This is a genomic window from Pseudobdellovibrionaceae bacterium, from assembly GCA_019637875.1.
GTDB lineage: Bacteria > Bdellovibrionota > Bdellovibrionia > Bdellovibrionales > Bdellovibrionaceae > JAHBUW01.
Window position 1 is genome coordinate 224459 of record JAHBUW010000001.1, and the last position, 230686, is coordinate 455144.

Genomic DNA, 230686 nt, shown 5'->3' on the forward strand with positions numbered 1-230686 from the left:
CGATTTGGCGTGTCCATAAAACCTCGCCGGACGAGTTCACTTTGACGTAAATCGGTTGGCCGTTACCGAGACCCGACAGCAGGAGCGTACCGTCACTGAGCGGAAGCAGATCCGTAAGCACCATGTCTTCGAACCACCGCTGCGCTTCGATCCGTCCGTCCGCACGCAACCACACGAGGCCCGCCGCCCGTCGCTCGGGAGCGGTACTTAAGGCGCTGGTGGTGGATTCGGCGAACACGGTGAGCGAGGCGCCCACGAGCAGTCGACCGGCGCCCAAAGGCATCACGCGAGCGAAGCGGAGCTTATGGCGCTCGGGTAAGTCGGCGCCGTACACAAGTGCCGAGAGGGGAAGGCCCCCATCGTCGAGTTTGACGAGCAGGGCCGGTTCACGACTTTGAAAAGCGGTGGCGAGGTTGAGGTCCGCGGGACTCGCGCTCAGCAGAAGGCCGTCGGAGGACGACGTGAGGGAAGTGACGATCAAGGAACGTCCCGCGAAGTCGTGGTCGTAAGTTCTGACCCAGCTCGGTTTGCCGGCGTCGTTGAGGCGGGCCACGACGGGCAGGTGACCCGGCGCCGCGTTCCACACGGTACCGATCGCGGTGAAATCCGCGCCCGCCGCGGCGGCCTTCATTTCCTGAAACTGCACGTACTGCAAGAGGTACTCTTCGCCTTCGTAGACGAGGATCCGCTTCTCGGCATCATTGAATACCAGCGGCACTTCGAATCTTTCGTCGGCCGAAAGATCCCGGCAGTTCTGGCGGATCATGATCCCAACGCCGTTGCGCACGAGGATGCGCGCGCGGACGGGATCGCCGTCCGCGCAGACCCCGCCGACCAGGATCAAGTTATAGATCTTCCCGTCGTAACCTTCGCCGTTACCGCCGGGGGACTGCGATTCGGCCAACGACAATGAGGACAAATTCGCATCGAGACCGTCGAAGCCCGTGCAGTTCTGAAAAATCAGCGGAAGCGAGAACGCCAAAATCGAAATGAGGAGGACCCGCCACCGCATCATGCGGGCCTCGCGAGGCTGGCGATTTCGTAAGTCGTCGCGGGACCGGCGCCGTAGACGTGCAGTGACCGACGCTCCTGCGCCCACCGGGCGAAGCGGCGGAACTGACCCGTGCTCAGCCCCAGTCGACCACGGGCCTCACGTGCGGAAAACTCCATACCCGGTCGGAACGATTGCAAAAGCGTGTTCCACCAACGTTCGTGGGGATCGGCAACGTCGGGGGCGGCCCGCAAAAGCAGCGCCGCTTCGGGGCCACGGAAAAGTTGAAAGCTGCCACCGCGCCCTTCGATCTTCATGTCCAGGCCCTGAGCTTTGAGCTGCCGTCGCGCGCGGCGGATCAGTTGGTGCACCCGATCCGGAGAGTGGAAGATGTCGAAGTGTTCACGGGGAAACAGTTCCGCGAAGAGGGTTCCGAGCTGAATGGGGCGATACAGATCGCGCGACACCAGATGCAGGACGCGACTGACTTTGTCGGTTCCCGCGAACTCGATCGGTGCGCTTCCCGCTGCGCCGTCCACGTAGTGCCCGTGCGTCGGCGCCCGCCCCAACGAGGCGACGAGTTTTTCGCGGTACGCGGGGGACGGGGTACCGAAGTAAAGTCGTTCGAAGCGCGTTTCATCAAAGCCCGTGCGTAAAATCAAATGGTCGATGTCCCTTAGGGTTTCGAAGTGGCGAAGCTCGGCGGCCAGCGCGCGCGTTTCGAGAAGGGGCGTGAGCCGCCCTTCGCGAAGGGCGACCAGATAGCCGCGCCACTTCTGAATGAAAAGACGATCCAGTCCGCCCGTCAGGATCTTCGCGGCGGCGTCGAGGTCTTCGGCGGCGCGCTCGAATTGACCGGAGCGAATGCGCAGCTGCGCGGCCATCTCGAGGCAGTTCCCGTGCAGGCGCAGGGCGTTTCCGGTTTTGGCGATGAGGCTCTCGACCAGGGGCAGGGCGCGTTCATCTTCTTGGGCGCCGATCAGCGCCGAGGCCAAGTTCACTTCGCCGACGACGCGCGCGTAGGGCGCAAGCTCGCCGTCCAGGTAGGATTCGAGCTCCGGCACCGCGCGGGCGTAATCCCAGCGCGCGAAGAAACAATAGGCGCGGTAAAGGCGCGTTTCCCAGGGGCCTTGGGAGCGCGGAGACTCTAGAAGTTCCAAGGCTTCGGCGATGCCGCCCGCCCGTTGCAAGAGCACGGCGTACTCGGCGATCTCGACGGCGGTGGCGGGGGCCGCGCCCACTTTTTCGGGGTGGATGATCCGGGTCAACAGACGCAAGCCCAAGGTCACTTTACCCGTGCGGCGACAGAGGTTCGCGGCACGGCCGATCAGCTTTCGGGGAATGTCTTTGGCGGGGATGGAGCTTAAAATCAGCGAGGCCGTGGACATTTGTCCCGCGCGCACGGCGTCCTCGCAGTTTTGCAAGAGATCTTGAACCTTAACCGTCAACGTTCCCCCGAAACGTTATTCTAACGTAGGAGGGGGCCGACGCGACAGCGGGGCGGAGAAATGTCTCGGAGCGAGACGTTACCGCACGCCCGGTTTTACGCAGTCTTCCGTCTTCGGACGGAGCTCGTGGTTTTTCGCATCGAGCTTCTCTTCTTCGGTGACTTTCAGCTCCAATGTCGCGACCCACGTGGGATGGGCGCAGTCTTTTGAAACGCCATTGGTTTTTCCGCTGGCGTCGCAAAGGCCGAAGTCGATTTGGTTCAACCCGGCGAAGACCTCGTGGGTCAGCACGGCGTTGGCGCGGTCCACCTACAGGGTGGGGGTGCTCCAGCGGGTGAGTCCTTTACTGAAACCGCCGCCTTGGCAGGTTTGACGATTCATGACCATCACGGTCGCACCGCTGGCGACCATATCTTTCAATTCGGGAAGATCGATGGTTTCGCGGGGCGGGCTGATCGTTTCGATCGCGTCTTTTTGCAGAGCCCCTTGGCAGTCATAACGTAAGGTCCGCGCGGTGCCGCGCACCAGATGCACGCTTTTCTGAATCAGGCGACCGTAACTTCCGCGCGCAGGGTTTCTTCTTCGCCGCGTTTACGTTGTTCGCCCTGAAGCTGGCGCTCCAGATCGGCGATGCGTTTGTCTTTGGCTTCGAGTTCGTCCTTCGCGGCGGGCGCGCAGGCGACGATTTGCGTGACGGCGATCAGCGCTAGAATACAGATCTTCTTCATGATGATTAAGCTCCCTAAACAAAGGTCCCTTAATGAATTCGCTCCTCTGACGCGACTGTTAGAACTTTAGACGGGCCCTTTTACACGACCTGCGTTTGGTCAAGGTCCCCAACCCATTTTAATTTCTAATAGTGATCCTTGCGATGACACGCCGAAAACATCGACGTTATCGTTCCATTTGATTTGTACCCCGGCTGGTTTCGTTTCCACGCGAAATCAAGTTCGATTCGATTGATATGCACTATCGAGATTAAGAATTGGGAAGATCCGAAATGCGGGAGTAGATTGATCTCATCCAGGGGCACTCAATCCCGGGTGCTCTCCGGCAAGGAGGTTCAAATGGTGAAGGTCATCTTCAAAAATCTCGAGAAATCCGAAATGGTTTCTGAGATCGTCCAGGAGAAAGTCTCGCACGTCCTGGCGAAATTTCCCGAGCTCGAGGGCGCGAACGCCACGGTCTCAGTGGAAATGGAAAATTCCCCAATTCATGCGGGGAAAGATGACTTCCGGGTGAAACTTGTCGTGACGAATCGTCGCTTCAAACCACTCGTACTACAGAAGGAAGGCCCCAACCTCTATCAAGCCGCGGCGATTTTGTCGGATCGACTTTTCGAAGTCCTTCACCGCAGCTTAGAGAAAAAACGGGATCAACGCCGCCATTCGCAGCGCCGTTGGCAAACCGTTCTTCCGCAAGTGGGATAATTTAACGGATGGCGAGTCCATCCCCAACCGGTCGGCGCCTCTGAGCGTTCGACCCCTTCCCGAGGGCTCCGCAAGGAGCCCTCTTCATTTCTGAACTGGCCCCTTTGTGTGCGCTTTCCGATTTCCGGAGCGTTTCTGAAAGATCTTTTCTTCCGCTCACTTGGGGCACGGCCCTCCTGGCCTCGCCGCAGGGTCTTACGCCATCCAGGCGCTGCGGAGGCTGGCCGCCCGCGACCCCAACTGACCGGAAGAAAAGATCTTTCAGAAACTCCCCGAATCTGAAAAGCGCACACAAAGGGGCCAGCTCCCTTCATTTCAGGTCGGCTTCGATCAAACGGCCCAGCTGCTCCTTCAATTTTTCGAATGAGGTTTGTCCCAGGACGGCCGCCTGACGGGCTTCAATCTTTTCGGTCACGCGGATCGCGTCTTCGATCACACGTCGGCCCTTCGCTGTGAAGCGAATCCGTTTCGCGCGCAGATCGTTCGGATCGGCTTCGCGGCGGCAGAGGCCCCGCTTCTCGAGGTGGGCGAGCTGTTGGCTGATGGCCTGCTTCGTCACGCCCGCCAGGCGCGCGAGCGTTTGCGCGCTGGAACCTTCCGGCGAGATGAATCTCAAGATATTGAAATCTGTGACCAGTAGATCCCGGTGCCCCCGGGCGTGAAGCTCGGCGACGAGTTCGTCTTCGAACTGCCGGAACAGCACGACCAAGTAGCGACCCAAGGGCTGGGCGGAGTTGAGTTCGTCGGCTTCGATGCGAATATCGGGAAGGCGGGACCGGGTCACGGGGATTTCCTTTCGAGCCATTCGCCGAGAAGCGCGGAAAGCTCCGCCGTGTTCTCTTCGGCGACGAAGTGCCCCACTTGATCGAAGGTCATCACGCGGGCGTAGGGAAGTTCGGAGCGCCAGCGCGCCAGGTTGCGGGGACCGATCAGGCGATCCTCCAGGCCCCAGGCGATCAGCACGGGAAGTTCGCGTAGACGTTTCAGGATGTCGTCGTTCCGCCACGCGGGCGCGCCGAAATCGAAAAGCGCGCGCATAAAACCCACGGCCCCTTCGCGATCACGCGCGGTGGGGAACTGATCCATGTAGTGGCGGTGACGTTCGCGCGTGAGCGGATTTTTGCGACCCCAGGCCATTTTCAAAAGCACGCGGGGCGAGAAGTTGAAGCTCCGGTAAAGCCAGGGCAGCACACCCCATTGAAGGAGTCGCGCCTGGGACTTCATCTGGGGTTCGGTTTCGATCAAGGGCCACAGCCAGGTGTTCAGAAGGATGACGCCGCTCACGACGGGGCGGGGCTCGAGGACGGCGGGCAGAGCGATCACCGCACCGAAGTCGTGGACCAGCAAATGGCAGGCGTCGATCTTGAGCATCGTCAGCCATTCGCGAAAGCGTCGCCGGTGGGCCGCGAGGGAATAGTCCGCGTCCACGGGTTTGTCCGAAGCGCCGAAGCCGAGGTGATCGAGGGCGAGCACGCGGTAGCGATCCTTCAGGCTTTCGATGAGCTTCGCGTATTCGCCCGAGTGGGTCGGGGTGCCGTGGGCGATGACAAGGACCGGTCCTTCTCCTTCGTCACGGTAGAAAAGCCGTCCGTCGGAGACTTGAAAATGGGGCAAAGTCCACCTCCACCCACATGGTCAACGAGCTTGACCAATTTAGTCAATAGAGTTGACTAAATTGAGACGAGGGGCCGGAGTTCAAAGCAGACGTGGGGTTTCTGGCGGTGGAAATCCTTGGGGATCGTGCGCGCGGTGATGTCCCGGATCTCGGCGATCTCGTGCAGTCCGGGCTCCAGTTTGAATCCCTGCTTGTTGGCCGAGAAGTACATCTTCCCGCCGGGCTTCAGCCGCAGCAGGCAACTTTCGATCATCCACGCGTGATCGCGCTGCGTGTCCAGGACGTCGGTCATCTTTTTCGAGTTCGAAAAGATGGGCGGGTCCATCACGATGAGGTCGAACTCGCGCGCTCCGTCCTCTTCCAGGTATTTCAGAATATCCGCGCGCAAGAATTCGTGCCGGGCGGGATCGATGTCGTTCAAAGTGAAGTTGCGCTTCGCCCAATCCAGATAGGTCGCCGACAGATCCACGCTCGTGACGGTGGCGCCCCCAAGCGCCGCCGCCACCGAGATCGCGCCCGTATAGCAGAACAGATTCAGGACGCGCCGGTCCTTCGCTTCTTTGCGGATCGTTTCGCGCAAAGGCCGGTGATCCAGAAAAAGCCCGGTGTCCAGATAGTCCGTCAGGTTCACCCAGAAGCGCGCGGCGCCCTCGCGGACCTCTTTGAACTCTTGGGCGTCGCCGGTCTTTCCGTATTTGTCCGTGCGGGTTTGGGTCATCCGGCGCTTCAGATGCACGCGGGCCTCGGCCGGGAGGCCGAGCTCGGGCGCGATCAGGGGAAGCGCGGCCAGAATCTCGTCCAGATGCTGGCGGTCGCGGGGCGAAGACTCGAAACCTTTGTCGTAGACCAGGAACTCGTCTTTATAGAGATCCACGAAGAACGGATATTCGGGGATGTCCCAGTCGTATAACCGGAACGCCTCGAATCCCAAGCGGTCGGCCCAGGGCTTCAGCTGCTTCAGGTTTTTCGAAAGGCGGTTGGCGATCATCGACATTGAGGTCGCGGTCCTTCTGGGTTAGGCAAAGGCGTATGCAAGCGGCCCTGGTCTTACACGAATTGCGGCGGAAGTCACCGCAGGCCCGTTGGGCCTTCCTGATTCATCAGGGGGTTGTGTTTTTTGCCGGCTATCGGCCGGCGGATTGTTTTGCCGACGATAGGCCGGCGGATGGGCGCCCGACCTCGGCGGTCCTGAAGCTTCTGCAGGGGATCTTCGATCGTCATCGGGACCACTCGTTCTTCCTGTTGCGTTCCCGGATCTATCTGAGCGATCCGCCCGGGCCTATGGAGAAGGGCTTCATCGACCTCGTGGCGAAGCGCTTCAGCGTCGTCGAGGGGGAAGCGGTGGGACGCCTCGAAGGCCCTCTGGAGTGGCGCGAGGTGGTGCCCCTGGAGGACGAGTACTACGAAACCCAGCTCCCCACGAGCACGGGGCAACTGACCCAACGTAGCTTACGCACCGAAGAGGAAATCGTCGCGGCGCTGGCGGAGCTTGAAGCGCAGATCCCGCGCGGCGACGTTTTACATGACTACAGTCGACCCATCGGCGCGATCCTCACGCGCGGTGAGGGCGAGGTCGTGGGCCACGCGCTGCACTCCGGAGCGATCAACAAGACCCGTCACGCCGAGATCGATCTGATTCAGGGACTATTTCGCGCGGGATTCACTCCGCAAAAGGACGAGCGCTATACTTTGTACGTCTCGCTGAAGCCCTGCCGCATGTGCGCGGGAACGTGGGCGGAAGTCTTCACGGGTTTTGATCTGCAAGTGAGGTATCTGCGGGATGACCCCGGCACGAAGGCGCGGGGGACGGAACTCGAAGCGCGGGGGCTTATTCGCCCTCTTGGCCCGCCAGCTCCGGAGTCGGCGGAAGGGGATCGCCGCTCGTCTCGAGCTCGTCCGCGTCCGTTCCGGTCGGAGCCGTAACGCCGCCGTCTGTGCCCGTGGGGGCGGTGGGTCCCATCTCGGTGTCGGGAGCGGGTGTTGTCAGTTCAGGGACCGTCAGCACGTCGCCCGAGGGCGCCGTCACTCCCGAAGGAGAGGTCTCGCCCGCGACGGGCGGGACGGTCAGCGAAGCGTCCATGGCTTCCATCTTTTCGATCTGTTTCTGCAGAGTCACGTGATCCAGGTCGTTCTCGAGCAGGGCGCGGCGAACTTGTTTCAAGTCGCGGTACCAGCCGATGACCAGATACTTCATATCCAAATAGTTGCCTTGATCGTCGTAGAAGTGAAAGGCGACGACGAGATAGTACTTCGAGCAAGCCGCACCCGCGCACTTCGCGCGGTAAGTGATGACGGGTTCGCCGGGCTTGGTTTCCACTTTTCCCGATTTCACTTTGTCCATCACGGCGTTGGCCGAGATCTGGATGCGCTTTTCTTCTTTTTTAGTTTTGTTGTTCAGCGTGAATTCCAGAACGCCGGTCCACGAGGGAACGTTCTCGACGACGCCGTTGTCGCTGACCATCAGCGATTTCAAATCGATTTCGAATTGAGCTTTTTCATCGGGCGCGCCGCCCGGCTGTTGCGTCGTGATCTTGAAATCCGGAGTCGTGATCTTGGTGTCTTTCATGAAGACACCTTTTTCGCACGCGGCGAGAAGGCTCATCATGACGATGGCGCCGACGGTGGTGCGAATCAACTGTGAGTAGCGCAGGTTCATAACAACTCCGGTTCTTCCAGAAGTGGTATGAGCAAGCGGTGTGCCAAAGCGAGACATTTTTAGTCTCGTCTTTTCAGCTAGTTGCGCGGGAGTTGTGAAAGTGCGCACCCGGGGGATGGGGGGAGGGCAGCGAATTGGGTCACCGCCCCCCAGGGTTTAGTCAGATGCCGCTCTGTACAGGAACCTTCGCCAGATACTCCGCCGGCACGTCGCTGACGGTGAGCGCTTGCGCCTGCTGACGTTCGCTTTCCGCAAGCAGCGTCGAAAGGTAACGCTCCGTCGAGCTCGGCACGATGGCGACGATGGTCTTTCCTTGATTCGCGGGATCGGCGGCGACCCGCAACGCGGCGGCGATCGCCGCGCCCGAGCTGATGCCGACGGGAATGCCCTCGGTCTTGATGACCTCGCGCGCGGTCTTCAGTGCTTCGTCGGACGAGACCTTCTCGATGCCGTCCACGATGCCTTTATCCATGACGGGCGGAATGAAGCCCGCGCCGATGCCTTGGATTTTGTGCGGGCCGGGGGCGGCGCCGCTCAAGACGGGGCTTTCGCTCGGCTCGACGGCGATCATTTTCACGGAGGCCTTCTTCGCCTTCAGCACTTGGCCCACGCCGGTGATGGTGCCGCCGGTGCCGACGCCCGAGACGACGATGTCGACGGCGCCCTGGGTGTCGTCCCAGATCTCGTTCGCGGTGGTGGTGCGATGGATTTCGGGGTTGTCGGGATTTTCGAACTGACGGGTCAGATAATAGGTCTCGCCGCCCTCGGGTTTATCCGCCAGCGAGAGTGCTTTGGCGATGGCGCCCTTCATGCCCAGCGGCCCCGGGGTCAGGATCAGCTTCGCGCCGAGCAGGAGGAGCAGCGTACGACGCTCTTGCGACATCGTTTCGGGCATGACGAGCGTGAGCGGATAACCTTTCGCCGCGCACGCGAAAGCCAGCGCGATGCCGGTGTTGCCGCTCGTGGGTTCAAGGACGGTCATGCCGGGTTTCAGCTGGCCGCGCTTCTCGGCGCCTTCGATCATCGCGAGGCCGATGCGGTCCTTCACCGAGCTGAGCGGATTGAAGAACTCGAGTTTCAGCAGGATTTTTCCGGGCAGACCTTTCCCCAGTCGTTGCATTTGGACGAGGGGGGTACGGCCGATGGTTTTCGTGATGTCGGAATAGATGGGCATGGGGACCTCCGGGTCGGAGCCTCGATTGTACTCCTCTGTCCTCCTCGGTCGCCCGAAAAGCGGGCTCTGACACTCTGATTCATCTGAAGTTTTTGGATAGAGCGCCTGCTCGACGTGCGGTTCTTTTGCTCCTCGGTCAGCATCGTGTTAGCGACGGCTTATCCATTAGGGGGATTCAAGATGAAGAATTTCGTTTTCGCAGCTGTTGTTCTCGCGTCGGTCAGTCTGTTCGCTCAAACTTCGTTCCAAGTCGGTGGTCCTGCGGACCAAGACCTGCCTCCGGGCGCGAAAGTGGACTACGTTTCGTGGTGCCAAGGTGACAGCGTGATGTCGGAAAACCGTGACGGTGAAGTCGTGCAAAACTTCGACTGCTCGGACATCTCGGAAGGCACTCGCTGCGTGGAAAACTCGGTCCGTAAGGGCGAGTGGACCATCGTCTCGGCAACCTGCAAGTAATCGCTAGTCCTACGGACGGACGTCCGGCAAGTCACGACCCTCTCCTGCCGATCAGTGGGGGAGGGGGACGACGTGGGAAAAGCCGACAAGTACGGCGACGCATTTGGTACGGCGCGATTTGATCGTGCCGTGCATAGCTTCGCACGTGACCCGGTGCTTGCGCTTCCGTTTCTCGTTTTCAGTTTCGCGGTTCTCGCGATCTTTCTGCCTCCGACCACGGTCCGTTTGGGCCTCGGTTCTTTCGGTGGCCTGATTTACGGCGCCGTTCTGGCCGTGGCTTCCGCTCTTTACCTGGGATTTCTGCTGACCTTCGTTTCGCGGTGGCAACTGCGTCTTCTTGAACAAATCGAAAAGGTGGAAAAGCCCGATCCGCGCCGTTCACTGCGTTCGCTTCTGAGCCCGCGTGAGTTGATGGTGACGGCTCGCTTGGCGCGGACGTCGCTTTTCGCCTTCGTGGGTCCTCTGTCGCGGAAGTTCTTCGCGCAAGAAGCGCGTTACTCTTTGGAGTTGGTCGGTCGCACCTGGAAGGGCGAATCCGAAGACGGCGCGCGAATCTTCGAACAACACGAAAAAGAACTGCGCGAGGCCCGCGCGAAAATGCCGCTGATCCCCTTTGAGGTGACCCTGGCCTGGGGCGCGGCCGCGCTGGTCTTCACGCTGCTGCCCCAGTCGTTCATGACGACGTCAGTCCGTTGGATGTTCTTCCCGCTGATTTTGACCGTGGGCTTTTCGGTGAGCTGCGCGTGGCTGGATTGGGCCGCGATCTGGTTGCGCCACCGCGAGTGGGCGCGGCAGCGTCTGCTTGCCGAGAAAGAGCGGCGCGCTCCACCGAAGCTCGGTGACATCCGTGGACCGAACTTCCTCGAGTCGCGCCGTCGCGCGGGCTAAACGCAAAAAGGCCTCCATCTGTGAGGCCTTCGTGCGAGGGCTCCTTCAAGCCCCGCCATTCAATCTATCAGATTGTCGATCACGCATTCCCAAATGCGCGATCAGTTGAATGCTGATCCGACGACCGCGAATTCCCATGCGGGCGACGGACCCCTCCCATACCTTCACTGTTTTGGATTGTTAGAAGAAAGCGCTCGCGTTCTCAACGATGAGTAAGAGTGAGAGAGCCGCGACAAATGACATGGTCAGATATTTCTTGATCACTATGAGTCTCCTTCAACGTACCGCTATTTGACTCGTACCTTTCTTTACGGTTGGTGGGGCGCCCGACTTTAGTCCGTCGAACTGTTTTACGAATTTTTTGGACTCGTGTCCCAGATCGAAACAGGACGCGCGTGAAATTCGCTCTGGATGCGGTTTTTAGGTGATTTTCAGAAGGGAAAGTGGGCTCAGCGTAACCATAGTTTCACTGATGTTCACAATTATGAATCACGCTATTTGAGTTTTTTCTTCGAAGCTTTCGACAACACCAAGGACCGCGTCGGTTTCTAAAACTTTCCGTCGCTTCATTTCGTTCTCGCGGGCCCGCGCGCTGGCACCCCGATTGCCCTTAGCTACATCACAAGTGTTTTTACAGTCTGTGAATGTGTTTCTGGCCGCCGGGGGTTGGTGGCCGAGGGGTAAAGATGAAGTTGTGGATGGGGTTGAGCTTAGTTCTCGCGCTCGGGCTGACCGCGGGATGTAGCTCCGAATATGATGCGTCTTTGAATCTGCCGTCGACGGACGGGGACAACAATAACCTGAGCGAAGATCCGAATGAAAACGTGCTCACGCCCACGCCGAATCCGACTCCGGACGACACGCCGGCCTTCGCTTACGAACCGCTGAGCTGGGAATCCGCGCGCAGCGATTCGAAGCCTTGGTCGACTTACGCGTTCAAAGTGATTCGCGAGGAAGCTTACGACTCTTTAAACAAGGCGATCGATGCCGACGTCTTCTGCCCGAACTACCACAACCTTTCGAAAGATCAGCGGATCAACTTCTGGGGCGCGCTGATTTCGGGAATCACGAAGTTCGAATCGGGCTACAATCCCACGACCCGTTACCACGAGTCGACCATGGGAACCGATCCGATCACGAAGCAACCCGTGTACAGCGAAGGGCTGCTGCAGCTGAGCTATCAGGACGTGCAATGGGCGAAGTACTGCGAGTTCGATTGGTCGAAAGACAAGAACCTGAAATCGACCGATCCGAAGAAAACGATCTTCGACCCTTATAAGAACCTGCGCTGCGGAATCAAGATCCTGGCGGCGCAAGTGAACCGCACGAAAGAGATTCTGCTGACGTCGGGAGTGTACTGGGCGGTGATCCGCGAAGGCGGCCGCTACGAGAAGATCGATGAGATCGCGGTGATCACAAAAAAGCTGACCTTCTGTAAGAAGTAAGTCGGCGAAAAAGAAAAACCCGGCTACGGCCGGGTTTTTTTATTTTTTAATCACAAGCCAGACTGTTGGACAGAACGTTGTCGGCTTTGGCCTCGCCGATATAACTCAGTTTGCACTGCCAAGGCTGATCCTCGGGTGTATCGCTCAAGGGTTGGCTGACCTGCACGACGCCCTCCAGGGTGGTTGCGCCGTTTTCCGGGATCGCGACGATGTGGCCATTCATACATTTGCGCATATTCAGTTCGTAACCGCCGTTGCTGCCTTCGAGCGCGTCCTCGATCGTTTCGCAGAAGGCGCGGACTTCACCGCGGGTGGCCGCGCGGGCGTAAAGCGAGAGCGGGGACAAAATCGCGGCGATCAAAATCAGGGCGCGCATGGAATTCCTTTCGTGAGGGGCCCCGGCTTTTACCAGAAACCCCGAATCCGTGCCCGTTAACCCTGCATGAAGTGGGATTGTTACACGCTCGCGAACAGGAGCAGGTAACCCAAACTGAGGATGGCGATATCCGCGTAGCAGTGGCTGATCCAGACTCCCCACAGGGACTGGCGGCGCCGGTATTGAAAGGCCCAGATCGCGCCGGCCACGAACACAAAAGCCGACAGCAGGACGACCCATGCGGCTGAGCTGCCCGGATCCACGTACTGGGCGATGACCACGATATGGTGGCCGGTGAATCCCAGCGACGACAGGATCAGCGCGGGCAGAAAACGCATGCGCTTCTCGAGTTCATGGTGCAGGAAGGCCCGCCAGTAGAACTCCTCGAACAGCGAATGCACCACCGAGATGAAGAGACAAAGCGCCAGGAAGCGGAACGGAGTTCCGGCTCCGAAGGCGTCGACCTTGGCTTGGATCAATGGCTTTGCGGCTTGGACGACCGGGAGCTGATGCAGAACGAAGGCGTACAGCGCCCACAATCCCACCAGCATCGCGAAGCCCGTGGCGATGCCCTCAAGGACGTCGGCTTTGTCCCAGCGCCAAAGGCGGGGTGCGGGTTCCCGAAAAGCGTAGATCCAGATGAAGGGGAGCGCGAGTTGGACGAGTTTCGAAAGGGCGTAGAACGCGGGGACGGACCCGGGATCCCGGGCCAAGACCATATACGAAAAAACCGAAAGACTCGGGAAGACGCCGGCGAAGAGAAGAAAGAAGGATTTCGTCATCGCCGGAAAGAAGTGATTTCTCGGCTTACTTTACTTCGAAGCTAGAGTTCGTGAAGTAGCCTTTGGTGTAAGTGGCATCGTTCGCGGGTTTGCGGCCAGCGACGCGCCAGAAGTAAGGACCGGCTTCGAGAGCGGGAGTCTGGAAGGACTCACCGGTCACGTTGGCGTTGTCGACGACGAGCCATTTGAAGCGGGGATCTTTCGCGACTTGAACGTGGTAAACGTCGGCGCCGGTGGCGGCGGTCCATTTCAGCGTGACGGTGGCATCGACTTTTGCCAGCGCTTTGGGCTCGGTCAACGAGACGCGACCGGGAAGGGTCGACTTGGTCAGATCCGCGACGGGTTGGGGAACGCCCACGCTGTGGTGTCCGTCACCGTGCTCTTCGCCGCCGGCGGCCAGCGCGCCCGAGAAGACTCCCGCCAGAACCATCATAAAAACTGTGACCGAAAGCATCCATTTCATGGCGAAAACTCCTTAGCCGGTGATCTTTTAAGCGGTGAAATCGGGCCTAGATTAAAACCGGTCGGGCGTGAGGATCAACTGGTTTTGCAGGTTGTGGGAAAGGCCATTGCGTGCTATTTGGGCAGCACGAGTTTTTCGGGCCATCGCCGGTGTTTCTGGGCAACCAGAAGTGCGGGAGGAAAGTCCGGACTCCGCAGGGCAGCGCAGGGGGTAACGCCCCCCACGGGTGACCGTAGGAACAGTGGAACAGAGAGAAGGTCCAGGGCATTGATCCTTTCGCCGGGAACGGGAGGCGATCGGGGAGCCGCTGGAGTGAAAACAGCCAAACTCTGCGCGGAGCAAGATCAAATAGGGTGGCACAGAAAACGCGGCCCGCGTCGAGCCACCGGGTCAGATCGCTTGAGCGGAACAGTAATGTCTCGCCTAGAGGAATGATGGTCCTTGTTGAAGGCTGAACAGAGAGGCCCCGACAGGACAGGATCCGGCTTACAGAAAAACTCGTTCTACTTCTATGCCGGGTGCGTGAATCCACGCACCCGGCGCCTATAAGCGACCGGCGCCTTCGCGCCGGTGCCAGCAAACAACCGTCTGGGGGGACGATGTCGACAGCTCAAGATTCCGCAACGAAGTTTCAAGGTCCTGCTTGGGATAACTCCTCCGAATACGCGGGCTTCGATGCTCCGGAATTCGTGGCCGATGTCGAGGCGGTGAAAGCCGCGGCGACCGAGATTCGCTCCCGGTTGGCGGCCCTTTCGTTCGGCGAAGAAAACCCGGCGCTCGTGAGCGCGCTGCAAGAGATCTCGGCGATTCGTCACCGGGCCCTCGTCCTCGCCTACAATTTGAACGCTTATTGTAATCTGGAAACGTCCATCGACGCGAAGATCGAGCGTGCCCGCAAAGAGAGCGTGCGCATGCAGGATCTGCTGACCGATCTGAGCGCGGCGATCCTGCCGCTGAATCTGTTCCTGAAGAAGTGCTCCGAGGATTTCCTCGAGAAGTATCTCGCGTCGGACGTGACCGCGAGCGAAGCCTTCTTCCACGACGAGGGCCGCAAGGCCGTTGCGTACTCGCTGTCGGAAGAAGACGAGATCACCTTGACCCAGTTCCGCAGTCACGGACCCACGGCGTGGGGGCGTCTGTACAATCAGCTGGCGGGAACCCTTCAGGCCGAAACCTCCATGGGAAAAATGGGGCTCGCGCAGGCGGGCGGTTATCTGCGCTCGGTGAATGAAAATGAACGTCGCGAGGCTTGGGAAGGGATCCAGAAAGCTTGGAAGACCTATGAGGAGCCCGTCGCCGGAATCCTGAACAGCCTTTCGGGCTGGCGCCATGAAGAGTACAAAAAGCGTTCGGCGAAAGCGCCCATGGATTACCTCACCCAGCCCTTGCTGGATTCGCGCATCGAGCGTCGCACCTTGGACGCCATGATGCAGGCGATCCGCCAGCGTCAGGATCTGACGCAGAAATCTTTGGCGTTGATGGCGCGCGCGCTGGGGAAAGAAAAAGTCGATGCGTGGGATCTGCTCGCGCCGGCTCCGGCCTCCATTGGCGCGGGAAAGCTCTATACCTTCGAAGAGGCCATCGCGTTGATCCGTCAGACCTTCGCTTCGTTGAATCCCGCCATGGCCGAGTTCTTGGACGTCATGGTGAAGAACAACTGGATCGAGGGCCGCGTTCTGCCGAACAAGCGCACGGGCGCGTTCTGCTCGGGCTTCCAGAAGTCGCGCACCCCGCGCGTGTTCCAGACCTATATGGGTTCGCTGCAGGACGTGTCGACGCTCGCGCACGAGCTCGGTCACGCATTCCACTCGTGGGTGATGCGCGATATTCCGTTCTTCGAAACCCGCTACCCGATGACGTTGGCTGAGACCGCGAGCATCTTCTCGGAAACCGCGCTGGCCGACGAACTCGCGCGTACGGGCGGCGCTTCGCTTCTGGGTGAGGTCGCTTGGGCCGACGTCAGCGATGCGGTCGCGTTCCTGGCGAACATCCCCGCGCGTTTCGAATTCGAAAAGAACTTCTACGAGCGCCGTACGAAGGGCCCGCTGTCACCCCGTGAGCTGTCGCAGCTGACGGACGAGGCGTGGCGCGAATGGTACGGCGATATGCTGTCGGGTTACGAGAGCCAGTTCTGGATGACGAAGTTGCACTTCTCGATTCCGAGCGTGAGCTTCTACAACTTCCCTTACAGCTTCGGCTATCTGTTCAGCCTGGCGGTCTACGGCTACCGCGAAGAGTGGGGCGCGGACTTCTATCCGAAGTACACGGCACTCCTGCGCGACACGGGTCGGATGACGGCGGAAGACTTGGTCGAAAAACACCTCGGACAGAATCTGCGCACGGTGGAGTTCTGGCTGAAGCCGCTGGCCGTGGTTGAGAAAAAGGTTCTGCGCTTCGAGCAGCTTTTGGGCGAGGCGAATGTACGGCTTAGTGCGCCGGATGCGCGAGTTTAGGGTTCTCATCTCCGTTCAAAACGTGAACCTTGACCCACTTCCGAATCGGAAGTGGGCGCTTGATTCCATCCAGGGGAAGCAGCCTGAAGGCTGCCTGGTTTCAGTTGAAACTTGTGTTTCAGAGAGATCGATTTCTGCCACGGTTGTGCGCCGAACAGAGGGCGCGTAAGTTCTCGGCTTCGTTTCCACCACCTGCGTGCACCGGGCGGATATGATCGATTTGTAAGAGGTGTCGCGAACCGCAGCGTTTTCCGGTGGTTGGATCGGTGTAGACACAGCCGCGCGGGCTGGACGCTACTTCCGATTCGGAAGTGGATTTTAAGTTCGAAGCTTCATTTTCATTCCTAGGGCCGGGGATCGGAAATCTCTTTCGGTCAGAGAATGGCGTGGGGCCACCGCCCAGGAGTCTTTTTCGTAGACTCGGCGCGATCTGGCGGGGATTTCTTGAGCGCTTCCCTTGCGGTGAGGCGCGTTTGATCTCGATGCGACGGGAGATTTCTTTTTTTGCAAGATAGATGGCCAATTCTGCGTGCCTCCGAGTCGGAATCGAATGAGAGACGAGTTCACCCACGCGGCACCAGTCGTGGTACTCCTCTTTGGTCAGAGTCATGGTGAGCGTCACCGAACCGTCGCCATGATGTTGCGTGCGTTCGGTTGCGGCGCCTTCGACCTTCAGTTCCTTCGCTAGGATCTGCTGGGTTTCCGCGAAACTGCGCGACTCGATTTTTTCGAGCAGCTCTAGTTTATCGGTAGCGTCCATTTTGGTGCGGAACTCTTTCTCTGCCCGTTGGATGTTTTGCGTGATGAGCGCGATCTGAGAAAGGTTCAATTTCCCCTCTTCGATCTTCGCCGCCACTTCGGGAATTTCCCGTAAAAGTCGGGCCGCACTGATGCGTCTTTGCGCCGCCGCCGCGGAATAGCCGTAAACTTGAGTGAGGTACTCAAACAGTGAGGGATAGGCTTTCTCCAGATAGAGTCGGCGTCGATCCACTTCCGCGATGCACTCCAAAACAAGATGCGTGATCTTCCGCTCGGTTCGAACGAGCTTCGTCAGTCGCTCGACCAAGCGGGCGTCGGGAAAGGATTCAAGTTTCATACATGCCCCCATTCGAATGGTTCCGTCCAAGAAGCTAACACGGGTTTTGAAATCTCGAATTCGGCGTGTTTTGCGAATGAAGTTGCGATTCCGGAAGCGTGACGAAATGCCACCGAAGCCTTGCTGTTGGCTCTAGAGGAGGCACGAATCAAAAGTACAAGAGGGACCGTGAATTGCGAGAAGAAGTCTGATCTCGCCGCTCTGAAGGCGCGCGAAATCAGGTCAAGGGGAATTGAAGATGATGCTTCGCGGTCGGATGGAGAGTCAGAGTTGCGTGAACGTGCCTGAGGCGCGCGCTTAACGGCGCGCCTTCAAAAGTACTTCATCTTCACGTTCGCGGTGCCGCCAGGCACGCGCAACTCGAAGGCCGACGCCGAAAACGGCGGCGGCCCGAAGCGCAGGCGCGGATCGTTGGAGAAGCCGAAGCCCTCTTTCGGAATGCCGATCAGATTCGTGTCGAGTTTGCCGTTGTCGTTTTCGTCGTGGATGAAGGCGACCGCGTAGGTGCCGGGCGCGAGATCGCGGAAGACGATCGTCATCTCTCCCGCGCGGGCTTTGACTTTACGGACGTGGAGCGCGGCTTCGGGATCGTCGGGGAAACCGTCCGCGCGGTCGTAAAGCGAGACCAAGACCGAGCCCCGGTCGTTACGGATACTGTTGATCTGCAGATTGAGCGTCGCGGCTTCGACCGTCGCGGCGCTCATGAGTGTGGCCAAAAGGGCCAGTGTCGGTGTGCCATGGGACATACGCCCTCCCGCCCCTAGGAAAGAGCAAGAAGGCGGCCGGGCGAGATTACCACTCGCGGGGGCTGAAGATGTAATTGACCGCGCCGCAGTTGAGCTCACGGCGAATCATCGTGCCGTCGCCATCGTCGTATTCGAAGGAAGCCACGCCCTCTTTCAGTGTCAGCAAATAGGACTCAGCCCAGTAGGCGCCCGGGCGATCGCCCGCGTACTGAATCTGATCCGCGCCCTCGGTGACTTTCAAGCCTTGAAGATCTTTTTGTGAATACTCGATGACGTTCAACGAAAGCGCGGGCGTGGCCCAGATCAGCTGGAGCTTTGTGATCACGTCTTTCTCGACGGTCAGAAAGGTGTGGATGTGCATGGGCTTCGAAGTGTCCGAGCAAGTCAGGCGGTAGAAGTCGGCTTTCTGAATTTCGGCGACACTTTTGTACTCGATCGCTTGCGCGAAGGAGTTCAGCGATACGAACAGCAAAGCGACAGGCAGAAAACGCAACATGGGGACCTCCCGGAATGAGGCCCGTCTAGCGGATTTCGGGGGAAAGGCGAGGGGATTCTAGTGTGCGCTGTGCTACTGCACTCCTGGCGGTTCTTCGCCGGCGTACATACGCTCCATGATATTGCGGTCTTTGTCCGCTTGGATACGGGCGTCGCGCTCTTCAATGCCCTTTTCAACGTTCAAGATGCCTTTCGCCGAAATGCCGGACATCCAAAAGTACTGTCGGCATGCGTAAGACCGCTTTTCGATCATTTGGGGCTCGTCAAGACGCCCGCGAATGGTGGTCGTAATGCCCGCCAGAGCGAACTTGCCGTTGACCTTGCAATAGATCGGTCCACCCGAGTCGCCCGGGCAGACGCGGGAGTCGTTGTCGTACACGCCCACGATACTGTTTTCGCGGGCGTTTCCACCGAGGCGAATGTCCTCTTGGCGTTGTCGGCGCCCATAGCGGAAGAATTCATCGAGTCCATCGTATTCGACATTTTTAACGAAGTTTTCGCTCTTTCTCGGTTGCGTGAACTGCGCCACGCGGAGTCGCTCCGAGACGCCGTCATTTTCTTCATTCACGCCGAAGCCCGCGGCGTACAGTCGGCGCTGATCGCAAGATTCGGTCGCCATCCGTATTTCGGGGTAGTTGTAGGGGCCCGTGTTGACCTTCAAGTTCATGAAATCCATGCGCTGATCGTGAAGAAGGTTGCCCGAGTCGACGGGGACCGTGCGGTACTTCCTCGTTTTCGGATCGTAAATTTGGACCGCGAGATTGCTTTCAGCGATCCGCACATTGATCGGCTTGCTCCGCGAACCCGAAGAAGAGGTCACGCAATGTCCCGCCGTCGCGACTTCGCCATTTTTACGGATGACGCCGGTGCAGATCGCGACAAAATTTCCGTTTTGGTCCAAAGACCCGACCTGAACCGTGCGTGCCAACATATAGCGATCGAAATTTGACATCTCTTTCGATGGGGGAATCACTTTCGGAACCATGGGACCTTGAAGGGGGGCGGTCACCCGATTGTAAACGCGTTCGAAAGCGTCGGGCTCTTGTCTTTTTGGCTTTTCGCCCACGACGCGACCGTCAACGACGGCCTGAGCGGAAATTGTGAAGCAAATAAGAAGCGATGAGATGCCAAGACGACGATGTGGACTCATGTCCATTTGACCTGCAAGCGGCGTACATGTTCCATTTCGAGAAGAAATCGAGCGGTGCGCTCGGAGTTCTTTGTGATCGTGAGCGTTGTCGGCTTTCACGAGACAGCTGTGTAGATGAATGGCACCTTCATCTTCGCCGGAGTTTCACATCAAGTCCGTCGTTTATTCGCCAGCACGAAAAGTTCCGAGCCCTGGCGGCGCGGCTCGGATTTCTTCCAGCGGCCCCAGAACTGGAACTGGTAATTCTTCTTCAGGCGTTCGCGCAGCTCCCACTCGGTGCCGCCGAAGGGCGGGCCCACGGGGCGGTCCATCACGAAAAAGACACCCATCAAATAACCGCCGGGACTCAGTAGACGATTCCAGATCCGCACGAGCTGATCCCGTTGGCCGGGATCGATGGCGCAGTAACAGGTGTGCTCGAAGATCACGTCGAACTGACCGTCCCACGCCTGCGGAAGTTTGAAGAGATCGTGCTCGACCCAGGTGATGTTCGACAGATGAGCGTAACGTTCGCGACCGGCCTTCACCGCTTCGGGCGAAATGTCGACCGCGGTCACGACGTGACCCGCTTCCGCGAAGAAGGCGGCATCATTGCCCCGTCCCGCACCCAAAACCAGAACCCGTGATTTCGGCAACTTCAGTCGTGGCATCATATCGACGAGCGCCGGAGCGGGAGCGTTCAGCTCCCAACCGTCTTTCGCCTGTTGATAGAGTTCGGTCCAGAAGGCGCCGGTGCGGACGTCGGGATCCGCGCTCATCCAGGGTTTGACGGGATAGTCGACGCCGCCGAACTTCACGCCGTCATCGTCGAAACCGTCGAGCAGATCGAAAAACTGCACCTGCGCCTTGCGCGAAAAAACGTAGGGAATGCCTTGAGGCGTGCGCCCGTGAAAGCGATCCCACTGATCGACGCTCAACTGCGTGAAATCGAGGGCGCAGCGCACGCCGTAGGGGAAGGTGACCACAAGGACTTCGTCCCGCGCGCTTTCGAGGCTCACGGGCACCAGGCCGCGCTCGGCGGCGAAAGTCCCCGGTTCGGGGGCGGGCAATTTTTTGAGTTCGGCGAGGGTGTCCACGCGCTGGACGACGAGGGGCTCATCGAAAGGCTCGAGCGGAAGTTCGTCGTTTTCCCAAAGGCAGGTGAAGGTGCCGCGCTCCTTGCGGACGATGGATTCGAGAAGGTTCGCGCCGAGCTCTTCGTCGACGATGCGCTTTTCGCCCATCATGAAAAAGCCCTCTTCATCGATGACGAGGGCTTTGTTCGGATCGAGCATCAGTTCTCTGTGGAGTTGCCGACGGGCGGTTGGCCCGGTGTCGGGTTGACGACCGGTGTGGGTGTCGCAGTGGGAGCGCCGGTCGCGGCGTCGACGGGAGCGGGAGCCGCACCCGCAGTCGGCACGTCGGCGGGCTCTTCGCCTTCACCGGGCGTCACGCGCTGCTCGTCTTGGATGATGAGGGTTTCGCTGGTCATGACCTGACCTTCGCGCATTTGCCAGGCCTCGGGGGCGCCGGCTTCTTGGCTGGCCGCGCGCATCAACTCGACTTGGCCGGCGCGTTGAATTTTCGCGTAGGTTCCATTGATGTCGGGTTCTTCGAATTCATAGCGGAATTTCACGCGAACCGCGTTGTCCGATAGGCTTTCTGACTTCAGCTCGTGAATAGCGAAGTTCCGGGCGTTGGGCTTCTCTTTGGACAGCTGAGTCGTAACGATTTGCAGGAGGGTTGCCTGCATGTCCGCATGCGTCTGGTAGGTGACGGCGGGGCGGTTATGCACCACGACCCAGGTTCCAACCAGAAGAATTGCAAAGAACACCGCGCTGAAAATCTTCGTCATGAGGCCAGTCCTTGAATAAAAGCTCAAAGTTCGGTTTGATGCCGTTCTGCATGAGATTGCGAGATTTTCAGCAAGACATCAATAAGAAGTTCAAGCTTCTCACCGAGACAATGGGTGAGGCGATCGGCGAATTTTCAGAGACGCTTCAGAGTCCGCGTGCGCGCGCGCTGTTAAGCTCTGCATTAGAGTTCGTGAAGCCCCATCATTTGGCGCTGGGCCTGCGCGTTTCGCGCCTGTCGACGACACGGATCGAAGTGGTCGTGCCTTTGAAGGCCCGCGCCCCGGAAATGCCCACGGGTGAAGCATCTGAGGCGATCATGGATCCGGGAGTGCTCACGACCGCGGCGAATTTGGGGGCCCAGCTCCTGCTGCGCCGTCAAGATCAGGCCGAGCTTGGGATCGGGCAAATCAGCGAGGCGCATTTGCGTTTCGTCGGCCCCGTCACGAGCACGCTGCGCGGACGTTTGGAGTTTTCCAAGATCGCGCAGGAAAGTCTGCGCGCGGAGCTGAAGAAAAACGGCCGCGCCGAGATCGAACTCGTCATGGCTTTCTTCGACGATTCTGAACGTCTGGTCGCCGACTGCAGTTTGCAGTATGTGGCGCGCCACTCTGAGCAACTGACCTGGACCGAGAAAGGTTCTGATGACACCGCTTCGAACACAAATTGAGACCCAGAGCGAAACCTACCGGCAGAACTATGAACAGATGCAAGCGCATCTGAAAGAGTGGCGCCGTCGCGTGGAGCTCGTGAAGCAAGGTGGCGGCGCCGACGCCGTCGCGAAACACAAATCGCGCGGTAAACTCACGGCGCGCGAGCGTATCGAGGGCCTGCTCGATCCCGGCACCGCATTCTTGGAGTTTTCGACGCTCGCGGCGTGGGACATGTACGACAACCAAGCGCCCGGCGCGGGCGTCATCACCGGTATCGGCGTCGTTTCGGGCGTGGAGTGCGTGATCGTTTCGAACGACGCGACGGTGAAGGGCGGGACCTACTACCCCATGACCGCGAAGAAACATTTGCGCGCGCAGGAGATCGCCCTCGAAAACGGTCTGCCTTGCATTTACCTGGTGGACTCGGGCGGGGCGTACCTTCCGCTGCAATCGGAAGTCTTCCCGGATCGTGATCACTTCGGTCGCATCTTCTACAACCAGGCCCGGATGTCGGCGCGGAACATTCCGCAGATCGCGGTCGTCATGGGCTCGTGCACGGCGGGCGGCGCCTACGTTCCCGCCATGGCCGACGAGAACGTCATCGTCAAAGACAACGGCACCATCTTCTTGGGCGGACCGCCCCTCGTGAAGGCCGCTACGGGCGAGGAAGTCAGCGCGCAGGATCTGGGCGGCGCCCACGTTCACTGCGAAGTCAGCGGCGTGACCGATCACTTCGCCGAAAACGATGAGCACGCGATCGCGATCACGAAGTCCATCGTGGCGAACCTCAACCATAAACGGGTCGTGAACCTCGCGCAGAAATCCATCGAAGAGCCCCTGTATCCCGCCGAAGAGATCTACGGGATCATCTCGAAAGACACGAAAACTCCCTATGACGTGCGCGAGGTGATCGCGCGTCTGGTGGACGGCTCGAACTTCCACGAGTTCAAAGCGTCCTACGGTTCGTCGTTGGTTTGCGGATTCGCGCACATCTGGGGTTATCCCGTGGGGATCGTCGCGAACAACGGCGTCCTGTTCAGTGAAAGCGCCGTGAAGGGCGCACACTTCGTCGAGCTGTGCGATCAGCGCGAGATCCCGCTTTTGTTCTTGCAGAACATCACCGGCTTCATGGTCGGGCAGAAATACGAAAACGAAGGCATCGCGAAACACGGCGCGAAGATGGTCATGGCCGTCTCGAACGCGCGCGTACCGAAGTTCACCGTCGTCATCGGCGGCTCGCACGGCGCGGGCAACTACGGCATGTGCGGTCGCGCTTACCAGCCCCGCATGATGTGGATGTGGCCGAACTCCAAGATCTCGGTCATGGGTGGCGAGCAGGCGGCGAACGTTCTGCTGACCATCAAGATGGATCAGATGGCGGCCAAGAAACAGCAGATGTCGCCCGCCGATCAGGCCGAGTTCAAACGTCCCATCCTGGAAAAGTACGACGAAGAGAGCTCGGCTTATTTCGCCAGCGCACGGATCTGGGATGACGGGATCATCGACCCTGCGGACACGCGTCGCGTGATCGCCCTGGGGATCGCGGCCAGCTTGAATTCCAAATGGGACGAGAAAAACCAAGGCGTCTTCCGGATGTGAGGCAAGGGCCTATCCTAAAACCAATTGAGGATTGAATCGAATGAAAGAGGGACAGATGCAAGGATCGACGACAAGTCATAGTCTCAACTATGGCGCGGAGGAGAGACGCCGTCAGGTGGCCCTCTTTCATTCGACCCTGCGGGCATGCTGGAAAAAGCCTTGCTCTTCGTTTCCAACGTCTCGAATTGGTCAGGACCAGTCCTTCGACGTTGGCGCCTTGATCAAGGCTTTTTCCACCATGTTCAACCCTCAATTGGTTTTAGGATAGGCCCTTTGAATACCATTAGCGTCTCTGAAAAAAACAACGTCCTCGAAGTGCGGTTGAACAAACCGCAGATCCGTAACGCCTTTTCGCCCGAGATGATCCGCGAACTCACGCAGGTCTTCTCGACGGTGAAAGAAAGCATCCGACTGGTCACCTTGTCGGGCGAGGGCTCGTCGTTCTGCGCGGGCGCGGATCTGAACTGGATGAAGTCCATGGTCGGCTTCTCGCTGCAAGAAAATGAAAAGGACTCGCTCGAGCTGCACGATCTGTTCGCGAGTATCCGTCAGTGCCCGGCTCCCGTTTTGGGAATCGTGCAGGGTGCGGCCTTTGGCGGCGGCGTGGGACTCGTGGCGGCCTGCGATTTCGTCGTCTGCACCGAAAAAACTCAGTTCTGCTTCAGCGAAGTGAAGCTCGGCATCGTGCCGGCGGTGATCAGCCGTTTCGTTCTGGAAAAATCCAGTCCGGGCCTTGTCGGTCCGTGGATGATCTCGGGGCGCGTGTTCAAAGCGGCGCAAGCGCTGAACATGGGCCTGGTGCACGAAGTGGTCGAAGACGAAGAGCTGACCGAGCGTGCGCAAGAGATCGCGCGCGGTTTCCTGCAAGCGGGGGGCGAGGCCACTCGCGCCACAAAAAAACTCGTGGTCGACATCGGCGTTTGGGCACCGGCGGAAGCCCGTGTTGAAACCGCGCGTTTGATCGCGAACCGTCGCGCCTCGAAAGAGGGGCAAGAGGGGATCAAAGCCTTCCTCGAAAAACGGAACCCCAGCTGGAGGCCGGAATGAGCCAAACGCGTTTTACCCGCGTCGCCATCGCGAACCGGGGCGAAGTCGCCGTGCGGATCATTCGCGCCCTGGATGAGATGGGCATCGAATCGGTCCTTCTGCATTCCGAGGCCGACGTCAGGACCCGCGCGTACCGTATGGCGACCCACAAGGTTTGCGTGGGGCCCGCCGCGACCGCGCAGAGTTATTTGAATATCGAAGCGAACATCGCGGCGGCGAAGGGCGCGGGCGCGCAAGCGATCCACCCCGGCTTCGGCTTTCTGTCCGAGAACGCCGACTTCGCCGAAGCCTGCGACAAGGCGGGCGTCGTTTTCGTCGGCCCTCCGGCGGCGGCGATCCGTAAACTCGGCGACAAGGTTCAGTGTAAAGAGCTGGCGCAAAAGTTGGGACTGCCGCTCGTTCCCGGCTATCAAGGTAAAGATCAATCCATCGATAACCTGATCGGCGAGGCCGAGCGCATCGGCTTCCCCGTCATCGTGAAAGCGGCGGCGGGCGGCGGCGGGCGCGGCATGAAGGTGTTGCGTTCGCGTGAAGAAGCGCGCGAATTGATCGAGTCCGCGCAGCGTGAAGCGCAGTCGGCTTTCGGCTCGCCCATCGTCTTCCTCGAAAAATATCTCGAGCGCGCGAAACACATCGAATTCCAAGTCTTCGCCGACTGCACGGGCCGCGCGGTTCACTTGAATGAACGCGAATGCTCGGTCCAGCGCCGTCACCAGAAGATCATCGAAGAGGCCATGTCGCCTTCGCTGACGCTGGATCTGCGCCAGAAAATGGGCGAAGCCGCGTGCCTGATCGTCGAGGCGGCGAACTACCGTGGCGCGGGGACCGTCGAGTTCCTGTTCCAAGACGGGCAGTTCTATCTGTTGGAAGTGAATACGCGTCTGCAGGTCGAACATCCGGTCACCGAACTGGTGATGGGCGTCGATCTGGTGAAAGCGCAGATCCGCACCGCCGAAAACGAAGCGGTCTTCCCCGAGCACCAGGTTCGCGCACCCCGTGGTCATTCCATCGAGTGCCGCATCTACGCGGAAGATCCCGAACTTGGCGGCGTTCCCAGCACGGGCCGTATCGGTCATGTGCACTGGCCGGAAGGGCCGGGCCGTCGTTTCGACTATGGTTTCGATCCAAATGATGAAGTGACGCCTTTCTACGACTCGATGATCGCGAAAGTGATCGTCTGGGACGAGACCCGTCAGCGCGCCATCCAGAAAATGCTCCGCGTTTTGGACGAAAGCGTGATCTTCGGCGTGAAAACGAACATTCCGCTGCTCAAAAAAATCATCAACCATCCCGAATTTGTTGCGGGCACGATGACGACGCGGTTTATGGATCAGCATTTCCCCGGTCCCGTGAAACGCGAGAAAAAAACCGGCGAAGAGCAGTGGATCAAGGAAGCCCTACGGAAAATTCCGAAGGGCCTGAGCGTGGCGACTTCAACCGGTGGCGGCGGCTCCTCGCCTTTCCATACACCTTGGCGGGGGATCTAAGATGAACCATCGTTATCTCCTTGAGGTGAATGGACAATCACGCTGGGTGGACGGCCAGTGGCTGCAAGGCCAATTGTGGATCCATTTGAATGGCGAGACCTTCATCGTCGAAAGCGAGACCAAGAATTTCGGTCAGGGCAAAGGCGGCAAGGCCAAGTCCGACATCGTCGCGCCCATGCCCGGCAAAGTGACCAAGGTCCTCGCGCAAGACGGCGCGAAAGTCGCCGAGGGCCAAGTCTTGATCGTGATGGAAGCGATGAAGATGGAGTACTCGCTGAAGGCCGAGCAGGCGGGCACGGTTCAAAAAGTCGACTGCAAAGTCGGCGATCAGGTCGTGCTTGGGAAAATCCTGGTGAAAGTAAATCCTGATGTGAAACCCGAGGCCTCCAAATGAAGAAGGCCGTGCGGATCGTCGATGTGTCGCTGCGGGACGGGCTGCAAAACGAAGCCACGCCGGTTTCGACCGCGAACCGCGTCCTGCTGGCGGAGCGTTTGATCGCGGCGGGCGTGACCCGCATGGAGCTGGGCGCTTTCGTCCGCGTCGAGAAAATCCCGCAGATGGCGGGCTCGATGGATGTCATCACGAAGACGCTCAAACATTTTCCCGACCAGAAGAAATACGGCTTCGCCGCGCTCGTGCCGAATCAAAAAGGCATGGATGACGCTCTGAAATCGGGGATCAAAGAGGTCGCGATTTTCACGGCGGCCTCGAACAGTTTCACGAAGGCCAACATCAACTGCACGATCGACGAAAGCTTCGAACGTTTCGCGGACGTCATGGCGGCGGCGAAGAAAAACAAAATCAAAGTGCGCGGTTATCTGTCGACCTGTTTCGGCTGCCCCTACGAGGGTGAGGTCGACGAAAAGGTCGTCGTGAAAATGGCGGAACGTCTGTACGCCATCGGCTGTTACGAGGTCTCGATCGGCGATACGATCGGCGTCGCGAATCCGGCGCAGGTCGTTCGCGTCTTCGAAAAGCTCGCGAAAAAGATCCCCATGGCTAAACTGGCCGGGCACTTTCACGACACGCGCGGGACGGCGCTGGCGAACATCCTGGCGGCTTACCAGACCGGCGTGCGGGTCTTCGATGCTTCGCTGGGCGGGATTGGCGGTTGCCCCTACGCCCCGGGGGCGGCGGGGAACGTGGCTCTCGAGGACGTGATCTATATGTTCAACGGCATGAAGGTCGATACGGGCCTGGATCTGCGCCAGCTCGTCGATACGAACCACTGGTTCGCCGAGATCATGGGAAAGAAGCTCAACTCGAAGATGTCCTTCGCCGGGTTGCCGAAGACTCGGCCCTCGTAGCTCGAAGCACGCGGAATTGTTTACAGTTTGACGAACCCGCCCTCGCGGATCGGGGGCTTTTCCGCTAGATCTGGAAGAGTCATAACGCGGGGCATCCATACATGTTGTTAGAACAACCGACGCCGACCGAACACCGCTGGCTGATGGGGCTCACCTTCAGCCTGGTCGCCTGTTTTATTGCCGTCGCCTGGATCAACCGCGAACCCCTGTGCATCGAGTCCGAAATATTCCGCCGCGTAGAGTACCGCGCGGACGGGGCGTCGACGGATGTCTTCCGCTGCCGCGCTCGTCGCCATATCGGCTACCATGCCGAAATCGCCCAACAGCTTCCCGAGTTGAACGCGCGCCTGCAGCGTTTGGAGTATGAAGGTCCCTACTTTCTGGGAAGTGACTGGAAAGTCCCGAGCTTCCGCCTACGCGTCGTCAACGAGCTGGCGAAAGAACCCGAAGACGGCGTGATCGAAGTCACACCGAAAGAACTCACCACCGCGCACGTGATCGAATCGCGGGTCATGGACCGTGTCCTGCGCCAGAACCTGAAACACGCGAACGGCCCTTCGGCGGAACTTCTATCGGCGTATTTTCAGGATCTGACGGGACATCGCCCCGTTTTGCGGGAGGCACCCGAGCTCGAGGCGCGCGACTGGAAGATCGCGCTTTACGCCGAAGCCGTCCGTCGCGCCCGCGGCCTTCTGCCCTTGGGTGAGCAGCGCATGGCCTTGGATGAGTGGCGCGCGCTTTTGAATCGTCCCGAGGCTTCCGCGTGGTCCCTGCCCGAGCGGGTGCAGAATCTGATGCACGAGTCCCTGGCCGCTTTCGGTTACCGCCAGGATCTGCGCGCCTTCCAAATTCCGTTCGCGGTGATGTGGCCGGATCGCAAAGTGGATCTGAGCGAAACGCAGATGAACCGCATTCAGCGCATGGTTGCGGCGGTGGTGCAGCCGGACCGGATTTACTTTCCGTTCTCGCGCACGCCGTTTTCGCGAGTGAACGCCGCGCCCGTACAGGTCGGTCGTTTGGTGCTGTTCCAGTGCGGGCTTCCGCGTCTGGATGAACTCGAAAAATTGGGCGTGGAGTTCGAACATCTGCTGTTCGTGCAAAACTGCGATGAGCCCGATGCCGATCTGATCGTCAGCGCGCTTCGCAATCCGCGTTACTTCGTGAAGGACTATCCGGCCGTGGACTTCGCCCAGATTCACTGGCCCAGTCTGCGCTTGGCGCTCGAGAAATCGGGCGTTCGTGAAACCAGTCTGACCGGGCTTTTCCGCGAGGACCGTTTGGCGAGCTTCCGCAAAATCGGCTTTCTTTCGAGCATCGACCAGGATCCCGTGACCGGGATCCAGTCGTGGAAAGGCGCCCTCGAGCCCGTTCCGATGTTCCGCCTAAAAGGCGGAACCAATTAACTAACGCCAGTCCTGCGGGACGTAGCGGACTTTCAAACGTGTGCCTTCGGGCTGCGTGGTCCAAATCACGCGTGAGCCGATCAGGATCACGTTGCGGTCTTCGTCGAGAGTCCAGCCCGAACGAACCGCGCCGCCCAGGATCACCTGCGAACCATAGGTCACCACGATCGAAGACGGATCCGCCAAGGACGGGAGCGGAATTTCGATGGGCCCTCCGCCGTTGACGGGTTTCAAGATCGAGGTCAAAGAGGGACCCAAATCATTCTGGCAGATGGGGAAGGACTGGCCGGCGGCCAAACGCACGATCTCGAGGATACGTGTGGGCTCGGTGTTCGGGTCGTCCATCATGCAGGAGTTGGCCTTGTTGGCGATGAAGGCGTCCACCGAAACGACCGGTGCGACGAAGTGAAGCCGCTCCAACGCGATGTCGGGCGTCTCCTGGGATTGGTCCTCCGCGTCCGTGAACAGCACCACTTTCAACGCGGCACCGGGGCGGAAGAATCCGGCATTCGGGCCTTCACGTTTCGCGACCGAAACGGCCTCGACCAGCGAGGCGAAAGGTTTTTCGTCGCCCGCGCCATACGTGCCCACCAAAATCAATTGCTTCAAAACGGCCGCGGCGTCCGGCGTTTGGCGATTCACGAAGGTATGGGTGCCCGCTTTGACGAGGTTGCCCCGGTGGGGTTGCATGAACGTGGTCGTGATCACGCCGACCTGCAAATCGAGGGCGGGGTTATTGATGAAAGAGTTCACGAACTGCTCGGCGAATTTCGCCAGGCTTTGCTGATGCGAGTACATCGAGCCCGAATCATCGATGACGAACAGCAGGTCCGTCGCGCCGGGGTTGACCTCCTGATCGTAAGTGACCTCGATGTAACCGGGGAAGGTTTGGATTTCGGCCACTTGGAATCGGGCCTGCGCCGTGAACGTGGTGAGCGCGATGAGGACGGACAAAAGCAGGGACTTCATGGAACCTCCGTGTTGTGAGAACGGCCCTATTGAAAAGGGGGTTCGCGGGAAGTTCGAGTGAAAATGCGACGTGCTATGATTCGAAAGTGTTACAAGCCGTTACAACGCCGGGTTTCAACCGGCGTGGCTTGACCGGATCTAAAGGTCCTTGGACAGCGGGCTGTCGCCGATGGCTTTGATCTTGTTCTTTTCGTCGACGAAGACCACCGAAGGTTTGTGCGTCCGCGCTTCGCCTTCGCTGAGTCCGCAGTAGGCGACGATGATCACGAGGTCGCCTTTCTGCACGTGCCGGGCGGCGGCGCCGTTCAAACAGATCTCGCCGGGCTTGCCGAGGATCACGTAAGTCGAGAAACGCGCGCCGTTGTTCACATTGTAGATGTCGACGCGTTCGTAAATCAGCAGGTTGGCGCCCTTGATCAGCTCCGGACAAATCGAAATCGAGCCTTCGTAGTTCAGATCGGCGTCGGTGACGGTCGCGCGGTGGATTTTCCCTTTGAGCATGGACAGATTCATTTGGCGGCTCCTTCACTGCTGTTTGTCAGGTTCATTTGCATGGCGATCGAAAGCCCTTTCAACACAAGGTCCGGTTGAATGGCGTCGAAGACTTTTTCACGTTCAAAAAGCGTCGAGAAACCGCCCGTGCCGATGACGAAGGGCTTTTCGTTGTTGAAGCATTCCACGGTCAGGCGTTGGGTGATCTCTTTCATCTGCCCCAGATGCCCGTAGTAAAGACCCGACTGAATGCTCTCGACGGTGGTTTGTCCGAGCACGCGGGCGGGGGTGACGATTTCGACCAGCGGAAGTTTCGCGGTCTTCGCCTCGAGCGCCTCCATGTTCAAACGCATGCCCGCGATGATCGAACCGCCGAGATAATCCTTGTCCGCCGAGATCGCGCAGAAGGTCGTCGCCGTGCCGAGATCCACGATCACCAGATTGCGTTTCGGGTACATCTTCATGGCCGCGATGGAGTTCGCGATGCGGTCCGCGCCGACCTCCACGGGATTGTGGTACTTCACGCGCAAGCCGGTCTTCACGCCGGGCTGCAAGTTGAAGGGCGTGAGTTTGAAGTACTTCTCGCAGGCGCGGCGAAGCGAATACATCACGTCGGGAACGACCGTGCAGATCCCGATCTGGGTGATCTGTTTGAAGTCGAAGTCGTTTTCGCGCAGAACGTTGCGCAGGAAAACGCCGTACTCGTCCGCGGACGAACCGCCCTGCGAGGTCATGCGGAAACGCAGGCGGATGTTTTCACCGTCGAAAACGCCGCCGTACATTTGGGTGTTACCGACATCGAGAGCCAAAATCATAGGACCTCCGCGATCAGACTCGACAGTTTCTGCACCAGATCCGCGCGGGTCGTGCCGCTGGCCGCGACGCTCAGGTCGGAGCGGAAGATCTGGTAGGGATGTTCGTTTTTCTCGCGATTCAGGCCGCGTTGATCGTTCTGTACCACGAATTCGCAGGGGCACTGATCGAAGAGCGTTTTCACTTTTTGGCGCGCCTCTTCGTCGCTGAGCTGACTGGTGAGTTTGAAACCCACGATCTTCGCCGTTTTGTTGCGTGACCAGGGTTTCAGCTGGGTGATGATCTTCGGATTCGGGCGCAGCTCCAGCGTCAGGGGCGAACCCGAAGGAATTTTCCCGCCGCCGACCTCGAAGGAGCCTTGGACGACTTTGGCGACCGAGTAGTCGCTGACGGCCGCTGCGTGGATGATGTGCGTGTAATCGCGCTCCGACAGCTCGGACTTCAGCGCGTCGGCCAGATCCTGGTAGGTGCGGAATTCACGGCGACGCAGGTTCGCGGCCGAGCGGGGCGCATGTTTCGCCGCGAGCAAGGTCACCTCGGCCCCCATTTCGGCGAGCGCATTTGCGATGTCGACGCCGGTCTGTCCCGTCGATTCGTTCGCGATGTGGCGGACGTCGTCGATAGGCTCGATGGTTCCGCCCGCGGTGATCAGCACGCGCGGTGAAAAGGCCGTCACCGGCGCGGATTTCGTTTCCGCCACGATGGGGGCGGCCGGGGCGCCCAGGCGTTTCGTGATCTCTTCCAAAAGCAGGTCGGGCTCCAGAAGGCGGCCGTAACCCTGCTCGCCGCAGGCGAGGACGCCGCTCGCGGACTCGAGGATTTCGAGTTTCCAATCGCGCAATGTCTGAATCGATTTTTGCGTCGCCGGATGCAGATACATCGAGGTGTTCATGGCGGGGGCGATCAAATAGGGTTTCTTGAAATCGTGGGCCAGGAACATCGTGGTCAGAAGATCGTCGCCGACCCCTTGGGCGATGCGATTGATGAAATGGGCCGAGGCCGGGCAAACCACGATCAGATCCGCCCAGCGCATGGCGTGGATGTGATCCATGGCGTGACCCTTTTCCCAAAGATCCGTCAGGACGGGGCGACCGGTCAGTCCTTCGAGCGTCGCCGCGCCGATGAACTGCAAAGCCGCCGGTGAAGCGACGACTTGGATCTCGTGGCCCTGCTGTTTCAGCTTCGACAGGAGCGCCGCCGCTTTGAACGCCGCGATGGAGCCCGTCATTTTGAAGAGAATTTTAGATTTCGACATTGTCGATCAACCTCACGTTGCCGAGCCATGCGGCGGCCAGTCTGCGTCCGTCCCATTCGCGGATGTACTCCACGCGAAAACCTTTTTCGGTGAGAATCTGCGTGCCGCGCGCAGGGTCGTCCACTTGGGTCAAAACCTGGTGGAGGAGCGGCGCGATTTTGCGTTCCGCATCGCTCAGCCGCACGTTGCGCGAACTCATCGCCAGGCCGTCGGCTTCGCGCAAGGTCGCGACGGGGACGATCTCGGTGGGAACCAAGAGCGCTTCGACCATACCGCGCACGAGGGAAAGCTGCTGCCAGTCCTTTTCCCCGAAGTAGGCGCGGGTCGGCTGCGCTCCGTTGAGGAGCTTGAGCACCACGCTCAGCATGCCGTCGAAGTGTCCCGGGCGGAATTCGCCTTCGAGGGTCTTCGAGACTTCGCTTTCCGTGACCTTGTAACGGTAAGCATCGGGATAAAGCTCGTCGTATTCCGGCGTCCACACCACGTCGGCGCCGGCTTCATCGGCGAGCTCCAGATCTTTTTCGATGGGACGTGGGTATTTCGCCAGATCGTCGGCGTTATTGAACTGCGTGGGGTTCACATAAATGCTGACGACGACGTGCTGGTTTTCCAAACGCGCGCGACGGATCAGCGAGGCGTGGCCCTCGTGCAAAGCGCCCATGGTGGGGACGAAACCCACGGATTCGCCACCGAAAAGGCGGCGGTAGGCGCGCATTTCTTGAAGGGCGGTGATCCGTTTCATTATTCGAACCACTCTTTCGCGGTGGGGAATTCGCCTTGTTTCACGTCTTGCGAGTATTTTTCGACGGCGTCTTTCACGAGTTCGGCGCCGTTTAGGTAGCGGCGCACGAACTTCGGTTTGAAGCTCGTCTGGAAACCGAGCAGATCGTGCCAGACGAGGACTTGGCCGTCGGTCTCGTCACCTGCGCCGATGCCGATCGTGGGGATTTTCAACTGGCGGGTGATGTCCGCCGCGAGTTGTTTGGGGACGCATTCGAGAACGACGCTGAACGCGCCGGCCTTTTCCAGATCGAGCGCGTCTTTCAAGATGCGTTCGCCCTCTTCGCTGCGGCGACCTTGCACTTTGTAGCCGCCGAGTTGGTTGACCGATTGGGGCGTCAGTCCCAAGTGACCCATGACGGGAATGCCCGAGTCGACCAAGTGCTGTACGAGTTCCAGATTGCCGCGCGCGCCTTCGAGCTTCACCGCGTGGGCGCCCGCGCGCATGAGCTTTCCGGCAGACAGCACATTCGTTTTGCGATCCAAACGGTACGACAAGAACGGCAGATCGCCGATGATCAGTTTCGAGGGCGCGAACTTCGCGACGGCTTGGGTGTGACGGGCCATCAACGAAACCGTGGCATTCAGCGTGGAGTCGTCACCGAACATCACCATCTGCAGGCTATCGCCGACGAGAATCGAATCCACCGAAGTCTGCTCGACGATTTGCGCGGCCCAGGCCTCGTAGCAGGTGATCATCGTCAATTTTTCTTGGCCTTTTTTATCGCGGAACTCGGGGACTCTCATGGCGCCTCCACGGCTTTTTGAAACGCGCGGTAGATGCCCGCGAAGGGGTCGCCTCCGAGCGCTTCGAGATTCTTGTTCATGGTCTCGACATCGCCGCGAACCAAGGGGCCGGTGCGCGCGCGCGTGGGATCGTTGAAGACGTTATCGATAGTGACGTCCGCATAGGGACGCAGAATTTCCGCGGGTAGCCCGAGCTTCGCGAATTCACTTTGGGCTTTCGCCCACAGAAGGGTCGTGAAATTTCCCGACAGCACGCAGAGCGCATGGTAGAGCGCCTTCTGTTCGGGGTGGATCGCGAAGAGCGCGTTCGGCAGCGGCAGCTCCGTCGGCCAGCGCGTTTCCGTACTGGAGGTGACGTAGTTGATGCGGCGGTAAGTGGCTTCGGTATAAAGTTCGGGACCGAAGGTCATCAGCGGATGGTAGCCGGTCATTCCCTCCAGCTCGAGCGCGCCCGAAAAATGAATCCAGCGCGCGCGGGGGGCGTGGTTTCGATATTGCGCGTGAAAAGTTTCGAGGGCGCGATCCGAGATGGCGAGGGCGATGATCTGCGCCGTGGGCAGAAGACGAAGGAGCTCGGATTCCGGCTGTGACCGGTCCCAAGTCAGAATGTCGTGGCTGGCGGTCAATGTCCGCTGCCAATCGGGGATCAGGTGGCGGGCCAGACGGCCGCGACCGATCCAAAGGATCTTGATTTTCATTCGTCCTGCTTCCTGAGGTACCTGTCCAGCTTGGATCAAGTCCCGGTCACACTCATTGCCCGTTCAGTGGGCGTTCATCTCCTAGGATGTATACCTCGGTCCGGCGCCTGACAAGGATTGCGCGCGTCAAACCGGGCGTGCTAGGCCCTAGGTCATGAAAAAAGTCGGAATTCTGGGGCTTTGGCTCGCGGTTTTGCTGCTCGGAGCGGTCGGCATTTGGTGGTTCACCCAAGATCGTTTCATGGTCGATAGCGAGGTCGCGCGCGAGCTCGCGCCGATGGAGTCACCCGCCAACGCACGCGCGGCCGTGACCCAAGCGTTGCGCGCGCCCGGGGCCGTGCCGACCATTCTGCTGTGGGGGCAATTTCCCGACGACCGCGAAGCCCTCGATATTTTGAATTCGATGTGGGAAAGCCGCGACGAAGCGGGACTGCGTTGGGACGAGATCTGGCTCGATGAAGGATTTCACAATCTGCTGCCCGGTCGAGCGGTGTATCTGCGCGGCGCGGACGTGCCGCTCGCGAAGGAGCTCGAAGCGTTGCGCGCGGAGGGGCGCTCGGTGCTGATCCTGACCGCGCCGATCTTCGCCGCCACGGCCTTAAAAGGTTCGCCCGCGGCCGGACTGGCGCGTTTGAACGTGCCCTTTCAGTCGGTGCTGTGGTTGGAAGGCCCGCGCCGGCGGGAAGATGAAAAGAACGTCCGCCCGCCCTGTCAGCTGCCGCATGTGGATCTGCAAGGCACGGGAGCGTTAGGCTGTCGCGTTCTGCAAAGCGCGCGCGGTGAATACCGCCGCAACTTCAAAACCGGAGAGCGCCTGATGCAGATCGAACGCCTGAATGCGAACGACCTGCTGGTGTGGCGGGCGACTGAACCTTAATTCATACAACCCGCATAGGGCGGATAACCGAGCTCCGGGTCGACTTTGTTGTCGTCGGCCGAGATCGTTTTCGGATTCGCGAAGGATGTGCGCGTCGGGGGCGTGCGCTCGAAGATCGGCGAGTTGTACGCCGCTTCGATCATCTGCGGGAACTGCGTTTTGGTATCGAACGCGTTCCAGTCCGAGCACAGAACCGCGTCGGCCACCGCGAGCGAACCCGCGAACGAGCTGTGCGGATTTTTCAGATTGTAGAGCTTGTGCCAAACCGAATCGGCGTAGTCGTCCGAGCCGTTGTTGTTGAGCAAGGTGCTCGCTTTTTTTCCGGGACCGCTCGAATCCAGAAGTTCCCAACCGGGGCGATCGAAGCCCAGAATCCGTTTCACGACGCCCTGACCGAACAGCGAATCGCCGCCACGACGGGTGACGTAAACCACTTTGTCGCAGCCCGCGGCTTTCAGCACGGGAACCGGGTGCAGATCCGACCAGCCGCCGAAGGAAACCCAGTCCGGATTCATACCCACCGTCGAGAACTCCAAAGCGGGCGAGAGTCCCGGCTCGGCGGGGGACAGCGCGAGCGCTTGCAGCCAAGAGCCTTCACCCAAAGCCAAGAAGCGGTGGGATTTATCCAGCTTCGAAAGCGGGTTGTTGGGATTGCGCAGTTCCGCTTCGATCTGTTCTAGATCGGCAGGGCGGCCCCAGTAACCGAAGCGCAGATCCGTCGGCGAGACGCGAACGTCCGCGCCGACACCGGGGGCAAGGCTTTTCAGATAAGCGTCCCGCTGTGCGCGGAAGCTTTTCGCCGACTCTCCCGAAACGACGGAAGTGGTCACGAGCGCCTGCGCGTACTGACCGACGGGTTCGTGAATGCGTGAACGTTGCGAGGGGACATAGTTACCGAAGTATTTCTCCACGCTGTCGCCGATCAGAACCTGACAGCGGGGCTCGGCCATCACGATCTCGGGCCAGGTGCGACCCGCCGAGACGGGAAGGCAGGTGCGCATGAAAAGTTCGTGCGCTTGTAAAGACTCGGTGCTGGCGTCACGTTGCGCGAGGTAGTCGCCCAGCGCGCCGAAGCGGATGGCGAGCGCCTGGAAGTCCACGATCCCGTTGCGGACGAACAGCTGCGCATCGTTTTTCGCGTCGAACTTCCCGAAGACCGCGAGCGTCTGCTTCAAGGCTTCGATCCGTTTCATGAGGAGCGCCTGTTTCGCGCGATCTTTTTGGATCGAGGGATCCAGCAGAAGCTCCGCCACGGCGACGACCGCGGGACCGTAGAAGATCCCCGAGTTCTGCATGTCCTTCGCGGCGGCGATGGCTTTCGGCAGATGTTTGTTCATCGCCTGCTGCGACGACAATACGGTCACCGAGTCGTAGACGTTTTCCTTTTGGAGTTGCTTCATCCACTCGACGAGGGTTTTCCAACCACGTTGCTCGTACAAAAAGTAGCTGACGCCCTCTAACGACTTGATCATCAGTGCGAGGTGTTTGCCTTTGTCGTCGCGGGATTTCGGCAGATCGGCATTCGCCATGGCGCTTTCCCACAGGAAGGTCGTCATCGAACCCGAACTCGCGCCGGCCATGCCCACGGGAGCGCCGTAGGTTTCCAGCACGCGGGCCAAGGCACCCCAGTGCGCGGGCATCAGTTCGCCGTTGCCGCGAACGGCGACGCAGTAGTTCTCGGTGGACGAGGGCGTGCGGGGAGTGGTGGCGTTCGGCGCGGGTTTACCGGCTTGTTCGATCATCCAGGGCACGCCGGCGAGAAGAAGCAATACGATGACTGCGGCACCGATCCATTTGTGCGACATGAGGTCTCCTTGGGGTTTCCTGTTCAGTGTAACCGGGTCCCCCAAGGACGCCATACGACCAATGAATAGAAAAAAGCCCGCGCGGGGCGGGCTCTTCGATCGGCTCTAAATCTCGTGCGCGAGGGGTCGGCGCGGGGCCCGGAAGTAAGTCCGGGGCGACAGCGCGAGCAGGTCCGAGAGTTTCGGCATGTACACGCAGGCGTAGCGGTCCACTTGGTAAGCGAAGTAGCTTTCCTCGTTCCCCGAACGCATCAAGGGGCCCCAATAGCCGTTGAACAGACCTTGCTGCTGACGGATCAGCCCGCTGATCTGCGCATCGACTTCGGCGATTTTGGTCTGTAAAGCTTCGGTCTGCGCTTCGTCGGGCTTGATCTTGGCCTCGGTCTTTTGGGTCATGATCTGGGTCAACTCGTCCTCGAAGGGCTCTTTGGTGTGCATGAGCGTTTCGATTTCGGTGTTGATGGGCGATGCCTTCTGGTTCGCTTCTAGCTCATGGTCCAGCTCATCGATGACCATGGCCGTCCGCCAGCCGCAGTCCTTCTTCAGGCGCAGGATGTCGCCGTAGATGTGATCGCCGATGTAAAGGATCTCGTCCCCTTGCAGGTCGAAGTCGCCGGTGAAGGCGTTCGCGCTTCCGCCCTGGTAAACGCCCGGCCCCAGCTTATCGTTGTGGTTCACCATGGAGCCGTCGGCGGGATTGACCTTCAGGTATTTGAGGTTGTCGTAGAAGTAGCGTGGCTTTTGCGCGAGCGTGACGACGATCTCGAACAGATCCAACCAGCTCTCGTGGGCCTTCAGATACGGATTGATCGCGTAGTCGAGCAGAAGTTTCGTGTAGTGATAGTCCGAGTTCGTCACGATGAAGATTTTCTTCCCGTGGGTTTTGAACTTCTCGAGGCCCGCGACGACGTCGGGATCCTTGATGATGAAGCGATCCAGATCCGACTTCACGGTGTCTTTCAGCGAGCCGTCCCGGTGCGCCTCATCGAGGGCGAAAAGGACGTCGTCCGCGATGCGGGCGTACTCGGGAAGCACGTTCGCGTAAGTTTCCGAGTCCTTCATGTCCACGAGCTGCGCGAACAGCGTACACAGGCTGAGCGAGAAGGCGGTGTCGACGGCCAGATAAGACGAATCCGACAAATCGATGTAGGTCGACTTGTACATTTTCTGCTGGGTCTTGAAGTCGATGGGCTTCACGCCGTGGAAGCTCGCGCGGATCGCCGAGTGGCGATTCAGCTTCAGGATGTTGCCGTTGGCCTTATCGATGACGAGACCGCGGATGGTCAGGTTGTAGTCGAAGGGAAGTTGGCGCACGGCCTCGGGATAACCCTTCTTGATGAGCTTATCCTTCATGATCGTATGCGAGAGGCCTTCGAACTCTTGGGTTTTGTAACGGATCAACGTGTGATCCATGTCGAGGCCGAGGAATTTAATGCGTTTCAGATTCAGCGTGCGGTTCACGAAAACGTGAGCGTTCATATTTTTCACCAGATGCGATTAAGGTTGGGTCGGCAGCTTGAGGTCGTTCCACAAGAGCATGCCGCCCTTCATGTTGAAGACGTGTTCGAAGCCTTGCGATTGCGCGTAGGCGGTGGCTTGCGCCGAACGTCCGCCGGAACGGCAGACGAAAACGATCACGTCGGATTTAGGAATTTTTGAAAGTTGATCGGGAACGTCGCCCAGGGGCATCAGCTCCGTGCCGGGCACATGGCCCAGCTCGCCCGTGTATTCTTCGGGCTGGCGAACGTCGATCATGCGGACGCCCGATTTTTTATCCCAGAGTTCAGTCGGCTGAATGTCGATAACCCCGGGGACAAAGGGGTTTTCTTCAGCACTCTCAAAGCGATGGAAATTGGACATAGTTACCGAGCATAGCACAGAAACGCCGCGGTATCTCTCGCGCGTGACGCATCGGGATGGGCGTGATTCAATGCCCGCGATGTCGTCGAAGAAACAACGGCCGCCGGCGGAATTGTCCCGCGAACAGGCTCAGGCCCTCGAAATTCTGCAGTCGGGTGAGAACGTCTTCCTGACGGGTGGGGCGGGCTCGGGAAAATCCTTTTTGATTCGCGAGTTTCGCTCGGGACTCGATCCGAAATCCATGCCGCTTTTGGCCTCGACCGGTGCTGCCGCCGTGCTGCTGGATGGGCGGACGTTTCACAGTTTCTTTGGACTCGGGATCCTGGAGGGGGGAGTCGACGCCACCCGCAATCGCTGTCTGAATAACCCAAAACTCATGACCCGTTTGCGGGCCATTGACGGATTCATCATCGATGAGATTTCGATGATTCCCGGGCAGGCGTTCGCTTTGGCGGAAGAGCTTTGTCGCGAGGCCCGGTCCTCGAATCTGGTTTGGGGCGGGCTGCGCGCCATCGTGGTCGGCGATTTCGCGCAATTGCCGCCGGTCACGCGCGGGACTCAACGCGACTGGTGTTTTCTTTCGCCCGTCTGGGACAAAAGCGGCTTCATCAATGTCGTCTTGCGCGAAAACCAGCGCGTGTTGGATGCGGACTTCATCGAAGTTTTGAACGACATCCGCGAGGGGAATCTCTCCGAGCGCGCGAAATCCTTCTTAGATCATCATGTGCGTGAACACGACGATTGGGATAAAAGCCCGCGTCTGTTCTCGCGCCGTGATCACGTCGAAAAATTCAATCAAGGCGAGCTCGCGCAGCTTCCGGGCGAGGATCTGGTTTTCGATTCGATCTATTTCGGCAGCGACCGCGGCGTGGAGCAGCTCAAAAAAAGCGGCCCGGTGCCGGGGCGTTTGGTTTTGCGCGAGGGCGCGCAGGTGCTGTTCATTCAAAATGATCCGAACAAACGTTGGGTGAACGGCAGCCGCGGCACGGTCGTCGGCGTCGAGACGGACGACACGGGCCTGGAGCGCATCGCGATCGAGAAAGAAAATTTCCGCCACGTGACCGTGGACCGGGTGCAATTTTCACTTCTTGACGGGGACGGCCAACACGTCGCCTCGGTCGTGCAATATCCGCTGATCCTGGGCTACGCGACGACGATTCATAAAAGCCAGGGCGCCACCATGGACGAAATGTGGGTGAATTTATCGAATCTTTGGGAGCCGGGCCAAGCTTACGTCGCCCTGAGCCGCCTACGGACGGGTCAGGGACTGCGTCTTTTGGGCTGGCATCCGCGGTCCTTTCTCGTTGACCCGCAGGTCATTCATTTCTACAACTCGCTAGAGTAAAAACTTGGAGGTTTCCGTGTCTGCTTCCGCTTTTGAAACCCGTGAAAATCCGGTTGGTTTGGACGGCGTCGAGTTCATCGAATATGCCGGCACCGATCCGAAATTCTTCGAAACTCTTTTCACTAAATACGGCTTCGAAAAGATCGCGAAGCACCCGACGAAACAGATCGAGCTGTATCGTCAAGGGAACATCAACTACATCGTGAACACCGAGCCCGGAACTTTCGCGGCGGAATTCGCGAAAGCGCATGGACCTTCGGTCGTGTCCACCGGCTTCCGCGTGAAGAGCGCGATCGAGGCGTTCCGCACCGCCACCACGCGCGGCGCTCAAGGTTATCTCGGCGCGGACCATCTGCGCGGCGCGACTCCCTATCCCGCGATCTACGGGATCGGCGACTCGCTCGTTTACTTCATGGACAAGGACAACACGAAGGACCTTTACGAAAACGTCTTCGGACTGAAGAACGGCGGTCCCGCGGTTGTCGGTAAGGGCTTCCTCGATGTCGACCACTTCACGAACAACGTCCCCAAGGGCGAAATGGACAAGTGGAGCGACTTTTACACCGGCGTTTTCGGTTTCTACGAAATCAAATACTTCGACATCAAGGGCAAGTCGACCGGTCTGCTGTCCAAGGCGATGGGCTCGCCCTGCGGAAAGTTCGCGGTGCCGATCAACGAACCCTCGGACGGCAAATCGCAAATCCAAGAGTATCTCGACGAATACAACGGTTCGGGCATCCAGCACATCGCGATGACCACGAACGACGTCATCGGCACGCTCGAACAGCTCCGTGCCGCGAACCTCGAGTTCCTCGCGGCGCCGCCCGACACCTACTACCGCCAGCTGTCGGCGCGTCTGCCGATGGTCGTCGAAGATCTGGAGCGTTTGAAAAAGAACGCGATCCTCGTCGATGGTGATCAGCACGGCTATCTGCTCCAGATCTTCTCGAAAAACATCATCGGCCCGGTTTTCTTCGAAGTGATTCAACGTCGTGGCCACGATGGATTCGGTAACGGAAACTTCCAGGCCCTGTTCGACGCGATCGAGGCGGATCAGCGCGAACGCGGCTACCTCTGAGGTGAATCGTGCATCAGTACCAGCAAGGACGCTCGACCAAGCAAGGGCATAAGGCCATTCCCGAAGGCCACTACGAGGAAGAGCAAGGGCGCGGCGGTTTCTTCGGACCCGTCTCGCACTTGATCAAACCCGCGCCTTCGACCCGGTGGACGAATATCGAAGGCCCGTTGCGGCCCCATCTGTTCGATCCCGTCCGCATGGAAAAGATGTGGGGCCATTGGCAACGCATGCTCTTCAATTCGGACGTCGTCATTTACAACTACTGGGACAAGGCGACCGCGCATCCGCTGCAAGGCGCTTTCCGCAACGCCGACGGCGATACGCTTTACTTCTGTCACGTCGGCTCGGGCACGGTGCTGACCGAATACGGGATTTTGCCTTTCACGAAGGGCAGCTACATCTCGATCCCGAAGTGCATCACGCACACATTCCACTTCAAAGAGGACTCGAACTTCCTGGTCATCGAGTCGCGCACGGGTCCCTACCGTGAACCCGATCGCGGCATGGTCGGTAAAAACGCGGTCTACGATCTGGGCGCCCTCGGCAAACCCGAGCTGGAACCGATGCACGAGTTCAACAAAGCGCACGGCGTGAACGTCACCCAAGTGGTGGTGAAACGCTGGGATCAGATGACCCGCTTCACCTACGAGGCGAACATCTACGACACCATTGGTTGGAAGGGCGACTTCTTCCCCTTCACCCTTCACATTTCGGATCTGATGCCCTTGCTGAGCGCGCGCGTGCACTTGCCGCCGTCGGCGCATACGACCTTCGTGTCACGGGGCTTTGTCATCTGCACGTTCCTGCCCCGTCCTTTGGAAGAGGATGCGGATGCGCTCAAGGTTCCGTTCTATCACCAGAATATCGATTACGATGAAGTCCTCTTCTATCACGACGGGAACTTCTTCAGCCGCGACAACTTGCACGCGGGCATGATGACTCTTCACCCGGCGGGCTTCGCTCACGGTCCCCACCCCAAAGCGGTGGACGCCGTGAAAACGAAGACCCACACCGACGAAGTCGCCGTCATGATCGACAGCTGGCAAACGTTGAACGTCGACCCCGAATTCTCGAAGGTCGAGATCAACGAGTACTGGCAATCCTGGATGAAGAAGTGATCGCGGGCCGTAGAGGCCCGGGGCTTTCGTTGCCTTCGTCGGTCACTCCCTGCGGCGTCCATTAAGGACGCCTCAGACTAGGCGTCCCCGTCGACCCGTCCTCGTCGCCTCGGCCGCGGGCCTCTACGGACCGCTCCGCTTCCGGTGGCGCGTCGATGTGTCGGGCTCCCGCTGCGCGGTCGCAGTTAATCTTGGATTCACAACGGGCTTATGGGTGAGTAGGATTTTTCTATGAACGATATCCAGCAGCTCTTTCTTGGTGGTGTTGTTGCCGAGCCCAAGATGGGTGACAAACTTTCGCCTTACGAGGCCATGCGGCTCGCGATTGCCGAGGCTTGGCGTGGGGCGGGTCACGTCAGTCCCAATCCGCAGGTGGGCTGCGTGATCTTAAGCGCGAACGATCAGTTCCTGGCGAAGGGATATCACCATGGCGTCGGCGGACCCCACGCCGAAATCGAGGCCCTCGCCGATCTGTTCGATGTGGAGGCCTTCAAACGTGACGACAAAGGTTGGCGCATCGAAGGCCCCGCCGTGAAAGAGGGCGCGGTCGATGCCCGGCAAGAGCTGAAGGGCGCGAAGATCTACGTGACGCTTGAGCCTTGCGCACACGAGGGGCGGACCCCGAGCTGCGCGAAGACCCTCGCGAAACTTCCGGTTCAAGAGCTTGTTTACGGATTGGAAGATCCGAATCCGCTCGTGGCCGGTAAAGGGATTCAGGTCTTGAAAGACGCGAAGATCCGTTGCCGCGAATTTCGCGAGGTCAGTCCCGAGCGCGATCTGCGCGTCGAGCTGCGCGAGGTCTGCGAAGTCTTCCTGAAAAACTACTCCGAAAAACGTCCTTTCGTGGCCTTGAAGGTCGCGACTTCGCTGGACGCGGTTTTCGGTCTGCGTTCCGGTGAAAGTCAGTGGATCACCAACGAGCGCTCCCGCGAGTTCGGTCACTTCTTTCGCGGCTTCTACGACGCCATGCTGGTGGGGCGTGGGACGATCGAAAAGGACAACCCCGCGCTGAACATCCGTCATCCGCATTTCAAGGGCGTGCGGAAGAAAATCGTCGTTGTCGATTCGAAGGGGAAACTCCTCGAACAGCCTGATCTGAAAATCTTCCGTGCGCATGCTCCCGAAAATCTGATCTGGGCCGTGAACGAAAATTTCCGCGGTCATGTTCCCGACGACATTCGTTTGATCCGGATTCCCTCGGATAGCCGGGGGCTCGACCTTTACGAGCTTCACCAGCAGATCTGGAATCAGGGGATACGCTCGCTCTACATCGAGGGCGGTGGCAAAACGCTGTCGGCACATCTGCGCGCGGGCAGCGCCGACCGACTTCTGATGTTCCAGGCGCCGATCATCCTGGGTGGGCAAAACGGCCGCGTGTGGACCGAAAACTTCGGGGTCGAACGCCTGGCCGATCAGATCCGTTTGTCGGCCACCCACCGGCTGGACCTGGAGGGCGACCAGCTCATCACGGGCCGCCTGATCTACGATATCGACCGCTGAATCGGGCGGAAATCCCCGTTCCGGGCCGACCAACGTCTAGGCGTGTAAATCATTCATGGGCTGCATCGCGATGCGGCAAGCTGGCGCAGCTCCTCAGCGTTCAGGCGGCCCCGACCTCGGTCCAGAGGGCATAACGAAAGCTTAAAATGGTGGCAGTGGAGAGTCGGTAAGTTCCCAGATATACTGAGTTCTCTAAGAAACGAGGCTCCATTCTTTATGGACGATGATAGTCGAACGACAACGAAAAGAACTCTCCGCAAATCCAACGCACGTAAAACTCCGCGCCCCAAAACTCCCGCGAAAGCCCCGGGCTTCGTCGATTCATTCAAGAATGAATGGTCACTTTTTTGGGAAGGGCTGACCGGCACCAACGCGGAAATCCGCGATCACCAAGATCCTGATTTCGCGACGGCGAAGCTGCAACCGATGAGTCTCAAACAAATCAAAGAGATCACGCGCGCGCTCAGTCACGAGAAAATGAAGCTTCATCAACAGCTTGAGTCCATTCACCGTGAGATCGAGCTCAACACGGCGAAGCTTCACAGCGCGCAGCTCGTGGGCGCGAATGCCGACGAAACCCTTGTGCGCATCAATGAGCTGACCGACCAAGGTCAGAAGCTCGCGTCCGAACTGCAGGCGCTGGATCAGCGTTTGAACCTCGTTCGTAAATCCAAAGCGACGGATAAGGTCGTCGCCGTATAACGGCGACGGGGTCTAAAGCAGTCGCGGTTTAATATTCATCCCGGTTATCACCGGGATGTTTTTTTAGAATTATCCTTCATGACTGGGCCTGGGGCAGTTTCACCTCATCTCGAAAAGGGGGATGACGATGGAACGCCGGCAATTCTTGAGATGGGGACTGGGAACTTCCGCGGCCGTGGCCGCAACGACCGTCGTGGGAGCGGCCGCGCAGGCCAGCGCCGCCACGCAAGCGGGTCTGATGTGCGCGCCCACCGCGCGCCAAACCTCGGGGCCCTTCTATCCCGGAGAAAAAGCCTTCACGAACAGCCAAGATCTGACGCGGCTGCCGGGTGCGCTGAACCGCGCGCGGGGACAGGTCGTTTACATCCGCGGGCAGGTGCGCGATTCGCAGTGCCGTCCTCTCGCGAACGCCAACGTCGAAATCTGGCAGGCCTGCGAAACGGGTCGCTACAATCATCAGAACGATCCGAATACCGCCGCGCTAGATCCCGATTTCGCCTACTGGGGCGAGACCTTCACGGACGCGAACGGCGAGTACATCTTCAAAACGATCATCCCGGGTTCGTACCCCGCGGACGAAGGTTGGGATCGCCCGCCGCACATTCACTTCCGCGTGTCCAAGTTGGGCTACCGTGAACTCGTCACGCAGAGCTACTTCAAGGGGCATCCGCTGAACGACAAAGATTTGATTCTGCTGAACATCCCCGAAGCGCAGCGCGGGGACGTGGTGGTGGACTTCCAGCCGTCGGCCAAAGGCCTTGAACCGAACTCACTGACGGGGAGTTTCAACATCACTTTGTTGTCGGTCCGCTAGGAGCGCAGAGTTTTTAGGTCCGCTAGGACTGCGGATGATTTAGATCCGTTGACCGCGGAGTTTTTAGATCCGTTAGATCCGCCAAGGGACGGCCGCTCTGGCCGTCCTTCGCAAGCCCCAAGAGTTCTCGCATGGAGTGATACTCTTTCATCTTGCGGATGCTTTGCTGAAGCACGACCTGCAGAGAGGCGACCTCTTTGCGGGTGGGCACCGAGTGCAGGAACAGGCGACGGATGACCGATAGCACGTTCACGCTGCGGTCTTCGACGTTGAAGCCCAACGTTTCGACCCAACTCCGCACGACGGCTTCCGGAAGATGCCCCGGTTGGTCCTCGAGCGCGAGGACGCCCCGGCGCGGACCGGTCGTCGCTTTCAACACATTCTGCGCGATGAAGAGCGCGAGTAAACTCGCTTGCGCGAGATTCAAACTCGGATTCGGCCCGTAGGTCGGGATCGAAACTCCGTAATGGCATTGATCCATGTCCTCGGTCGCAAGGCCCCAGTTCTCGGGTCCAAAAACCAAATCGATGTAGGGATATTCTTTGTCGGCGGTCAGACTCGTGAGGGTCTCTTGAAAATCGCGGACATCGCGACCGCGACCGTCGCGTGCGGTAAAGGCCAGGCGCAGCCCCATGGGCTCGGCTTGGTTATAGTCTTCCCACGAGGCATAGGTGCGGCGGTGGCGAAGCGCCTCTTGTCCGGTGGCGGCGGCTTTCTGCGCGGCCTCGCCGATCTCGCATTGCGGAGCGATCAGCACCAGCTCCTCAACCCCCATATTTGCCATGGCCCGCGAGGTTGCCCCGACATTGGAGTCGTACAAACTCTTCACCAAAATAACGCGCAAACGGGATCCGCTCATGAACCTCAATTTAGTTCCGGTCGTGGGGGTCGTCCAGAGGTAGCCGCTCACTTCTTGAAATGCGCCGCATTTCAAGAAGTGAGCGGCTACCTTTTACAGGACGGCGGCCATGGCCAGGCCGTCGCGGATGCTTTGGGCGAGGGCCGGGTTTTCGGCGGCGAACTTTTCGAGATCGGCCTTCCAGGCGTTTTGTAGGCTTTCGGTGCCTTCCGACGCGCGGGTTTGGATGAGCTCGAGGCCCTCGAGTTTCAAAAGCCAATCGTTCGGGAAGGTGCGCGCGTGAATGGTGACCAAGGGTTCGAGCTTCGTCGCCAAAGCCATGCCTTGTAAGTCGCCTTCGCGAAGGTCGCGCATCTGTTGGTAGTGGGCGTATTTCAGTTTTTCGGTTTCGCTGGGAGTGCGCGGGGGCACGCGGGTCGCGACGAAATCGTCGCGTTCGCCGTAGTGCGCGGTGTCCGCGGGACCGCCGTAAACCGAAACGATCTCAAGGCCTACGGCCTGATCGAAAGTCCCCCAGGCGGGTTCGAAGTAGGTTTTGCCGGCATGGGTGACGCGGCAATCGCTCCAGCTCAGCAGCAAAAGCGTATCGCCATCGCGGATGATCTTGGTGAGCTGTCCTTCGACCACGAAGCCCGACGCGAGCTCCAGACGGGCGCGGTGGCCGGCGCGCAAGCCCGCCTCCGCGAGTTCGGCATCGGCCAATGTGGAAGGGCAACGTCCCGGGAATCGCGCGAAGGCGCCGAGCGGGGTCGAGAAACCTTCCGGATGCTGCGCGGGTCCCTGATTTTTCAATTCGGAATCCGCGAACGAGATCTGCGAAGGCCCGACGGCCTTTACGAAGAGCGCGCGGCGGGGGTTCGCGCTCTTGTCGGCATCATCCCATTGAGCTTCGGTCCATTGACCCGAAATCTGCAAACCCGAGTTGAGCTCGATCGTGTTCACGCTCGCCGCTTTGACGGCTTTTTCGAAGCCGCGACGTCCGCCCAAGCGGAAGGCCATGTTTTCGGCCATCTCCTCAAGGACGCGGCTCAGGTGTTGAAAGTCTTCGGCGACGAAGAGCTGGGGCTGCGGCTCGGTGATGTCGTAGGTTTGTTTGATGCAGTCCACGGTCAGCGGCAGGCGCTTCACGTTCGGCCCCAAACACCAGCGCGATTCGCCGACCGAGGACAGGAGTCCCGCACCGAAAATTTTCGGGCGCGCGACTTCGCCGATCAAACCGTATTCGGCGGTCCACCAGTTCATGCGCGACAGCTCGCCCGCCTCGGAGATTTCCCCCATATTGGCGTTCACGTCGTTCAGGCGCGCGGTCGCGGCCTCGATCTGCGCGGGAGTGGAAGCCGGATTTTCCTTCATGTCGGAAAGATCGCGGATGGCTTCATACTGTTTGATGTCCTGGCGATTCAAGATCGCTTTGCGAGCGACCTGCGCGTACTGGCGCAGATACTCGGCGAATTCGGGATGCACCAGAATCGGGGCGTGGCCCGCGGCCTCGTGCACGATGTCGGGGGCGGGCGTGTACTCCAGATGCTCTAAGGAGCGCATATCGGAGGCGATCGGCAAAACGCCCAGACTCTGCAACTCCATGAAGGCCGCCGGGGGGATGAAGCCGCTGACGGGGAGCGCGCGCCAACCGAACTTTTCCAAATGCTCCGAGATCGTTTCGATCTGCGGAATGCGCTCGACGTCGATGCCGGTCTCCTTCAGCCCTTGCAGATAGACTTCGTGCGCGTGCTGACCCAAGTAGGCGCGGAGCTGGCGCAAGATGAAGCGCCAGACGGCGTGATCGACGGGCGTATACTTTCCGTAATCTTGCTCGACGATGTATTTGCGCAGGTGCTGGGGAAGGGCTTTCAATTTTTCTCCTGGAGCAGGAAGTTCCGCACGTAGTCTTTCACGCCGGCTTCGAGGTCGTAACGGATCGGCGACAGGCCTTGGGCGCGCCACTTTTCCATCTTCGCTTCGGTGAAATACTGATACTGACCTTTGAGGTTCGCGGGCATTTCGATGAAGTCGATTTGCACGGGCCGTTCGAGCGCGTGGAAGACCGCGGTCGCGAGATCCACCCACGTGCGGGCCTGACCCGTGCCCATGTTGTAGATGTCGGACTGGGGTTTTTTCGTCAGCAGCTCATGGATCCACAGGCAGATGTCCTTCACGTAAATGAAGTCGCGCTTCTGCTCGCCGTCCTTGTAGTCGGGAAGATCGGATTTGAAGAGCTGCAGTCGTCCCGTATCGCGGATCTGGTGGAAGGCCTTCAGCGCGACCGAAGCCTGCGCGCCCTTGTGGGTCTCTTGCGGGCCGTAGACGTTGAAGAACTTCAGTCCGTACCAGTGCGGGGGCGTTTTAGTTTGCGCGCGCGCCCAGATGTCGAATTCGACTTTCGAGCGGCCGTACAGATTCAGCGCGGTCAATTCGCGCGCGTCCGTGCGATCGTCGTAGCCTTTGTCGCCGCTGCCGTAGGTGGCGGCGCTCGAGGCGTAGATGAAGGTCTTTCCGTGCTCGGCGCACCAGGTCCACAGTTTCTGGCTGTCGCCGACGTTCACGTCGAGCAGCAGATCCCAGTTCGTTTCGGTGGTCGAAGAGTTCGCGCCCATGTGGATGACCGCGGTGATGTCGCGTTTGGCTTCCGGAGTCTGGATGAAATTGAACATTTCGAGGCGGCCCATGTAGCGGTAGTTCAGGCCGCGCAAGGGGGCGGGACGGGTTTCGGGACTGACGACGTCGACCGCGAGAACGGGGGTTTGGGGCTCCTTTTCGTTCAGGAGTTTCACCATCTGGCTGCCAATAAATCCGTTCGCTCCGGTCACTAAAATCATGGGGGCCCTCGCTCGTTTCTATCCCTATTTAAACGCAGCTGACGGGGTGGGCAAGGCCTGTCCGCTGTCGAAGTTTTGGACGCCAATAAAGAGCTTTCAGTGGCCCGGTGAAGCCGTGCGTCCAAGGCCCAGATTCGTTAAACTCCGCGCGTGGTGCACCCCAGAACGATTCGCCTGTTTTTACTGTTGTCGCTCCTCTGCGCGCTCTTGCCCGGGGCGTTCCGTGCGTCTTCGTCCGCCACCGATTTCGATCCCAAAAACAGCAATACCAAGAACCTCGAATCCTACTGGGCCGAGGCCGATCTGAACGAATACGATTTCGTGAAGTTCATGGCCGACGACAACTGCCTGAAGAGCGAGCGTCAGTTCATGGCCTGCGTGAACGCGATCAGTTCGGTGGCCGAGCGCTTGAAATTGAAGTTCGCCACGAACGGTGAGTTTGAACCGCTGACCGACGCCGATATCGAAGATCGTTTGACCGAAAAGTCCGAACTCAGCATCTGGAAAGAGATCTACCGCGAAAACGGGACGGAAGTTCCGTATTCGTTCTTGGTGCTGTGGCTGCGTTTGAAAGAACACATCACGCAACCCACGCAGATGAACCTGCTGCTCGCGACCGGTATCAACTCCTACTTGAGCGTCGCGCGCGATCCGCACACCTACATCGTGCCGCTCGCGTACTACGAAGAGGTCCTGTCGCAGTCGGAAACCCGTTCGGCGCACCTGGGCTTTTTGGCCCGTCGGATCAAGGGCGGTGCCATGGTCCGCAAGGTCATGTCGAACTCGCCCGCCGCGCGTTCGGGTCTGCGCAAGGGCGATCGCATCTTGGAGTTGAACGGCACCGACGTGACGAAGCTTCACGCGGCCGAATTCAACGAGCTGGTCCGTGGCCAAAGCGCGGGCCGACTGCGTTTGAAGATTCGCCGTCAGGCGGGGGCACAGCCGATCGTACGTCATCTCGAAATCCTGCGCGGGGAAACCCAGTTCGTCTCGGTGGAAAGCCGCTTGATGGAGAAAGACACGCGCGTGGGTCTATTGACCGTGCATAAGTTCGCGCGGGAAACCTGCGTGAACGCGCGCAAACATCTGATCGGTCTGATGGAGCAAGGGATCGAGGGTTTGGTGCTGGATCTGCGGGACAACCCCGGCGGTCAAGTGGACGAAGCGGCCTGCGTGGCGGGACTTTTCCTGACGCCGGGTTCTTTGGTCTTCCAAACGAAGTATCTGGATCCCACGAAAAAAGGCGAAGTCTACTGGGCCGAGGGGCCGCAGGTGTATGACGGTCCCATCGCGACCTTGATCAACAGCGGCTCGGCTTCGGCGGCCGAGATCGTCGCGGGCGCACTCAAGGACCTGGGCCGCACCACGCTCATCGGTGAGCGGAGTTTCGGTAAAGGCAGCTTCCAAGACGGGATGTTATGGCGTCAGCACGCGAAAATCGCGCTCTTCCAAACGCAAGGCTTCTACTATTTCGCGAGCGGTTGGACGCCGCAAATCGTGGGGCTTGAGCCCGACGTTCCCGCCGGGATGGGCGATGAGGGCACGGTCTCGATGCGTGAAGAGGACCTGTACCTGGTGCCGTTGCGCCCGATGGATCTGTGGACCGGTCCCCAGGGACTGGCTTGGCTGGAGCGCTCGGCCTGTATCGCCAGCGGCGTGGCCGCGATGGATGAAGACTCGCAAATTCAAAAAGCCACCGATTGGGTTCGTTGCAAGACTCAACGTGCGGGCGACATGAACGGGAACCCTGGATTATGAGCCTGACCACCGAATTCAAATGCGAATTTCTTCCGGCGGCGCGGCCGTCGAAAAAGTTGATGCTCGTTCTGCACGGCAAGGGCGACAGCTCGAAGCCGTTTCGCAAATTCAACGAAGAGATCAATCTGCCGGAGATGAACTATCTGCTGCTGAATGCGCCCCGCAAATACATGGATGGCTATTCTTGGTACGGCGATCCGCCGTTTCAAGCCGACGCCGTCCCCAAGATGCGCGAGCGTTTGATGAAAGTGATCGATCAGTTGGTCGAGCAAGGCTGGGACACGAAGGACATCTACGTCTTCGGTTTCTCGCAAGGCTGCCTGATCGGTGCGGATCTCGTGTTGCACGAGCGCCGCGACTTCGCGGGTTTCATCGGGGTCAGCGGCTATTTCCATTTCTATCCGGGCTGGCGGCGCGAGCTGTCGTCCAAAAAACACCGCACGCCGTGGGTGATGCTGCATGGTCAGCGCGACCGCGTGCTGCCCATCGAAGACACACGCTTCGGGATGGAGAAGATCAAATCATTGGGAATGAAGATCGACTGGCACGAATCACAAAAAGGCCACTCGATGGACCAAGACGAAGCCGACGTGATCCACGCCTGGCTGAAGAAACAGCTGGGCAGGTAGCCGGGGGCGCCTATATGTCGTGGCGGTGGGTTTGGACGCAGTCGAGGATCCGGGCCAGCAGGCGGGTGTTCTCGATGGCGCGTGGACCGCGGACGTAGTGGCGGCTTTTTTCGACTTCCGGGAAATTCAAATGACTGTGAATCAGGTGGTCGATGGTCGCCTGAATGTGCGCATGGGACATGCCCATGTTTTTCGATTTCAAAAGCTCATCGACGATATTGATCAAGGCGTTCCCGGTGATGCGATCGGTGGGATTGATCGCGGCGGCGCGCTCGGCGATTTCTTTTAGCTGGGCCGGTGAGGGCGCACCTTGGCAGGCCGCCATCAGCAGGCGCTTGTACATATCTTGGAATTCGAAAATCGCTTTCACGTGATGGGGCTTCATTTTTGAATCGCCGCGACGGGCGAAATCCGAAAGGATCTGACGGAAGAATGTTTCCGGAGCCATCCACGTCGGACGGAAGCCCTTATCCACGAAGGTCTTCGGCAGTTCGCGCAGAACCGCGCGCATGTCGAAGATCGCCGGGCGGTTCACGCCGTCGGCCACGCGTTTGATCGAACCCGTGACTTTCGCACGCTCGAACATCGAAAAGACGCGGTCGAAACGATTGAAGGTGCGGGGTTTCGCCAGAATATTTTTACGTTGATCGGCGTTGAAGCCCATCCGGTACAGAATCTGATTCGCCCGTGCTTCGCGGAAGCGGTCGTCGAAGATTTGCATCGTCGGATGTTTATCGAAAGCCTTCATGGACTTCTTCACACCGGTGTTCAGATAGTCTGCGGCTTGTACGAAAACCTGCGCGATCAAACGGGCTTTGTGTTTTTGCTCATTCAATGAGGTCGAAAATCTTTCGACATCGTCGTAGCGGTAAAGATCGTGGCGCAAGCCGAACTGGCGAACGCTGCCGTAATCGATGATGCCCGCATCGGACAGGACGTTGTCGCCGTCCCAATCCAGCCACGCGAAGATGTAGTTCACGTCGAGTTCAGCGGCGAACTCGGCGAAGCTGCGCGCGGCGGCGACCGCCATGTCGTCGTACCTCGTGGCCGAGCGGGGGCCGATCTTCCAACGTTTGTTCATCCGTTGACGATCGATCAAATAATCAGCCGCTTGCTTTAGCTCATGCAGACGGTTTTGTTTCAGATAAAGAAACATGTGCGCCGGACGGATCAGATTCGGCGCCGCGCGGACGCCGATACCGTAACCCTTGCCCAGGTCGATCACGCACAGCATGCGCTCGGTACGGAAACCCTGCAGGTGCATGATTTCGGCCATGATGCTGGCGCCGTAAAGCTCATCCATTTCGGCCAGACCGCAGCCGTAGCCGAATTCGGTGCCGCCGGTTTTCAGCGGGCGGTCCGCTTGCACGGCACCGGGAGCGAGGCAGGTCACGCCCGTTCCGCGTGAGCTGACGTCCCAGATTTGTCCGTTGTTTTCGACGACGCCGTTCCAAATGCCGCGACCGTCGCCGCTGGTTTTACCCGAACGGCTGGTGTGCTGCAGTTGCAGGTAGCGCGAGGCCATGTAACGGTTCGGTTTGATCGTCGAAGGATCGATGCGGCGTTTCGTCAATTCATCGTATTCGTTAATGATCTGGATCGAGAAGGTGGCCAAAAGCTTCTCTTTGAGCTCGGCGGTCATTTCGTGCGGGTGGGAGGCGGGAATAAGGCCCATTTCTTTCGCGAGGACGAAGTTGAAATAAGCGACATCGCCGGTGCGGAGTTCGCGGACACGATAGGGCACAAATCCCGACGGCACGGCTTGCATCCAAGGATGGCGGCCATCCAATTGGTCAAAAGATGTATAACTTCTTTTGATTTCCGATTTGCGAGAAGCCGATGTATCACGAACCGTCAAAGCAGTGGTCCTCCATGACTCTTTATGAATCGGCGGATGTACCGAAGACTTAAGTAGGACCTGGATGCTGACGATAAAAAACTGGACCTATGTAGGGTTTAGTTTTTTGAAGGGGAATGACTTTGAAAGCTTTTCTGACGCTCATGGCAGCACTTTGGGCCGTTTCATTCGCCCAAGCCTCGAAACCCGACAGCGTTTCGCGGTGCCCGGCGAATCGACCGGCGCTTTTTGACGAGATTCGGTCGCCGCTGGCGAAGGCCGCTTTGCCCGAAAAAGTTCTGCTCGCTCGCGAAGCGAATCTGTGGGTGGAGGACGCCCGCTCCGGATTGAAGATCTGGGCTCGTCACAACTTCAAAACCGGCAAGAAGTCTTTCGTGTGCGCGAACTTGCCACCGAACACGGATAAACATCTGAGTGTGCCGTTGATCGTACTGTGGGATCGGACTCCCGAAACAAAGATCGGCGATTCGTTATGGCAGATGCAGGTGATGGCGAACAAATCGAAACTCGGTCTATGGAGCCAAAAAACCGGTCTGATGAGCGTGGGCGATCTGCTGAATGCCCGGCAAAGTCCGTGGAAGATCGAGTTCACCGATGGCGTCTTGGACGAAACGATTCTGCGTTCGGTTTCACGCCAGGGCGATTTGAATTTGACGGCGGTGATCCGCCTGGATCACGCCGACCATCCTTAATTTTAGTTCGCGGCCACGCAGGTGCGGTCGAAAAGGCCTTTGTTCTCTAAATGGATCATGTAGGTTCCCAAACGGCTCTGCACGCGCTGGAAGAGGGGCGTATTGAACGTCTCGGTGTCCACGGGCATTTTGAAGGTGCGGGCTTTGACTCCGCCCACGAACGGCGCCCAGCGGATCGAAGTCAGCTTCATCCCTGTCGCGTTGCGCTCGTACTGGGCGACGATGCGATCCATATTTGAGGTCACGCGGATCTCTTTCGCGTTCAGTTGAATTTCGGCTTTCGCGGTATTCGCCATCTCGAGATCCACCGCTAAGTAATCGCGTTCACAGCGTTCCGTGATCGACTTGACGTCGAACTGTTGTGCCATGTCCCGGTCCACCGTGCCCGCGATGTCGTCGTAGACTCGGCAGAGTTCGGGATAGGTCGTCAGCAGCTGGCGTTGAGATTCGGAGTCGAGATTCAGGAACTCGACGACCTCGGGTGAAATCGCCATGCGCGGTTTGCAGTAGTTGTTGGGATCGGCGGAGTAGTATTTTTCGGAAATCTGCGAGCAAGCCGTCGGCGTCGCGCCCGCGAGTTGATCCACGATGAAGAAGACCCCGCCGGTCGCCATCGTCGCGGCGCCCAGGTAGGCGAGTTTCATCAGCGAACGTCCGAGGCGGACCTGGGTTTCGGTCGGACCGGGGGTCACGCCGAGATAGAAGGTTTCGTAACCGACCCGTGGCGAGCTGGTCCCGCTCCCGAAGTGAATGCGGATGCGGCGCTTCGGATCGAGGCTGATCGCATCCAGGGTCGAGGATTTGTAAGCCCCCAGTTGGCTCTGCGAGTACTTGAGGTTCTGCTGCTCGAAGATGCGCGCCATCGCCTGGTGGCGGATGATCGTGGCCCTACGGGCATCCTCTGGATGCGTATAAGGGGAGGACGGGAAGTGCGAGCCATCCCCGACCAGGAAAACCTCGTTCTCCAGGTTCCGGATCCACTGGAGAGTTTCCTGGGTCTGCTTGGAAAGGACGTTGCGCTCGCCGGCGATCACGCGCTGGAAGCTGCCGTCGCCGTTGAGCAGGCGGCGCCCGATGAGCGCCGAAGAACCCGCCACGGCCGCGCCCGTCACGACGTAGCTGGCCGCGCAGGTGGTGAGGTTGGTCTTTGCGCCTTCAGGGCCGACGAGGGACCAGATGTAGTCCATGGTGCAGAGGTTGCGCGTGAGGGAGTGCGCGATCTTGTTCACCGCGAAGTTCCCGCACATGGGGCCCTCGTCCGCCGCGTTCGCCGGCGCGCGGCTGGAGGCGTCGGGTGACGAGGCCGTCGAGCCGGAGGTGCAACCGGAGACGACGAAGCAAAGGGCCGCGATGAGCTGGAGAATCTGGCGAACGGGCATGAACGCTCCTTCGGAAGGGAATGTCCTTATTATTCGCGGGCGCGCGCGTCTTGGCAATGGGGGTTCCTGGACCAACGGGCGGATTAACTCAACTTTTGCGAGAGCGGCGCTTCTTAGCTCGATTTCGAATGGATGGACATGATCGGGATCTGGGTCGGCGCCAGCGGTGCCGGTTCTTCCACCGGGGTGGCCGCCGCTTCCTCGGCCACGGGTTCCGAGTCGTCGACGGGTGCGATCGTGGTTACGTTCGTTTCTTCCGGAGCGATGATGGTCGCCGGGCGGTGAGAATAGCTTGCGGCTTGCGAGATGGGCGTCACGTTGGCGACGGGAAGCGGTTGATGTCCGCGCAGTTCGGCGGGTTTCGCTTCGGCCAGGCTGTTCTCTTGATAGCGTAAGGGCTTTTCCAAAGTCTGGCTGCGATCCCAGCGGCGCGCGAGGACCAAGAACAGAAACGCCGTCGAGATCAACTGCGCCGCTACGGCGAAACCGCCGAAAAGATAAAGCGAGTTCCACAGCGGGTGAATCTCGATGCCCGAGGCTCCCAAGATGAACGCCGCGATTCCCCCCAGGAACGAAAAGGCTCCCAGACCCAAGAACGCGTAGACGAGTTGTTGCAAAGGGCGCGAACCTTGATTCAGCCAAAGCACCAGAACGTCGAGCGGCCGGGTGTAGGGGGCGTTCACGCGCGTCGAGCTTTGTACCGGGTTTTTCAAAGTCCACCGATCCATCGACCAGCCGGCGGCAACCACGTGACGCCACCAATGACTGGTGGAGGTCAGCATCGCGTTGTGCGTGATCATCACTTTGCGGTCGCAGACGATGAAGGCTCCGCGGTCTTGTTCGAAAAACTGATCGGCGAAACTTTGAGGATAATTCTTTTCCACGCGACGAAGCAACGGATCGAAAAAGCCCGAACTCATCGAAGAGGGCTTGAATCCCCAGATGATTTCGGCGCCGTCGTTCCACTGTCCGAAAATCGCTTCGAGTTCGTCGGTTTTCGGAAAATCTTCAGGAGTACCGACCCAGGCGACCTGGCCGATGGACAGCCGTAACGCCAAACCCACGGCTTGGCTGTAGTGGCTGTAGTCCATGACGTCGACGACCTTCACCGCCGCGCCGACGTGACCGCCCTCGGCCCATTTCTCGATGATCCTTCGCGAGTCGTCATGTGAACCGAGATCGTAGAAATGAATCTCGGTATCATGGTGCTCGGCGCACCAGTGCGTGAGCTCGGTCATCAAACCGGGCAAGTTTTCTTGATCGTGCTTAAAAAGAATATTGAGCGAGAATTGCGGGATCATCGATGTTTACATCGGCAGAATCCCGCCTTTCGATCACGGGGCTTCGGTCCAGGGGCGCAGGGTATCGCCGTCCAGGATCGAGGCACCGCCCCGCTGAAGTCGTGCATCGTCGCGGATCAGTAGGTCCAGAAGGTGCGCCGCCGCCGCACCTTGCGAGTCGGGAATCGCGTGCGACGAATTCGGCATGTAGATCAACTGCTGCAGACGTCCCGGGGAGACGTTGCGTGCGGCTTTGAGCTGATCCTCGAATGCGCGCTTTTCGTCCTCTTGCGCGAGGATGTAGGTCACCGAACCCGCAGGAAGTTTTTTGAACTCAAGCTCGCGAAGGTCGAAGCTACGGACCGCGCGAATCAAGTGAAAGACCGACTCGCGATAGATGTCGGGAATCTCGCGCAGCTCTTCCGGAACGCGGTCGGGAAGAATGCGCTGGGCGAGGTAGCTCGAATAGATCTGACGGTAAGCGCTTTCGTAAAAGTACGGGCCCAAGAACGGTCCCCACCATAGTTTGATCCAATCGAGGCTCTGCATGATCCACGCGCCTTGCGCGTCGTATTTGTCGAGCGAAACCACGAGCGGAGCCAAGAAGACCAGACGCTCGACGCGGTCGGGGTGGGCGTCGGCGTAGCGGGCGGCGATGTGCGCGCCGTAAGAAAGACCGACGACCGTCGTTTTCTTCAAGCCGAGCGCTTCGGTGAGCTGAAACAGTTCATCGGTGAAGTCGCCACCTTCAAGACCGTCACGGAAAAACTTCGGCTTGCCGAAGGTTTCGGTTTCGGCAAGCAGGGTGCGGTGCTGGCCGCGGAAATAGTAAAGGACGACGCCGTAACCTTTTTCTTCCAGTTTGGCGGTCAGGTCGCGCCAGCGGCGCAAGTCGTAGACGAGTCCGTTGGTGAACACCAGGGTGGATTTTCCGGGAGCGGCGGGCAGGTATTCGACGTAACGGGGGACGCCGTCGTTCAGGGTCGTCAGACCTTTTTGCCAAGTGCGGGGAGCCTGGGCCCAGCTCCAGGCGGGAATCAACAGCAGTAGCGCGAAGAGTGTTCTCATGGCGCCCGTCTAACGAGAGACGGCGGTCGGGGCAAGCGGAACGGCTAGAGTATGTGCTTGAGTGTCATGGGCCGAACTAAAAGCTGCCACTCAGATCGAGGTGGGTGCGTACGTACTGCAGGTTGCGCTCGCTGACGAATTGGCGGTTCGCGAACTGGGTGTATTTGAAATTGAAGTTCTTGTTGATCTGGTATTGCAAAGACCACATGAACCCGCGCGTATCGGTCTGGCCGGCCGCGAAGTCCGAGAACGTGAAGACTGCGGGCACGGCGTCGCTTTCGATTTCGCCGTAGGCGATTTGCGCGGTCCAAGGTTTGCGTGAGTAGCCGGTGCCGATCCACCACGCCCGGTTGGGATCGCGCGTGTCCTCGTTCACGATCCGCTCGGCGAAGAGGTTCATGTCGCCGCCGAGAGCCGCGAAGCCTTGATCGACGTAGGCGCGCACCGGACGGAAGTTGTTCTTCACGGTGCCCGCCGGAAATTCCGAATTGCCCAAGGGCGCGCCGCCGGCCGCGAGCTCCGAGAACAGCCGTCCCTGGACGCCGACGAAATTGAAGACGCTGATGCCGATTTTGAATTTCCAGTCGTCGTTGATGAACGTCAGGTCACCCGTGTGCAGGAAATTGTCGGTATGGTCTTCGGAATACACGAGGGCGTCGTAGTTTTCACGGATGAGCGCGCTGCCCACGCCCCACCCGATCTTCCAACTTTCGGTCAGGGGGGCTTCCCCGCGTACCGAGTAGCCCTCGAGCGCGATGTCCTCGTCGAGCAGAACTTGCGTTCCTCCCGGCCGTTGGTGCCACTGCGGAATACGGCCCGCGTTCAAGCGGAACCATGACGTGGGTTTCCAATCCGCGTACGCGAGATCGAGTCCCATGTAGCGACGGGTGAAGCCGGGATCTTTGTCGTCACCCAGGGATTGATTGGTCGAACGGTAATTGGTGGTCGTCGCCAGACGGAATTCCGTCCCGAGCGTTTCGCTGACGTCCGCGCGGAAGCCCAGCCGCGCACGGATGCGACCCGTCTTGCGCGAATCGGCGGCCTCGGTGTTTTCGATCTGGCCGCGCAGGCGGAGGTCGCCTTTCCACTTCAGGCTTTTATCCACCTTCTTTTCCACAACCGGCGCGGCTTCCACCGAGCTGGTTTCCGGAGGGGCCGGGTCGAGCGAGCTGGCTTCGGCCGGCAGAGGTGCGGCGGGCTGAGCTGCGGCCGGCTGAGACGCGGCCCCTTGCGCGAATGCGGGCGCCGCGCGGAAGAGCGCGGTGGCGATCAGAATCGGTAAAAAGAAATTAAAGGTAATAATGCCCAATCAACCACACCGCATCTTGGAAGTCGCCGGAGGTCGCGGAGTTCCGCTCCTTCCGGTAAATCCCGTAAAGTTCCCAGTGGGCTTGGGGATACCACTGAGTTCCGAAACTGTAAGCCTCAAATTTGGGGTCCGTCTGATCCGTATTCAAGTTCGCGAATTCGTGCACGCCGAAAAGGTGAAAGCCCTGCCACAATTCGCGGCCCAATTTGAAAGTTTCGACGAAACCCCAGCGGCCGTCGGCGCGTTGGACCCGGTTCAGATCCAAAAGACCGTACCACTCTTTCGTGAAGCCCATAAGCGCGTAAACGCCGTACATGCGGCGTTGGTAAGAACCGGCGCCGTCATCGCGCGTGGTTTGGTAGTAGTTCGCGCCGACTTTCGTGCTTTCGCCGAGGGCCGTGTTCACTTGCAGGATGCCGCCCATTTCCTTTTTGACGGTATTGCCGTTGGCTTGATTGTAGATGCCGGTCGCGACGATCGAGGTCATTTCGTGCGTCCACGCGAGTTCGGCGGCGCCGCGCTCTTGGCCGGGGCCGAAATCCAGATAGGTGCGGGTCGCGAAGGTGTGTTCGGCGAAAAGAATTCCGTAGGCGGGCGTGAAGCGCCCGACGCGCAAGGTGACGCGATCGTCCTCGGCTTCGGGATTCAGGATGAATTCGACGCCGTGACGGGGGCTTGTGACATAATCCTTGGCGACCGCGCCGTCGACGCGGGGTTCGACCCGACCGACCGAGAAGAAGACGCGAAGCCAATCCTTCACCTGAGCGGAGAGATCGAAGTCGACCTGCATGATCATGAAGCGACCACGCGAAGCCTGCGGGGACTCGATGAAGGATTGAAGGATGCGGACGTCGCCTCCGGCCAGCAGCCATTCGGGAGTCTCGATCGCGCCGCCCAGAAAGTTTTCGCTGCCTTCCGGCGCCTGCAAGCCGAAGAAGTCCGTCTGCGAAAGCAGTTCTTTCGACAGTGAACGGCCGTAAGGGGTCAGCAGATTTCCGCCGACGAGGGTCGTATGGCAGACCGTGCAGTTCACGTAACCGTGCCGAATCATCTCGGGAAACGCGTGCGCCCGCGCCGCGAGCAAGAAAATCGCTACGAGCGTCAGCACCGCCGCGAGGTAAAGCCAAAAACGCGTCATTGAGGCATTCCCAGCTCGAACCACTTCAGAATCACACGTCTTTCCTTGGGCGATAGACCGGGCAGCGGCTGCACGGGCATATCCTGCTTCACAATAACGCGGTCGAAGATCTTCGTCGCCGCGGCCTTCACTTGAGCGAAGTCCGTCAAATCTAGATCGGCCGCGGCACGCACCGCCACCGCGCCGTCGCCGTCGCCGTTGTACTTGGGTTGGTGGCACGACAGGCATTTACCGGCAAAGACGCCCTGACTGATTTTGCGAAAATCCGTCGGCCCCTGATCGAGGGCGCGGTCACCGCCATCGGGGATGCCCATGGCGATCTCCGGAGCGCCCGCATCCATCCACGCGGTCAACAGCGCCATCTCGTCCGCCGAGAGCGGATGCGCGGGTGGCATGTCCTTCGACTCCAACGAGCGAAACGCCACGCGACCCAGCTGGGCACGCACGTCGTTGTAGGTCGCGAGGTTCGAGTTTCCTTTGTTGCCGGTCTCGGGCAAGTGGCAGCCGTAACAGCGCGGGCCCAGGATATTCGCCTGGATCGTTTGGAAATCGAGCGGCCCCATGCTGCGCATATTCTGCGCGCCGAGATTGGGACGGTTTTCATTCTTCATGCGGCTGTAGTTGCAACCCGCGAGCAGCAGCAACACCGGGATAAGGACGAAGGCTTTCATCACGTGCCGCCTTTCTTGTAGACCATTTCGCACTGGTCGTTGTTCGGACGAACGGTGCCCGACGCCATTTCTTTCAGGTATTCGTAGATCGCCCAACCCGCGTTCCAGGCGGCGCGGTCCAACCAGGCTTCGACCCGTTCCGGATGTCGCGGCTGACCCGAGGCCGGATCGAACTCCAGATCGGGATGGCCCGCGTAAAGGTTTTCCATGAAACAAACGGCGCGGAAAATCTCGTGATCCATGAAGTTCGGCGACGACGCCTTTTCAATGGAGATCTGCGACAGACACTTCTCGCGAATGCCGTTCAGCATCTGCCCGCCGTGTTTTCCCATGGCGCTGGCGACCTCGGGCGGGAACTTCACGCGCGTTCCTTCCATCGCCATCCAGATCAGATACTGACCGCCGTAGTTCACGCCGTCGATATCGAAGGTTTTCAGATTCTCGTTTTTGTTGCCGAACATGCCTTCCATGAAGTTCGCGACCCGCACGCCGCCGCCGGACCAATTCAGGATCGAGCGCGCCAGCGGTGAATCTCCATCACCCTTGGGGCCATGGCATTTCGCGCAGGTGTTCTTGAAGAAGTGCGCGCCGGGCGAAGCGTAGTAGATCTCGCCGTAGGGACGTTTGGGTTGCGTCCCCTTCATCATCCAGGGCAGACGTTTTTCCGGAGGCAAATCCGTTTTCGGGAACTCGCACGCCGGGCGTTTCAACCAGTAACCCACCGGGTATTCGGTGGTGATCGCCTGACGCAAGTTTTCGGTCAGCTGAATGTCGCGGTATTTTTGCGGCATGCCTTCGACGGGATCTTTCCAATCGTTCCGACGGGGCATGAAGGTTTCGCCGCTCGGCCACGTCAGATCCATGTCGATCCAGTGCAGGGTCGAGGAGGGTTTACAGTTGTTCTCCCAAGTTTCGGCGGCTTGGAGGCTTTCGAAACTGCGGATCCAGCGGCCCATGACTTCCAGGACGCGGCAATCCGGCGCGCCGGGCGTGTGCATGGGCATCTGGGAATAGATCCCCTGCGCCGTCGGCGGATCGGCGACTTTGCGCCAGATGTGCGAGCTGTCGAGTTCACCGTTCTGGTGGACCATACGGCGTTGGGGTTGCTGCACGGATTTCAGCTGGGTGTTGAAGCTGAAGAGTTCGCCCGGCCCCAGTCCCAAACGCACGCCGTTGTCTTTGTTGAACGCGATGCCGTCGGGATTGTGGCAGTGGAAGCAGTTGCCGACGGTATAACCGTTCGCGCGCAGCTCATAGACGTTGCGCGCGGGCATGTTGCCGCTGTCTTCCAGGCGCGGCAGATCCGCCGGGGATTTGATTCCCGAGATGACGCCGTACTCGAGGAAACGTTGCACCTGCGACAGATCGCTCGACAGGGCGGGATCCAGGCGACCGGCTTCACCGAAGGCGCGTTTGTTGATCTGTAAGGGTTGGAAACCCAGGATGAAGTTCTTCGAGGGGCTGCCGACGTGACAGTCGATGCAGCGTTGACGGCCGGGGATCGCGTAGTCGCGGAACTTCCCTTTCACTTCGTCGATGGGGACCGCGTAGACCAAGTCCTTCCAAGGCGTGCCGTCACGGTAGGGCGCGGTGACGAGCGTCGCCACCTGTTCGGTTTCGTCCCACTGATAGGTACCGAACAAAGACTTGTCCGAAGGCGTGCGCGCGACGATCAGGCGCGTCTCCATCCGGCGCATGCGGATCTTGCCGTCGGGCATGGTGATCGCGCGGTAGAAGCTTTTGTAGAAACGGGTGTTCTCGGGGATGTCGAAATTTTTGGTCTCTGGATTGTAGCGGATCGACTGTTTCACCAGACGACCGTTTTCGAGTTTCCACGGCACGTGCAGCCAACGACCTTTTTCGGCGTTGTCGGCCCAGAGCGGATACTCGACGTTGTAGGCGAAGGTTCCCGTGCGCGCGAGCGCGAGGGGATCCAGGCTTGTCATATCAGTTTCACTCAGGTGTTTCGGAAGTTCCGTGGCGTTTTCGAAGAAACGGTCCATTTCGTAGTCGAAGCCGACGATGCCCGCGACTGGAACGCAGTCGCCCAGTTCGGAACTCGACATGGGCTTCACGGGACGGGGTTTTCCGGTCAGCACTTTCGGACCGGTGCCCGCTTTGAAGTTGCCTTCGGGTTTGCCGGCTTGAATCCAGATCTCGAGTTCGCGACCCATCTTCAAGAAGGCTTCGGGATTTTTCGCGCGGCGATCCGCCGGCGGCATTTGTTTCGAAGGATCGGCGTGAAAGATCGACTCACGCATTTTTTCGGCGGTCTCGAAGAAGCCGTCCACCCAAGTGAGCTTTCCACCGAGAGAGATCTCTTGCGCGCGGTAGGTATCGATGTAAGTGAAGCCGCCGCTTTTCGCGGGACTCAAATGGCAACTGGCGCAGGCCGAATTCAAAGTGGCGCGCAGGTTCTGGTAGGTGTGCACGATGTCTTGCGAGCCGACGTAGGGAGTTTCCTGATACGAACGGTAGGACTCGACGGGTTTGCAGTTCGCGAGGCGGTACTTCTCTTCTTCCGACATCTGGCGGGGAGCCCCGCAGGCGGTGAGGAAGAGGACCGGAAATGCACAAAAGGCCGCGAGTGCGGCCTGATGAAAACGGGATGAGAATTTCAATTTTCGTAAGAACATCGTTCAAACCTCAAAGGAAAGAGTTCCATCCCGATTGAAGCGGGCGCGATTACTAGTCGATGGTGATGAATTCGTGCGATTGGACGATCGGGTCCATGAACGAGCGGTCAGTGACGTAGCTCATCAGGTCCGCCTCGGGTTGGCTCAGCTCGCGGCCGATGACTTCGTAAACGTAGAGGTTACGTGCCATGGGGTACGAGAAGTTGCGGATCGAAGTGGTGTTGGGCAGCACGGGAGCCGCACCAGCCGACTTTGCGATCGCGAGGGTACGGTTGTCCGCCAGTTTACCCGAGAGACCCGCGTAACCGATGGTCAGACCGTCGCGCGCTGTCGCTTCGGCGATATCCGCGGTTTCGTTCAGAACGGTCACGCAAGCACCGAAGTTCTTCAGGCCGGTGAAGTGTTTGAACGCGTCGGTGGTGCCCGAAGCGTCGTTACGGCGAACGACGCGGATTTGGCCGCGCAGATTCGAACCGGGGATTTGTTCCCACTGGGTGATTTCGCAAGTGAAGATGCGAGTGACGGTGGGCAGATCCAGGGCTTGCACGGGGCTCGACGCTTTCACGAAGAGCGCGATGCCGTCCAGACCGATGACGTGGGGAACGACGTCCAAACCGCGTGCTTTCATTTCATTGAGGACTTCGGGTTTGATTTCGCGCGACATGGGACCGATGTTTTGATCGCCGTTCGCCAGACCTTTTTCCGCCAGACCCGAGCCGCCGCCGGTGTACTGGATTTGCGAGTCCATGCCCGCCGCGATGATCGCGTCGGTCATCATACCGCCGAGGGTATCCGAGCCAGCGAACAGAACTTTGTTTTGTGCGGAAGCGGTGGCTGCCGCGAAGACCAGAGCCGAGAACACAAGCTTTTTCATGTCTACTCCTCAAAGGGGTTAGTGGATAACCCGGCTTCTAGCGAAGGAGTTCACGGAAAGCCCGTTGGCTTTCCGTTGGAATTGTCGGGAAAATGTCAGGAGACTGCGTGGGTGGAGGGCAGCTTAGAAGTTCATCATGAAGTCGACTTGGGTGAGGCTGTAATCGCGCTCGGTCGAACTGATACCGCGTTTGGCATTGTATTGATTGATGGCGAAGGCGGAGTTGTCGCTGAACTGATAGCCCACGGTGATACGACGGCCGTCCGCATCCGTGCCGCCGCCATTGGCGTCGCTGTCGGAGTAGGCGCCGATGACCGAGTCGGCTTCTTTACGGATCAAACCGAAGCCCAGCGAGGTGCGCTCCCACTTGAAGCCGATGCCGAACTCGTGACCGCTACCGTCGGTCGAGACCTCGCGGTTTTTGACGAAATCCGCGAAGAGATTCACGTCGACGAGGGCGAGTTTGGATTTCACCTCGGCGCCCACGATGTCGAGCACGTATTTGTTCGACATGCGGAAAGGGTCGCCGGGCAACAAACGGTAGATCGAGTTCCCGCGGTAGCGGTCGAAGGGGATCGAGTACATATCGTAGCTCGCGCCTTTATCCAGACTGGTGATGAGCTGATCCTGCACGTTCACGTAGTTTTGATTCGCATAGTGGATCGTCGCTTGGACGCCGCCGAAGTCATGGCTGTAGCCCAGCTGGAAACCCGGGATGCCGATGTCCACGACGTCCGAACGAGTGGCCGAGTCGTAGTTTTCCGAGATCAGGAAAGCCCCGGCGTTCACGAAAAAGCCGCCGGTTTTGTACTGGACCGAGAGGCCCTCGAAGTTCAGATCCGAATCGAAGACGAGCTGATTTTTACCCGCCGAGAAATAGGGATTGGGGACGCGTCCGCCCGAGACCGTGAGTCCTTTGACCGCGGTCCACTGCATGGCCGCCAGATCCAGGCCGAAACTGCGGCGGGCGAAGCCGGGGTCTTTCGAGTCCCCCAAAGTCTGATTCGTGCTGATGGCGGAGGAAGCCGTCGCCAGACGGATCACCGCGCGCAGCTCGGGATTCACTTCGGCCTTTACTTGCAGGCGCGCGCGCAACTGTTGGTAAGGGCGGGGTTGATCTTCGGCTTCTTTGGCTTGGACCAAGCGGTAACGGAGGTCGCCGGACCACTCGGGTTTCAGCTCCAAGCCTTGCGCGAAGATTCGCGGCATCCATCCCATAAATACGAAGAGTGCGATGATGTACTTCATCGCGGACCATTTACCGGGGGGGGCCGAGGGCGCGTCAAAAAGCGCGCGGCGTCCAAACCCATTCCTGACAATCGCCATGACATTTAAACAAAACGAACGCATGTGAATCCGCCGTATTTGGTGCGCATATTGGTCAACTGCCCTTGATACAGGCGGGCGATGGCCCCCTGAACCCGGCCTTTGTAGGCATAGAAGCGCAGATCGTATTTGAAATCCTGGAAGCCGTCGGGTGTTTCGAAGCGCGCCTCGGGGGCCGGGCAGTACTCTTGCGCCAAGATGTCTTCGCCCACAAGACCGTCGAAGACTTTGCGTGAAACGGACGAACCCCGATAGGTCTGCTTTCCGCCATAGGCCCGCAGCGGTTTGAAGAAGAGCTGCTTGCGCCGTGCCCACAGGTCGTCGGCATTTTCCGCCGTCAAGACTTCGGCTTTCAAAAGCGCGCGTTCGATGGCGTCGGCTTGCGCCGACGAGAGGCGGTCGAGGTAGGTGCCCGCATCGGCGGTCATTTCACGCAAACGCTCTTTGTCCGCGAGCGCGAGATATTCGAAAGGATGGGGCGAGAAGCAGGTCGTCCGCGCAAGATACAGTTCCCGCAACGCCTTCGACTTTTCCTCTTCGAAATAGAAATCGGTGTAACGGTTGTAAACGAAGCGATCTTTCGCGGTGACTTCATGCAAATCGGCCAGACGGGCTTCGTAGCCCCATTTGCGGAACTGCGAAAGGAAGTAGTCGAACTCGATGCGAAGTTTCTGTTCCGTCGGTTTCTCGTCGAGCACCAGCCAGGGACCTTGCGCGTTCGTGGGCGCGGCCAGTTGCAATTCTTCTTCGATCGCGCGACGGAGTTCGTTGGGATTGTAACCCGCGACCGGCCAGGGCAGTCCCTGCGATTCGTAAAGCGGCCAGGCCAGGCCTTGGAAGGCCGCGTTCGTATTGATTTCGATGAGCTTCAGCGTGTCGTCGGCCGCACGGTGAAAGTCGTAGCTCATGCAGATGGCGAAGTTGCCGGGATTTTGCAGGCCCCGCTTCGCGGCCTCGGCTTCGAAATGCGCGACCGAGGCGGGATGCTCGCGCCACGCGAAGAAGGCGGCCACGGCCTCTTCGGCCTGGGTTAAAATCGCGCGGGGCAGCTCCAGAGTAAATTCAGAGATGAGCTCGGGCGTGACCAGGCTTTCGATCTCGGTCCGGCTTTTAAAGGGGATCTCTTGCGCCAAAAGATCCAGAAACTTCGCGCGCATCCGCGGGGTACCTCGTTGAATTTGAGGCGCGCCTAAGCGCGACATGAAGAAGGTTGCGTGAGACCCGGGAATTTGCAATGGATGGGGGCATGAAGTCCACTCTGAAATTGGTCTCTTGGAATGTGAACGGGATTCGTGCTTGCGGCAAAAAGGGTTTGCCTGAATTTGTCGCGCAGGAAGAGCCTGATATTCTTTGCCTGCAGGAAACGAAAGCGAATCTAGAGCAGGTCGAACCCGATCTGCAGCGTTTGGGCTATGAATACGCGGACTGGTCCAGCGCCGTGCGTAAGGGCTATTCGGGAGTGGCGACTTTTTCAATTCGTCCGCCCGACCGGGTCGTGAAAGGCACCGGGAATAAGGATTACGACTCGGAGGGGCGTTTCGTGATTACCACCTACCCCGAGTTCGATTTGTACAACATCTACTTCCCTAACGGCGGCTCGGGAGAGCTGCGCCACAATTTCAAACAGGGCTTCCTGCGCGATCTCAACGTCCATCTGGCGAAGGAACTCGCGGCGGGAAAAAAGATCGTCGTCGTCGGTGATTACAACGTCGCGCACGCGGAGCATGACGTTCACGATCCCAAACGCTTGTCGAAAGAGAGCGGCTTTTTGCCGGAAGAGCGCGCATGGTTGACCTCGTTCCTGGAGCTGGGCTTCGTCGATACTTTCCGCCACTTCCATCCCGAAGCGAAAGAGCGTTACAGTTGGTGGAGTTACCGTGAGCTGGCCCGTGTGAACAACCGCGGCTGGCGGATCGATTACATTTGCATCAGCCGAAATCTGTTGCCCCATTTGACCAGCGCCGACATCCTGGATCAGGTCGAGGGCAGTGACCACTGTCCCGTTGTCGCGGAGTTCAAGTTTTGATGATGAAATGGCGTGGTTGGGGGCAGGCGCTCGTTCTTTGCGGAGGACTGGCGATCGGAGGATGTGCGGTGGCATATGAAGGACCGAAATCGGACCACTTCGACGGTCAGAAATTCTTCCTGCCCGGTGGCCCGAACAACGCCAAAAGTTTTCTGACGCTACTCAAATGGCAGATGACGGCCGACCGCAAAGTCTGGCCCGCGTGGACCGAAAACACGAAGCAGAACGACTTCTCGCGCGCACCGGCGCCCGGTGAACACCATATTCATTTCGTGAATCACGCGACCCTTTACGTGCATACTTCCCAGGGCGCGTTTATCACGGATCCTTTGTTTTCGCTGCGCGCGAGCCCTTTCCAGTGGGCGGGACCGAAGCGGGTGCGCCCGCCGGGGACCGAGCTCGAGTCGCTACCGAAACTCGATTTCGTGCTCGTCTCGCATAACCATTACGATCATCTGGACGAAGAGAGTCTGGTCCGTCTGAAGGACAAATACGATCCGAAGTTTTTCGTCGCCCTCGGCGACGGCGCGTTGTTGAAAAAACGCGGCATCACCAAGGTCACCGAGATGGATTGGTACCAGACCGCGAAGGTCGGCGAGTTCGAGATCGTCTTCGTGCCTTCCCAACACTGGTCGGCGCGGGGGATGTTCGATCGCAACGAAAGCCTGTGGGGCGGTTACATCGTCCGCTCGCAGGGGAAGCAGATCTACTTTGCGGGGGACTCGGGTTACGGTCCGGTCTTCAAGGACATTCACGCCCGTTACGGCGATATGGACATCTCGTTTCTGCCCATCGGCGCCTACGAGCCGCGCTGGTTCATGGAAGAGATGCACATGAATCCCGACGACGCGGTGAAGGCGCATCAGGACGTGAAGTCCAAGCGCTCCATCGGCATCCACTTCGGAACTTTTCAGCTGACGGACGAAGGCATCGACGAGCCCGCGACCGATCTGCAGACCGCGCTCAAAAAATACCCCGAGCTGACGCCCTTCGTGGTGCCGGATAACGGCGAAACCTTTTACTGGTGAGCCCGGAGGGGCGCCTATACGCCGCCGTGGAAGGGCCCCTGTCAATGCGGTGGACAGTAAAAACTGCCTGGCCTGTGAATAAACCGTGAAAGGCGCGGGGGCCGCGTTTGCACCAAGAGCCCTCGGGTCCGCACTCACGTTAGCCCACGGACCCGGAGGACGACATGAAAGCCATCGTCATGACCCTGCTCTTGAGCCTGACCGCATCGCTGAGCCACGCGCAAAGCATCCTGCGCCTAGACACGGCGAACGCCTTCGGTGGCGCTTGCCACGACGCGATCTGCTTCGACGGCATGCTGGGGCAGAAACAGATCGGCGTGATGATCGTCGACGGCCAGCTGTCTTTCGTGGACGAGGATGAAGATGGAAATGGTTTCCGCGTTTTCCTGGAAAAGGCGCAACCCTGCGCCGACTCCGATTCGGATCCCGAAGGCGCGCGTGAGTTCTTCATCGATCTCGAGAAAGGGATCTGGTCCGACGAGGCGAAACCCGTTCGCCAGTGCCAAGAGGATTTGCTCAGCTAATGGTTGATTCCGGCATCCGTGGCCGCTAAACCGGCCCCATGGATTTTTGGGATGTTCACGGCATCTGGTTCATCATTTTCATGTTCTTCTTCCCGCGCCTGACGCTGCTGTTCTCGTCGGTCGCCTTCGGCGGCCTGTTCTGGTGGCTGGGATTCATCTTCACGCCGCGCCTTTTGGTGGCGATCCTGGCGACGACCGCGTACTGGGAAACCAATCAAATTTTAGTGGTGTTCACTTGGTTTTGGGCCCTGGGGCTCGAAAGCGCCGAGAAGCGGATGCTCCTCGGCTCACGTTGATCGTTTAGCGCTCGGTTTCCGAGGCTTGATCGTGACGGGCGACCCAGGCTTCCATGTCGCGGAAGTGACGGCGTACGACCGATTGCGCGAGGATCGAAGATTTCACGCGCCAGAGTTTTTCATGAACGGTGACCGCGGCGATGGCGAGTTTTTCGCCGTTGTCGCCGATGGCGTAGCCGACGAACCAGTCGGTTTTGCCCCGGGGATTGGTGCCGGTCAGTGAGCCCGTTTTGCCGCCGAGTTCGACCTCGCGGAAGCGGCGGTCGCGACGCAGGTGCTTGAAGCTTTTGCGCGAAGTTCCCGACACGATCGTCTCTTCCATCAGGACTTTCATTTTATCGTTGCCGTCGGCGGTCAGGACGTCGAAGTCGGTCGCGGGCGTGCCCTCAAGGACGACGCGATTCGATTGATCGGTGACCTTTTCGATCATCTGCACCTTGGGCATCTTCCCGTCGTTCGCGATCGTCGCCGCCATCAGCGCGCCGTGCAGCGGGCTCATCTTGGTGACGCGGTTGAAGCCGGAGGCGATCTCGGCCATGTGGAAGTTCTTCTCGCTGGGAATTTCGGTCACGCTTTGATCGAACAAAAGGTCGCCGTGGATTTGGCGATTGAAGCCGAAGCGGAACGCGTACTCTTCCAGATCCTGGGGCTGAAGTTTTTCAAAGGCGACGCGGGCGAAGGCGGTGTTGAAGCTGCGGGCGAAGGCCTCGCGCAAAGAAACTTCGCGGGTCCAACGGTTGACCACGGTCGACATCGCGTTCCGGCGGTACAGCGTGTGGCTGCCACCGTTGAAGTGGATCAGGCCTTCGGGATCCATGCCGCGCCGATCGACGGCGGCCGCCGCGGTCACCATTTTGAAGATCGAGGCGGCGGGGAAGGTGCCCCGGATCGCGAGGTTCTCGCCGATCTTTTCACCGCGTTCAAAAGAGGCCATCGCGCGGACCTTGCCCGTGCGCGCCTCGACGACGACGATGGCGCCGAAATCGGGTTTGTACGCCGACAACAGGCGCTCCGCTTCGTGCTGCAGCTGATCGTTCAGGGTGTATTCGATCGCGAAGTTCTCGCGACCGTCATTGATGCTTTTCGGAAACTCTTTGCCGCGAATACGGCTCGAGACCTCTTGCACCACCCAATCTTGCTTTTCATTGCGGCCCGTCGCCTCATTCTGAGACGTCGCATGGGAATTATTGATCAACCATCCGGCAAAAGCCCATGGAGCGACGAAGACGACCATCCAGGTCAGTACCGACCCCTTCAAATTTCTGCGCATTCCTTAAGTTTGCGGGCGGGGAGCCGGTTTCGCAACCCTCAATTGCCCGGGTTAGCCTGGATTATGGCTTGTCATTTCTGAGCCCTGGAACTATTCAGCCTGAGACATGAAGACCAAAGACCGGATCCTCCTGACATCCATCGAGCTCTTTAATCGCAATGGCGTGGTCGCCGTAACGACGAACCACATCGCCAAAGAGCTCGGCATGAGTCCTGGAAATCTGTATTTCCACTACGCGAACAAAGAGGAAATCATCCGTTCGATCTTCAAAATCATGTGCGCCGAGACCTACAAACTCTGGCACATGAAAAAGGGCCAGCAGCTCGTGCACCCGCTGGATCTCATCGAAAAGAACTTTGAAATTTTCTGGAAGTACCGTTTTTTCCACAGGGAGATGTACTATCTCCGCCGTAAAGACGCTCAGCTGGGGCGTCTTTGGAAAGCGCACATCGCGAAAATTTTGAAACTGATGAACGTCCTGTACCGTCGTTGGCTCAAAGCCGGTTGGATGAAACCGATCGAGTCGGCGGAAGAGATGAACTTCATCGTCAGCGTTCTGCTCGCGACCGCGAGCACCTTTTTGCAGTTCTTCGAAAGTGCGGATCGTCAGCCGGCGAAAAAGCACGTCGAGTTGGGCTCGATCTACGTGGCCCGCCTCCTCATCCACTGGACGCAGGGCGAAATGCGCCAGGACTTCGAAAAATTCATCGCGAATTCGAAGGTCTCGATTTCGAGCTCGGTCATTTAAATTCTGGACGTTGGTCCTCCTAAAAATTGGGCAGGGCGTCGGCGCTTGGGCCTCGACAAAAGTCGAAGCGGACGCCTAGGCTTTCGGCATTAAAGCCTTCCGGGGCAAGCCTTTGCGGGCCTCGGACTACTCCAAGGAGAGCCTCATGAAAGCATGGATGTTTGCACTGCTCGCGAGCTTGAGCCTGACCGCGTTCGCCGCCGGAAATCCCGATCAGCAAGAGATGCCCATCGAAGACAAGCCCACCATCGAGGGGAGCTGGGAAATTCAAAATCGCTACTGCTACTCGGGCGCGCCCGTGCGCGACGCTTTCGTTCCCGGTCGCGACACCATGGAGCTGATGTTCCGCAACGGCGAGTTCCGTTCGTTCAGCGACGTTCAAGGCTGCATCGGTTATTCGGCGGGCGACTACGAAGTGCGCCGCGGACAAATCACCCTGCACATCATGAAGCAGGTCTCGACCTGTTCGCCGGATCGCTTCCGCGGCACGGTCGTGAACCCTTACCAATTGCGCGGCAATCGCCTGACCGTCACCGTGGGACCCATCGGCTACGGCGGCCCCTGCCCGCAGGGCGACTCGCTCGCCGTCGTTTACCGCCGCCTCTAAAACGGGCGCCGCGGAAAAAAGTCACAGACCTTGCCAGCCGCGAATTTGCACCCAGATTCGCGGTTACTCCTTGGAGATCATTTCCCAGGAGGCGGGAGGTTCTATGAGCAAAGCATTCACTGAAGAAGAAGTCCCGGTCCAAGAGGTTTTCTTTCAACCTCGCGATCTGAACACCGGCACCGACAATTACATCACCCGCCAAGGTTATGAGCACCTGCAGACGCAGGTCCGTCAGCTGGGCGCCGAGCACGAGCTGCTGGCGGCGTCCGATCGCGCGACCGACGAGGTGCGCCTGCGCGAAGTCGACCATCGTTTACAGTTGATGAAAGCACGGCTCGAAACGGCCGTGATTATCGAACGTCCGCAAAAAGAGGACGGACGCGTGTTCTTCGGCTCGACCGTCACCGTGAAGGACGAGGAAGAAGACGAGCACCGCTACCAACTGGTGGGCGTGGACGAAACCGACGCGAAGAACGGCAAGATCAGCTGGATCTCGCCCGTGGGGAAAGCCCTTCTTCGCGCGAAGGTCGGTGACTTCGTCATCGTCAAAACCCCGCGCGGGGAAGAAGAGCTCGAGATCACGGCGGTCAGCTAGTTCGATTTTTGGGGGTATCTGTCTTCACAGATATCCCCGTTTCCACCGTTCAAAATTTGGTTCTCTGAAAGGCCCGTGAGGTTCGCCATCTTTTTGGCGTTCTGTTCGCGGTGCCCTTTCACCCAGTTGATGCCCAGCAGGTTGCAGCCGCCCAGGTTGTACTCGAACGGATAATCCGGAACTTTGATTTTTTCCCGTTCCTTCATACAGCGTTTCATCTCGACCCCTTGTTGCAGGCAGGCCTTCGTGATTTTCATATAGGCGTCTTGCCCCGAGCGGCGGGTTTTCAAGAGCTGCTGCATCTTTTTGTCTTTGTTCGCTTTGATCAGCGCGCGGATCTTGTCGGATTTCTTTTGGGCGGCGTCGAATGAGTCGCCCGCGCCTTGCCGGACGGCAAGGTAGTAGACGTGCGCGGTCGAGTTGCAGACGAAGCTGCGGCCCGCGCAGCTGGCGCGCATTTCCCGAAGGAAGCGCGTATCGCACTCGTCGCGTTTGAAGCCCAGAAGCCCGGCTTCAGAATAGCAGACGTCGTGTTTGAAACACGCCTGGCGGAAATCGAAAAAGCCGGATTTGTCATAGGCGTCCGAGCAGTTTTCGCCGGCCATGGCGGCGAGCGGTGAAAAGAGCAGGGCGATGACGACGACACGACAGAACGCAAACATGGGAGTCCTCCAAAAGGCCTCCCGAACGACAGCGCTTTCAGAATAACGGGGTCGAGTTTCGAAAGCGAGGCCCCCGACCGACATTTCGCGGTCTTTTCACGGATGAAGGACGTTACTTTGGTCTAGGCTCAAACCAGCGCTCGACTTGCGGAAAAAGACCCGCGCGGGCGACAATTTGGACATGAAATACCTTTTTTCGATTCTGACGATTTTGCTCCCGGTCGCCTCTTTCGCGGCGGAAACCCCCTTGGCTTGTGAAGACAAGTTGGCCGTGCTCGAACGCCAAGGCGTGAACCGCGGCGCTTTCCTGCAGGCGCTGAAAAACGTGCGCAGTTACGACACGCCTTCGCGTTACGTGCTGATGGCGCACCTCGGTCGCCAACGCGAAGGGGAAATGCACTTGGTCGATACGCAGACGGGACAGGTGCGTACCTTCAAGATGTGGCACGGCTTTCCCGAAAACCACGGCGAGATATTGAATAAAGAAGCGCACGAAACGACCTACTTCGGCGGGCAACAGTTGCGCTTCGACGAAGAGGACTTCCGCAAATATCACCGCATCAAAACGGAAGTCATCTCGCCCAGCTTGAAGAACAAGCTGGCGGCGCGCGGCGATCGTCCCGGTGGTAACCAAGTGCTGCTGAAGTGTTCAGAGCGCTTTCGCAACAATCCGAAGCGCGCGATTCCCAGCTTGAACGATCCGTGTATGGAGCCGAAAGACGTCGATCAGCTTTTCAATTTGTTGAAAGCTGAGCAAAGAACTTCGACCGCGACGCCCAAACCCAGCGTCGTGATGTTCACTTATCCGACTCGCAATCTGAATAATTATTTGAACCAAGTGAAGCTTGCGAACGATACGCCCGACGTCTGTAAGACGCTCGCGCAGATGCCCGTCGCGCCGACGAATGCGACCGAGAGCGCGCCCGCTGACGGCGTGGAATAAGGACGGCCCATGAAACGTGGATGGTGGCTCTCGCTTTTGCTTTTACCGATTTCCGTTTTTGCCGCCGGCGATCCCAACGCCGCGTGCTCGAACAAGATCGCACAAATCGAGAACCAGGGTGTCCACCGGGGCGCCTTCCTGCAGGCGCTGAAGAACATCGACACGCGCACGGACAAAAGCCCGCGTTACATCTTCATGTCGAAGCTGGGCCGTACGCGCGGACCGGGTGAGCTGCTCGTCGTCGACACCCATACCGGACACGTCACGCCGATCCCGATGACCCACGGGGTTCCCGAGAACGCGCCCGACGTGTTGAACCACCGCCGCGCCTTCGTCATGTATTTCGGTGGCGCGCAGGTGAAGTTCGACGAAGACCAGTACATGAAAACCGGCGAGATCTCGACGGTTCCCGTCTCGGCGAGTCTGCGCAACAAACTCGCGCCCGGCAGCGACGGCGAGCCGCAGCTGATCCAGGGGATTTCGCGCTGTGAACGTTTCGGGCGCAAGAAACAGGCGCTGCAAATGCACCTCGTGAACAACTACTGTTTCGAAAAAGAGAACTTCGATAAAATCCGCAAGCTGATCGAGGACGACGCGAAGGCGGGGAGTGCGCCGCCGCTGATGTTCACTTATCCGACACGTAATTTGGACAATTACCTTAACCAAGTGAAGTTGGCCAACGACGCGCCCAACGCGTGCAAGATCCTCGAGCGGATGCCGAATCCCTCGGTGTCCGCGCCCATGGTGGATTCCGGCTCTTCTCCAGATACCGTTCAATAGTGCCAAACTTTGGCACCCCTTTCGCTATTCCCCCTGCGGGCGGGACGATTCCAGCGATAAAAGCGGGGTCTTCCCAGGGGAAATTTCAGGCTTGTCTACAATGTCGACAGGCCGCGGGTGATGGGGAGTCTAGGCATGAGAGAGATTTTGGTTCTCGGCATTCTGATCGCGGGGCTTTGGGGGAATGAAGGGCACGCGAGCGTACCCTTGGTGGCGCCGAAGGCTTCGGACTGCCGGGCGCTGGTGAAAGAGCTGCGGGCGTTCCAGAACGCCCAATCGTCCCTCATGCGGGGCTTCGTGCAAAAGAACGAAACCCTCGCGGAAACCCTCGATCTATACTCTGCGCAATTCCAAAAACGTAAAGGCACGCTCAAGAAAGGCGACTACGCTTCGCTCACGCAGTCGGCCGATGCGTTCCGCGCTCATGGTCAACGTGAGGCGAATCTGGTGGGACGTTTTGAGACGTCTTCGGGCGCCCTCCTGGACCAAGTGGCCCAGTGTCTGGAATCGACCGGACCCAGCCTTTCGCTCGCGCCGACCCACCAATAGCCGGGCGCGGTTTCTGACGAAACCTCGACTGGCCAAGGCTCGGTTTCTTACGAAACCTCGACTGTTCCCCGACCTTGCCCGTGCCGATGAGAAGTTATGCTCCGGGCCCGGGTCATTCTCGTTTTTCTTTTGTCGCTCTTCTGCGCGAGCTTCGCCTTCGCGCAGGCGTACTGCGTGACGAAGTCGGGCGCGCGCCTGAAGAAGACCGCGAGCGCGAAAGCCGCCACCAGCTGGCGTGTCCCGCGCCACATGCCTTTGCAGGGCACGGGTAAACGCCAAGGCGCTTTCCTTGAAGTCAAAGACGTCGACGGGCAGACCCACTGGGTTTCCCGCAGCGAGGTCACGACCGCGAAAACCTGCGTCGTCGTCCGCGTGCAGCTTTCGCGTCTTCGCCAAGGCCCGGGGAAGAGCTTCCAGGCGTCTCAACTTGGACTTGCGGATCGCTATATGGCGTTTCTCGATCTCGGAGGGGAAGAGGGATGGACGCAGATCGAGGACGAAGATGGCGAGAAGGCCTGGATCTCGATCGATCACATCTGGAAACCCTTGCGTAAAACCCGCGTGAGCTTCGAGGGATCCTAAACTCGCCGCAAACCTCGACCTGCTTTCGTCCGGAAAAGGTCGAGGCCCTCGCGTCCGAACACAACGCGTTGTAAGCTGAAAGACAGAGAGAAACAGAACCTGTTTTAGCCTGTCTCGGCCTTGAATCGCTTTAGGGACAAGCTTTTCTCAGTTTCTGCGCCACATCGTGAGCAGTCAGCGAAATCACCCAAGAAAACCTGGTTTAAGGTCCTGTAAGAATTGTGTTGTAAGTTCAGATCGATTGCTTTTATATAAGCCAGTTCCAAAATGGGTCCACGCGGAAATGAAGCTCCAACGGAAAGGGGCGAACGACCGCAAAGTGGCTCAGGGACTGAAGAAGCGGGCACCCGGGTCGCTTGAAAAATTGAGGGGGACTCAAGTTTTTCAGGGGGCTGCCGATAAGGGAAACCTTACGGGCCATGGTCCAGGTGTGCTTCACAAAAAGTAAAGAAACTGTGCATGGATCAAGGAGGGGAGTTTATGCAACAGATACCGGAAACGCTCATTAAAGAGTGCCGTACCAAATTGCTGACCGCAAAGATGGATCTGCTCAACCGCGTGAAGGAATCGCGCAGTGATCTCCATCAAGAAGACAAAGGCGGCGACGAAGCTGACCAGACCGTCCGCGTTCTGGCTGAAGCGGAGTTTCTGTCGATGCACGAGCGCCTTCGTTTTCAGCTGACTGAAATCGAAGCAGCCCTCAGCCGCATTGAAAGCGGTGGTTTCGGAATCTGCGAAGAGACCGAAGAATACATCGAGCACGAACGTCTTCGTGCCATCCCCTGGACACGCTTGAGCATCGAGGGCGCGGAAATCCGCGAGTCGATGAACAAGAAGTACGCCCGCTCATAACCGATTCTTAGAACAGCCCATGGGTTTCGTTTAAGCGCGATGCGCCATGGGCTGGAGTCCGCGCTCTAAGCCTTGATTCTTCAAAGCTAATGACCCAGATTGCACGCATCTTAAGGGAGGACCTTTATGGTGCGCGCTACCGCGTTTCGGAAAACTGTTCTGTTCACGATTCTGGGTTTGATGGTCGCGGGATCCGCTGCTCAAGCCGCTGTCCCGAATGAGAAGGCCCCGGTGGGCGGCCAATTCACACGCAACCTCAAAGGCGAACCGCCGACGCTGCATCCGGTCATGTCGACCGATGTCTACGCGAGCGATGTCCAGAACTACGTCATGGACACTCTGGCTTCACGCGATCCCCAAACTTTCGAATACAAGCCCCGCATGGCTGAAAAGTGGGACGTTTCGAAGGACGGCAAGGTCTATACCTTCATACTCCGCAAAGATCTGACCTTCCATGACGGTAAGCCCGTCACCGCGGAAGACGTGAAGTTCTCGTTCGATGCGATCTTCGAAAAGGCTTACGGCGCGGCCGAGAAGCAAGTTTACTACGAAGGCATCGAAAAAGTGGAAGTCGTCGATGCGCAAACTGTGAAGTTCACTCTGAAGAACACGTACTTCCAAAACTTCATCGCGATGGCCGAGCTGACCATCCTCCCCAAACACGTTTACGGCGATGTCGACAAGTCGAAGAAAATGACTCGTGAACTCGTCGGTTCGGGCCCCTACCGCCTGGATCGTTTCGACCGCGGTCAGCGCATCGTCCTGAAGCGCTACGACAAATGGTACGGCTTCAACACTCCCGAGTGGAAAGGTTCGAACAACTTCGAAACCGTTGTTCTGCGCTTCGTGAAAGAAGATGCCGTTTCGCTGGAGATGGCGAAGAAGGGTGACCTCGATCTCGAACCCCTGACTCCCGAATTCTTCGAGAAAAAAGCGACGGGCGAGCCCTGGGGCAAGTCGGTCTTCAAGTTCAAAGTCGAAAACTCGGCGCCCAAAGGCTTCGGTTTCGTCGGCTGGAACCTGCGTAATCCTTTGTTCCAAGATAAAAACACTCGCGTCGCCTTGGCTCACCTGATGAACCGCGACGAGATGAACAAGAAATTCCGCTACGGTTACTCGCTCCCCGCAACGGGCCCCGTGTACCAGCAGTCGGAGTACGCTTCGCCCAAAACGAAAGCGATCCCCTTCGACGTGAAGAAGGCGCAAGAGCTGCTCGCGAAAGCGGGTTGGAAAGATTCGAACAAAGACGGCATCTTGGACAAGACCGTCGACGGCAAAGTGCAGAACTTCCGGTTCTCGCTGATCCACGCCAACAAAGATGCCGAGAAGTATTGGACTCTCTACAAAGAGGACATGAAAAAAGCCGGCGTCGACATGGAGATCAAGTATCTCGAGTGGAACTCGTTCTTGAAGATGCTGGATGACGGTAACTTCGAAGCGGTGGCCCTGGCTTGGTCGGGTTCGGCGGACTGGGATCCCAAGCAGATCTGGCACTCGGCCAGCGCGGTTCCCGGCGGATCGAACTTCATCTATTACAAAAATCCGAAAGTCGATGAGCTGATCGACAAAGCTCGTATGGAGCCGGACAAGAAAAAGCGCATCGGAATGCTCCGTAACGTCTACGAGATGATCGCGGACGACGCTCCCTACGCGTTCCTGTTCAACGACAAATTCGCGTTCTATGCGAACTCGAACAAAGTTGAAAAACCGGGTGATACCTTCAAGTACGAAGTCGGCCACTCGTACTGGTGGACCAAGCAGAAGTAAGCTGTTCTTTTCGCGCGGGGTTTAGGTTGAACCCCGCGTCCGTTCTTGGGCAGGGACTGCCGCTCTGTTTTGGGGTTCGTCGATCGCGAAGCGGTGACGTGACTTGGGTTTAGGGGTTCTCCAGTTTGAAAACATTCATTCTGCGTCGATTGCTTTTGATGATTCCGACGTTTTTCGGGATCACGCTGATTTCCTTCTTCATTCTGAATCTGGCGCCAGGTTCGCCGATTGAGCAGAAGATCCAGGCCATGCGCTTTGGCGGTGGTGAAGGCGCGTCCAATACGCGCGGGAACGTCGGCCTCAATCAAGAGGTCATCGAAGATCTGAAGCGGCACTACGGATTCGATAAACCCGTTTACGTTCGTTACGGCATCTGGCTCAAAAACCTTTCGAAACTCGATTTCGGCAACAGCTTCACTTACGAAGAGCCCGTGATCGACGTCATCGTCAGTAAGTTTCCGGTCTCGCTACAGTTCGGGATCGCGACGTTTTTTCTGACCTATTTGATTTGTATTCCCCTAGGGGTCGCCCGAGCGGTGAAGGCGGGGACGGCCTTCGACTTCGGCTCCAGTTTCGTCCTGACGGTCCTTTACGCGGTCCCTTCGCTCGTGTTGTCGATCATGTTGATCGTCTTCTTCGGGGGCGGAAGTTACTACGACTGGTTCCCCATCGGGGGGCTGTTCTCGGATAACTATTTCGACATGACCTTGAGCGAGAAAATTTACGACCGCTTTATTCACATGGTGTTGCCGCTGACCTGCTATCTGGCGGGGGGATTCACCGTGCTGACGCAGCTCATGCGCAACTCGATGTTGGATGTCATGAGCATGGATTATATCCGTTTCGCGCGCTCGAAAGGCCTGCGCGAGAAAAAGGTTCTTTTCAAACACGCCTTGCGCAACGCTTTGATCCCGATCGCGACGGGAATGGGCGGTTTCTTGGGCGTCTTTTTGACCGGCTCGTTCATTTTGGAGAACGTCTTCCAATTGGACGGAATCGGTCGCTTGTCTTACACCTCGCTGCTCGCGCGCGATTACAACGTCATCATGGCGATCATCTTTTTGTCGTCCGTGACCCTGATGTTGGGCCGTCTGTTGAGCGATCTGATCTACGTGCTGGTTGACCCGAGGATTGATTTCAAATGATCGAGAAGCTGATTCGCAACGATTTGAGTTTGAAGCGTTGGCGCCGGTTCAAGAACAGCACCTCGGCCGTGATTTCGGTTTGGGTTCTGCTCTTGATCACCTTCTTCAGTTTCACGGCCGAGTTCTGGGCGAACAATCGTCCGATCGTGATGAAATACCACGGGTCGCTCTATTTCCCCGTTCTGAAGGATTACCACCCCACGGTCTTCGGAATCGACGGTTCGTTCCGCACGGATTACCGAGCGTTGGAGTTCGGCGAAAACGACTGGGCCGCATGGCCGATCGTGCAGTGGGACGCCTACGAGTCGAATTCCCACGTGGACAATTATCCTTCACCGCCGACCTCGACCAACTGGTTCGGGACGGACGATCGCGGTCGGGACGTGTTCTCGCGTCTGCTTTACGGCTTCCGTTACTCGCTGGGCTTCGCCCTGGGCGTGTGGTTTCTGTCGTACGTGGTCGGCGTGATCGCCGGCGCGGTTTCGGGCTTCTACGGTGGCAAACACGACATCGTGTTCAGCCGCGTGGTTGAGGTTATCGAGACGACTCCCGTTCTGCTTTTGCTGATCACCTTGATCTCCATCTTTTCACCGAGTTTGGGTTTGCTGATCGGGTTTACGGTCTTCTTCGACTGGACGGGGATCTTCCACCAGATGCGGGGGCAGTTCCTGCAGCTGCGCCGTCGTGATTTCGTCGAGGCCGCGCGCGCTTTGGGTGCGACCGATCGTCAGATCATCTTCAAACATATCTTGCCGAACGGACTGACGCCCATCGTGACGTTCTCGCCGTTCATCATCGCGGCGAACATCTACTCGCTGGCGATCCTCGACTTCCTGGGCTTCGGGCTGCAAGCGCCGACGCCCAGCTGGGGTGAGCTGATGGCGCAGGCGCAGAAGTACTTCACCGTCGCCGAGTGGCTGGTGTGGGCTCCTTGCGGCGCCTTGGTCATCACGATGACGGCGTTGATCCTGATCGGTCAGGCGATCCGTGATGCTTACGATTCGCGGACTTACATCGGTAAAATCAAAATTCCGAAACCCGCGGTTCAGCAGAAGACCGTGACAGCGGCGGGGGCCGGTCCCTCGGCACCGGCGGCGGGTCGGGACGCGTAGTCGGGGACGCGCAGTCTGGGACGCGCAGTCTGGGACGCGCAGTCTGGGACGCCTAGTCCACCGCTCTATGATTTAGGGGAGGAACTCTCGATGACATCGAAAAAACTCCAACTGAAAAAAACCTCGGGCTTCGCGGGTCGCGGAGCCTTCGCACGGGGCTTGGTGTTGGGGCTTGCGCTGCTTGTGGGGGCCGGAGCTTCGGCGAACGACCTCGTGGCGGAGCGCGCGCTTCATCAGCTCCAGACGCTCAATACGAATCAGTTCTTGAACGAGAAGCCGCCCTTTCAGGCGGATGCCGATGCTTTGTCGTCGTGGAAACCCGAATTTGAACAGTATCTGCAAGGCGTGATGAATGAATACCGCCTGCCGAATATCGCGGTTCAGCTGATCGACCGTCAGGGCGCCATCTGGCAAATCACTCTCGGTCATCGTGACGTCGTGAAAAAGCTCCCGATCACTTCGAAGACTTTGTACGCCATCGGTTCGACATCGAAGGCGTTCACGGGCGTGCTGGCCATGCAGCTTCAAGAGCAGGGCCGTCTCCATATCGACGATGTCGTACAAAAGTATCGCCCGGATTTCGCGGTCTCGGACGTACGCTATTCATCGCATATCACCTTGCGGGATCTGATGACCCACCAAACGGGTGTGGGCCGTCACGACTTGGCTTGGTACCACCGCGCCGGCGAAACGCGGGAGTCGCTGTTTGCGAAGATCCCCTCGCTCGAGATGGGCGCGGCGCCGCGGACGGAATTCATTTATAACAACTGGATGTGGACGACCGCGGGCCTCGTCACCGAAAAAGTGACGGGCGAGTCCTGGGAACAGCTCATGCGCACGCGTCTTTTTATCCCGCTCCGGATGCATTCGACCGTCATGTCGGTCGCCGACGTGCGCCGCTTCGGCGATTACGCGCTTCCTTACGAGGTCGGAAGCCTCGGCGTGAACGCGGTGCCGTTCTACGACATCGCGCCGATGAATCCCGCCGGCGGAATTTTTTCGAATCTCGACGACATGGCCCAGTGGGTGCGTTTCCACCTGAGCGGCGGCTCGCTGCACGGGCAGATGATCTTGTCGCCGGAGGGTCTGCGTGAATCGCATCGTGGAACCGCGGTGATGGGTGGGCCGAACACCTATGCGCTCGGTTGGGGCTCGACGGATTTCGGCGGCGATCAGCTGCTGACTCACGACGGAGGGATCGACGGTTTCGCGGCGAACGTGTCGTTGATGCCTTCGAAAGGTTTGGGCGTCGTCGTTTTGATGAATGCCTCGATCGTGCAACCCCAGGCGGTCGCGCTACGGATCTGGCAACATATCCAGAATATGCCGCTCAAAGATTTCGTCCGCGACACCGCGAAGATGGCGGAAGAGCAGTTCGAAAAGGCCGTGGATCTTTATCCGGATCCGCCCCAAGTCGCTTTGACGTCGGAGATCACTGAGTATCTGGGGTCGTTCTGTCATCCCGCCTATCCGGCGGCGACGGTTCAACGTGGACCGAAGACGGACGAGCTGATGCTGACTTTGTCGGTGCTGCGTTCGACGATCTACCCCGTGGGGGCGGACCGCTTCTCGGTGCGCGGTCAGTACAATGACGGCAAGATCGTCGCGTTCGAGCGCGATGCCAAAGGAGCCGTTACGGAACTGCACTGGAAAATCGAATCCAGCGTGAAGAAACCCTTGGTTTTCAAGCGCTGTCCGTAGTCTTTAGCAGTCTGACGATGAGATTTCTACGCGCGGTTTGTTTTTTGACGGCGGTTTTCATTTTCCCTCTCGCGGGGGCCGAGTCCCCGTCGGGAGACCTCGGCTATATGTTGAGCCCCGAGGCGAAGTCCTTCACGAAAGAAAGCATCGTCGAGATCCAAGGTATCACTTACCGTCGAGTCGACTACCGGAATTCCACTTACTTCTTTCAGCTGATGGGAGCCCAAGGCTCGGCGGAAGATTTGAAGATCTTGTGCGAAAATCCGGACCCGGCGGCGACCGCGCTCGTGCGTGTGGGGGTCAGGGTGATGGAGCGGACCCATGCCTTCGTCGAAGGACTCCAGATGGTTTGTAAGAACGCGCGCGGCGGTCGGATGACGACCGCGTCGGATGTGCGATTGAGCTTGATGCCCGCGCTCGCCGTGGGCTTTACCCTGGATGATGGCGTCGGGAAGTCGATCGCGCCGGGCCTTAAGAACAAGCGACTGATCGTTTGGCCTTATTTCGGCTTCGCGGCGGAAACGCCGTAGTTCGCCTTCGGTTCTGGTTTATTGGCGAGCCTTCGGCTCGGGCTTATTGACCCGCCTTCGGCTTTTCCTCGATCACGCGACCGTCGCGGAAGTACCAGACGCCGCCTTGTTTGCGGAATTTCGAGATTTCGTGATGGACGTGTTCGACGGGGGCGCCGCCGGGTTCGGTCGGCATTTTGAAGCGGGCCTTGAATTCCACGCTGCCTTTGTTGCCTTCGTCGGTGGCTTTGATGATCTCAAGACCGGTGAATTCGGCGTTGTTCGCCCATTCTTCGGTCGATTTGGGATCCCAGTCGTGGCGAGCCTGGGGATCCAGGCTCTCGTAAAGATAATCGATGTCTTTGTGAACGAAGGCCGAGTAGCGCGAGCGCATGAGGGTTTCCGGGCTGTCCGCCGTCGCGTCACCCTTCATGAGGGGTTCGCAACAGTCTTTGAAGGACTTGGCTCGGCCGCAGCTGCATGTGCTCATCGTGACTCTCCCTTTATTCCGGATCTTCGAGGTAAGTGTAGCCCGCAAGACCTTCTTCGTAGTGCTTGATCAGAAGCTTCGCCTCGGTTTTCGTCAAGGTGCCTTTTTGGATGCTTTCCTCGCACGAATTACGAATGGCTTCGACCATATGGGTCTGCGTGTACTGAACGTAACTCAGAACCTCGGTGACGGTGTCGCCGGGGACGAAGTGATCCAGCGTATAGCCGGTGTTGGTCACGGACACGTGAACCGCATCGGTGTCGCCGAAGAGGTTGTGCAAGTCGCCCAAGATCTCTTGGTACGCGCCCGTCAGGAAGACCGCCAGGTAGTAGGGCTTGCCTTCCACATAGGGGTGCACGGTCAGGGTGCGACGGGTTTTACCGGTTTCGGTGTCGATGAACTTTTCGAGTTTACCGTCCGAGTCGCAGGTTAGGTCGGCGAGCGTGCACTGACGTGAGGGCTCTTCGAGCAAACGGTGGATCGGCATCACGGGGAACATCTGACCTACGGCCCAGCTATCGGGGATCGACTGGAACACCGAGAAGTTGCAGAAGTAGGTGTCGCACATCTCGTCCGAGAGCGCCTGGACGATCTCTTCGCCGTCATCGGATTTCTGCGCGAGTTTGATCATCTTCGTCGCGATGGCGAAGTACATGCTTTCGCACCACGCGCGCTGTTGAAGATTCAAAACGCCGTAAGTGAACAGTTGCATCGCCTCTTGGCGCGATTGGCTCAAGTCGTTGAAGCACTCGTTCAAGTTATCGGGATTCAGCTTCTCGTGGATGTACTGCATGTCTTGCAGCACGGGATGATCCGCTTTGGTCGCGGGACGCGGGGGCTCTTTACGGCTCAGGTTATTGACGCCGAGGACGTTGAAGACGAGCACCGAGTGATGCGCGGTCAGGAAACGTCCCGATTCGGTCACGATGTTCGGGTGCGGGATGTTGCGCTCGTCACAAGCCGCTTGCAAGGCCGAGACGACGTCGTTCGCGTACTCTTGTTCCGAGTAGTTGATCGAGCTGTCGGAGTTTCCGGTCCCGTCGTAATCGACGCCCAGGCCGCCGCCGACGTCGATGAATCTGAGGCCATTCGCGCCCATATTGTAGATCTCGGTGAAGAAGCGCACGCCTTCTTTGAGCGAGGACTTGATGCTCGTGATGGCGGGGATCTGCGAACCGATGTGGAAGTGAACGAGCTCCAGGCAGTCGAGCATGTTCTCTTTGCGCAGGTACTCGATGCCTTCGACGACTTCGACGGTGGTCAAACCGAACTTCGAACGGGCGCCGCTCGAATCCACCCATTTGCCCGCGCCTTGCGAATTCAGCTTCATGCGGAAGCCGATGTGCGGTTTCGCATTCAACTTTTTCGCCGCGTTGACGATCAGGATCAGCTCTTCGTAGCGATCGACGACGATGATGGTGTGTTTACCGATCTTCTGCGACAGGATCGCGGTCTCGATGTACTCGGTGTCTTTGAAGCCGTTGCAGATGATCAGCGAGTCGTTGTTTTTCGCCATGGCGAGAACGATCAGGAGTTCGGGTTTTGAACCGCACTCCAGACCCAGGCGACGCGAGGATCCGCGTTTCACGAGCTCTTCGACGAGGTGGCGCTGCTGGTTCACTTTCACGGGGTAAACGCCCGCGTAGTAACCCTTGTAGCTGTGGTCGGCGATGGCTTTCCCGAAGCAGTCGTTGATCAGATCGACGCGGGCTTTGAGGATGTCGGGGAAGCGGATCATGATCGGTACGCGGATTCCGCGGTCGAGCAGATCTTGCGTCAGTTCATGAAGGTCGACGCTGGGGGCATCGGCCGCGCCGCTGTTGTGGACGGCGACATTCCCGGAGTCGTTAATGCGAAAGTAACCTTCGCCCCAAGCGTTGATTCCGTAGACTTCTTCGCTCTGCTGCTTAGACCACTCGCCGGATGAACTGCGGGTTTGTTCCATCGTTCTGATCGCCTCCCATTATAAAAGTCAGCCGCTTCAAGCGGCTGACTAAATATGAATCAGGCGATCAAATTAACGATTTTTCCGGCTTTGTAAATGATCTTTTTCAAGGGCTGGCCGTTCACCGCGGCCGCGACCGAAGCCACGGCCAGCGCGGCTTTGACGGCCTCTTCCTCCGAGGCGTCGAGCGCCAGCTCCACCGTGCCGCGCATCTTGCCGTTCACCTGCACGCCCACGACGGCCGTGTTGTCCACGGTCTTTGCGGGATCGTAGGTGGGCCACGGCGCCAGCGAGACGAGTCCTTCACCGCCCAGGCGCGACCAGAGCTCCTCGGCGATGTGCGGGCCGAGCGGCATCAGCAGCTGCGACAGCGTGCGCAGGGCCGCTTTGGGACGCAGGTTCTGTTTGTACAGCTCGTTCACGAAAATCATCATGGCCGAGATCGCGGTGTTGTAGCTCAGGATCTCGATGTCCTCGGTGACCTTCTTGATCGTTTTGTGCAGGAGCTTTTCCACGTCCGCGGGCAATTCCTGATCCAACGCTGACAATTGACCGTCTTCGCTGACGGCCAAACGCCACAAACGATCCAGGAAGCGCTTCACGCCGTCGATCCCGTTCGTCGCCCAGGGCTTGTCCTTGTCGGTGGGACCCATGAAGCAGATGTACAGACGGACGGCATCTGCGCCGAAGCTCGCGCGAACGTCGTCGGGGTTGATGACGTTGCCGCGAGATTTGGACATTTTCTCGCCGTCGGGGCCTAGGACCAAACCTTGGTGGAAGAGTTTTTGGATGGGCTCATCGTGCGAAACAAGGCCCGCGTCGAAAAGCACCTTTTGCCAGAAACGCGCGTACAGCAAATGCCCCACGGTGTGTTCGGCGCCGCCGACGTACAAATCCACGGGCATCCAGTACTTCTGCGCTTCGAAGCTGAACGGTGCCGAGTTGTTTTGCGGATCCGCGTAGCGCAGGAAGTACCACGAGCTTCCCGCGGACCCCGGCATGGTGTCGGTTTCACGTAAGACGCCCGCGCCGACTTCGACCCAGTCCTTCACTTTCGCGAGGGGGGCTTCGCCTTTATCCGAGGGTTCGTAGTCCGCGACTTCCGGGAGCACCACGGGGAGCTCCGCCGTGGGCACGGGTTTCAGGCCGTCTTTGGTGTGCAACATGGGGATGGGCTCGCCCCAATAGCGTTGGCGCGAAAACAACCAGTCGCGCAGTTTGTACTGCACCTGGCGCTCGCCGAGTCCGCGTTTTTGAATTTCCGCGACCGCTCGGGTGATCGCCGCCTCTTTCGCGAGGCCGTTCAGGAAATCCGAATTCACGAGCGTACCGTCGCCGGTGAACGGCAAATCGCCTCCATCGAGGACGCGGTGAACGGGCAGGCCGAATTTGTGCGCGAATTCGAAGTCGCGCTCGTCGTGGCCGGGGACGGCCATGATCGCGCCGGTACCGTAATCCATCAGGACGTAGTCGCTGATCCACACGGGAATTTGTTTGCCGCTGAAGGGATGAATCACGTGCGCGCCGGTGAAGACGCCGGTCTTCTCGGTCGCGGCTTTGCGGTCGACTTCGGATTTTGAGGCCGAGACCTTCACGTACTCGTCGACTTGCGCTTTGTGCGCGGCGGTCGTGATCTTCGCGACCAGCGGGTGTTCGGGGGCGAGCACCATGAAGCTCACGCCGAACAGGGTGTCGGGGCGGGTGGTGAAGACTTTCACTTTGTCTTCCTGGGATCCGTCGACGGCGAAGTCGACGAGCGCGCCTTCGGATTTACCGATCCAGTTGCGCTGGCCTTCCTTCGTGCGCTCGGGCCAGTCGATCTTGTCCAGATCGGCCAGCAGGCGCTCGGCGTAGTCGGTGATCTTCAGCATCCACTGCTTCATGGGCATGCGGATGACGGGGTGACCGCCCCGCTCGGATTTGCCGTCGACGACCTCTTCGTTCGCCAGCACCGTCTTCAGTGCGGGACACCAGTTCACCGGCACTTCTTTTTGGTAGGCGAGTCCCTTTTCGTAGAGCTTCAGGAAAATGAACTGCGTCCAGTGGTAGTACTTCGGATCGGCGGTCGAAATCTCGCGCGACCAATCGAAGCTGTAACCGAAGCTCTGCAACTGACGGCGGAAATTCTCGATCGCTTTTTGCGTCGTGATCGCCGGGTGGATGCCGGTTTGGATCGCGTACTGCTCGGCCGGCAGACCGAAAGCGTCGTAGCCCATCGGGTGCAAAACGTTGAAACCGCGCACGCGTTTGTAGCGCGAGATGATGTCGGTCGGGGTGTAGGAGGCCAAGTGTCCCACGTGGAGACCGGACCCCGACGGATAAGGAAACATATCGAGCGCGTAGTACTTCGGCTTATCCGACTGGTTCTTCGTCTTGAAGGCCTCTTGGTCGGCCCAGACCTTTTGCCATTTAGAATCGATCTCGTTGTGGGGATAAGCCATTTCGCCTCCTGGGAAGCCGCCTCTACGTTCGAAAAACCCGACTCGCGGAAAGCCGAAATTTTGTCGTAAAATATGGATAAGGCAAGGAATTTCATGCAGGAAGCGGTTCGCAAGGTACGTCGGATTCTGGTCGTCGATAACGACCCCGATAGCCTTGAAATTATCTCGGAGGCACTCAGTTGGGAAGGCTTTGCCGTCCAACGCACACCTTCGGGCAAAGAGGCCCTCGAGCTCATTCAAAATTGGGAGCCGGATCTCATCGTTCTCGAGCGCAACATGCCGCAGATGAACGGGCTTGAGGTCATTCGCGATCTGCGCCGCAAACTCAGCTACGTTTCGATCATCTTCATGTCGGGCGACGCTTCGAGCGAGGCGGTCATCGAGGGTTTGGATGCGGGCGCCGACGACTACGTGGCGAAACCTTTCGATCCTTTGGAGCTGCTCGCGCGCGTGCGGGCGCAGATTCGGAACAAGGATCTGCACGATCAACTCCGCTCGGCGAATGAGCGTCTGAAAGAGCTCGTCGATACCGACGATCTGACCGGACTTTTCAATATGCGCTCACTCTTTCAGCGCCTGGAAGTTGAGCTTGAGCGCGGTCGTCGTTACAACCGCCAAGTCGCGGTCGTGATGCTCGATATGGATCATTTCAAATCCGTGAACGATGGCCACGATCATCTGTTCGGTTCGTTCGTTTTGAGCGAAGTCGGCGCGATCATTCGTCAGTCGATCCGCTCTTTGGATATCGGTGCCCGCTACGGCGGCGACGAATTCCTGATCGTGTTGACCGAAACCGACGCCGAAGGAACCAGTAAATTTTGCGAACGTCTGCGCAAAACCATCGCGAAACACCACTTCGTCAGCGGCCCGGACTCCATGTACCGCACGGCCAGCCTGGGCTTCGCGATCACCCACCCGGGCCAAGCCGGCGTGGACCCCCGCTCCCTCGTCCGCGCCGCCGATATGGCGCTCTACCAAGCCAAACACGCGGGCCGCAACTGCGTCCGCCAAATGCCCTTCGAGGCCCCCGCCGAATCCACCACCACCTCCGGCCGCAAAGCCGGATAGGGTACCATCTACCCTGCTGAGCAGGGTAGATGGTACCACGTACCGCACGCGGTACATGGTACCTGACGCGGGCTTGACGGGGTTGGGGCTGCGCTTTAAAGACTTTGCCATGGATTTGAACAGCCGGGATGCGGAATTGGCGGACGTTTTTGAGGTCGCAGATGGGAACGAGTTTCGTCGGCCCCAGATCGTGAAGGTCAGTCAGCTGCGCCATCACAATCAGTATACGATCGCGCTCGAAAACGAGTACCGCGACTATGCGTTCAATGAAGAGCGTGCGCCGTTGAATCAAGGCCAATGGCGTTCGCAGATTTTCAAGATCGCGGCGGACGCGCCTGTCGATTTGGAGATCGGCACCGGCAATGGCGTCAACTTTCGCAACCGTTGTCAGAAAGAGCCGAAGCGTTCGCTCGTTGGCCTGGAGCTGAAATTCAAGCCGCTGATTCAAACCATCCGTGGCGCGCGTCGCCTGGGGCTAGAGAACGGCCGCATCTGCCGCGCCCATGCGTTCAACATCGACACCATTTTCGCCGAGGGCGAGCTCAATCACATTTTCATGCACTTCCCGGATCCGTGGACGACTCCGCGCAAACCGAAAAACCGCATGGTCAACGAGCGCATGGTGAAGGTGTACGAAAAGCTCCAGCGCCCGGGTTCGGAGTTCGAGCTGAAAACCGACAGCGAAGAGTATTTCCGCTGGGCCGTGAAGCATTTCGAAGAGTCGCCTTACGAGCTTCTGCAATACTCGGAGGACTGGCACAAAGATCCGGCTTCGACTGGACTCGTGCGCACGCAGTTCGAAAATCTCTTCGCGCGCCAAGGGCTTCCGATCTACTATGCGAGATGGAAGCGCCCCTAAGCCGCCCGGAAAGGCGACGATGCCGAGAATCCGCCTGCTGAAAAATCCCGACAAAATCATCGAGGTCCCCGCGGGGACCAATCTCATGACCGCATTGATTGACGCCGGGCAACCGGTGGCCTCCAGCTGCGACGGTGAGGGCGTCTGCGCGAAGTGCCGCATGCAAGTGCATGAGGGCATGGAGAATCTGAATCGTCCCAACGAGCTCGAGGAGTTCCTGGCGGAGCGTTACGAGCTCAAAAAGGGAGTCCGCATCAGTTGCCAATGCGAAGTGCAGGGCGACGTCACGGTTCACGCCACCTATTGGTAACCGCGTCATGCGGGGGTTCCGGGTGATCGCACGCGGAAAGCCTGATAACCTGCCCCCCATTCAAATTGGGGTGTTTCATGGCAGACGCGACTTCGAACGCAGCGGACAAAGTTGAAAACGTAATCATCATCGGCTCGGGCCCGGCGGGATTGACCGCGGCGGTCTACACGGCGCGAGCGCGTCTGAATCCGCTGATGATCGAAGGCGAAGAGGCGGGCGGCCAGTTGATGACCACCACGGAGGTCGAAAATTATCCCGGCTTCGAACACGGCGTGACCGGTCCGGCGCTCATCGAGGTCATGCGTAAGCAGGCCGAGCGTTTCGGCACCCGCTTCATGACCCGCAACGTGACCGCGGTCGATTTCTCGCAGCGTCCGTTCAAAGTGACGGCGGGGAAACACACCTACTTCACGAAGAGCATCATCATCTCGACGGGCGCGAAGGCGAAATACCTGGGCCTCGAGTCCGAGCGCAAATACATGAACCGCGGCGTTTCGGCCTGTGCGACCTGCGACGGCGCGTTTTTCAAAGACGTGGAGGTCGCGGTTGTCGGCGGCGGCGATACGGCGATGGAGGAAGCAAACTTCCTGACTCGCTTTGCGAAGACCGTACATCTGCTGCACCGTCGCGATACCTTCCGCGCATCGAAGATCATGGCCGAGCGTACGTTCGCGAATCCGCAGATCAAGATTCACTACAATACCGAAGTCACCGAAGTGAAGGGTGACGATCGTGGCGTGAATGGTCTGGTCCTGCGTGACACCGCGAACGGCACCCAGCGGGAAATGCCGGTCCAAGGTCTGTTCTTGGCCATTGGTCATAAACCCTCGACCGATCTGTTTAAAGACGTGATCGAGCTGGATGAAGTCGGGTACATTAAGACGAAACCCGGAAGCTCCTACACGAATATTCCCGGGGTTTTCGCGGCGGGCGACGTTCAAGACAGCGTGTACCGTCAGGCGATTACCGCGGCGGGAACCGGCTGTATGGCGGCGATCGACGTGGAACGTTGGCTGGAGGCCAATCATTAATGGCGAAGAAAAAGATCAACACCGCGGACCTGGTCAGCAAGATCGAAAAAATCACGCGCTCGCGCATGCTCTCCAGCCCCGTCGTTGAACTTGATTCGTTCCGCGATCTGAAAAAGAAGGCCGAACCTAAAGTCATTCTCGTCATTGAAGACGACGAGACCATGCGCAAATCCCTGAAACGGATCTTCGATGCCGACGGTTACGTCGTAAAGCTCGCGGCCGACGGCCCCGAGCTTTCGGTGGCGCTCGATGACGTCCCTCCGGATCTGATTTTGATGGACGTGGGATTGCCGTGGATGAACGGCTTTGAGCTCGCGCAGCTCTTGAAAGACCACCGGGACCTGAAGTCGATCCCGCTCGTGTTCGTGTCGGGGAAAACGTCCGATGAAGATATGAAGCAAGCCTTCGATATCGGCGCCGATGATTACATCAAGAAGCCCTTCGACATCGACAAGCTACGCAAGACCGTGGCGACCTTGTTGAAGGTCAACCAGCAGGGCTAAGCCCGCGCTCGCAAGTGGATTAAGCCACAATCAGTTTCGGATCGAGAGTTTTCAGCAGCTCATAAAGCGCGTCTTGCACGTTCTGCGCGGCGCTGACGAATTTCACGCGGTCACTGGGACCCGAGTTCGTGACGGCTTCACCTTTAAACATCATGTACTGCTTCTGCTGCGAATCCTCGTCGATGAAGAGGATCTCGATTTTACCGTATTGAAATTCCGTCGGAAGCGCGTCGCGGAATTTCGCGCCGCCCACGCTGATGTTCAGCGTGCTGGTGCGGAAGCTGCGATTTTTGCAGTAAACGACGACGCTCAGCTCTTTCGCGTAACGAGGAGCGATCCGTCGGCGCGGTCCCGCCGAGTCGACGAAGTCCTTGACCAAAGCCTCGACGCGCACGGCCTCGGAAGCCTCGGCGCGCAATTGGCTGACATCGAACTCATTGAGGTTTGCGGCATGGGGAGGCGACGCGGGACGCACGCGAATCGTAATCTCGGTGATTTCGGTGCGCTCTTCCGGCGCGTGGACGGTCACGGACGACTCCGTTTTGGTTGTCGTCTGATCATCGGAAATTCGGGCTTTGCGCGCCGAATACGAATTCATTGGCATTTTTCCCCCATCGGAAAACCCCGGTGCCCTCAGACTCCAGTTTAGGGCCTCTGGCGCGTCTTTTCCGCTCCGGCGTGGGGTTTGGCTCAAATCGACGCAGACATTCGTGACGGGAGTGTTTCACGGTGAAACTCAATTCATTTGAACCGTCCCGTCAAAGCCGTTAAATTGGACAGACCAAGGAGAATCCCGCGTGCTCAAGTTTCTGCTCATCGCAGTCGTCGTTTTTTTCGTAGTCAGCGTGCTGATGGGCCGAAGCCCGTCGCGAGCGCTGGGCCGCGTGATCGGACGCTTCATGGGGGGAGTGCGTGAAGGAATCGACGCGTCCGGTGATCGCCGAAACGAAGGTGAAGTGATCGACGTCAAGGGACGTGAAAAGGATGTGCGATGATCCGCGCTCTGGGGACGATTCCGTTTTATTTACTGATGGCCGTCGCGGCCTTGGCCGAGACGAAGAACGCCGCGCCGGTGGATGCGCAAAGCGTTCCGGTCGTCACGGCGCCGACGGGCACGGCCGCGAAGGCGGTTCCGCGTGGCGTGAGCGATTTGCCGAAGTACTGCTTCGACACGCTGAAAGCTTTCCCCGGAAAATTCGACGCGAAACTTTTGAAGGCGGCGTGCGCAAAAGTGGAAGTCTTCGACCAATGCTTCAGCGCGAAGGGTGATCCGATTTACCACTACAACCGCGCCGGCAATCACAAATCGAATCAAAAAATTCTGGTGTTCTCGCTGATTCACGGTGACGAAACACCCGCCGGTGCGGTCGGCCGCTTTTGGATGGAGCGCTTGGATGGCATTGATCCCCGCAACTCGTGGCGGGTCGTCCCGATCTTGAATCCTGACGGGGTCGCGCTGAAGACGCGTACGAACGCGAACAAAGTCGACGTGAACCGCAACTTCCCCACGAAGGATTGGACCGAGAAGGCCCGGGACTACTGGGTGAAACAGCAAAAGTCGAATCCACGCCGTTTCCCCGGTGATGAGGCGGCCAGTGAGCCCGAAACTTTGTGCGCCCTGAAACACATCGAGGATTTCAAACCCGATTTCGTGGTTTCGATTCACACGCCGTTGAAGGTCCTCGATTACGACGGCCCGAAAGTGAAACCGCCGAAGTTCGACTACCTGCCCTGGAGGTCTTTGGGGCATTACCCCGGGTCCTTGGGGCGCTATTTGTGGTTCGAGCGCGAGACCCCGGTCCTGACGATGGAGCTTCGCGAAGACCTGCCCAAAACGACCGGACCTTTTACCCAACTGCAAGACATCATCGGTTTACTTGTGAGTTTGGAAGAAACGAAAGAGAAACCCAAGCGCGTGAGCGATCAATAGATCTTCGCTTGGAACCGGGCCCAAAAGTCGTCAAAATAAAATCATGATCCTCGCAATGCTCCTGAGCCTTGCCGTCCACGCCCAGCCTCCGCTTTGCTCTCCGCAAGGGGGCGCGCGTTTGTCGCCGAATACGCCCTATGACGCCAACGCCGCCGCGCGGGGCGGATCGCCGCAGAAGGCCCGTCAAATCAGCCAATGCCCCGAAAACGAAGCTTTAGCCGACGTCGAGAACAAAGCCGGGAACGTGCGCGTGCAGTCCGGCCGCGAGGCGCCCGCACGTCTGACGCCCATTGATCTTTCCCAAGCGCGTTCGATTTTCCAGCGCTTGAAAAACGATGCCCGCTACAGCTTCGCGAATCCGGTCGACGGTTGCTTCGCGCGTTCGCACCTCGTGGCGGCGGAGCTGCAACGCGAGGGTGTGGCTTCGGCCAAGGTGTGGCTGCACGAAGCGCGGGGCCGTCGTTTGCGCGTCGAGCGTGACGGGCGTCGTTTCGAGTGGGAGTTTCACGTCGCGAATTTGATCGCGGTCAAAAAGAACGACTGCGTGGAGCTGATGGTGCTCGATCCCGGGGTGGCCGATGAGCCCGTGACGATCGAACAGTGGCGGGCGGCGCAGATCAAACACGCGCCCGATCAGGCGACCCGTCTACAGATCTCATCACGTTTTGATTACGAGCAGGGGAGCGGTCGCGCGAATTGGAACTGCACCCACTTCGCCGCCGCCCGCGAGGCCAATGAGCAATTTCTGACTCCGGCGGCGGGCACGGCTCCCGCGCCCAGCGTTCCCGGTAAGGGCGGGGTCAGCCGTTGGCTGCTCATGGGATCGCTGGTCCACGCCGCGGAAGAGAACGTCTATTCGTTTGAAGGCGTGATCACCCGTCTGGAGTCGAAGGCTGAGCTGATCGAAATTTTGGTTAAGGGACGAGCGGCCTACTACCGACTGGCGCCCGATCACGCGCGGACCTTGCAGCGCCTTCGCGACGCCCATGCCGAAGGCAAAACCGTCCGCTTCACGGTTCGGCAAGCCTCGGCGCAAGTGACCGCGGTGCAAGTTCTTCCTTAGTGCAATTGACCTGAGTTCAGAGCCGAGTGGATCTGCTGGTTGCGCTCTTTGTTGTCCACGACCTTGTCGTGAATTTCGATCAGGGTCGCGAGCAGATTGTCCTTCGCTTTACGAAGTGCCGCGAAGATATCCGCATCCAAGCCTTCCGCTTCGAGTTTCGTTCCATCCTCGTGAAGGGTGATCGAAATGCGGTACATTCGGGCCAGCTCCGCCTTCGGGGGGAGGTCGCCCGCGTCTTCTTTTTTCCGCAACGCAAGAGGATCTTTCGCGATCACGGCCACGGTCGTTTCCGGCGTCGTGTACGGCTCAAATTCGCTCAGAATTTGGTAGATGTACGATTTGACCTCGGGACCTACGTTATCCAGGTCCAACTGAGGGCCTAAGGCATCTTTTTCCATCGGAACCTCCCAGTGCTTACAGGATACATTGAGTCCGAAACAAAAGGTGGCAAGTCGAAGTCCAGGAGGCAAAAATGAGACACCGGGCTTAAGATTTCGAATAGGCCCCAGAAGCGGGAGTCTCAACAAGGGGCGTCTCAGATTGAGTCAGTCCAGGTTTTTCATGCTAGAAGAAAGCCATGCGTGAACCACGAATTTTGATGGCAGGTATCGAAGAGGGGAAAGGTGTCGGCGACGCTGGACCGGCGGTGAAACTCGAGGAGTCCTGGCGGAAGCGCTTACAGCCTGAGTTTGAGGCCGATTACATGAAATCGCTGCGCGAGTTTCTACGCGCGGAACTCCAAAAAGGAAAACGCATCTTTCCGCGCGGCGATCAGTACTTCGCGGCGCTGAACCGCACACCGTTCGAAAAAGTGCGCGTCGTGATTCTGGGGCAAGATCCTTATCACGGAGCCGGACAGGCCCACGGTCTTTGCTTCTCGGTGCCCGCGGGCGTGCGTCTGCCGCCTTCACTGCAAAACATCTTCAAAGAACTGAACGACGATCAGGGCGTCCCGCTTTCGAAGAACGGCAACCTGGAACGTTGGGCGGATCAGGGCGTACTTCTGTTGAACAGCGTGCTGACCGTCGAAGAGGGAAAGGCCGCCGCGCACCAAGGCCGCGGTTGGGAACGCTTCACCGACCGGATCATCCAACTTCTGAACGAAGAGCGCGAAGGCCTCGTGTTCATTCTGTGGGGCTCGTACGCGCAGAAGAAGGGCGCGTTCATCGATCGCAAAAAACACCTGGTCTTGGAGTGCGTGCATCCTTCGCCGCTGTCATCCCATCGCGGATTTTTCGGCAGTAAACCTTTTTCGAAGACCAACGCCTATTTGCAAGCACGCCAACTTCCCGTCATTGATTGGAATCCCCATTGAATTTCGATTCCCGTCGCCGCTACTTTAAGAATTTTCCGAAATTGACCGGTGCGGACCGCGAAGACGCTTTGCTGATCTTCGACGCGAAACTCGCACGGTCGGCGTCGCCTTTGATTCGTCAGTTTCGCCGGCGGATCGCCGTGCGTGCGGGTGAAGGCCTCAAAAGTTTCGCGCAGGCCGAAAAAGTTCTGGGCCAGATGTTGAAGAAAACGGCCGACGCGCGCCGATCGCGGCTGCGGATCTTCGTTCTGGGCGGAGGATCGGTCGGAGACTTCGGGGGATTCTGCGCCAGCGTGCTTCGTCGGGGCACGCCCGTCGTGCAAATTCCGTCGACTTGGCTTGCGGCCGTTGATTCGGCTCATGGCGGGAAGACGGCGCTCAATCTGGCGGGGGCGAAGAACCAAGTGGGTACGTACTGGCCCGCCGAAGAGGTCTGGCTGATCGAGAAGCTTCTGCGCGCGCAGCCCGCGGCGCTCGCGCTCGATGCACGTGGGGAAGTCTATAAGTCCGCGCTGATCGCGGGGGGCGCGCTTTTCAAAATGGTCGGTCGCGCGACCACGCCTTGGCCGGTACTCAAGCCGATCATCGATACCAAAATGAAAGTCGTGCGTGCCGATCCGCGCGAGCAAAAGGGGCTGCGGCATACGCTGAACTTGGGCCACACCGTGGGCCACGTGCTGGAAAGTGCGCGCGGTCTGTCGCACGGGCGCGCGGTCCTTTACGGATTGGCTTTTGCGGTGGAGTGGCGTCGTCACGAAATGTTGATGGCGGGACACTTCCGCCTTCCCCGCTGGCTGGATGAAGTTCGGGATTGGCCGGGCTGGCCCACGGCGGAAGAGCTGCGCCGTGAGCTGCGGGGCGTGCGGGATTGGACGAAGCGTTTAGACACGGATAAAAAGTCTCTCGGCGGGGGACGCCTCCGTTTTATTTTTCCGCTTGAGCCTGGTCGCATCGATGTGCAGACGCGGCGTCTGGCGGATCTTGTCGCGGAAATCGAACGGCAGGCGGAATGACGCGCTTTCAGTTTCGCGGGGATGTTCCGGCCTCGAAATCTTTCTACAATCGCGCGATGATCGCGCGCAGCTTTTTCCCCGAATTGGAATTGAAAGGGACCTCCGATTGCGATGATGTCCGCGTAATGCAAAAGGCGGTGGCCTGCATGTGGGCGGGGGAAACGCGTATCCCTTGCGGTGAAGCGGGAACCGTCTTTCGCTTCATGGCGTTTCGGGTCAGTCGGCAGAAGGGCGATTTTCTACTGACGGGAAGCCCGCGCCTCTTGGCCCGTCCGCAAAAAGAGATTTTGCGCATTCTTCCCCAGTTGGGCGCGAAGGTGGAAAGTCGTCCCGAGGGTTTATGGATTCGCAGCGCCGGATGGCTTCCGCCACGTGAGCGCTTACGTATTCGTGCGGATGAGTCCAGTCAGTTCGTTTCGGGTCTTTTACTGTCCGCTTGGAATCTGCCATTCAATCTGGAGTTCGAAATCGAGGGCGCACGCGTTTCGAACGCCTACTGGGAAATGACTCAACGGTTCTTGGCCCGGATCGGTTTGAAGGTCGAACTGCGGGACGGCGTTCACCGCGTCGCGGGCGCGCAGGTGCCCCAACTGACTGTCGTGTCCGTTGAGCCTGATTTTAGCTCGGCGTTTCCGCTCGCCGTTGCGGGAAGTCTTTGGGGCGAGACCCGTTTGGATGGAATGGGCGGGGCTAGCCTGCAACCGGATGCGATCTTTCCCTCATTACTTGAGAGCTGCGGTGCTGCGGTCGTGCGTGAGGGCGCGGATTTGATTTTCCGCGCGCAGGGTCCCCTTAAGGGACGTACTCATCATTTGCTCGAGACGCCGGATCTTTTTCCGGTTCTCGCGGTGGCGGCGGCTTTCTCTGAGGGGGAAAGTTTTCTTGGCGGGGCCCCCCATCTGGTTGCGAAAGAGTCCGACCGGCTGGCGAAAACGCGGGAGCTTTTGTCCTTAGCGCGGATCCCCTGCTCTGTGGAGGGCAGTGGTCTACGTGTGCAGGGGCAAGGTCCGAGTTGTGTCCCGGCGACCTTCAGCTTCAATCCGGATCAGGATCACCGCATGGCGATGGCGGCGGGGCTTTTGAAACTGAAGAATCAACGTATCGAAATTCAAACTCCCGACGTGGTTGGAAAAAGTTATCCCGGCTTTTGGCGCGACCTCGGCACGGGCGCGGGTCTGAGGCTTCCTTGATGTATGTGATCGTTGGTCAGCGCGGAACTGGTAAATCCCACTTGGCGCGGCGATTCGCGCCGGGTCCCGTGATCGATCTGGATGAAGAGATCCGCGTGCGAACCGGGCGTGATCCGCGCGCGTGGATCGAAACCGACGGGGAGCGCGCCTTTCGCGAAATCGAGAAGAAAACTTTGCGGGAGTTGATGACCGCGACCTACGCGACGCCTCCGTGGATCGTGCTCGGCGCGGGCTTTGAACTCGACGACTTCGATTGGTCGGTGGCCCCGTTCGAAATGATTCATTGGCGACGGACCACCGACGCTTGGGGGCGGATCTTTACCGATCGCCCGCGTTTGAATACGAACGTTGATCCGCTGACCGAATACCTCGAACGTTACGCGGACCGCGAAGCGCGGTTTCGTCAATCCGCGGACTGGATTTTGGAGTGGCCCGAAGGCGGGCATTTGAACGCGAACTCGCAGGCCCGCGCGATGCTGGCGGGCGAGTCGCTTCCGTCGCATGCGGGGATTTACACTTTGCGCGCGTCGGACCGCGAACGCGCCCGCACCATCCTTGAGCGCTTCGTCAATTTCGGTTTCCAGGCTTTCGAGCTGAGGACGGATCTGTTGAGCGATGCCGATCTGGAATTCTGGCTTTCGCGCCTGCCGGCGGAAAAGATTCTTTTCGCCGAACGCCGTGCCGAGGCGAAAGTGCCGAGTGCGAATTTCTTCGGTAAGGACTGGGCGCTGGAGTGGGGGAAGCCTCCGCCCGGTTATTCGATCTGGTCGAATCACGGCGGTAACGAGTCGACATTCCCCGTTCATGCCGTGGACGTGCATCTGAAGTGGTCGCCCTTGATCGAAAGTTTCCGCGAGCTTCAGCGTGGCTACCAGTGGCAGCAGAAAGATCCCGCGCACCGGTCGTTCCTGCCCCGCTCGCTGGACGGGCGGTGGACGTGGTTTCGTTTGTGGATGAAGTCGCGCCAGAAACTCAACTTCCTGCGCGAAGCCGACAACGCCGAGGCTCCGGACCAGCCCTCGTTCTTGGAGTTCATCGATACGCCCACGGGCGTGAACTTCGCCGCGATCTTGGGCGATCCGGTCGCGCACAGCTGGACGCCGGGCGTGCAGGCGGCCTTCTTCGCCGAGCGGGGAATGCCCGTCTTGCGCGTTCAAGTGGCGCAGGACGAATGGGACGATGCCATCGAAGTCTTGCGGCATATGGGACTCACCGCCGCGGCCGTGACCTCGCCGCTGAAGCTGAACGCCTTCGCGACCGCAAAGGTGCGGACGCCCGAAGCGCAGCGTTTCGAGTCGGTGAATACGCTGCAGTGGACGGAAGACGGCTGGCACGGACACAACACCGACGAGACGGGACTACGTGAAAGTCTGCAAGCCGAGGGGTTGCTGAATGCTCCGCTGGTGCGGATCTACGGCGGGGGCGGGACGCTCGCGATGCTGGCCACGCTCTTCCCGCAGGCCGCGCGTTACGGACTGCGCACGCAAGGTTTGCGTTCCGATAGTCCGCCCGAGACGGGCGGCGGTACGGGCGGGCTGTTCATCTGGGCCGCGGGCCCGCAGGACGAACCGCCCCGTTTCGAGGTGGCGCCCGAGATCGTTTTGGATTTGAATTACCGGCAGGACTCGAACGCGCGGGCCTTTGCGCTGGCGAAGGGCGCACGCTACATCGACGGTTCGGGAATGTTCTTGGCGCAGGCCGAAGGCCAACGTCAGTTTTGGAGTGCATATGGGCGCGAATAGTTTCGGACATCTTTTTCGGATCACCACTTTCGGCGAAAGCCACGGAACCGCGCTGGGTGCGATCATCGACGGCTGCCCCGCGGGAGTGAACTTCGACGAAGATCTTTTGCGTCGCGAGCTCGCCCGCCGTCGTCCCGGGTTTTGGGAGGGCGAAGCCTCGGCCCCGGTCAGCGCGCGCCAAGAGGCGGATCTTCCCGAAGTGCTGAGCGGCGTCTTCGAGGGCCGCACGTTGGGAACGCCCATCGCCATTCAGGTCCGCAATCAAGACGCGCGTTCGCAGGACTACGCCGCGCTGAAGGACAATCCGCGCGCGGGTCACGCCGACGACACATGGGCCGTGAAGTTCGGCCACCGCGATCATCGCGGGGGCGGGCGCTCCTCCGGGCGCGAGACCGTCGCGCGCGTGATGGGCGGCGCGGTCGCGAAGATGCTCCTGCAGCAGATCGCACCCGCGTTGCGGATTCGCGCTTACGCAGAGGCCCTCGGCCCGCACCGTTTGACCGACTCCGAAAAGTTGGCGTTCCTGAAAGGGACAGACGCGGCCGATCGCTACGCCGTCCGTTTTCCGAGTCCGCGCGCGCCGACGGTGGTCGAGGATCTCAAGCGCATCCAGGCCGCGCACGACAGTTGGGGCGGCATCGCCGAGATCGTGATTCAAGGCGCGCCGGCGGGTCTGGGGCAACCGGTCTTCCATAAACTCAAATCGGATCTGGCCATGGCGATGATGAGCGTGGGCGCGACCAGCGGTTTCGAACTGGGTGAGGGCCTGCACGACGCCGCCCAAACCGGAAAAAGCTTCCACCAAGACGCCGCGTCCGCGAACTACGGCGGCATCCGCGGCGGAATCTCCACGGGCGATGAAATCCGCTTCCGCGTCCACTTCAAACCCACTTCCTCGATTCTGGACGTCGCCAAGCAGGGCCGCCACGACCCCTGCATCGTGATCCGCGCCCTTCCGGTCCTGGAGTCCATGACCGCGCTGGTCCTGGCCGACCACGCCCTGTGGTCCCGCCTCGACCGCCCCTAGGGACCTTCTTCCCTTTGCTTGCGCAGGTGCGCCACTCGCCGCGCGCCACCAAAGGGAAGAAGGTACCTTTTTGCGTTCCGATATCTGACGATGGAGGGATGACATATACCTCCTTGCGTCTGGTGTTCGCCCTCGCTTTGGTTCTTTCCTCGTGTTCGCATGCGCCCGTGCTTCACGGTCCGGTTCAGAATTACGTCGGTGCGGAAGACCGCGCCGAGGACTGGATGAGCGGCGACGACTACGCGTTTTACGTGCGGCGCTCGCAGCGTTCGCCCTCGAATAAGAAAGTCTACAAATACAAGACGACCGGCACCTGCGGCGGCTTCCCGCGGATCGACGTGAAGACCGCGCCGGGATTTTGCGTGGGCTTGGTGTTCGACGGTGGACAAGGGACCTTCAAGAAATCGCGCTGGGCCGCGCCCCTTGCGAAGAACAAAGTGCTCATCGTCGACATGGGCGGTTGGGCGCGCAACAACGGCCGCATCTACGTCCTCGACTTCGGCGTGAAGCCGGCGAAACTTTCGGTGATGCTTGAGCCGAAGCAGTTCCCGGCGGGCCAAGCGGCGCGCGGCATCTTGGATGAGCCGAACCAGATCTTGAAACACACCGACGGTAAGTTCTACGTCGGCGGGGCGACGGGCGTTTACCGTTTCGATCCGACGGCCTCGCGTCCGGAAAAAACGGTGGAGGTCTTGATCCGCGATCTGCCCGCGACGGGGCTGCATCCGCTGAAGTCCTTCACCTTCGATGAATCCAACGGCTTTTACGTTAACGTTGGGTCGGCGTCGAACGTCTGCCAGAACTTCACGAAGTACGGCGATACGAACGCGCAGAAGAATCCGCGCAACTGGCAACGCAAGCAGTTCGCGAACTGCCCCGAAGTCGAAAACATGGAGATCGGCCAAGGCCAAGTGCGCCGCTACGAAGTGCTCGCCGACGGTCGCTTGAGTTCGAACTTCACGGTCTTCGCGAAGGGGCTGCGTAACTCCATCGGGCTGTTGTGGGATCCTTACCGCAAAGTGATCCTGCAAACCGAAAACGGCCGCGACGCCATCGGCAAATTCGCGCCGAACCTCGTGACCGCGGATCTGCCCCATGAAGAGATCAACGTGCTGCAAGCGGGCCGTCACTACGGCTGGCCCTACTGTTACGACAACAATCAGACGAGCCCCGAGTGGACGAACGTGGACTGCGCGCAGTTCACGAAGCCGCAAGCTTTCCTGCCGCCGCACTCGGCGCCGTTGGGCGCGATCCTGCACTCGGGCAACAACTGGCCCGCGTGGTACAAGGGACGCCTGCTCGTCGCGCTTCACGGCTACGAGAAAAAAGGTCACCGCATCGTCGCGATGAAACGCGACGATCAGGGGCTCCCCACCGGCATTCCGCAAAGTCTGGTCTACGGTTGGGATCAGAAAGGAGAGCAGGGAGTCGGTAAGCCCACCTCCATGCTCGAACTTGAGGACGGAAGCGTCTTGATCGTTGAGGACGACGATCAGAACAAGATCTTGAAACTGGTCTATGATCCTACGCAAGGCGATGGGCAGCCCGTGCAGGAAGTCGATCAGGCCGTGGCCGCGACCGACGACGAGATGGAAAGCGAAGAGGTTCTGAAAAAACGTCTGGACGATAAACTGCGCGGTGGCAATCCACCCGTGTTCTTGCAATTCCAGGTGAAGGTCATCGACAAGTACTGCGCCGAATGCCACCAAGCCGCGGGTTCGCCGGGCGTGCGTTTGATCAAGTACGACGATGACGGAAACGCGCTGCGGATCAAACAGTCCGGCAAAGCGAAAGAGCTTCTCGAGATCATCAAGGGCAATCCCGACTTCATTCCCATGCCGCCGCAGGGCTGGGACACCCCGGCCGAGCAGGCCGAGGCGGTGAAGCTCCTCGAAGCGTGGATCTCAGGAAAGTAGCCGCTGACTTTCCGAAACGCGCTGCGTTTCAGGATGGCAGCGGCTGGGCGCCCCCGGCTGGGCGCCCCCGGCTACCTCCCGAGGCGCGAGGCGAGCTCGGTGAAGGCGCGTTCCTTTTCGAGTTCGTTGAAGGACTCGTGGCGGAAACCGGTGAAGGTCACGCGCTGTTTCGGCGCGCCCTTGCCCGCGTCCAAACGTTGGAACCATTTCGCGGCGATGGGTTCACTCACCAAAGGGTCGGCCAGCGGGGACAGCAAAGTCACCGGCCACTTCAGCGGCGAGGACGCGCCGACTTGGCGTGCGATCATCTCGGTCATCTGCTGGTACGCGCGCGGGGTGATGAGCCCGTGGTTCAGAGGGTCGGCGGTGTAGTGCGCGACGACCTCGGGATCATGGGAGACAACCGCGGCGTCGATGTCGTTCGCCAGCGGCAGTTGCGGGGCGAAGGGTTCGATCATACGGCCCAGGAATGTCTTCCAGGCGGGGGGCTCATGCACCAAGCCCAGCAGCGGCGCCGACAAAAAGAGTTCGCGCGCCGAATGCCAGCGCTCTTGCCGCGCGAGTTCCAAAGTCACCAGGCCACCGAAGCTGTGTCCGAGCACGCTGATCGTCGCGCGACGGCCTTCCGATTTCAGGCGCGACTCCATGGTCTTGAATGACAGCTCCACGCCGCCGAGCCAGTCCTCGCTCGTGCGACAAGAACCTTTCGCGCCGGGGGACTGACCGTGCCCGTACAGATCGCTGATGACGATCATGTCGATTTCGTTTTGCAGATAGTGCGGCCAGTGCCGGTAACGATCGGAGTGTTCCCCCCAGCCGTGAACCAAAAACAAAACGCGCGGGTTTTCCGTGCGCGGCTCTTTCGTCCAAAAACGCACGAAGGTTTTCAGGGGCTCAAGCTGTTCGGTGGTTTCCTTCCAACCGGAAGGCAAATCGGGGAAGCGGGGACTTGCGGGCATGCGGGGCCTCCTTGTGGAGGCCCGCCCAAAGCAGGGGCCTCTACGCTTTTTGCGCGCGGTACAGGTACGCGATGCCGCCGGTCAGCGTGCGGTATTCGACTTTTTCGAAGTCGCCCGCAGGACGGAGCAGCTCATTCACGAAACGTTGTCCGCAAGGGAACTCGGCCGAAGAGGTTTGCAGATACTGGTAAGCCTCTTTTTGACCGGTCACCCAGCCGCCGATCATCGGCAGCACCTTTTCAGAGTAGAACTTGTAAGCGTCTTTGAAAACCGGAATCTCGGGCTGGCCGAATTCCAGAACGAGCAGACGGCCGCCGGGTTTCAGCACCCGGTGCATCTCGCTCAACGCTTTCTGGGGATTCACGACGTTGCGGATCCCGAACGAAATCGTGACGACGTTGAAGGTCTGATCGGGGAACGGTAAGTTCGTCGCGTCCGCCCACAGGAACTTCGCCTCGAGCCCCAGGTTTTTCGCCTTGAGGGGCGCGTGGTCGAGCATCTCTTGGCAGAAATCGGTGCCGGTGACGGTCGCCGACGGATTCGCGGCTTTGAATTCCAAAGCCAGGTCGCCGGTCCCGGTCGCGCAGTCGAGGATCGAGTCCCCGTCTTTCACGCTCGCCCAGCGGACGAGCTTCTTGCGCCACAGGTGATGGATGCCGGCCGAAAGAACCGTGTTCGCCTGGTCGTACTTGGGCGCGACTTTGGCGAACATGTTTTGGATGCGTGCGGGATCCTTAGCGGGAGTCTCAAGCATGGAGTTCGATCCTTTGCATGTCGCGGCCGAGCGAGGTCACGATGCCGGTGATTTGCTTCATCATCACGCGGAAGTCGTCCACGGTGAGAGCCTGTTTGCCATCCGAGAGCGCTTCCGCCGGACGGGGATGAACTTCGACGATGATGCCATCGGCGCCGACGGCCGCCGCGGCCAAAGCGATCTTCGGCACGTACTCGCGGATCCCCACGGCGTGGGAGGGATCGACGACGACGGGGAACTGGGTCTTCGCTTTCGCGACCAGGACCGCGTTCAAATCGAAGGTGAAGCGGGTTTCGGTTTCGAAGGTGCGGATGCCGCGCTCGCAGAGCACGACTTTATCGTTACCCGAATCGACGATGTAGTCTGCGGCTTTGAACCATTCGCCGATGAGGGCCGCGAACGAGCGCTTCAAAAGGATCGGCTTGTTGGTTTTGCCGAGCTCTTTCAAGAGCGAGTAGTTGAACATGTTGCGGGCACCGACCTGGTACATCGCCGTGAAGTCGTCGATCTGCTCGACTTGGCGGGGATCGGTGACCTCGGTGACGAGTTTCATGTTCTGGCGCTTCAAAACTTCGCGCACGAAATCGAACGACGAGGCGCCCAGACCCTGAAAGGTCTTGTGGCTGGTGCGCATTTTCCAGATTCCGCCACGCAAAAGAACGGCACCGAGTTGTTTCACGGCGCGCGCGGTTTCCTCGAATTGAGCTTCGCTTTCGATCGCGCAGGGGCCTGCGATCACGGAGAACGTGCCCGAACCCAGCTGCGCGGGGCCGACCGACACAATATGCGAACGGGGAGGGACCGGCATGGGATTGGGCTGGGATTCAAAGGACAGAAACGATTCGTTCACTTTTCACCTTCGCCCGCGTGGAAAAACGGGCTATTCTAAACTTCAAAGGCCAGGTCAGAGGCACCTTATATCACCATTTGGACACAGCGCTACCTTCCAGTACGCGAAAGCGGTGGTGGAGGCGAGAAAGCAGGGGTTATGGCGCAAAGCGTTAATGAGTCCATTCAGTGGGACGTCTTCTGGAAAACGGGCGCTTTCCTGCGACTCTCTCAAGAGGAGTTCTTGCTCCTGGAAGGCCCCTTCACCAAATGCGCCGACCACGAGGCGGATTTCGGGGGATTTCACTTCTTCGGCGAGGACGAGCAGTGGTGGAAAGCCCGCCGCCGCCTGAAGCTGGGCCGTGAAGAATTACGCCGGTCTCTGGAGGGACAGCTCGGACCCCGCTCGCTCTTCCGAAATGATTTCACGCCCCCGACGCCCGAAAGCTTCGAGTCCGCGTTCCGTTTGATTCAAGGAAAAATCCAGCGCGAAGAAATCGAAAAGGCGGTGCCGATCCTGAAGACGGAAAGCGCCAAAACGCCGGGCCCCGCGGATCTCGCGCACGCGTTCTTCACGCTGTGGAATCTGCCGATGAACTTGCATGTTTACGGATTCTGGAACGAAGGTCGCGGCGTCATCGGCGCGACTCCGGAAACGCTTTTCGAGCTCGAAGGCACGACGATGAAAACCATGGCGCTGGCGGGCTCGTGCCCGAAGGCTGAGGCCGTCGATCGCATCCCGCTCTTGAAAGATCCGAAAGAATTGAAAGAGCACCAGATCGTGGTCGACGATCTCGCGATTCGTCTGAAAACCCTGGGCTGGATGCGGAGCGATCCCGTCGCCATGATCGAGCTGCCGACGCTCTTTCATTTGATCACGCGTTTCGAGGTCACCGGCATCAACAAGACGCCGAAAGAGATCATGCGCCACTTGCACCCCACGCCCGCGATGGGGGTTGCCCCCCGCGCCTACGGCTACCAATGGCTGAAGGATCTGACCGATCAAAAAGATCGGGGTTTCTTCGGGGCGCCCCTTTTCTTCCGCAAGGATCAAGAGCAGAGCGTGGCGCTGGTCGCGATCCGCAGCCTGTTCTGGGATGCCAAAGGGGCCCGCATCTTTGCGGGTTGCGGCGTCGTCGCCGCCAGCCAAGCGGAGCGTGAGTTCGCCGAGATCGGGGCGAAGATGGACTCCGTCTTCCAGATGCTCGGTTTGACCCAGTAAGAGAAACACCGAGTCTCTGGAAGACGCTGGACGAGCCGTCAAACAGAGCCTAGTCTCGCCGCATGTCTTTGACGAACCTCGAGCGCGCGCGGCTCAGCCTGACCTATCTTCTCGAATGCGGAGTCACCGAAGTGGTGACCTGCGCCGGGGCCCGCAACGCGCCCCTCGTCGAACTCCTGATGGCGGTGGCCGCCGATTTCTCGGACGACAAACTGAAGTGCTGGAGTTTCTTCGAGGAGCGCAGTGCCGCGTTCTTCGCGCTGGGCCGCTGCGTGCGGCGCGGGACGCCGATCGCGGTACTCACGACGTCGGGCACGGCCGCGGCCGAACTTCTGCCCGCGGTGATCGAAGCGAATTACCAAGGCCGTCCGCTGATCGTCGTCACCGCCGACCGCCCTTCGCGCTTTCGCGGCTCCGGCAGTCCCCAAAGCATGGAGCAGGTCGGTCTGTACGGAAATTACGTCGAGACCTGCTTCGATCTCGAAGACGACTTCGCGACTTTGACGAAAGCGTGGAGCGGCGAACGTCCCCTGCATCTGAACGTCTGTTTCGAAGAACCCCAGAGTCAGCGGCCCACGCCGCTTGAAACCATGACCGCCGTGAACGGTCTGCGCTCCGTTTCGTCGCGCGCACGCGTCGATAAAACCGCGGGCGACGCGCGTCCGGCTTGGCCCGCGGCGATGCGCCAGCCGCTGGTGATCGTGGGGCCATTGCGTCCCGAAGATCGCGCCGCCGCGCTCGAAGTGGTGCGCCGTTTGCCGGGACCCGTGTACGCCGAAGCGCTGTCGGGATTGACGGGCGAGGCGACCCTGATGGACCGCATGATCCGCGGCGAAGAGATCGCGGGGCTCGCGCTCGACGGAACCGCGGCGAACGGCGGGCTGCCGTTTTGCGACGGCGTGATCCGTTTGGGGACCGTGCCCACGTGCCGCGTGTGGCGCGATCTTGAAGTGAAACGTCGTGAAGTCCCCGTCGTGAATCTCGTCCCCGCGAACGCGCGTTGGTCGGGACTCGCGCGCAAGGAACACGTCTTCGCGTTTCCGCTGAACGCACTTCCGGAAATGCCGGCGGCGCAGGGGCTGGATCCGCGCGGGCAGGCGCTCGTGGAGCTTTCCAAAAATGCCGCCGGTGAATTCGAAAAACTTGTCGCCGATTTTCCGAAATCGGAAATGGCGCTCGTGCGCGCGCTGGCGCTCAGGGCCGCGCACCCCGCGCATTTGCAGCGCGTGTATCTGGGGAACAGCCTGACGGTGCGGGAGTGGGACGCGGTCAGCCCGCACCACCGTTTCGCGGACGTTTACGGTCACCGCGGCGTGAACGGCATCGACGGTCAGGTCTCGAGCTTTCTGGCGTGGTCGGCGGCGGACGCGAAGACCGGTGACCTCGCGGTCGTCGGCGATCTGACCGCGATGTACGATCTGGCCGCGCTCGGTTTCACGACGCAGCTCGAGCCCGCGAAACGCACGCTCGCCGTGATCAACAACGGCGGCGGCATGATCTTCAAACGCATTTTCCCCCACGACCTTTTCCTGAACCGCCACGAAACTTCGTTCGGCGACTGGGCGAAGATGTTCAAGTGGAGCTACCACCTCGCGCACCGACCCGAGGACTTGCGGTTCGCGCAGTCGCCGGAAAACCTCATTCTCGAGATCCGCCCCGACGCGGGAGAGACGGCCGCGTTTCAAACCCGCTGGGCCGAATGGCTTCGCCGCGAGACGGGTGCATGATTCAACTTTTCCTGCTTCCCGGATTTCTAGGCGAGGCCCGCGACTTCGATGCCTTCCGCGCCGAGATGGAAAAACTCGCGCCCGCGATCCGCACGGACGCGGTCGACTGGATGGACGAGGCCTCGTGGTTGGCGGACGAGGAATTTGAAACCGTCGGCGAGGCCCTCGCGCGCGAATTGAAAGCGCGCACGCGACCCGGGGCGACCGTCGCGGTGCTGGGCTACTCGCTGGGCGGACGTTTGGCGCTCGCGCTGCACGAGTATTTACGCGCGCAAGGCGATCACGCGACACGATTCATTTTCGTTTCGGCGAACCCGGGCTTGGCGGTGACGAGCGAGCGCGACGCCCGATTGAAGGCCGACGCGCAGTGGGCGGGCCGCTTCCGCAGTGAAGAGTGGTCGAAGCTGATGACGGATTGGAACGCGCAGGGCGTGTTTCAGGGTTCGGTCAGTGAACCCGACCGCGCTCGCCGTAAAGGCCAGCGCGATTTGCTCGCGAAGGTACTGATGCAGTGGTCGCTGGCGAAGCAACCCGATCACCGGGCTCGCCTGACGGCGGCGGCGGATTTTTTATGGATCACGGGCGGGAAGGACGCGAAGTTCACGGCGCTCGCGCAGGGGATTCCCAACGCAAAAACCATCCCGACCGCGTCGCACCGGGTGCATCTGGATGCGCCCGCGGACTTGGCCCGGATGGTTTCCGAAGAACTCGCTTAAAAAGCGTGGCTTATAGATTCTGAGTCAGCACGAAGACCGACAGGCAGATCGCCGAGACGGGGATCAGCGCGGACAAGAAAACGGTCTGAATGTTGTTTTTAGTACGTTGACTCATAGGACACATCCTTTCGGTCTAAAGACACGGATCCTCCTTGAGCAAGGGCCGGACCACGACGAAGAGGGCCCCAGTTCGATTGGAGCCCTCCGGCGGGGCTGGGAAGCGACAATTCCCGAGACAGGACCTGAAGTTATTTCTTCTCGAGGCGTTGAACCCGGGCTTCCAGGGTTTCGATGCGGCGAAGAAGCGCTTCTCGCTCGTTGAGGCTGGATTGGCCAATGACGCCGAAGCCGGGGATCTGCGAGGGGAGTTCCGACCGGTTCCGGTAAGACTGAGTGTATGTGAAGAGGCGCGCCGTATCGATTTCCAAACGCAGGCTCGGGTCGACCTCCAACGCGGTCAGCGTGTTGCTCATCTCATTGAGGACGTCGATGTCGACGCAGTTTTGGAAAATCAGGGTTTTTTTGCTCGCGGCCTCGACGCTGATCGCGGTCTGCATCATATGGGCCGTGCAAGGACCGAAGCTGGTTTCGATTGAAACCTGCGTTCGCTGCAGATTTTTGAAGATTGCGGCTTGAGCTTGGCCCGCGTGCAGAGTCGTAAGAAGAAGAAGGGCGCTGATCATCGATGTCTTCATAGCTGTACTCCATGTTGCGTCTATTGAGATTCTGAGGCTGCACCGGACTCCTGTTGCAAATTGGACCGCCTACTTTTAGCCTTCCATGGGAAGGCTAAGCTCACGGAACGACTCGAGTCTTAGGTTCTCGCGAAGCCGGAGGGACGAAAATGGGCGGCGTCTCATCAAGAAATCGTCGAAAAAAGTGCGGGACAACTGAACCCCAGGAGCCGGTCCCGCGTCCAACCCCCAAACGTCTTCCAGGAGGAAGCCCCATGACGAAGAGAATTCTGACCCTGACCGCTCTTGTTGTCCCCTTGCTGTTGGCGCTCGGTTTTTCCACGGCGCAGGCGCGTCCCGGCCACCACGGTGGACCGAAGATGCACAAGCTGATGAAAGAGCTGAACCTGACCGGTGAACAGAAAGACAAAATCAAAGCCGAGCGCGAGAAGCGTAAACCCGAGATGAAAGCGGCCCGCGAAAAAGCGAAAGCCGCGCGGGAAAAGCTGCGCGAAGCCTTCAAGCAGAACGCCTCGGCGGATCAGCTGCGCACGTTGAAAAACGAAGTGCAAGCGGCGCAGACTGCGGCGGGGGATCTGCGTTTCGAAGGGATGCTCGCGCTACGTGAAGTGCTGACCCTCGAGCAGCGGGCGAAGTTCAACGAGTGGCAGGAAAAACGCCAAGCCAAGGGCTTCCCGGGCCGTGGTGATGACGACGAGGATGACGAGTAAATCTTGAACTCGAAGGACGCGCTCTTTCAAGAGTGGTATCGCGACTACGCCCCGGGATTGCGGAATTTTCTTTTCCGCATCGCCGGGGCGTCCCCGTTGGACGATCTGGTCCAAGAGACTTTTTTGAAAGTCTGGCGCGCGATGGACGGCTTCGACGGTCGCGCGCAGCCGCGAACCTGGATTTACCGGATCGCCCACAACACGGCGATGGATCGTTTCCGTCAGAAGTGGCCCGATCCTTCGGACGAAATCGAGTCGCTGGTCGGCGCGACCGAGCCGCGGCCCGAGCTTGCGGATTTGATCGCGAAGGGCGTGGGCGTGCTGTCCGAGACGCTGCGACCCGCGTTCGTCCTGCATTACCAGCTTGAGTTCAGCGTCGCGGAGATCGCCGGAATCTTGGACGTTCCCGAAGGCACGGTGAAAACGCGCTTGAAAGCCGCCCGCGAAAAGTTCATCGAGTTTCTGAGACAAAATGGAGTCGAACATGAGTTCTGATCCGCTTTCCAAATTTCTGAAAGCCCACTCGGGAAGTCCGCCTCCCGCTCCGGCGGACGAGCTTGAGCGTATCCTGCGTCGCCGGGAACCCGCGCGGTCTGAACGCCCCGTCGGTCGGATGTGGGCGGGCGGGGGCCTTGCGCTACTCAGCTTCGCGCTGGCGTTCGTCCTGATCGGTCAGCAACCCGAAATCCGTCAGGCCGGTATGAAGGTCGCGGCGACGCCCGTGCGGATCGCGACTCCGTATCCCCAGGATCTTCTGGATCAAGAGGTCAGCGATTTCTTCGAGGAGACTCTCGACGGCGAAGAAGCGGAAGAAGCTTGGGCCGACGGGGAATTTCTTCTTTAGAAAGTGACCCCTGAGTGGGCGTTTTCCGACTCCCGGAGAGTTTCCGAAAGGACTTTTCTTTCGCTCATTTGGGGCACGGCCCTCCTGGCCTCACCGCAGAGTCTTACGCCGTCCAGGCGCTGCGGAGGCCCCAACTGACCGAAAGAAAAGTCCTTTCGGAAACTTCTGAGATCTGGAAAGCGCCCACTCAGGGGTCACTTTCTTTCTTTAAGTCGGCGCCGGCTTGCGTTCACCGCGGACTCCGTGGTGGAAGAGGGCATGGACCGCGTTTCGTTTTTCATTCTGACCTTGGGCCTCACGGCGGTCCTTTGCCTCGGTGAGGCGCTCCAGTTCGCCTTTTAGCGGCGCACACTCGACAAAAAGTTCGTCGGGCCAAATCGTTTTAAATCCCCAACCGAGTGCGCAGCCCCGCGAGTGACAATTTTGCGCCCGGGCCCGACTTTGCAATGAACTCCCTTACTCGCAGGAGAAAGGGAAACTCATGACGAACGCTTCCGTTCATACGTTTTTCGCAATGCTCTTGATCGTATCTACGGTGAAGGCCGAATTGGCCGCGCCGACCTCGAGCCCTCGCCAGACCGGCGCGCGGGAGGCTTTGGGACAACTGAAGGACGATGCGATGATCCAGTCCTTACCGACCAAAGAGTTCCGCGCCAGTCGCGCGAACGACAAGGAACGTTGCCCGGGAGGGCGTTTTCTAATCGGTAACAACAACACCATCACGCTCTATACGAAACGGAACTCCGAGGGGATCTTCTTCGGCGCCGGTGAAGTCATCTCGTTGTCGGAGGTTCAGGGACAGGTGCACAACTCGGTCGTGATGAAGCCCGGTTCGGGCGGTCCGGTCCGCTGTCAGTCCGTCACCGATCGCAGCGCCGTTCAAGAGGACGGGCGCGTCGTCGTCACGGAAACGAAAGTCGAAGATTGCAACGGCGTGAAGACCGAATCGAAAGAAGTCTTTTCGGTCGTGCGCGACGAGAAGGGACAATTGAAGGTTTCTTTTGAACGTCGGTCGCCGAGCCAGAATCTGAAATGCGAATATTTTGAAGGTGGAAAGTTGGTGCGCCCCAGTCCGGAGCGTCCTTTCCCGCCGACGCTGAAGAAAAAGCGCGGATAAAAAAAGGGAGGCTTGAGCCTCCCTTCGTTCTTTCCGCCGATCGTTTCCCTTAGAAGGGTTGCGGCATCTTTTTACCGATGGCCTCGGGCTTTTGCAGATTCACCGCGGTGGTTTTCAGCCACTCCATTTGCGCGGCGACGCTGGAGTACAACGAGAACACTTCGCAGGTATCGTTCGGATCGTCGTGCCCACGGCTGGTCACGCCGACGAGCACGAGTTGCCCTTCGACTTCGATGAAGGCGGGGCCGCCCGAGTCGCCGTGGCAGGCGCCCGAACCGGCTTTCTGATTCATCTGAATTTCGGAATCCGAGAAGTCGGGGTTCTCGATTTTCACTTTCGTTTTATTCAGACCTTGCGCCTCGGTCTTTTGGCGACCGTTGGTCCAACCGAAGCCCGCCAGCAGCGCTTCGCCCTGAGCGACGAGCAGGGTTTTGTTCGAAAGCATGCGGACGGGAGCATAATTCGCCGGGATTTCGCCGTCGAAGCGAAGAAGCGCGATGTCGCCCCAGTTTTTATCCGTCGCGAAATCGTTCTTGGGCCATTGCGGATGAGTCTCGCCCGCGATGACTTTGCGAACCACGCTGGCCGCGGCGGCTTCGCGCGTTTTCGGCAGCTTGTTGGTGAAGAGGATCGCGAGGTGATTGGGATCTTCGGTCGTGCAGTGACCCGCGGTCACCACCAGATTTTTGCTGACGAGCGAGCCCGTGCAGACGATCTGGCCGTAGCGCAGATTCACGATGGCGACGGTGGATTTCAAAACCGCGTCGTCATCCAGGACGGCTTCCCCGCCGAAAATACCCTGGGTGCCGTTTTTGCCGGAGCCCAGATCTTCGGTGGTCAGCAGACCACTATATTCGTCCACCGACGCCTTCGGCGCGCAGGCCGCGAGGCCCAAAGTGGATGTCACACACAAACTCAAAAAGAACCGTTCAATCCCTTGCGAAAACATCCGTTACCCCCTCAAGTCACGAGATGATGAGCCTTTGTTGGCTCCGCGTTTGGTTCAGCCCGACGGCGAAGTCCTCTTGGACGACGTTGACCCGTCAGATTTGTTTTTCATGTGAAATACGAGTGGGGGGAGTGAATGATAGAAAACATGGGTGCTAAGCCCGTCCTCGAAATCCTTGAGTCCGCCTTAGCATCAGGAAAACCGGCCTTGCGGCCGGATTCCTGCCCCCTCCCATGATGCCGGTGCGATTTTGGAACCACCCCGGCATGGGACTGGAATTACCCAGTCCTGTGGGGTTCAGACAACATCATAGTTGTGATTCGGTTAATTGAACTTCGTTATGACGCTCAGAATCTGATCAAATGCGTGCGAATTCGTCCGCAAAAGCGATCAAAGCCGAGCGAATGCCCGGTTCCGAGGCGGAATGCCCAGCGTCAGGGATGATTTCGAGTTTCGATTTTGGAAAGGCGCGGTGCAGCTCCCACGCGGAGCGGGCGGGGCAAACCATATCGTAGCGGCCCTGCACGATGGCGGTGGGGATGTGTTGGATGCGTTCGATGTTCTCGAGGATCCAATTGTCCGAGGGGAAAAACGCGTTGTTGATGAAGTAGTGGGCCTCGATGCGCGCAAAGGGCAGCGCCTTTTCGGGCTCTTCCATCGAGTTGATCGCATTGAAGTTGATGCGCAGATAAGAGGTCGCCATTTCCCAACGGCTCCAGGTCCTTGCGGCTTCCAGACGCAGGCCTTGATCGTCCGACGTCAAACGCTGGTAGTAGGCTTTGACGAAATCGTCGCGTTCGCTCGGGGGAATCAGGTCGCGGTACTCGTCCCAGATGTCGGGGAAGACGTGGCTTGCGCCCTCTTGGTAGAACCAGCGGATTTCCGAGGGGCGGCACAGGAAAATGCCGCGCAGAAGAAGCCCCTGCACGCGGTCCGCGTGTTGGATGGCGTAGGTCAGCGCCAGCGTCGAGCCCCAGCTTCCGCCGAAGACGAGCCACTTTTCGATTCCCAGATGGGCGCGCAGCTTTTCGATGTCTTTGACCAGATCCCAGGTCGTGTTCTCGCGCAGCTCCGCGAAGGGCTTCGAGCGACCACAGCCCCGTTGATCGAACAGAATGACGCGATAACGGGCAGGATCGAAATAGCGGCGGTGGTCCGAGTTCGTGCCGCCGCCGGGGCCGCCGTGCAGAAAGACGACGGGCTGGCCTTTGGGGTTTCCCACTTGTTCGTAATAGATTTCGTGCAGGTCCGAGACTTTCAGGCTGGCGGAATTGTAGGGTTCGATCTCGGGGTAGAAGTCTCTCATGGCGCAGCCCTCACAGTTCACAACGGTGTTTGACGCAGAAATGCAAAATTGCGATAAGCAGCCAACCCTACATTAAGGAGGACGCGTGGCTCAACCGCTTTCCCTCAAGCAACGCCTTGCCGGAAACCCTTCACAGAACCCTCACTTTGCCGTGACCCTTCAGGGGGAGACCGGTGAGCTGAAAGCCACCGATCCGCGCGCGATCCGCGCCCTTGTCGCCGTCATGGACATGCACGCCGTCCTCGGCGGCGCCGCCAGTCACTACGGCGGTCCCGCGGCCTTCGCGGAATTGAACTCGGCGATGTTCGCGCTGGTTTTCGAACGCGCGAAAAAAGCCGGCAAAGAGTGGACCGAGATGTTCCACCTGATCAACGACGCCGGCCACTGCGAAAACGGACTCTACGCGCTGAAAGCCAACTACGGCATGGCGGGTCTGAACTTCGACAAACTCAAAGGTTTCCGCTCCATCGAAAGCGGCCTCACCGGTCACGGTGAAGCGCATCTCTTCGGCGAAGGCGTCGAGCTGTCCAACGGTCCGCTCGGCTCGGCCTTCCCGCAATCGCAGGGTCTGGCGATGGGTGACGCTTTGGCGAAGAACTCGCGGGTGACGATCACGGCCATTTCCGATGGTGCGTGCATGGAGGGCGAAGCGCGTGAAGCGATGGCCGCCGTTCCGGGCCTCGCGGCGCGCGGACAGATGAATCCCTTCGTCCTCGTCATCAGCGACAACAACACGAAGCTCACCGGACGTATCGACGATGAGTCGTTCGCCATGACGCCCACCTTTAAGGCCTTCGAGACCCTGGGTTGGGACTACATCTATCTGGAAAACGGTCACGATCTGCAGAAGTGCTACGACACCCTGAAGACGGCCGTCGATCGCGCGGTGAAGAACCCGAAAAAGCCCGTCGTCATTCACGCGAAGACGATCAAAGGCATCGGGACCGCGGCGACCGCGAAGTCGAACAGCGGCGGTCACGGTTTCCCGCTGAAGTCGGCGGCGGAGCTTCCCGCTTTCATCGAAGAGATTTATTCCGGCGCGGTCCCCGCCGAGTTCCCCAAATGGATCGAAGAGCTGAAAGTCCGCGAAGCGGATTTGAAAGCGAAGGCGGTGAAACCCGCTCAGCCCGAAGAAAAAATCCAGACCGGCGTTTCGGCCGCGATGATCCGCGCGCGCAAGGCGGGTTTCCCCGTCGTGTCGGTGACCTCGGATCTTCCCGGTTCGACGGGCGTCGCGGGCTTCCGCAAGGAATTCCCCGAGGCGTCGTTGGACGTCGGCGTCGCCGAGTCGAACATGATCTCGGTCGCGGCGGGCATGACGAAAGTGGGCTTCATCCCGTTCGTCGATACCTTCGCGCAGTTCGGCGTCACGAAGGGCGCGCTCCCCATCACGATGGCGAATCTGTCGCTGGCCCCGGTGATCTGCGTGTTTTCGCATACGGGCTTCCAAGACGCGGCCGACGGCGCAAGCCACCAGGCCCTGTCATACCAAGCGATGTTGTCGTCCATCCCGCACACGCGCGTGATCCAGCTTTCGTGCAGCGAAGAGGCCGACGCGCTCGTGACCCAAGCGATCGAAGAGTTCGCGAATCATCTGAAGGCGGGCACGACTCCGCCCACCACGGTGTTCTTCTTGGGACGTGAAAACTTCCCGAAGAATTTCGGCGCGACGAAGTACGCACTCGATCACGCGCAGACGCTGGTCGACGTGGCGGGACTGGATCCCGTGCTGCTCGTTCCCGTGGGCTCCATGGTCGGCGAAGCTTTGAAGGCGCAAAAAGAACTCGTGGCGAAAAATCGCGGCGCGGTCGTCATCGCGCCCAGCACGACGAATGTCGTCGACTGGGCCACGTTCGAACCCGCACTTAAAAAATGTAAACGCGTCGTCGTGATCGAAGATCACCAGAAGATCGGCGGTTACGGCCAGTTCTTGGCGGCCGAGCTGCTCGAGCGCGGTTTTAAAAATGATCTGCGGATCTTGGGCGTGAAAGGCGAATTCGGGCAGAGCGCGTACAACGCGATCGACCTGTACCGCAAACACGGCCTGGATAGCGCGAGCATCGTGAACGCCTGCCTTTAGTGACGTGATTTTCCCATGACCCGGTACGCGCTGCCGTCGCAATAACAGTAGGCGCGCGCATCGGGGAAGTACTCTTTCCGACGGGCGGTCGAACAGCTTCCCAGGTTCGCCGTCGAGATCGGATCGCATCCCATATCAAAGACGTTCAGGGCATCGGCTCCGTCGGAAGACGTAATGTACAGGTAACGTCCGTAGGGGACGGCTTTTTCCGGCGACGTGATGTTGGCGTTGTTCGTCGAAACCGCGACGGAGGGCGATGACGGGGTCGCCACATCCACCATTGAAACGTAGTTGCTCGTCTTCCCGGCCACGAAAGCGTAGCGTCCCCGCAACGTCAGTGCCGTCGCCGTTTGCATGCGGGTGGTGTCTTGGAAATTGGTGAGGTAGGTGGGCGTCGTTCCGGACACGTTCCAAGAATAGAAGCGGCTGCTGGCATTCGTGACCGCGTAGAGCGTATTGCCGTCTTCGCTGAAAGCCGAAAATTCGATGTCCCCCGCATTCGCGTGGGTCGTATAGGCCTGGAAGACCGGGCTGACCGGATTCGCGATGCTGACATGCGCGATCCCGCCGTCGGCGAAACTGATCAGCAGTTTGTTTCCGAAACGTCGGACTTGGTTGCAGTACTGCTGCGGGCCCCCCATGGCGTTCGTGATGTCGTAGATTGCGGTTGAGGTGGGGCTTGCGGGGTTCGTGGTGTTGATGACGTGCAGGATGCAACGATTCGCCGTCGGACCCGAGGCCCAACCAATCGCGTAGGCGATCGTTCCGTCCATCGAAGTGTCGAGGGACCAGATGTTTTGCATTTGCGTGGGAAGGTTCAAGCGACCCGAGAAGGCGGGGGCCGCCGGATTGGCGACGTTGACCGTGAAGAAGTTCCGGCCCCCGCGCGCGACGCCGAAAACCCAGTTTCCGACGAGCTTGGAGTCGGTCCAGTCGCCGGCGTTCGCGTTATCGGCGGTGACTCCCAGGATCGTCGGCGCGGCGGGCGAGGCGCTGATATCCATCACGACGAGTTTTCCGCCGAATTGCGATCCGACGTAAGCCTTCGTCCCGTCCGGCGAGATCTCGAGGACGTTGGCGACGTTCAGGTCCGCGCTGGTACGGCGGCTCCCGTAAGTGAGTGCCGAGACCGTGCAGCTCGGTGCTCTGATGCGGATCAGGTTCGCCCCGTTGCAATGAGTGTATGCGCTTGATCCCGAGTGCCAATCCCAGCGTCCCGCGACGCTGCAAGCGCCCGCCGAGCCGTCGGTGAACATCGGCACCCAATTTTGGCCATCACAAAAGTGCGCGGTGCCAGAGATATCCTCGCGCGCGCCGGCCTTCGCGCTCGGAGTCGTGCAGTCCGCCGCCGCCTGCGAAGAGAGAAAAAGAAGACCCATCAGCCATGAGGTCAGTCCATGACGAGCTGGCATGACTTCATTCTAGCTTTGCGGCTGCGCGGGGCCTATAGCAACCGCCCCCGTGTGGAGAATTTTAGTATTCGTAAAGACGTCTGTCTGGTTTTGGGACGAAAACCAGCGTGCGCAGTTAACGAGTCTTAATGGGTCTCTTCGCCCGTGCGGGGAATCATCTGATCGAGTTCGCTGGCGGGATCCGCCGAGGGCTCGAGCGGAATGTCGGAACCCATTTCGGGAAGATCTTCGAGTGTCACGGGAGGCGCGCCTTGATCGGCACTGGCGTCGCCGGGCTCGGATTCCATGAAGTCGTCTTCGCCGGTTTCGTTGATGCCCCCTTCGGGCACGGCGCCCGCGATCGGCTCTTCCAGAGCGGGCGGCGCTTCGGTCACGGCGGGAGCTTCGGTCGTCAGCTCTTCGGGTGAAACGGGAGCTTCAGGATTCGCCGAGACGAAGAAAACTTGTCCCAACCATCCCATCTGCGCTTCGAGTTTCAAATGCGTTGTTCCCGGCGCTTGCAGTTCGCTCGGAACGCGGAAAGTGATCTGCCCGTCCAAGCAACGGGTCCCGTCGCTCTCGGGAGTGATCTGACATTCGATGACGAATTTTTGCGATGCGAACATCCGGTTCACCGAAGTGAAGACGCCGTGTAACCAGAAGAACGCCGACCACGAAAAGAAAATCGCGTAGGCGAGCGCGGTGCGGGTGAAATAGTGCGGGGGCACGCGCAGGGAACTCCATAGAAGTCCCAGCCCCGTCGCGAACAAGCTGAGGCCCAGCCACACTTTGAAGGCACGAGGTTCAAGCATCAGGTCGCCGGTCACCAGGAACGGGCGCAAAATCAGCACGACCACGCCCGCGCCCAGCATCGCGAGCGGCAGCGAGGTCGACCAGCGCCAGCCGCGGATATCGCCCGGTTTCATTTCATTCAAAGGCAGATCGAACTGCACTTCTAAGATGTGGCTCAGGGCTTCGGTCGCTTTTTGCATTTCGGGCGACTCGAGAAAGTCGTCGCCCATTTTGGTTTGGGGTTGCAGATACCCATGAAGTTCCGAGCCGGTCGAGATCAGACGGAATTTGCCTTGCTCTTGCAATGCGACGAGCGCGTTCAAGACGCTCACGCGATCGCTGAAGAGCTTCGCGAGTTCGGGATCTTCAACCAAGGTGTGGAAATGCAATTCAAGAGGCGTCGGCTGGTCGATTTTGAGCGCACTCAAGATCTTGTTCTGCAATTTCGACCACGGCGTGGCGGGGCGAATGTCGAAGTAGGCGGACTTGAAGCTCGGAATCGAGAAATAGATTCTTTGTTTGTCGCGTTTGATTTCCCACTCGCGCTCGAACAGCCGTTTTTCTTCCCCGGTCCAGCGACGGCGGTGGGCGCCCCGCGCGAGCAGGACCCAAAGACCAATCAGCAGTAAGAGTGCGACGGCAATCAATGGCATCACCTAAGAGATCGGAAATTATTCCCCAGGACTTAACGCTGGTCCGGTCGGGGAGGGCTCCGCGTCGAAAACCCGTGTCAGCCCGGGACGACACGCCTAAGAAATGCGCAAGAGTTCGACGAATGGCAGCGAAAAAGTCGTTGCCTTGAGGGCGGGCGGCCTTTTAGAACCTCCTGAATCATAACAGGAGTCGTCCCATGAAAGCCGTCACCGAATTCTCGACCTTTAAATTGGCTCAAGGCCTCAAAGCGCAAACCGAACTGACTGCCGGTGGCAAATCCCCCGAAGAAGTCGAAGTGGCTTTGGGCGAAAGCATGAAGCTTGAAGGCGAGAAGCTGAAGTACTTCGTGAACGCTCTCACCGTGGCGTCGACCAATATGGATAAACTGACCCGCGTGATGGTCATGCGCCTGAACGAAGGCGAGTCGGCTCCCGCGAAAGGTCAGCTGATCGAAGAGTTCTGCTACGTTCCCGAATTCCTGCCCACTCCCAAGGCCGCTCCCGAGAAGTCGGAAGAGGGTGGTCGTGGCGGACGCGGTGGCCGTGGTGGCCGCGGCGGTGGCGGACCCGGTAAAGGTGGACCCGGCGGCGGTGGTCGCGGTAACGCTCCCAAGTCTTCGCCCTGGGGCCTGTCGCCCGAAGAAATCGAAGCCAAGAAACAAGCTTCGAAAAACGCAGCGTCTAAAGCTAAAAAGTAATCTCGCGGACTGCGAATTGATCGATATGAAAAAAGCGGCTTCAGGGCCGCTTTTTTCGTTTCTGCTTTGGGTTTGATTCTAGTGATTCGTGGGGCGGGTTTCGTCGTCGTCATCCGCCGACGGGATGGGCGGAAGATCGTCATCCAAGTCGTCGTCTTCCTCGACGGGTTCGTCGAGTTTTGCGTCCAGGATCTGCTCATCGACGGGGGGCGACGACTTGTCGCCTTTGCCCTTTTCGCGCGCGGGCGGCGGCGGAAGCGGAACGCCATTCAAGCGATCAATCCAGAACTGCAAAGTCGCGGGACTCAATTGGAATTCGTAAGCCATGATCCGCAACGCCAGAGGCAGCGAGGGATGATGAGTGAACGCCTGCTGGCGGCGCTGACCGCGGCGGCGGAAGTGTTCCGTGTCGACCAGGCGCGGGCGGAATTGCAGTCCCGCTTCGATCTCGGCCCATTCGGCTTTGAAAACGCCCATTTCCAAACGGTAGAAGGCTTCTTCTTGCTCGGCCGACCAGGGGGCGTCCGCAGTGGCTTCCCGCAACGCCAGAACGAAGGGCACGTAAAGCTCGACGGGATTCGACGGATCCAAGATGTAGTCGTTCGCGCGCGCGAGCGAGGTCAAGAAAGTCTCTTGCGCGACGGGATCGCTGAACACCGGGATCAGGCTCGGCAGACAGATTTGCAGCAGGTTCAGATCCCACATCTCGACGAAGGCGCGGACGGGATCGTTCAGACGGAAGATCTTCAAGAACTCTTCGCGACGACGGGGCAGCACGCTTTTCGCCAGCCAGTCGGCGTGATCCTGGATCGCCGCGCGCAGGGGCGTGTCGATCCGGAAGCGCAGCTTGTGCGACAGGCGCAGCGCGCGCAGTGAGCGGATCGGATCTTCCTGGATGCGCTGAACGGGATCGCCGATCATCTTCAAGATGCGGTTGTTCACGTCCTGCAGGCCGTTCGGATAATCGTGGAGCTCTTCTTTGACGGGATCGTAGAAGAGCGCGTTCATCGAAAAATCGCGGCGGAGCGCATCTTCCTCGCAGGTGCCGAAGAAGTTGTCGCCGATGGGCGCTTCTTCGCCCTCCACGAAATCCTCGGGGCGGCCCGAGCGGCGGAAGGTCGCCACTTCGAACTGCTGGTCGCCGCGCTTCACGAGCACAAGGCGGAAGCGTTTGCCGATCACGTAACTGCCGTGAATGAGCTTGCGGATTTCGTTGGGGAGCGCGCTGGTCGCGATGTCGTAATCCTTGGGATGGACTTCGCAGAGAAGATCGCGGACGCAGCCGCCAACCAGGTAGGTTTGGTGCCCTTTGGCCTGCAGACGCTTCACGATATCGAACGCGTCGCGGTCGATCCAACTTGCGTGCAGAGAGGGTCTCACGGTAACTTTCATCGGTTGCAACTATGTCATCTTACCTAGAGCAGTTCAATTATCAATTCCTCAGTGGTGGTGGTCGCAAGTGGACCCTCGGCGAAGTCCAAGCGGAGAGTGCTTCTCCTGGACTCACGCGCTGGGTGTTTTTACACGGTCTGATGGGCTACGCGATCAATTGGCGAAAAATCACCACGCTGATGGGGCCGAACGATTTGTGTCTGATCTTCGATCAGCGCGGTCACGGCCAGTCCGTGAAGCCCGAGTTCGGCTACGCGCCCGAGGACTACGCGCAAGACCTCAAACACATTCTCGACGAGATCGGCTGGAGCAAGATCAACCTCGTGGGCCACTCGATGGGGGCGCGTAACGCGCTTCTCTTCGCCGCCCGGCATGCCGAGTATCTGAACCTCCTCGTGATGGAGGATCTGGGGCCGGATTCCAGCGAAAAGGCGCTTCCTTATTACGAGATGCTCTTGAATTCGGTGCCGACGCCATTTCCGACGAAGCTCGCGGCCAAAGAGTACTTCATGAACGATTTCCGCAAAGTGCCCGTGCGCGGGGATCGGGACACCATCGGTCTTTATTTCTACTCCAATATCGTCGATCTGCCGGGTGGGGGCGCCGATTGGCGCTTTTCCAAGCAGGCGATTCTGGAGAGCGTCCGCCAAGGACGCGCGAAGGATCACTGGAACGAGTTTCGCGCATTGTCGATGCCCACACTCGTGATCCGGGGCGCCGACAGCGAAGAGCTCACGCGCGAGACCTTCGAGAAGATGGAGCGGGCAAATCCACGCGTCGAGGCTGCCGAGATAGCTGACGCAGGGCATTGGGTCCACTATGACCAGCCCGAAAAGTTCGTCGAAGCCTTGAAATCTTTCGCGATGAAGAGCACATAATGCCCGACCCGGGCCGAGGCATTTTGACAAATTTTTGAGCCGCCTTTAGGGTCAACTTTTGTGCGCCAAGCAGCGGAATTCCTCGTCGAGTTATTCCCCCTTGGCCTAGCCTTCGGGGACGACATTGAACTTTGCAGATTTAGGCCTGGATTCTCAACTTCTTCAGGCCATCGAAAAACTGGGATACGCATCCACCACTCCTATCCAAGAGAAAACCATTCCGGTCCTTCTTGAAGGACGCGACGTCTCGGGACTCGCGCAGACCGGAACCGGCAAGACCGCCGCTTTCTTGATTCCTTTGATGGACCGGATCCTGAAGGGTCGCGTTTCGACCGAAGGAATGAGCGAAGACGACAAAAAGAATCTGGATGCTCGTCGCTTCGTCGACTGGCGCGCGCAGAACTTCATTCTGGTTCTCGTGCCCACGCGTGAACTCGCCGAACAAGTTTACGAAAACGCGGTGAAGCTCTCGATGGTCTCGGGACTGCGCGCGGTTTCGGTTTACGGTGGAACCTCGTACGAAAAACAAAAAGAAGGTCTCGCGGCGGGCGTGGAGTTCGTCGTGGCGACTCCGGGTCGTTTGATCGACCTGTACAAAGAGCACGTCTGCGATCTGAAACAAGTCCGCGCCGTGGTTTTCGATGAAGCCGATCGCATGTTCGACATGGGCTTCAAGGACGATATGAAGTTCATCCTTCAGCGCATTCCGAAAGAGCGCCAAGTCGCGGTCTTCTCGGCGACGATGAACTTCGACGTCACCAATACGCTTTACCAATTCGGTTCGGATCCCGTTGAGGTCGACGTCAGCCGCGATCAGCCCAAGGCTGAGAACGTGAAAGATTCGATCTATCACTGCGGTCAGGATGAAAAAGCGAAATACCTGCTGTCGATCTTCAAGAAGCACAATCCCAAGCAGGCGATCATCTTCTCGAACTTCAAAAACAACGTTGAGCGCATCAGCAAGTTCCTGAGCGACAACGGCGTTCCCGCAATGGGCATTTCGTCGTTGCTGACGCAAGCTCAGCGGAATCGCGTGCTGGAGCAGTTCAAAGCCGAGAACGACAAGAACGTGCTCGTCGCCACCGACGTTGCGGCTCGCGGTCTCGACATCAAAGGTGTCGATCTCGTTGTGAACTTCGAACTCCCTCAAGATGCGGAATCCTACGTTCACCGTATCGGTCGTACCGGCCGTGCGGGCGCGACGGGAACGGCGTTCTCGCTCGTCAGCGATCGCGATATCGAATCGCTCGAACGTGTTCAGGAATATTTGAAACACAAGTTGGACGTCGAATGGATGGAAGACACCGAGTTCGTCGCGGACTTCAAGCCCTTGCCCTCGGAGCGCGGCGGTTACGACCGTGCCGGTGGTGGTGAAGGCCGTGGTCCTCGCCGCGACGGTCCTCGTCGTGACGGCGCAGGTGGTGGACGTCCCGGTGGTCGCGATGGCGGCCGTGGCGGACGTGATGGTGGTCGCGGTCGTGGACCTCGTGGCGATGGTCCTCGCGCGGACGGTCCTCGTCGTGAAGGTCGCCCCGGCGATCGTCCTCGCGGTCCGCAAAAGCCGCGTGAAGACGGCGCGCCGACTCTCGGTGCGGAAGCGGGAGCACCCCAAGGGGGACGCCGCGGTGGACGTGATGGTGGTCGCGGTCGTGATCAGAATCGTGGACCCCGCCCGCAAAACGCGAATGGTGCGGCGAACGGTCAACGTCCGAAACAGGCGAGCGGTAAACCCCACAGCCGTCCGACGCCGGCGGGACAACGTCCCAAGTCGGCACCCGGCAAGGCTCCTGCGGGAGTCCTCGGTAAAGTGAAGAGCTGGTTCCGTCGCTTAGTGAACTAATAGTGAATTCGTTTTTTGAGTTCACGTGAGTGGATGAAAGCAAAAGCCCCGGTTCGACCGGGGCTTTTTTTTGCCTACTTCTGAACTTGGGCCAGGTATTTCGTCAGCCGATCTTTGTTCAGCACGAAGGTCGCCGCCAAGGGCTGCGCGGCCTTTTCGACCTCACTCAAGTTCGGTGCTTTGTCGCCCACTTGAATCACGCCGACCATGGCCATGGTGATGTGCGCTTTGCACTCGTAAAGGTAAACGCCCTCTTCGGTGAGCTTCACGGTCACGCCTTTGTTGAGCGGCGCTTTGAAGGCCTTCGCTTTGGCGGGAATGCTGACTGAGGACATGTCATGGGCGGCGTCGGTGGGGACGAACTTCACGCTGTCGCCCTTCTTCACCTTCAGGAAGCCGGGCTCGAAGACCATGATCCCGTCTTTCCCGTTGTTCAGCATTTTGATTTCGTGAGTGGTTGCGAACGCGGCGCAAGTGCAGAGCAGAGTGGCGAAGAGAACCGGGAGCTTCATACGGACATCCTTTCGTGACCGAAGGCAAAAGCGCCTTCGGGAAAAACGCAAAAGGAAATCCGGAGACGTCAAAGGCGGGTCTTGTTGGCTTTCGCGGGAACGCTCTTCCACTCGATCTTTCCGGCGATGGCGTTGCAGGCCGGAACGGATTTTGCGAAGTTCAAACGCTCATCGGAACATGTCAGTACGACGGCGCGCCCTTGGTTGACCTGGATGATCTGACGAATCTGAACATCCTGATTGCGCGAGAGCAGATCGTAGACCACGGTCGGAACGCCGTTCAACTTCATGGGCTTGTTCGCCAGGATTTTGAAACCGTATTGGTAATAGTCCTTCACCCAACGTTTCGTATAGCTTTCAAGTGTCGCTTTTCCCTTCAAATCCTCGACTTCCACGCGCAGTCGCGCCGTCGGGTATTGATTGTGGGAATAGGTCACGCCTTCGAGTTGGGCGTGGACTTCGCTCCAGTTCAAAGGACCCGGGATCTTTTCATCGAGTTTCCAAGCGGTCCCCGAGGTGCCGAGCGTGAAGCCGCGCTGGCTCCAGAAGCGCCCGCTCTGGGGCCGCAGCAAAGACTCTCCGGGGAAGGGGGCCGCCGTCGAGAATACGGGGGCCAGAAGACCAAGAGCGAGGATCAATTTTTGAACCACAATTTCCTCCGCTGAAATTATGACAGGAACGTCCAAAAGCTCGACGGAGGTTTTGGGGTCCGCTGAGCCCTTATCGCTGTGATTTGGCGGTTTTATTTTACTTTTCTAGGGGGCGCCGTTACCTTCCGCCCGTCACAGCTTTTAAGCATCAGCTTAACAGAAAAAAGGGTGGGGATTAATCATGAATTTCAGACTGTTTTTGACCGCTCCCGTCGTCACTGGTCTGGTGATCGGTTTGGCCGCATGTCAGCGCCCTCAAATGGGCCTGACGGAAACGGGCGGCCTCCACATCTTCAGCGACCGTCCGAGCGAGATCGAACGCTACGTTGTCGTGGTGCGGCTGAAAACCCCGCCCCTGGCGGCAACCGCCGATGTCTCGAAGGGTCAGCTCGTGATCGACGCCGAGCAGGCCGAGATTCTGAAAGCCGAACAAGAAGACTTCATCAAAGAAGCGACCGCGATCTCGAGCGAGATCAAAGTGGTCTTCACTTACAGTATGGTTCTGAACGCGGTGGCGATCGATCTGCCGTGGAAATATCGTGACCAGATCAAAGGCCTGTCGCAAGTCCTGACCATGGACTCCGCGGGCACGATCCTGCGTCCGAGCGTGCCCTATCAAAGCGCGCCGACCGATCAAGCCGTCTCGCCCTTGAAAGAGCGTAACTCGGTGAAGTTCATCGGCGCGGAAAAACTGCATTCGCGTGAAATCAAAGATGCCAGCGGTAAAGACGTGAAGCTGGACGGAACCGGAATGAAGATCGGCGTGATCGATTCCGGGATCGACTACACGCACGCGATGTTCGGCGGCCCCGGCACGGTCGAGGCTTACCAAGCCATCGACCCGAAAACGCCGAGCGCATTGTTCCCGAATTCACGCGTGAAGGGCGGTTACGACTTCGCCGGATCGAACTTCGATCCCCGTTCGCCGAACCTCGCGCTCCATATTCCCGAACCCGACGCGAATCCCTTGGATGAGGGCTCGCACGGTTCGCACGTCGCCGGCACCATCGGCGGCATCGGCGATGGCGTGACGTCGTACAACGGTGTCGCTCCCGGCGCGGAGCTTTACGCTTTGAAGGTTTTCGCGAAAGGCCCGACCTCGGACACCTTGGTGCTCGCGGCGATGGACTTCGCGATGGATCCCGATCGTGATGGGAATCCCAGCGATCGTTTGGACGTTTTGAATCTGTCGTTGGGTCATGCGTTCGGTTCGAACGGCGGTCTTTATGCGGAGGCGATCCGTAACCTGGCGCGCGCGGGGATCGTAACCGTCGCTTCGGCGGGGAACGAGGGGGACTTCGCGTACATCACCGGCGCTCCCGGCGCGGTGACGGAAGCCCTGTCGGTAGCGGCATCCATTGACGATGCTTTCCACAATACGCAGTTCCCGACGGTGGCGATCGCGTCGCCCAGTCTGGGGCGCTTGGTCGTTTCGCGCGTCGAAGGACCGATCTCGAAAGAGATCGGCTCGATCGTCGTGCCGATGGACGGCAAGCTCGTGGACGTCGGCCTGGCCGACAAGCCCATGACCGAAGAGCAAGCGGCCGCCTTGAAAGGCAATGTCGCTTTGATCGCGCGCGGTGGCGTCGCCTTCAAACAGAAACTCGACAACGTCGTCGCGGCCGGTGCCGTCGGCGCGCTCGTGACCAATAACAATGATGAACCCGCGTTCGTCATGGGTGGCGACGGCTCGGTGGATATCCCGGCGGTCATGATCGACAAAGCGACGGGCGACAAAGTCCGCGCCGCCATGGCGACCGAAGAAGTCCGCATTGAGTTCACGGCGAAAGACGTGATCGAAAAGCCCGAGCTGATCGACTCCATTGTTGGCTTCTCGTCGGCGGGTCCGCGTTCGGTGGACTCGATCATCAAGCCCGAAATCACTTCACCTGGCGCCGCGATCGTTTCGGCGGCGGCCGGTAAAGGAAAAGAAGTCGCGAAAATGTCGGGCACGTCGATGGCGGGTCCCCACATCGCGGGCGCGATCGCACTGCTGAAGCAGGCGCATCCCGATCTTTCGGCTTACGAGCTGAAGAACTTGCTGATGGGACGTACCGTTCGTTTGAAGACCGCCGATGGCGCGGGCCGCGTTACGGTGGCTCGTCAAGGTGCCGGTCGTGTGCAAGTCGATCGTGCGGTGGAGTCACCCATCGTCGCGGACCGTCCTTCGTTCTCGCTGGGACGTCAGCAGGTGCAGGGTCGTAAGGGCCTGCTCGAATCGATCAACTTCAAGAGCATCTCGCAGGAAGACGCGGATTATACCGTCGTTCTGGAAAGCCGTCACAAGGGTCTGACCCTGAAGACGCCGGCGAGCTTCACGCTGGCGGCGGGTGAAACCGCGGCCGTGAATCTGAACTTCCAGATCGATGCGTCCAAAATGGAAAACGACGCCGAGATCATGGATGGATGGGTCATCGTGAAGAACGGTGATGAAGAGGTCTACCACGTCCCCGTTTTGGCGGTGGTTCGTCAGATCTCGAACATCCAACTCGATTCGATCAAGATTCAATCGACCAGCATCGAGGACGCGGCTGGTGCCGCGACGGAAGTGAAGTTGAATAACGTCGGCTCGAATAAGGGCGACGTCATGCTCTTCAACTTGATCGACGTGGATGCGCGTAAGCCGAATCCCACGGGCGACGATCTGGCCCACAACGTCTGCGATATGCAGGCGGTCGGTTACCGGATCGTGAACAAGGACATCGAAGGCGTTTCGACATCGATGCTGCAGATCGCGGTGAAGATGTATCAGCCCATGACGACCTTCAATTACTGCGAAGTCTCGGTCCTGTTGGACGCGGACGGCGACGGTAAAGAAGATCAAGAGCTGGCGATGATCACGTTGAAAAACGTCGAAGGTCTGTCGACGCCGCAAAACGAGAACACTTTCGCGAGTGTGCTGTTCGACGCGAAAGAGATGCGCCGGATCCGCAAAGCGGCGGAAGACGAGGCGAAGACCTCGCAGAAGCCGCAGCCGCTCGATTACAAGGCGGCGGTGATCGATATGCTTCCGCATATGCCCCGCAATCACTCGACGGTGAACTGGGTCGAAGCGCGCATCGATAAGCTGATGCGTTCGAAGACGGGCGATCTATCGGTGAAGCTGGCCAGCCTGCAGCTCGATAGCTCGTCGGATGAGTCCGACGACTTCCTGGGCGAAGGCGGCAAGACGTGGCTGAAGATCTCGCTGATGCCTTCGTCACAGAGTTATATGAACCTGCCCGAGATCTTCACGATCGACGCGAAAGGTTCGAAAACTCTCCAGATCAAAAAAGGCGAGGGCCGCCAACCGCTGATGATCCTGGCGCCCCAGAACCCGACTCTCCAGTCGGATGTTCTGAAGGACGGCCAAATGCAGCTCGGCGAACCGACCTTCGACTTCGAGTAGGTAGCCGGGGGCGCCTAGCCGCTTACTTCTTGAAATGCACTGCGAAAGCGCTCCCTTGGGGGCGCTTTTTTTATATGCTGGGGTGATGGCTTCTTCGCTTGAACCGATGTTTCGTTTTTTGTCCACTTACCTAGATCTGACGGAGGATGAGCGGGCTCTCGTACAACGCACCAATTACGTCCGTACGTACGCGAAAAATGAACTGCTCTCGAGTCGGCCGGGTTGGGCCGAGTCGGTCTACTTCGTTCTTCAGGGCGCCGTGAGTGTTTCGCTGTTGGCCGTTGACCGTGAAGTCGTCAGCGACTTCTTCTTCGGCGGTGAGCCGATGATTTTTTTGCCCGGCGACGTGCAGATTCGTTTTTTAGAAGACTCGGTCCTGGCCGTTTCACCCGCTGCTGATGTCGAGAAAATGGTTTGTGAGTTTCCGCGATTTGAAAGCGTTTGCCGGCGTTTCGCCGAGGAGAAACTCGCCGAGAAAATGCGTTTCAGCGACCGTCTGAAAATTCTGACTCCGCTGGAGCGTTACGAGTTCGTCGCGAGAAGCCGACCCGATTTCATCCAACGGGTCCCCCAACACATTCTGGCGAGCTATCTTGGAATGGCACCCGAAACTCTGAGCCGCGCCCGTCGCCAAATCGTCACCCGCGGATCTTGATTTTCGTCAATGTCTGGTCCGCGGAGCCTCCTTATCCTGAAGGGATACGGAGGTTTGAATTGAAATACTTTTGGCTCATTTTCTTTTTGTTTTCGACCGCCCACGCCCAAATCGAGGGGGGAAAGTTTTTTGTCGGTTCTTCGGCGTTCATGCTCGCGAACCTGGATCGAACGACCTCTGAACCACCGGATTTTTACCAGCTTAACTTCGGATACCGACTGACTTCGAATCAGACCTTGGCGATCGAGCTGATCTCTTGGAAGTACTATGGTCCCTTGGGCTTGGGGGTGCACGGAAGTGCCCCCGCGGCGGATAAATTTCCGGGAAAGGTTTCGGCGCGGGGGGTGGGGCTCGCGTACCAAAACTTCTTTGCCGGTCGATTCTACGGGGCATTTCATGCCCTATGGATGAACCAAGATTATGTGGGAACTGCCGATGAAGAGCTCAGCACAGGCCATCAACTCTTCCTGACGGGACGTTTGGGTTATCATTGGGCGCTTGGAAAATCCTTTTTCCTGGAGCCGTCGGCCGCCGTCACGCATTGGCCGGTGAACACGGGCTTGCCGGCAAGTTTTCAAGAGAGGGAAGACCGACAGCCCAAATTTGCCGTCGAGCCAGGACTCCACTTCGGATTTGTGTTTTAAAGCGGCTGACAGATTCCGGTCGGGCGATTGAGGGTGTCCAGGAAAACCTGGGCATTCGAGCCTTGCGACAGCGTCCACAGCACTTGCAGCTGGTCACTCGAGATATCGAGGCTGGTGATTTCACCGGGGCCGAGATCCATGGCGCTCGCGCAGTTTTTCGTGGTGTCGAGCCAGAAAGCCTGACGGGGGCCATCGAGCTTCATTTTCGCGGTGAACAGAAGGTGCGTTTCGGGTTCGGTTTTCGCGCTCGAGAGGCCACGCTCTTCTTTCGCGGCCCAAAGGTGCAAATCACGAATCTCGAAGAAGTTGGTCACGACGTCCTGGGCTTTGCCGCCGCGACGGGCGATGACGATTTTCGAAGCGCGGGATTTGTTGTTCTCTTCGACCCAGGCCCGCCAAGCGCGACGATCCAGTGAAGTGAAAGAGTGCAGGTAGGTTCCCGGGCGATCCAACACCAATTCGAAGCCGGGGGACTTCAGCGACGAGCGCATCAGAATCAACCGCGATTCGGCCTGACGGCTGATCGTGATGGCCAGGCCACGGCCGGGCTCCTGCGCGATCCGGGGGAAGCCGTCGAAACCGGCGCTCTCGGTCCAGCGCTCGTGAAGCTCGTCATCGGGACGAATGCGGTACACCTCGGTCGCGGGCCAGGCGGAACCTTGCGCGTTCGGGTAAAGCAGCGCGGGACGTTCTTTGATTTCGTCGGTGGTGGAGGTGTAAAAGACTGAGCCCTCATCCGGCGTGGCCGCGATCTCGAGGACGTCGCCGTCTTGGAAGGTCAGGCGGCGCTCATTGCGCGTGTCGATGTCCATGACGTAAAGCTGGCGCTGCTTGTGCGACAAGCGGTCGCGCGAGGTGAAATAGATTTTGCGCTCACCCGGTGCGAAAACCGCGGCTTCATTTTGTCCCGCTTGGGTGACGGCCTTGCGCCACAATTCGGGATCGGTATGCAGTGGGGAGGTTTTCGGTTGGCCGGCTTGGGCCTCTTTCCAGGTTTCGCCTTTTTTGGAGGAGGTTTGGCAAGAGGTCGTCGCCAGAATCGTCAAGACGATGAGTACGCCTTGAAGCAGATCGCGAAAAGACATCACGCTTTGGCGCGGCGGTTTTCGAGGACCTTGCGGAGCAAGATGGAGGGATTCCATTTTGTTAATTCTCGGATCGACACCCATTCCAAATCCTTTGGCCGTGCGGAAGTTCCGTCTTCAATGTGGACGTAGATATCATGATGGGTGATGCCATGGCGAAGATCAAATTTTTTGGGCTTTTGCGCGCGTCGTTCGGCCCGTCCAGGGAACATCCACTGCCCTTTCAGGAATGGAGCATAATCGTTTTTCACGAGGCCGACTTTATCGCCTTTGAGATGCAACGTCGGGACCCAGACCCAAGTCTCGATGTCCTTGCGCGGTTTTTTCAAAGGAAGTTGAGCTTGGGAATTGGCCTTCCGCGATTCGCAGGGATCGAACCAAGGACAAAGCAGGCACTGCGGACTTTTCGGAGTGCAGATCGTCGCGCCGAGCTCCATCATGCCTTGATTGATGACGGCGGGATCGCCCTCGCGGGCCACGCGGTCGGCCAGATCTTGCAGAACGAGGCGGCCTTTGTTCGTCCAGTGCTCGATCGGCGCGCCGGCGACGCGTGAAAGCACGCGGATGACGTTGCCATCCAGAACGCCGACCGACTCGCCGAACGCGAGGCTCGAGACCGCGCGCGAAGTGTAGGGCCCGAAGCCGGGCTGCTCCAGCAGCGCTTCGTGCGTGCGCGGCCACTCGGTCAGCGCCGCCAAAGCTTGCGCCGATTTGTGCAGGTTACGCGCGCGGCTGTAGTAACCGAGACCGGTCCACAGCTCCAGAACGCGTTCGACCGGCGCGCGGGCGAGCAAGTGCAGCTCGGGGAATTCGTGCATGAACTTTTCGTAGTAGGGGATGACGGCGGTGACCGTCGTCTGCTGCAGCATCACTTCCGAAATCCAGATCCGGTAGGGATCGCGGTTCACGCGCCAGGGCAACTCACGGCGGTTCTCCAGATACCACGAGGTCAAATGCGTCGCGAGAAAGGCGACGGGCGCCTTCAGCGACGGAAGCTCGGTCGCCGCGGCACCGAATTTCGGGCGACGGACCGGCGACGCGGATTGCTTGGCTTTCGGCTTTGTGGGAGTCTGTTGACGGCTCGGGGGCATCGCCCTTGGACCTAACAGGAGGCGATATGGAATTCAAGCCGCTCAGTGGCCGCGAGTTTCCCCGGTTCTCGGCGATTAAAACCTTCTTCCGTCTGCCGATTGCGGACGTGAACGAGAACTTCGACGTGGCGCTTTTCGGCGTGCCCTACGACGGTGGCGTTTCCTACCGTCCCGGGGCCCGCTTCGCCCCCAGCCGCGTGCGCGAGAATTCCAGCCTGGGCCGCGGCTTCAACATGGCCCGCGCGGTCAATATTTTCGAGAAGCTGAAAATCGCGGACATCGGGGACTGCCCGACGGTGCCGATCGATCAGACCCAAACGATGCAGAAAATCGAAAGCTTCGCGGACCAGGTGCTCTCCCGGCATCGTTTCGTCGCCATCGGCGGGGACCACTCGACGACGTTGCCGCTCTTGCGGGCGGCCCGCAAGAAGGCGGGGCAGCCGCTGCAGTTCGTGCACTTCGATGCGCATCTGGATACCTACCCGGCGGCCTGGGGCTGCGAGTATCACCACGGCTCGTTCGCGCGTCACGCGATCGAAGAGGGGCTTGTTGACCCGAAGGGCATGATCCAGATCGGCATTCGGGGCCCGCTCGCGGGTTCGGACGATTTGGATTTCGTGAAAAAGCACGGCGTGCGGGTTTTCACCATCGACGATATTCGCGCGGGACATCTGCAGGATTTCTTGCCGAAGCTTCCCGATCTGCGGGGCAAGCCGACCTATCTTTCGTTCGATATCGATTGCCTGGATCCGGCTTACGCTCCCGGTACGGGCACGCCCGTTCCGGGCGGGATGACGACCTACGAAGCGCAACGCGTTCTGCGCTCCCTGAAAATCGATCAGCTCGTGGGCGCGGACATCGTCGAGATTTCGCCGCCCTTCGATCAAAGCGACATCACGGCGCTCGCGGGCGTGGACGTGATGTTCGAGCTTTTGTGTTTGATGGCGAACGAAGCGCGTTCGTAAATCTACTGGACGGCGTCCGGGGTCTCGACGGTTTGGTTTTCCGTGGGACCCGCGGCGCCTTCTTTCACTTGGCAGGAATAACGAATCGGGAAGGGCAGCTTGATTGCGGCGCCCTTCTTCGGCGGCTCGGCGGTCTGCATCTTTTGGATCAGCACGCGCAGGTGGGCGGCACCGGAGTTGTGCGCTTCGCGGACGAGCTCGGCTTGGCGGGCCAAAATCTCTTTCGTTTTCTCGTCGTTCGTTTCTCCGTTGTGCCTCATCTGGCGCAGTTCGGAAATCGTGCGATCCAGTTTGATGTACTGGGGGTTGTAGTCGCGACCGTATTCCGGAAGCGTGACGACTTGCCAGCGCGTCCCGATCACGGCGGAAAATGCGCTGAGGTGAGCGTCCGCGACGGCGGCGGTGGACGCCGAGAAGTCGATGGCCGCGTCTTTGAACTCTTGGCCTTCCGGGCAGAGGCCTTTCAGTGATCCCGTATCACGGGCCTGCAGGGCACGCAGTTTTTTGAGATTGAGCTTCAACTGCTCGCCGTCGACCTCAATCAGGCTGGTGACCCAGTTCCGGTTCATCGTCACCACGCCGGTGCGTTCTTCGACCTTGGGAAGCGCCGGGGTGACGGGTTTGGACACGCGACCGCTTTTGCCGGTTTGCGCGAGGGCGCTTTGGGCACAGAAGAAGGCGAGCGCGATTTTCAAGATGAACACGAGTTCCCCTTGTTTAGGAGTTCAGATAGCTGCGGAGGATATAAAGCGCGAGGATCAGCGGGGGAAGCTGCAGAAGTCCGATGATGACGAGAAGCACCCGTGCCCGCCAGTCCTTCGCGCTCTTTTGCCAGTAGAGCTGCGCATGGGTCAGGCTCGCGTAGTTGAAGATGATCGGCAGAATAAAGGCCGCCGCGAAAGCGAAGAACACCGCTTTACGCAGGTGATTCGGCGCGGGCACCTCGGTCTGGGGATCGGCACCGGCTTCGCGCACGCGCATCTCGCGCAACAAGCTGCGCGCGTCTTCGAGACGGTCATCGGGCACCATCAGGTTGTAGCGGCCTTGGGTACCGCCGGCGACGATGGCCGAGTAGTCGCGGGCACCGACGACATTGCAGTCGATGCCCTGGGCTTTCAGGAAACTTTGGATCAAAAGCGCTTCGGACTGTTGGTGGACGACTTCGAGTCGTTGCACGTCACGCTTCCATCAACGGCAGGCCGCTCGGGGGACGCAAGCCCTTCTTTTTCATTTTTTCGACGAGCGTCGTGCGGTTCAGCTTCAATAGCTGCGCGGCCTGGTTGCGGTTCCAGCCGGTTTTTTCGAGCGCTTGCAGAATGAGTTGGTTTTCGAAGCGATCGACCGCCGAGTTGAAATCGACGCCATCCTCGGGAAGCGCGATGACTTCAACCGCCGCATTCACGCTGACCTGCGTGCGGTATTTCGCGGGCAGGTCGTTGATTTCCACCGAGCCTTGTCCCTTCAAGATCGCCAGACGCTCGACTAAGTTTTCGAGCTCGCGGATATTGCCGGGCCATGCGTAGTTGCACAGGCACTCCAGCGCTTCGGCGCTGATGCCGGTCAGATTGCGGTTTTTCGTGCGATTGAAATGGGTCAGAAAGTGCGAGGCCAGCAGCGGGATATCCGCACGGCGCTCGCGCAAAGCGGGGATCGAAATCGGGATCACGTTCAGGCGGTAGTAAAGATCCTCGCGGAACTGACCTTGGGCGACCGAGTCTTCCAGATTCTTGTTTGTCGCGCAGATCACGCGGACGTTCACTTGCACGGACTTGGTCGAACCGACGGGTTCGAAGCTGCGCTCCTGCAGAACGCGCAGGAGCTTCACTTGCAGCGAAGGCTCCATGTCGCCGATTTCATCCAGGAACAGCGTTCCGCCGTCGGCCATTTCGAAACGGCCCAGGCGATTGGCGATGGCGCCGGTGAAGGCGCCTTTGACGTGACCGAAAAGCTCGCTTTCCAGAAGTTCGGCGGGGATTGCGCCGCAGTTGATGGCGACGAAGGGCTGTTGCGCGCGCTGGGAGTTGTAGTGAATCGCGCGGGCGATCATCTCTTTCCCGGTGCCGCTTTCCCCGGTGACCAGGACCGTGGAGTCCGAATCCGCGACGCGCGAGACGAGATCCAGCACCTGACGGATGCCTTCGCTTTGGCCCACGATCTGTTCGAATTGGTATTTACGTCCCAGCTCGGTGCGCAGCTGTTCGTTTTCTTGTTTCAGCTCGCGGTGAGTGAGCGCGCGGGCCGCGATCGAGTTCAGCTCTTCCAGCGAGAAAGGCTTCGTCATGAAGTGGAAAGCGCCGTGCTGGGTCGCTTTCACGGCGGTCTCGATCGAGCCGTGTCCGGTCAGGATGATCGTTTGGCTTTGGGGATGCGTTTGCTTCAGGTACGTGAGCAGCTCGAGACCGTCGCCGTCGGGCAGGTTCAAGTCCACGATCGCCAGATCGAGAGGCTGTTCGACGGGAGTCAGCGCTTTCGCCTCGCTGATCCGGCTGGCCGTCACCACTTGATAACCCTTGCGATCGAAAACGCGGAACAGGGCGGTGCGGAGCGTGGATTCGTCGTCAACTACCAGAACTCGGGGAATACGCATCGGTCGACCTTCCATGGTGGACTTTATGTTTCTGTTTTCATGCTATTGGAAAATTGGCGGACCTGTCAAAAAATCGGCGACCCGAAAGCTTTTCCGGTCACAGGGCCAGTCCTGTGGAAGGGCTCTTCTTTTTTTTAACCGATTTCAATTTTGGGCATGGTGACCTTCACCAAGCGCAGGCCGCGTCCGGGCAGAAGGATTTCCAAGTTGGCGTCGTGATCCAGGAAAATCTGTTGCGCTAGCGGCAAGGAAAGTGTTGGCGCGGCCCCGGCTCCGGGCCCGTTGTCCAGGATACGAATTTCAACTTGCGCGCCCAAATCGTTCATGAGGATTTCGATTTGCGGCTGGTTTTTTGACGGCCCTTGAGTCAGGTTCTGAACCGCATTCTGCATCAGGTTCGTGAGCGCCTGCGAGAGAAGGTTCGGATTGCCTTTCACCATCTGCGCGACGGCGGGAATCGATCTTCGCGCTTCGAATCCTTGCGATCGGGTTTGCAAATCTAGAATGGCTAAAGCCCTTTGCAAGGCTTCGCGCAAATCGAAGTTCTTCTTTTCCTCGAGATGGGACGATCGCGTGAATCCTAGAAGATTTTGGACGATGTCCCGGCAGCGCAGAACTCCGTTCTCCATCTCCTCGACGTCGGACCGGTGTGGGCTATCCGGCGGCAAATCCATCTTCATCATCTGGACGAAAGAAAGGATCCCGCCCAGCGGATTGTTCAATTCGTGGGCAATGCTGGAGCCGATGATCCCCAATTCCGCTAAGCGCGCGCCTTCGATCAGTCGCCGTTCCATGCGGAGCTGCTCGGTGATGTCGAGATACTGGTGGAAAAAGACGGGGTCTTCACCGGGGGCGAGCACGAGGGGCTGGCTGGTGACGTCCCAGGTTTCGGGACGGCCGCGACCGGGCTCCAGACGGAACGAGCGTCCGAGGTGGCAATGCACGCAAGGCGAGTCGCGATCGAACAGCACGCGGTAGCATTTGGCTCCGGCGGGAATTGCCGCGCCCGCGTGGTGACCGCGCGCCTTCGCTTGGAAGGCCGAGTTACTTTGAATGATGTCGTAGTTCGCCGTGATGAGTCCCACGGGATCGGTGATCGCGTTGAAGGTCGCCTGCCATTGTTCGCGCAAGGTGCGCGTGATTTCCATTTGGTTCAGGCGGCGCACCGCGAGCGCGATCCCTTCCGAGATCTTCTGCAAGAAATCTTTTTCTTCAAGGGTGAAGGGCCAGCCCTTGTCGCGCAGGAAAAGCGCGAAGCCGATCAGGACGTCTTGATCCTGGAATAGGCGTACGCGATGGATCGCGACCGGAGAGTCCGCGCGATCCGTCTGCGCGAGCGAACTCTGCTGGTGCAAGATGATGCGCACTTCAAGAAGATTCAGCGATTCCTGCAAGACTTGGGTCAGCTGGCGTTCCATCTCGCCGACGGTCGAGGCCTCGTGCGTGGCTTCGGTCGCTTGCTTCAAGGTCTGCCAACGGAACTGGGCGATCAGGTTTTTGCGCCGGGCCTCTTCCAGATAGCGTTGGCGTTTCTGCACCCGATCTTCGAGCTCCGCGTGCAGGTTCTTCATCCGCTCGGTTTGATCGGCGACGAGTTTTTGCAGCTGCTCGTTTTGACCGAACCAGTGCGAGCGTTCGACGGCCTCGAAGATACCCCACTCCAGATCGGGTTCATCGAGTGACTCGTAAATGCGGAAAACGGGAAGTTCGCGCTGCACTTCGAAGACCAGCTCGGGCGGAGTCTGACTCTCGGCGATGACGATGAGCTGCGTGCCGGTGTTCGCGAATTTCAACTCGCTCCACAGTGACATGAAACGATCGGACAGCAGCACTTCGACGGGCGCGATGAGCACGTCGGATTTCAAGTTCCCGCGATCGGGCGAAAGCGGCCAACCGAGCTCACGCGCTTCCAAATGGGAAAGATTCGCCGGGAGCGGCAGAATCGACAGGATCGAGGTGCGCGGCGAAATGTTCACAGCCGGCATACGGGGATTAACTCCTCATGGCGGCGGATTTCGAAATCGGGAATGTCCTCCGGTTTTTCCACCGGATCGTGCACATGTTCTCCATGGGCGAAGAAGCAGGTTTGGTAGCCCAATTCTTTGGCTTCGCGTAGGTCCGTTGCCCGACGATTGCCGACCGAAAGATGATGCGAAGCGGGGCGACCCGAACGTTTCAAGATCTCGGCGAAGTAGCGACCTTTCGAATGACCGGGGCCGGGCTCGAAAACGAAACATTCACGAAAGTAGGAGGCGACGCCAAGGCTCGCGATCTTCTGTCGCTGAAATTCCACACGACCTTGCGTGACCAGGTAGAGTTCGTATTTGGTTTGGAGCATTTCGAGGTTTTTAACGGCTCCCGGCATCGGCGGCAGGCTTTCGCGGATGCGCGCTTCGAAGGCCGGCGTCCCCGCGATGGGAATCAGCAGCTTCGAGGTGTCCAGCAGGGTGTCGTCTAAATCAAACACGATGACTTCAATCACAGATTGAAATTCTACACATGCGGACCCAAGGACACAAAGCCCGTTCTGCCGGGCTGGACCGGGTGGGGTGTGGCGTGCGGGCTACGCTCGACAAGGGCAATTTCCGGGATGAATTTTCCCCTCGCCCGTGAGAGTTTAGGGCCATGAAAACAAACACGCCCGAATCCAAGCCCTGGACCGTGATCGTTCTCGCCGCGGGGCAGGGAAAACGTATGAAGTCGCCGTTGCCGAAGGTCCTTCACCCGGTCGCGGGTTTGCCTTTGATTCATCACGTGATCGAGTCCTGCCACGGCGCGGGTCTGCGCGACATCCGGCTCGTCGCGGGGGTGGGCCTACCGCTCGTGAAACAGGTTGTCGAACCCTTGGGCGTTCAGGTCTTCGTGCAGAACAAACCTCAGGGAACCGGGGACGCCGTTCGCGCGGCCCGGCCGGAAGAGCTGACCGGCAACGTCATGATCCTGAACGGCGATCACCCTTTGGTGCAACCCGAGGACTTGCGCGCGTTCATCACCCAATTCGAAGAGGACAAGCTCGATCTGATGCTCGTGACGACGATCCTGAAAGATCCGAAGTCGTTTGGCCGCATCGTTCGCAGCGGTGGTCAAATGCGCGCGATCGTCGAAGCGAAGGACGCTTCGGCGGAAACGCTGAAAATCAAAGAGGTCAACACCGGCATCTATCTTTGCAAGGCGGATCTGCTCGCCGAGCAATTGCCGAAAATTAAAAATAACAACGCCCAAGGCGAGTACTACCTGACCGACGTCGTTTCGATGTCGATCGACGATGGCGACAAGGTCGGGACCTGTGTCGGACCGAAACACGTTTCCGTGGGCGTGAACAACCAACTCGAACTCGCGCGCGCCAGCCGCTGGATGTTCGCATGGAAAGCGCGCAAGCTGATGGAAGAGGGCGTGGTCATCGTCGATCCGCGCACCGCTTACATCGAAAAAAATGCGCAGATCGGTCCCGGCAGCGTGGTCATGCCGAACGTCACGATCCGCGGGAAAAGCCGCATCGGCGCCTTCGTTTCGATCGAACCGAATTGTTACATCAACGACAGCGTCATCGCGGACTCGGTGCAGATCCGCGCGAATACTTACCTGGAAAGCGTGAAGATCGGCCTGAAAGCGTCGATCGGTCCTTTCGCGCGCTTGCGTCCCGACACCGAAATCGGCGAGGACGCCCACGTCGGGAATTTCGTCGAGATGAAAAAAGTGAAGTTCGGCAATAAATCGAAAGCCGGGCATCTGACTTATCTGGGCGATGCGGAAATCGGCCAGGAAGTGAACATCGGTTGCGGCACGATCACTTGCAACTACGCCGTCGACAAAAAGAAGTACAAGACTTACATCGGCGATCGTACGTTCGTCGGCAGCGACTCGCAGTTCGTGGCGCCCGTGCGGGTCGGCGCGGACGCGGTGATCGGTTCGGGATCGACGATCACGAAAGACGTACCGGATCGCGGCCTCGGCGTCGCGCGGGCCAAACAATTTACGAAAGAAAATTACGTCAAAATTCCGGATGCGAATGCGGAAGTCACGGCTCGCCCGAAGGGCGATTCGGATGAAGGAAAAAGGGGATAACCCATGTGCGGTATCGTCGGTTATTTGGGGGCGCAAAATCCCAAAGACGTCATTCTACAGGGACTGAAGAAACTTGAATATCGCGGTTACGACAGCGCGGGTGTCGCCATCTTGAACGATGGCCATTTCAAACGCGTGCGCGCGGAAGGAAAGTTGAAAAACCTCGAGGCCCGTTTGAATGAAGAGAGCTTCAATGGCCATTTGGGGATCGGGCACACGCGCTGGGCGACCCACGGCGTCCCCAGCGAACGGAACGCCCATCCACACCAAGTGAACGGCGTGAGCCTTGTTCACAACGGCATCATCGAAAACTACCTCGAGATCCGCGAGGACCTGCGCAAGCGGGGCGCGGTCATCACCAGCGATACGGACTCGGAATTGGTTGCGCACTTGGTGGCCGAAGAGGTCGTGAAGACCCAAGATCTGCGCCAAGCGGTCTTGAACGTCTTGCCGCAGCTGCGGGGAGCGTTTTCGGTGTTGGTCGTTTGGGAGAAGCAGCCGGATCGTTTGCTCGCGTTCAAGGACGGTCCGCCGCTGATCCTCGGCGTGGCCGAGAAACAAGCCTTCGTCGTTTCCGACGTGCAGGCCGCGCTCAATCAAACGCGTCAGTTCATCTACCTGGACGATCGCGAAGTCGCGGAAGTCCGCGCCGGCGGTTACGAGATTTTCGATCTGCAAGGAAAGCCGATCCAAAAGCCCATCACGACCATTGACTGGAATACCGAGCAGTCCGAAAAGATGGGCTACTCGCACTACATGCTGAAAGAGATCTACGAGCAGTCGCGCGCGGTGGCGGCGGCGCTCGCACCCCACGTGATCGCCGGTGAGGACCGCGTCGCTTTGTCGCGCGTGGGACTTAAGGGCGTGACTCCGCAAGCCCTCGAACAGTTGGATCAAGTGCAAGATGTCATCGAGACGGACGCCGTCTTCCGTGACGTTGAGCGCGTCGCGATCGTCGCGTGCGGGACCAGCTACTACGCGGGGCTCTACGGAAAATATTTGATCGAACGTCTGGCGGGTCTTTCTTGCGAAGTGGACGTCGCCAGCGAGTTTCGCTATCGCCATCCCGTGCTGACGCCGAAGACCCTCGTGATCACGGTTTCGCAAAGCGGAGAGACCGCCGACACTCTGGCCGCCGTCCGTTTGGCGAAACAGCAGGGTTGCCGCGTGCTTTCGATCTGCAACGTGCGCAATTCTACGATCGACCGCGAGGCGCACGGCCATCTGTACATGAATACGGGAACCGAAGTCGGCGTCGCCTCGACCAAGGCCTTCACCGCGACGCTCGCGCTGTTCAACCTCGTGGCATTATCCATGGGTCGGGCGCGGGGCCGCGTGAACGAAGCCGAGGAGAAATCACACGTCGCGGCTTTGCTCGCGTTACCCAGTCAGATCGAAGTCGTGCTCGCTTTCGACAAGTATTTTATGGACGCGATCGAGGACTTCCGCACGCACAAGGGTTTCCTGTACATGGGACGCGGGGTGAGTTACCCGCTCGCGCTCGAGGGCGCGCTGAAGATGAAAGAGCTCGCGTACCTGCACGCGGAAGGCTACGCAGCCGGCGAAATGAAGCACGGGCCGCTCGCACTGATCGACGAAAAGATGGCGATGGTCATGATCGTCCCGCAGGACGATCTGTACGAAAAAACCATCTCGAACCTCGAAGAAGCGAAGGCCCGCGGCGGTCACATCATCTCGATCGGAACCGGCGACGATGAGCGTTTGAAGTCGGTCAGCCACCGTTACCTGGCTTTGCCGAAAGCGCACTGGGCGACGAACGCGATTCTGGCGGCGGTGCCGCTGCAGTTGATGGCGTTCCACATGGCGCAGGCGTTGGGACACGACGTGGATCAGCCCCGCAACCTCGCGAAGTCGGTGACGGTGGAGTAGCCACCCCACTGGCCAGTGGAGTAGCCACCCCGTCATCCGTCCAGAATCTTGACGGGAATTGCACAACCAGCCCCCTTGATCAGGGGCTGTCGTGCGGCTTCGTTTCTCATACACTGTCATGCGATCCACACCATGGAAGGGGAAGCATGATGAGTTCAGGTCTTTTTTTACGTTTTCAATTGAGTCTGCTCGCGGTCGCGGGCCTTGCGGGCTGCGCCACGCTGCTGATGTTGCCGGATGCGGTCAACGAAGATCACTACCGCGCGCAGGCCGGTGATTTGCGTCCGCAGATCGACGCGAAAATGAAAGTCATCAGTTCGGGCGGTCGGGTGACGGCCACCGGTGGGAAGCAGATCGGAATCCTTCCCGTGGTTTACATCTACGACGCGACCAACACTTTGAAACCGAATGAAGAGGCCTACTACGTCTCGATTTTCAATAACGGCAGCGGCTCATGGGTGCGTCCTTTCGCGGTTTCCGCAAGCAATGCGATTCGCGACGAACTGAAAGCGCGGGGTTTCGAGCCTTTCATTTACGCGAACTCGGATTTCGAAAAGCTCGGCATGAAACAGGTGAATGAGGTCGTCGACAAAGAAATCTTCGGAACGCAATTTCGTGCGGTCGCGTACAACGGCGATAGCGACGAGACGAACTACGCCATGACGGATATCACGCGTTTCCGAAACGCGATCGTAAGTGATGTCGAAGGCGTGATGTTCATGAAGATCAAAGCGGATTGGGAGCCGTCGTCGGCCAATACGATGAACGGGGACATCGTGATGAATACGGGCGTGAAGCTCGGCTACGAGATCGTCCTGTGCGGCCGGGACTCGGGTTGCACCAGCCTGCAAACACCCTTTGAAAACGGACTCGGCACCAATCTGTTCATGCCCAATCGCAACACCATCGACCGCGAGGGGCGTGACAAGAACTACGATTTCTTGAGGTCTCTGCATGGGGATCAGCTCGCCTTGATCGTCAAATCGGCGTTCCGTAAAATGGATGCCCAGGGTGCGTTCAAAAAATAGAGGTCCGGGCCGGGCTTGACTCCGGCCTTTCGATTTACATATAATCTACACATGAGCCGAGTGAGGAAGATCCTGCACCTGGACATGGACTGTTTCTACGCGGCCGTCGAGATCCGCGAGAATCCCGCTTTGCGCGGGAAGCCTTTGGGCATCGGCGGTCCCGCGAATTCGCGTTCGGTGCTGACGACCGCAAGTTATGAAGCCCGCAAATACGGCGTGCGCTCGGCGATGCCGTCGTCCCAGGCCGTGCGTTTATGTCCGGGCTTGATTCTGATCTCTCCCCGGATGTCGCTCTACAAACAGGAAAGCGCGAAGGTCTTCGAGATCTTTCGTCGCTTCACCGACAAGATCCAGCCGCTCTCTTTGGATGAGGGTTATCTCGATGTGACCGACATCGCCCAAGAGCCCGGCGAGGCGACCCGCATCGCGCGCGAGATCCGGCGTCTCGTGAAAGAGGAGCTGGGGCTGACCGTCTCGGCGGGGGTCGCGGCGAATAAGTTTTTGGCGAAGGTCGCCAGCGACTGGCGCAAACCCGACGGGCTTTTCGTTTTGCCTCCGGAAAAGGTCGCCGAGTTCATGCCCTCTTTGAAGATCGAGAAAATCCCCGGCGTGGGACCGAAATCGATCGTGAAGTACCACAAGCTGGGGCTGCACACCTGCGGCGATTTACAGAAGCTTTCGCTTTACGATTTGAAACGCCATTTCGGCTCGTGGGCTTTCGATCTTTACAATTTGTGTCGCGGCGAGGACCACCGCGAAGTCGACGTGAGCTGGGATCGGAAGTCCTTCACGGTCGAAGATACGCTCGACCGCGACGTCGCGAACTTCGAAGAGGCCCGCCCGGTCATTCATCGCATCTACCATGATTGGAAAACCCGTTTCGAAAAGCGCGACTTCAAGCCGCTGATCCACGGGGCGCTCGTCAAAATCAAATTCAACGACTTTCAGCGCACGACCTGCGAACGTAAGATCACGGACATGCCGAGCCTTGCGGACTTCGAGAATCTTTTCATCGAGGCGTGGAAACGTTCGGATAAACCCGTGCGGCTTTTGGGATTGGGCGTGCGGTTGGCGACACCTTCGGAGCGGGTACCGCAGCTCAGCCTTTTCGGGGAAGAAACGCCCGCGAGTGTCGTCGCGGGCGCCTCTTGATTCTTAACGGATCGAAATCGTTTTACCTTGCCAGAGCGGGATGCGTCCCGCCTTCGGCGCTTGACGGAAAACTTCCAACGAGACGGTGACCGAGTCACCGCTGGCGAAGTGCTCCAGCAGATTGGCGTCGCTGACGCCGAGCTCACGGAAGGTCAGACGGTAGTTACCGTCCGCGCCCAGCGCGAGATCGTTTCGATCGAAGCTCCGGTCCTGCATGTAGGCGGTTTTGCCGCCGCTTTTCCGCGAAGTCGAAATCTTGTAAGTCGTCTGCACGTCGGGGTGCGCGGGCGCCAGATCCTGGAACACCAGGGTCGCGGCGTCTTGGCTGCCTTCGATGTCGACGATTTTGATTTTCGAATTGTCCTTTTGCACATTCAGATCAAGGACGCCCGTGTAGACGGTCTGCACTTGGAAGTCCGTGGAGCCGCCCGCGATGACGATTCCCTGGCGGTTCACATCGAGCAGCACTTGCAGCTTCTTTTCTGCCGGGAGCAGCACGGGGAGTTGGATCTGCACCCAACCCGCCGCAAGGTTCGCCGCGGAGCTTTGCACTTGCGTCAGGATCTGGTCGGCGTCGTCGAGCACCGTCACGCGGTAGTTCGTGACGACGCGGTTCTTGCGACCGTTGTCCTGGAAGCGCACCGACGAGGGCGCGTTTCCGGGAACTTGCAGTTGCAAACCTTGGATCGTGACGGAACCCAGGTCGCCGGGCGTGTACTTCGGCGTCAGTCCCAGCTCAATGACGATCAGACCGGGAGTCACGTCTTGACGGAGAACTTGGTATCCATAGACGGAATCCAGAATCTGCAGGTTCACTTGCGGCGCTTGCTCCGATCCGGTCAGCGTCAACTGAATGCTCTCGCGTTCGCCGGCATTCAATGTCGCTTGCGCCGGGAAGATCACGGTCACCGGTTGCGTCCATTGATGATCGAAGACCTCGCGGGTTTTGGTCACGCAGCAACGGGTTTCGGTGCGGTACTTCGTGACGGTGCGGGTGCGCTGCTCACGACGGTAACGGGTTTCCTCGCGGTACTTCGTGACGGGGCGAGTTTTGCGCACGCTCTCGTAGCCGCATTTTTCGCGCGACACGGGCACTTGATGACACTTCTCGACCTGACGGCAATCGCGGCCACCGGGTTCGGTATGACAAACGCGGCGCGGGCGGCAGTCGGGGCGGTCGGGACGACCCGGGCGATCAGGACGGTCGGGGCGGTCAGGGCGATCGGGACGACCCGGGCGATCGGGACGGTCAGGGCGATCGGGACGACCCGGGCGATCGGGACGGTCAGGGCGATCGGGACGACCCGGGCGGTCGGGGCGATCCGGACGATTCGGGCGATCTTCGCGGCCCGGGCGGTCTTCGCGACCGGGACGGCCGGGCCGACCGGGGCGCAGTTCTTCGCGGTTGTCGGCGTTGACGATTCCGCCTTGGACCAAGAAGGCGATCCCGCCTTCGACATCCGAGTCGGCCATGGCGCCAAGTTCGATGTGGCCGCGGCAGTCGTTCACGATTTCGCAGCGTTCACGGCCGGGACGATTCGTGCACTCGGTTTCGGTGCGGCATTCGCGGCGATAATCGGTCTCGCGACGGCAGCGATACTCTTGCTCCCAATAGTCTTCGTAGTCGGTGTAAGGAACGTGTTCGGTGTACGGGACGTTCTCGAAATAGGTTTCCGTGGTTTGATAAGGAACCTGCTCGGTGTACTCCGCTTGATAGCTTTCCGTCCGGTAGATGTTTTTTGCGAGCGTGGTTTTCAATTCGGCGAGGCCCGCCTCCCGAATCAAAGTCTGCTGCGGCCCATCGACGGGTGCGGACAGAACCGGGTTGGCGAACGAACTTGCCGAGTAAGCCAGCAAGAGCGCGTGTGTCATGAAAGTACGAAAGGCCATTTTGACTCCCCTTGTGTGGTGACGTGCTCCAATGAGCAAGGCTTATGCCTTCCATCACGGGGTCAAAAGGAGTCTGAATTCACGAAACACGAAACATTCGAAACGCATTAGCGGCGAAAGTTCAGGATCGACTGCACGGCGATCCCGGCGACGAGGCCCCAGAAGGCCGAACCGACACCGAAGAGCGTGAGCCCCGACGCGGTGACGGCGAAGGCGACGAAAGCCGATTCACGGTATTCGTCGCGCGCGAGCGTCGCGTGCAGTGAGGCGGCGACGGTTCCTAAGAGCGCCAGCCCCGTGATCGCCAGCACCATGTCGCGCGGGAAGGCCGCGAAGAGCGAGGTGATCACTCCCGCGAACAAACCCAAGAAAATATAGAGGACGCCCGAAACGACACCCGCCATGTACCGACGTTCGCGATCGGGATGGGCTTCGGGACTCATCCCGATGGCCGCGGTGATCGCCGCCAAATTCAAAGAGAATCCGCCGAACGGCGCGATGATCAGGTTTCCCAATCCCGACCAAGTCAGAATGGGTGAAACCGGAGTCTGGTACCCGAACGTCCGCATCGTGGTCACGCCGGTCAGATTTTGCGAAGCCATGGTCACGATGAAAAGCGGCGCGCCCAGATTCAAAATCGCGCGCCACGTGAACTCCGGAGCGACGAACGAAAATTCGGTCGCGGTGAGACGGAACTCGTCGAGCTGCAGAAGATCGAGTGAAAGTCCGAGCAGGACCGCCACCACGAGAACGCCCAGCATGCTGACGCGCGGGAAGAAACGTTTGCCGATGACGTAGGTCACGAACATCGCGCCGATCAAGTAGGGTTGGGATTTCATCGCCGCGAAAGTCTCGAGTGCGAAGTGCAAAAGAACGCCGGCCAGTAGCGCCGAGGCGAGTGGTACGGGAATCCGGTTCATGATGCGATCGAAGATGCCGGTGACTCCCGTCAGCAAGATCAAAAGGCTCGAGACCATGAAGGCGCCGACCGCTTCATTCAGTGAAAGCCCTTCCATTCCGGTGACGATCATCGCGGCGCCGGCGGTGGACCAGGCGATCAGGACGGGGGCGCGGTACCACAAACTCAAGCCCAGCGATAAAACGCCGACCGCAAGCGCGAGGCTTCCCAACCAACTTCCCGCTTGGGCCGTCGTCGCGCCCGCGCTGATCGCGGCCTGATAGACGAGGACCGCAGAGCTCGTCACGCCGACCAGGGTGATCAACAGTCCGGCAACCACCGATTGCAAAGAGAAGTCTTGAAGCCATCGTTTCAGAATCATTGCGATGGATTGTCCTCTTCCCCGTGTGAAGGGTCAATGAAGCCGCGTGCGCCCTTGATTCCGTCACGGAAACGCGGTCGACTGCGGCTTAATAAGGAGACGATCGATGAAGCGATTGCAAAACATCCTGGCGCGGGTGGAACGCGCCGGAAACGCCCTTCCCCATCCGGCCATCCTGTTTCTGATCCTTTCGGGGGCGGTCATCGTCATGAGCGGCATCGTGAAGTGGTTCGCGATCGAGGCCGTGCATCCCGTCACCAAAGAGGCCATCGTCGCGACGAATCTGCTTTCGCTGGGCGGCCTTCATTTTCTGCTGACCGATCTCGTGAAGAACTTCACCGGCTTCGCGCCGCTGGGCTCGGTCCTGGTCGCGATGCTGGGTTTCGCCATCGCGGAAAAGTCGGGACTGCTCGCGACGCTCCTTCGCTGGATGGTGATGAAGGCGGGGCGCAAACTTTTGGTCCCCGCCATTTTGATCGCGGGGATCGTCTCGCATACGGCGGCGGATCTGGGGTACGTGCTTCTGATTCCGCTGGCGGCGTTGAGCTTTCATGCGGCGGGGATGCATCCGCTCGCGGGTTTGGCGGTGGGTTTTGCGGGCGTCTCGGGGGGCTTTGCGGCGAACTTTCTTTTGGGCGCCATCGATCCGCTACTCGCGGGGTTGAGCCAAGAGGGCGCGCGCATCCTGGATCCGAACTATACGGTGTCACCGGTTTCGAACTACTACTTCTTCGCGGCGTCGAGCGTTTTGATCGTCGGGGTGGGAACCCTGATCGCCAATCGCATCACGATTCCTTTTCTGGGAAAATACGGCGGTGAGGCACCGGCTCCCGTACAGGCCCTCACGTCCCCAGAGAGAAAAGGCTTGATGGCGGCGGGAGTGACCAGTCTGATCCTGCTTGCGATTTTACTTCTGGGCCTCGTTCCCGAGAGCGGATTTTTGCGCGATCCCGCTTCGGGCAGCGTGATCTCGTCCCCGGCGATGAAGGGCATTGTCGCGATCATCTTTATCTTCGGATCGTTGACGGGCCTTGCGTACGGTTGGGCGGCGGGCACGATGCGCGGCTCGAATCAGGTCGTCGGCGCGCTCCAGGACGCCATGGTCACGATGGCTCCCTATTTGGTCCTCGTGTTCTTCGCGGCGCAGTTCATCGCGCTGTTCGCGGCATCCAATGTCGGCTTGATCTTCGCGGTTCACGGTTCGGACGCGCTGAAGGCGCTGAATATCGGCCCGGTGCCGCTGATGATCGGTTTCATTCTGTTCACCTGTTTGCTCGATCTTTTTGTCGGTAGTGCTTCTGCGAAGTGGGCGATGATGGCGCCGGTGTTCGTGCCGATGTTCATGTTGTTGGGAATTTCCCCCGAACTTTCGCAAGCCTCCTACCGGGTCGCCGACTCCGTGGTGAATATCATTTCGCCGTTGATGCCCTATTTCCCCTTGGTCCTCGCCTTCGCCAATAAGTATGACAAAGACGCGAAGATCGGTACGGTCCTGGCGCTGATGCTCCCGTACTCGCTGGCCTTCCTGCTGTCGTGGTCGATCATGCTGTTCGTGTGGATGGGTCTGAATCTACCGCTGGGTCCGGGCGCGGGTCTGCGCTACGAAATCCCGGCGGCTCCGGCGGCGGTGGCGCCAGGGGAGTAGGACGGGGGGCCGTAGGTCGAGGCCATTTAATAAAGATTGAGTTGATAGAGCCAGAGGGGAAGTCCGATCATTTGTCTTGGGTCTCAGATCTTCGGGACAAAGAGGAGTTCGTTTGGCAATTCCGGATTTTCAAACTTTGATGCTGCCGGTTCTAAAATACATAGGCTCTAAAGAGCTTGCGGTGTCCAAAGATGTCATCGAGGAAATGATAAAGGAATTTCGTTTGACGGATGCGGAGCTGAACGAGCTCCTGCCCAGTCGCACTCAACGCGTGATTGATAATCGCGTCTATTGGGCGCAAATCTATCTTCAGAAAGCGGGTTTGGTTGAACGGCCGGCAAGAGGTCGCTATCGGATCACGGAGCAAGGTCAGAAAATGCTGGCATCCAATCCTACTCGCATCGACATCAAGACGCTGAATCAGTATCCGGAGTTCGTTCGATTCAAAAGTCTTTCCAAGAAAAGCTCGGAGGAAAAATCAAGTTCCTCGGATATCGATCAAAAAATTGAAGATGCTGATCCTCGAGAAGTGCTCGAAGCCAGTTATGATAAAATGAGAGCATCCGTTTGCGATGAACTACTAAATACGGTTCGGAAAATCGATCCAACCGATTTCGAGCGCTTGGTCGTCGATCTTTTGCAAAAAATGGGATATGGCATTGATCTTCAGTCGGTCGTTCATCGAGGCCGATCCGGCGACGGCGGTATCGACGGTGAAATCAGCCAAGATCGTCTCGGTCTTGAAATGATCTATATTCAAGCGAAGCGTTACCAAGAGGGGGCGGGTATCGGGCGGCCTGCTATCCAGCAGTTTGTGGGCAGTTTGAATGAACGAAAGGCGAAGAAAGGTCTTTTCATCACGACGTCTCATTTTTCCGCCGACGCCTACGAATATGTGAACCGGATCGACGTGCGCATTATTCTGGTCGATGGAGAGAAGCTCGCCGAGCTTATGTTCGATTATGACCTTGGTGTCGCGACGGAGCAGCGGTATCTAGTTAAGAAGTTAGACCAAGACTATTTCGAGTGATCGGGCTGACGGTAAATTTCGATATGAAAAATCTGTTCCTGTTTTCTCATTCTTGATTATTTCGTTGACCGGTTTTTCGGCGCGCGAGGATTGGCTGTACGCTGCGATATTCAATGAGATCGAGATTTTCGGATTCGCGCCGATACGAAGCGCACCAAACGCCTTCTTGAGACGATAGCAAGAATCGAGATTGTGTCCCGTCATCTCGTTAAAAGTTCACTCAAAAAAGCCGTGCTAGATAGAGCTCATGACGAATCAAGAGCTGCACCTCAAAATCAAGTCCATCGCGAAAACCTATCTGCAGATCGAAGCAGATCTCGTAGCACTTCTTATCGAGATGGATCGGCGGCGATCATTCCGGGATCTTGGGTACGCGAGTCTTTTCCAGTACTGCGTTTTGGAGTTAAAACTGTCCGAAGCGGTCACGTCCGCATTCATCACGGTCTCGAGGAAGGCGGCGATTGTTCCCGATTTGATGGAAGCCCTCGAAACCCAAAATCTAACTGTTTCCAAAGCGGCGAAGATCACGGCCGCACTGGATATACAGCACGTCGAAGATGCGAAGAAAATTATCGCGTTCGCCTCCCAGCACTCCTCCGCCGAAACGGAGAAGTGGCTTCGCGAGAAAAAGGGGATCGAAACCCTGCATACGTTAAAGCTGGACTCGGCCACAATGGCGAAGCTCAAAAAAGCGCGGAACCTCACCAAGCGCGATTTCACCCTTGAGGAGACCCTCGGCCTTGTGCTTGATGAATACGTTCAGAAACATGACCCGCTCGAAAAGGCGAAACGCAGCCTCAATAAAGGGCGCTCCCCCGATACGAAATCCACCCGCGAAGACTCAAGGCCACTTCCGCGAGACGTTGGTTCCTCTCCATCGGTTGGAGGTTCCGTGATGCGCTCCATGTCTAAACCGGTTAAGCGCCGTCCACTCCCGACGTCGGTCAAACATTTCGTGATCCGCCGAGACCAAAACCGCTGTACCCAAGAGATTCGCCCCGGCGTGCGGTGTCAGCATACGAAATTTCTCGATCTCCATCATCGCCGACCTGTCCATGATGGTGGCACCGACGAACCCGCTAATCTCGAGCTCCTTTGTGGCGCGCACCACCGGATGCGGCATGGACTGAATTCGGGAACAACTCCTTGTCCAATCGGATACCCCCGGCGACAATAACCGAATGACCGCGCCGCTCACGCTCGCCATCGACTTCGGAACTTCCAACTCGCTTGTGGGCGCGGCCCGTGGGGACGAGCGCATCGAGGCGCTCCCGCTCGATCCGGCGGCGAAAGATCCGAGCCTGATGCGAACGCTGCTTTACTTCGTGAACTCGCGCGAGTGTTACTTCGGTGCGGATACGATTCCGAAGTACGTCGAAAACGAAATGGAGGGGCGGCTTTTCCGGTCCTTCAAGTCCCATCTGCCGAATCGGAACTACAGCGGCACCATGGTGGGCGAGCGGGTGATGTCGCTGGAAAATCTGGTGACGACGTTCCTGCTGGAACTCAAACGCCGCGCCGAAAGCGAGCTGGGCGAAACGGCCGAGCGCGCGGTCATCGGTAAACCCGCGCGCTACTCGCTGGACGACGAGGTCGACGCCTTCGCGCTGAAGCGGATGTCCCGCGCGGTGGAAGCCGCCGGCTTCAAAGAGTACGAGTTCGTGCCCGAGCCCCTCGCAGCCGCGCTGGATTATCGCCGTGGATTGACGGAAGAGAAAATCGTCCTGATCGGTGACTTCGGTGGGGGAACTTCGGACTTCACGCTGATGCGTATGGGCCCCTTTGACTATCAGGCGTCGGATGTTTTGGGCATCGACGGTTGCCCACTGGCGGGGGATGCGCTCGATTCGCTTTTCATGAGTAAACGCCTGAACAAATTTCTGGGCGCCGAAGTGCAGTACCGCATGTCCATGAGCAACAACTGGTTGACCATGCCGCCCACGGTGACCGAGCGCTTGAACCAACCCGCGCACATCGTGCATCTGAAAGAGAAGGCGACCTACGAGTTCATCCGCGAGGTCCGCAAGGGCGCACCGAACGAAAAGGACCGCGAAGCGATCGATCGATTGTTCGCGTTGATCGAAGACCAGCAGATCTTCGCTTTCTTCGAGAAGATCGAGGCCACAAAGCGACGCCTTTCCGACCGCGAGATCGCGACTTTTGAGTTCGACTATCCGGACATCGAGATCCGCACGGACTTCCTGCGCGAAGAATTCGATGAATGGTCTGAAGCCACGATCGCCAAAATTTTCGCGTCCATGGAAGAATGCCTGAAGAAGGGCGGGGTCACCGCCGATCGGGTGGATTTGATTTCGCTGACGGGCGGAAGTTCGCAGGTGCCGAAGATCCGCAAAGAATTTGAAAAGCGTTTCGGGGCCGCGAAGCTACAGACCCGGTCGCAGTTCCACTCCGTCTTGAGCGGTTTGATCGAGTCCGCCCGTCTGTTCAATTTGAAGTGAATCAACGCGAAGTAGTTCCACGCCATTGGCCTCAAGACCCGCGTCTTGCCAGGCTTTGAAGGCGTCACGCGCGCGCGCCAATTGACGTGCTTTTTTGTCGGCCTTCTTTTTGATTTTCTTGCCGTTGTCTTCCGACATGGGCGGGAACAGACCGAAGTTGATGTTCGTCGGTTGGAAATTGTCCGCGCGGTCGGTATCCAGGATCGCCGCCAGAATGGAGCCCATCGCCGACGCTCGCGGCGGCGCTTGGATGCGTTGGCCCCGCAGCTTCGCGTCCACAAAACGTGCGGCCAGAAGTCCCATGCAGGTCGATTCGAAGTAGCCCTCGACGCCGGTAATTTGGCCCGCGAAGAAAAGGCCATCGTCTTTCCGGCTGGATAGATCCGGATTCAAAAGCGAAGGCGAATTCACGAACAGATTGCGGTGAATGCTACCGAGCTTGAGAAATTCGGCGTTTTGCAAACCGGGGATCATGCGGAAGACGCGCGTCTGCTCGCCGTAGGCCATGCGCGTTTGGAAACCCACCAGGTTGTAAGAGGTGCGATCGCGATTTTCCGCGCGCAGCTGCACGACCGCCCAAGGTTCGCGATCCGTGCGAGGGTCGCGCAGACCCACGGGTTTCATGGGACCGAAGCGCGGGGTTTCGGGACCGCGATCGAACATCACCTCAATGGGCATGCAGCCTTCGAAGAAGGCGGTCTTTTCGAAATCCTTCGGCTCGATTTTGCGCGCGGCCATGATCTCGGCGGTGAAGGCCTCGTACTCTTCTTTGGACATCGGGCAGTTCAAATAATCCGGAGTGCCTTTGTCGTAGCGGTCCGCGGCCCAGACGATATTCATATCCAGGCTGTCGGCGTCGACGATGGGCGCGATGGCGTCGAAGAAGTACAGGAAGTCGCCGCCGAAATGTGTCCGCAGCGATTCGCTGAGTTCCGGCGAGGTCAAAGGACCCGTCGCGATGATCGCGGGGCGGGGGACGTCGTCGAGGGATTTGATCTCTTCCGCGCGCACTTCGATGCGGGGATGATTGCGGATGCGTTCGGTCAGATCCTTCGCGAACAGCGCGCGGTCGATGCCCAGCGCTTGGCCCGCGGGAACGGCGTTGGCGCGGGCGGCGGCCAGCACGAACGAGTTCAGTTGTTCGGCTTCCCATTTCAGCTGACCGGGCGCGGATTCGGGCGACAGGCTGCCGAAACTATTCGAGCAAACGAGCTCGGCGAAATCGCCGGTTTTATGGGCCGGAGTCATGGTCACGGGCCGCATTTCATGGAGGATGACGGAGTGCCCCAAATCAGCCAATTGGAGGGCGGCTTCGCTGCCCGCCAGGCCAGCTCCCACCACGTGGATTTGGACGTCCGATTTCGCGTTTTGCATGACTCTCCTGTTGATTCCGGACCGGCTTTTGACCATGGTCAGGGCATGGATCCGAAGTTTCCCCTGAAAGGCAGTGACGCCGTCCTACAAGGGCTTTTTGAGAATGGCAACTCTCCGCTCTCGGCGCCCTTTCAGCGTTGGAAAATGTGGAAACGCTGGCCCGAATTCGTCGGCCCGACGATGGCGGAAGTGACCGAGCCCGTCGGTCTGCAAAAAGGCACGCTCTACATCTGGGTGAAAAATTCGACGTGGATGCAGCAGGTGTCGTTCTTGAAAGAACAGCTGCGCGTTTCGCTCAATCAAAAGCTCGGTCAGAAAAATACGATCCGCCGGATACAGCTGACCTTGAATCGGAACCTGGTGCCCCAAGATCCCGAGGCCCTGGCTCAACTGAAAGAGACGATCCAGAAACTGGGTGCCGATCCCGACGCTCCGAAAGCCGACATTCCGCCCGAGGATTTCAATCCCGGCGGCGAGAACCGTTAGCGTCTACTTTCCGTCCGACTTCTCAATCGTTCCGCGAATGACCGACTGCATGTACTGACGGCGCGGGCTTTCACCGATCAGCTGCTTCAGCTGCTGGTGCAGCGAAGGATCGTTGATCAGGGCGCCGAGGGTGCCTTCGCCTTTGTCGACTTTCACCAAAATGGAGTTCAGTCGCGTGAGGGTCTCTTTGATTTTCGCGGGATTGTCGCCGCGAAGTTCTTGCATCAGCTGCCGCGTTTCTTTCGACATCGCTTTGAGTTCGTTTGTCGATTCGTAAACGTTCGTCATGATCCGGTCCATGCGACCTTCGCCGTTCAGCGCGATCAGAAGCTTCTGCGTTTCGGCCAGGATGTCGAAGACGCGACCGGCTTCACCGCCGCGTTCACTCAAGACGCCCATGAAGTCCGCGCTCGAGTTCGGCTCCAGATATCCGGCGTCTTCCAGGCGGGGACCCGCGAGGTCGCCGGGGATGATGTAAACGAATTTGTCGCCCAAGGCCCCTTGCGTGCGGACTTCGATGGTGGAGTTTTTCGGAATCCGCGCGAGTGAGGCCTCTTCGATGCGCATGTCGAGGATCAGCGCGTTTTCGCCGTCCGCGAAACGAATCTCTTTCACGTTCCCAATGGTCATGCCGGCCAGGCTCACGACGGAACCTTTCGCGAGTCCCTGCACCTGCGACATCTTCGAGTGAACCGTAACGTAAGACTTGAAAAGCGCCGAGTCCCCACCCAGGACCATGATCGACACCAGAACGGCGAGGAGGCCGAGACCCAAGAAGACGCCGATTTGAACCTGTTGGCTGCGGTTGGATTCCATTACAGCACTTCTCCTTCAGCAAAATTGCGAATGGGGTGATCCATCTTCGCTTGAATCTCTTGGGGCGTGGCGATGGCCAAAATACGTCCGTTCATGATCATCGCGATCCGGTCGCAGACCGCGAACGCGACGGGCATGTCGTGCGTGACTAAGATGCCGGTTTTTCCCATACGTTTGAGTTGCAAAATCATCTCGGAAATCCGTTTGGTGTTGTAGGGATCAAGACCCGCGGTGGGCTCATCGTACAAGATGACTTCGGGATTCATGATGATGGCGCGGGCCAGGCCTAGGCGCTTCTGCATCCCGCCGGAAAGGCTCGACGGATAGATCTTTTCGTTACCGGTCAGCCCGAATTCGCCCAAGAGGTGCGTGATCTTCTCGGCGATCTCGGGTTCGCGCAAATTCGTATGTTCGCGCAGCGGGTAGGCGAGGTTTTCATAAACGGTCATGGAGTCAAAAAGCGCCCCACCCTGAAAGGCGTAGGCGACTTTCTTGCGGATCGGGATCAAATCGCGCTCACGCAGTCCGGTGATGTCTTGGCCATCGATCAAAATGCGTCCGGCGTCGGGTTTCATCAAACCGATCAACGAGCGAAGCAGAACCGACTTTCCGGTCCCCGAGCCGCCGATCAGTCCCAGGCATTCGCCTTCGTGGACGTCGAACGAAATATCCCGGTGAACCGTTTTGGTCCCGAAACTTTTCGCAAATTGGACGACCTCGATGACCTTGCGCACGCGCACTCCTAAAACAGCAGGAACAACTTCGTTAAAAAGAAATCACCCACCAAAACCATGATCGACGATACGACGACCGCTTTCGTGGTGGCCAGTCCGACTTCCTTCGTGCCTTCCTTCACGTTCAGGCCGAAGTAGCAGGCCGTGATGGAAATGAAGATCGAAAAGAAAACGCATTTGCCGATGCCCGAAAACAAATCCTCGAGCGTGAGGGTCGTCATGACCTTCTGGGCGTAGAAGCCCGCGTCCAGACGCAGCTCGGTCACGCCGATGATCATCCCGCCCAAAACGCCGATGATGTTCGCGAGCGCGGCGAGCAGCGGCAGGCAGACCAAGCAGCCCAGCACGCGGGGGATGACGATCTTGCGGATGGGCGAGGTGCCCAAAGCGCGGATCGCATCGACCTGTTGGGTGACGACCATCGAGCCGATCTCCGAGGCCATGCCGGCGCCCACGCGCGCGGCGACCATCAGGCTCGTGAAAACGGGTCCCATTTCCCGCAGGATCGACAGCGAGACGATCTTCGGGACGTATGGTGCGCCCCCGAATTTCGCTAGGCCGATTCCGAATTGCAGGCTCATCACCATGCCGGTGGACAACGCGGTGATCAGAATCAAGGGCATCGAGCGGCTACCGATCTGGAAAATCTGATCGGCGAAAAGACGCCATTCGAGTTTCGTGCGCCAGAGCTCCGAGACGACTTGTTTCGTCAGCTGGCCGTAGCCACCGATGAAGAGCAAGCTGTCTTCCATGAAGGAGGTCAGGCGGAATTTCATTACGGAGCCTGGAAGCTTTCCAGAAAGCGCCGGTAGGCGGCGACTTCCTGATCGAAGTTCACGGTCCGGGCGGTGTAGGTGATCAGGTACGAGCAGCCGTTGCGTTTGAAGACCAAAGCTTGGGTCTTCATCGCGATGCCGTCGAGCGTGCCGGTGGCGACGGTTTCCAGGGCGGCGCGGGCGTTGAAGAATTTCGTGTCCTGCGAGACGACCTCGCGATCGCGCAAGACCGCGAGCGATTCGTTGGTCAGGTTTTCGAGCGACATGGGCGGCTCGGGGCACTCACTCAGGTACGAGATCGTGTTGCCGGTCTTCGTCGACTGCCAAGCTTGGTCGGCGGCGGTGTCTTTGATCGCGGTGAAAGAGCCATCGGGAACGCCGGCGCGCACGTTTTCGGCGCGACCGGGTTTCTTCGGACCGATGTTCACGGACACGCACCCCGTAAGGCAGGTCAAAAGCAGGCAGAAAATGGCAAAAACACGCATCCGTTGCATGGGTGGTGGTGGCTCCTGATGTTGCCGATTTTTCGGCAGTTTTTGAGTTTTGCTGCATCCCTTCGACTTGTCGAAATGTTTTTCTATCAGTTCGTCGAGTGTCAGTGTTTTGTCGGCACCGACAAAAATGCGTGCACGAAGCCTGGCGCGATTTGCGATCCCTGTTTCATAATCTCGCCCTTCCTCCAGTTTTGATCTTCTGTTTCAGGACCTAACTCGAGGCCCACGCACGAACCCGACTTGTTGAGGGTGGTGGCACCGGAAATGCTTCTTTCACCACTCAGTACACGAGTGTGAGGGGAACCCGCCGAAAGTCCACGGACTGACGGCGGGTGCTTAAGAGGGGACCGATGCGGACTTGGATTTCATTTTTCCTGATGGTGATGACCGGATTGTCGGCAGCGACCGCTTCGGCCGCGGGCGTGGATGCCAAGCTGACCCATTTCGGTGAAACCTTGCACCTGGAACTCCGTGGCCGCGATAACTGGGTCTACGACATTCAAAAAGCCGAAGACAAAGGCAAGGTCGTTTACAGCGTGCAAGTTCCCGCACTCGATGCGGGTTCGATCGCGGCGTTTTCGAAAGTTAAATTTCCCGGTCTGGAATCCGTCGTCGTCGACGCGGGGACCGACTCGAACCAGGTTCTGAAGTTCACCTTCAATCCGGCCAAAGGCGCGCGGATCGATCATTTCGACTACCTGACCGACAAACCTTCGCGTTTGATCGTCGACTTCTTCAACGACACATCGGCCGCGAAGAAACCGAAAGCGGCGGAAGCACCGTCGGTCCCCGCGCCGAAAAACGAAAAAATCGTTTCAAAAAAGGGAGCCCCGGCCGAAGCGGGCCGTAAACCCGCGAACGACGTCCTCGTCATCGGGCCGCAGGGCCCCTTGCAGACCTCGCTCGATCCGTTGATCGCCACGCCCCAGCCGTTGCAACCCCAGACCGGAATCTTCGACGGAGCCGATCCCGATTTTTCGCGTTTCGCGATCCAGGATTTCGAAGTCAAAGAGTCGGCGATGATCGCAAGTAAGCAGAAAGTTTACGTCGACTTCCCGATCCTGCATTTGAAGCCCGACGAGCTGAAGCTTTTGCAGTCAAAAGCGCCGGTGTACGAAATCGACGCGAAGGATAACGACGAAAACAAACAAGCCCGCCTGCTTTTGACCTTGCGTAAGAATAACCGTAGCGAGGTTTTCCAGAAGACCGCGAAGTGGTTCTTCGACAAATATCCGAAGTCGGACTACGCGGAAATTCTGAAATTCATGTGGGCGGACGTTCTCTATGACCGCTGGAAAGAAACGGGCAAGGCCGAAGATCTCGACGTCGCGATTCAAAAATACGAAGAGGCGATGAAAGAGTTCCCGAATTCCGCGTTGAACGAGCGCACGCAGCTTTTGGTGGCGTACTCGCAACTCGAACGCGGGGACGCGTTGGCCTCGCTGCAAGCCTTCCAGGCCCACTCGCGCAAGTTCCCCGAGTCCGCGAACAAGGACCTGGTCAAAATCGCGATGGCCGAAGCCTACGCGCAGCTGAATCGTGGCGACGACGCGCTGAAAATCTATGATGACGTGATCAAAAACGCCAAGCGTCCCCAGGACCGTATTCGCGCGTCGTTCCTGCGCCCGGACATTTTGTTCCAGCAGAAAAAGGATAAAGAGGCCGCGGACGCCTACCGTAAGCTGCGTGATCAGCATCCGAACGAGTACCTGGACTATCCGAATGCGGCTTTCAATCTGGCGGCGGCGGAGTTCCGTTTGGGGAACCACCGCGCGAGCTTGGACGCGCATCTCGACTTCGTGAAGAAGTTCCCGACGAACTCCTATTCCGGTTACGCGCTGACTCGCGTGGGCGAACTGCTCGAGATTCTGGGCGCGGATCCTTCGCGGGTGATGGGCGCTTTTCTCGAGACCTATTTCCGCTATGGGTCCACTCCGGGGGCGGTGGTCGCGCGTTTACGGATGCTGTCGTCGCGGATGCGCGGCATGAAGCAACAGGAGTTGGAAAAGGCCGTTCAAGATATCATGAAGCTGGCGCAGGACTCGAAGCTGCCGAAGATGGATCAATTCGCGACCATCATGGTGGCCGACGGATATCACGACCGCGGCGAGTACGAAAAATCGTTGAACCTGCTGCGCGACTTCTATCAGAAAGATCCGACGACCGCGGACACGGGACTTCTGACCCAGCGGATCGTGCGTAATATCGCCGATGAAATCCATTCACAGGTGGAAAAAGGCGAATTCCTGAAGGCGATGAACACGCACCAGAAATATTCGGCGGATTGGCTGCGCAATAGCAACCGCGTGGACGTGCAGTACGATCTGGCCCGCGCCTTCGAGCAGTCCGGAGTCCAAGACGAAGCCGAAAAGCTTTACCGCGAGTCCTTCAACCGGATTCTGGCTCTGAAGGGAACTCCGAAAGAAAAAGAAGTGGGCGTTTTCGAGAAGGTGCCTTCGACGGACGAGATCCTGTTGCGGATGGCCGCGGTGAATATGAACCGCGATCAATCGCAGCTTGCGTTCAACAATCTGAAGGACATCAAAAGTCCCGAAAAGCTGACCGAAACCCAGCAAATCGAGCGTATCTTGCTGGCGGCGAAACTTTACGATCAAAAGGGTGAACCCGCCACGGCGATCCGTTACCTGACGGAACTGGTGAAAGCGTGGAAGGGGATTCCGGTCCTGGTGGCCGAGCCCTATTACAGCCTGGGACAAATGGAAGAAAAGCTCGGTCAAGTGGATGCCGCCATCGCGAGCTATCGCCGCGTCGATGAGCTGATGCGCGATTCGGGAAAGGTTTCCGAGAAGACCCATGCTCGCGCATTGGAAAATATGGCGCGTTTGCAACAGACGACCAAACAAACGGACGAGGCGATTGCGACCTACAACCGCCTGCTCGAGACCTACGAAACGAAGATGCCCCTGGATTCTTTGCGCTACAAGTTGGGACGCATCCACTTCGATAAAGGTGAGATGCAAAAGGCGTCTGACGTTTGGGGTAAACTGGATCGCGATAAAAGTTCGTTCTGGGCCAAGATGGCCGACGAAAATTTGAAGTCTTCCAAATGGAACGACGACAATAAAAAGTACCTGCGCCGGTTGCCGGCCAGTGCCCAGTCCGATGGTAGTGCGAAGGAGGTTCCGTGAGTCTATTCGATAAAACGTCACTGGCGCTGCAGACCGCAACGAATTTGCGCAAGCTGCGGCAAGAGCTGATCTCTTCGAACATCGCCAATGCCGAGACTCCGGGTTTTCACGCGAAGAAGATGGACTTCGAGGCGGCGCTGGACAGCGCGGTGAACGGCATCGGCGGGGCGGGCGGTCACGAGTCGGCGATTAAAAACGTACGTCCCGACATTTACGACAATCCCGAGGCCATCACTTCGAACGACGGCAACACCGTGAACATTGAAAAAGAGATGGCGGCCCTCGCCGAGAACACCGTTCTTTATAAGGCGGCGATTCAGCTCATGAACAAAAAACTCGCGGCCTTGCGGTACGCGGTCACGGAAGGACGATAAGCGATGTCGCAGTTCTTTTCGGGTTTTCGGGTCAGTAGTTCGGGGATGGCGGCGCAACGGATGCGCCTCAATACGATTTCTTCCAATATTGCGAATATCAATACGACGAAAACCCCGGAAGGTGGCGCCTACCGCCGCAAGGACGTGGTTTTCCAGTCGATGCCGGACGCGAAATCTTTCGGTGAAATTTTAACCGATTCGAACCCACGTTCCGACGTCCAGAGAGTCCAGGTCACCGACGTGATCTCGGATACGCGGGCGCCCTTGCGTAAGCACGAGCCCGGGCACCCCGACGCGGACGAGGAAGGCTACGTTTCATACCCGAACATCAATCTGATGGAAGAGATGACCAATATGATCCAGGCCACCCGCGCTTACGAGGCCAACGTCTCGGCGATGCAGGCGGCGAAAGATATTGCACTCTCTAGCCTAGAGATTGGTCGATAGGGTCTTTTGTAGGATCGAGTCTTAGGACTATAATAGGGAATAGGAGTTTTGACCATGGACGGTCTCACTTTTAAGAACACGCAAATCCCCGCGGGGGGCAATGGAATTTCCGATTCGAAATCGATGGAAATTTCCGGCTCCCAACGTCGGTCACTGCAAAATGAAATTTCGGCCGCGCCCTCTCTTTCTTCGAGCGCCGCTCCGGGAGCGAGTTTCGCGGATACCCTCGGCCAAGCCGTGCAGCAAGTGAATCAGCTGCAGAAAAACGCCGACACCGCGATCACGAATCTGGCGACCGGTAAGACGGACAACATCGCCGACGTCATGGTCCAAACCGAACAAGCGGATATCGCGCTCAAATTGATGATGCAAGTCCGCAACAAGATCATCGACGCGTATTCCGAAGTCATGAAAATGCAGGTTTGATTGTTAGTTAGATCCCCGGGGGGAATGGGTTGAACACGTTTTTTGCTAGTCTTTCAAATCAGTTTCGTGAGTTCTTTCGTGGCTTGGGTCCGACCAAACGGATGTCCATTATCGCCGCGACGCTGGTCTTTTTCTTAGCCGGCGTCGTGATGACGGTGATGGTTTCGGGACGTGACTACGTGACTCTGCTCACGAATGTTCCTTCCGATCAAGTCGCGCTCATCGCGCAGAAACTGAACGAAAAGAACGTCCCCTTCCAACTCCGTGATGAGGGGAAAACAGTCGCGGTTCCGGCGGAGCTTTTGCACTCCACGCAGATGGCGTTGATGGCGGAAGTGGGTTCGGCGAAACTGGGCACGATCGGTCTGGAAGTCTTCGATAAACAAGACTTCTCGATGAACTCTTACGCCCAGCGCGTGAACTACCAACGCGCCCTGCAGGGTGAATTGATCCGTTCCATCAACACGTTGACCAGCGTTCGCCAATCGAAAGTTCTTTTGGCGTTGCCGGCGAAGAAGACCTTCCTCGAGGATTCAGGGCAAGCGACGGCGTCGGTCGTGGTGGAGCTTCACCCCGGGAAATCCCTCAGCGCGGACCAAGTGCGGGGGATTCAGTTCTTGGTGGCCAGTTCCGTGGAAGGTCTGAACGCCGAAAAGGTCACGGTCGTCGATGACCGCGGCAAAATGCTGACCCGGTCGGGCGATATCACGACTTCGGGCACCAGCGAAATCTTGGATTTGAAGCGCAAAATCGAATCCGATCTGGAAGAGCGTATCGAGGCGCTGCTTGCCAAAGTGGTCGGGCAAGCGAAAGTGGTCGCCCGTGTGGATGCGACCTTGAACAACAAAATCATCAGCGCGATCGAAGAGTCCGTCGACCCGGAGCAGACCGCGATCCGTAGCCAGCAAACGGAAGAGGAATCTTCGGAAGGTTCGCGCGCGAATCCCACCGGCGTGCCTGGATCACGGAACAATATTCCCGGCGCGGGCGCCGAGGGCGAAGCCGTGAGCTTCCGTCAGGGCGTGCGCAAGGAAGTGAAGAACACCGCTTTCGAAGTGCCGAAAACCGTGAAGAATATCCGCGAGATGGCGGGTAACCTGGAGCGCATCAGTGTCGCGGTCCTGGTCGACGGCGTTCAGCAGAATATCACGAAGGAAGACGGCACCATCGAGAACAAGTGGGTGGCGCGCTCTCCGGAAGAGATCACCAAATACGAAGCATTGGTGCGTAACGCGATCGGTTTCAGCCAGCAACGTGGCGACTCCGTGAAAATCGAGAACATCCAGTTCATCGCCGAGGACTTCAGCGAAGCCGATCGGCTGCTAACGTCGCTGGAGCGTCGCAAGCTGCTGCACGCGTTGCTGAAATGGGCGCTTTTGGGTTTCAGCTTGGCGCTCTTCTTCTTCATCGTCGTTCGTCCCTTCATGCAGTGGATCACCGACAGCTTCCAGGACTCGGTCGAAGAAATGCTTCCCCGCACCATCGAAGAGCTCGAAGAGCTTCAGGCGGTGGACAATACTTTGCCCGGTATGAGCTCCGCGCTGCCGATCCTCGAAGAGTCGATCGATCCGGACAAGGCCGAAACCGAGCTGCTTAAAGACCGCATTTTGGCCATCATGGAACGCGATGACGAAAAAGCATCCAGTGCGTTCGGCATGTGGCTAGTCAGAAAGGACGGCTAATCCGTGAAGCTGACGAAACCCGAAAATTTAGAATACGAACAGCTTCGCGGCTTCGAAAAGGCCGCCATCCTGATGAACTATCTGGGACCCAACGCGCTGAAAACGCTGTTGAAGGGACTGGACGACGGGGACATCCGTAAGCTTTTGAACGTGATGCCCAAATACCGGGTCGTGTCGGTCAACGTGACGAAGAAGGTCCTCGAAGAGTTCTTCGAACTCATCAACGAAACCGAAGACTACATCTTTTCGGAAGTTTCCTCCTCGAAAGACGCGATCGTCGCCGCCTTGGGTGAAGAGCGCGCGCGCGGTATCCTGGGTGGTATCAACGTCGTGACCGGCGGCGGTCGCACCCTGGAATCGCTCGAGATGGTCGATGCGAAATCGCTTTCGAACTTCCTGGTCAACGAACATCCCCAGACGGTCGCGGTCATCCTGGCGCACCTCGAGCCCGAGAAGAAGGGTGAGGTTCTGAAGCGTCTGCCCGAAGCCCTGCAGGCCGAGGTCGTTCTGCGTATGGCGAACTTGGACCACGTCGCGCCCGAACTCATCGCCGAGATCGATTCCGTCCTGAAGAAAGAACTGGCGTCCATGAGCTCGGTCGAGCAGACCGCGCTTGGCGGCGTGCAACCCGTGGCCGAAATGCTCAACGTCATGGATAAGAACACGGAAAGTTCGATCATGTCGCGCCTGGAAGAGAAGGACCCGCTCTTGGCGGAAGAGATCCGCAAGCTGATGTTCGTCTTCGACGATATCGTGAAAATCGACGATCGCGGAATCCAGACGCTGCTCAAGGAAGTGCCGAACGATCGCCTGCTGCTGGCGCTCAAGACGGCCAGCGAAGAGATCAAAACAAAGGTCTTCAAAAACTTGTCGCAACGTGCGGCGGACATGCTGCGCGACGATCTTTCGAATATGGGCCCGGCCCGTCTTTCGGACGTCGAATCCGCGCAACAGGAAGTCGTCAACGCCGCCCGCCGCCTCGAGGCGGAAGGCAAGATCCTGATCGCACGCGGTGGCTCGGAGGACGCGCTTGTCTAAACCGATTCGTTTTTCCGAAACGAGCGCTAAAGTCATGGCTTTCGAGCCTCCGGTATTCGAGCTGGGAATCCCCCAGGTCGCGCTAGATACGGCCGAGCGCCAGCAGCAGGGCTCGCGTTTTCGCCTGTCCGAGCTGACCCGGCAGCAAACGGGACTTCACGATCTCGAAAGGGCGCAGTTCGAAGAACTCGTGGAAACCCGCGCCGCGGAACGTTTAAAGGAAATCCAGGAAGCCGCCTATCGCGAAGCCTTCGATCTGGGAATGGTCGAGGGTCGCAAAGAGGCCTTCCAGCAGAACGAAGTGATCATCAAAGAAAAACTCGCTCATCTGGACATGTTGATGGTCTCTTTCGAACGCATCAAAACCGAGATGATGGAATACAACGAAGCGCATCTGGTGCAGTTGGCGTTCCACATCGCGAAGCGTTTAGCGAGTCACGAGATTTCCGTCACTCCCGAGGCGACGCTGAATATCTTGCGCCAGGCCGTGGAAGTCGCGCAAAGCGAGGAAGAGCTGACCGTCATGGTGGCTCCGGACCAGCTCGCGTTCCTGGAAGAACTGAAGACCCAAACCGGGCGTGAGCTCGAGTTCATGAAAAAGCTGAAGTTCGAGCCCGATCCCTCCGTCGGTCATGGCGGCTGCGTGATCCGCAACAACTACGGTGAAATCGACAGTCGCTTCGAAGAGCGCGTCGGTAAACTGTGGGATGCGCTGAAAGAGTCACTGATCAACGTCAAACCCGAGTTGAAAACGGCATGACCGGTTACGAATTGAACCTGCGCAAATACACCGATCTTGTGGACTCGATCCACCTGTCGAAGGACAGCGGTAAGGTCACGGAAGTGACCGGCATGATGGTGAAGGGCTTTTTGCCCGGTGCGAGCGTGGGTTCAATTTGCCGGATCACGCCGACCGGCACCGAAAAGCATTTTCTGGCCGAGGTGGTCGGTTTCAAAGACCAAAGCGTGCTGATGATGCCCCTTCACGAAATGCGGGGCGTGGGTTTGGGATCACGCATCACCCTTGTGCAGCAAAGTGCCTTGGTGCGGGTCAGCGATGCCCTCTTGGGCCGCGTGGTGAATGGGCTGGGGCAAACGATCGACGGCGGCGAGCCGATCGAGTTTAGTCGCGAAGTTCCCCTTTACAGCGAAGTTCGTAACCCTCTCGAACGTCGTCCGATCCGTCAAAGTCTGGATCTGGGGGTGCGCGCGATCAATGCGGCCCTCACTATCGGACAGGGGCAACGGATCGGCATTATGGCCGGCTCGGGCGTCGGTAAGTCCGTCTTGATGGGGATGATGGCGCGGAATTCGAAAGCCGACGTCAACGTCATCGCCCTCATCGGCGAGCGTGGACGTGAGGTTCGTGAGTTCATTGAAAATGATCTGGGCGCAGAAGGTATGGCAAGATCCGTCGTCGTCTGCGTGACGTCCGACCAATCGCCGCTGCTGCGCATGCGGGGCGCGTTCGTCGCGACCGCGATGGCGGAATACTTCTCGGCCCAAGGTAAAAACGTCCTCCTGATGATGGATTCGGCGACACGTTTCGCCATGGCCCAACGGGAAATCGGTCTTTCCGCCGGTGAGCCGCCCGCCTCGAAAGGTTATACGCCGTCGGTCTTCGCGACGCTGCCGAAGCTCTTGGAGCGGGCGGGTTCGTTCGAAGGTGAAGGATCGATCACGGGGCTTTATACGGTGCTTGTCGAAGGTGACGACATGGACGATCCGATCGGGGATTCCGTACGTTCCATCGTCGACGGGCACATCGTTTTGTCGCGTAAACTCGCGCACAAGGCGCATTTTCCCTCTATCGACGTTTTGCAGTCCGCATCCCGGGTCATGTCGGCAGTCGCCGGCAAAGATCACATCAAGCTCGCCCAAAAGCTGCGCGAGGCCTTGGCCGTTTACCGGGACGCGGAAGATCTGATCAACATCGGTGCGTACAAACCCGGCGCGAATCCCAAGATCGACAAGTCGGTGAAGGTCATCGACCAACTCAACGCCTTCTTGAAGCAAGGCGTGGACGAAAAAACGGACATGACGAAAACTCTGCGCGAGCTGCAGGGAATCCTCGTGAATTTCAACTAGGGGACTTTGAGTGAAGGGCTTTCGCTTCAACCTCGAAAACGTGCTGAATGTCCGGCGCACGGCTGAAAACATGGCCCAGCGGGACTTTCAACTGGCCCAGGCCGCCCTCCAAGAAGAGGTCGATCGCCTGCAGCGGATGTTCGACGAAAAAACTCAAGCGTTTCAAGAACGTCACTCGCTGACCACCTCCGGAGGCACGGCCAGCGCAGGTTTGGGGCAGATCCAAGACTTTCTGGTGGGCCAGGAAATTTTGATCAAAAGACAGCAGGCCAAGATCCAGGAATTCGAGACTCAAGTCGAACGTTTGCGGGAAATTTTGCGAGAACGCGCAATTGAAACTAAAATAATTGAGAAGCTGAAAGAAAAACGCCGCGAAGAGTATCTTCAAGAGCGTAATCGTCGGGAAGTTAAAGAAGCCGACGATCAGGCAAGTATGCGTTTCCGTTTCGGTCGGGAGGACGATGAAACCGGGTTATGACGACTTTTTTCGCAAAGCGCGCGTGAACGCGGGCGTCTCGAAGGAGTCCACCAAGGCGCGTTTCGCGCTGGATGAAAACCCGTCGCGCGGTGCTGAGAAACGCAGTGATTCGCGTGGGCAGAGCGCGATGAGTCGTCCGAAAGTGGCGGCCGGTTCCGATCGCGAGCGCCTGGCGATCTTGCGCGATAAAGTGCGCAGTACCCGCAAAGCGAAGCGTCGCAAGTTTCCGTTCAAACTCGTGCTGAGCTCGATGATCGGTTTGCTGGCGGCGGGTGCGGGGCTTCACTATCACGAAGACATCGACAAGTTCCTCAGCCGCGTCGAAATCGGCGCCATGAATACGGCGGTCGCTTCCGAGAAGAAGGCCGCTCCCGCGACTCCCGCGGCGGGCGTGGCGGCGGGCACCGGCGAACGGGCTCCCGCCGCGATCGATCCGAAGGCCACTCGTAAAGAGTGGACCGAAGAAGAAATGAACCATCTGCAGAAACTCGTGCAGCGCAAAGAACAGCTGGATGCGCGTGAAGCCGAACTCAGTCGCCTCGAGGCGGAACTGACCGCGCAAAAGGAAGAACTGGAAAAGAAACTGAAGTCCATGGACGAAACCCGCGTCGGCATCTCGAACATGCTTCAAGAGCGTTCGACTCAAGATGCCGAGAAGGTCGACACCCTGGTGCAAGTGTACTCGAACATGAAGCCCTCCAACGCCGCGAAGGTTTTGGAAACCATGGACGAGGATTTGGCGGTAGAGATCATCGGTCGCATGAAGCGTAAGAACGCGGCCGAAGTTTTGAATTTGATGAAACCCGAAAAGGCGCAGGTCTTCTCGGAAAAGTTTGCGGGTTACCGCAAGAAGTAAATCCACAAGGAGGTGGAATTTTGGAAATTCTCGGGACACGGATGGGCCCGAGTTCAGCGCAGGAGGGGACGGCCCTCAAAGAGACGAAAGAATCGCGTCTCCCGAATCTTTCACCGATCGAGAAGCCCGCAAGCTTCGAGAAGGTGCTAGAAGGCCGGAAAGCTCCGCAAGAACTTCGCCCCGCAGAAACGCGGCGGTCGGAGAAGCAGGAAGTCAGGGAGCGTCTTGAGGTGGCGGAGAAGCCCGCACCGAAAGCGCGAAAGACGAACGAACGTGAAACGGCGATGCTGCAGTTCATGGACTCCATGGAGAGTGAATTTGGCATCACTCCAGCCCGAATGCTGGAGGCAATGGCCGACCTCGATCAAGAGGCACTCGCTCGTTCCCCCGAAGACACCGCTTCCGATCTGATCGCAAATTTGGAACTCCCGGCTGAGGAAGAACCTCAGGCGATGGAGATGTATTTGCAGTTCCTTCAGCAGTGGAAAGACATGCGTGCCGCAAATGAGGCCGCCGACCCGAAGACCGCGAAATCCGTCGCGGGATTGATGGCGGGTGGAGCGATTTTGCATGCGGGTCTTGACGTGAAGCAGGGAGCCGCGCCGGTCGCCGCTGGCGAGCGCCGCGCGATCTTGAATCAGAGCCTGGATCGCATGAACGACAAGTTCTTCATGCGCGGCCCCGTGGCCGAGACGGGCATCGATTCGACGAAGACGGCCGACACACTGTCGCGTCTGTCGGAGCTCGGCTTCGAGCGCGTGGAACCCCAGCTGGTCACGGATCCGCAAATGGCGAAACAGGCGCTGATCGGCAAAGCGCAGGACCTGAAACAAGCGCAGGGCGCGGAAGCTTGGCTCACGGCGAACGAAGCGCCGGTGGTGAGCGACGCCGGGGCGACCTCCGAGCTTGAAGGACTGCTGCGTCAGCTGAACGCCGATCCGATGGCCTTCCGGGCCGAGGTGGCGCAAGCGAACGCGAATCCCGCCGTCTTGAAGCCCGCGTCGGAACCGAAGATCCTCGACATCTCGGCGCTGCAAGTTCCCGGTTTCGGGGCGGCGGCCGCGATCGCGAAGCCGGAAGGCCTGGGCGACTCTTCGCTCGGCGCGGACACCGGTGATGCCGAGGGCGACGCTTCAGGTGGTGGACTGGCCGACGGGCGTGCGGACGCGCAGCTTTTGGGAGCGGACTTCGCGCAGATGTTGCGCACCGAACCCGGAGCCAAAGCGGCCGTCACCGCGGGAACCGGAGTCGCGGGCGCCTTCGCGCTCAATGACACCGAAGCCCAAGGACAACTCGAAGCTTTGAAAGACCAAACCCAGATCATCGCGGCGAAAGGTGGGGGCGAAGCCCGCATCAAGCTGAATCAAGAAGGCCTGGGTGAGGTGCAGTTGAAAGTTCTCGTCCACGACGGAAAAGTGAACGTCGAGATGAAGACGGACAACGCCGAAGCGAAGAAGCTCTTGGAAGGCTCCATCGCGGATCTGAAGCAAAGCCTGTCGTCACACAAGTTGTCGGTGGACAACGTGAAAGTCGACGTGGGCACTTCGGATGCGGGCCAGCAGCAGCGGCAGATGGACTTCCAGCAGGATATGGGCCGCCAGCAAGCGCGTCAGATGATGGAACAATTCCGTCAAGACAGTGCTTCGCGCCGCGATCCGTTCTTCGAGATGTCGGGCATCAAGGCCTACGGACGTAAACGTGCGGAGCTCGATCCCATCGCACCCGCGGGCCCTTCGGCGCCGCGAGTGATGTCGGGACGGGGCGAGCGCATGAATCTCGTGGCCTGATGCACGTCACCGCTTCACGGTCGATAGTTCCTTGGCCCAGTTGAGGTCGGGGCTGGGACGGAAAGTCCTGGCCCCGTGATAAACTAAAACCAATTCCAGGAGTGCGTGTATGAGCCAAGTGGGCATGAAGCTCGGGACAAAGAATTGGAGCGAAGCGAGTCCGAACACCATCACGAAGAGTGACGGTCTGAAGAATCTCGGCGCGAACGAGCTGACGAAACTCGGCGGTGACAACATCGGCGAAGTTCTGAACCGCGTGGCGGATCCGAACTGGATCGATCCCTCGAAGAAGGCCCGTGCGGTCGGCAGCGACAAACTCGATAAAGACGCGTTCATGAAACTCATGATGGCGCAGTTGAAAAACCAAGATCCCACGAATCCGTTGAAGTCGCACGAGATGGCGGCGCAGCTCGCGCAGTTCTCATCCCTCGAGCAGCTGCAGAACGTGAATACCTCTCTCGATGACATGAAGGCGCAAGCGAAACCCACCGAAACCTATCAGTCATTGAACTTCATCGGCAAAGCGGTTTCGGGCGACGCTTCGAAAGTCTCCCGTCTGAAGGGCGACAAGTATCACGATTTCTCTTTCACGCTTCCTGAGAAGGCGACGACCGCGACGATCCAAGTGAAAAACGAAAACGGCGAAGTCGTACGCAAGGTGGAATTGCGCGATCTCAAGCCGGGCGCGAATTCGTGGACGTGGAACGGGCAGAACGATCACGGCCAAGTGCAAACCGTCGGCGAATATCGCTTCGACATTGATGCGAAAAACGAGTTCGATAAGAAGATGGATATCAAAACCGACTTCGAAGGGATTATCAGCGGCGTGAACTATACGCCGGAAGGACCCGTACTTTTGATCGGCAATATGTCGGTGAAACTCAGCGACGTTCGTCAGATCGTGGATCCGTCGATGATCCAGTCTAAGTCGCAGAAAGACCAGAATTCGAAAAATGTTGAAGCTGGACTCTTGAAAAATGCGGACGGCGTCAAGCAGAATAATAATCAAGAGATCGTGCAGACCGATGACGTACAAGGCGCTCCTGATAAGGACGAGAAGCCGGTCGGAAATGTGATGGGGCTGCCGATGTCGCGAGAGTTTCAAGCTAAGCTTGAGGCCGAAACGAAGTTGAGTAAGTAAGCAGGAGATCGAGTAAGTCATGAAAGTCGATAACGGAACTTTGAACAACCAGATCGCGGGCGTCGGAGGAGTCGGACAGACTCAACCGAAAACCGAACGCGTTGGTGGCAAAGGTCCGAGCTTTCAAGACACTCTGACCGCGCTGGAAGGTCTTCAGTACAACCGCCCGGCGGCAGCGCCCACGGCGGTGGCTCCGGGGCTGCAACCGGGTGCGGTGAAATTCTCGAATCACGCGGTCGACCGCATGGTCAGTCGGGGGATTTCGTTCACTCCGGAAGACCTGCAGAAACTCAACGAAGCGGTGGATAAGGCCGCGGCGAAGGGTTCGAAGAACTCGCTCGTGCTGATGGACAATTCGGCTTTGATCGTGAGTGTGAATAACAAAACGGTCGTGACGGTGATGGATAAGACGGCGATGAAAGAAAACGTCTTCACCAACATCGATTCGACGGTGGTGATGTAAGAACCCGTTTGAAAGCGTCCGCGTGACGGACTTTTTCATACGAGTTTTGGTTTAAGGTTTAGGAAGGGCTGGTCCTCCTTGAGGGGGCCCTCCATATAAACTCGGGAGTTGTTTGCTCCTGGGTCAACATAAGTAAGACATGGAGGTCTTATGAGCGTTCTGTCGTCACTGTATACTGGCGTTTCGGGTCTGTCTGCGCACGGTCAAGCATTGGGCGTTACTGCCGATAACATCGCCAACGCGGGAACCACGGGTTTCAAAGCGTCACGCGCGGAATTCCAAGATATTATCGCAAAAAACTTGAAAGGGATCCTGGGCGGTAACCAGATCGGACGCGGTGTTAAAATCGGCGCGGTCAACCCCATGATCAACCAAGGTAACATCGACTCCACTGAAAAAGCGACGGACCTCGCGATCTCGGGTGAAGGTTACTTCAAAGTTAAAGGTACTGACGGCGAATCGTATACACGCGATGGCTCGTTCAAATTCGACCGCGAAGGTTTCTTGATCACGAACGACGGTCAACGCGTTCAAGGTTTCGAAGCCGATGAGCAAGGCAAGATCATGAACAAAGTGGGCGACATCCGTTTCCCGCGCGCGCTCATCCCCGCCAAAGCCACTCAAGAGATCAAGCTGGATCTGAACTTGGATTCACGTGAAGAGCCCACGCGGAAGTTCGATCCTAAAGATCCCTATGCGACTTCGCACTACTCGACCGGCCTGGAAGTTTTCGACTCCCAAGGTAACAAACATTTGATGACCATGTTCTTCAACAAGACCGCGGATCGTCAATGGCAGTGGAGAGGTATGGTTGACGGTAAGAACGTCACCGGCGGTGACGAGGGCGAAATGTCGGAAGTCGCGACCGGAACGCTGAAGTTCACCGTCGACGGGAAGTTGGACTCGCAGGAAGTCACGAACTTGAACATGAACTTCAAGGGCGGCGCGCTCCAGAACCAACAAATCAAATTCAACTTCGGCGACGATATCCAGTCGGGCGGCAAAGGCCTGATCGGCTCGAAGCAGTACGGTAAAGAGTCGGACCTGATGTCGTGGAGCCAGAACGGTGCCGCGGCGGGAACGATCCAGAACATGTCCTTCAACGACGAAGGCGTTCTGACCGCGCTGTACACCAACGGCGAAGCCCGGGATCTTTCGCAAATCGCGATGGCGAAATTCGAAAACCCCGAGTCGATGTACAAAGTCGGTAACAACCGTTTCAAAGAGTCGCGTGACTCCGGATCGCCCGCACTGGGCGCGGCCGGCCGCGCGGGTCGCGGTAAGATCTTCGCGAAGTCGCTCGAGCGCTCGACGGTCGATCTCGCCAGCGAATTCGTCCAGATGATCCAAGGTCAGCGTAACTTCCAAGCCAACGCCAAGACCATTACGACAACCGACGAAATGCTCAACGAAGTCATCCAACTGAAACGCTAATAGGTAAGTGATACCTCTCGGAAAGTACCATGTACTTTCCGGAAGGTAGCAGCTACCGCTCCGGGAGTGTCCGGCGTTCGGATCGGCTTTTCTATTCTTGCACAGTTTAATACTGTGGGCGTTCGGAAGCGCCTTTAGGGTCGGAACCAAAAACTGACCGCAAGGCCTTCCCATGTTCGCGGACCTTTCAGATACCTCGGCTGCGCAGGGCCTCCAACCCCGCGCGGTGCGGTCGCTCACGGCCTCCATCCGTGCGCGATCGTCCGGGGTGCGTGCCTCCATCACCCACTTCGGATCGAAAACGCAAAAAGCCCGGCGCTGACAGAACGCCGGGCTTTTTCTTTGGGTACCACGTACCGCGTGCGGTAGATGGTACCGCACGCGGTACGTGGTACCTTATGCGAGCGAGTCGAAGAGTTCCTGCATGCGGGTGCGTAGACGATCGGCTTCGAGTTGGAGTTGGGCGCGGCGCTCGGTGAGATCTTCGGCCAGGTCCGACGCTTTGAGCTCGGGCACGTATTTTTGGACGCGCATGCGGAAGTTCGGAACTTTGCGCAGGCGCACGGGCAAATTGATTTGCGCGTCCTCTTGGAGTTTGGCGCCGAAGAATTTCGAGAACATCGAGACCGTCTGGATCAGCTCCAGCGGCAAAGGCAGGCGCAGATTCCACTCTTCGGTTCCGCGGTGGATGGCGACCAAAAGCGGCGCTTCGGCACGAATCGCGATCTCGAGAAAGCGCGGGCTCCGGAACGGCTGAATCTCGCTGACGTCACCGAAGAACGTCATCGCACCCTCTGGAAAGACGACGAGGTCGGTCCGCTCCACCGAGCGAAACTGCTCGAGCAGTTCGTCAAAAGATTGCGGAGTCGGGGACTGCGTGACGTATTCGGCGATCGGCTGGGTGATCGGATTCGAGTAGAAGAATTTGTCGATGATTCCACGGGAAATACGGTCGTCGCCGCCATGATCCACCGCTTTTTCGGTCAGCAGACAGATGGGCGGCACCCAACTGATCGGTGTGCCGTGATTCAGGACCACCATCAGCCGCGGTTCCCGCATGAGCTCAGTCATGTCGTCATCGCTTTGGAACTCGAAGCGTTCGACCATGCTGCGAAGGAGCGCTGACAGAAAACCCTGATATTCACCCAGTCTCTTCATGGGCTTGGGTCTGCCAGAAACCCGGACCCATTGAAAGTAAAAGTTAAGTTTGTGCTAGGGTTGGCGCGACCCCCTGGACGAAGGTTTCCCCCGGACTGCCGCTGGGCCCTCGCCTATGGGATTCTGTGGGGGTACAAAACCAAGGAGAATTTCGTGTCGCAACATCTGAGCGGTGTTTACCTCTTCAAAGAATTGACCCCTGACGAACTGAAAATCGTGGCCCACGCCGCGTCCGAGCGTCATTTGAGCCCCGGTGAGGAGGTCTTCATGACCGGCGAAGCGGCGAAATCGTTCTTCGTCATCACCTTGGGGTCAGTGAAAATCTATTCGAACTCATCGAAAGGTGACGCGATGGGAATCGCGAACCTGGGATCGGGCGCCCACTTCGGCGAGATGCCCTTCTTCGATCAAGGAAATCGCTCCGCGACCGCGCAAACTCTTGAGCCCACGCATATGCTGGAGATCGCGTACGCGGACCTTGAGGCTCTTTTCGCCGCGCACCCGTTAATCGCGTTGAAGGTCTACCGCACGGCCGCGCGTTTCATGGCGACTCGTCTGCGCAATACTTTGGGGGACCTCAATCAGGCGAAAGAGTCGAAACTCAAAGCGGGTTGATACGATTCGAGCTCGGAGAAACAAAAAAGGGATGGCACCAAGCCATCCCTTTTTATTTTCCATAGGACAGATCCGAGAATTAGATTCCGAGATAAGATCGGCGAACGGCGTCGTCGTTCAACAGGTCTTCACCACGACCCGACAGGGTGATCTTCCCGGTCTCGATGACGTAAGCGCGGTGCGAGACCTGAAGCGCCATGCGGGCATTCTGCTCGACGAGCAAGACGGTGACGCCCTCTTTGTTCAGCTGCTTCACGATATCGAAAATCTGCGCCACGATGAGCGGAGCCAACCCCAGCGAGGGCTCGTCCAGCAGAAGCAGATCGGGCTTCGACATCATGGCGCGCGAAATCGCGACCATCTGCTGCTCACCGCCCGACAAGGTGCCGGTCATTTGCGCTTTGCGCTCGCGCAGACGCGGGAACAGCTGAAAACAGTGCTCCATGTCCTTGGCGATCTGTTCTTTGTCCTTACGGGTGAAGGCGCCCATCTGCAGATTCTCGAGTACACTCATCTGCGGGAAGATCCCGCGGCCTTCCGGCGACTGCGCCAAGCCCATGGGCACGCGCAAGTGAGCGGGAACGTCGTTGATCGCTTTTCCTTTGAAGGCGATCGTGCCACGGGCGGGAACCATGCCCGACAGCGCCCGCAGAGTCGTCGTCTTGCCGGCCCCGTTCGCACCGATCAACGAGACGACCTCGCCCTTACGAACTTCGAAGCTGATCCCTTTCAGGGCCTGAATCGAGCCATAGAACACTTCCAGATTGTCGACTTTCAATAACGTCTCGGACATTAGTGTCCCCCTTCCGCGGCGCCGGCGCCGAGGTAGGCTTCGATGACGGCGGCGGATTTTTGAATCACATCCGGCGTGCCTTCTTCGATTTTGGTGCCGTGATCCAGAACGACGATACGTTCGCAGATTCCCATGACGAGCTTCATATCATGCTCGATCAACATCACGGTCAGGTTAAACTCTTTGCGGATTTTCGCGATGGTGTGCATGAGGTCCTCGGTTTCCGAGTGGTTCATGCCCGCCGCGGGCTCATCCAGACAGATCATCTTCGGGCGGGTCGCCAAGGCACGCACGATTTCGAGTTTCCGCTGCTCACCGTAGGGGAGCGAGGTCGACTCTTCATGCGCCTTCTTTTCGAGTCCGAAGATCGAAAGCAAAGACATGGCTTCATCACGCAGCTTCTTCTCTTGTTCGAAGTAAGACTTCGACTGCACGACGGGATGGGCGATGCCGTAGGACAAGTGCTGCGTGCCCGCGACCATGACGTTTTCGACGACGTTCAAATCACGGAAAAGGCGGATATTCTGGAAGGTACGAGTCATGCCCAAGCGCGAAACTTGATAAGGCTTCAGACCCTTGATCGATTGACCGTTGAAGTACACTTCACCTTCGGTGGGTTGGTACACGCCGGTCAGCATGTTGAAGCAAGTGGTCTTGCCGGCGCCGTTCGGGCCGATCAATCCCATGAGTTCACCCTGACGGACCGCGAACTCCAAAGAGTCCACGGCTTTCAAACCACCGAACTGAATCGAAATTTTACGGGCTTCAAGTAGATTTGCGGACATACTTCCTCAGAATCTCGCTCAGTTCCTGGCTGCCGAAAAGGCCGCGCGGGCGCAGAATCATCATCAAGATGAGTAACAGGGCGTAAATCAACATCCGCAGGTCGATCCCGATGATCTCCTGCAGGGGGCGAAGCAGTTCGGGAATGACGGTGACGATGGCCGCCGCGAACAGCGAGCCCGACAGACTTCCCATTCCGCCCAAAACCACGATGATCACCGCGTCGACGGACTTCGTGAAAACGAAGGTCTGCGGATTCAGGTAGTTCATATAGTGCGCGAAGATCGAGCCCGCGATACCGGCAAAGAAGCTCGAGATCGCGAAGGCTTGGACCTTGGCGCGGACGGTATTGATCCCCATCGCTTCCGCCGCGATTTCGTCATCGCGGACGCTCAGGAACGCGCGGCCGTGACCCGAACGAACCACGCGCCAGATCACGTAGAAAGTGACCAGGACCCAGAAGAGCGCCAGCCCGTACGAAGTCAAAAAGCGCGAGACCTCGATCGGTCCGAGCATCCAGTTGTCGGGACCTTTCACGTCGTAGAAGCCGCGGGCGGCGCCGACCGCTTCGGTGTTCAGTAAGGTCACGCGGATGATCTCGGCAAAACCCAAAGTGACGATGGCCAAGTAGTCCCCGCGCAGACGCAGCGAAGGCAGGCCGACCAAGAGGCCCGCCAAGGCCGCCATCAAGCCCGCGCAAACACCGAACAGGGGGAACATCACAAGCTGCATGGCGCCGGTGATGGGGCCGACGTGAGTGAACCACTGCTCGGCAAGGTAGGCCGAGGTGTAGGCGCCCACCGCCATGAATCCCGCATGGCCCAGCGAGAACTGGCCGGTGAATCCATTCACGAGGTTCAGCGACATTCCCAAGATCATATTGATCATGATGACGATCATCGTGAACTGGATGAACGAATCGAGGGCGAAGTCGGTCACGAAGCCCAGGACCAGAAGGAATAAGAATACGACGAGGGGACGTCTCCAGATGGATTCGGTCGGCATTAGACTTTCTCCGTGGTGGAGCGACCCATCAGGCCCGCCGGTTTGAAGATCAGGATGACGATCAAGATCCCGAACGCCAAAGCGTCACGGTAAGTCGAGGACCAGTAAGCGACGACCATTTCCTCGGAAAAGCCCATCAGGAGTCCACCCAGAACCGCGCCGGGCAAATTCCCGATGCCGCCCAAGACCGCGGCGACGAACGCCTTCAGGCCGATCATCGTTCCCATCAAGGGATCGATTTTGGGGTACTTCATTCCCACGAGCACCGAGCCGACACCGGCCAAGGCCGAGCCGACCATGAACGTGATCGAGATCACGCGGTTCGGATTCACGCCCATCAAGGCGGCGACCCGCATGTTTTGCGCCACCGCGCGCATCGCCTGTCCCATCTTCGTGCGGTAGATCACGAAGTTCAGGACCACCATCGTGATGATGGTGACCGCGAAGACGGCGACGTCGAGCGTTTTCACTTCGACCGCCGCGATGTTGAAGAGCGTTTCGTTATGCAGAACTTGCGGGAACACTTTCGGGTCCGCGCCGAACACCGCTTGCGCGAAGTACTGCAGGAAAAGGCTGACCCCGATCGCCGTGATCAGGATATTCAACTTCGGCGCGTTCCGCAGGGGGCGGTAAGCCAGGCGTTCGATCGTCAGTCCGATCAGCGCGCAGACAAGCATCGCCGAGCCCAGCAGGATCGCGAGTGTCGACAAACCGGGTTGGCGGTCGATACCCAAATACATCGCGACGTAGTAGGAGCCGAAAGCTCCCATCATGTAGACGTCCGAGTGGGCGAAGTTGATGAGCTGCAAGATGCCGTAGACCATGGTGTAGCCCAGAGCGATGAGAGCGTAGATGCTTCCCAGACTCAGGCCGTTCAGGATGTGCTGGATAAAATCATTCATGAGTTTTAGTTCGGACGATTAAGGGTTGATGGTCGTGATGTACTTGTTGGTGGTCCCTTGGACTTGAACCACCACCGCGCTCTTCACGGCGTTCCGTTGCTGATTAATGGTAATGGTTCCGGTGACCCCGGGGTAATCCTTTGTTGCGGCGATCGCGTCACGGATCGCGGGGCCCGAAAGATCGGGGGCTTTCTCCATCGCGGCGAAAAGCACCTTCGCGGCGTCGTAGCCCGCCGCCGACAGTCCGTCGGGCGACTTGTTGAAACGTTTTTTGAACGACTCCATGAACGCCACCGCGACGGGATCGCTCGATTCGTTGGAGTAGTGGTTCGAGAAGTAGTTCCCGTTAATGGTTTCTTGACCGATTTCGAAGAGCTTCGGGGAGTCCCATCCGTCGCCGCCCATGAGGGGGATTTTCAGACCGAGCTCTGCGGCTTGGCGGGCGATCAGTCCGATTTCGGTGTAGTAGCCCGGAATGAAGATCCCTTCGGGACCGGCGGACTTGATTTGGGTCAATTGGGCTTTGAAGTCGACGTCCTGGGATTGGTAGCTCGTGTCCGCGACGATTTGCCCGCCCATCTCCGTGAACTTTTCGACGAAGACTTTCGAAAGTCCCATCGAGTAATCCGAGTTCACCGCGCGCAGAACCGCGACTTTGCGGAGCTTCAGGTTCTCGTACGCGAATTTCGCCATGACGAGCCCCTGGAACGGATCGATGAAGCAGGTCCGGAAGATGTAGTCGCCCATTTCGGTCACGCGCGGATTCGTCGACGAGGGCGTGATCATCGGAACTTTCTTTTTCTGCGCGATCGGCGCGACGGCCAGCGAGCGCGAACTTGCGACTTCGCCGAGCAGCGCGGTGACTTTTTCTTGCTCGATCAGACGGGTGGCCACGGCGGCGGCCTCTTCGGCTTTCCCTTGGTTGTCCATGGTGATCAGGCGAATCTGTTTGCCTTTGATCCCGCCGGCGGCGTTCGTCTCTTCGACGGCCAAACGGATGCCTTCGTCGGTGGACTTGCCGAACGTGGCTTCCGCACCGGTCATCGAGCCGAAGTGGCCGATGACGATTTCATTTTTGTTGCGTTTGGTGCAGCCGGTAGCGAGTGCAAGAGTGGCTGAAAGGACGACAAAACCGAGGGACCGCCGAGTGATCATGCCTTAAGTCTCCAAAACATTTCTGAAGCGAGTCTTAAGGGTTATCAATCGCCGGTCCGAAGGGCAAGGATTAGGCAGTTTTCCTGAGTGAAGCCGGACCTCTACGGGAAACTTTGGTCGATTTACAGTGCCAAAGTGGACGCAAGCTGAAGATATTCTTTGGGGGCTAACTTTTTGTTTTTGAGAGCGGACTCAAAGGGAACGGTCACTAGGTTGAGTCCATCGAGTCCGATGTAGACGCCGCATTTGCCCTCGAGAAGGGTTTGGACCGCGGCCGCCCCCATACGAGTCGCGAGAATACGATCGGTCGCGCTGGGCGAGCCTCCGCGCTGCTGATGGCCCAGAATACAAACTTTCGGGTCGACGTTCATTTTCTTGCGGATCTGCTCGGCCAGGTCGTAGGCGCGTCCGGGTTTTTGTCCTTCGGCCATGACGATGATCGAGCTGCGCTTGCCGCGCGCGAGACTTGCTTTGATCTTTTCCACGACTTTATCCACCGGCACCGGATATTCGGGAGCCAGAATCTCTTCCGCGCCGCCCGCGATACCCACCGACGCGGCGATGAAGCCCGTATCGCGACCCATGACCTCCACGATGAAAAGGCGGTCGTGCGAGGTGGCCGTGTCGCGAATGCGGTCGATCGCATCTAATGCGGTATTCAGGGCGGTATCGAAACCGATGGTCGAATCCGTACCGTAGATGTCGTTGTCGATCGTGCCGGGAACGCCGACGACGGGAAATTTGTGTTCCGCGAACAGGGCCATGGCGCCATTGAAGCTGCCATCCCCGCCGATGCAGACGGCGGCATCGATGCCCGCACGCCGCAGTTTTTGGTAAGCGTCGGCGCGCACTTCGGGGCGGTGGAACTCCAAGCAGCGACCGGTTTTCAGGATCGTACCGCCGCGCTGGATGATGTTGGCGAGGTCGCGTGATTTCAGGGCTTCAAACTGCTCACCGAGGATGCCGGCGTAACCGCCAATGATACCGACGACTTCGATCTCACGACTCAGAGCCATCCGGGCGGCCGCGCGGATCGCGGCGTTCATGCCGGGGGCATCGCCGCCGCTCGTGTAAATCGCAACTTTGTTCACGGGAGTCGTAAAGGTCAGCATGGCGAAACATTAACACTCGAAAAGGAGGAACGTCGACCGTGGAGCGAGGGCGTGCACATAGCGCATAAAAAAAGGGCCCCGTGGGGCCCTTGATGGAATCGATGCTTCCGAAGAAGCGTCAGATTACTTCACCATCATTTTGAATTCAGCACCGGGGCGGAACTTGGGTGCCCACGAAGCCGGGATCTTGATGGTTTTGCCAGTCTGGGGGTTACGGCCAGTGCGGGCTTTGCGCTTCGCTTTAGTGAAAGTACCGAAGCCGACGATTTTCACATCGTCACCTTTTTTAACGGTCTTTTTGATTGTTTCGAAGCATGTGTTCAGCAGGTTTTCGCACTGAGCTTTGGGCAGGTTTGCTTCAGCAGCGATTTTTTCGATCAGTTGTTGCTTGTTCATCTCTCGAACTCCTTGTTCGTTGTTGATTGTCCGATTCTTTGGACGTTACAGGACGATCAGAAGGTATTTTCCAAACATCGTCAAAAGTTTTTTCTTGGAAAATCCGCATCAGAAGGCGTTTTTGAGCATTGTGGACTGTTTTGATGGCGAGTTTCCTTTACTCAATCATCATACTGCTCATCGGCAGGGACGTTTTGTTTGTCGACATCGATCTTCTGAGTCTCGTCGGGAACTTTGTAGCTCTCGTCCGCCCACGCACCGAGATCGAGCAAACGGCATCGTTCACTGCAAAAGGGGCGGAATGGATTTTTGTCGGAGTAGACGGTTTGATTTCCGCAGTGCGGGCAGCGGACTTTGCGTTCCTTCATGAAGGGGAAGCTAACCGCGATGTCGAGTGGAAAACAAGACGGCGGGTGTTAACCCGCCGCGAGGATCAAAGGCCGCAGGTCGGAGTCTGACAGCGGACGAGCGTGCCGATCGCGATCTTGTCGCCGTTCCAGAAGAGCTCGTAGTTGAAGTTCTGGTCTTCGATTTTACCCACGGGAACTTGCAGTTGCAGGAGTTTGTTGTAACCCGCCGAAACCTGGGGTCCGTAGGTGCGGATCTCGAAGCCCTGACTGTTGTTCACCGGGTGAATGGTGGAGGTCAGGATCATCGGATTGAACGTCCCTTGCGGATTCATCGCGACCGGCCATCCCATCAGGCTCATGAAGAACTGATCCCAACGGGGGAGGTTGTACGTGTACGACTGCTGTTGCGGATAGGCGCGGAAGATCACCGTCACTTGGTTCGGATTTTGGGGATTCACCAAGAACACAAGGTCATAGATCCCGTTCACCCAGTTCTGGCAATCGGCGTAGCCGCCGTTGTAGTAGCCACGGTTACAGACGCCCATCGCATCTTGCAGAATATTGACGACCGCACCTTGGGGCTGCAGCACCGATCCGTTATTCATGAACAGACCCGACGGGAAGTTCGCGCTTTGCGAGTAGAATCCGATGACCGAGTTCGGAGTTTGATAGACGCAGTTGTTACCCAAACAAGGAGTCTGGGGGACGACCGTAATCGGGGGAGTCGCCGGACTACCGCCCGAGCTCGAGGATCCGCAGCCCGACAGAATCATCATTCCAGCGCCCATGACGGCCACGGCCATCAGCTTCAGGGGTTTCAGGTTGATGTATTTCATGACGCTTCTCCTTGGTGTCTCGTTTCGAGACAGATTGTCCACCGATCCGACACACAAGAGTTCATTTCACTAAGGGTGCCAGCGCACTCGACACTCTTCAGGTTATGGGTGCGAAAAGAAGGGCCTTTCAGGAGCTTTTCACACCCCGAAAGTGTCTACTTTCAGAACAGGGGCGCCCAATTGGGGCCCTGTTGGTGTTGCTACTTCTTTCGCGTGCGCAGGGTTTTCAGGCGGGGCGCCCAAAGGAAAAACAATCCGGCGAGGGCGCCGCTCAAGAGCACGAGCGAAAGCCAGGTCGAGATGCTCGTACCCGAGAGCATCGGGCCGCGGAAGTCTTCGCGGTAGTGCTCCATGACCAAGCGTCCGATCGCGTGCAACGCGAACCACGTCAGAGTGAGCGCGCCCACGGGCCAGCGTTTCTTCGCGTCCCTTTCGGAGTGGTTGCGAAGCGCCGTGCGCGCGAGGAAAAACGCGAAACCGACCTCCAGCAACAGGGCGTAGATCTGCGTCGGGTGACGACCGTTCACGGCCCACGGCAGATCGCAGAAGCCGCCGTAGCAGCAGCCCGCCAGGAAGCACGAGAAGCGGCCCAAGCCGTAGCCCAAGGCCAGGACGGGGGTCAGCAGATCGAACCAACTCCAGAACGGCTGGCCGATTTTCTTGAGGTAAAGAAATCCCGCCAAGGTCGCGAGCGCCATGCCGCCGAAAAAAACGTAGCCGCCCATCCAGAACATGAAGATGGCCTGCGGGAAGCGGCGATAGTAGTCCGGGGCCTCGTAGATCACGTGAAAGAGTCGACCGCCGACGAAGCCCGTGACGACGATGATCATCGCGAGATTCAGCGCGACGGTCGAGTTCTTGTCCATCATCGCGGCCCACTTCCAGATCAGGAAGAACAGCAACGAGACGAGCAGACTCAACGAAACGAAATAGGTCGGCAGCGTGACGAAGGATCCGAGCGAAAACTCAGGAAGCATGGGGCTTGGACCCCTCGGCCGCGTCCGCGCGTCGGCCTTCCAGGAACATAAGGACGAGCAGGAGCATGACCCCACCCACGATCGCCATATCCGCGATGTTGAAGGCGGGCCAAGTGTACTTTTCCTGCAAATGGAAATCGAGGAAGTCGATCACGTAGCGGAACTGCAAGCGGTCGATGTAGTTGCCGATCGCTCCGCCGAAAACGCTCGAGAGCGCGAAGATCTGCCAGTTGTCGTCGTCCGCCACGCCTTTCAGGATCAGCAAAATGATCACGAGCGCGATGGGTGGCATGATCAGGAAGAAGTTCTCGCGGAAGATCGCGGGCGCGCTCGCCAGGAAACCGAAAGCGGCGCCGGGGTTACGCACGTAGGTGATGTTAAAAAAGCCGGGGATCACGGGGATGGATTCGCCAAGTTGGAAGTGCAAGTGCACATACATCTTCACGAGTTGATCCATCGCGACCAGAAGTGCCGAAAACGAAACCAGGATGATGTACTTCTTTTGAATCTTCATGCAGTCCCGAGTCTGGCGGGACGGTCGCGAGATGTAAAGCCGCGACGGGGTGTGACTGCGTCAAATGAATCTAACGTTTGGGGAAAAGTTCGCTCAGCCGACCGTAGCCGACCGAAACGGCCAGGCGCAAGGCCTCGGCGGGGGATTCCAAGTTGAGCTCACGCTGGATCTCCTCGAGCCAAGCTTGGCTTTTCGGGTCCAGGACGAGGTTCACGTTCGGCGCCGCCGGACGGGTCGCCATATTGAGCGAGATCTGCCCTTGAGCGGGCGGAGCCGCCGTGGGGAGCGGTGTCGGCGCGGTCGCGACCGGGGCCGTGACGGGGGGCTTGGGTGTCGCCATCGGCGGTGCCGTCGCGGCGCCCGTCATCGTTGCGGCCGGTGAAGGCGTGGCGATCGGGGCCGCCGGAGCGGCCTCTTCCTCGAACTTGCCCATCTGTCCCGCGAGTGAACGCAGCTCGTTCTTAAAGCTCGCAAGTTGGGGCAGCTCCAACGCGTCTTTTCCCTGCATCTGAGATTTGGTGAACAAGCTGATCAAGAGATCGTTGGTCGTAGCGAGTTCGCGGACTTGCGGACTTTGAGTCTGCAGCCATTCGAACGCTTTGATCAACGTATCCCGCGTGTAAGCCTGCGGGGGAAAGGGATTGGTCGCCATTAGAGCCCGGAAAAGTAAATGTGTTGGGAACTCAGTTCAATCATTGTTTGCGAATTTCTTCGCCGATATTACGTCGCGAAATCTTTGGCGTTGATGCCGTATTTCTCGATCTTCCGCAGCAGCGTCTTTTTCGGAATATTCGCGTGCAGTGCGGTCTGATTGATGCGTCCCTTGAACGTTTTCAGGGCTTTGATGATGAATTCCTTCTCGAAGGCCTCTTTTTGGGCGTTGAAATCGAGCGCGCCACCAAGATCCGTTTTGACGCTCGAATCCAGGTTGACATCGCTGTCATCGTCTTCGTCCGCCGAAAGATCCATCAAGTCATCGTCTTCTTCGGCGCTCGTCGAGGGCGTCAGCGGCGGCTGCGCGCCCGTCAGGCCACGCAACGTGATCTCATGCATCGGCATTTCCGCGAGCACGGTTCCCGTTTTCGCGAGGACCGATTCCGGCAGCGCGCGCAAGGTCAGCACCGTCGAGTTTTCCATGATGAAGGAGTGCTCCACCACGTTTTCGAGCTCGCGGATATTTCCCGGCCAATCGTAACGCTTCAGGACCGCCATCGCGTCGGGCGCGATTCCGGTGATACGTTTGCCGTGCACCTGATTGAACTTCTTGATGAACATGTTCAGCAGGTTTTCGATGTCGTCTTTACGGTCGACGAGCGAGGGCAGATAGATCGGGATGACGTTCAGGCGATAGAAAAGATCCTCGCGGAACTGACCGGTCTTCATCATCTCTTCCAGCGGACGGTTGGTCGCGGCGACGATGCGGACGTTGGTTTCGATTTCGCGGTTCGCGCCCACGGGCACGAAGACCTTCTCTTGCAGGACGCGCAGGAGTTTCACCTGCATGAGCTGCGGCATATCGCCGACCTCATCGAGGAAGAGCGTTCCGCCCTCGGCGAATTGGAATTTTCCGATTTTACGTTGATCGGCGCCGGTGAACGAGCCCTTCTCGTGACCGAAAAGTTCGGACTCGAAAAGATTCTCGGGGATCGCCGAGCAGTTGATCGCGACGAACTTGCCGTCTTTGCGGGCCGAGTTGAAGTGGATCGCGCGGGCGACCAACTCTTTCCCGGTTCCCGAGGCGCCGCGGATCAAAACGGGCGTGTCGACTTTCGACAGACGCTGGATCACGCCGAAGACCTTTTGCATCTGCTGGTTCTGGCCGATGAATTTGCGGCCTTCCTCCATCAGGACGGGCGCCGAAGCGGCGACCGAGGACATGAGGTTCTGCGCTTGCAACGCACGCTCGACGACCTTCAAAAGGTCTTCGGACTGCACGGGCTTGGAAAGGTAATTGTAGGCGCCGTCCTTCACCGCTTGGATGGCGGTGTCGATCGAGGCGTAGGCGGTCAGCATGATGACCACGGTGCCGGGATTGTGTTCTTTGATGATCTTCAGGCACTCGAGGCCCGTCATCCGCGGCATATCGACGTCGAGGATCGCGACGTTGACCTCTTGGTCTTTGATTTTTTCGCAGGCATTCACGCCGTCAAAGGCCTCGATCACTTGGAAGCGACCTTGAGCGGACTCCAGCGCGGAACGAACCGCCAAGCGCAAACCTTGGTCGTCGTCGGCCACCAGAACTTTGATCGGATTTTGACTCATGCGAACCCCTCCGCGGGTCAAAGACGTCCCGGAACATACTCGACACCGGGAAGAAACGCCAAAGATTTACCGCGTTGCGGCAAAATTTGTCTTTTTGTCAAAAGGACGGACGGGGGTGGGCCGGAACCTGAGCCGTCCCGCGAGCTTAGGTGAGGGGTTGCGCCGCCCCGGTTCTAGGGTTGGAGGGGGAGTTCGACGGTGAAGGTGGAGCCTTGGCCGATCTGGGATTCGACGTGGATGCGCCCTTGATGGAGCTCCACGAAGTATTTCGCGAGGTAAAGACCCAGGCCCGAGCCTTTGATGGGCGAGGCCTTAGCGTTCCGGCTACGGAAGAACTTCATGAAGATGTTGGCGAGTTCGTCCTGGGGAATGCCGGGGCCCTGGTCGGCCACCTGGACGACGACGTGGCCATCGCGCTCTTCGGACGTGATCAGGATCTTCGACCCCTCGGGGCTGTACTTGATCGCGTTCTCGACCAGATTCGAGAACACCTGCTTCATGAGCTCGGGGTCGATGCGGATCGAAAAGAGCGGCTCGAGCTCCGGCAGCAGCTCGATGTTTTTCACTTTCGCGAGGAACTCGTTTTTACGGATGACCGAGGTCAGAAGCTCGTTCACGTCGCGGCTTTCGGTGTGCAGCTCGACGCCTTCGGATTCGATCTTCGCGTAGTTGAGGATCGCGTTGATGAAGCGAAGCAGATCGTCGCCGCTGTTCTTGATGTGGTCGATGGCTTCGCGCTGTCCGGTCGTCAGCGGCGTCGGCGAGTCCTTCAGGATGACGTCGGTCATCCCTTGAATACGCGCGATGGGCGTCTTCAGGTCGTGCGACATCATCGAGATGAAGTTGGTCTTCAGCACTTCCACCTGCTGGAGCAGTTGGTGCTTCTGGTAGTATTCCCAGCTGCGCCGGTTCTCGATGATCAGGCGGTAGGGGATGAAGAAGTAGTAGCAGATGAAAATCGCGAGCAGCGGGTGCGCGAGCGGGAGCCAAACTCCGAACGGCATGAAGAAGATCCCGCTCAGCGCGACGACGCCGCCGAGAGTGCCCAGCAGCACCAGGAGCCCTTTCGCGGGCCGCATGGTCAGGACCGCGACGATGGTGATCAGCGAGACGATCGAAGTGATCAGGAAATCGAACCAGCTGGGGGACTTGATGGGCGCCGAGTTGCGGATGAAGGTTTCGACCATGTTCGCGTGCATGTCGAGATAGGTCATCGCGACGGGCGAGCGGTTGAACGGCGTCCGGATCATGTTGGCGAGATTTTTCTGGAAGTCGTCGCCGATCATCACGAGTTTTCCCGTGAACGTCTCGGCCGGTACTTTGCCGTCGAGGATGTCTTCGAACTTCACCGTCTTGATGGAGCCCGGGCGACCGTAGTCGATATAGGCTTGGCGCGTTCCGAGAACGTCGAAGGTGTAGCGCAGCGGCTCTTCGCCATCGAGCTTGGGATTGAACATCTGCGCGAGCTTCACGTGCCCGAGAAGCTCGTTTTCGAAATCCACCGCGACCCGACGGGTGACCCGGTCTTTCGCGAACTGCTCATTGTCCGCGGTCTTGGGAGCCGACAGGACTTTGACGAACGAGAAGGGCGCGGGGAGCTGAGGTTTGGCTTCGTCCTTCGAGGCGACCGTATCGGTTAGCTGGTAGACCTCTTCGAATTTACGGAGTTCATCCGCGAAGGCGATCTTTTGATCGTCGTCTCCGGTCGGTGAGGCGGCCGCGCGATCTTCTTCGGAGCCTCCGAGGGCCACGGGCATGATGGGAGTGACGTAGGCGATGGCGCGCGGATTCGCGCGCATGATGTTTTTGAAAACTTCCGTATGCGGGACGAACTTTGGGACTTCGAGAAAGCGATCGAGCGTCTTTCCGTCCATGAGGACGAGCACGACGTTTCCACTCGGTGTGGGCGAAGGCCGTAAGCGATAGTGAAGATCGTAGAGGTAGTATTCGAAGAAGCTGAGATCGATGAGGCGGACGGCGAAGCTCAAGAAAAGAGCGGCCACAATGAGGAGCGTAGAACGGGTCACCTTATTCAGGCGAAACAAATGGGACGGCGGTCGGATTCTCGAGGGCTTTGAGCCCTTCGGCGTTCCCGCCGTCTTCTCGGACATAAATCAATGGGTCATGTAAACGGAGGCTTCGTGCCTCCACCGCCATTACCATTGGGATCCAGGTTGAATGGAGGTTTACCGTTTCCGTTCCAAGATTGCGCGAAACTAGGTGCCTGATTTTCTTGATTCATTTTTTTCATCCTAACTCCTCTATCTGCCTATGTTAAGCCCCATCAGGTTCGATCAAAAATGATCTAGGCATAAGCATATAGGTGCGGTCTGACACCGACACCTACGTCGATACATGGTAGTGCAATTGGTTGGCCAATTCTTGATGTGATTTCTTTGAAGGTAGTTTGAGCTCGATATTTGGCGAAATCGAGTGATTATAGGTATTTAATTAAATGGTACCGAAAAGTGGACGTGGTGTCATTAGGTCACCATTACATTCAACAATGGCAAATAGGATAAAACGAACCGTTAGGCTTGCAGCGCAGCGTCGTGATTGGGGCTCGCCACGGCAGCTATGTTCCCTGCCTATGTCGCAACTGACTCTCACACTCTCTGGTGAAACTTTGACTGTCCCGATGACCCATGGAGAATCCGTTTTGGATGCCGCTCTTCGTGCCGGCCTCGATGCTCCCTATTCGTGTATGGAAGGTGTCTGCACGGCATGTATGGCACAGATCAAAGAGGGAGAGGTCGATTTCCCGGACGATACGATTCTCGATGATCGAGATAAAGCTGACGGAAAAACGCTGACCTGCCAAGCGAAGCTTAAGGTCGGTTGTGCCAAGATAGTTATCGATTACGACGCTGTTTAGTCTATTCGTAGCTTAGGAATCGTAGCTTTATCTATTACGGAAATATTCGATTTTGCGGCCAGTGATAGAACCGAGTTTTCAGACCCTAATGTCGTAAATAAATACTTGGTCGAGTTTGAGGGAGCCGCGCGTAGGATATCGAACCCAACGACCTGAGAGTTCGGGAAAATTAGATCAGAAATTACAGTCATCGGTCCGCGATATTTATTGAGATAGTCTATTGCCGTAGAGGGATCGCTCGTAATCAGTTTAGGTTCGTAATCTTCGAGCTGTTTCGAAAACATCTCTAATACATCGGAGTCATCATCTACGACGATGACTCTACCTCGGACTGAGATCTCGAATTGGTTTTTGTTAGAAGGGATCGACACCTCAACACGGCAGCCCTCATTGGTCGTGTTGATTGAAATAGAGCCTCCGATTCCCGATAGAAATTCTTTTGCGCTGGAAAGGCCGATTCCATTTCCGTTCACCTTTCCAAAGGTAGTGCCTCGAACAAAGATTCGTTCCGATATTTCTTTAGGAATGCCAGGCCCGTTGTCGAAGATGCCGATTTTGTAATTCGACTCCAGTTGTGCCAACTCAATGACAATTTTTGGCTGGAGAGTGTTTGTAGACCGTAAGGATTCAATTGCATTGTTGATGAGGTTTATCAAATGTCGTTCCAATTCGTCCTTGGCGAATGTTGAGATGGCTCTTTCAATCGCGATGCTCTTCACCACTTCAATTTCCGGAGCAACTGTATTCACATAACTAGCGAGGTCTTCGACTAAACTCACTAAATCGAAATGAACCCTTTGTTTCGAGCCAAATTGATCGCCCATTCTGTGTGTAGCGAGCAGTGAATCCGCAATTGTTGTCAGGCGATCTATTGATTTCACGGCGAGTGCTTTGGGTTTCGCAGATCCTTCCAATGAGCGAAGAGCGATATTCAGCGCGCTAAGAGGGCCTCGGATGTCATGAGCCAAGCGAACAGCAATACGAAAGGAAGCGTCGGCCTGGGCACTTCGTGAAACCACGATTCCTTCCTGCTTAAGTTGTTGAATCGATTGCTCAGCGCTGATTTTCGCGATCGCCGCATTCTTTTGTGACCGATACAGGATGAATGGCAGGACTAGGTACGGCGTGATAATCGATGAAATTAACGTCGGAATTGAGAACAGAAACATGTCGCCAAAATGGTACGCAAGAAACGGAACGGCATTCACCGTGAGAATCCAAATAAAGGCAAAAAGGCTTGTTTTGACGTTTGAGATGTTCAGAAGGACCAGCGCGAGAACGAACGTTACCGAAAACAGATATGCTGTTGACCATCGTTCGGGCAGAGTTTTCACGTATCTGCGCTCTGATAAGTTCGTAAATAAGTTAGCAATGTATTCCTGATCCCAAAGTGCTCCGCGCTGGAGTGTTGAGTTCGAGCTTCCGGATTCGGATTTGGATTCTATGGGCGTGTTGGCGATTGATCCGTTCATCGAGTCAGCAAATCCAACTAATATCAATTTGTCTTGATAACGTTCGGTTTCCGAGACGCCAAAATCTTCGTCAAAACTTCCCGGTGCGAAGTACTTGATCATGATTTGGGTTGTGCCCATGTGGTCAAATGAATATTTAAAATCCGTTGGGGCGATCGAATGCCCGTGGTCGTTTAAGAACGTAATCAAGTTCGAGACGAATCCGCTATCGTGTACCCGGAGGTTTATGTAGCGAGATTTTCGATCCCCAGGTGGTTTCATGAGATCCGAAGTCCTATCCCAGTGATCAATAACAGGTAAAAGTTCTCGGAAAAATTTGATTGATCCGATATGGCGTTCGCCATTGTCGCGATATAGAAATAGTTTCGGAATTTTTGATAACTCAGCGGCGAAATCGGCCATCGCTTTCGATGTGACATTGTCTCGCCAAGTCAGACTTTCTTCAAACAGAACGATCGCTCGCGGGCTGTAGCGTGAGATATCTTCTAACGCTTTGATGATTGCCACTCGATCCACAAGAAAGTACTCTTCCGGATTAACGCCTAATCTGCGAGTCGGTAGATTTACGACGACAAAGTCCGTACTGGGGGCGCGTTCGTTGCTTATCCTTTGCTTGATGTCGAGTGTTAGCACTTCGACACCTCGGATCGGTATTAGGTGAATTCCGAGGGAAATCGTTGCGCCGATTGTCAGGGCGATGACCAATCGATTGGCCCAGTGTTTGGCTTGAACTTTCGTGAATATCACATCTCCATAGTCGGTCTCACATCTTCAATGGAAAATGAAATTTGGACTGAATTAGTAAAAATGAAGGCGTAAAGTCGGCATTAACCTACGCATCACCCGAAAGACGTGAATTACGATGCAACCTAGACCTCGCCCCTAGACCAAGACAGGGGCGGCGCAAACGTTCTTTGCCGCCGCGCCGGAGCCACGTCATCCTGAGAGATATGTCGGCGCTTGTTAAATTTTGGGGAGTTCGGGGATCGATTCCGAGCGCGCCCCAGCCCACGCAATGGGTGAAAGATTTTGAAGAGTTGATGCGCGGATTTTTCCGCGCGGGCTTCCATAAGCCGGAGCAGATCTCGGAGTATCTCGGGGGACTGTCCGTGCCCGAGGTTGGCGGTTTTGGGACCGCGACGACCTGCGTGGAAGTGACGACGCCCAACGCCTCGATCATCCTTGATGGCGGGAGCGGTATCCGCAACTACAGCGAGGCGACTCTCCGCGCGCGAGACCGCAAGGAATACCACATCCTGATGACCCACTTTCATTGGGATCACTTGATCGGACTTCCGTTCTTCGCGCCGCACTTCATTCCCGGATTCAAGGTGAATTACTACGCGGTTCAGGACGATCTCGAACACATGATTCGGGGCAAGTTCAAAAAGCCTTACTTCCCGGTGCCGTTCGAGGCGCTCGGTGCGGACATTCAGTTTCATCGCCTGGAGCCCCGCAAGACCTTCAAGATCGGCGATCTCGATATCACGCCCTACGAGCTTGATCATCCAGATCCCTGTTGGGGCTTTCGCGTGGAAACCCACGGCAAAGTGTACTCGCATTGCGTGGACACCGAGGCGACACGCACGACGCGTGAATCTCTCGGTCCGGATTTGCCGCTCTACCAAAACGTGGACGTGATGTACTTCGATGCCCAATACACGTTGCCCGAGCTGGCCGAGAAAGCGAATTGGGGACACGGGGCCGCGCAGCTGGGCCTGGATATCGCGTTCCGTGAAAATATCCGTCACATGATCTTCGCGCATCACGATCCCGGCGCGACGACGCAGCAACTTTTTGAGCTCAAAACTCAGACTCGCGAATATTACGAGTGGCGTCTGAAAACCGCCGAAACCAATCGGTTGCGCCTTCCCGAAGTGAAGTGGCGTTACGCCCATGAAGGACTTGAAATCGATCTCACCAAGGTCTAATCCGCCTCCAATGAGGCGCACCTTTCGCGTCGCGCTTCTCGCCAGCCTCGTGCTGTCGGGAGCCGCGGTCTTTTATCTTTCCTATCTCAGTCCGCGTGCGCTCCGCTCACAGTGGGTCGAGCAGTTCGTGCGACATTATCAATCGAACCTCGCGCCTCGCCGCATGAAAGCGGCGGATTGTGATCGCCTGCTCGCGCGGGCACGACTCATGGTCGAAAGCGAAATTCGCTATGTCGCCGATTACGTGGAAATCCCGTTCCCGGAGGGCGACGTCGCGCCCGACACCGGTGTCTGCGCCGACGTTGTCGTACGCTCCTTTCGCGAAATTGGAATCGACCTTCAAGAGCGCGTGAACCGGGAGCTGAAACGGGATTTTGCCAGTTCGCCGCAGATCTGGGGCCTGGAAGGTCCCGATACGAACATCGACCACCGACGTGTGCCGAATCTGATGTGGTACTTTACCCGTGAATGGTCGCGGCGCCCGCTCTCGGAAGACAACCAAGACTACCGACGTTGCGATGTCGTCGCGTGGGATCTCGGGGGCGGGGTGACGCATATCGGGATCGTGAGTGGCGTCGATGCCAATGGCGAGACGCAACTGATCCATCACCTTGCCGAGCATCCGCAAGAGCAAGCCGTCCTGCGCCGCTGGCGAATCATCGGACATTTCGCTTACTGAGAATTGGACGTCAGGCGAGGTCGGATCAGAAGCGCGGATCTTTTTCGACGCCTTCCGCGCGCATCATCACGATCGAAGGATCCGTGTCGGGCGGAATGACGACCTCTTCGGGTCGCAGCGACGCGGGGAAGATGAAGTCTTCGGTCGGACGATGCTCTGAAAATTCACGCATGACCTGAAGCCAAACCGGAAGGGCGCCGCCACCGCCGGTCAAACCGTGGGACTGCGGCTGATCGTAGCCGACCCACACCAGCGTCAGATCGTAGGGCGTGAAGCCCGCGAACCAGGCGTCTTTGTAGTCCGAGGTCGTGCCGGTCTTTCCGGCGGACACCCACTTGAAACCCGACGCTTTGACGGCGCGGCCCGTGCCGCTGCGATTGGTTTCTTTCATGATGCCGAGGACCATACCCGCGGCATCCGCATCGTAGATTTTTTCGGGCTCTTCGAGCGGCAGAGTTTCGCTGGTGCCGTCGGCGAAAACCAAAGCCTCGAGCAGGCGCGGACGCAGGCGTTCGCCCATCCGCGCGAGGGCGATGTAGGCTTCGGCGATTTCGATGGGGCGCAGATCCATCGCGCCCAAAAGCAGGCTGGGGACTTTCGGAATTTCGCTTTGCACGCCCGCCGCGTGGAAGCGCTCGATGACGTCGTCCAGATCGCCACGCATGCCGAGAATGGCGGTCGACGCGTTCAAGCTGTTCTTCAACGCGTAGTTGAGCGTCACTTCGCCATGGAACTTTTTGTCGTAGTTCTCGGGACTCCAGGATTTTTTGTAGATGGGAAAGCTGACTTTTTCGTCGTTGATCAGGCTCAGCGGATTCAGCGACGCATCCTTTTCGAAGGCATTCAAGTAAACGAAAGGTTTGGCGAGCGAGCCGACCTGGCGTTGCGCGTCCCAGATGCGGTTGAACGGACTTTTCCGAAAGCCGCGTCCGGCGACGGCGTTCGTGATGTTGCCGGTTGCGAGATCGATGGTCAGAACCAAACCTTCGAGCCCCACGCCCTTTTCCTTCAGCGCCTTGATCTTGGGGTTCTTTTCCTCCAACGAAGCCAAGTGCTCGTTCAACGCGTTCTGCGCGCGTTCTTGGCGGCGGGGGCGCATCGTCGTGAAGACGTTCGTGCCTTCGAGCGCGTAACCCGCGCGTTTCAGCTCGCGCTCGGCGACTTCGATGAAGTAGGGAGCCGAGTCCGAGATGGCGGGCCGAGAATTCTTCGGCAGCGGAAGGGCGAGCGCCGCGGTCTTTTCGTCGGCCGAGATGAAGTCGTGTTCAACCATCTTGTCGAGCACGATCTCGAGACGTTTCGCCGCGTTTTCGGGTTGGCGGAAGATATCGAATTTACCGGGCGAGTTGAGCACCGTCGCGAGCAGCGCGCACTCTTGGACGTTCAAATCCACGAGGCGTTTCTGGAAGTAGTACTGCGAAGCGGCCTGGTAACCGCGCACCTGGAAGGGGCCGCTCTGACCGAGATAGATGATGTTCAGATAGATCTCGAAAATACGATCTTTCGAAAGATTCGATTCGAGGATCAAGGCCATCGCGAACTCTTTCAGTTTGCGCTTCATGGTCTTTTCGGAGTTCAGGAAGAAGTTTTTCACCATCTGCTGCGTGATGGTGGAGCCGCCTTGCGCGAAACGTCCGCGCGAGACGTTCACGATCACCGCGCGGGTCAGGGCTTTCCAGTTCACGCCGGAGTGTTCAAGGAAGCGGGGGTCTTCAATCGCGAGCACGGCATTCAGGCACGAGGTCGGGATTTCGCCCAGCGGAGCCCACTCTTGCAGAAGGGGTTCTCCTTCCACGAACTGCGCGATGCGTGTCGGTTCGCGCAGGGCTTTGTTGCGCGGTTGCCATGTGGCGTCCTCGCGCTCTTGCGCCCAGACATCGAGGATCACGTTCTCGGCATTGAGAACTAAAGATTGTGTTCGCAATTTCACGATTTCGGGATGCAAACTTTCGCCAACACGAAAGTTGAAACAGCGCACGCTGGGGCCACCGCTTTCGCCCTCAAAGTCCGAACTGTCGTAGGTTTGCGGCAAATGTGTGCAATCGCTTTCCGCGAAAGTCTTCGGCGGAAGTTCGAGGGCGTTCGCCGCAGGTTGATATCCGGTGCGGCGCAAGAATTCGGTGAGCTGTGGGATTGTCCACACATCGCCGCGATCGAAAGCTTCGGGTGGGGACCAGAAGGTGGTGGGTGCCAGAAACTCGCGGTTTTCGAGACGATTCTGCATCTCGCGATCGAGTCGAACGTAACCCCACACCGCACCGGCTAAAAGAACCACACTCAGACTGCTCGCGACAATCGCGACAAGGCGCCACGTTTTCATCAGTTCCCTTGACTTTAAGAGGGTCCGGTCAAAGAGTCAAAGCCGAGGAAAATCATGAAATTGACGCCTTTGCAGATGCAAAAGTTGGCTGAAAAGGTACTGGCTGCCTGGAAGGCGAACAAGGTCGTGACTTTGAAGGTTGATGAACCCGAAGTCCTCCGGGCCGCGGTCGCGGCGGTGCAACTCGACTATCAGCGCGAGGCCGCGTTGGACGTCGAGGTGAACAAGATGCTGGATCAGCTCGAACGCTCGAATCCTGGTGAATTCCAGCGCTTCAAAATGTTTCCCATGATCAAGCAGAAGCTCGCGAAGGAAAGGAAGATCGTTTTATGATCATTTCCGAAGATCGCCAAAGTCACCTCGCGCACATGATCACCGACAAAGTTTACGACGACGATCTCGTCGATTTCAGTGATGACGAACTGGCACTCCGTATCGCGAAGAAGGCGATCGCCGAATTCGTGAAAGAAGATGTCGACATCGACCTCGCCGCGCGCGAGAAGGTCGCTTCGCTCAAACGCGGAGTCGTCGAGAACAGCCCGGAGTGGGACGTCCTCTACAAGAAATATTACGAAGAAGAGAGAAATCGTCGTGGCCAAGGCTAAACCGGCAAAACAGAAGAACAAAAAAACAGCGGCCCCCAAAGCCGCGAAAAAGACCGCGCCCAAAGCGGCGAAAAAAGTCGCGGCCAAACCCGCGAAGAAAGCCGTGAAAAAAGCGGCGGCTCCCAAAGGAGCGAAGGTCATCAAGCTCCCGGTGAAGAAAAAAGCCGCCGCGCCCGCACCGGCCAAAACGCCGGCTCCGAAGGGCCCGCATTTGAAGCTCGTTGTCGACAACGCGAAGAAGCCGGCGCCCAAAGGCGATTGGTCGAAAATTCTGACTCCCCTGGACGACCGTGTTTTGGTTTTGGTTGAAGCCGGTGAACGGGTGACCCCGGGAGGTCTTTTCATTCCCGATACGGCATCGATGACGGGGAATCACCGCGGTACGGTCGTGAGCGTGGGCTCGGGTCACCGCACGAAGAAGGGCCAGTTGCGCCCCCTCGAATTGAAAGTCGGCGACCAGGTGTTGTTCAGCGAATACGCGGGCACCGAAGTGAGCCTTGAAAATCAGAACTTTAAAATCCTGCGCGAGACCGACATCCTCGGACTGGTCACGAAGTAAAGAGGAGTGCAAAAGATGAAGACACAAACCTGGTTCCGGAACTCTCTTTTGGCTCTGTTGACGATGGCGACGACGACGGCGCAGGCCCTCTCGCTCGATTGGACCGGTCACTACCGTTTCGAATACACGCAGATCGAATCGACGACGCTCGGAAATCCGAAAAATCCGAAAGCCTATTTCCTGCATAACCTGGTGCTCTCCCCCCGCGTGATCGCGGCGGACGGCATCGAGGTGGTTGCGCAGTTCTCGGTGCTGGGGAATGCGAACTATCCCGGCTCGATGGCGGGCCAATCGTTCGGGATCGCGGCGCCCACGGCTCCGGCCGGATCGAGTGTCATGGGACGTAACGCCGGTGTATCCAATCTGGAAGTGCGCCAATTGTACCTTTCGTACAACCAAGAGTACGGTCAGTTGATCGCGGGCCGCGCGCCCGTCGAGTTCGGCCTGGGCATGACCTACAACGCGGGCAACGGTCCGTTTGACGTCTGGGGCGATACGCACGATCTCGTCGGTTACAAGTTTGTCGTTGGCAACCTCTCGTTCATGCCGATGATCGGTAAACCCTACGACCCCTCGCTTTCCGCGGGCGGCGACGTGACCGATGTCATGCTCGATATCACCTACAACAACGAAGAGACCGAATCCTTGTTCGCGATTTTCTCGCAGCAGCGGACGTCGGGTGATCAGTCGAACGATGCGGGCAGCTATCTTGCGGGCACGCAAACCCGCGCTTACAACGTGCGGAACGTGAATCTGCTGATCGGTCGCGGTTGGGAAAGCTTCAAGTTCAAACTCGAAGCGGGCTTTGCGGACGGCGGAACCGGCATGGACATCGGCGGCGAAGAGCAAAAGGCGAACGGTTACGGCATCGTGACCGAGCTTGAGTTCCCGCGCCAGAACAGCAACTGGGATTGGAAGCTTCGTGCGGGCGTCGTCAGCGGCGACAACCCGACTTCGAACAACTTCGAAGGCTACGCGCTTCATCGCAACTACAACGTCGCGTTCCTGATGTTCAATCACCCCATGGGCGGTTACGATTTGTTCCGTTCGTACTTCCAGCGTCAGCGCAGCCCCGCGTGCACGACCGCGCCTTGCGCTCCCTATGCGAACGACAACGCGCTCGACGAAGAAGTGGTTTCGAACACGATCTTCCTGAACCCGTCGGTGAACTACAAACTCGGCGACCGTTGGAGCCTGCATAACAACTTCGTGTACGCTCAGTTGCAGGTGAACTCCTCGACCGTCGCGGGGAACGATATCAGCAAGGATTTGGGTTTCGAATGGGACATCGCGGCCGTATATCAGCCGCACCCGCGTTTCCAATGGGTGAACCAAGTGGGACTGTTGTTCCCGGGTTCGGCTTGGAAAGAGGGCAACGTCGATCGTGACGCCGCCTTCACTTATGGATTTCAGACGAAAGCCGCGATCAGTTTTTAATCGCATCAATACGACATCACGTCCGGCAACTTTGACGGCAACTTGATTTCAACTCGTTAGCGGCGAGCAGGGCCCGGAGGATCGCAAGATCCTCCGGGATTTTTTTAACGTCGGCCACAGAAATGGAAATCCCCGCACGAGGCGGGGATTGATTTGCCGGACTTGCGTCCGTTTTGTTTTTAAAGGAAGTGGCTTACATCCGGCCCTGGCGTTGTGCCGGAGAGAGCGGGAAGTTGCCGTTGATCCCGTTCGGAGTTCCGACCGGAGCCATCGGGTTGTAAACGCCGGGCTGCGTGCCGAAGGGACTTGCGGTCATGGTTTGACCGGGAACCAGCGGCGAGAGCGCTCCGGGAACGGCACCCATATTGGCGGGCGCGGTGTGGCCGGGAACCCAGATCTGTCCCGACGGAGCGGGCAGACCGTGAGTCAAAGAGACCGGGCCTTGGCCCGTGCCGGGAACGGGTTGAGCGTTGTTACGGACGCCTTGAGTGCGCGCCGCGAGCAGATCCGCGGGAACGGTTGCGCCGAGCTGCGGGATTCCCGCGTCGAATTCACCGTTGATCACCGCTTCGAAGGGCAAAGTCGTTCCTTGGTGAGTCGCGACCTGACGCAGGCGGGTTTCGAAGTTTTCGGTGAACATACGGAAGTTCGAGTTCGAAGACTCCAGCATGGTCCGTTGCATGGGGTTGTTCAAAGCCATCATGCAGTTCTCGCCCGAGAGCGAAGCGCACAGACGCTGTCCGGTCGCGCCGTAGGTTTCGTTCAAGATGAAGGTCTTCGCGGCGTTCGCGGCCGTGGTTTGGTCCTTCGACATGTTCAAAACCGCATTGTAACGATCACGAGCGCGGGCAACGATGCCTTGAGCCGTCGTGGTCACGAGGTCTTTCTTGATCGTGTTGTCGAATTTCTTCGGCATTTCGCTCAAGAGCGAGTCGCGGGCTTCGATGGCGGCGGCGTACTCGTCCGTGTTCGTGCCGGCCGACAGACCTTCTTTGATGGATTTCTGCAGGAACTTTTTGTAGTAAGCGTGGGCCTTCTTCACGCAAGCCTCGCGACGGGTCGAACGCTCTTCGCGTTTACGACGACGCGATCCGGTTTCTTCGTCATCAACCGAGCTCGAGCAGTTGTCCATGATCGCTTGCAGTTCGTCTTTTTCGCAGGCGATCTGGTCCGAAGTTTCGTCTTCGTCGCACTCGGAAGTGACTTCGGGAGCGCGGCGACGCTTGGGCTTATCTTCTTTGTTCTTGTCTTTGTCCTTGTCCGCGGCGGCGACATCCGCACCAGGAGTCGCGCGGCCTTTTTTGACTTCGGCGATCGCGGCTTCCGCCAGCGCGCGCTGCAAGAGCTCCATATTTTGGAAGTTGTCTTGGCTGATCGCGGGAGCTTGGATCTTCCAGCAATCCGAGCAGACGTTACCTTTCAGGTAGTAGCGGACCGATTTATTTCCGTCGCGGTCGATGATCGTGTAATCGACTTTCACGCCTTCCATCGAACGGTCGTAGCGGCTCAGATCGACTTCACCCGTGGCATTGGGGGCCGCCGTATCGGTCGAGGCGAACTGCAACTCTTGGGTCAGACCCATTGTCTTATAGTCTTCCCGCGAAATCAGGAAGAGCTCCGGATTCCAGCTCAGGTTCGCGCCCAAAGCGCCCATCAATCCGAGCATCAGAAAGTAACGAGTTGAGTTTTTCATATATGCCTCCCTGGATTTCTCCAGCGGTCTGTTTCCAACACCCTTCCCTAGGGCAAGTCCGGGGCCAGCGGCCAATGGGTGGACAGCGATCGAGCTAACTGCGCGGGACGACGGGATAATCCCGCCCTGAGACATTCGAGAATCCCTGCCCAAACTGTGGACGGGGGTTCGCGCTGTCTAACAATTTACAGCCCGGGGCCCCTGATTCGGGGAAGAGTGACATTTCTGGCAGAGAGGTAGGCTCCGCTGGACGAACAGCCAAACAGGGCTTAGATCAAAACGGTGAAATTCGTTTTCCCGCGCGCCCCGCGCCCCCAGAACCTGACCGATGAGTCGTGGAACGCATGGACCTGGCAGCTCCAAAACGCCAGCAAAAGCCGCGAGCATTTCGAAGCGCGCTTCGTTTTGACCGATTCCGAGAAGCGCGGTTTCGACGAGGGGCGCGAGCTGTTCCAAGTCCGCGCGACACCCTACTACCTAAGCCTGATCGGTGATGACGTCGACGATCCCGTCCGCCGCATGATCTTCCCGCAAGCCGCCGAGCTTGAGGTCGGCGCGCAAAGCGAAGCCGATCCTCTGGGCGAAAAGCGCAATAGCCCCGTAGCGCGCATCCTGCACCGCTACCCGGACCGCGTACTTTTTTTGGTGACGGACCTCTGTTCGGTTTACTGCCGCTACTGCACGCGCAAACACTTCACCGGCCAAGACCAGGCGATGCCCAAGGCCGACGAATACGCCCGCGCGCTTGACTACATCCGCACGCATCCCGGAATTCGCGAAGTGATCCTGTCCGGCGGCGATCCGCTGACGTTAGGGGACAAACATCTTGAGCGCATCCTGACCGATCTGCGCGCCATCGAACATGTCGAGATCATCCGCGTGGGGACGCGGATGCCCGTCGTCTGTCCGATGCGCGTGACGCCGGAGCTGGTGCGTATTCTGCGCGCCGCGCGTCCGGTCTATTTGATGACCCACTTCAACCACCCGCGTGAACTGACCGAAGAGGCCGTCACCGCGCTCGAACGTTTGGTTGACCACGGAATTCCGGTGATGAACCAAATGGTGCTTCTGAACGGCGTGAACAATCATCCCGCCATCGTGCAGGCGTTGGCCCGCCGGCTGCTGTTTTTGCGCGTGAAGCCCTACTATATGTTCCAGTGCGATCCTTCGCGCGGCACCGATCACTTGCGGACCTCGGTGGACGAGTCGCTCACGATTCAGCGTGAATTGTGGGGTACGCTTTCGGGGCTGGCGATGCCGACCTTGTCGCTCGATATCCCGAACGGCGGTGGCAAGACAACATTGGCCCCGAACTTTCTGGTCGAACAGGAAGAGGGACGCCGCGTTTACCGGGGCTGGGACGGCGTCACCGGCGAATACGTGAATCCCGATCCCGCAGGTCACCGTCTGCCTGCGGATTGGCGTGACTACGATCCGGAATGGCAGCGCACGCGCGACGCCAAAAACTGGACGACCGCCAACCGCGATCCCGAAGCCGAGATCTAATTGTTCGCTAAATAGTTCTGCGCTCGCGATTTTTCTTCGGCGAGTTCGCGTCCGAAAACCTCGTTCAGCACGCGCGCCAGTTCCTCGGCGCCGGCCAAGGGTGTCGCCTTCAAGACTTCGTCGAGCTCATCGGCCATCGTTTGCGCATTCGGATAACGCAGATCGCGCGCGACCGCGAGGGCGTTGTCCAAAACCCAATCGAGCTTCGCCTGTGCCGGATCGGGCAGCGCGTGCAAACGCGGAAGCTCTGCGCGCGCATTGAGCTGGAAGGTCTCCATGTCGGTGGCCCCCAGAAATGCGGGGCGACCGCTCAGCATCTCGCGCAGCACGAGTCCCAAAGAGTAAACATCCGAGCGTTGATCGAGCGGCTCCATGCGCGCCTGTTCGGGGCTCATGTACGAGAACTTGCCTTTGATCGTTCCGGGCTGGGTCTGTTCCAGCTGGGCTGCGGATTTTGCGACCCCAAGGCCCATCATCTTCACGCGACCGTCGCTGGTCAGGAAGATGTCGTTCGGCGAAAGATCGCGTTTGATGATGTTCAGGGGCGCGCCGCCTTCGCTGGCCTGGTGCAAACTCACCAAGGCGCGGGCGAGTTCGCGGGCGATGTAAATCGCGAGCGGCGCGGGAAGGGGCTCGGACTCGCGCTCGTCCAGCAGGCGTTCCAGCGAGCGGCCGTGCAGATACTCGGTCACGATGTACATGCGACCGTCGATTTCACCGTCCTCGACGAAGCTTTCCAGATTGGGATGATTCAGATTGCGCGCGATCGCGCATTCGTGGCGGAACATCTTTCGGAAGTCCGGCACCTCGGCCAGATTGGGATGCATCCGTTTTACGGCGTAAAGTTTCGGGACGCCGGTCTCACGTTGGGCGATGGCCAGGAAGATTTCCGCCATCGCCGAGGTGACTAATTTTTCGAGCAGAACATAAGGTCCAAAGATTTGCGCGGCCATGCCTCAACAGCCTGGGCGCCGGACCATGGATTGTCGAGTCTAGATCTTATCTTCATCGGGTTCGCGGGGAGCCGGGGCCGGGGGTGCGGTAGGCACTTCGGGTTTGCAGACCTCGTCGTACTCTTCCCACGAGTCGAAGCACATATTGGAGTCCACGGGGTCGGGCGAGGTGCAGCAGTTGCCGTCCCAGTCATCGCCCTCGCGCTCGTAATTGAAGGCCTGACGGGCGGAGGCATTGAAGCTTTGGGTCCAACCGGGGATCGCGGCAAGAATCAGGATCAACGACAATGACAGGGCTTTCATGGGGCCTCCTGCGCACGGAGTTAACGAAGCCCCGGTCCTGAGGCAAGGGGTCGGACAAGAGTGGCGCGTCAATTCACGAACAAGTGAATTAAACGCGCTCCAAGCGTGCATATTTTGCGACGAACTTCTTGATGGTTTGGTCCGCGAACAAAACGCTGACCTTCATCTGCTCGCCCATGCCTTCGGTTTGGTAGATGGTACCCACCCCGAAGGTGGGGTGGCGAACGCGCATCCCATTCGTCAGCGGCGCGCCCGCATCGGCGTCGTCCGAGAAGCTCTGCGCCTCGAAACCGCGGTCGTTCTCGCGTCCCGGCGTGCGCATCTTGCTGCGGAAGCTGTTGTCGGACACGGCAGAAGACCCGGCGTAAGAGCCGGCGCCGCCACCATATCGATCCAGGAATTTCGGCGTTTCGACCCCCGTTTGGAAGTCGAGCGCGTCCTTCGGAATCTCGTTGAGGAAGCGCGACGGGGGATTCATCTGCTCTTGGCCCCAGACGCGGCGACTGCGTGCATACGAGAGATGGAGCTTCTTGCGCGCGCGGGTCATGCCCACGTACGCCAAGCGGCGCTCTTCCTCGATGTTTTTATCCTCGCCGTCATCGGACTGCATTGACGAGGGGAACAGGTTCTCTTCCCAGCCCACGACGAAGACGTGGTTGTACTCCAGCCCCTTCGAAAGGTGCAGGGTCATCAGCGTCACCGCGCGATCATCTTGCTGAACCGAATCCAGATCCGAAACCAAGGCCATCTCTTCCAGGAAGGTCTGCAACGAAGCGTCCGTGCGTTCCTTCTGGAACTGCGCCATGGCGTTGCCGAGTTCCTCTAAGTTGCTGATGCGGGCGTCGGCTTCGACGCTCTCTTCGGTTTTCAGGCGCTGCACGTACTCGGTCTTGTCGATGACCGTGGTGTACAGATCAAGAAGCGTGAGTTGTTCGGCCAAGCCGGTCATCTCGTCGATCAGATTCAGGAAGCCGCGCAGTTTGGAGGTCGTCCCCGCGTTGAACTCGCGGTGATCGACCGCATGGCGGGCGGCGTTCATCAGGGTCATCTTGCCCTGGAAGGCCATGGCCTCGAGCTTTTCGATAGTGGTCTTCCCGATCCCGCGCGCGGGGGAGTTCACCGCTCTTTTGAACGAGATATCGTCCGCCGGATTCAGGATGAGCTTCAGGTAAGCGAGGATGTCCTTCACTTCCGCGCGGTCGTAGAAGCGCACGCCGCCCACGATCTTGTAGGGGATCGAGTTCATGCGCAGATGTTCTTCAAGGACGCGCGACTGCGCGTTGGTGCGGTAGAAAACCGCGACCTCTTCGTAAGAGGTTTCGCCGTTCGCGATCAGGCGCTGGATTTCGCGCACGACCCAGCGGGCTTCGTCGTAGTCCGTGCGCTCTTCGCGCAGCACGATCTTTTCGCCCGGGTCATTTTCGGTGAACAGTGTCTTGTCTTTGCGTTCGGTGTTGTTGCGAATCACGCTCGAGGCCGCCGAAACGATGGTATTCGTCGAACGGTAGTTCTGTTCGAGCTTCACGACCTTCGCTTCGGGGAAGTCCTTTTCGAAGTCCAGGATGTTCGAGATGTCCGCGCCCCGCCAGCTGTAGATCGACTGGTCCTCGTCCCCGACGACGCACAGGTTGCGGTGCTGCTCGGACAGCAGTTTGATGATCCGGTATTGAAGGTTGTTGGTGTCTTGATACTCGTCGACCAGAACGTAACGGAATTTTTGCCGGTATTGCTGAAGAACGTCGGGATACATCCGGAAAAGCTCGTAGACCTTCAGAAGCAAATCGCCGAAATCCAGCGAGTTCGCTTTTTTCATTTCGGCTTCGTAGTGGCGGTAGACATCCAGCGTTTGGTTGTCGATGTAGACCTTCGAGGACTTCTCGGCTTCTTGCGGCCCGTACCCCAGCATCTTCAAGTTGTTGATGCGATTTTTGAAGGTCTTCGCGGGCGTGATTTTGTCCGAGATGTTCAGCGCGTTCATGACCCGCTTGATCTGGGCGAGCTGATCGCTGTCGTCATAGATGACGAAGCCGCGTTTGTAATCCAGTAGCTCGATCGTCTGGCGCAGGATCCGCACGCAGGCACTGTGGAAGGTCGTGATCCACAGCGGTTCGTAAAGCTGCGGGCGCATATCGGTCATCAGGTCGAAGACCCGCGACTCCATTTCGCGCGCGGCTTTATTCGTGAACGTGACGGCCAGGATTTCCGAGGGCGCGGCCTTGCGCAGCTGAATCATGCGGGCGATCCGGTGGGTCAGCACGCGCGTTTTCCCCGATCCTGCTCCGGCCAGGATCAAAAGCGGTCCGTCGATGGTTTGGACGGCTTCGGCTTGGGGGGGATTCATGCCCCGCAGAAGGGGGTCGCTGCCATTTTGTGTCACCGATGTCTACCTTCTGGTTACAGGGGTTTAGGTCAGGTCGAAGACCGGGCCGTTCAGGGCTAAAAAAAGCCGAAAACGGTGGCCAACATTTTGCTGAAAGGGCTGCGGAGTCAAGCTTCGACTGGAGGACCCATGAGACGGCCCACATTCTACGGAATCACATTGATTCTGTGCCTGTATGCCAGCCTCATGACCGCGTGCTCTTTCGTTGCCACCGAGCAGGGTTCGCAAGGCGGACACCGGGTTCTCATCCCGTGGTCATCGGACGGGCAGTATAAGTTCCAGTCCGTGACCCTCAATTACCTTCTGAATTTGCCGAGCCTGACCGGAAAGTCCGCGCTCTTCATGTTGAGCCCCAGCGTTGTCGATAGCCGCCTGGCGGGCTTTCAGCCCCGCGTGCGCACCTTCCGTGATGGCGACGGGGTTTACGTCCCCACGGACGAGCTCAGCCTGCATTTGCTGACCCTTTATGCGCACATCGAAAAGCTCCAGGATCTCGATGCGGCCGTCGGTTTGGGAGATCTGCTCCCGAAGCCCCGCATCGTGGGCGTCGAAGTCCGCATTCCGCAGAAGCAACGCGGGCAGGTGGAAAACAATGCGCTCTACAGTCCGCAACTCGATGCGCTGCTGTTCGTTCCGTACAAAGGCGACGACTTGCCGCTGACCGTGAACGCGGGTGTCGTCGCGCACGAGCACTTCCACTCGCTTTTCAATTACCTCGTCTTGAAGCCCGCGAAGGCGAAAATCAAAGCGATCCGCGCGGCGCAGGTTCACCCCGGCGAAGAGAAAATCCTGCGGGAAGTTTTCGAGGACATTCCTGAAAACGCGCGCGTCACCGACGGCACGGTCAGCGTGGGAACGGAAAGCGTCGGTCAAACGAAACCCGGCGTCGTCCCCGGCGAAGAGGACATCGGTAAAGAGATTGGTCCGACGAGCATCGGCCAAGAGTCGGTCGGTCTCGAGGACTGGGAAGTGTACCACGTGAACTTGTTGCGCGCGATGAACGAGGGACTCGCCGACGTTTGGGGTTGGATCTACTCGGGAGACAACATCTTCGTCCGTCGCTCCATCCCGGTCGTGCAGAAGACGCGCGATCTCGAGCTGAGCGGTCAGCAGCGTCTGTACTCCATGGAGAGTTTCCGTCAGATGACTTTGGCGGCCTCGATCGCGGGCGATGAGTCCGTTCGCGCCTACGAGCTGGGTACGATCTACGCGCGCGCCGTGAAGAACGTTTTCGAGCCCGAAATGAAGAAGGCCGGACGCACGCGTTTGGATCTGGCCAAGATCGTGGTGAAGGTGCTGCCGAAGTTGAAGGACGGCATCGAAGCACTTGATAAATCGCAGTGGATGAAACCCGGCGCGCTCATGGAGATGTTCGCGCGCGAACTTCCCGCCGATCAGCGCGAGCTCTGCGCGCCGCTGCTCCGTGCGGACGCGGAGATGGGCGAAGCCACGATCACCGAAATGTGCGAGAAGCTCGCGAAGGAGGCTCCGTGAAGAGCCTGATCGTCGTGGCTTTGTCTTTAGGCTTGTCTTCCCACGCGCTGGCGCAGGGACGAATCAGCGTTCGCCCGGCGTCGGCGCCCGCGCACCGTGCCGCGAAGATTGTCGACCCGTCGACATTGACCTCGGAGGCGCCCGTTCACCGCTCCTCACTGGTGGCGATGAATCCCGGTCGCGCGACCCGCGCGAAGAACGTTCGTTCGCGTTCGGCGAAGTCCGCACCACGTTTGGCGACTCAAGCGAAACGCCCGCTGATGATCGCGGCAACCAGTGTGACCGAAAGCACTCCGGACGTGGCGAAAGCGCCGACCGAGCGTCGGGCCGCGGCTCCGCAACGGGATTTCACCGCGCTCGTTTCGGTGGGTCTTGATATGCGTGGCGAACGCGATCAGCAGCAGTCCACCATCCCGCGCTCGTGGCCCACGTTGACTCTCGGTTTGGGCGTGAAACCTTGGATGGGACTTCTGGAGTACGCGAGCTTCAGCGAAAACTCCGGCAACAACGCGCTGAACGTGCAACGCAAAGTCGAAACTTTACTCTTGTGGGGCCACTGGGCGCCGGATGAAGAGTGGGTCGTGCAACCCTATATGGGAATCGGCTTCGGCGGTTACCGCACGAGCGCCGAGATGACTTTGTATTCGGAGCGGACGGGTTCACAAGGCAAATGGATCGAGCACGGCGCGGGTGCGCTGGGCCTGCGTTTAGCGCAACTGAGCCCCTTCTTGCTGGCCGTCGAGGGTCGCGTGCACATGAACCGTGAACTGGATCCCAGTCCCACCTTGAGCGGCATGCTCAAAATCGGATTCATTCTGGAATAAAAAAACCCGCCGTATCCGGGCGGGTTTTCATCACGTCGAAATTTTGACGGCAATTTACTTCGTGATCTGCCTACTGGAAAATCACTTCGTGATTTTCTGAACAATCGCCGAGCTGACTTTCGAACGGCTGAGCAGGTCCGCTTTGTAGGCGTCGGCTTCTTTTTGCGATTGGAACAGACCGACGCTCACGCGGTACCAGGTTTTGGTCGCCGCGGTCTTTTTGTCGGTGATGTCGGCTTTGACGTAGAAAGCGCCGAAGCCCTGGCCTTTCAAATTCTCGGTCATCTTGGTCGCTTCCGCCTCGGTGGGGTATGAGGCGACCTGCACCGTGAACTTACCGATCGCCGAAGCCGCGACGTCTTCCGGCAGCGACGAGGGCACGGGCTTTTTCTCGGTGTCGGGTTTCAGTGTGACCTTCGCATCTGTCGAAGCGGGAGCTTTGGGCGCGGGCTTCGCCGCATGCGTGTCCGCCGCGTGGCCTTGCGCCAATTTTTCGGCGACGGGCTGCGGAGCGGGCTTCGCCACGGGAGCGGCGTGCGCGGCCGGTTTCGCCTCGGCAACGTTCCGTACGGGAGCGGGCGGAGTGTGCGTGTCGGCTTTCGCGGTTTCAACTTTTGCGGGAGCGGCGTCGTGCGCTGCGGTCTTCGCAGGTGCGGCATGAACGTCCGCGGCCTGTTCGGTCTTGGCGACCGCGTGCCCGTCGTCTTCATTCACGAATTCTTCGGCCAGCTTCGCGATTTCGTCATCGGAAAGAGTATCGCCGGGTTTGGTGGTCGCTTCCGTCGTGGAGGCGACTTCACGCTCCGTGGAAGCAGGTTCGAACTGAGCCAAACGATGCTGGTTGTCACTGAAGGTCTTGCCCACAAAAGTGCCTACCGAAAACGACAGCAAGCAGACGAAGAACACCAGAACCAGCTTCACGACCACGTCCGTCTTGGAACCATATCTTTCGATCGCCATAGATCTACTACCCCTCAAAAAACCAGATCCTCTGGTTTGAATTTCAGACTTCCTTTATGCTAACGTCCGCGCGGAAACGGGGTCAATCGGGACCCGACTCTTTTCAGCCCTGGTTTTCAGCGCCAGCAAGGATTTCCATGTCGTCGCAGAACTTCGAAATTCAGTCAAACCTCAATGATATCCTCTATAAAGCGTTGAAAGCGGCGCGCCTCGGTCGTGAGGTCCTGCTGCACTATTCAGGACGTCTGAAAAACGTTCAGGAGAAGTTCCAGGCGGGCCTCGTGAGCGAAGCCGACGTCGAGTCCGAGCGCGTGATTAAGGCCGAACTTGCGCGCCAGTTCCCGACCTTCGAATTTTTAGGTGAGGAGTCCGCGACGAAATCCGATCTCGCGCGCGTCAAAAGTGAAAATCCGCGCTGGATTTTGGACCCGCTCGACGGCACGACCAACTACGTTCACGGCTTGCCGATTTATGGAGTCAGCCTTGGACTTGAGTACCAGGGCCAGACTTGGGTCGGGGTCGTGGATTGCCCGGCGCTCGGTGAAGTTTACTGCGCTTCACGAGGGGGTGGCGCGTTCATGAACGGACAACCCATCCGCGTGAGCCAGCGTCTTGAGCTGAAGAACGCGCTCCTCGCCACGGGTTTCATCTCGGACATCGAGCCGAATCTTGTCGAGCAGCTTCGCGTGTTCAACAAGATCGTCCGCCGCTCACGGGGCGTGCGTCGCGCGGGGGCCGCGGCTCTTGATTTGTGCTGGGTCGCGCGCGGAGTTTTCGACGGCTACTGGGAGAAGAATCTGCAGCCGTGGGACGTGTGCGCGGGATCGCTCATCGTGCAAGAAGCGGGCGGTGTCGTGACGACCTATCGCGGGCGTAAGCACTCTCCGTTTGCCGATTCGACGATCGCGGGAAATCCCGAAGTCGCACGTCAACTGCGCGAAGAAATGGCGTCGGAAATTTCCGCTGAAACCGACACGCGTGAGTTCTAAATTCCTCGACCGACTTTCGTATTGATGTCAGTGAATTGACTGTCGCACCCGGGGCGGCAGTCAAAATTTCGTTTCACAGTTTACATCTTCCTTCCTAAGTCCTTGATCCCACTTATGCGTCCCGACCGAGGTCGGCTTGGCACTGCTGTTGCTCTTAACTCTTAATGCACACATATGACTAAAGACCAATGAACTGAAAGTTGGTCGATGACCAGTGACCCATGGAGGGGACAGTGGCGGAAGAAAACGCAGCGGCGAAAGAAGCGTCCGCAGCACCCGGTGGTGGTGGAAAATCCAGTCTCTTGCTGATCGCCCTCGCCGTGATCAATATGCTCGCCGTCGGTGGCGTCGGCTTCATGCTTTACTCTTCGAAGCAGAAAGAAGCCAAAGAGAACACGATCGATCAAGTGATCGAAGGGGAGGCTCACGCACAGCATGCGGAAGCCAACACGGAAGCGATCAAGGCTCCCGTCGTCCCTTTGGAAACCTTCATCGTGAATTTGGCCGGCTCGAAAGGTCGCCGCATCCTGCGCGTCGATTTGGAGCTGGAAGTTTCGGATACCAAGGTCGTCGCCGAGATCGAGCAGCGTAAAGCGCAGATCCGCGACATCATCATCATCATGCTCTCGGGTCGCACCTACGATCAGATCTCGGCGAAAGAGGGCAAAAACGAGCTCCGCGACGATATTAAGGGCACGCTCAACGCCTTTCTGACCAAAGGCAAGGTCTCGAACGTCTTCTTCACCAACCTGCTCTACAACTAAGGAAAACCGCGAATGAATCAGGTCCTTTCACAGAGCGAAGTCGATGCCCTCCTGGCGGCCGTTTCCGACGGCGACGCTGGCGGTGGCGATACGGGGGCCGCGAGTGGCGGTGGCTCCGGCGGCGGGGGCGGCGGTCGCGCGGGCGCGGCGGAAGATAAAGTCGTTGTTACCTATGACCTGACCAGCCAGGACCGCATTATCCGCGGTCGTCTGCCCCAGCTTGAAGTCATCTACGAGAAGTTCATGCGCTCTTTCCGGGTTTCGCTTTCGGGCGCGCTCCGGAAAATCGCTTCGATCACGCTGGCTTCAACGGATTTTCTGAAATTCGGTGAATTCATCAATACGCTTCCCATGCCCACCTGCATGTCGGTCCTGCGTTTCCATAATCTGCGCGGCTCGGCCCTGTTGGTTATTGAATCGAAACTGGCCTACGCCCTGGTCGACAGCTTCTTTGGCGGCGCGGATCGTCCTTACACAAAAATTGAAGGAAAAGACTTTACCCAAATCGAGCTCCAGATTGTCCAAAAGGTAGTGGGACTAGCGATCGACGACTTGGAAGTGGCGTGGGAATCGGTCGAGAAAATCGGCTGTTCGTTCGTCCGTACCGAGGTCAACCCTCAGTTCGTCGGTATCGTGCCCCCCACGGATGTCGTGATCGCTTCGACTTTTGACGTCGAGCTTGAAAACGCGAACGGCACCATCACCATCGTCATCCCTTATTCCACGATCGAGCCGATTAAGCAGAAACTGCAAAGCGGTTTCCAAATCGAGTCGGACCAGACGGACAAGAAGATGTGGACCGCGATCATCCGCGAACAGCTGATGGAAACCGCGATGAATCTGCAAGTCTTCCTGGGTGCTTCCGAGATTTCCCTGGGCGATTTGATGAGACTGAAGGTCGGCGACGTGATCCCGCTCGACCAGGACGCGACGGGCGAGTTCGACATCCAGGTCGAGGGCGTCAAGAAGTTCAAAGGTTACATGGGCATCCACCACGGTTCGGTGGCGATGCAGGTCACACGGCAGATTGATAAATAAGAACTCACCAAGTTTGAAGAGGTAGAAAATGGCAGCAGATCAATTTGACAACCTGGCCAACCAACTTGCCGAAGGCGCGGATGGCGCCGACGGCGCGAAGAAGGAAAGCGAAGCCGCGGCGAGCCCGGAGGACGAGAATCATGATCGCAACTTGGCGATGATCCTCGACATCCCTTTGCGCGTCACCGTCGAGCTGGGTCGCACGAAGATGCCCGTCTCGGAACTCCTGAATTTGGCGCAAGGTTCGGTCATCGAACTGAATAAGCTGGCCGGCGAACCCATGGAAGTTTTCGTCAACGACAAGCTCATCGCCCGCGGCGAGGCCGTGGTCGTCAACGAAAAGTTCGGTGTGCGTTTGACGGACATCATCTCGACTCGTGAACGTGTGGAGCAACTGAAATGAAGTTACGCATCGTCTGGTCGGTTCTCGGTATCCTCTGCGTGACGTTCGTCGTCGCCGGTTTTGCGCATGCGCAAACTCGTGCTTTGCCTCCCATCACGGAAGTGGGCGATGCGGGAACGTCCGAGCTGGAATTCCAGACGGAACTTCAAGTCGCGGCGAAAGACTCGACGACGACCGTGGCCGCCGTGATCGGTACGCAAACGGGAACCGCCGCCGAAATCGCGGCGAAAGCTTCGACGGAAGCCGCGGTGACTGCGGAAACCATGGAGCTGAAGGCAGACGTTCCGGCGGCGACCGAGAGCGCGGCGATCGAAAGCGCTGCGCCCGTGGCGAAGGCGGAATCCGAAATTCCCGTGAAGCTGGACGAAAAGATCGTGGCGAAGACTCAAGACGCATCCTTGCGTGATTTGGTACTGGTCTTCGCGGTGCTCGCGGGATTCGGCGTGCTCGCTTATCTGTTCATCTCGAAGTTCAAGTATCGCAATCGTAAAGCGCAGCAGTTCGAAATGAAGATCATGGCGCAGCACCATCTGGGGCCCAAGAAGTCGCTCGCGGTTGTGCGCGTGGCCGGCGAGTCCTTGCTGATCGGCGTGACCGATCACCATATTTCGATGATCAAATCGCTGGCGCTTCTGGACGAAGATGAAGCCGGCGCCGAGCCCCAGGATTTCCGTGCGGGCCTCGAATCGATCTTTTCTCGTGAAGCAAAACCCGCAGTGTCGTCGGCCCGCGAAACTCAGAACCGCGAAGTCGCCGGCGGCACTGCGAAAATCTCTTTCCGCATGGATGAGTCTCCGGCCGAAAGCGAAGATTTCACCATCTCGAAGATCCGTGACGTCGTCAGTAAACAGATCCGCAACATGAAGTCCCTGGAGTAAGAATGAAGAAGTGGGGGGGATTGATCGCATTGTTCGTCGCACTGTTCGTCGCGGTTCCCGCGATGGCGCAGATGACCTTGCCTTCGGTCAACTTGGGATTCAAGCAAGCAAACGACCCGGGCGAGGTCGTCAATACCATCAAGATCATCCTGGTCTTGACGGTTCTGACGCTCGCGCCGGCGATCTTGATCATGATGACGAGCTTTACCCGCTTGATCATCGTTTTCTCGTTTTTGCGTCAAGCGATGGGCGTGCAGCAGCTGCCCCCGAACCAGCTGCTGGTCGGCTTGTCCTTGTTCCTGACGTTCTTCATCATGGGACCCGCGTTCACCGAGATGAACACGAAGGGCATCCAGCCCTATTTGAAGAATGAAATCTCGCAAGAGGTCGCGCTGGAGGAAACTCTCGCGCCCCTGCGTAAATTCATGTTCGCGCAGACCCGTCCCGCGGATCTGTCGCTGTTCGTGAAGATGTCGAAAATGCAAGCGCCGAAGAACCTGAGCGAAGTGCCCACGATGGTTCTGGTGCCCGCGTTCATCATCTCGGAGATGAAAACGGCGTTCCAGATCGGTTTCATCATCTTCCTGCCCTTCTTGGTCATCGACATGCTGGCGGCCAGCGCGCTGATGGCGATGGGGATGATGATGCTTCCCCCGGTCGTCATCTCGATGCCTTTGAAAATCATGCTGTTCCTGTTGGTTGACGGTTGGACTTTGCTGGTCGGTTCCATGGTGAACAGCTTCGGGAGTGGATCGTGACGGAAGAGCTCATTCTGCGTTTGGGTGAAGAAGCATTGAAGACGACGGCGATGGTTTCCGCGCCGATCCTGATCGCGACTTTGGCGGTCGGTCTGGTGATCTCGGTGTTTCAGGCGCTGACCCAGATCAACGAGGCCACCTTGACCTTCGTGCCGAAGATGATCGTGGTCGGTTTGATCATCATCTTCGCCGGCGGCTGGATGCTCGATACTTTGCGTGTGTATACGGTTCAGTTGTTCGAAAACTTGCCTACTTACGTCAGGGAATAATTGATGTTGCAGAGCCTGTACCAGTTTCCTGAAGGACAGATCGTCGCTTTCGCGCTGGTGCTCCTGCGTATGATCGCGTTCGTCGTGTCCATGCCGCTTTTCGGGACGCAAAACGTTCCCGTGACGGTCAAGGTCCTGTTGCCGCTCGTTCTGAGTTTCGTTTTGTTCCCCAGCTTGATCATCGGTGTGGACAACTCGCTGCCGATCAACGGCATGATCGTCGCTTACGCCTTCCGCGAAGTGTTCGTCGGCTTGTTTCTGGGTTTTTTCTGCCGACTTTTCTTCTTCGCGATCACCGTCGCCGGGGAAATCATCGGTATCTCGTCCGGTTTGGCCTCGGCGCAAATTTTCAACCCGGCATTGGGAACGCAAACCAACGTGCTCGAACAGTTTCAGACCCTGCTCGCGACTCTGTTGTTCCTGGGCCTAAACGCGCACCACGTCTTTTTCGAGGGCTTGATCCGCAGTTTCGCGGTCCTGCCGATCGGTCAGCTGACCTTCAATGTCGCGGCGGCCGAAAATCTGCTGCGGCTGACCCAGCAGATCATGATTTTGGGTTTGCAGATCGCGGCGCCGATCGTTTTGTCGGTATTTCTGGCCAACGTCGCGATGGGGATCATCGGTAAAGCGGTTCCCCAGATGAACGTTTTGATGACCAGCATGCAGATCACGATCCTGATCACCTTCGCGGTGATGATTTTGACCATCCCGCTGACGATCGCGTACATGGGCAATGTTTTGGACCGCATGACCGGCGAGCTGATCGCTATTTTGAAGGTAATTTAAGTGGCTGAGCAAAGTGACAGCGAAAAGTCCGAAGAAGCGACACAGACCCGGCGGGATGACTTCCGCAAACGGGGTCAGGTGGCGCAGACGCGTGAACTCGGAACCGCGGCGGTTCTGCTGTTCGGCGCGATGGCGGTCTATGCGCTGTCGCGGATTTTCGTCGGCCAGATGTCGGATATGTTCCAGGGCCTGTTCGGCGGGAATTTGATCACGATGATCCGCAGCGGGGACATGCTGATGGCCGGCATCGTCGCGGGCAAAACCTTCGCGATTCTCGTTTTCCCCGTGATCGGCTTGATGCTGATCGTGTCTTTGGGAAGTTCGTTGATCCAAACGGGGCTGCTGCAGGTCGAGGATGCACTCGAGCCTAAGTTTGAACGTTTGGACCCCATGCAGGGCTTCAAGCGGATCTTCTCGCTGCGCTCGTTGGTCGAGGGGGGCAAGTCGATCCTGAAATTGTTCATCATCGGCTGGATTACCTACATGGTACTGAAGGGCGAAGCGGCGATGATCCCGACGATGATCAACGCTTCGGTCAACGAGATCCTGGCCTTCATGGCGTTGCTTGTGGGCAAACTGCTGGCCATCGTGGGCTTCTCGATGCTGGTGGTCGCGGCGGCGGATTATTTCTTCAATTGGTGGGACCTCGAAAAGCGCATGATGATGACCAAACAAGAGGTCAAGGAAGAGCACAAGTCGCGCGAAGGGGATCCGCTCATCAAGGCGCGCATCCGCCGGATTCAGCGCGAAGTGGCGAACCGTCGGATGATGGACAAAGTCCGCGAAGCCGACGTCATCGTGACGAACCCCACGCACATCGCGGTGGCGTTGAAGTACGATGCGAATCTGCCGGCGCCGCAGCTCGTGGCGAAAGGTGCGGATTTGGTTGCGGAAAAAATCCGCGCGATCGCCAACGAGCACAAGATCCCGATCGTCGAGAACAAACCGCTGGCCCGCGCGATCTTCAAAACCATGAAGATCGGTCAGGTCATCCCGCGCGAACTCTACGTCGCGGTCGCGGAAGTGCTGTCTTACGTTTACAAACTCAAGCGTCGCTTTAGCCGGAGAAATCGTTGATGGAAGCCGTGTTTTTATTCCTGAAACGCTTTGAACGTTACGCCCGTAACACCGACGTGTTGGTCGCGATCGGCATTTTGGCCGTTCTCGCGGTCATGGTCGTTCCGCTGCCGGCGATCATGATCGATCTGGCCCTGACGGGGTCGTTGGCGATCTCGATCCTGGTTCTGTTGGTCAGCGTATACATCACGCGCGCGCTGGAGTTTTCGGTCTTTCCGTCGCTCCTTTTGATCACGACCCTGTACCGTTTGGCGCTCAACGTCGCGACGACCCGTCAGATTCTGACCCACGGTCATGAAGGTCCCGAGTCCGCCGGTGCGGTCATCAAGGCTTTCGGTCACTTCGTGATCGGGAACAACTACGTGATCGGTCTGGTCGTCTTCGTGATCCTGGTCGTCATCAACTTCATCGTCGTCACCAAAGGTGCGGGCCGCGTGGCGGAAGTCTCGGCGCGTTTCACCTTGGACGCGATGCCCGGTAAACAGATGGCGATCGATGCCGATCTGAACGCGGGAATCATCAACGAATCGGAAGCGCGCCGTCGTCGTAAAGAGATCGAATCGGAAGCCGACTTCTTCGGGGCTATGGATGGTGCCAGCAAGTTCGTCCGCGGTGACGCCATCGCGGGGATCATCATCACGCTCATTAACGTCATCGGCGGCATGTTGATCGGCGTTTTGCAAAAGGGTCTCGACGCGGGAACCGCGGCGCAGTACTACACCATGCTGACGATCGGTGACGGTCTGCTCTCGCAGATTCCCGCCCTGATCATCTCGACCGCGGCCGGTATCGTGGTCACGCGCTCGGCCCGCAACGACGACAACATGGGAACCGAGATGATGGAGCAGCTCTTCGTCAACTCGAAGGCCGTCATGCTTGCCGGCGGCGTCGTGACGCTGTTGGGTCTGATTCCCGGTCTGCCTTTCCTTCCGTTCTTCGCGATGGGCGGCGGCATGGTCGGCATCGGCTGGTTCATCGGCAAACTGCAAAAAGAGCGCGCCGAAACCGAGGTCCGCCGAAACGAAGAGGCGGCCGCGGCTCCCAAGAAAGAAAACATCGAATCGCTACTGCCCCTCGACATGGTCGAGCTGGAAGTCGGCTACGGCCTGATCAACATCGTCGAAAGCGACAAAAGCGGCGATCTGCTCGAGCGCATTTCGTCGATCCGCAAGCAGTTCGCGTTGGATCTGGGAATCGTGGTCCCCTCGGTGCACATCCGCGACAATCTGCAGTTGCAGTCGGGCGAGTACCGCCTGTTGATCAAAGGCAATCGCGTCGGCGGCGGCGTTCTGCGTTCGGACATGCTGCTCGCGATGGATCCCGGCAACGTGACCGAGCGTGTGGACGGTATCCCCACGAAAGAGCCGGCCTTCGGCTTGGACGCGCTGTGGGTGCATCCCGCGAACAAGGAAGACGCGGAAATCGCGGGCTACACGGTGGTCGATCTGCCGACCGTGATGGCGACTCACTTGACCGAAATCATCCGTGGCCACGCGCACGAGCTGCTGGGTCGTCAGGAAGCTTCGGCCCTGATCGAAAATCTGAAGAAGTCCCACCCCAAAGTGGTGGAAGAACTTATTCCCGAGCAGATGAGCTTGGGCGCCGTCGTCCGCGTCCTGCAATCCTTGCTGAAAGAGCAAGTCAGCGTCCGCGATCTGCGCTCGATCTTCGAAACTTTGGCCGACGAAGCTTCGCGTTCGAAGGACGTCGAAGTGTTGACCGAGGCGGTTCGCAAGTCCCTGTCGCGTTCGATCACCGCGAAGTACGTGACGGAAGAAGGCAATCTGCCCGTCATGACGCTCGCGCCGCACGTGGAAGAGCTGGTCTCGAATTCGCTGCTGCAAACCGAGCAGGGGACCCAGCTCGTGATGGATCCGCATACGGCGCAGAAACTGATCACCCAAATCGCCCACACGGTCGAGGATCACCCCGAGATCGCGGCTCAGCCCATCTTGCTGACGAGCCCCACGGCGCGCCGGCATTTGTACAAGCTGACCTCGCGGTTCATCCCGCAGTTGATCGTTTTGTCGCATAGTGAAGTGGCCATGGAAGCCAAGGTTCGGTCCGTCGGTACGGTGGAGTTAAGCCATGCAGGTTAAGAAGTACGAAGCGCGCTCGATGAATGAAGCCTTAGAGATGGTGAAGCGGGATCTCGGTCCCGACGCGATCATCCTGAGTGCGCGCGATCGCCGCGGAAAATTCGGCCTGGTTGGCGACGGCTCTTTCGAAATCACGGCGGCCGTCAGCGAAGAGACTTTGCAGAAACGTCGTTTCGCCGAGTCGCGAATGAAAGCCGACCTGCGCGAGAAGTTTCAGAACTCGCCCGCGCGCGTGCAGCGTGAGATCATGAACGACTTCGCGGACAATTTCACGACGAAGGCGCCGGCGGCCGGCGCTTCGGTGCGCGCGCAAGTCGCGAACGTGAATCGTGTTCCCACTTCGCGTCGTTACATCGATATTGAAGACGATACCAACGTTGAAGCCGAGCAAGCGTCGCATCGGGTCCGTGATGCCGCCCAACGCGCGTGGGAAGCTCTGCGCGAAACGGAGTCGCGCGCGCAATCGACCCGCGCGGCCGCTCCCAAGGCACCGCCGCAGCCGAAGACTCAAGCCTCCGTCTCGGCGCAAACGGCGGTCGGCGCTTCGCCGTTCGATCGCGCGGTCCGGGCGGCTTCGGACGCGCTTCGCCGTCAGGCGCCCGCTCCCGCGGCGGCTCAAGGCGGAATGGAAATGCTCGACGAAGCGACGATTCGTCAGACGTTGCAGGCGGAAGCCCGCGCCGTTGCGGCCGCGGTGACGCCGGCACAAACGAAAATGGATCAAAGCCAAAACGAGATCATGTCGTTGAAGAGCGAGTTGGAAAGCTTGAAATCCGTTTTGCGCGACTTCCAAAAGGTTCCGCAGAACCTGAACGGCAGTCATCCCGGCGCGGAATACGGACTGTCCTACGATTTCAGCGCAAGTTTCGAAAAACTCACGCAGGCGGGCATCTCGGCCGCGATCGCGGGCGAAATTCTGCAAACCGCGCAGTCGCAACTTCCGACGATCAAACACAAAAGCCGTGGTTTGATCGACGGCTTCGCGGCGAAGTACATCTTAGACAGCACGAAAATCGCCGGTGCGGCGAAGTCGCGTCTGCAGGTGTTCGTGGGACCTCGTGGCTCGGGCAAGACGTCCGCGCTCGTGAAAATGGCCAGCCACGCCGTCGTCAACGGTCACCGGAACGGCGGCTCGACCGCGCCCTGTAACGGCGGCTATGCCGCGCAAAGTAAGGTCGCGTTGATCACGGCCGACAACCAAAAGGTCGGCGCGGTCGATCAAATGCGCATTTTCGCGCAGATCCTGAACGTGCCTTTCGGCGTCGTCCGTAAGGCCGCCGACTGGAAACCGCTTCTGGAGCAGCTCAAAGGTTTCGACATGATCCTCTGCGATTTGCCCGGGATGTCGCTGAAGACCATGGAAGAGATCTCGCTTCTGAAAAGCCTGATGCCGCCGGAAGCGTGCGACGTCCATTTGGTGCTGTCGGCCTGCTCGAAGGATGCCGAACTCGAAGAGACCTGCCGTCGCTTCGATGCGGTGAAGTTCAACGATTTCATTTTCAACCACCTGGATGAGGCCCTGATTCACGGCTCCATCTACAACCTGATGCGGAAGTTCGAGCGTCCGTTGCACTCGTTCGGCGTCGGTCCCCAAGTCCCCGAGGACTTCGAGGCTGCGACGAAAGAGCGCGTCTTGGACCTGATCTTCAAATTGACCAAATTCAAGCGGGCTTCGGCCGAATAGTAAAAGGGAACGACAAACATGATGCGCAAACCGAACCTGACGAAAACCATCTCGATCACCAGCGGCAAAGGCGGCGTGGGTAAAACCACGGTCACCGCGAATCTGGCTCAGCAGCTCGCCAGCCAGGGGAAACGCGTTCTGATCCTCGATGGCGACCTCGGCATGGCGAACGTGGACATTTTCTTCGCGACCAAAGCCAAGGGACATCTGTACGAGGTCCTGCAAGGCCAGAAGACCGTCGGCGAGATCATCACTCCCTTGGGCTCGGGCATCGACCTGATTTCCGGTGGCAGTGGGATCACCGAGTTCAACCGGCTGACGCCGTTCGAGCGCCGCGCGCTGGTCGACTCGGTGGCGATCTTTGAATACCAGTACGATTATCTGCTGATCGACACGGCTCCGGGAATTTCCGACAACGTGCTTTACCTCAACTCGGCGGCGCAAGAGATCAGCGTGATCATCACGCCCGACGCGGCCTCGTTCGCGGACTCTTACGCCTTGATCAAAGTCTTGAATCAGCAGTTCCGCGAGCAGCGGTTTAACATCATCTGCAACATGGTGAAGGACGAAAATGAGGGCGCGGTTTTGTACCAACGCTTCACGGATGTCGTGCACCGTTTTCTCAATCTGAGCCTCGATTATTGGGGTTCGATCCCCATGGATCCGCTTTTCCGCAAATCTGCGAAGGATCAGCGTCTCGCGATGAGACATGAACAAGGCTCAGACATCCGTCAATATTTCAGTCAAATCGGGACACGGATCGAGTCGGGGAGCCCTTCCATGCAGGGACGGGGAACCGGGAAGGCTGGACTGCAGTTCTTCTGGGAGCAGGTCGTGGGTGTGGCATGACGGAATTGGACTTTTAGGTCTGATTCGCAACCTGTTACACTGAGTATGTTCAAGGATTGAATTTGGGAGAGGGCTCCATGGCGAAGAATCCAGCTTTGGTGAAAAAGTACAAGGAACAACCGCGCGCGCTCACGCAAGCGGAAAAGGACAAGTTGATCACCGAGTACGCGCCGCTGATTAAGTTCATCGCGCAGAAGATCGCGGTCCGTTTGCCCGCGAACATCGAGCTCGACGACTTGATCTCGGCCGGCGTGATCGGTTTGATGGACGCCATCGACAAGTGGGATCCCACGCGCGATAACAAATTCAAAACCTACGCGGAGTTCCGCGTGCGCGGTGCGATCCTCGATGAGTTGCGTGCGCAAGATTGGGTTCCGCGCTCGGTGCGCGACAAGGCGAAGCTGCTCGACAAAACCATGGTGGCTTTGGAGGCCGAGCTCGGCCGCATCGCGACCGATGAAGAGGTCGCCAACGCTTTGAAGATCAACATGGACGAGTTCTATGATCTGCTGAACCAGGTGCGCCCGGTTTCGCTCTTGTCGATCGACGAAGCGCAGAGCTTCTCGAACGTCGATAAGAAGTCGATCCTGAACATCCTCGAAGGCACGAAACTCAACAACCCCTTCGTGCAGTTGAACATGAAGGTCGTCAAAGACGTGGTGACCCAAGCGATCGAAGAGCTCCCCGAGCGCCAACGCTTGGTCCTCTCGCTGTACTACTACGAAGACCTCAACCTGAAAGAAATCGGCAAAGTCCTCCGCGTCACCGAATCGCGCGTCTCGCAGCTCCACGCTCAAGCCGTGGCCCGCCTACGCGGCCGCCTAGCCCAAACCCTGGGCTCCGAAGAATTAGATGTGGCTTGATCGCGCGGCGATCAAGGTGACGTCGCCTAAAGGTACCTTCTTCCCTTTGGTGTCGCAGACGCAAAAAAACCGGCTTCCCAGCCGGTTTTTTCTTTCCCCAATCCGAAAGGTACCACGTACCGCGTGCGGTAGATGGTACCGCACGCGGTAGAGTAGCATGTACCCTGTTCCGCAAGGTAGATGGTACCCTAGGGTTGGAAGTCTTCGATTTTTTTGGGAGGGCCCGGGACGGTGTCGCGGGTTTTGAAAAGCTCGCCGTCTTTGAAGAAGGTGAGCGTGCCCGGTTTCATCGGGATCCAGGTTTCGTTTTCGGTCAGCGGGCTGGTGGCGACGACGGCGACGCGATCGGTTTCGGTCGTGTAGTGCTGGAAATCGATGGTGACGTCTTCGTCTTTCAGGCGCGCCGTGCTCCACGGGGCTTTGCGCAGGATATAGGAAAGTGTCGTTGAGCAGTGGGCGATCAGGTTACGGCCGCTCGACATCAGGAAGTTGAATTCGCCGCGAGCGCCTAGGTCCATGCAGGCCGCGTGGATGGTTTCGAAGAGCTTCTCGACGTCGGCCTCGTTTTTCATATCGAGGGTTTTGTGTTCCCGCTCCATACGTTCGAGGATCGCGCAGAAGGCACGTTCGCTGTCCGTGGCGCCGACGGGACTGAAGGAGCCTTTGAATTCGGGCTGGAAGTCCGGGAGGGTGCCGTTGTGGGCGAACACCCAGTAGCGTCCCCAGAGCTCGCGTTGGAAGGGGTGCGTGTTCTCGAGAGCCACCACCCCGCGCGTCGCGCGACGGATGTGGGCCACGACGTTCTTCGATTTGATCGGGTAATTGCGAACGAGTTCGGCGATGGGGGATTCGAAGGATGGAGACGGATCGACGAACATCCGCACGCCGCGATCTTCGAAGAAGGCGATGCCCCAGCCGTCTTTGTGAACGTCCGTGCGTCCCCCGCGGGCGCGGAAGCCCGTGAACGAGAAGCAAATGTCGGTCGGAACGTTACAGCTCATCCCCATCAACTGGCACATATCAGTCTTCCTCGGTCACCGCGGCGAGCGATGAGATGTAACGATCGCGGATCTTCTTCATGAGACGCGCTTCCATCTGGCGCACGGCCTCGCGGGTGATGCCGTGCTTTTCCCCGATCTCTTGTAACGTCAGGGGCTCGTCGGCGAGCAGACGCTCGTCGAGAATGATCTTCTCGCGTTCAGAAAGTTGATCGCGCATTTCTTCCAGTTTCTCGCGTAGCAGGTTGATCTCTTCCTGCGCCGCGATCTGGTCATCGACGCCGGTGTCGGTGGATTTCTGCATGTCCATCAGGCTCGAGCTGGACGCATCGTCGAGCGGTGTATTCAGCGAGACATCGCGACCCGAAAGACGGTTGGCCATCTGTTCGACCTCTTCGGTCGGGATGCCCATGCGCTCGCCGATGAGTTTCATGTCGGGCGCTTCGCCCATGGCATCGAGCGCGTCTTTTTCTTTCTGCAGACGGTAGAACAGACGCTTCTGGTTTTGCGTCGTCGCGATCTTCACCATCGAGTACTGTTTCAAAAGATACTCTTGAATGTAACCGCGAATCCACCAGACGGCGTAGGTGATCAGACGCACGCCTTTGTACGGATTGAAATCACGTACGGCATGCATCAGCCCCATGTTGCCTTCTTGGATCAGATCGATGAGCCGCGCGCCGTACTTGGAGTATTCGGCCGCGACCTTCACGACGAAGCGTAAGTTCGCGGTGACGAGCGCTTGCGCCACGACCGGATCCTTCGTTTCGAAGTAGCGCTTCGCGAGCTCGATCTCTTGCTCTTTCGTGAGGAGCGGATACTTGCGGACTTCGTTCAAGTAGGCGGTGATCGAATCCGTCGCCGTCGTCAGGCTTTTCGTGTCGACGGGAACGAGCGCGGTCTTTTTCACCTTCTTGAAGATCTTCTTCTTTTTCTCTTCATGGTGTTCGACGAAGTCGTGCTCGGGATCCCACTCAGGGTGCGCGGTCTCACTCGCGTCGATCTCGGGTTCGATGGCTTCGACGCGGTCATCACTGTCCTCGGGGTCGAGGACTTCGACTTTGGCGATCTTCGCGCCGGACTTGGACGCCGTTTTGACCGGTGAGGATCCTTTCACCGAGGCCGGCTTCAGACGTTCGACGGGGACGGCGGAGTCCTCGACGATTTCGCAGGCCACTGCTTTTGTGTCGTCGTCGATGATCTCGCATTCGACGGGCTTTGCTGCCTGCCGAGGCTGCGCCTTGAGGTCCAAGATCTCAGCTTTCACGAGCTTCGGAGCGGGCCCCTTTTTTGGGCTCTTTTGCACCGATTTACCTTTGGCCGCCTTGACGGCCGCCGACTTCGCCTTTTTCGCGGCGGGCTTGGCCTTCGCGACCGATGTCTTCGGAGCGGCCTTCGTTGCGACCTTCTTCTTTTTCTTCGCGGCTTTCTTTAGCGCCATCGGTCGGGGTGCTCCCAGGATTAGGCGAGGTACTTTTTGAGTTTCTTCTCGAGGGTCTCTTGGACCTTACCCTTAAAGGGGGTCAAGATGAAGGGCAGGTCCACCAGGACCGACACCTTCGAGCCCGCGCCCTCAGGTTTCACCGAGAAGTCGGCCGAGAATTGACTCGCCGTGGCCTTTCCGGTCATGGCCGAGTCGGTAAAGGTGACCTTCATGTCGGAGGCCAGTTTACGGATGTCCTGATCGGTTTCGAAAAAGTTTTTGATCTTTTCGAAAGCTTCGGAAGGGGCGGTCGTGGAGTCGTGATTAACGGTGATTTTAGGCATCGAATACATCTAGCAAACTTGCGGAAATCCGGCAAAGTTCTCTTTTGACCGCGCCCTGAGCCGTGTGTCATTCTTGGGCCTCTATGACATCCCCGACCAAATTTGTAAGTGATCTGAAAAGAAGCCTGCGTTGCGGTGAGCTGCGCGAAACTCATTCCGGCCAGAAGGTCGTCCTCATGGGCTGGGTCGATACCCGCCGCGACCACGGAAGTTTGGTGTTCATCGACCTGCGAGATCGCGCGGGGATCGTCCAAGTGGTGCTCGATCCGAAACTCGAAGCGAATGCGGCCGCGAAAGATTTGCGGGGCGAATACGTCGTCGCGATTGAAGGCGTCGTGCGCACGCGTCCCGAAGGGATGCGCAACGCGAAGATCGCCACCGGCGCGGTCGAGGTCGAAGCGAGCCGTTGCCAGATCTTGAACGAAGCGGCGACACCGCCGTTCCAGATCGACGACCCGAACGTCGGCGAGATGCTGCGCTTGAAATACCGTTACCTCGATCTGCGCTCGCCCCGTTTGCAGAGCCAGCTGATCCTGCGTCACCAAGTCGCGCAAACCGTGCGCCGTTTCTTGAGCGACGAGGGCTTCATCGAGGTCGAAACACCGATCCTTTACAAGTCGACTCCCGAAGGCGCGCGTGACTACCTCGTGCCCTCGCGCGTGAACCCCGGCATGTTCTACGCGCTTCCGCAGTCTCCCCAGACTCTGAAGCAGTTGCTGATGATCGCGGGCTACGATCGCTACTTCCAGATCGCGCGCTGTTTCCGCGACGAGGACTTGCGCGCCGACCGCCAGCCCGAGTTCAGCCAGATCGACATGGAGATGTCCTTCATCGACGAAGAGGACATCATCGGCCTGAACGAAAAGCTCGCGCGCAAACTTTGGAAAGACGTGAAGGGGGTCGAGCTCGGCGAAATCCCGCGCATCACGTACCAATACGCCATGGACACCTACGGGAACGACAAACCCGACGTCCGTTTCGACATGAAGATCAAGGATCTGAAGTCGGTCGTGACCGGTTCGGGCTTCAAAGTCTTCGATGACGTGATCGCCCGCCAAGGCATCGTCCGCGGCATCGCGGTCCCGAAGGGCGGCGCGTTCACGCGCGGCCAATTTGACAAGCTGACCGAAGTCGCGAAACGCGGCGGCGCGAAGGGACTCGTCTGGATCAAATCGGAAGGGGAGGCGCTCACGTCGCCCGTTTCGAAATTCTTCTCGCCCGAAAAACTCCAAGCGATCTTCGAAGCCTGCGGCGCTCAAAAAGGCGATGCGGCGTTGATCGTCGGCGACGACTACGACACGGCCTGCGCGTCGCTGTCGACGCTGCGGAACCACTTGGGGAAAGAGCTGAACCTCATCGACACCACCAGCGACAAGTTCCTGTGGGTCGTCGACTTCCCGCTGCTCGAGTACTCGCCCGACGAAAAACGCTGGGTCGCGCGTCACCACCCCTTCACGAGCCCGAAGGACGAACACGCGGAAATCCTGCTCCGTAACGAAGAGTCGAAGTACGGCCAGCTCCTGGCGAAAGCCTACGATCTGGTTTGCAACGGCTACGAAATCGCGGGCGGCTCCATCCGGATCTACCGCAACGAAGTCCAGCAGAGCATGTTCAAGACCCTCGGCATGACGCCGGAAGAAACGAAGAAGAAGTTCGGTTTCTTCCTGGAGGCCTTGTCTTACGGGACGCCTCCCCACGGCGGGATCGCCTGGGGGATGGACCGCCTGATCATGATCCTGTGCGGAACCGAAGCCATTCGTGAAGTCATCGCCTTCCCGAAGACCGCAAAAGCGACCGACCTGATGGCGGACACGCCGTCGGAAGTCAGCCGTGATCATCTCAACGAAGTGGGCGTGAAACTCTCACCGCTCGCCGAGAAGAACTTGGCCGAACAAAAAGGGCCGCACGAAGCTCTCTAACGAATCCCGAAAGGGCGCCCGCCAGGCGCCCTTTTTTATTTCCGGAAACGAGTGGTGGAGCGACGAAGGTCGAGTCCTGCGCCGCCGTGAAACAAACTGGACTCCAGCGCATCTCAAACTGATCCGAAGAAACCCTTGGAGAGTCAGGAAGACTTTCCATGAATGCACAGGAGGTGTTTTGTGCAGAAAATTTCAGGGATTCTCCCCTCAAACGCGCGGATCAAGTCGGTCGACGTGAAGAACTCACAGGCGACACGGCCCGGAGCGCCGAACTTCGGTCAGCGCATGGGCACAACCGCCCAAGACCGTTTGAGCCTGAGCGAAGAAGCCACCGAGCGCATGATGAACGATTCGCTTTCGAACTATAATCCGAAAGAGGCTCGTCACGCGAGAATCGCGGAAGAGATGAACAAAAACTTCTTCGATACGCGTCTGAACCCGCGACTTCGTGAAAGCGAAGCGAGCGAGGTTCGCACGTCGGGCAAGGACAGCATCGGTCGCCCGCTTCACGTGAGTTCGAAAGAACGGGCGGAAGCGAAAGCCGAGATCGAAGAGCTCGGCCTGAACGATCTATCGTCCATCGATCTTTACGCCTAGATCGTCATTTCCATTTTTAAACCTCGGATCGCTCGTGGTGACACGGGCTTTTCGTCGTGGCGACGACGGTTGAGACTAAAGCCGAAACCATGGCCAAAATCACGCCCAGCCGCGACTCGCGCCCGCGCCTTCGTTCGCGTCGAAGAGGCGCTCGACCAGAAGACCGTTTTCCTCCAGCGAACTGATCCGGAAAAGACCTTGCAGGCGACGCTCCCCTTTGTCGTTGCGACCGACCACCGCGACTCCTTGCAGGCTGAGGTAGATCAACCGGCGAATCGCGCCGAGGCCCCAGTGGGGAGCGCCCAGCTGCACGAGCATCTCGAGCCGAATGAGCGCCTGGTGCGCGCTCGAAGCGTGAATCGTGCCGAAGCTGCCACCGTGTCCCGTGGACAGCGCCATCAAAAAGTCTTTGGCTTCGGCGGAGCGGATTTCCCCCAGCACCAAACGATCCGGACGCAAACGCAGACTTTGGCGGACCAGCTCCGACATCGGAATCTCGGGCAAGATACCTTGGGGATCTTGGCGCGTGAGCAGGCGCTGGCTGACGTCATTCGGCAGCGCGAGCTCTTGGGTGTCTTCGAGCAGCAGCGCCCGCTCGTTCGGTTCCGTTCGCTGCAAACACGCATTGGCGATCGAGGTCTTGCCCGAGCCCGTGGGACCGACGACCAGGAAGTTGACGTGATTGCGAATCCAGTCCTGCAGAATCGCGAAGGCTTCGGGCCGCGCCCAGCCGCTTTCCGCCAAACTTTCGAAGGTCCACGGGTTCTTCGGGTGACGCCGTAGGCTGAGCACCGTCTGGTCCTGCGTGAGTTCCGCGCCGATCATCTGCACGCGAAAGCCGCGCAGTTTTCCCTGCGCCATCGGTCGCTCGACGCTCAGATGCAGGCGGGCCTCGTCGCCCAGTCGCTCGAGCACGTGACGATAACTCATCGGCGAGGCGAAACGATCCGGATGCCGTGCGAGCTTGCCGCCACGCTCGAACCAGATATTGTCCCAACCGTTCACCAAAATTTCGGTGATGTCCTCTTGCTCCAGCAGCTCGTCCAAAGCGCCGAAACCTTCGAATTCGGAAAGGGCGCGGGGCCGAGTCTCGGGGGCGAGGTTCGCGCACGCCGCGCGAATCACTTCGCCGATCTTCAGCCCGCGACTTTTCAGCGTGCGGTCCGCCAGTCCCGAAAATTCCTCGATGGGAAGATCCGCGACGCGTTTTTCGATTTCGTTCAGCGCGACGTAAAATGAATTTTCAAAGCGGAAGTCCATCATTTGCCCTCGCTCCGTTCGGCTTTGAGGTCGACGACCTCGGGCCGCACGAAGATCACGAGCTCGGTGCGGTTTTCACGAAATTCGTGCGAGCCGAAGAGCGCGCCCAGGATCGGCAGTCGCGCCAGTCCGGGTAGACCCTGCAGGGCTTTGCCGTCTTCGTTCTTGATCAGGCCCGAGATTGCGATGGTCGCGCTTTCCTCGAGATCGAAGTGCGAAGATACCCGGTTCGTGAACAGTCCCGGCACGCCATCGACGGTGCGCGAGGGATCGATGGAGGAAATCTCGGTCTCTAAGGTCAGGCTCATGCGACCCCAGCGGTCGGCTTTGGGTTTCACTTTCATCATGATGCCGTACTTTTTCCAGACGACGTCCTGCGCGTGGTAGTTCAACATTTTGATCGGGAATTCGCCGCCCGCGAGGAATTCGGCCTGTTCGCCCGAGCGGCAAAGGATCGTGGGACTCGCGAGCACGCGGGCGACACCCTCGTTTTCGAGCGCCTGGGCCGAAAATCCGAGCGGCGCCAACGTCGTGTCCCCGCCGGGAATGACCTGCGCGTTGATCGAGCCCGGCCACGAGATGCCGTACTTCCGGGTGAATTCGCGGCGGACTTCCATGACGAAAATCTGCGTGCGGACCAAAGGCGCGATCTCGACGGCGTCGTCCTCGGCGATCAAATCGATCCCGAGGGCGTTCCCGAGCTGTTTCAGCGGCGCCGAGGCTTTCGTTTTGGCGATGGACCACGCGAGCTGCGGCCGCAGGCGCAAAGCCGGTTCGGGTAAAGCGCGACGGCGAAGCAGGCGTCCCAGTTCGCGGCGGAAATCGTCCTCGCGCTCCATGGGAATTTCAAAACGCGCGACGAATTCGCAGCGCGGACAGACCTCGGGAATACCGAGCCAGCTGCGGGGGGAAAACGCGCGCCCACCGAGGACGACTTCGCCACGGTCGATCTCGACCCGCAGCCCCGGATTGCGTCGGGCCCAGGCTTCGAGCAGGCGGTGGCTTTCGGCCTGGCGTTGCCCCAGGACGGAGACGCGTACGCGCCGGGACGGAGTTTGGATGTCCGCCGCGCCGGGTTTGCGTCCGATCAAGCGCAGGCCGCCGGGGATCGGGACGACTTTGAGTGCGTCGGTCTTTTCGACCTGGATGCCTGCGGTTTCACCCGGGCGGAGCGGAATCTTGCGACTCTCGCCCACGGTGAGAACCAGGGCGGGCTCCTCGATGGGAGCCGCGGCTTCGGCGGGGACGGGAGTCAAAAGTAAGAAACCAAGGATGTGGGCGATGCTGGCCATAAGAGCCTCCGGCGGAAGCTCTTTCCAATTTGGAGGCCGCGGTTCACGGGGTGAGAGGCGCCCTCATGTCCGAAAGGCGTCCGGACGGGCGCGAGTCCGTCCGGGAGCGCTTACAGGCAGGCGATCTCGAAGGAAGCCTCCACACCCTGATCGCGGTTCAGAAGCTCAAGACGGCTTCCGTGCGCTTTCAAGATGGATTGGCAGACGGTGAGCCCTAAGCCCGTTCCGGTGGAGTGGTGCATGACGTCTTCATCGATGAAAAACGGGCGCAGGATCTTTTCGCGGACATTGTCCGGAATCGAGGAGCCCTGATTGAAGACCGAAATTTTCAAGCGGTGGGGCTGCACGATTTCGGCTTTGATCGTGATGGGCGCGCCATCGAGTCCGTACTTGATCGAGTTGTGCACGAGGCGCGACAGCACCTGCGTGAGCAGTCCCGTATCGCCGATGATCTTTTTGTCGGGAAATTGGAACGCGATTTGCGAACCTTTTTTGTCGAGCAGTTTCGACTGATCTTCCTTCAGGACGTGACGGTAACCGCTCAGGTCGAAGGGCTGCACGTTCAACTTCAAAGTTTTCATTTCGCTGGCCACGACGAGAAGGACGTCGTCGACAAGCTCCTTCAGTCGTTCCGCGGATTTTTTGATCCGCGTCGCGCAAAGAGCTTGCTCGTCGTCGAGTTTCGTCTCACGCAAAAGATCGACGAAGCTCAGGATGGAAGTCAGCGGAGTCTTCAGCTCATGGTTGATCAAGATCATGAACTGGTTCTTCGCTTGATCCAGAACTTGCAATTCGCCGAGCGCCTTCGAGAGCGCGGCGTTTTTCGCCGCAAGCTCGTTCGACATCAGGTAACGCTCGACCGCCTTGTCGACCGTGTGCATGAGGTCGACCGGATCCCAAGGCTTGTTGAGGTAACGATAAATCTGTCCGTTGTTGATCGCCGACACGACGGAATCCATGTCCGTGTAACCGGTTAGCAGGATGCGCACGGAGCCTGGACTTTTCTCGAGGGCCTTTTGCAAAAACTCGACGCCCGTCATTTCCGGCATGCGCTGATCGGTAATGATCACCGAAACCAGACCTTGATTTTGGTCGAGAAGCTTGAGCGCCTCGGGGCCGGAAGCCGCCCTTAAAACCCTGTATTTGGCGCGGAATATGCGTTCCAGGGCGTCCAGGTTATCAATTTCATCGTCCACACAAAGAATAGTCTGTTTATCCATCGGCCAAAGTGTAGAATTGAGGAATATACGTGGCAATAGGATTTGCCGTGAGTCTTTTATTGAAGATGGGGAGTTTGGAAATGTCCAAATTTTTTCGGCCATGGATGGCGCTCGGAGTGCTCTTTTCACTTCATGCTTTACCATCGTACGCGCAATGGGGTTCGGGAATGTATCCCGCGATGCCCTCTTGCGGTTACGAAATGAAGGTGGGCGATGAGGCTTCGGACATTCGCGACGAATTGAAAGAGCGGCAGCAAGAGCTGAAGGACGCGAAGTCGGACCTCAGCAAAGTGAAATCTCGCCTGAGCTCCATTAAAACCAGCGTGAACTCGCAGCGCGATCTTTTCAAACTCACCGGGTTTGACGGAGCCGCCTTCAACTTCATCGAGCGTCACATCAACTCCGGCACGAGCTGCCGGGATTACAAAGGCTCTTGCGAATTCTACGCGGGGACCGCCGGCGAAATGGAACAGTATCCCTACTGGTACTTCGCGCTGATGTTGAATGAAAGAATGCGCGGGAACAGCGAAGCCTACATCGGACCCGAAATGATGGCGACACCCGCCGAGACTTTCGCGGCGAACGGTTATTCGCCCGCGGCGCCCGAAACGACGAAAACTCAACCGTCCGTGGCCCGCAACTCGCGGATGCCCGCGGCCGATGCGCCGGCGGCGGTGCCCGAACCCGAACGCGACGAACGCGTGACTCCAGGGGCGGATACACCGGTCGAGCTGCCGAAACCCGAAGATCTCACGCCCCGTCCCGAACCGCCTCCCCGCGTGGAGCGTCAGCCGGAGTACCCCCGTGAGCAACCCGTTCAGTGCCGCGATAAAGGCGTCGGCTATGACGGCGGATTCACGGCGGGAACCTTCCTGCCCCACTGCGGACCCAATCGCGGTGAAGTGAAGTCCTCGATTTGCGGAATCTCCGACGGTATCGAGTCGATCCCGCGCGGTCGTAACGCCGCCTCTTGCGAAAAGTATCTGCAAGCATGGCAGGAAAAGAAAAAAGAAGAAGAAGAGCTGAAAGCCGAAAAACT

Annotated in this window: 221 protein-coding genes, 1 other RNA gene and 1 pseudogene (2 of these 223 cut by a window edge); 121 read left to right on the top strand and 102 right to left on the bottom strand. The window is 58.5% G+C overall.

The window, feature by feature from the left end:
• From KF767_01180 to KF767_01200, 5 genes are all read right to left on the bottom strand, one after another.
• Positions 1-1015, bottom strand: partial view of a hypothetical protein gene (locus KF767_01180; GenBank protein MBX3016472.1) — the 5' portion only. Its footprint begins 608 nt before the window's first position; only the first 1015 of its 1623 coding nucleotides appear in the window; the start codon lies at positions 1013-1015; the stop codon falls past the left edge of the window.
• Positions 1012-2439: a hypothetical protein gene (locus KF767_01185; GenBank protein ID MBX3016473.1), complete on the bottom strand. Its 1428-nt coding sequence runs from the start codon at positions 2437-2439 to the stop codon at positions 1012-1014. Before KF767_01185 ends, KF767_01180 begins: the two co-directional genes overlap by 4 nt.
• A gap of 78 nt (positions 2440-2517) precedes the next feature.
• The gene (locus KF767_01190; GenBank protein MBX3016474.1) at positions 2518-2748 is read right to left on the bottom strand and encodes a hypothetical protein; all 231 of its coding nucleotides are present in this window, start codon (positions 2746-2748) and stop codon (positions 2518-2520) included.
• Entirely contained in the window at positions 2749-2973 is a 225-nt protein-coding gene (locus tag KF767_01195; GenBank protein MBX3016475.1) for a hypothetical protein, read from the bottom strand.
• Positions 2974-2984: 11 nt separating this feature from the next.
• Positions 2985-3167 carry a hypothetical protein gene (locus tag KF767_01200; GenBank protein ID MBX3016476.1) on the bottom strand — a complete coding sequence of 61 codons (183 nt, stop codon included), beginning with the start codon at positions 3165-3167 and terminating at the stop codon, positions 2985-2987.
• Positions 3168-3506: 339 nt separating this feature from the next.
• On the opposite strand from KF767_01200, the gene KF767_01205 reads away from it, so the two are divergent.
• On the top strand, positions 3507-3869 hold the full coding sequence (locus tag KF767_01205; GenBank protein ID MBX3016477.1) for an HPF/RaiA family ribosome-associated protein: 363 nt from the start codon (positions 3507-3509) through the stop codon (positions 3867-3869).
• A gap of 310 nt (positions 3870-4179) precedes the next feature.
• Here the strand turns inward: KF767_01205 and KF767_01210 are convergent, their stop codons facing one another.
• Genes KF767_01210 through KF767_01220 form a run of 3 tightly spaced genes read right to left on the bottom strand, consistent with a single transcriptional unit; the run spans position 4180 to position 6478 of the window.
• On the bottom strand, positions 4180-4653 hold the full coding sequence (locus tag KF767_01210) for a MarR family transcriptional regulator (protein ID MBX3016478.1): 474 nt from the start codon (positions 4651-4653) through the stop codon (positions 4180-4182).
• Positions 4650-5483 carry an alpha/beta fold hydrolase gene (locus tag KF767_01215; protein ID MBX3016479.1) on the bottom strand — a complete coding sequence of 278 codons (834 nt, stop codon included), beginning with the start codon at positions 5481-5483 and terminating at the stop codon, positions 4650-4652. Before KF767_01215 ends, KF767_01210 begins: the two co-directional genes overlap by 4 nt.
• A gap of 56 nt (positions 5484-5539) precedes the next feature.
• Complete coding sequence (locus KF767_01220; protein ID MBX3016480.1) at positions 5540-6478, bottom strand: class I SAM-dependent methyltransferase; 939 nt, start codon at positions 6476-6478, stop codon at positions 5540-5542.
• 35 nt (positions 6479-6513) lie between these two features.
• Between KF767_01220 and KF767_01225 the strand changes: the two genes are divergently transcribed.
• Complete coding sequence (locus KF767_01225) at positions 6514-7407, top strand: Bd3614 family nucleic acid deaminase (GenBank protein ID MBX3016481.1); 894 nt, start codon at positions 6514-6516, stop codon at positions 7405-7407.
• On the opposite strand, the gene KF767_01230 is transcribed toward KF767_01225, so the two are convergent.
• Together KF767_01230 and cysK are read right to left on the bottom strand one after the other, a co-directional pair.
• Positions 7313-8140 (bottom strand): hypothetical protein, encoded by an 828-nt coding sequence (locus KF767_01230; protein MBX3016482.1) that lies wholly within the window; start codon positions 8138-8140, stop codon positions 7313-7315. The two genes, KF767_01225 and KF767_01230, sit on opposite strands and share 95 nt — an antisense overlap.
• A 160-nt stretch (positions 8141-8300) precedes the next feature.
• Positions 8301-9314 (bottom strand): cysteine synthase A, encoded by a 1014-nt coding sequence (cysK, locus tag KF767_01235; protein ID MBX3016483.1) that lies wholly within the window; start codon positions 9312-9314, stop codon positions 8301-8303.
• A 180-nt stretch (positions 9315-9494) separates the two neighbouring features.
• Between cysK and KF767_01240 the strand changes: the two genes are divergently transcribed.
• The 3 genes from KF767_01240 to KF767_01250 all read left to right on the top strand — a co-directional run bounded on the left by KF767_01240 (position 9495) and on the right by KF767_01250 (position 12103).
• The gene (locus KF767_01240) at positions 9495-9770 is read left to right on the top strand and encodes a hypothetical protein (protein ID MBX3016484.1); all 276 of its coding nucleotides are present in this window, start codon (positions 9495-9497) and stop codon (positions 9768-9770) included.
• Positions 9771-9842: 72 nt separating this feature from the next.
• Positions 9843-10658: a hypothetical protein gene (locus tag KF767_01245; GenBank protein MBX3016485.1), complete on the top strand. Its 816-nt coding sequence runs from the start codon at positions 9843-9845 to the stop codon at positions 10656-10658.
• Between the two features lie 686 nt (positions 10659-11344).
• A complete protein-coding gene (locus KF767_01250; protein MBX3016486.1) occupies positions 11345-12103 on the top strand; it encodes a hypothetical protein in 759 nt (252 codons plus the stop codon).
• 46 nt (positions 12104-12149) lie between these two features.
• On the opposite strand, the gene KF767_01255 is transcribed toward KF767_01250, so the two are convergent.
• The 3 genes from KF767_01255 to KF767_01265 form a co-directional block, all read right to left on the bottom strand.
• The gene (locus tag KF767_01255) at positions 12150-12479 is read right to left on the bottom strand and encodes a hypothetical protein (protein MBX3016487.1); all 330 of its coding nucleotides are present in this window, start codon (positions 12477-12479) and stop codon (positions 12150-12152) included.
• Positions 12480-12559: 80 nt separating this feature from the next.
• A complete protein-coding gene (locus tag KF767_01260) occupies positions 12560-13261 on the bottom strand; it encodes a CPBP family intramembrane metalloprotease (GenBank protein MBX3016488.1) in 702 nt (233 codons plus the stop codon).
• Positions 13262-13286: 25 nt separating this feature from the next.
• A complete protein-coding gene (locus KF767_01265; GenBank protein MBX3016489.1) occupies positions 13287-13724 on the bottom strand; it encodes a fibronectin type III domain-containing protein in 438 nt (145 codons plus the stop codon).
• 127 nt (positions 13725-13851) lie between these two features.
• Between KF767_01265 and rnpB the strand changes: the two genes are divergently transcribed.
• Positions 13852-14229, top strand: an RNA gene (gene rnpB / locus KF767_01270) — RNase P RNA component class A.
• A 94-nt stretch (positions 14230-14323) separates the two neighbouring features.
• Positions 14324-16177 carry a M3 family oligoendopeptidase gene (locus KF767_01275; protein MBX3016490.1) on the top strand — a complete coding sequence of 618 codons (1854 nt, stop codon included), beginning with the start codon at positions 14324-14326 and terminating at the stop codon, positions 16175-16177.
• A gap of 118 nt (positions 16178-16295) precedes the next feature.
• Here the strand turns inward: KF767_01275 and KF767_01280 are convergent, their stop codons facing one another.
• The 6 genes from KF767_01280 to KF767_01305 form a co-directional block, all read right to left on the bottom strand.
• On the bottom strand, positions 16296-17273 hold the full coding sequence (locus KF767_01280; GenBank protein ID MBX3016491.1) for an HNH endonuclease: 978 nt from the start codon (positions 17271-17273) through the stop codon (positions 16296-16298).
• 311 nt (positions 17274-17584) lie between these two features.
• Positions 17585-18019: a DUF2141 domain-containing protein gene (locus tag KF767_01285; protein MBX3016492.1), complete on the bottom strand. Its 435-nt coding sequence runs from the start codon at positions 18017-18019 to the stop codon at positions 17585-17587.
• Positions 18020-18065: 46 nt separating this feature from the next.
• Complete coding sequence (locus KF767_01290) at positions 18066-18515, bottom strand: hypothetical protein (GenBank protein MBX3016493.1); 450 nt, start codon at positions 18513-18515, stop codon at positions 18066-18068.
• A 72-nt stretch (positions 18516-18587) separates the two neighbouring features.
• Positions 18588-19445: a trypsin-like serine protease gene (locus tag KF767_01295; protein ID MBX3016494.1), complete on the bottom strand. Its 858-nt coding sequence runs from the start codon at positions 19443-19445 to the stop codon at positions 18588-18590.
• A gap of 368 nt (positions 19446-19813) precedes the next feature.
• Complete coding sequence (locus KF767_01300; protein MBX3016495.1) at positions 19814-20938, bottom strand: class I SAM-dependent methyltransferase; 1125 nt, start codon at positions 20936-20938, stop codon at positions 19814-19816.
• Positions 20938-21498 (bottom strand): hypothetical protein, encoded by a 561-nt coding sequence (locus KF767_01305; protein MBX3016496.1) that lies wholly within the window; start codon positions 21496-21498, stop codon positions 20938-20940. Before KF767_01305 ends, KF767_01300 begins: the two co-directional genes overlap by 1 nt.
• An 11-nt stretch (positions 21499-21509) precedes the next feature.
• On the opposite strand from KF767_01305, the gene KF767_01310 reads away from it, so the two are divergent.
• The 7 genes from KF767_01310 (at position 21510) to KF767_01340 (ending at position 28993) form a co-directional block, all read left to right on the top strand.
• Positions 21510-22166: a hypothetical protein gene (locus KF767_01310; GenBank protein MBX3016497.1), complete on the top strand. Its 657-nt coding sequence runs from the start codon at positions 21510-21512 to the stop codon at positions 22164-22166.
• On the top strand, positions 22141-23748 hold the full coding sequence (locus KF767_01315; protein MBX3016498.1) for a methylcrotonoyl-CoA carboxylase: 1608 nt from the start codon (positions 22141-22143) through the stop codon (positions 23746-23748). The genes KF767_01310 and KF767_01315 overlap by 26 nt, the downstream gene beginning before the upstream one ends.
• A gap of 273 nt (positions 23749-24021) precedes the next feature.
• A complete protein-coding gene (locus KF767_01320) occupies positions 24022-24795 on the top strand; it encodes an enoyl-CoA hydratase/isomerase family protein (protein ID MBX3016499.1) in 774 nt (257 codons plus the stop codon).
• Positions 24792-26282: an ATP-grasp domain-containing protein gene (locus tag KF767_01325; protein ID MBX3016500.1), complete on the top strand. Its 1491-nt coding sequence runs from the start codon at positions 24792-24794 to the stop codon at positions 26280-26282. The genes KF767_01320 and KF767_01325 overlap by 4 nt, the downstream gene beginning before the upstream one ends.
• Position 26283: 1 nt before the next feature.
• The gene (locus KF767_01330; GenBank protein ID MBX3016501.1) at positions 26284-26676 is read left to right on the top strand and encodes a biotin/lipoyl-binding protein; all 393 of its coding nucleotides are present in this window, start codon (positions 26284-26286) and stop codon (positions 26674-26676) included.
• A complete protein-coding gene (locus KF767_01335) occupies positions 26673-27590 on the top strand; it encodes a hydroxymethylglutaryl-CoA lyase (GenBank protein ID MBX3016502.1) in 918 nt (305 codons plus the stop codon). Before KF767_01330 ends, KF767_01335 begins: the two co-directional genes overlap by 4 nt.
• 101 nt (positions 27591-27691) lie before the next feature.
• A complete protein-coding gene (locus tag KF767_01340; protein MBX3016503.1) occupies positions 27692-28993 on the top strand; it encodes a hypothetical protein in 1302 nt (433 codons plus the stop codon).
• Here KF767_01340 and KF767_01345 read toward each other — a convergent pair whose 3' ends face one another.
• The 7 genes from KF767_01345 to KF767_01375 form a co-directional block, all read right to left on the bottom strand.
• Positions 28994-29962, bottom strand: a complete 969-nt coding sequence (locus KF767_01345; protein MBX3016504.1) for a VWA domain-containing protein — start codon at positions 29960-29962, stop codon at positions 28994-28996.
• Positions 29963-30100: 138 nt separating this feature from the next.
• Entirely contained in the window at positions 30101-30475 is a 375-nt protein-coding gene (locus KF767_01350; protein ID MBX3016505.1) for an aspartate 1-decarboxylase, read from the bottom strand.
• On the bottom strand, positions 30472-31269 hold the full coding sequence (locus KF767_01355; protein ID MBX3016506.1) for a type III pantothenate kinase: 798 nt from the start codon (positions 31267-31269) through the stop codon (positions 30472-30474). The genes KF767_01350 and KF767_01355 overlap by 4 nt, the downstream gene beginning before the upstream one ends.
• Positions 31266-32522: a bifunctional phosphopantothenoylcysteine decarboxylase/phosphopantothenate--cysteine ligase CoaBC gene (gene coaBC, locus KF767_01360; GenBank protein ID MBX3016507.1), complete on the bottom strand. Its 1257-nt coding sequence runs from the start codon at positions 32520-32522 to the stop codon at positions 31266-31268. The genes KF767_01355 and coaBC overlap by 4 nt, the downstream gene beginning before the upstream one ends.
• Positions 32509-33264: a pantoate--beta-alanine ligase gene (gene panC / locus KF767_01365; protein MBX3016508.1), complete on the bottom strand. Its 756-nt coding sequence runs from the start codon at positions 33262-33264 to the stop codon at positions 32509-32511. Before panC ends, coaBC begins: the two co-directional genes overlap by 14 nt.
• Entirely contained in the window at positions 33264-34049 is a 786-nt protein-coding gene (panB, locus tag KF767_01370) for a 3-methyl-2-oxobutanoate hydroxymethyltransferase (protein MBX3016509.1), read from the bottom strand. The genes panC and panB overlap by 1 nt, the downstream gene beginning before the upstream one ends.
• On the bottom strand, positions 34046-34747 hold the full coding sequence (locus tag KF767_01375; GenBank protein MBX3016510.1) for a DUF2520 domain-containing protein: 702 nt from the start codon (positions 34745-34747) through the stop codon (positions 34046-34048). Before KF767_01375 ends, panB begins: the two co-directional genes overlap by 4 nt.
• 154 nt (positions 34748-34901) lie before the next feature.
• On the opposite strand from KF767_01375, the gene KF767_01380 reads away from it, so the two are divergent.
• A complete protein-coding gene (locus KF767_01380; GenBank protein ID MBX3016511.1) occupies positions 34902-35624 on the top strand; it encodes a hypothetical protein in 723 nt (240 codons plus the stop codon).
• On the opposite strand, the gene KF767_01385 is transcribed toward KF767_01380, so the two are convergent.
• The 3 genes from KF767_01385 to KF767_01395 form a co-directional block, all read right to left on the bottom strand.
• Positions 35621-37429, bottom strand: a complete 1809-nt coding sequence (locus KF767_01385; GenBank protein ID MBX3016512.1) for a hypothetical protein — start codon at positions 37427-37429, stop codon at positions 35621-35623. The two genes, KF767_01380 and KF767_01385, sit on opposite strands and share 4 nt — an antisense overlap.
• 105 nt (positions 37430-37534) lie before the next feature.
• A complete protein-coding gene (locus KF767_01390) occupies positions 37535-38908 on the bottom strand; it encodes an HAD-IG family 5'-nucleotidase (protein ID MBX3016513.1) in 1374 nt (457 codons plus the stop codon).
• Between the two features lie 18 nt (positions 38909-38926).
• A complete protein-coding gene (locus tag KF767_01395; protein ID MBX3016514.1) occupies positions 38927-39289 on the bottom strand; it encodes a rhodanese-like domain-containing protein in 363 nt (120 codons plus the stop codon).
• 79 nt (positions 39290-39368) lie between these two features.
• Here KF767_01395 and KF767_01400 point away from each other — a divergent pair, with 79 nt between their 5' ends.
• The 6 genes from KF767_01400 to KF767_01425 all read left to right on the top strand — a co-directional run bounded on the left by KF767_01400 (position 39369) and on the right by KF767_01425 (position 45846).
• Positions 39369-40634: an AAA family ATPase gene (locus KF767_01400; protein MBX3016515.1), complete on the top strand. Its 1266-nt coding sequence runs from the start codon at positions 39369-39371 to the stop codon at positions 40632-40634.
• A gap of 4 nt (positions 40635-40638) precedes the next feature.
• The gene (hppD, locus tag KF767_01405) at positions 40639-41712 is read left to right on the top strand and encodes a 4-hydroxyphenylpyruvate dioxygenase (protein MBX3016516.1); all 1074 of its coding nucleotides are present in this window, start codon (positions 40639-40641) and stop codon (positions 41710-41712) included.
• A gap of 8 nt (positions 41713-41720) precedes the next feature.
• Complete coding sequence (locus KF767_01410; GenBank protein MBX3016517.1) at positions 41721-42830, top strand: homogentisate 1,2-dioxygenase; 1110 nt, start codon at positions 41721-41723, stop codon at positions 42828-42830.
• Between the two features lie 231 nt (positions 42831-43061).
• Entirely contained in the window at positions 43062-44330 is a 1269-nt protein-coding gene (gene ribD / locus KF767_01415) for a bifunctional diaminohydroxyphosphoribosylaminopyrimidine deaminase/5-amino-6-(5-phosphoribosylamino)uracil reductase RibD (protein MBX3016518.1), read from the top strand.
• A gap of 216 nt (positions 44331-44546) precedes the next feature.
• Positions 44547-45032, top strand: coding sequence for a hypothetical protein (locus KF767_01420; protein MBX3016519.1), 486 nt, complete (start codon positions 44547-44549; stop codon positions 45030-45032).
• A 127-nt stretch (positions 45033-45159) separates the two neighbouring features.
• Entirely contained in the window at positions 45160-45846 is a 687-nt protein-coding gene (locus KF767_01425; GenBank protein ID MBX3016520.1) for a hypothetical protein, read from the top strand.
• Between the two features lie 22 nt (positions 45847-45868).
• Here KF767_01425 and KF767_01430 read toward each other — a convergent pair whose 3' ends face one another.
• The 3 genes from KF767_01430 to rfaD form a co-directional block, all read right to left on the bottom strand.
• Entirely contained in the window at positions 45869-46705 is an 837-nt protein-coding gene (locus KF767_01430; protein MBX3016521.1) for an RNA methyltransferase, read from the bottom strand.
• A gap of 93 nt (positions 46706-46798) precedes the next feature.
• Positions 46799-48559: an aromatic amino acid hydroxylase gene (locus tag KF767_01435; protein MBX3016522.1), complete on the bottom strand. Its 1761-nt coding sequence runs from the start codon at positions 48557-48559 to the stop codon at positions 46799-46801.
• The gene (gene rfaD, locus KF767_01440) at positions 48556-49521 is read right to left on the bottom strand and encodes an ADP-glyceromanno-heptose 6-epimerase (GenBank protein MBX3016523.1); all 966 of its coding nucleotides are present in this window, start codon (positions 49519-49521) and stop codon (positions 48556-48558) included. The genes KF767_01435 and rfaD overlap by 4 nt, the downstream gene beginning before the upstream one ends.
• A 150-nt stretch (positions 49522-49671) precedes the next feature.
• On the opposite strand from rfaD, the gene KF767_01445 reads away from it, so the two are divergent.
• Together KF767_01445 and KF767_01450 are read left to right on the top strand one after the other, a co-directional pair.
• Positions 49672-51279 carry a PDZ domain-containing protein gene (locus KF767_01445; protein ID MBX3016524.1) on the top strand — a complete coding sequence of 536 codons (1608 nt, stop codon included), beginning with the start codon at positions 49672-49674 and terminating at the stop codon, positions 51277-51279.
• Positions 51276-51908: a serine esterase gene (locus KF767_01450; GenBank protein MBX3016525.1), complete on the top strand. Its 633-nt coding sequence runs from the start codon at positions 51276-51278 to the stop codon at positions 51906-51908. The genes KF767_01445 and KF767_01450 overlap by 4 nt, the downstream gene beginning before the upstream one ends.
• Positions 51909-51918: 10 nt before the next feature.
• Here the strand turns inward: KF767_01450 and KF767_01455 are convergent, their stop codons facing one another.
• Positions 51919-53667, bottom strand: coding sequence for a hypothetical protein (locus KF767_01455; GenBank protein ID MBX3016526.1), 1749 nt, complete (start codon positions 53665-53667; stop codon positions 51919-51921).
• Between the two features lie 242 nt (positions 53668-53909).
• Between KF767_01455 and KF767_01460 the strand changes: the two genes are divergently transcribed.
• Complete coding sequence (locus tag KF767_01460; GenBank protein ID MBX3016527.1) at positions 53910-54458, top strand: hypothetical protein; 549 nt, start codon at positions 53910-53912, stop codon at positions 54456-54458.
• 2 nt (positions 54459-54460) lie between these two features.
• Here KF767_01460 and KF767_01465 read toward each other — a convergent pair whose 3' ends face one another.
• From KF767_01465 to KF767_01510, 10 genes are all read right to left on the bottom strand, one after another.
• Positions 54461-55837 carry a hypothetical protein gene (locus KF767_01465; GenBank protein MBX3016528.1) on the bottom strand — a complete coding sequence of 459 codons (1377 nt, stop codon included), beginning with the start codon at positions 55835-55837 and terminating at the stop codon, positions 54461-54463.
• A 113-nt stretch (positions 55838-55950) separates the two neighbouring features.
• Positions 55951-57138 (bottom strand): hypothetical protein, encoded by a 1188-nt coding sequence (locus KF767_01470; GenBank protein MBX3016529.1) that lies wholly within the window; start codon positions 57136-57138, stop codon positions 55951-55953.
• A gap of 33 nt (positions 57139-57171) precedes the next feature.
• Positions 57172-58185 carry an alpha/beta hydrolase gene (locus tag KF767_01475; GenBank protein ID MBX3016530.1) on the bottom strand — a complete coding sequence of 338 codons (1014 nt, stop codon included), beginning with the start codon at positions 58183-58185 and terminating at the stop codon, positions 57172-57174.
• 76 nt (positions 58186-58261) lie between these two features.
• A complete protein-coding gene (locus tag KF767_01480) occupies positions 58262-59494 on the bottom strand; it encodes a putative porin (protein MBX3016531.1) in 1233 nt (410 codons plus the stop codon).
• Positions 59475-60632, bottom strand: a complete 1158-nt coding sequence (locus KF767_01485) for a hypothetical protein (GenBank protein MBX3016532.1) — start codon at positions 60630-60632, stop codon at positions 59475-59477. Before KF767_01485 ends, KF767_01480 begins: the two co-directional genes overlap by 20 nt.
• Positions 60629-61303, bottom strand: coding sequence for a hypothetical protein (locus tag KF767_01490; GenBank protein ID MBX3016533.1), 675 nt, complete (start codon positions 61301-61303; stop codon positions 60629-60631). Before KF767_01490 ends, KF767_01485 begins: the two co-directional genes overlap by 4 nt.
• Positions 61303-63924, bottom strand: coding sequence for a hypothetical protein (locus KF767_01495; GenBank protein MBX3016534.1), 2622 nt, complete (start codon positions 63922-63924; stop codon positions 61303-61305). The genes KF767_01490 and KF767_01495 overlap by 1 nt, the downstream gene beginning before the upstream one ends.
• 67 nt (positions 63925-63991) lie before the next feature.
• Positions 63992-64813, bottom strand: a complete 822-nt coding sequence (locus tag KF767_01500) for a substrate-binding domain-containing protein (protein ID MBX3016535.1) — start codon at positions 64811-64813, stop codon at positions 63992-63994.
• 123 nt (positions 64814-64936) lie between these two features.
• Positions 64937-66061: a putative porin gene (locus KF767_01505; protein MBX3016536.1), complete on the bottom strand. Its 1125-nt coding sequence runs from the start codon at positions 66059-66061 to the stop codon at positions 64937-64939.
• 83 nt (positions 66062-66144) lie between these two features.
• Positions 66145-67296 (bottom strand): hypothetical protein, encoded by a 1152-nt coding sequence (locus KF767_01510; GenBank protein MBX3016537.1) that lies wholly within the window; start codon positions 67294-67296, stop codon positions 66145-66147.
• A gap of 77 nt (positions 67297-67373) precedes the next feature.
• Here KF767_01510 and xth point away from each other — a divergent pair, with 77 nt between their 5' ends.
• The 4 genes from xth to KF767_01530 all read left to right on the top strand — a co-directional run bounded on the left by xth (position 67374) and on the right by KF767_01530 (position 70013).
• Positions 67374-68165, top strand: coding sequence for an exodeoxyribonuclease III (xth, locus tag KF767_01515; GenBank protein MBX3016538.1), 792 nt, complete (start codon positions 67374-67376; stop codon positions 68163-68165).
• Positions 68165-69193, top strand: a complete 1029-nt coding sequence (locus KF767_01520) for an MBL fold metallo-hydrolase (protein MBX3016539.1) — start codon at positions 68165-68167, stop codon at positions 69191-69193. Before xth ends, KF767_01520 begins: the two co-directional genes overlap by 1 nt.
• Before the next feature lie 164 nt (positions 69194-69357).
• Entirely contained in the window at positions 69358-69717 is a 360-nt protein-coding gene (locus KF767_01525; GenBank protein ID MBX3016540.1) for a hypothetical protein, read from the top strand.
• 38 nt (positions 69718-69755) lie between these two features.
• Entirely contained in the window at positions 69756-70013 is a 258-nt protein-coding gene (locus KF767_01530; protein MBX3016541.1) for a hypothetical protein, read from the top strand.
• A 4-nt stretch (positions 70014-70017) separates the two neighbouring features.
• On the opposite strand, the gene KF767_01535 is transcribed toward KF767_01530, so the two are convergent.
• Entirely contained in the window at positions 70018-71283 is a 1266-nt protein-coding gene (locus KF767_01535) for a penicillin-binding protein (GenBank protein MBX3016542.1), read from the bottom strand.
• 106 nt (positions 71284-71389) lie between these two features.
• Between KF767_01535 and KF767_01540 the strand changes: the two genes are divergently transcribed.
• The 3 genes from KF767_01540 (at position 71390) to KF767_01550 (ending at position 73233) form a co-directional block, all read left to right on the top strand.
• Positions 71390-72031, top strand: coding sequence for a TetR/AcrR family transcriptional regulator (locus KF767_01540; GenBank protein MBX3016543.1), 642 nt, complete (start codon positions 71390-71392; stop codon positions 72029-72031).
• A gap of 145 nt (positions 72032-72176) precedes the next feature.
• The gene (locus KF767_01545; protein ID MBX3016544.1) at positions 72177-72638 is read left to right on the top strand and encodes a hypothetical protein; all 462 of its coding nucleotides are present in this window, start codon (positions 72177-72179) and stop codon (positions 72636-72638) included.
• A gap of 103 nt (positions 72639-72741) precedes the next feature.
• Positions 72742-73233 carry a GreA/GreB family elongation factor gene (locus KF767_01550; protein MBX3016545.1) on the top strand — a complete coding sequence of 164 codons (492 nt, stop codon included), beginning with the start codon at positions 72742-72744 and terminating at the stop codon, positions 73231-73233.
• Here the strand turns inward: KF767_01550 and KF767_01555 are convergent.
• Entirely contained in the window at positions 73230-73895 is a 666-nt protein-coding gene (locus tag KF767_01555) for a hypothetical protein (protein ID MBX3016546.1), read from the bottom strand. The genes KF767_01550 and KF767_01555 overlap by 4 nt on opposite strands.
• Positions 73896-74076: 181 nt before the next feature.
• Here KF767_01555 and KF767_01560 point away from each other — a divergent pair, with 181 nt between their 5' ends.
• The 10 genes from KF767_01560 (at position 74077) to KF767_01605 (ending at position 83856) form a co-directional block, all read left to right on the top strand.
• Positions 74077-74838 carry a hypothetical protein gene (locus tag KF767_01560; GenBank protein MBX3016547.1) on the top strand — a complete coding sequence of 254 codons (762 nt, stop codon included), beginning with the start codon at positions 74077-74079 and terminating at the stop codon, positions 74836-74838.
• Positions 74839-74847: 9 nt separating this feature from the next.
• Entirely contained in the window at positions 74848-75618 is a 771-nt protein-coding gene (locus KF767_01565) for a hypothetical protein (protein MBX3016548.1), read from the top strand.
• Between the two features lie 135 nt (positions 75619-75753).
• Positions 75754-76167, top strand: coding sequence for a hypothetical protein (locus KF767_01570; protein MBX3016549.1), 414 nt, complete (start codon positions 75754-75756; stop codon positions 76165-76167).
• 96 nt (positions 76168-76263) lie between these two features.
• Positions 76264-76749, top strand: coding sequence for a hypothetical protein (locus tag KF767_01575; GenBank protein ID MBX3016550.1), 486 nt, complete (start codon positions 76264-76266; stop codon positions 76747-76749).
• Positions 76750-77208: 459 nt separating this feature from the next.
• On the top strand, positions 77209-77601 hold the full coding sequence (locus KF767_01580) for a TraR/DksA family transcriptional regulator (GenBank protein MBX3016551.1): 393 nt from the start codon (positions 77209-77211) through the stop codon (positions 77599-77601).
• 180 nt (positions 77602-77781) lie between these two features.
• Positions 77782-79368 carry a peptide-binding protein gene (locus KF767_01585; protein MBX3016552.1) on the top strand — a complete coding sequence of 529 codons (1587 nt, stop codon included), beginning with the start codon at positions 77782-77784 and terminating at the stop codon, positions 79366-79368.
• 158 nt (positions 79369-79526) lie between these two features.
• Positions 79527-80513, top strand: a complete 987-nt coding sequence (locus KF767_01590; GenBank protein MBX3016553.1) for an ABC transporter permease subunit — start codon at positions 79527-79529, stop codon at positions 80511-80513.
• The gene (locus KF767_01595; GenBank protein MBX3016554.1) at positions 80510-81625 is read left to right on the top strand and encodes an ABC transporter permease subunit; all 1116 of its coding nucleotides are present in this window, start codon (positions 80510-80512) and stop codon (positions 81623-81625) included. Before KF767_01590 ends, KF767_01595 begins: the two co-directional genes overlap by 4 nt.
• A gap of 90 nt (positions 81626-81715) precedes the next feature.
• Entirely contained in the window at positions 81716-83326 is a 1611-nt protein-coding gene (locus KF767_01600) for a serine hydrolase (protein MBX3016555.1), read from the top strand.
• A gap of 17 nt (positions 83327-83343) precedes the next feature.
• Positions 83344-83856, top strand: coding sequence for a hypothetical protein (locus tag KF767_01605; protein MBX3016556.1), 513 nt, complete (start codon positions 83344-83346; stop codon positions 83854-83856).
• 43 nt (positions 83857-83899) lie between these two features.
• On the opposite strand, the gene KF767_01610 is transcribed toward KF767_01605, so the two are convergent.
• From KF767_01610 to leuS, 3 genes are read right to left on the bottom strand one after another with little or no spacing between them, the layout of a single operon-like run.
• Positions 83900-84325 (bottom strand): hypothetical protein, encoded by a 426-nt coding sequence (locus tag KF767_01610; GenBank protein MBX3016557.1) that lies wholly within the window; start codon positions 84323-84325, stop codon positions 83900-83902.
• Between the two features lie 13 nt (positions 84326-84338).
• On the bottom strand, positions 84339-86270 hold the full coding sequence (speA, locus tag KF767_01615; protein MBX3016558.1) for a biosynthetic arginine decarboxylase: 1932 nt from the start codon (positions 86268-86270) through the stop codon (positions 84339-84341).
• Between the two features lie 59 nt (positions 86271-86329).
• Positions 86330-88711, bottom strand: a complete 2382-nt coding sequence (leuS, locus tag KF767_01620; protein MBX3016559.1) for a leucine--tRNA ligase — start codon at positions 88709-88711, stop codon at positions 86330-86332.
• Between the two features lie 93 nt (positions 88712-88804).
• On the opposite strand from leuS, the gene KF767_01625 reads away from it, so the two are divergent.
• The 5 genes from KF767_01625 to KF767_01645 all read left to right on the top strand — a co-directional run bounded on the left by KF767_01625 (position 88805) and on the right by KF767_01645 (position 92482).
• Positions 88805-89779: a diguanylate cyclase gene (locus KF767_01625; GenBank protein MBX3016560.1), complete on the top strand. Its 975-nt coding sequence runs from the start codon at positions 88805-88807 to the stop codon at positions 89777-89779.
• Between the two features lie 109 nt (positions 89780-89888).
• The gene (locus KF767_01630; GenBank protein ID MBX3016561.1) at positions 89889-90638 is read left to right on the top strand and encodes a tRNA (guanine-N7)-methyltransferase; all 750 of its coding nucleotides are present in this window, start codon (positions 89889-89891) and stop codon (positions 90636-90638) included.
• 19 nt (positions 90639-90657) lie between these two features.
• Positions 90658-90948: a 2Fe-2S iron-sulfur cluster binding domain-containing protein gene (locus KF767_01635; GenBank protein ID MBX3016562.1), complete on the top strand. Its 291-nt coding sequence runs from the start codon at positions 90658-90660 to the stop codon at positions 90946-90948.
• A gap of 77 nt (positions 90949-91025) precedes the next feature.
• The gene (gene trxB, locus KF767_01640; GenBank protein MBX3016563.1) at positions 91026-91979 is read left to right on the top strand and encodes a thioredoxin-disulfide reductase; all 954 of its coding nucleotides are present in this window, start codon (positions 91026-91028) and stop codon (positions 91977-91979) included.
• Entirely contained in the window at positions 91979-92482 is a 504-nt protein-coding gene (locus tag KF767_01645) for a response regulator transcription factor (GenBank protein MBX3016564.1), read from the top strand. Before trxB ends, KF767_01645 begins: the two co-directional genes overlap by 1 nt.
• 19 nt (positions 92483-92501) lie before the next feature.
• Here KF767_01645 and KF767_01650 read toward each other — a convergent pair whose 3' ends face one another.
• Positions 92502-93086: a PilZ domain-containing protein gene (locus KF767_01650; protein MBX3016565.1), complete on the bottom strand. Its 585-nt coding sequence runs from the start codon at positions 93084-93086 to the stop codon at positions 92502-92504.
• A gap of 193 nt (positions 93087-93279) precedes the next feature.
• On the opposite strand from KF767_01650, the gene KF767_01655 reads away from it, so the two are divergent.
• The 3 genes from KF767_01655 to KF767_01665 are packed head-to-tail and all read left to right on the top strand — an operon-like array spanning position 93280 to position 95475.
• On the top strand, positions 93280-93477 hold the full coding sequence (locus tag KF767_01655; GenBank protein MBX3016566.1) for a hypothetical protein: 198 nt from the start codon (positions 93280-93282) through the stop codon (positions 93475-93477).
• A gap of 35 nt (positions 93478-93512) precedes the next feature.
• Entirely contained in the window at positions 93513-94412 is a 900-nt protein-coding gene (locus KF767_01660) for a DUF2817 domain-containing protein (protein MBX3016567.1), read from the top strand.
• Positions 94413-94455: 43 nt separating this feature from the next.
• Entirely contained in the window at positions 94456-95475 is a 1020-nt protein-coding gene (locus KF767_01665) for a hypothetical protein (GenBank protein ID MBX3016568.1), read from the top strand.
• On the opposite strand, the gene KF767_01670 is transcribed toward KF767_01665, so the two are convergent.
• The gene (locus KF767_01670; protein MBX3016569.1) at positions 95472-95873 is read right to left on the bottom strand and encodes a hypothetical protein; all 402 of its coding nucleotides are present in this window, start codon (positions 95871-95873) and stop codon (positions 95472-95474) included. The two genes, KF767_01665 and KF767_01670, sit on opposite strands and share 4 nt — an antisense overlap.
• A gap of 200 nt (positions 95874-96073) precedes the next feature.
• On the opposite strand from KF767_01670, the gene ung reads away from it, so the two are divergent.
• The 6 genes from ung to KF767_01700 all read left to right on the top strand — a co-directional run bounded on the left by ung (position 96074) and on the right by KF767_01700 (position 103678).
• Positions 96074-96790, top strand: coding sequence for a uracil-DNA glycosylase (gene ung / locus KF767_01675; protein MBX3016570.1), 717 nt, complete (start codon positions 96074-96076; stop codon positions 96788-96790).
• A complete protein-coding gene (locus KF767_01680) occupies positions 96787-97803 on the top strand; it encodes a hypothetical protein (protein MBX3016571.1) in 1017 nt (338 codons plus the stop codon). Before ung ends, KF767_01680 begins: the two co-directional genes overlap by 4 nt.
• Positions 97800-98993: a 3-phosphoshikimate 1-carboxyvinyltransferase gene (locus KF767_01685; GenBank protein MBX3016572.1), complete on the top strand. Its 1194-nt coding sequence runs from the start codon at positions 97800-97802 to the stop codon at positions 98991-98993. Before KF767_01680 ends, KF767_01685 begins: the two co-directional genes overlap by 4 nt.
• Positions 98990-100735, top strand: coding sequence for a hypothetical protein (locus KF767_01690; protein ID MBX3016573.1), 1746 nt, complete (start codon positions 98990-98992; stop codon positions 100733-100735). Before KF767_01685 ends, KF767_01690 begins: the two co-directional genes overlap by 4 nt.
• A complete protein-coding gene (gene aroC, locus KF767_01695; protein MBX3016574.1) occupies positions 100722-101762 on the top strand; it encodes a chorismate synthase in 1041 nt (346 codons plus the stop codon). The genes KF767_01690 and aroC overlap by 14 nt, the downstream gene beginning before the upstream one ends.
• 98 nt (positions 101763-101860) lie before the next feature.
• On the top strand, positions 101861-103678 hold the full coding sequence (locus KF767_01700) for a PQQ-dependent sugar dehydrogenase (GenBank protein MBX3016575.1): 1818 nt from the start codon (positions 101861-101863) through the stop codon (positions 103676-103678).
• 71 nt (positions 103679-103749) lie between these two features.
• On the opposite strand, the gene KF767_01705 is transcribed toward KF767_01700, so the two are convergent.
• From KF767_01705 to aroF, 3 genes are read right to left on the bottom strand one after another with little or no spacing between them, the layout of a single operon-like run.
• Entirely contained in the window at positions 103750-104637 is an 888-nt protein-coding gene (locus tag KF767_01705; GenBank protein ID MBX3016576.1) for an alpha/beta fold hydrolase, read from the bottom strand.
• A gap of 40 nt (positions 104638-104677) precedes the next feature.
• Positions 104678-105391: a bifunctional demethylmenaquinone methyltransferase/2-methoxy-6-polyprenyl-1,4-benzoquinol methylase UbiE gene (ubiE, locus tag KF767_01710; protein ID MBX3016577.1), complete on the bottom strand. Its 714-nt coding sequence runs from the start codon at positions 105389-105391 to the stop codon at positions 104678-104680.
• Entirely contained in the window at positions 105384-106199 is an 816-nt protein-coding gene (aroF, locus tag KF767_01715; protein ID MBX3016578.1) for a 3-deoxy-7-phosphoheptulonate synthase, read from the bottom strand. The genes ubiE and aroF overlap by 8 nt, the downstream gene beginning before the upstream one ends.
• Before the next feature lie 180 nt (positions 106200-106379).
• On the opposite strand from aroF, the gene KF767_01720 reads away from it, so the two are divergent.
• From KF767_01720 to KF767_01730, 3 genes are all read left to right on the top strand, one after another.
• Positions 106380-107441 carry a chorismate-binding protein gene (locus KF767_01720; GenBank protein ID MBX3016579.1) on the top strand — a complete coding sequence of 354 codons (1062 nt, stop codon included), beginning with the start codon at positions 106380-106382 and terminating at the stop codon, positions 107439-107441.
• A 62-nt stretch (positions 107442-107503) separates the two neighbouring features.
• Positions 107504-109168, top strand: a complete 1665-nt coding sequence (gene menD / locus KF767_01725; protein MBX3016580.1) for a 2-succinyl-5-enolpyruvyl-6-hydroxy-3-cyclohexene-1-carboxylic-acid synthase — start codon at positions 107504-107506, stop codon at positions 109166-109168.
• Positions 109165-109884 carry an alpha/beta fold hydrolase gene (locus KF767_01730; GenBank protein ID MBX3016581.1) on the top strand — a complete coding sequence of 240 codons (720 nt, stop codon included), beginning with the start codon at positions 109165-109167 and terminating at the stop codon, positions 109882-109884. Before menD ends, KF767_01730 begins: the two co-directional genes overlap by 4 nt.
• Positions 109885-110132: 248 nt before the next feature.
• Here KF767_01730 and KF767_01735 read toward each other — a convergent pair whose 3' ends face one another.
• Positions 110133-110579 carry a hypothetical protein gene (locus tag KF767_01735; protein ID MBX3016582.1) on the bottom strand — a complete coding sequence of 149 codons (447 nt, stop codon included), beginning with the start codon at positions 110577-110579 and terminating at the stop codon, positions 110133-110135.
• A 254-nt stretch (positions 110580-110833) separates the two neighbouring features.
• Between KF767_01735 and KF767_01740 the strand changes: the two genes are divergently transcribed.
• From KF767_01740 to KF767_01755, 4 genes are all read left to right on the top strand, one after another.
• The gene (locus KF767_01740) at positions 110834-111289 is read left to right on the top strand and encodes a Spy/CpxP family protein refolding chaperone (GenBank protein MBX3016583.1); all 456 of its coding nucleotides are present in this window, start codon (positions 110834-110836) and stop codon (positions 111287-111289) included.
• 3 nt (positions 111290-111292) lie between these two features.
• The gene (locus KF767_01745; GenBank protein MBX3016584.1) at positions 111293-111784 is read left to right on the top strand and encodes a sigma-70 family RNA polymerase sigma factor; all 492 of its coding nucleotides are present in this window, start codon (positions 111293-111295) and stop codon (positions 111782-111784) included.
• A complete protein-coding gene (locus KF767_01750; GenBank protein MBX3016585.1) occupies positions 111774-112133 on the top strand; it encodes a hypothetical protein in 360 nt (119 codons plus the stop codon). Before KF767_01745 ends, KF767_01750 begins: the two co-directional genes overlap by 11 nt.
• Before the next feature lie 481 nt (positions 112134-112614).
• The gene (locus KF767_01755) at positions 112615-113250 is read left to right on the top strand and encodes a hypothetical protein (GenBank protein MBX3016586.1); all 636 of its coding nucleotides are present in this window, start codon (positions 112615-112617) and stop codon (positions 113248-113250) included.
• Positions 113251-113299: 49 nt separating this feature from the next.
• On the opposite strand, the gene KF767_01760 is transcribed toward KF767_01755, so the two are convergent.
• Both KF767_01760 and pip read right to left on the bottom strand, forming a co-directional pair.
• Positions 113300-114157, bottom strand: coding sequence for a trypsin-like serine protease (locus tag KF767_01760; GenBank protein MBX3016587.1), 858 nt, complete (start codon positions 114155-114157; stop codon positions 113300-113302).
• 400 nt (positions 114158-114557) lie between these two features.
• Entirely contained in the window at positions 114558-115505 is a 948-nt protein-coding gene (gene pip, locus KF767_01765) for a prolyl aminopeptidase (protein MBX3016588.1), read from the bottom strand.
• An 85-nt stretch (positions 115506-115590) separates the two neighbouring features.
• Between pip and KF767_01770 the strand changes: the two genes are divergently transcribed.
• Positions 115591-117585, top strand: coding sequence for a transketolase (locus KF767_01770; GenBank protein ID MBX3016589.1), 1995 nt, complete (start codon positions 115591-115593; stop codon positions 117583-117585).
• Here KF767_01770 and KF767_01775 read toward each other — a convergent pair.
• Both KF767_01775 and KF767_01780 read right to left on the bottom strand, forming a co-directional pair.
• A complete protein-coding gene (locus KF767_01775) occupies positions 117582-118997 on the bottom strand; it encodes a hypothetical protein (GenBank protein MBX3016590.1) in 1416 nt (471 codons plus the stop codon). The genes KF767_01770 and KF767_01775 overlap by 4 nt on opposite strands.
• A gap of 125 nt (positions 118998-119122) precedes the next feature.
• On the bottom strand, positions 119123-120424 hold the full coding sequence (locus tag KF767_01780; GenBank protein MBX3016591.1) for a hypothetical protein: 1302 nt from the start codon (positions 120422-120424) through the stop codon (positions 119123-119125).
• A 194-nt stretch (positions 120425-120618) separates the two neighbouring features.
• Here KF767_01780 and KF767_01785 point away from each other — a divergent pair, with 194 nt between their 5' ends.
• Positions 120619-121119, top strand: a complete 501-nt coding sequence (locus tag KF767_01785) for a hypothetical protein (protein MBX3016592.1) — start codon at positions 120619-120621, stop codon at positions 121117-121119.
• Positions 121120-121197: 78 nt separating this feature from the next.
• Here KF767_01785 and KF767_01790 read toward each other — a convergent pair whose 3' ends face one another.
• Positions 121198-122499, bottom strand: a complete 1302-nt coding sequence (locus KF767_01790) for a poly(A) polymerase (protein ID MBX3016593.1) — start codon at positions 122497-122499, stop codon at positions 121198-121200.
• Between the two features lie 23 nt (positions 122500-122522).
• On the opposite strand from KF767_01790, the gene KF767_01795 reads away from it, so the two are divergent.
• Positions 122523-123389 carry an alpha/beta hydrolase gene (locus KF767_01795; protein ID MBX3016594.1) on the top strand — a complete coding sequence of 289 codons (867 nt, stop codon included), beginning with the start codon at positions 122523-122525 and terminating at the stop codon, positions 123387-123389.
• A 124-nt stretch (positions 123390-123513) separates the two neighbouring features.
• Complete coding sequence (locus KF767_01800; protein MBX3016595.1) at positions 123514-125229, top strand: DEAD/DEAH box helicase; 1716 nt, start codon at positions 123514-123516, stop codon at positions 125227-125229.
• 74 nt (positions 125230-125303) lie between these two features.
• Here KF767_01800 and KF767_01805 read toward each other — a convergent pair whose 3' ends face one another.
• Together KF767_01805 and KF767_01810 are read right to left on the bottom strand one after the other, a co-directional pair.
• The gene (locus KF767_01805) at positions 125304-125669 is read right to left on the bottom strand and encodes a pseudoazurin (protein MBX3016596.1); all 366 of its coding nucleotides are present in this window, start codon (positions 125667-125669) and stop codon (positions 125304-125306) included.
• 140 nt (positions 125670-125809) lie between these two features.
• Positions 125810-126391 (bottom strand): hypothetical protein, encoded by a 582-nt coding sequence (locus KF767_01810; GenBank protein MBX3016597.1) that lies wholly within the window; start codon positions 126389-126391, stop codon positions 125810-125812.
• A gap of 181 nt (positions 126392-126572) precedes the next feature.
• Here KF767_01810 and KF767_01815 point away from each other — a divergent pair, with 181 nt between their 5' ends.
• The 3 genes from KF767_01815 to KF767_01825 all read left to right on the top strand — a co-directional run bounded on the left by KF767_01815 (position 126573) and on the right by KF767_01825 (position 131078).
• Positions 126573-129779, top strand: coding sequence for a S8 family serine peptidase (locus tag KF767_01815; protein ID MBX3016598.1), 3207 nt, complete (start codon positions 126573-126575; stop codon positions 129777-129779).
• Positions 129780-129864: 85 nt separating this feature from the next.
• On the top strand, positions 129865-130434 hold the full coding sequence (locus KF767_01820; GenBank protein MBX3016599.1) for a Crp/Fnr family transcriptional regulator: 570 nt from the start codon (positions 129865-129867) through the stop codon (positions 130432-130434).
• A gap of 236 nt (positions 130435-130670) precedes the next feature.
• On the top strand, positions 130671-131078 hold the full coding sequence (locus KF767_01825; protein MBX3016600.1) for a hypothetical protein: 408 nt from the start codon (positions 130671-130673) through the stop codon (positions 131076-131078).
• On the opposite strand, the gene KF767_01830 is transcribed toward KF767_01825, so the two are convergent.
• Together KF767_01830 and KF767_01835 are read right to left on the bottom strand one after the other, a co-directional pair.
• Entirely contained in the window at positions 131075-132220 is a 1146-nt protein-coding gene (locus KF767_01830) for a hypothetical protein (protein MBX3016601.1), read from the bottom strand. The genes KF767_01825 and KF767_01830 overlap by 4 nt on opposite strands.
• Positions 132163-133254 (bottom strand): A/G-specific adenine glycosylase, encoded by a 1092-nt coding sequence (locus KF767_01835; protein ID MBX3016602.1) that lies wholly within the window; start codon positions 133252-133254, stop codon positions 132163-132165. The genes KF767_01830 and KF767_01835 overlap by 58 nt, the downstream gene beginning before the upstream one ends.
• Before the next feature lie 26 nt (positions 133255-133280).
• Between KF767_01835 and speB the strand changes: the two genes are divergently transcribed.
• Positions 133281-134219 carry an agmatinase gene (gene speB, locus KF767_01840; GenBank protein MBX3016603.1) on the top strand — a complete coding sequence of 313 codons (939 nt, stop codon included), beginning with the start codon at positions 133281-133283 and terminating at the stop codon, positions 134217-134219.
• Positions 134220-134221: 2 nt separating this feature from the next.
• On the opposite strand, the gene KF767_01845 is transcribed toward speB, so the two are convergent.
• From KF767_01845 to KF767_01865, 5 genes are all read right to left on the bottom strand, one after another.
• Positions 134222-134923: a hypothetical protein gene (locus KF767_01845; protein ID MBX3016604.1), complete on the bottom strand. Its 702-nt coding sequence runs from the start codon at positions 134921-134923 to the stop codon at positions 134222-134224.
• A gap of 13 nt (positions 134924-134936) precedes the next feature.
• Positions 134937-135395 (bottom strand): DUF2007 domain-containing protein, encoded by a 459-nt coding sequence (locus KF767_01850; protein MBX3016605.1) that lies wholly within the window; start codon positions 135393-135395, stop codon positions 134937-134939.
• Position 135396: 1 nt separating this feature from the next.
• Positions 135397-136806 (bottom strand): sigma-54-dependent Fis family transcriptional regulator, encoded by a 1410-nt coding sequence (locus KF767_01855; protein MBX3016606.1) that lies wholly within the window; start codon positions 136804-136806, stop codon positions 135397-135399.
• Positions 136807-136940: 134 nt separating this feature from the next.
• The gene (locus KF767_01860) at positions 136941-138791 is read right to left on the bottom strand and encodes a HAMP domain-containing histidine kinase (protein MBX3016607.1); all 1851 of its coding nucleotides are present in this window, start codon (positions 138789-138791) and stop codon (positions 136941-136943) included.
• A complete protein-coding gene (locus KF767_01865) occupies positions 138779-139288 on the bottom strand; it encodes an HAD hydrolase-like protein (protein ID MBX3016608.1) in 510 nt (169 codons plus the stop codon). The genes KF767_01860 and KF767_01865 overlap by 13 nt, the downstream gene beginning before the upstream one ends.
• Positions 139289-139431: 143 nt before the next feature.
• Between KF767_01865 and glmU the strand changes: the two genes are divergently transcribed.
• The 5 genes and pseudogenes from glmU to KF767_01890 all read left to right on the top strand — a co-directional run bounded on the left by glmU (position 139432) and on the right by KF767_01890 (position 146517).
• Positions 139432-140871, top strand: coding sequence for a bifunctional UDP-N-acetylglucosamine diphosphorylase/glucosamine-1-phosphate N-acetyltransferase GlmU (gene glmU, locus KF767_01870; protein MBX3016609.1), 1440 nt, complete (start codon positions 139432-139434; stop codon positions 140869-140871).
• A 3-nt stretch (positions 140872-140874) separates the two neighbouring features.
• Positions 140875-142761: a glutamine--fructose-6-phosphate transaminase (isomerizing) gene (glmS, locus tag KF767_01875; GenBank protein MBX3016610.1), complete on the top strand. Its 1887-nt coding sequence runs from the start codon at positions 140875-140877 to the stop codon at positions 142759-142761.
• A gap of 146 nt (positions 142762-142907) precedes the next feature.
• Positions 142908-143789 carry a hypothetical protein gene (locus KF767_01880; protein ID MBX3016611.1) on the top strand — a complete coding sequence of 294 codons (882 nt, stop codon included), beginning with the start codon at positions 142908-142910 and terminating at the stop codon, positions 143787-143789.
• A gap of 60 nt (positions 143790-143849) precedes the next feature.
• A complete protein-coding gene (gene dinB, locus KF767_01885) occupies positions 143850-144941 on the top strand; it encodes a DNA polymerase IV (protein MBX3016612.1) in 1092 nt (363 codons plus the stop codon).
• Positions 144942-146112: 1171 nt separating this feature from the next.
• Positions 146113-146517 (top strand): annotated as a pseudogene (locus KF767_01890) (hypothetical protein).
• A 421-nt stretch (positions 146518-146938) separates the two neighbouring features.
• Here the strand turns inward: KF767_01890 and KF767_01895 are convergent.
• Entirely contained in the window at positions 146939-148111 is a 1173-nt protein-coding gene (locus KF767_01895; GenBank protein ID MBX3016613.1) for a benzoate/H(+) symporter BenE family transporter, read from the bottom strand.
• Positions 148112-148217: 106 nt separating this feature from the next.
• Here KF767_01895 and KF767_01900 point away from each other — a divergent pair, with 106 nt between their 5' ends.
• The 4 genes from KF767_01900 to KF767_01915 all read left to right on the top strand — a co-directional run bounded on the left by KF767_01900 (position 148218) and on the right by KF767_01915 (position 153245).
• Positions 148218-149756, top strand: a complete 1539-nt coding sequence (locus tag KF767_01900; GenBank protein ID MBX3016614.1) for an AbgT family transporter — start codon at positions 148218-148220, stop codon at positions 149754-149756.
• 112 nt (positions 149757-149868) lie between these two features.
• The gene (locus KF767_01905; GenBank protein MBX3016615.1) at positions 149869-150786 is read left to right on the top strand and encodes a restriction endonuclease; all 918 of its coding nucleotides are present in this window, start codon (positions 149869-149871) and stop codon (positions 150784-150786) included.
• Positions 150787-151033: 247 nt separating this feature from the next.
• Positions 151034-151963 (top strand): HNH endonuclease, encoded by a 930-nt coding sequence (locus tag KF767_01910; protein MBX3016616.1) that lies wholly within the window; start codon positions 151034-151036, stop codon positions 151961-151963.
• A 4-nt stretch (positions 151964-151967) separates the two neighbouring features.
• The gene (locus KF767_01915) at positions 151968-153245 is read left to right on the top strand and encodes an Hsp70 family protein (GenBank protein MBX3016617.1); all 1278 of its coding nucleotides are present in this window, start codon (positions 151968-151970) and stop codon (positions 153243-153245) included.
• Here KF767_01915 and trmFO read toward each other — a convergent pair.
• Positions 153171-154619: a methylenetetrahydrofolate--tRNA-(uracil(54)-C(5))-methyltransferase (FADH(2)-oxidizing) TrmFO gene (trmFO, locus tag KF767_01920; protein MBX3016618.1), complete on the bottom strand. Its 1449-nt coding sequence runs from the start codon at positions 154617-154619 to the stop codon at positions 153171-153173. The two genes, KF767_01915 and trmFO, sit on opposite strands and share 75 nt — an antisense overlap.
• Before the next feature lie 45 nt (positions 154620-154664).
• Here trmFO and KF767_01925 point away from each other — a divergent pair, with 45 nt between their 5' ends.
• Complete coding sequence (locus KF767_01925; GenBank protein ID MBX3016619.1) at positions 154665-155105, top strand: DUF721 domain-containing protein; 441 nt, start codon at positions 154665-154667, stop codon at positions 155103-155105.
• Positions 155106-155108: 3 nt separating this feature from the next.
• Here KF767_01925 and KF767_01930 read toward each other — a convergent pair whose 3' ends face one another.
• The 4 genes from KF767_01930 to KF767_01945 are packed head-to-tail and all read right to left on the bottom strand — an operon-like array spanning position 155109 to position 157925.
• Positions 155109-155921: an MCE family protein gene (locus KF767_01930; GenBank protein ID MBX3016620.1), complete on the bottom strand. Its 813-nt coding sequence runs from the start codon at positions 155919-155921 to the stop codon at positions 155109-155111.
• On the bottom strand, positions 155921-156661 hold the full coding sequence (locus KF767_01935; GenBank protein ID MBX3016621.1) for an ABC transporter ATP-binding protein: 741 nt from the start codon (positions 156659-156661) through the stop codon (positions 155921-155923). The genes KF767_01930 and KF767_01935 overlap by 1 nt, the downstream gene beginning before the upstream one ends.
• 2 nt (positions 156662-156663) lie before the next feature.
• Positions 156664-157407 (bottom strand): ABC transporter permease, encoded by a 744-nt coding sequence (locus tag KF767_01940; GenBank protein ID MBX3016622.1) that lies wholly within the window; start codon positions 157405-157407, stop codon positions 156664-156666.
• A 23-nt stretch (positions 157408-157430) separates the two neighbouring features.
• The gene (locus tag KF767_01945; GenBank protein MBX3016623.1) at positions 157431-157925 is read right to left on the bottom strand and encodes a hypothetical protein; all 495 of its coding nucleotides are present in this window, start codon (positions 157923-157925) and stop codon (positions 157431-157433) included.
• Between the two features lie 350 nt (positions 157926-158275).
• On the opposite strand from KF767_01945, the gene KF767_01950 reads away from it, so the two are divergent.
• The 14 genes from KF767_01950 to KF767_02015 all read left to right on the top strand — a co-directional run bounded on the left by KF767_01950 (position 158276) and on the right by KF767_02015 (position 173288).
• Positions 158276-161074 carry a tetratricopeptide repeat protein gene (locus KF767_01950; protein MBX3016624.1) on the top strand — a complete coding sequence of 933 codons (2799 nt, stop codon included), beginning with the start codon at positions 158276-158278 and terminating at the stop codon, positions 161072-161074.
• Positions 161071-161448, top strand: coding sequence for a flagellar basal body rod protein FlgB (gene flgB / locus KF767_01955; GenBank protein ID MBX3016625.1), 378 nt, complete (start codon positions 161071-161073; stop codon positions 161446-161448). The genes KF767_01950 and flgB overlap by 4 nt, the downstream gene beginning before the upstream one ends.
• 3 nt (positions 161449-161451) lie before the next feature.
• Positions 161452-161895: a flagellar basal body rod protein FlgC gene (flgC, locus tag KF767_01960; protein ID MBX3016626.1), complete on the top strand. Its 444-nt coding sequence runs from the start codon at positions 161452-161454 to the stop codon at positions 161893-161895.
• Positions 161896-162018: 123 nt separating this feature from the next.
• Positions 162019-162321 (top strand): flagellar hook-basal body complex protein FliE, encoded by a 303-nt coding sequence (gene fliE / locus KF767_01965; protein MBX3016627.1) that lies wholly within the window; start codon positions 162019-162021, stop codon positions 162319-162321.
• Between the two features lie 29 nt (positions 162322-162350).
• The gene (gene fliF, locus KF767_01970; protein ID MBX3016628.1) at positions 162351-164003 is read left to right on the top strand and encodes a flagellar M-ring protein FliF; all 1653 of its coding nucleotides are present in this window, start codon (positions 162351-162353) and stop codon (positions 164001-164003) included.
• A gap of 3 nt (positions 164004-164006) precedes the next feature.
• Positions 164007-165041: a flagellar motor switch protein FliG gene (fliG, locus tag KF767_01975; protein ID MBX3016629.1), complete on the top strand. Its 1035-nt coding sequence runs from the start codon at positions 164007-164009 to the stop codon at positions 165039-165041.
• On the top strand, positions 165034-165801 hold the full coding sequence (locus KF767_01980; protein MBX3016630.1) for a flagellar assembly protein: 768 nt from the start codon (positions 165034-165036) through the stop codon (positions 165799-165801). Before fliG ends, KF767_01980 begins: the two co-directional genes overlap by 8 nt.
• Positions 165798-167129, top strand: a complete 1332-nt coding sequence (locus KF767_01985) for a FliI/YscN family ATPase (GenBank protein MBX3016631.1) — start codon at positions 165798-165800, stop codon at positions 167127-167129. The genes KF767_01980 and KF767_01985 overlap by 4 nt, the downstream gene beginning before the upstream one ends.
• Before the next feature lie 10 nt (positions 167130-167139).
• Positions 167140-167607, top strand: a complete 468-nt coding sequence (fliJ, locus tag KF767_01990; GenBank protein MBX3016632.1) for a flagellar export protein FliJ — start codon at positions 167140-167142, stop codon at positions 167605-167607.
• Positions 167591-168463 carry a hypothetical protein gene (locus tag KF767_01995; protein MBX3016633.1) on the top strand — a complete coding sequence of 291 codons (873 nt, stop codon included), beginning with the start codon at positions 167591-167593 and terminating at the stop codon, positions 168461-168463. The genes fliJ and KF767_01995 overlap by 17 nt, the downstream gene beginning before the upstream one ends.
• A gap of 230 nt (positions 168464-168693) precedes the next feature.
• Positions 168694-170250: a flagellar hook-length control protein FliK gene (locus KF767_02000; protein ID MBX3016634.1), complete on the top strand. Its 1557-nt coding sequence runs from the start codon at positions 168694-168696 to the stop codon at positions 170248-170250.
• 109 nt (positions 170251-170359) lie between these two features.
• The gene (locus KF767_02005) at positions 170360-171391 is read left to right on the top strand and encodes a flagellar hook assembly protein FlgD (protein ID MBX3016635.1); all 1032 of its coding nucleotides are present in this window, start codon (positions 170360-170362) and stop codon (positions 171389-171391) included.
• A 19-nt stretch (positions 171392-171410) separates the two neighbouring features.
• The gene (locus KF767_02010) at positions 171411-171854 is read left to right on the top strand and encodes a hypothetical protein (protein MBX3016636.1); all 444 of its coding nucleotides are present in this window, start codon (positions 171411-171413) and stop codon (positions 171852-171854) included.
• A 150-nt stretch (positions 171855-172004) separates the two neighbouring features.
• On the top strand, positions 172005-173288 hold the full coding sequence (locus KF767_02015; protein MBX3016637.1) for a flagellar hook protein FlgE: 1284 nt from the start codon (positions 172005-172007) through the stop codon (positions 173286-173288).
• Between the two features lie 396 nt (positions 173289-173684).
• Here KF767_02015 and KF767_02020 read toward each other — a convergent pair whose 3' ends face one another.
• Positions 173685-174446, bottom strand: coding sequence for a hypothetical protein (locus tag KF767_02020; GenBank protein MBX3016638.1), 762 nt, complete (start codon positions 174444-174446; stop codon positions 173685-173687).
• A gap of 153 nt (positions 174447-174599) precedes the next feature.
• On the opposite strand from KF767_02020, the gene KF767_02025 reads away from it, so the two are divergent.
• Entirely contained in the window at positions 174600-175061 is a 462-nt protein-coding gene (locus KF767_02025) for a cyclic nucleotide-binding domain-containing protein (GenBank protein MBX3016639.1), read from the top strand.
• 79 nt (positions 175062-175140) lie between these two features.
• Here the strand turns inward: KF767_02025 and KF767_02030 are convergent, their stop codons facing one another.
• From KF767_02030 to KF767_02095, 14 genes are all read right to left on the bottom strand, one after another.
• Positions 175141-175854, bottom strand: coding sequence for an ABC transporter ATP-binding protein (locus KF767_02030; GenBank protein MBX3016640.1), 714 nt, complete (start codon positions 175852-175854; stop codon positions 175141-175143).
• Positions 175854-176639 carry an ABC transporter ATP-binding protein gene (locus tag KF767_02035; protein MBX3016641.1) on the bottom strand — a complete coding sequence of 262 codons (786 nt, stop codon included), beginning with the start codon at positions 176637-176639 and terminating at the stop codon, positions 175854-175856. The genes KF767_02030 and KF767_02035 overlap by 1 nt, the downstream gene beginning before the upstream one ends.
• Entirely contained in the window at positions 176620-177642 is a 1023-nt protein-coding gene (locus tag KF767_02040) for a branched-chain amino acid ABC transporter permease (protein ID MBX3016642.1), read from the bottom strand. The genes KF767_02035 and KF767_02040 overlap by 20 nt, the downstream gene beginning before the upstream one ends.
• Positions 177642-178544, bottom strand: coding sequence for a branched-chain amino acid ABC transporter permease (locus KF767_02045; protein MBX3016643.1), 903 nt, complete (start codon positions 178542-178544; stop codon positions 177642-177644). Before KF767_02045 ends, KF767_02040 begins: the two co-directional genes overlap by 1 nt.
• 18 nt (positions 178545-178562) lie before the next feature.
• A complete protein-coding gene (locus tag KF767_02050) occupies positions 178563-179699 on the bottom strand; it encodes an ABC transporter substrate-binding protein (protein ID MBX3016644.1) in 1137 nt (378 codons plus the stop codon).
• Between the two features lie 122 nt (positions 179700-179821).
• Positions 179822-180811 carry a 6-phosphofructokinase gene (gene pfkA / locus KF767_02055; GenBank protein MBX3016645.1) on the bottom strand — a complete coding sequence of 330 codons (990 nt, stop codon included), beginning with the start codon at positions 180809-180811 and terminating at the stop codon, positions 179822-179824.
• 123 nt (positions 180812-180934) lie between these two features.
• Positions 180935-181207 (bottom strand): HU family DNA-binding protein, encoded by a 273-nt coding sequence (locus KF767_02060; GenBank protein ID MBX3016646.1) that lies wholly within the window; start codon positions 181205-181207, stop codon positions 180935-180937.
• 161 nt (positions 181208-181368) lie between these two features.
• Entirely contained in the window at positions 181369-181575 is a 207-nt protein-coding gene (locus tag KF767_02065; GenBank protein MBX3016647.1) for a DNA gyrase inhibitor YacG, read from the bottom strand.
• 65 nt (positions 181576-181640) lie between these two features.
• Positions 181641-182393, bottom strand: a complete 753-nt coding sequence (locus tag KF767_02070; GenBank protein MBX3016648.1) for a hypothetical protein — start codon at positions 182391-182393, stop codon at positions 181641-181643.
• A gap of 200 nt (positions 182394-182593) precedes the next feature.
• Positions 182594-183370: a prolipoprotein diacylglyceryl transferase gene (locus KF767_02075; protein MBX3016649.1), complete on the bottom strand. Its 777-nt coding sequence runs from the start codon at positions 183368-183370 to the stop codon at positions 182594-182596.
• Positions 183360-183878 (bottom strand): signal peptidase II, encoded by a 519-nt coding sequence (gene lspA / locus KF767_02080; protein MBX3016650.1) that lies wholly within the window; start codon positions 183876-183878, stop codon positions 183360-183362. Before lspA ends, KF767_02075 begins: the two co-directional genes overlap by 11 nt.
• Before the next feature lie 76 nt (positions 183879-183954).
• Positions 183955-184536: a hypothetical protein gene (locus KF767_02085; GenBank protein ID MBX3016651.1), complete on the bottom strand. Its 582-nt coding sequence runs from the start codon at positions 184534-184536 to the stop codon at positions 183955-183957.
• 68 nt (positions 184537-184604) lie between these two features.
• Entirely contained in the window at positions 184605-186146 is a 1542-nt protein-coding gene (locus tag KF767_02090) for a sigma-54-dependent Fis family transcriptional regulator (protein ID MBX3016652.1), read from the bottom strand.
• 173 nt (positions 186147-186319) lie between these two features.
• Positions 186320-188152 (bottom strand): CHASE2 domain-containing protein, encoded by a 1833-nt coding sequence (locus KF767_02095; protein ID MBX3016653.1) that lies wholly within the window; start codon positions 188150-188152, stop codon positions 186320-186322.
• A 584-nt stretch (positions 188153-188736) separates the two neighbouring features.
• On the opposite strand from KF767_02095, the gene KF767_02100 reads away from it, so the two are divergent.
• Positions 188737-189021, top strand: coding sequence for a 2Fe-2S iron-sulfur cluster binding domain-containing protein (locus KF767_02100; protein MBX3016654.1), 285 nt, complete (start codon positions 188737-188739; stop codon positions 189019-189021).
• Here the strand turns inward: KF767_02100 and KF767_02105 are convergent.
• A complete protein-coding gene (locus tag KF767_02105; protein ID MBX3016655.1) occupies positions 189018-191240 on the bottom strand; it encodes a HAMP domain-containing histidine kinase in 2223 nt (740 codons plus the stop codon). The genes KF767_02100 and KF767_02105 overlap by 4 nt on opposite strands.
• Positions 191241-191443: 203 nt before the next feature.
• Between KF767_02105 and KF767_02110 the strand changes: the two genes are divergently transcribed.
• Both KF767_02110 and KF767_02115 read left to right on the top strand, forming a co-directional pair.
• Positions 191444-192424, top strand: coding sequence for an MBL fold metallo-hydrolase (locus tag KF767_02110; protein MBX3016656.1), 981 nt, complete (start codon positions 191444-191446; stop codon positions 192422-192424).
• Positions 192425-192434: 10 nt separating this feature from the next.
• Complete coding sequence (locus KF767_02115) at positions 192435-193103, top strand: DUF1287 domain-containing protein (protein MBX3016657.1); 669 nt, start codon at positions 192435-192437, stop codon at positions 193101-193103.
• Between the two features lie 25 nt (positions 193104-193128).
• Here the strand turns inward: KF767_02115 and KF767_02120 are convergent, their stop codons facing one another.
• Positions 193129-195423 (bottom strand): transglycosylase domain-containing protein, encoded by a 2295-nt coding sequence (locus KF767_02120; GenBank protein ID MBX3016658.1) that lies wholly within the window; start codon positions 195421-195423, stop codon positions 193129-193131.
• Positions 195424-195477: 54 nt separating this feature from the next.
• Between KF767_02120 and KF767_02125 the strand changes: the two genes are divergently transcribed.
• The 4 genes from KF767_02125 (at position 195478) to KF767_02140 (ending at position 198024) form a co-directional block, all read left to right on the top strand.
• Positions 195478-195756, top strand: a complete 279-nt coding sequence (locus tag KF767_02125) for a DUF507 family protein (protein MBX3016659.1) — start codon at positions 195478-195480, stop codon at positions 195754-195756.
• A complete protein-coding gene (locus tag KF767_02130; protein MBX3016660.1) occupies positions 195753-196028 on the top strand; it encodes a DUF507 family protein in 276 nt (91 codons plus the stop codon). Before KF767_02125 ends, KF767_02130 begins: the two co-directional genes overlap by 4 nt.
• Before the next feature lie 268 nt (positions 196029-196296).
• Positions 196297-196587 (top strand): co-chaperone GroES, encoded by a 291-nt coding sequence (locus tag KF767_02135; protein ID MBX3016661.1) that lies wholly within the window; start codon positions 196297-196299, stop codon positions 196585-196587.
• Positions 196588-196602: 15 nt separating this feature from the next.
• Complete coding sequence (locus KF767_02140) at positions 196603-198024, top strand: hypothetical protein (protein MBX3016662.1); 1422 nt, start codon at positions 196603-196605, stop codon at positions 198022-198024.
• A gap of 193 nt (positions 198025-198217) precedes the next feature.
• Here the strand turns inward: KF767_02140 and KF767_02145 are convergent, their stop codons facing one another.
• On the bottom strand, positions 198218-199717 hold the full coding sequence (locus tag KF767_02145) for a hypothetical protein (protein MBX3016663.1): 1500 nt from the start codon (positions 199715-199717) through the stop codon (positions 198218-198220).
• 282 nt (positions 199718-199999) lie between these two features.
• On the opposite strand from KF767_02145, the gene KF767_02150 reads away from it, so the two are divergent.
• Positions 200000-201223: a KamA family radical SAM protein gene (locus tag KF767_02150; GenBank protein ID MBX3016664.1), complete on the top strand. Its 1224-nt coding sequence runs from the start codon at positions 200000-200002 to the stop codon at positions 201221-201223.
• Here KF767_02150 and KF767_02155 read toward each other — a convergent pair.
• From KF767_02155 to KF767_02165, 3 genes are all read right to left on the bottom strand, one after another.
• Positions 201220-202176 carry a serine/threonine protein kinase gene (locus KF767_02155; protein MBX3016665.1) on the bottom strand — a complete coding sequence of 319 codons (957 nt, stop codon included), beginning with the start codon at positions 202174-202176 and terminating at the stop codon, positions 201220-201222. The genes KF767_02150 and KF767_02155 overlap by 4 nt on opposite strands.
• 39 nt (positions 202177-202215) lie before the next feature.
• Entirely contained in the window at positions 202216-202479 is a 264-nt protein-coding gene (locus KF767_02160; protein MBX3016666.1) for a hypothetical protein, read from the bottom strand.
• 88 nt (positions 202480-202567) lie between these two features.
• On the bottom strand, positions 202568-204820 hold the full coding sequence (locus KF767_02165) for a UvrD-helicase domain-containing protein (protein ID MBX3016667.1): 2253 nt from the start codon (positions 204818-204820) through the stop codon (positions 202568-202570).
• 168 nt (positions 204821-204988) lie between these two features.
• On the opposite strand from KF767_02165, the gene KF767_02170 reads away from it, so the two are divergent.
• Together KF767_02170 and KF767_02175 are read left to right on the top strand one after the other, a co-directional pair.
• Positions 204989-206353, top strand: a complete 1365-nt coding sequence (locus tag KF767_02170; protein MBX3016668.1) for a hypothetical protein — start codon at positions 204989-204991, stop codon at positions 206351-206353.
• A complete protein-coding gene (locus KF767_02175) occupies positions 206350-207177 on the top strand; it encodes a hypothetical protein (GenBank protein MBX3016669.1) in 828 nt (275 codons plus the stop codon). Before KF767_02170 ends, KF767_02175 begins: the two co-directional genes overlap by 4 nt.
• An 81-nt stretch (positions 207178-207258) precedes the next feature.
• On the opposite strand, the gene KF767_02180 is transcribed toward KF767_02175, so the two are convergent.
• The gene (locus KF767_02180; protein MBX3016670.1) at positions 207259-208137 is read right to left on the bottom strand and encodes an SPOR domain-containing protein; all 879 of its coding nucleotides are present in this window, start codon (positions 208135-208137) and stop codon (positions 207259-207261) included.
• Between the two features lie 137 nt (positions 208138-208274).
• Between KF767_02180 and KF767_02185 the strand changes: the two genes are divergently transcribed.
• The 13 genes from KF767_02185 (at position 208275) to KF767_02245 (ending at position 220594) form a co-directional block, all read left to right on the top strand.
• Positions 208275-209126: an inositol monophosphatase gene (locus tag KF767_02185; protein MBX3016671.1), complete on the top strand. Its 852-nt coding sequence runs from the start codon at positions 208275-208277 to the stop codon at positions 209124-209126.
• A 221-nt stretch (positions 209127-209347) separates the two neighbouring features.
• Positions 209348-209890: a flagellar basal body-associated FliL family protein gene (locus KF767_02190; protein MBX3016672.1), complete on the top strand. Its 543-nt coding sequence runs from the start codon at positions 209348-209350 to the stop codon at positions 209888-209890.
• Positions 209891-209902: 12 nt separating this feature from the next.
• Positions 209903-210928, top strand: a complete 1026-nt coding sequence (fliM, locus tag KF767_02195) for a flagellar motor switch protein FliM (GenBank protein ID MBX3016673.1) — start codon at positions 209903-209905, stop codon at positions 210926-210928.
• 28 nt (positions 210929-210956) lie between these two features.
• The gene (gene fliN / locus KF767_02200) at positions 210957-211331 is read left to right on the top strand and encodes a flagellar motor switch protein FliN (GenBank protein ID MBX3016674.1); all 375 of its coding nucleotides are present in this window, start codon (positions 210957-210959) and stop codon (positions 211329-211331) included.
• On the top strand, positions 211328-212209 hold the full coding sequence (locus KF767_02205) for a flagellar biosynthetic protein FliO (protein ID MBX3016675.1): 882 nt from the start codon (positions 211328-211330) through the stop codon (positions 212207-212209). The genes fliN and KF767_02205 overlap by 4 nt, the downstream gene beginning before the upstream one ends.
• A 2-nt stretch (positions 212210-212211) precedes the next feature.
• Positions 212212-212967 (top strand): flagellar type III secretion system pore protein FliP, encoded by a 756-nt coding sequence (gene fliP / locus KF767_02210; protein ID MBX3016676.1) that lies wholly within the window; start codon positions 212212-212214, stop codon positions 212965-212967.
• Entirely contained in the window at positions 212964-213236 is a 273-nt protein-coding gene (gene fliQ, locus KF767_02215) for a flagellar biosynthesis protein FliQ (protein MBX3016677.1), read from the top strand. The genes fliP and fliQ overlap by 4 nt, the downstream gene beginning before the upstream one ends.
• 3 nt (positions 213237-213239) lie before the next feature.
• Positions 213240-214022, top strand: a complete 783-nt coding sequence (fliR, locus tag KF767_02220) for a flagellar biosynthetic protein FliR (GenBank protein ID MBX3016678.1) — start codon at positions 213240-213242, stop codon at positions 214020-214022.
• Positions 214023-215099 (top strand): flagellar biosynthesis protein FlhB, encoded by a 1077-nt coding sequence (flhB, locus tag KF767_02225; GenBank protein ID MBX3016679.1) that lies wholly within the window; start codon positions 214023-214025, stop codon positions 215097-215099. It abuts the gene before it with no gap.
• Positions 215099-217198, top strand: a complete 2100-nt coding sequence (flhA, locus tag KF767_02230) for a flagellar biosynthesis protein FlhA (protein MBX3016680.1) — start codon at positions 215099-215101, stop codon at positions 217196-217198. Before flhB ends, flhA begins: the two co-directional genes overlap by 1 nt.
• Complete coding sequence (locus KF767_02235) at positions 217188-218882, top strand: flagellar biosynthesis protein FlhF (GenBank protein ID MBX3016681.1); 1695 nt, start codon at positions 217188-217190, stop codon at positions 218880-218882. The genes flhA and KF767_02235 overlap by 11 nt, the downstream gene beginning before the upstream one ends.
• Before the next feature lie 18 nt (positions 218883-218900).
• Positions 218901-219731, top strand: coding sequence for a MinD/ParA family protein (locus KF767_02240; protein MBX3016682.1), 831 nt, complete (start codon positions 218901-218903; stop codon positions 219729-219731).
• Positions 219732-219808: 77 nt separating this feature from the next.
• Complete coding sequence (locus KF767_02245; GenBank protein ID MBX3016683.1) at positions 219809-220594, top strand: FliA/WhiG family RNA polymerase sigma factor; 786 nt, start codon at positions 219809-219811, stop codon at positions 220592-220594.
• Positions 220595-220782: 188 nt separating this feature from the next.
• Here KF767_02245 and KF767_02250 read toward each other — a convergent pair whose 3' ends face one another.
• From KF767_02250 to KF767_02260, 3 genes are read right to left on the bottom strand one after another with little or no spacing between them, the layout of a single operon-like run.
• On the bottom strand, positions 220783-221601 hold the full coding sequence (locus tag KF767_02250; GenBank protein ID MBX3016684.1) for a class II glutamine amidotransferase: 819 nt from the start codon (positions 221599-221601) through the stop codon (positions 220783-220785).
• 13 nt (positions 221602-221614) lie between these two features.
• Positions 221615-223033: an RNA polymerase factor sigma-32 gene (locus KF767_02255; protein ID MBX3016685.1), complete on the bottom strand. Its 1419-nt coding sequence runs from the start codon at positions 223031-223033 to the stop codon at positions 221615-221617.
• 20 nt (positions 223034-223053) lie between these two features.
• The gene (locus KF767_02260; protein ID MBX3016686.1) at positions 223054-223359 is read right to left on the bottom strand and encodes a polyhydroxyalkanoic acid system family protein; all 306 of its coding nucleotides are present in this window, start codon (positions 223357-223359) and stop codon (positions 223054-223056) included.
• 83 nt (positions 223360-223442) lie between these two features.
• On the opposite strand from KF767_02260, the gene aspS reads away from it, so the two are divergent.
• Both aspS and KF767_02270 read left to right on the top strand, forming a co-directional pair.
• A complete protein-coding gene (aspS, locus tag KF767_02265; protein MBX3016687.1) occupies positions 223443-225278 on the top strand; it encodes an aspartate--tRNA ligase in 1836 nt (611 codons plus the stop codon).
• A gap of 180 nt (positions 225279-225458) precedes the next feature.
• On the top strand, positions 225459-225875 hold the full coding sequence (locus KF767_02270) for a hypothetical protein (GenBank protein ID MBX3016688.1): 417 nt from the start codon (positions 225459-225461) through the stop codon (positions 225873-225875).
• Between the two features lie 99 nt (positions 225876-225974).
• Here the strand turns inward: KF767_02270 and KF767_02275 are convergent, their stop codons facing one another.
• The 3 genes from KF767_02275 to KF767_02285 all read right to left on the bottom strand — a co-directional run bounded on the left by KF767_02275 (position 225975) and on the right by KF767_02285 (position 229647).
• Complete coding sequence (locus KF767_02275) at positions 225975-227138, bottom strand: CpaF family protein (protein ID MBX3016689.1); 1164 nt, start codon at positions 227136-227138, stop codon at positions 225975-225977.
• Complete coding sequence (locus tag KF767_02280; protein MBX3016690.1) at positions 227135-228427, bottom strand: type II and III secretion system protein; 1293 nt, start codon at positions 228425-228427, stop codon at positions 227135-227137. Before KF767_02280 ends, KF767_02275 begins: the two co-directional genes overlap by 4 nt.
• Positions 228428-228537: 110 nt before the next feature.
• Positions 228538-229647 (bottom strand): hybrid sensor histidine kinase/response regulator, encoded by a 1110-nt coding sequence (locus KF767_02285; protein MBX3016691.1) that lies wholly within the window; start codon positions 229645-229647, stop codon positions 228538-228540.
• Positions 229648-229727: 80 nt separating this feature from the next.
• On the opposite strand from KF767_02285, the gene KF767_02290 reads away from it, so the two are divergent.
• Positions 229728-230686, top strand: partial view of a hypothetical protein gene (locus KF767_02290; GenBank protein ID MBX3016692.1) — the beginning only. It continues 1321 nt past the right edge of the window; only the first 959 of its 2280 coding nucleotides appear in the window; its start codon is at positions 229728-229730; its stop codon lies off the right edge, out of view.

Excerpts from the sequence above, each read along its gene's own strand:
- KF767_02020 (MBX3016638.1), bottom strand. The coding sequence starts at position 174,446 with ATGAAGAGACTGGGTGAATATCAGGGTTTTCTGTCAGCGCTCCTTCGC.
- KF767_01600 (MBX3016555.1), top strand. The coding sequence starts at position 81,716 with ATGACATCGAAAAAACTCCAACTGAAAAAAACCTCGGGCTTCGCGGGT.
- KF767_01205 (MBX3016477.1), top strand. The coding sequence starts at position 3,507 with ATGGTGAAGGTCATCTTCAAAAATCTCGAGAAATCCGAAATGGTTTCT.
- KF767_01535 (MBX3016542.1), bottom strand. The coding sequence starts at position 71,283 with ATGCGCAGAAATTTGAAGGGGTCGGTACTGACCTGGATGGTCGTCTTC.
- KF767_02075 (MBX3016649.1), bottom strand. The coding sequence starts at position 183,370 with ATGCTTCCTGAGTTTTCGCTCGGATCCTTCGTCACGCTGCCGACCTAT.
- KF767_01820 (MBX3016599.1), top strand. The coding sequence starts at position 129,865 with ATGGCTTCTTCGCTTGAACCGATGTTTCGTTTTTTGTCCACTTACCTA.
- KF767_01860 (MBX3016607.1), bottom strand. The coding sequence starts at position 138,791 with ATGCCGGCTGTGAACATTTCGCCGCGCACCTCGATCCTGTCGATTCTG.
- KF767_01785 (MBX3016592.1), top strand. The coding sequence starts at position 120,619 with ATGAAAGCCGTCACCGAATTCTCGACCTTTAAATTGGCTCAAGGCCTC.
- KF767_01300 (MBX3016495.1), bottom strand. The coding sequence starts at position 20,938 with ATGCTCGATCCGAACAAAGCCCTCGTCATCGATGAAGAGGGCTTTTTC.
- KF767_01645 (MBX3016564.1), top strand. The coding sequence starts at position 91,979 with ATGGCGAAGAAAAAGATCAACACCGCGGACCTGGTCAGCAAGATCGAA.
- KF767_01520 (MBX3016539.1), top strand. The coding sequence starts at position 68,165 with ATGATGAAATGGCGTGGTTGGGGGCAGGCGCTCGTTCTTTGCGGAGGA.
- KF767_01345 (MBX3016504.1), bottom strand. The coding sequence starts at position 29,962 with ATGAAGTCCCTGCTTTTGTCCGTCCTCATCGCGCTCACCACGTTCACG.
- leuS (MBX3016559.1), bottom strand. The coding sequence starts at position 88,711 with ATGGCTTATCCCCACAACGAGATCGATTCTAAATGGCAAAAGGTCTGG.
- KF767_01635 (MBX3016562.1), top strand. The coding sequence starts at position 90,658 with ATGCCGAGAATCCGCCTGCTGAAAAATCCCGACAAAATCATCGAGGTC.
- KF767_01670 (MBX3016569.1), bottom strand. The coding sequence starts at position 95,873 with ATGGAAAAAGATGCCTTAGGCCCTCAGTTGGACCTGGATAACGTAGGT.
- KF767_01450 (MBX3016525.1), top strand. The coding sequence starts at position 51,276 with ATGAGCCTGACCACCGAATTCAAATGCGAATTTCTTCCGGCGGCGCGG.
- KF767_01335 (MBX3016502.1), top strand. The coding sequence starts at position 26,673 with ATGAAGAAGGCCGTGCGGATCGTCGATGTGTCGCTGCGGGACGGGCTG.
- KF767_02180 (MBX3016670.1), bottom strand. The coding sequence starts at position 208,137 with ATGGCGATCGAAAGATATGGTTCCAAGACGGACGTGGTCGTGAAGCTG.
- KF767_01855 (MBX3016606.1), bottom strand. The coding sequence starts at position 136,806 with ATGCGTATTCCCCGAGTTCTGGTAGTTGACGACGAATCCACGCTCCGC.
- KF767_01540 (MBX3016543.1), top strand. The coding sequence starts at position 71,390 with ATGAAGACCAAAGACCGGATCCTCCTGACATCCATCGAGCTCTTTAAT.
- KF767_01285 (MBX3016492.1), bottom strand. The coding sequence starts at position 18,019 with ATGTCCCATGGCACACCGACACTGGCCCTTTTGGCCACACTCATGAGC.
- KF767_01225 (MBX3016481.1), top strand. The coding sequence starts at position 6,514 with ATGCAAGCGGCCCTGGTCTTACACGAATTGCGGCGGAAGTCACCGCAG.
- KF767_02005 (MBX3016635.1), top strand. The coding sequence starts at position 170,360 with ATGAGCCAAGTGGGCATGAAGCTCGGGACAAAGAATTGGAGCGAAGCG.
- flgC (MBX3016626.1), top strand. The coding sequence starts at position 161,452 with ATGTCGCAGTTCTTTTCGGGTTTTCGGGTCAGTAGTTCGGGGATGGCG.
- aroF (MBX3016578.1), bottom strand. The coding sequence starts at position 106,199 with ATGCCGGTCCCTCCCCGTTCGCATATTGTGTCGGTCGGCCCCGCGCAG.
- KF767_01560 (MBX3016547.1), top strand. The coding sequence starts at position 74,077 with ATGAAATACCTTTTTTCGATTCTGACGATTTTGCTCCCGGTCGCCTCT.
- KF767_01530 (MBX3016541.1), top strand. The coding sequence starts at position 69,756 with ATGGATTTTTGGGATGTTCACGGCATCTGGTTCATCATTTTCATGTTC.
- KF767_01550 (MBX3016545.1), top strand. The coding sequence starts at position 72,742 with ATGAGCAAAGCATTCACTGAAGAAGAAGTCCCGGTCCAAGAGGTTTTC.
- KF767_02280 (MBX3016690.1), bottom strand. The coding sequence starts at position 228,427 with ATGGCCAGCATCGCCCACATCCTTGGTTTCTTACTTTTGACTCCCGTC.
- KF767_02045 (MBX3016643.1), bottom strand. The coding sequence starts at position 178,544 with ATGAATGATTTTATCCAGCACATCCTGAACGGCCTGAGTCTGGGAAGC.
- KF767_01580 (MBX3016551.1), top strand. The coding sequence starts at position 77,209 with ATGGATCAAGGAGGGGAGTTTATGCAACAGATACCGGAAACGCTCATT.
- KF767_01730 (MBX3016581.1), top strand. The coding sequence starts at position 109,165 with ATGATTCAACTTTTCCTGCTTCCCGGATTTCTAGGCGAGGCCCGCGAC.
- cysK (MBX3016483.1), bottom strand. The coding sequence starts at position 9,314 with ATGCCCATCTATTCCGACATCACGAAAACCATCGGCCGTACCCCCCTC.
- speB (MBX3016603.1), top strand. The coding sequence starts at position 133,281 with ATGGAATTCAAGCCGCTCAGTGGCCGCGAGTTTCCCCGGTTCTCGGCG.
- KF767_02145 (MBX3016663.1), bottom strand. The coding sequence starts at position 199,717 with ATGAAAAACTCAACTCGTTACTTTCTGATGCTCGGATTGATGGGCGCT.
- KF767_01350 (MBX3016505.1), bottom strand. The coding sequence starts at position 30,475 with ATGAATCTGTCCATGCTCAAAGGGAAAATCCACCGCGCGACCGTCACC.
- KF767_01380 (MBX3016511.1), top strand. The coding sequence starts at position 34,902 with ATGAAAAAAGTCGGAATTCTGGGGCTTTGGCTCGCGGTTTTGCTGCTC.
- panC (MBX3016508.1), bottom strand. The coding sequence starts at position 33,264 with ATGAAACGGATCACCGCCCTTCAAGAAATGCGCGCCTACCGCCGCCTT.
- KF767_01490 (MBX3016533.1), bottom strand. The coding sequence starts at position 61,303 with ATGAAAGCCTTCGTCCTTATCCCGGTGTTGCTGCTGCTCGCGGGTTGC.
- KF767_02240 (MBX3016682.1), top strand. The coding sequence starts at position 218,901 with ATGATGCGCAAACCGAACCTGACGAAAACCATCTCGATCACCAGCGGC.
- KF767_01930 (MBX3016620.1), bottom strand. The coding sequence starts at position 155,921 with ATGGAATCCAACCGCAGCCAACAGGTTCAAATCGGCGTCTTCTTGGGT.
- KF767_02060 (MBX3016646.1), bottom strand. The coding sequence starts at position 181,207 with ATGAACAAGCAACAACTGATCGAAAAAATCGCTGCTGAAGCAAACCTG.
- KF767_02275 (MBX3016689.1), bottom strand. The coding sequence starts at position 227,138 with ATGATGGACTTCCGCTTTGAAAATTCATTTTACGTCGCGCTGAACGAA.
- KF767_02085 (MBX3016651.1), bottom strand. The coding sequence starts at position 184,536 with ATGGCGACCAATCCCTTTCCCCCGCAGGCTTACACGCGGGATACGTTG.
- KF767_01795 (MBX3016594.1), top strand. The coding sequence starts at position 122,523 with ATGTCATCTTACCTAGAGCAGTTCAATTATCAATTCCTCAGTGGTGGT.
- KF767_01815 (MBX3016598.1), top strand. The coding sequence starts at position 126,573 with ATGAATTTCAGACTGTTTTTGACCGCTCCCGTCGTCACTGGTCTGGTG.
- rfaD (MBX3016523.1), bottom strand. The coding sequence starts at position 49,521 with ATGATTTTAGTGACCGGAGCGAACGGATTTATTGGCAGCCAGATGGTG.
- KF767_01330 (MBX3016501.1), top strand. The coding sequence starts at position 26,284 with ATGAACCATCGTTATCTCCTTGAGGTGAATGGACAATCACGCTGGGTG.
- KF767_01325 (MBX3016500.1), top strand. The coding sequence starts at position 24,792 with ATGAGCCAAACGCGTTTTACCCGCGTCGCCATCGCGAACCGGGGCGAA.
- KF767_02065 (MBX3016647.1), bottom strand. The coding sequence starts at position 181,575 with ATGAAGGAACGCAAAGTCCGCTGCCCGCACTGCGGAAATCAAACCGTC.
- KF767_01700 (MBX3016575.1), top strand. The coding sequence starts at position 101,861 with ATGACATATACCTCCTTGCGTCTGGTGTTCGCCCTCGCTTTGGTTCTT.
- KF767_02285 (MBX3016691.1), bottom strand. The coding sequence starts at position 229,647 with ATGGATAAACAGACTATTCTTTGTGTGGACGATGAAATTGATAACCTG.
- KF767_02245 (MBX3016683.1), top strand. The coding sequence starts at position 219,809 with ATGGCGAAGAATCCAGCTTTGGTGAAAAAGTACAAGGAACAACCGCGC.
- KF767_01610 (MBX3016557.1), bottom strand. The coding sequence starts at position 84,325 with ATGAGCACATGCAGCTGCGGCCGAGCCAAGTCCTTCAAAGACTGTTGC.
- KF767_01880 (MBX3016611.1), top strand. The coding sequence starts at position 142,908 with ATGATGAGTTCAGGTCTTTTTTTACGTTTTCAATTGAGTCTGCTCGCG.
- KF767_01650 (MBX3016565.1), bottom strand. The coding sequence starts at position 93,086 with ATGCCAATGAATTCGTATTCGGCGCGCAAAGCCCGAATTTCCGATGAT.
- aspS (MBX3016687.1), top strand. The coding sequence starts at position 223,443 with ATGACATCCCCGACCAAATTTGTAAGTGATCTGAAAAGAAGCCTGCGT.
- KF767_01240 (MBX3016484.1), top strand. The coding sequence starts at position 9,495 with ATGAAGAATTTCGTTTTCGCAGCTGTTGTTCTCGCGTCGGTCAGTCTG.
- KF767_01945 (MBX3016623.1), bottom strand. The coding sequence starts at position 157,925 with ATGCAACGGATGCGTGTTTTTGCCATTTTCTGCCTGCTTTTGACCTGC.
- KF767_02170 (MBX3016668.1), top strand. The coding sequence starts at position 204,989 with ATGAGACGGCCCACATTCTACGGAATCACATTGATTCTGTGCCTGTAT.
- KF767_01910 (MBX3016616.1), top strand. The coding sequence starts at position 151,034 with ATGACGAATCAAGAGCTGCACCTCAAAATCAAGTCCATCGCGAAAACC.
- KF767_01505 (MBX3016536.1), bottom strand. The coding sequence starts at position 66,061 with ATGAAGTACATCATCGCACTCTTCGTATTTATGGGATGGATGCCGCGA.
- KF767_01255 (MBX3016487.1), bottom strand. The coding sequence starts at position 12,479 with ATGCGCGCCCTGATTTTGATCGCCGCGATTTTGTCCCCGCTCTCGCTT.
- KF767_01315 (MBX3016498.1), top strand. The coding sequence starts at position 22,141 with ATGACACCGCTTCGAACACAAATTGAGACCCAGAGCGAAACCTACCGG.
- fliP (MBX3016676.1), top strand. The coding sequence starts at position 212,212 with ATGAAGAAGTGGGGGGGATTGATCGCATTGTTCGTCGCACTGTTCGTC.
- KF767_01460 (MBX3016527.1), top strand. The coding sequence starts at position 53,910 with ATGGCAGCACTTTGGGCCGTTTCATTCGCCCAAGCCTCGAAACCCGAC.
- pfkA (MBX3016645.1), bottom strand. The coding sequence starts at position 180,811 with ATGCTGACCTTTACGACTCCCGTGAACAAAGTTGCGATTTACACGAGC.
- pip (MBX3016588.1), bottom strand. The coding sequence starts at position 115,505 with ATGAGAGACTTCTACCCCGAGATCGAACCCTACAATTCCGCCAGCCTG.
- KF767_01470 (MBX3016529.1), bottom strand. The coding sequence starts at position 57,138 with ATGATCCCGCAATTCTCGCTCAATATTCTTTTTAAGCACGATCAAGAA.
- KF767_01545 (MBX3016544.1), top strand. The coding sequence starts at position 72,177 with ATGAAAGCATGGATGTTTGCACTGCTCGCGAGCTTGAGCCTGACCGCG.
- KF767_01220 (MBX3016480.1), bottom strand. The coding sequence starts at position 6,478 with ATGTCGATGATCGCCAACCGCCTTTCGAAAAACCTGAAGCAGCTGAAG.
- KF767_01295 (MBX3016494.1), bottom strand. The coding sequence starts at position 19,445 with ATGTTGGCACGCACGGTTCAGGTCGGGTCTTTGGACCAAAACGGAAAT.
- coaBC (MBX3016507.1), bottom strand. The coding sequence starts at position 32,522 with ATGTCGAAATCTAAAATTCTCTTCAAAATGACGGGCTCCATCGCGGCG.
- KF767_01475 (MBX3016530.1), bottom strand. The coding sequence starts at position 58,185 with ATGAGAACACTCTTCGCGCTACTGCTGTTGATTCCCGCCTGGAGCTGG.
- KF767_01395 (MBX3016514.1), bottom strand. The coding sequence starts at position 39,289 with ATGTCCAATTTCCATCGCTTTGAGAGTGCTGAAGAAAACCCCTTTGTC.
- KF767_01595 (MBX3016554.1), top strand. The coding sequence starts at position 80,510 with ATGATCGAGAAGCTGATTCGCAACGATTTGAGTTTGAAGCGTTGGCGC.
- KF767_02030 (MBX3016640.1), bottom strand. The coding sequence starts at position 175,854 with ATGTCCGAGACGTTATTGAAAGTCGACAATCTGGAAGTGTTCTATGGC.
- KF767_01570 (MBX3016549.1), top strand. The coding sequence starts at position 75,754 with ATGAGAGAGATTTTGGTTCTCGGCATTCTGATCGCGGGGCTTTGGGGG.
- aroC (MBX3016574.1), top strand. The coding sequence starts at position 100,722 with ATGGGCGCGAATAGTTTCGGACATCTTTTTCGGATCACCACTTTCGGC.
- KF767_02160 (MBX3016666.1), bottom strand. The coding sequence starts at position 202,479 with ATGAAAGCCCTGTCATTGTCGTTGATCCTGATTCTTGCCGCGATCCCC.
- KF767_02185 (MBX3016671.1), top strand. The coding sequence starts at position 208,275 with ATGTCGTCGCAGAACTTCGAAATTCAGTCAAACCTCAATGATATCCTC.
- fliR (MBX3016678.1), top strand. The coding sequence starts at position 213,240 with ATGTTGCAGAGCCTGTACCAGTTTCCTGAAGGACAGATCGTCGCTTTC.
- KF767_01605 (MBX3016556.1), top strand. The coding sequence starts at position 83,344 with ATGAGATTTCTACGCGCGGTTTGTTTTTTGACGGCGGTTTTCATTTTC.
- KF767_01915 (MBX3016617.1), top strand. The coding sequence starts at position 151,968 with ATGACCGCGCCGCTCACGCTCGCCATCGACTTCGGAACTTCCAACTCG.
- KF767_01925 (MBX3016619.1), top strand. The coding sequence starts at position 154,665 with ATGGATCCGAAGTTTCCCCTGAAAGGCAGTGACGCCGTCCTACAAGGG.
- KF767_02190 (MBX3016672.1), top strand. The coding sequence starts at position 209,348 with ATGGAGGGGACAGTGGCGGAAGAAAACGCAGCGGCGAAAGAAGCGTCC.
- KF767_02035 (MBX3016641.1), bottom strand. The coding sequence starts at position 176,639 with ATGTCCGCAAATCTACTTGAAGCCCGTAAAATTTCGATTCAGTTCGGT.
- KF767_01805 (MBX3016596.1), bottom strand. The coding sequence starts at position 125,669 with ATGCTGAACAACGGGAAAGACGGGATCATGGTCTTCGAGCCCGGCTTC.
- KF767_01275 (MBX3016490.1), top strand. The coding sequence starts at position 14,324 with ATGTCGACAGCTCAAGATTCCGCAACGAAGTTTCAAGGTCCTGCTTGG.
- KF767_02010 (MBX3016636.1), top strand. The coding sequence starts at position 171,411 with ATGAAAGTCGATAACGGAACTTTGAACAACCAGATCGCGGGCGTCGGA.
- KF767_02250 (MBX3016684.1), bottom strand. The coding sequence starts at position 221,601 with ATGGGGATGAGCTGTAACGTTCCGACCGACATTTGCTTCTCGTTCACG.
- KF767_01485 (MBX3016532.1), bottom strand. The coding sequence starts at position 60,632 with ATGACGCGTTTTTGGCTTTACCTCGCGGCGGTGCTGACGCTCGTAGCG.
- KF767_01705 (MBX3016576.1), bottom strand. The coding sequence starts at position 104,637 with ATGCCCGCAAGTCCCCGCTTCCCCGATTTGCCTTCCGGTTGGAAGGAA.
- KF767_01775 (MBX3016590.1), bottom strand. The coding sequence starts at position 118,997 with ATGCCAGCTCGTCATGGACTGACCTCATGGCTGATGGGTCTTCTTTTT.
- KF767_02130 (MBX3016660.1), top strand. The coding sequence starts at position 195,753 with ATGATCATTTCCGAAGATCGCCAAAGTCACCTCGCGCACATGATCACC.
- KF767_01250 (MBX3016486.1), top strand. The coding sequence starts at position 11,345 with ATGAAGTTGTGGATGGGGTTGAGCTTAGTTCTCGCGCTCGGGCTGACC.
- KF767_01200 (MBX3016476.1), bottom strand. The coding sequence starts at position 3,167 with ATGAAGAAGATCTGTATTCTAGCGCTGATCGCCGTCACGCAAATCGTC.
- menD (MBX3016580.1), top strand. The coding sequence starts at position 107,504 with ATGTCTTTGACGAACCTCGAGCGCGCGCGGCTCAGCCTGACCTATCTT.
- KF767_01985 (MBX3016631.1), top strand. The coding sequence starts at position 165,798 with ATGACCGGTTACGAATTGAACCTGCGCAAATACACCGATCTTGTGGAC.
- KF767_01685 (MBX3016572.1), top strand. The coding sequence starts at position 97,800 with ATGACGCGCTTTCAGTTTCGCGGGGATGTTCCGGCCTCGAAATCTTTC.
- KF767_01950 (MBX3016624.1), top strand. The coding sequence starts at position 158,276 with ATGCGGACTTGGATTTCATTTTTCCTGATGGTGATGACCGGATTGTCG.
- KF767_01525 (MBX3016540.1), top strand. The coding sequence starts at position 69,358 with ATGAAAGCCATCGTCATGACCCTGCTCTTGAGCCTGACCGCATCGCTG.
- KF767_01430 (MBX3016521.1), bottom strand. The coding sequence starts at position 46,705 with ATGAGCGGATCCCGTTTGCGCGTTATTTTGGTGAAGAGTTTGTACGAC.
- KF767_01420 (MBX3016519.1), top strand. The coding sequence starts at position 44,547 with ATGGACGATGATAGTCGAACGACAACGAAAAGAACTCTCCGCAAATCC.
- KF767_02235 (MBX3016681.1), top strand. The coding sequence starts at position 217,188 with ATGCAGGTTAAGAAGTACGAAGCGCGCTCGATGAATGAAGCCTTAGAG.
- KF767_01260 (MBX3016488.1), bottom strand. The coding sequence starts at position 13,261 with ATGACGAAATCCTTCTTTCTTCTCTTCGCCGGCGTCTTCCCGAGTCTT.
- KF767_02040 (MBX3016642.1), bottom strand. The coding sequence starts at position 177,642 with ATGCCGACCGAATCCATCTGGAGACGTCCCCTCGTCGTATTCTTATTC.
- KF767_01585 (MBX3016552.1), top strand. The coding sequence starts at position 77,782 with ATGGTCGCGGGATCCGCTGCTCAAGCCGCTGTCCCGAATGAGAAGGCC.
- ung (MBX3016570.1), top strand. The coding sequence starts at position 96,074 with ATGGCAGGTATCGAAGAGGGGAAAGGTGTCGGCGACGCTGGACCGGCG.
- KF767_02260 (MBX3016686.1), bottom strand. The coding sequence starts at position 223,359 with ATGCCTAAAATCACCGTTAATCACGACTCCACGACCGCCCCTTCCGAA.
- KF767_01375 (MBX3016510.1), bottom strand. The coding sequence starts at position 34,747 with ATGAAAATCAAGATCCTTTGGATCGGTCGCGGCCGTCTGGCCCGCCAC.
- trxB (MBX3016563.1), top strand. The coding sequence starts at position 91,026 with ATGGCAGACGCGACTTCGAACGCAGCGGACAAAGTTGAAAACGTAATC.
- KF767_02050 (MBX3016644.1), bottom strand. The coding sequence starts at position 179,699 with ATGATCACTCGGCGGTCCCTCGGTTTTGTCGTCCTTTCAGCCACTCTT.
- KF767_01305 (MBX3016496.1), bottom strand. The coding sequence starts at position 21,498 with ATGACGAAGATTTTCAGCGCGGTGTTCTTTGCAATTCTTCTGGTTGGA.
- fliE (MBX3016627.1), top strand. The coding sequence starts at position 162,019 with ATGGAAATTTCCGGCTCCCAACGTCGGTCACTGCAAAATGAAATTTCG.
- KF767_01660 (MBX3016567.1), top strand. The coding sequence starts at position 93,513 with ATGGCCGTCGCGGCCTTGGCCGAGACGAAGAACGCCGCGCCGGTGGAT.
- KF767_02140 (MBX3016662.1), top strand. The coding sequence starts at position 196,603 with ATGAAGACACAAACCTGGTTCCGGAACTCTCTTTTGGCTCTGTTGACG.
- KF767_01390 (MBX3016513.1), bottom strand. The coding sequence starts at position 38,908 with ATGAACGCTCACGTTTTCGTGAACCGCACGCTGAATCTGAAACGCATT.
- KF767_01895 (MBX3016613.1), bottom strand. The coding sequence starts at position 148,111 with ATGATTCTGAAACGATGGCTTCAAGACTTCTCTTTGCAATCGGTGGTT.
- KF767_01755 (MBX3016586.1), top strand. The coding sequence starts at position 112,615 with ATGACGAACGCTTCCGTTCATACGTTTTTCGCAATGCTCTTGATCGTA.
- KF767_01750 (MBX3016585.1), top strand. The coding sequence starts at position 111,774 with ATGAGTTCTGATCCGCTTTCCAAATTTCTGAAAGCCCACTCGGGAAGT.
- KF767_02255 (MBX3016685.1), bottom strand. The coding sequence starts at position 223,033 with ATGGCGCTAAAGAAAGCCGCGAAGAAAAAGAAGAAGGTCGCAACGAAG.
- KF767_01630 (MBX3016561.1), top strand. The coding sequence starts at position 89,889 with ATGGATTTGAACAGCCGGGATGCGGAATTGGCGGACGTTTTTGAGGTC.
- KF767_01940 (MBX3016622.1), bottom strand. The coding sequence starts at position 157,407 with ATGGAAGACAGCTTGCTCTTCATCGGTGGCTACGGCCAGCTGACGAAA.
- trmFO (MBX3016618.1), bottom strand. The coding sequence starts at position 154,619 with ATGCAAAACGCGAAATCGGACGTCCAAATCCACGTGGTGGGAGCTGGC.
- KF767_02070 (MBX3016648.1), bottom strand. The coding sequence starts at position 182,393 with ATGAAATACATCAACCTGAAACCCCTGAAGCTGATGGCCGTGGCCGTC.
- KF767_01995 (MBX3016633.1), top strand. The coding sequence starts at position 167,591 with ATGAAACCGGGTTATGACGACTTTTTTCGCAAAGCGCGCGTGAACGCG.
- KF767_01830 (MBX3016601.1), bottom strand. The coding sequence starts at position 132,220 with ATGGAATCCCTCCATCTTGCTCCGCAAGGTCCTCGAAAACCGCCGCGC.
- KF767_01590 (MBX3016553.1), top strand. The coding sequence starts at position 79,527 with ATGATTCCGACGTTTTTCGGGATCACGCTGATTTCCTTCTTCATTCTG.
- KF767_02165 (MBX3016667.1), bottom strand. The coding sequence starts at position 204,820 with ATGAATCCCCCCCAAGCCGAAGCCGTCCAAACCATCGACGGACCGCTT.
- KF767_02015 (MBX3016637.1), top strand. The coding sequence starts at position 172,005 with ATGAGCGTTCTGTCGTCACTGTATACTGGCGTTTCGGGTCTGTCTGCG.
- KF767_01575 (MBX3016550.1), top strand. The coding sequence starts at position 76,264 with ATGCTCCGGGCCCGGGTCATTCTCGTTTTTCTTTTGTCGCTCTTCTGC.
- KF767_01425 (MBX3016520.1), top strand. The coding sequence starts at position 45,160 with ATGGAACGCCGGCAATTCTTGAGATGGGGACTGGGAACTTCCGCGGCC.
- KF767_02090 (MBX3016652.1), bottom strand. The coding sequence starts at position 186,146 with ATGAGTCAAAATCCGATCAAAGTTCTGGTGGCCGACGACGACCAAGGT.
- KF767_01565 (MBX3016548.1), top strand. The coding sequence starts at position 74,848 with ATGAAACGTGGATGGTGGCTCTCGCTTTTGCTTTTACCGATTTCCGTT.
- KF767_02100 (MBX3016654.1), top strand. The coding sequence starts at position 188,737 with ATGTCGCAACTGACTCTCACACTCTCTGGTGAAACTTTGACTGTCCCG.
- KF767_01400 (MBX3016515.1), top strand. The coding sequence starts at position 39,369 with ATGTCGTCGAAGAAACAACGGCCGCCGGCGGAATTGTCCCGCGAACAG.
- KF767_01510 (MBX3016537.1), bottom strand. The coding sequence starts at position 67,296 with ATGCGCGCGAAGTTTCTGGATCTTTTGGCGCAAGAGATCCCCTTTAAA.
- KF767_02110 (MBX3016656.1), top strand. The coding sequence starts at position 191,444 with ATGTCGGCGCTTGTTAAATTTTGGGGAGTTCGGGGATCGATTCCGAGC.
- KF767_01555 (MBX3016546.1), bottom strand. The coding sequence starts at position 73,895 with ATGTTTGCGTTCTGTCGTGTCGTCGTCATCGCCCTGCTCTTTTCACCG.
- KF767_01290 (MBX3016493.1), bottom strand. The coding sequence starts at position 18,515 with ATGTTGCGTTTTCTGCCTGTCGCTTTGCTGTTCGTATCGCTGAACTCC.
- KF767_02155 (MBX3016665.1), bottom strand. The coding sequence starts at position 202,176 with ATGGCCGCGCAAATCTTTGGACCTTATGTTCTGCTCGAAAAATTAGTC.
- KF767_02205 (MBX3016675.1), top strand. The coding sequence starts at position 211,328 with ATGAAGTTACGCATCGTCTGGTCGGTTCTCGGTATCCTCTGCGTGACG.
- KF767_01385 (MBX3016512.1), bottom strand. The coding sequence starts at position 37,429 with ATGTCGCACAAATGGATCGGTGCCGCAGTCATCGTATTGCTTCTTCTC.
- KF767_01900 (MBX3016614.1), top strand. The coding sequence starts at position 148,218 with ATGAAGCGATTGCAAAACATCCTGGCGCGGGTGGAACGCGCCGGAAAC.
- KF767_01465 (MBX3016528.1), bottom strand. The coding sequence starts at position 55,837 with ATGCCCGTTCGCCAGATTCTCCAGCTCATCGCGGCCCTTTGCTTCGTC.
- fliM (MBX3016673.1), top strand. The coding sequence starts at position 209,903 with ATGAATCAGGTCCTTTCACAGAGCGAAGTCGATGCCCTCCTGGCGGCC.
- KF767_01500 (MBX3016535.1), bottom strand. The coding sequence starts at position 64,813 with ATGAAAAAGCTTGTGTTCTCGGCTCTGGTCTTCGCGGCAGCCACCGCT.
- KF767_02120 (MBX3016658.1), bottom strand. The coding sequence starts at position 195,423 with ATGAAAACGTGGCGCCTTGTCGCGATTGTCGCGAGCAGTCTGAGTGTG.
- KF767_01720 (MBX3016579.1), top strand. The coding sequence starts at position 106,380 with ATGGCGCAAAGCGTTAATGAGTCCATTCAGTGGGACGTCTTCTGGAAA.
- speA (MBX3016558.1), bottom strand. The coding sequence starts at position 86,270 with ATGGAACAAACCCGCAGTTCATCCGGCGAGTGGTCTAAGCAGCAGAGC.
- KF767_02125 (MBX3016659.1), top strand. The coding sequence starts at position 195,478 with ATGAAATTGACGCCTTTGCAGATGCAAAAGTTGGCTGAAAAGGTACTG.
- KF767_01835 (MBX3016602.1), bottom strand. The coding sequence starts at position 133,254 with ATGCCCCCGAGCCGTCAACAGACTCCCACAAAGCCGAAAGCCAAGCAA.
- ubiE (MBX3016577.1), bottom strand. The coding sequence starts at position 105,391 with ATGCTTGAGACTCCCGCTAAGGATCCCGCACGCATCCAAAACATGTTC.
- xth (MBX3016538.1), top strand. The coding sequence starts at position 67,374 with ATGGATGGGGGCATGAAGTCCACTCTGAAATTGGTCTCTTGGAATGTG.
- KF767_02115 (MBX3016657.1), top strand. The coding sequence starts at position 192,435 with ATGAGGCGCACCTTTCGCGTCGCGCTTCTCGCCAGCCTCGTGCTGTCG.
- KF767_01355 (MBX3016506.1), bottom strand. The coding sequence starts at position 31,269 with ATGATTTTGGCTCTCGATGTCGGTAACACCCAAATGTACGGCGGCGTT.
- KF767_01625 (MBX3016560.1), top strand. The coding sequence starts at position 88,805 with ATGCAGGAAGCGGTTCGCAAGGTACGTCGGATTCTGGTCGTCGATAAC.
- KF767_01740 (MBX3016583.1), top strand. The coding sequence starts at position 110,834 with ATGACGAAGAGAATTCTGACCCTGACCGCTCTTGTTGTCCCCTTGCTG.
- glmS (MBX3016610.1), top strand. The coding sequence starts at position 140,875 with ATGTGCGGTATCGTCGGTTATTTGGGGGCGCAAAATCCCAAAGACGTC.
- fliN (MBX3016674.1), top strand. The coding sequence starts at position 210,957 with ATGGCAGCAGATCAATTTGACAACCTGGCCAACCAACTTGCCGAAGGC.
- flhA (MBX3016680.1), top strand. The coding sequence starts at position 215,099 with ATGGAAGCCGTGTTTTTATTCCTGAAACGCTTTGAACGTTACGCCCGT.
- KF767_01340 (MBX3016503.1), top strand. The coding sequence starts at position 27,692 with ATGTTGTTAGAACAACCGACGCCGACCGAACACCGCTGGCTGATGGGG.
- ribD (MBX3016518.1), top strand. The coding sequence starts at position 43,062 with ATGAACGATATCCAGCAGCTCTTTCTTGGTGGTGTTGTTGCCGAGCCC.
- KF767_01665 (MBX3016568.1), top strand. The coding sequence starts at position 94,456 with ATGATCCTCGCAATGCTCCTGAGCCTTGCCGTCCACGCCCAGCCTCCG.
- KF767_01735 (MBX3016582.1), bottom strand. The coding sequence starts at position 110,579 with ATGAAGACATCGATGATCAGCGCCCTTCTTCTTCTTACGACTCTGCAC.
- panB (MBX3016509.1), bottom strand. The coding sequence starts at position 34,049 with ATGAGAGTCCCCGAGTTCCGCGATAAAAAAGGCCAAGAAAAATTGACG.
- KF767_01280 (MBX3016491.1), bottom strand. The coding sequence starts at position 17,273 with ATGAAACTTGAATCCTTTCCCGACGCCCGCTTGGTCGAGCGACTGACG.
- KF767_01230 (MBX3016482.1), bottom strand. The coding sequence starts at position 8,140 with ATGAACCTGCGCTACTCACAGTTGATTCGCACCACCGTCGGCGCCATC.
- glmU (MBX3016609.1), top strand. The coding sequence starts at position 139,432 with ATGAAAACAAACACGCCCGAATCCAAGCCCTGGACCGTGATCGTTCTC.
- KF767_01265 (MBX3016489.1), bottom strand. The coding sequence starts at position 13,724 with ATGAAATGGATGCTTTCGGTCACAGTTTTTATGATGGTTCTGGCGGGA.